Raw genomic sequence first — 230,686 nt, 5'->3', positions numbered from 1 at the left:
AGATTAGTGATCACCCGTTCTTCTTTTTTAGCATGCCAAATTGCTGAAACATCAGAATAAAAAACAGGGAAAATAAAGTAAATTCCAAAACCTATCTCACCATTTTTATGGGTATATTTATTACAAGCCGCTATGTGTCCTAACTCATGAAGAAAAACAGTTGGTGTATATAATAGTGCTATCCATAGCATATGAACTTCCTGCAAAGAAGAAAGTGGTGTTTTTACAACGAGAACTACAGCTAAAATCGAAAGACCTATAAATAATGTCCAGAATATTTTCTTAATAAATAAAAAACGGAAAGGATTAATCAATTTTTTAGCCAGCTCAGATGTAATTATCGTTTTTTGAAATTTTATAAAACTCTTCTGCGGATTTGCATCCTTACGATCGTTATCAAAAATCGGAATTTTAGAAAAAATATTCTTCACGAGCTCTATAAAGCTTTCTGTATTTAAATTATCCTTGAAAGAAGTATTGAATTTCCCCACAGCTTCGTCATAGGTTTCAGAGACAGAAAGAATTTCCAGAACCGATTTACTTTCATGATTAATGATAAAGTGCTGACCGAAAATCTCAACAATCCAGCTATTTTCATTATATGATGAGAGTGTATAATCTTTACGAATAAGTGACATTTTACTTATTAATTAGAAGTTAGATTTAGAATAATTTTTTCATTCTGATCAATAATGGATATCGTGTTATCTAACCATACTTTTAGTTCTGTAAAACCAGAATCCTGTGAAAGCACTTTTGCAGAGATAAAACGTTCTTTAGAGTATCTCGTAAATTCTTCTCCTATTCCGGAAACATAGAATACTCTTTCTCTGAATTTATCTAATTCAGAATTGTCATTTATATTATTTTTTGTCATGAATTCCTGTACCAAAGAATGAACGTACGTCCACTGTCCGCTCAAAAGATCAGAATTAAAATCTTCAATATCGTCATTCATCTGCATTCCTAAAAAAATTTCCGTGAAAATATTCTCCATTTTCTGCAAATCGACCTTTGTTTCAAAAAGGTAACTGAGACCTTTTATAGGTATATAAGCAAGACAATGTTTAGATATAGCATACTCTTCAAAATCCTTAATTGTAAAAATTTTTCTTTCATTATTATTATACTTTTCCTTCGTTAAAATATGATAATATCTTTGGCTTGTTTCATCCAAATCATCCCAAAACCGATGATTATCAGGAAAAATATTCAATAATATTCTCAAGGCTTTCTGATGATTATTAACAATCTGATAAACTTTGTCATCTGATGATTTAAATTGTTCGGAAAAATTATAATCTCCGTCAATTAACTTATCCATCTCAAAAGAAAAATAACAATACCTTTCAACAGCAATGCTAAATTGCTGGAATAATTGCTCATTATCTATCACAAAGTTTTCTTTTAAAAAATGAATTTGATTTTTAAAAAAATGATTCGTTATCTTCTTATTGGATTCCATATTTTAATCTTAATTGATATTAAAATACCTGAGCTTACGCTCAGGTACTTATGTTAGCTCGGGAAATTAAAAATCGCCACCACCGCCGTTTCCATCCCCATTACCAGGAGTAGTACCTCCTCCTCCGTTACCACATGGTGGTTTTGGTGGACATGGCTTTGGAATACAGTAGAAAGTAAACTCTTTACGCTCTTCTAATTTCTCAATTGAGAATTTTGCTAACTTTTCGTTCATGTTGTTCATCATAAAAATTTTAAATGTTAAAAAAATATTACTTAGTTTCCGATCGGTCAAATTATTATAAAGGCTTAGCAAATACATTAAGCTTGTCTCTGGCTCCTTCTCCGAAAACCACTCTATATTCGGGTCTTTGAGTAGCACCTCCTGTTATACCATAAAGATTGATGGTATAACTTCCGGCCGGAAGTATTAACTCAGAGCTGGGACTTAATGTAATCGTATTGATAGAATTAGCAACACCATTAGTGTATATTGCAGTATCAGTTGATGAAAAATTTCTTGTAGCACCAGTGCCTTGCAAACCAGTTGAAGCAGGCGCTAAATCAAATATGATATTGGATGCTATAATTTTGTGATTGGTCTCTACTAAAGGATTTCCGCTAGTATCTATAACTCTAGCAGATAAAGAAGAAGCTATGTAGACTACAGACCTTTGAGTAAGCGTGAACGACACTGTAGCTAAAGCGCCTGTGGAGCGAACAGATGGCACTGTTCCTGCTAAAGTAGGATTACTTAAAGTAACCGGAGTTGTGATTGCATCACCGCCCACAGCAGTATTGCTAAACAACTGCACACCTTTTACTGTACTGCTAATCCCGGAAGCATTTACATATACCGGATTTGTAGTTTCTGTACTGGTAAAAACTGTAGGATTATTGGTGCTATTAAGTCCATCTATTCTTATTGTTGGTGAAACCAACTGAACCCCAGTCGTTCCGATATTACTGTCTACTACACTAGACGACCCACCTATGTGTAACTTCTGTTGTGGGTTATTGGTATTGATTCCTACATTTCCTGTTTGAGCATACACCATACCCATAGAAAACGAAAGAAAGAATATTGTGCTTATCTTTTTCATTCTATTATTCTTTATTCTACAGGATATGCAATAACACTAAAAGTGTCATCTCCTGATCCGTTTATAATTCTTAATGGTGTCTGTCCTGTTGCTGTTGTTACAGATGAAATTACTTCTACTGCATAACTTCCGCTTGGTAAAAAAATAACATCTTCTGAATTCGCATAATGTATACCTGTTGCAGATGCATTACTAACCCTGTTATAATAACCCTTCAACGACTCTCCGAAATAGGAAGTCGCTGCCGTAGATATTCCTGCAGGAGCAAGAGAAAACCTAAATCTTGTTCCCCAAAGTCTGTTAGACCCATCAGTTACAGGATTACCATTATCTGCTCTGGAAAACTGGAAGCTTGTGACGGCACCTATTTTCACTAATGATGGCGAGGTGATATTAAAGCTGAAAGTTCGCAAAACCAGATCAGTTGCAAGAGCAGTAGTTGTCTGATTAGTCGTTATAGAACTAGGCAGATAATCCGTTTCGGAGTTTGTGGAATTGAAGCTATCAATCATTATTAAAGGTTTTACCAAAGCTGGTGCAAGAACCAAATCACCTTGATCTGTTACAGATATAGGTCGTATCTTATCGCTGATTGACTGATTGGTATTATTAAGACCTTCCACTCTTATGGTTGGTCTTCTCAATTCTATTGAAGTAGCGGGGATCGTAACACCTGTACTTGTGCCCGAGATACTAACTGCTTTTTGAGGACTCATTGTACCTATCCCAACCTGTCCATATAACAATGAGGATTCTATTATCAATATAATATAAACTAATTTCTTCATAAAAAATTTTAATAATTAGTAAACGACAGGAGATATACTCACTCGCATATTTTGTGAACTCTGAGAAGTAAAATTGGTTTGATAACCCACATCACCGTTTTGTACAAATGCACATAGTGAAACCGTATAATTACCTTTTGGTAAACTAAGCTCTTTTTTTGGATTAAATATATAATCACCTCGATACTGTTGATCTGTATCTGCCGGAGTATATGTAACCCAAGACATTACCGTATTTCCAAAGCTTTTGTTGGTTGTGACGCCAGATGGAGCAGCAGTAAATTTATAGTAAAAACCGATTTGTCTCGCCTGTCCGTTTATTCTTGTTAATGCAGCGGAGGCTGATGCATCAATATACAGTGTTGGCCTAGCCTCAAAATGAACTACGGAAGGATATTCTAAAGCAAAACTATAAGTAGACACTATAGTCTCAGCTCCTGCAGGAATTGTTATCGTCGAAATCGCAGACGATCTATATGAAACATTTGTTTGATTGTTGCCTAAAATTAAAAGATCACCATCTGATGTTGCGAACAATCTTTTTTGAGAATTAGCATCCTCATGCGCAGTATTATTAGTAAAATTAAGACCGTCGATCTGAATAACCGGTTGAGAACTTCCTACACCAAAACCTGAGACATGCAGTGCCTGTTGAGGATTTGAGTTGTTGACACCAACTTGAGAAAATAAATTTTGAAAAAAAATACAGAATAGTACGGTTGAGTAAATTTTTAATTTAGTCATCATTTATGTTTTGTGTCTGCAAATATATAGCATAAAATTGTAACAAAAAAAATTAAAATAAATAAAAAAATATGCGTTGCATAGTTTTTAAAAAAATTAATAAACTCCACTAAAACAGGTAAATTTGTCTTGAAAAAACATCCAAAAATCTAAATATGTGAAATTATGTCACTTATTTTTACAAATTCAACAATAGAATACTTTTTGCGATAAGCTAACCAAATTAAATGATTAAATAAGATTGTGAACATCAGAAATTAGATGATCAGCTTTTAAAATTAGCACTTATTAGATTCTTATGGTCTGAAATCTGATGTTTAAAATCTTAAATTGACAACTAAAAATTACAGAATCAAAATATACATAATATGAACTTAAACCAATATACCGTAAAATCACAGGAAGCCATCCAAGCCGCTCAGCAAGTAGCAATGGAATTTGGCAATCAGCAAATAGAACCTCAACATCTTTTGGAAGGAATCTTTCAAATAGATGAAAATATATCGCCTTTTTTATTAAAGAAATCTGAAGCAGATGCCACTTTGTTAAGAGAGCGCAACCGCGAAAATTTAGAAAAACTTCCAAAAGTGCAGGGTGGAAACATTTACCTTTCACAATCAGCGAACAAAGTTTTGCTTGATGCGCCCAACATCGCTAAAAAAATGGGTGATGAATTCGTAACGATCGAACATTTATGGCTTTCGCTTTTGGAAACAAATTCTGAAGTTTCGAAAACGTTGAAAGATATGGGCGTAACCAAAAGTCTTTTGGAAGGCGGAATTAAAGAATTAAGAAAAGGAAGTACTGCAAATTCTGCCAGTTCAGAAGAAACGTACCAGTCTTTAAAAAAATATGCTAAAAACTTCAACGAATTAGCCGCAGAAGGAAAATTAGATCCCGTAATCGGTCGCGATGAAGAAATCAGGAGAGTTTTACAAATTCTATCAAGAAGAACAAAAAACAACCCGATTCTGATTGGTGAACCTGGAGTTGGTAAAACCGCAATTGCAGAAGGAATTGCACACAGAATTATTTCCGGAGATATTCCTGAAAATCTGCAGGATAAAACTTTGTACTCTTTGGATATGGGTGCATTGATTGCCGGTGCAAAATACAAAGGTGAATTTGAAGAGCGTTTGAAATCTGTTGTGAATGAAGTTATCAAATCAGAGGGACAAATTATTCTTTTCATCGACGAGATCCACACTTTAGTAGGAGCTGGAGGCGGTGAAGGCGCAATGGATGCTGCAAATATCCTAAAACCTGCTTTGGCAAGAGGAGAATTAAGAGCAATCGGTGCAACCACTTTAAATGAATATCAAAAATATTTCGAAAAAGATAAAGCCTTAGAAAGACGTTTCCAGAAAGTAATGGTGGAAGAACCTGATATGGAATCTGCGATTTCTATTTTGCGTGGAATTAAAGATAAATATGAAGCTCACCACAAAGTAAGAATCAAAGACGAAGCAATTATTGCGGCGGTGGAAATGTCTCAACGATATATTTCAGACCGATTTTTGCCGGATAAAGCGATTGATTTGATTGATGAAGCTTCGGCTAAGTTGAGAATGGAAATCAATTCAAAACCTGAAGAACTGGATGTTCTCGACAGAAAACTGATGCAGATGGAAATTGAACTGGCAGCCATTTCAAGAGAAGGAAATCAAACCAAAATCGATCATTTAAAAGAAGATATTTCGAAAATTTCTGAAGAAAGAAACGAAATCAATGCTAAATGGCTGAAAGAAAAACAAAAATCTGAGGATTTAACATCCATCAAAAAAGATATAGAATCTCTGAAACTGGAAGCAGAAAGAGCTTCAAGAGCAGGAGATTATGCGAAAGTTGCTGAAATTCAGTACGGAAAAATTAAAGAGAAGGAAGATGCTTTGCAAAAACTTGAATTAGAAATGCAAAATCATCAGAATGAATTGATTAAGGAAGAGGTAACCGCAGACAATATCTCAGAAGTAATCGGAAAATGGACAGGAATTCCTGTTACAAAATTACTTCAATCTGAAAGAGAAAAATTATTGCACCTAGAAACCGAATTGCATCACAGAGTCGTCGGTCAGGAAGAAGCGATTGAAGCGGTTGCAGATGCCATCAGAAGAAACAGAGCCGGATTAAGCGACGAGAAAAAACCAATTGGAAGTTTCTTATTTTTAGGAACCACCGGAGTGGGTAAAACTGAGCTGGCAAAAGCTTTAGCTGAGTTTTTATTCGACGACGAAAACAATATGACGAGAATCGATATGAGTGAATATCAAGAGCGTCATTCTGTTTCTCGATTGGTTGGTGCGCCTCCGGGATATGTTGGGTATGATGAAGGTGGTCAATTAACGGAAGCAGTGAGAAGAAGACCTTATTCAGTGGTGCTTTTAGATGAAATTGAGAAAGCGCATCCTGATGTTTTCAACACATTGTTACAGGTTTTGGATGACGGTCGTTTGACGGATAATAAAGGTAGAGTTGTGAATTTCAAAAACTCGATTATCATTATGACTTCAAATCTGGGTTCACATATTATTCAGGAGAATTTTGAGAATATTACAGAGGAAAATCAGGATGAAATTGTCGCTAAAACAAAAATTGAAGTTTTTGATTTATTAAAGCAAACGCTTCGTCCGGAATTTCTGAACAGAATTGATGAAACTGTGCTGTTCCAGCCTTTAAGAAAAAAAGAAATCGGAAAAATCGTTCAGTATCAGTTGAGAGGTTTCAATGATTTGTTGCTGAAAAGAAATATCATTATGACTGCAACACAAGATGCCTTGAATTATTTAACTAACAAAGGTTACGACCCGGTTTTTGGAGCAAGGCCTTTAAAAAGAGTCATTCAGCAGGAAGTTTTGAATAAATTATCCAAAGAAATCCTCGCTGGAACCGTGAATGACGGCGACAGAATTACGCTGGATTATTTCGAGGAGACAGGTTTGGTTTTTAGACCGACAGAAAAATAAGTAGTTTTTTTTCATATACATTATTTTTAAAGAATTTCCGTAGATTTTGTCTGCGGAAATTTTCATTTTTAAAACATCATCTGTAAAATCAACAAATTCAATTGTTGATATCATACTCTAGTAAAATCGTATTTTCTTACGACATGGAAATTTGGAGTCACTATATCTACTTGTCAGTGATTTAACAAAAAAAGAAGCCTTTCAGCTTCTTTTTTGAATATTGTTTGAAAAATATCTCTATTTTATATTCACCAATTCTACATCAAAGATAATGGTAGCACCTGCAGGAATTGCGGCACCCGCTCCGTTATCTCCGTAAGCAAGATCTGAAGGGATATAAAATCTGTATTTAGAACCTTTACTCATGAGTTGGATACCTTCCGTCCATCCTCTGATTACGCTACCGAGGTTGATATCCATTGGATTACCTCCATTTTTGTCTGTAGAATCGAAAACAGTTCCATCCAGAAGTTTTCCGGTATATTTTACCTGTACAACATCTGATGCTTTTGGTTTTGTTTTTCCATCACCTTCCTGCAACACCTCATACTGCAAACCTGAAGCAGTGGTTTTCACCTTAGGGTTACTTTTATTTTTCGCAAGAAAATCCAGGCCTTTTTTCTTATTTTCCGTTGCTTGCAATCCCGCCGCTGCTTGCTTTTTTTCATGCTGCTTCTGCATAAAGTCTTGCATAAAGGCAGTCATTTCTTCAGCCGGCATCAACTTCTTTTTGCCTTCCATTTCTTCTTTGATAGCCTGAGCCAAAAGGTCAGCATCTACCTTGAAACCTTCCTGTTTCATGCTTTGAGCAATGTTTAGACCTATATAATAAGAAGCTTTTTGGTCGTCTGTATATTTACCGTTTTTCTTTGAATCGCTTTCCTGAGCACAAGAAAGACTAAAGATGGCTATGCAAAGTAATGCAATAGTCTGTTTTTTCATTTGATAATTTTTATTATTTATAATGAACGAATTAAATCGGTGCAAATCTATCATTTATTACAGAAACTTTCCTGCTCTAAATAATTTTTCTGCTACAAATTTTTCAAATTATCATCCGGTGTATAATCCATAAAAAGCCCACCATCAAGCATTACAGATTTTACTTTCTTCTTTGTTGAAATAGAAATCACTGCTTTTTTCTGATCATTTTCCCAGATTTGAGGAGTAAAATGAGTTTTATCAACCGACTGATCTTCGTAGGTCACGACGGCATCAAAAGGAACTGCAAAACCTCCTACATTATCGACCTTAACCATTAATTTTCCTTTTTGCTGACCCGCATTTGTTATTTTTAAATCGATATAATAATTGGTGTAAAACCAATTGTTGAAAAACCAATTCAAATTTTTCCCAGATCCTGTATTCATCGAATAAAAATAATCCCACGGAATCGGATGCTTCCCATTCCAATTATCCATATAATGATGTAAAGCTTTTTTAAACAAATCATCTCCCAGATAATCTTTTAATGCTAAATATGACAGCGATGACTTCACATAAGAATTATTTCCGTAACCCGCGCCACTTACCTGTGTACTCATCGTGATGATGGGTTGATCCTGCTCTGCGGAAGCGTCATTAATCCATCGCTTGACACGGAAGTTTTTATAAAATTTTTCGGCGGCATCTTTTCCGTTCTCATCAATTCCGATTAAATATTCCAAAGTCGTTGCCCAGCCCTCATCCATAAAAGCATAACGGGTTTCGTTGATTCCCATATAAAAAGGAAAATAGGTGTGTGCAATTTCATGATCAGCCGTCAGTCTTGCATCTTGAAAATCATCGGGAATACTTGTATCGTTGATCATCATTGGATATTCCATATCTGCATAACCCTGAATTGCCGTCATTGTCGGAAAAGGATATTCTACACCCGGCCAGTTTTTTGAAAACCAATCGAGATTATAGCGCATCCATTCTACATAATGTTCAAAATCTTTTGCGCCCGCTTTGTAACCCGCCTGTACACTTGCTCTTTTGGTGTGTAACTGAACACTTGAGCCGTCCCAGACATAATGATTGCTCAAAGCAAAACAAAAATCTGTAATATTATTGGCTTTAAATTTCCAGATATTCCATTTGTTATTTTTGGTGACTTTACCAGATTTCATTTCTGCTTCGTTAGCAATATGAATAATCTCATCGCTTGTGAGAGAATTTTTAAATCGATTCAAATATTCCGGTTGCAAAACTTCTTCAGGATTCAGAAAATCACCCGTAGACCAAACCACATAATTTTTCGGGACAGAAATCGCAAAAGAGTAATCATTAAAATCATTGTAGAACTCCTGTCGGTCAGAATGCGGAAGCATATCCCAGCCGTTATAGTCGTCATATACAGAAATTCTCGGGAAAGAATAAGCGACATAAAAAGTTTCAGAATCGATCTGCCCTTCCCTTCCGCTTTGTACAGACAGAGGATATTCCCATTCAATTTTCACTTCAGCTTTTGATTTCGATTTTAAAACGGTCTGAAGCTTTACTTTTTCTACTGTTCCCCAACTTTCGCTGTTAACGTTGTACGCAGAACCATCAACGATGAAAGATTTAATTTTTAAACCTGATGATAAAAAATCTTTTGACACAGAGCCCGATCTTGGAGATTCTGGTTTGTGCAGATTGTTCACAAAGCGTATTGCCAATTCATCTAAATCATTCGGACTGTTGTTGCTGTAAACAATCGTTTCTTTTCCCGAAACAATTTTCGTTTTAGCATCTACTTTTACCTCAACATCATAAATTCCTTTGTTCTGCCAGTAGTTTTTTCCAGGTGCTCCTGAAATATTGCGGGTTCCGTTTTCGTAAGCTTTTTTAATATTTCTCGGCATATACAATTCCTGAGCGGAAATTTGCCAAAACAAAACAGAAGCTACAATTAAAAATATCCTTTTCATTATATTATTTTTCTATCAGTATTCAATTTAACATAAAAGTAACAAATCATATAGATATAATTTTTCATTTAAACTCTTCAGCTTTTGATTAATCATTGAATTGACAAGCTTGATTTAATAAAAATAAGCTTCATCCAACTGAACAAAGCTTATTATTATTTTTATTTAAATATTTTTTTAAAACTGCAAATCAACCAAAACCGGGAAATGGTCTGAAGGATAAAGAAGATTTTCCCGTCTGTCGTTGATGTGTCTGTGAGATTTTATTTTAAACCCTTTTGTGAAAATATAATCGATCCTGTCTTTCGGAACTTCATTGACATTAAATGCTGTGAATGTTCCCACCGGACCATAATGTTTCTTTTCTGCATTGTAGAAAGTATCTTCCAGATTTTGTGAAAGAATTTTTACGGGCTCAGAATCTTCTGTTAAATTAAAATCACCTGTTAATACTAGAGGTAAATTTTTAGGATTCAGCTCTTTCGCTTTTTTCAAGATTAATTCTGAGGATTTTACTCTTGCGATATTTCCGATGTGGTCAAAATGAATATTCATTGCCAGAAATTCTTTCTTTGAATCTTTATCTTTAAAAATCGCATAGGTACAAATTCTATTCAATGCAGCATCCCAGCCTTTCGAAGGTTTTTCTGGAGTTTCAGAAAGCCAGAAGGTTCCTGATTTTACAATCTGAAGTTTTTTAGTATCATAAAATATCGCTGAAAATTCCCCTTTTTCCTTTCCATCATCTCTTCCGACTCCAACGTAATCGTAATTTTTCAAACTCATTTTAATATCTTTCATCTGCTCGGGAAGTGCTTCCTGAACGCCGAAAAAATCCGGATGATAATACGTCAATAAGTCTGCAACATCCTGTCTCCTGTTTGGCCAAGCATTTTCTTTGTCGGAATCTACATTGAGTCTGATATTAAAACTCATCACTTTAAGATCCTGAGAAAAACCTAATGCAAAAAACATCAGCAATACGATTGAAAATCTGAAATTCATTTTAGTGTTTAGCTTAAATTAAAAAAACAAAAATAAAAATTCTGATGTAGAGAAAGCTAATAATATGAAAATTTCCTGTTAAATTAAATTCATAAAAAAAACTCCGGAGAATTTCCGGAGCCTCGTTTTTATGCTGTTAAGTTTGAAATACTGATTTCAATTTATTCTTTTACAAATTTAAATTCTCTACCGCCTTGAGTAAACGCAATGGTCTTTTTATCTTTACTATAAACCATTGAAATCTGAGCCTGATCAAAAGTAAAAGTGCTATTACCAACGTATTCTAGTGGAAATTCCTGTTGACCTGCTGCCTGACCAAACAATTGGTTGTCTTTTTCTTTAAAGGTCAGTTTTAAATTAAGTTCCTTACTTCCATAAGTTCCGGTGAAATCTTTCACATTGATTTTCTCCACCATTTTTGCATCTGCAGAAGACCATGTGTTGTTTTTAGGATTTACATCAGGAATTTCAGATTTGGGATCTAATTTTACCTCTGCGATTTCTTTTGTTGAGTCTACTTTAAATGTCCACTCTGTATTTCTTTTCCAGATTTCTACAGGCAATTTCACAATTTTGTCTGTTCCGTCTTTAAATTTTAACTGAACGGTCGTAGGCATTGGCAATTGACCCAAATTTTCTACGGTAATCTGCGCTCCGTTTTTGAAATCGCCATTTACATACTTCACAGTCTTTATCGCTTGGTCGATTTTCCATTTGTTGATGAACCAACCTCTCCAGAACCAGTTCAATTCTTCCCCCGAAACATTTTCCATGGTGCGGAAGAAATCCCACGGTGTAGGATGTTTGAATGCCCAACGCTCAATGTAAGTTCTGAAAGCTTTATCGAATTTTTCAGGTCCAAGGATAGATTCTCTCAAAATCCCCATTCCCATTCCTGGTTTGTAATAGGCTAAAACTCCGATATTATTTTCTTTCATATTATCAGGTCCCACCATAATTGGTTCAAACTGATCACTCATCAGAAAAGCTCCGGTCTGTGCAATATTTTTCTTTGAATAATATTCACCTTTATTGAATGCTTCAGTCGATAATTCATTGATAAATGTGTTGAAACCTTCATCCATCCAAGCAAAAAGCCTTTCGTTGGAACCTACGATCATCGGGAACCAGTTGTGCCCGAACTCATGATCAGTAACGCCCCAAAGATCTTCTCCTTTAGAATTCATATGGCAGAAAACAATTCCCGGATATTCCATTCCACCTTCGTTTCCGGCTACGTTAGTTGCGGCAGGATAAGTATATTCGTACCATTTTGCAGAATAATGTTCGATAGCTGCCTTTGTATATTCTGTAGATCTTCCCCATGCGCTATTTCCTGCACTTTCAACAGGATAAGCAGAGATTGCTAATGATTTTTTGCCACTCGGAAGATTGATTTTTGCCGCGTCTACAATAAATGCAGGCGAAGATGCCCATGCAAAATCTCTGGTTTGATTGATTTTAAACTTCCAGGTTTTCGTTCCTGAAACATTATTTTTTCCGATTTCAGATTCCGGTCTGATCATGATTGTTTTATCTGAGTTTCTTGCCTGCGACCATCTGTTGTTTTCTTCCTTTGAATACACTTCTTTTTCATTCAAAAGTTCTCCCGATGCAACAACATAATGATTGGCAGGAACGGTAATGTTTGCGGTAATATCACCATATTCAAGATAAAACTCTGACGCTCCTAAATAAGGCATTGTGTTCCAACCCAAAACGTCATCATACACGCACATTCTCGGATACCATTGTGCCATTGTAAAGATTTTACCGTTTTCCGTATCCTGAACGCCCATTCTGTCTGATCCGTATTGTGGAGACAAGAAGGTATATTCAATTTTAATTTTCGCTACTCCACCTTTTGCTTTCAGTTCCTGAGGAAGATCGATCTGCATTCTGGTATCTGTAATGGTATATTTTACATCTTTACCGTCGTATTTTACAGATTTAATTTTATATCCACCATCGAAAGTTTCCCCTTTTGCTCCGTTTCTGCTTCCGGAAAGCGGTACTAAAGCATTTCCACGGGAATCTTTTTCAAATAAATTTTGATCCAGCTGCAGCCACAGAAAGCTCATTTTATCCGGACTGTTGTTGGTGTAGGTAATTTCAGCCGTGCCTGTGATTTCATTTTTGGTGTCGTTTAAGCTGACGTTGAGATGATAATTTGCAGAATTCTGCCAATAAGCGTGTCCCGGCTGACCGCTCGCAGAACGGGTTTCTGTTCCGGTTTGAGAATAGAAAAATGGTTTAAAGGTTTCTACATAATCATATTTTGGAGCTTCCTGAGCAGAGACAGAATTGGCAAAAAGCATTACTGCTACCGTAGAAATTATCGTTGGGAATTTTAAATTCATTGAAAATATTTTTGTAATTCTTTTGATTAAAAAAAATCCCGAAATTGAAACAAGTCCGGGAGTGTAATTTACTGATTTTAATTAATTTGATTTTTTTGATTTAATCATTGCCTCCAACGTATCCCACATTTCCTGCGGAATATCTTCAAGCATATTAAATTCACCTGCGCCCTGCAGCCATTCTCCACCATCGATGGTTACCACTTCCCCATTCACAAAAGATGAAAAATCTGAAACCAGATACGCCGCAAGATTTGCCAATTCCTGATGTTCCCCTACTCTTTTTAACGGGTTTTTTTTAGCCAAATCAAACTGGTCTTTCATATCTCCCGGAAGCAATCTGTCCCAAGCTCCTTTTGTAGGGAAAGGTCCCGGCGCTATCGCATTAAAACGAATATTGTATTTTCCCCATTCCACGGCTAACGATCTTGTCATTGCCAAAACTCCTGCTTTTGCACAAGCTGAAGGAACGACATATGCAGAACCCGTCCATGCATACGTGGTAACAATATTTAAAACCGTTCCAGGTGTTTTAGAATCAATCCAGTGTTTTCCGATTGAAAGGGTACAGTTTTTTGTTCCTTTTAAAACAATATCTAAAATAGAATCAAAAGCAGAATGCGTTAATCTTTCTGTTGGCGAGATAAAATTTCCGGCTGCGTTATTTAATAAAATATCAATTCTCCCAAATTCTTTCAGGGTTGCTTCTTTCATTGCTTCCACTTCATCCCAATTTCTGACATCGCAGGCAACACAAAGCACTCTTCCGCCGGTTTGGTCTTCCAATTCTTTGGCAGTTCCGTAAAGTTTTTCAAGATTTCTTGATGTAATTACCACTTTGGCTCCCAACTGAAGAAAATATTTGGTCATTGCTTTTCCAAGACCGCTTCCCCCACCAGTCACGATGGCAACTTTTCCTTTAAGAGCATCTTCCCTCAACATGGGTTGTGTATATTGATTCATATATTTTATTTTTCTTAAAAATAATAAATATTAAATGGATGGAGCGTAAAATCTATGGATAAATGATGTTGTAAATAATATTCTCTGCATTATAATATTGAATTAAGCTGTAAAAGGTGAAAAAAATGGATTTAAAAAATAACTAAAACTTCATTTTTAATTTAAAAATAAAAAAGCAATCTCGTAACTAAATACAAGATTGCTCTTATTTATTTGAAATACTGATTTTAAGCCAATCGTAAAAATTAATTGCTATCAGAATATAATTATGCCGCAGTAACCGTTCCTTTGAAAGAAAGAGTTTTAGGAGTTTTGCTATCGCTTGTTGTTACATTTACGGTCTTAATAAATGGACCAGCACTTGCTGCATTGAAACTAGCTTCTACGAAACCTTTTTTTCCCGGAAGAATTGCCTTCTTACTGTAGTCTGCTGTTGTACAACCGCAAGATGGAGCAACATTTTCAATGATGATTGGTTTTTTTGATGTGTTTGTAAACTCAAATCTAATCAATTTCGGTTTTCCCTGAGGGATACTACCAACGTCAATAGATTCTGATTTCCACTTAGCTGCTTCTGCAACTACTTTTACGATAGGAGTTCCTTCAACCGGAAATACATTAGCATAAAATGGTGAAAATGCCATAACTGCAAGTAGTGCTGTAATTTTTAAATTTTTCATAAGTAAATTTTTATCATTAATTATTCAAAGAAATTTGATTCTTTTGTTTCGATAGAGCAAATGTAAAGACGAAAATCGTGAGATATTGTTAACCGTTTTCAAACATTTGTTAACAAGTTGTTAATGATAAAAGATAAATAGATATTTTTGGATAATATTGCTTCTGAAAATGGAAATCAAAAAACTCAATATCATTATAACGCTTGGGCTTGTTGCTATCATCGGAATTCTGATCGCTCAACTTTTGTGGACCAGACAGGCGTATAACTTTGAGGATAAAAAATTTAATCAAAAGGTCAATATCGCTCTTCTTGAAGTGGTAGAAAAACTCTCTGGCGAGCAAACTTCTTTTATTCAAAGTCCTGTACAGAACGTTGATAACGACTATTATGTGGTGAATATTAACAATGAGTTTGATCCTACGATTCTTGAATATTATTTAAAAACTGAATTCACCAGATTTCAAATTAATACCAATTATACGTACGCAGTTTATAATTGCCACAGCGATAAAATGATCTATGGGAAATATATTTCTGCACATCAGGAGACTTCAAAAAACAAGACCATCAATTTTCCGAAGCACGAAAATCTGACGTATTACTTCTCTATCCGTTTTCCAGATAAGATGACGTATATGATTGGCTCGTTGAAGTTTTGGTATATCCTTACCTTTGCTCTCATCATCATTCTTTTGGTTTATGTTTATTCAATCTACACCATTATTCAGCAAAAGAAATTCTCAGAATTGCAGCGTGATTTTATCAATAACATGACCCACGAGTTCAAAACTCCGTTATCGTCAATTTTATTGGCCACTGAATCTTTGAATAAGCAGGAAATTATAAGAGAAAACTCTAAACTTCAGACTTACACTTCGATTATCATTAATCAAAGCAACAAACTGAATAATCACATCGAAAAGATATTAAATATCGCCAAAAATGATGCGGCCGGACTTTCTTTAAAAACAGAAAAGATTCTCCTTCTTCCTTTTATTCAGGAAATTGCGGAGACCATGCAGCAAAAAAACGGAAACCTGACGATTGATTTGAATATTGACAACAATACTTATGTAATCGCAGATAAATTTCACTTTACCAATATCATTTACAATCTTTTAGACAACTCAGTCAAGTATTGCGAAACTGAGCCCAACGTTAGCATTTCATCAAATAAAGATTCAAAAGGCTTATATTTAAAGTTTAAAGACAACGGAGTTGGAATTCCAAGTAAAAATATTCCTCAGATTTTTGATAAATTTTACAGAGTTAATGCTAAGAAAAACAGTGAAATCAATGGTTTCGGATTGGGCTTATTTTATGTAAAAAAGATCGTTCAGCAACATCACTGGAAGATTTCTGTTGAAAACAATCAAGACCAAGGAATTACGACAACGCTGTTTTTGCCTTTTTCAAAATAATGTTTACATGATGGAGAAATCTAAAATTTTATATGCCGAAGACGACCAGACCATTGCTTTCCTGATTCAGGACAGTTTAGAATCTCATTATGACATTGATTATCATGCCAACGGGAAATCTGCAATGAACGCATTCGACACGGGAAGTTACGATATTTGTCTCCTCGATATCATGATGCCTGAAATTGACGGTTTTGAGCTGGCAAAACATATCAGAACACACAACTCAGAGATTCCCATTATTTTTATTTCTGCTAAGGCTTTAAAAGAAGACCGCATCAAAGGTTTAAAAATTGGCGCCGATGATTATTTGGTAAAGCCTTTCAGCATTGAAGAGCTTATTTTAAAAATTGAAATTTTCTTAAAACGTACAAAAAAGACGAATATCACTCCTGCAAAATATAAAGTTGGAAAATATAATTTCGACCCAAAAAATTATACTTTACAGGAAGAAAATAACATCATAACCCTTACGCAAAGAGAATCTGAACTGCTTTTGTATTTTATCACTAATAAAAATTCTGTTTTAAAAAGACAGGATATTTTGAAAGCCGTTTGGGGAGATGACGATTATTTTATGGGACGAAGTTTGGATGTTTTCATCTCAAGGTTGCGCAAGGTTTTTGCGGATGAAGAAAATATCACCATAGAAAATCTTCACGGTATTGGTTTTCGTTTTTCTGAAAGCTAAAAGATGATGTTTGTCGTATTAAATTTTTAATCAACAATAATTATCTTTTGATTTTAATTAATTTTACGCTTTCCAAATCATCTCACATGAAAAATTCTGCAGTTTTACTTCTTATCTTTTTTCTTTTTTTCAGTTTAAATCTAAAAGCTCAACAATTCGAGAAACTAGTTCAATATGTCAATCCATTAATTGGAACCGAGAAAATGGGGCACACTTATCCCGGAGCAACCGCCCCTTTCGGAGCGGTTCAGTTAAGCCCGGAAACCGATACCATTTCCTACGAACTCAATGGAAAATACAATGGTGAAGTCTATAAATACTGTGCTGGTTACAGATATGAAGACAAAACAATCGTAGGTTTCAGTTCAACTCATTTCAGTGGAACCGGACATTCTGATTTAGGAGATTTTCTGGTGATGCCAACTGTTGGGAAATTGCAATTGAATCCAGGAACATCTACCCATCCTGAAAACGGGTACAGAAGCAGATTTTCACATCAAAACGAGAAAGCAGAAGCCGGATATTACAAAGTAAAATTGGATGACCACAATATTATAGCGGAGTTAACATCAACAACAAGAGTTGGTGTTCATCGTTACACTTTTCCAAAATCTGATCAGGCACATATTATTTTAGATTTAATGTCTGGAATTTATAATTATGACGGCAAAAATGTCTGGACTTATGTTCGTGTAGAAAACGGAAATACAATTACTGGTTACCGACAAACGAACGGTTGGGCAAGAACAAGAACGGTTTATTTTGCGATGAAATTTTCAAAGCCTTTTAAATCTTACGGTCAGAAAAACTATGATGGAAAGCAGATTTATAATGGTTTCTGGAGAAAATTTGACCAGACTAAAAACTTCCCTGAAATCGCAGGAAAAAATCTGAAAATGTATTTTGATTTTGATACGAATGAAAATGAAGCAATCGAAGTTAAGCTTGCCATTTCACCCGTGAGCCAAACGAATGCTTTAGAAAACTTAGAAAAAGAGACAGGTAATTTATCTTTTGACCAAGTCAAAGCACAAACGCAGGAAATTTGGAATAAAGAATTAAATAAAATCGTCATCAAAGGTTCTGAAACAGAAAAAACTAACTTTTACACGGCGATGTATCATACTTTTATCAGTCCTACAACGTACACTGATGTCAATGGAGAATATAAAGGTTTAGATCAAAACATTCACAAAGCAGAAGGTTTTACCAATTACACAACATTTTCAATTTGGGATACGTATCGTGCACTTCACCCATTTTTCAACATTATTCAGCCCAAAAGAAATAATGATATGGTGAAATCGATGATGGCACATTACAATCAGTTTTCGATGAAAATGTTGCCGATTTGGTCGCATTATGCCAACGATAATTGGTGCATGAGCGGTTATCACAGTGTAAGCGTTGTTGCCGATGCCATTATTAAAGGAAATTATGACGGAGATTCAAAAGCAGCATTGATGGCCTGTGTAGAAACTGCAAACAAAAGAGATTACGAAGGCATTGGTTTTTATATTGACAAAGGCTATATTCCTGCAGAGAAAAGCGGAACTTCGGTTTCCAATACATTGGAATATGCTTATGATGATTGGGCAATTGCGCAATTGGCAAAACATTTAGGCGAAACAGAAATTTACAATCAATTCATCAAACGTTCTGAAAACTGGAAAAATAATTTTGATAAAGCCATCGGATTTATGCGCCCTCGTTTAGCTGACGGAAGTTTTAAAAAAGATTTTAATGAGTTAAGCACTCACGGTCAAGGCTTTATCGAAGGAAATTCATGGAATTACAGTTTCTTTGTTCCTCAAAATCCTGACGAACTCATGCAATTAATGGGTGGGAAGAAAAAATTCGCTTCAAAATTGGATGAATTGTTCACGATGCATTTACCAGACGAGTTTTTTGCAGATACAGAAGACATAACAAGAGAAGGAATTATCGGCGGATACGTTCATGGAAACGAGCCAGCGCATCATGTTGCCTATTTCTACAATTGGGCAGGACAACCTTGGAAAACGCAGGCACAAATCAGATGGATTTTAGAAATGCAATACAAAGCAACTCCCGACGGATTGGGCGGAAACGACGATGCAGGGCAAATGAGTGCGTGGTATATTTTAAGTTCTCTTGGTTTTTATCCGGTTGCTCCAGGTTCGGAAGATTATGCGATTGGAAGCCCGGCAATTGATCATGCTGTTTTGAATTTAGAAAATGGGAAAACATTTGAAATTGAAGCCATTAATCAAAGTTCGAAAAACATGTATGTTCAGAAAATTGTTTTGAATGGAAAAGAAATTAAAAACTTTATTTTGAAACATTCTGATATTGTGAAGGGTGGGAAATTGAGTTTTTATATGAGTTCTAAACCTAAAAAATAATTTTTCAAACACTAATATCACTAATTTTTTTACGCAAATTTTCACAAATAAAACTCATAATACTTTCATTCGAAATGAAGTAAATTTGAGTGAAGAATATCCTCAAAGTTTGTCATTCAGAGCGGAACGCAGTAGAGCGTGGAATCTAAGCAAAGCTTTATTTACGTTGTTTAAATTTCTGCGGAATGACAAATCTTGGATCAATTCTCTCGCTGATTTTGCAGATGATGCAGATTTTTCCAACGAAATCTTCCGCTAAATTTGACCAATCTCAAAATATCGGAACAAGTTCTGCCAGAAAATTAACATTGCTTATCCGTAATTTGCATACGACAATCGTTGTTTTGCAAACTTCATATTTCTAATTTCTGCTGAATTTTGTACCAATAAAAATCAACAATATGAAATTGAATCAGGTAAAATTAGGAAGTCAGGGATTAATCATCCCCAATATCGGTTTGGGATGTATGGGAATGACAGGTTTCGGCGATGCAGATATGTACGGCAAAACGGATGAAAAAGAAGCCATCGCAACGATTCATCGCTCTTTGGAATTGGGCGGTAATTTTCTCGACACGGCAGATTTGTACGGACCATTTACGAACGAACAATTGATTGCAAAAGCGATTGAAGGTAATCGTGACCAATACATTCTTGCTACAAAATTCGGTTGGGAAATTGACGACAATGAACAGGTAACCTGGAAAATCAATGGTACTAAAGATTACGTAAAAAAATCTATTGAACGTTCGCTGAAATATCTAAAAACAGACTACATCGATCTTTATTATATGCATCGTCTCGATAAAAATGTTCCGGTTGAAGAAACTGTCGGAGCAATGAGTGATTTGGTAAAAGAAGGAAAAATTGGGTATATCGGTTTGTCTGAAGTTTCTTCTGAGACTGTGAAAAGAGCGCACGCCGTTCATCCGATTTCGGCAGTTCAGAGTGAATATTCTCTTTTTGAAAGAACGGTTGAGGAAAAAGGTGTAATCGAAACTTTGAATGATTTGGGAATTGGTTTTGTGGCGTATTCTCCGCTTGGACGAGGATTTTTGTCAGGGAATATTAAAACAATCAATGATTTGCCGGAAAATGATTTCCGAAGAGCGATTCCACGTTTTCAGGGAGAACAATTTCAAAAAAACATTGAATTGGTGGAAGCGATTGAAAATCTTGCCACAGAAAAACAAATCACTTCATCACAATTGGCCTTGGCGTGGATTATCAGCAAAGGAATTGTGCCGATTCCCGGAACGAAACGCAGAAAATATGTTGAGCAAAATATTGAAGCGAGCAAAATCGTTTTGAATGAATCTGACCTTCAGAAGCTGGAAAGTATTGTACCTTTGGGAACAGATACGGGTAATCCTTACGATGAATTCAGTATGGGGCTTTTGGATTATTAATCTTTTTTAAATTTAGATATTTAACCAATTTGTCATTCTGAATGAAATGAAATGTAGTGAAAGAATCTCAAGTTATATTTCAGAGATTCTTCCTTCGTCAGAATGACAAATTCTGAAAGCTTACAAAACATAAAGCTGGAACGCAATACGATTGCGCCCCGGCTTGAAAGGAGCTCTTTTTGCGGAGCGAAGCGGAGCAAAAAAGCGGGAGTGGAAGACGGATAAAGGCGCCCAAACCTAACAAAGTGGTTCGACAGAGTCAAATAATAATTATTACCTTTAATATTTAGAATCTCAAATTATGAACACGATACAATCTATTTCTCAGTTTCATAAATTACTGTCGCTTCCGGAACCTAGACATCCGATGGTGAGCGTCATCAATCTTTCTGAAAGTATTTTTATTGAAGATGAGGTCTGGAAAGGCTTTACCAACAGATTTTATTGTGTGGCTCTGAAAAGAGAGGCGACAGGAAAAATACGATACGGACAGCAACATTATGATTATGATAAAGGTGTTTTGAGTTTTACTGCGCCCAGCCAGGTTCAGTATTTGGATGTTGCGACGATGGATTGTAATTCGGCAGGTTTTTTATTGATTTTTCACGAAGATTTTCTGCTGAAACATCCTTTGGCGACGACCATTTCAAGCTACGGATTTTTCTCTTATGCCGTGAACGAAGCGTTGCATCTGTCTGAGGAAGAAGAAAATGATCTGATACAAATCCTTCATAAAATCGATAAAGAATGTCAGCATATTGACCGACATACACAGGAAATTATTTTGTCGCAGATCGATCTTTTACTTAATTATTCTCAGCGTTTTTATGAACGACAATTCATCACAAGAAAGAATAATAATCATCAGTTACTCATCAAATTCGAAAAATTCCTGAATGATTATTTTGACAAAGAATCTTCCGAAAAAGGACTTTTGACCGTTCATCAAATTGCTGAAGCGATGAATCTTTCGCCTAATTATTTAAGTGATTTATTAAGAATTCAAACCGGGCAAAATACACAGCAACATATTCACGAAAAGCTGATTAGCAAAGCGAAAGAGAAACTTTCGACAACGGAATTATCGGTAAGTGAAATTGCTTATGAATTAGGGTTTGAACATTCGCAATCGTTCAGTACGCTTTTCAAAAAGAAAACGAAAATGTCTCCATTGGAATTTCGGCAATCTTTTAATTGATATATTTTCTCTCGCAGATTTTTACGGATTGGGCAGATTGAATTTAAAATCTGTATTATCTGCTAAATCTGCGAGAGTTTTATTTATTTTCGAAAATGTCTTCTCTCAAATTATTTTTATGCTCTCTTCCCCACTCGGAAAGTGCCATAATCACAGTTTTTAAAGTCTTGCTGTAATCAGTTGAGATATATTCTACAACAACAGGCGTTTGTTCGCCGTGAACGATTCTTTTTACAAAACCATTGATTTCCAGATCTTTCAACTCGTTCGAAAGTACCCTTGCCGAAATTCCGGTAACGATTCTCTGAAGCTCATTGAACCGAATATTTCCGTGTTCCTGAAGAGCAATAATAATTTTAAGCTTCCACTTTCCGCCAATGACATAAATTGCATCTTCCACCGATGAAAGATGATTTTGGCAATTTATTTCCGTAAGTGGTTCTTCTAATTCAATAATATTTTCCATAAAATTAATCTCAAACTAACCAAAAGGTTATTGCTAACCTTTTGTTCACTACTAACTTTTGATAAGCAAATGTACATAATTTTGTCAAAGAAATTTAAAATTAAAAAAATGAAACAAATTTTGCACATCATCTCAAGTCCGAGAATAGAAGTATCTGCAAGCAGAAAATTAGGAAGTGCTGTACTAGAAAAAATTCAGGAGAAATATCCTGACAGCAAAGTAAAAGAGCGTGATTTAACTAAAAATCTTGTTCCGCTTTTGGAGGAAGTACATATCAATACATTTTTTACGCCTGCGGAAAACAGAACTCCAGAACAGGAAGCTATCAACCAATATTCTGAAGGTTTAATTGCCGAACTGCAGGAAGCAGACATTATCGTAATCGAATCTCCAATGTATAATTTTTCAGTTCCAGCAAGTCTCAGAGCTTATTTTGATTTTACTTCAAGAGCAGGATATACTTTCAGTTATGATGAGAACGGGCCTAAAGGTTTGTTGAACAACAAAAAATTATACATCGCCCTTTCTTCCGGAAACATTTATTCAGAAGGACCTTACCAGAGTTATGATTCTAATGTTCCTTACGTGAAAAATGTTTTTGGCTTTTACGGCGTTACAGATGTGAGTGTTTTTCGGGCAGAAGGACTGTCCATTCCAGGAATTATGGAAAATGCTTTAGAAAAAGGAATTGAAAGTATTGTGATTGATTAATTTCAAATTATTGTTAGATAATTTTCTCTCGCTGATTGAGCAAATTTTGCAGATGATTGCGCTTAAAATCTGCTTGATCTGCTCAATCTGCGACAGATTTAAATTTTGCTAAAGAAAATTTCTATTCTTAAATAAAAAAACGGGCTAAAGCCCGTTCCTATTGATACAATTATTTCGCTGTAATCTATTCCTGAACTTCAAAAAGCAAACGCTCCCCAAATTTTTCTTCATTGATTTTTCCGTTGTCGTAAACCAGGTTTCCATTCACAAAAGTATGAGTGACTTTAGAATTGAAATTCATCCCTTCAAGCGGACTCCAGCCACATTTGTACAAAATATTCTCTTTGGCAACTGTCCAGTTTTTATCCAAGTCTACCAAAACTAAATCCGCTTTATACCCTTCTCTCACAAAACCTCTCTTCTCAACTCTGAAAAGAATCGCAGGATTATGGCACATTTTCTCAACGATTTTTTCTAAAGTAATTTTTCCGTTTCTGAAATTCTCTAGCATTACGACCAAAGAATGCTGAACCAGAGGTGCTCCCGAAGGACATTTTGTATAAACATTTTGTTTTTCTTCCCAGGTGTGAGGTGCGTGATCGGTTGCAATGACGTCAATTCTGTCGTCCAAAATTGCTTCCCAAAGTCCGTCTTTATCTTTTTGCGTTTTTACCGCAGGATTCCATTTGATTAATCCGCCTTTGGTATCGTAATCCTCATTGGTAAAAGTCAAATGATGTACACAGACTTCTGCCGTTATTTTTTTATCTTTTAAAGGAATATCATTTCGGAAAAGTTCCATCTCCTTCGCTGTTGAAAGATGAAAAACGTGAAGTCTGGCTCCTGTTTTTTCAGCCAATTCAACCGCTTTTGAAGAAGATTTGTAACAAGCTTCCTCACTTCTGATCAGATGATGGAATTTTACAGGAATATCTTCACCATATTCATCTAAATATTTTTGAGTATTTTCTCTAATCGTTGCTTCATCCTCACAATGAACAGCGATCAGCATTTTGGTATTGCTGAAAATATTTTCCAAAGTTTCAGGATTGTCAACCAACATATTTCCTGTAGATGAACCTAGGAACAATTTGATTCCGGGAACATTTCTCGGATTTGTTTTTAAAACTTCCTCCAAATTATCATTCGTTCCGCCCATCATAAAACCGTAATTCGCATAAGCTTTTTGAGAACCAATTTCATATTTATCCGCCAACAGTTCCTGAGTTACGGCATTCGGAACAGTATTTGGCTGATCGATGAAACTCGTAATTCCACCTGCAATTGCCGATTTTGATTCGGTTTCTATGTCACCTTTATGCGTCAAACCTGGTTCACGGAAATGAACTTGATCATCAATAATTCCAGGCAAAAGATATTTTCCGGAAGCATCAATAATTTGGTCAACATTTTCTTCAGAGATATTTTTCGAAATCTTAGAAATCAAATCATTTTCAATCAGAATATCACTTTGGAAAACCAGATTTTCATTAACGATTTGGGCATTTTTTATTAGAATTTTCATTTTTACTTTTTAGATATAAAGATTTGTATTGCACAAATTTAATATTTTCATTAATGATTTTTAAGCATAAGTCAGAAAATTGTGAATTCTAATATTTACATTTGCACTTTAAAAAAATAAATTTGTACAAGAAATTATTTGGGCAAACTGCGGTGTACGGACTAAGTTCGGTTTTGGTGAGGATTTTTCCTTTCCTCATTGCACCCATCGTTACCAATGCATTCGGACCTTCCGCATCATCACCTTTCGTAGATTGGTATTCGATTGCGGGAGTCATCACGGTTTTTTTGACCCACGGAATGGAAACTTCTTTTTTCCGTTTTGCTCAAGAAGGTGATATTGATAAAAAAACTTTGGTTTCTACTACGGCACTGAGCATTTTGGGGATCGGTTTGATTTATCTTATTCTAGGATATGTTTTCAGGCAGGAACTTGCGAATGCTTTTGAAACTCCGGATCAGGTCAATTATCTTGTCATTTTTCTTTTCATTCTTTCTTTTGACGCTTTTGCAACGATACCCTCCGCAGTTTTAAGATTAGAAGGTAAACCTGTTTTATATACAATTTCAAAGGTTGCAGGATCACTGGTTTATTATTTTCTGATTGTATTTTTCATCGAATGGCTTCCTCATTACCCTAACGGAATTTTAGGTTTAAAATATGAACCTGAAATTGGTGTGGGATATGTTTTCATTGCCAATTTGGTACAAAGCATCATCACATTAGCGATTGTAGGAAAAGAATTCGTCAACTTTAGTTTTAAAAAGTTTGATTTTAAACTTTGGAAAAGAATCATGAGTTACTCATGGCCGGTAATGGTTGCGGGATTAGCAGGAGTGATTAACCAGACTTTAGACCGACAGTTTTTAAAATATTTACTTCCAAAAGAAGAAGCCAAACATCAGATTGGTGTTTACGGTGGAGTTTATAAAATAGCAACATTCATCACGGTTTTCCGACAGGCATATCAGTTGGGAATTGAACCTTATTTCTTTTCAAGTTTTAAAGATAAAAACAATCACAAAACCTACGCAGTTTTGATGGATGTATTTGTAATCTGCAATTGTCTCATCTACATCGGATTGATGGTGAATCTGCAATGGATTTCTGAAAAATACTTAGGAAATTCACTTTACTTTGAAGGTATTGAAATTATTCCTTTTGTAATGCTCGGAGCGTTATTTTTAGGAATATATCTTAATCTTTCGATTTGGTATAAATTATCTGACCAAACCAGAGTTGGTTTGTACATTTCTTTAATCGGAGCGGCAATTACGATGATGATCAACTTTACTTTCATTCCAAAATACGGATATTGGGCAAGTGCTTTTGCAGCACTGATTACCTATACAAGTATGATGGTTATTTCCTATATTTGGGGAAGAATTCAATATCCTATTCACTATAATGTTAAGAAAATAGCTGTCTATCTAACGCTTTCGATTGCAATTTCGATGGTCTCGTTTTATTATTTCCGATATAATTATTTTATAGGAAACGGAATGTTCATTTTCTTCATTGCATTCTTGATTTATAATGAAAGAACGATGATCAACAAAATACTTAGAAAATCATAAAATTTAAACTATACAATATCAAATGAAAATAATTGTTCCTATGGCTGGGCGTGGTTCCAGATTGCGTCCACATACATTAACGGTTCCAAAACCATTAATTCCTATCGCAGGAAAACCTATCGTACAAAGATTGGTAGAAGACATTGCTAAAGTTGCAGGAGAGGTGATAGAAGAAGTTGCTTTCATTATCGGTGATTTTGGCGATGAAGTTGAAAAGTCTCTTCTTCAAATTGCTGAAAGATTAGGTGCGAAAGGAAGTATTTATCATCAGGAAGAAGCTTTGGGAACGGCTCATGCAATCAAATGCGCAGAGCAATCAATGACGGGAAATGTGGTTGTAGCTTTTGCGGACACCCTTTTCAGAGCAGATTTTATCTTAGATACCAATTCTGACGGTGTAATTTGGGTTAAAAAAGTAGAAGATCCTTCAGCTTTTGGAGTTGTAAAATTGGATGACTACGGTTTTATCACAGATTTTATTGAGAAACCTCAGACTTTCGTTTCAGACCTTGCCATCATTGGGATTTATTATTTCAACTCAGGAGAGAAATTGATGTCTGAAATTAATCACATCATGGATAATGACATCAAATTTGGTGGAGAATATCAGTTGACAACCGCATTGGAAAATCTTCGCCAAAAAGGTGCCAAATTCACCCTTGGAAAAGTAGATGACTGGATGGATTGTGGAAATAAAAATGCAACTGTAGAGACCAACAGTAAAATTTTGGCATACGAAAAAGAAGAAATGTCTCAAATCACAGCATCAGCAATAATTGAAAACTCTCTGATTATTCAACCTTGCTTTATCGGGAAAAATGTGAAGATTATGAATTCAAAAATTGGTCCCGGAGTTTCTGTAGGAAATAATACGGTAATTATTAATTCAAATATTGAAAATTCTCTGATTCAGGAAAACACAAAAATCAACCACGGAAACCTTTCAAACTCAATGATTGGAAATTCTGCACAGTATTTTGGGGTTTCAAGAGAAATTTCTTTGGGTGATTATTCTGTTTTGGATTTCCTAAATAAAGATTAATTTTATAAAGAATAGATTGACTTCAAACCACACAAAATGTTTTGTGTGGTTTGGCGTTAATATTGTAAAGTATTTATATAAAATAATTTATGAAAAAATGGATTACGTTATTGCTGGCAACAATGGTTATACTTTCATGTAAAACCAAGAAAAACGCTATGCAAAACGCTTCTGAAAATGACAGTATCAAAATAGAAAATTCAGAGGATAAAGACAAAATTGACGAAGGAAAAAACATTTCAGACCGATTGACTTTTTACGAAAACATTTATATACATCCAAAATTTGATCAGATTAAAATCAACAGTAAAATCACGGCAGATAACATCAGAGTAAGCCCTCTTGATGCTACGATTTATATTGAAAGTGATAAAAAAATATGGTCAAACATCAACTTCTTATTCTTCAATGCAGCAAGAGCAATCATCACGCCTGAAGGGATTAAAGCAGTTGACAAATACAATAAAAATTATATTGATTCTGATTTTGATTATTTAAATAATTTACTGAATATCAACTTCATCGATTACAAAACTTTAGAGAAAATCCTTTTGGGACGTACTTTTCTTTTGGTAAGTAACAGAAATTCAAGTATTACAAAAAATGAAGACGGATATCAATTGGCATCCATTGTAAATCAAAAGATTGTCACTAATGACGTTGAGCGTGAGTATAAAATCAATATGAGATATTCTAATGATTATAATTTAATTTACGTTAAATTGCAGGATGTGAAATCCGATGACGCAGTTGAAATCGTATATGATGAATGGGAGACTTTTGACAATAATCTCAAATTGCCGCAAAGTGTTAAAATAATTATAAAAGGTTCAAAAACAAGTCAGATTTTATTGGAAAACACGAAATTTGGCTTCACTAAAATGGAAACACCTTATTCAGTTCCAGCCAATTATAAGAAAATTGAGATTAAATGATTAAAAAATTTAGCTTTTTAATAGGAATTCTGCTGTTCTCGTTGCACTTTGGGCAAAAGAAAGAGCAATTACAGCAACAAAATGCCGAGCTTAAAAAACAAATTGCAAAAATAAATACTGATCTAGCAAAAACAAGAAATGAGTCTAAGCTTTCCATATCTTATCTCACAAGTGTTAATCAGAAATTAGCCTTAAGAGAAAAGGTTTATAACAATACTCAAAAAGAGAAAAGATTTATAGAAGATGAAATTTATCTTCGTCAGCTTGAAATAAATAGACAAAATCGTGAGTTAGCCGTTTTAAGAAAAAACTACGCTCAGGTTTTGGTGAATGCTTATAAAAACAAAGGTGTTCAGAATAAGGTAACATTCATTCTTTCATCAAAAGGTTTTGGTGAAGCGATGAGAAGAGTACAATATCTGAAACAGTATTCTGACTATCAAGACAAAAAAGCTGCAGAAATCACTAACGCAGCAGTTGAGCTGAAAAAATCTGTTGAGAAAAAGAGACGATCTGCAGTTGAAAAAGAGAATCTTTTAGTTAATCAGCAAAAAGATTTAACAACCATCAGTGTTGAGAGGAAGCAGAAAGAGCAGTTGGTCAATGAGTTTAAGAAAAACGAAAGCAAACTTGCTGGCGAATTAAAACAAAAGCAAACTCAGTCTAAAGCATTAGAAGGACAAATACGATCAATTATCGCTGAAGAAATTCGTAGAGCAAAAGCTGAAGAAGAATCTAGAAAAAAAGCTGAAGCAGAAAAAATACGTTTAGCAAAAATAGCTTCAGACCGAGAAAAAGCGAGAATTGATGCTGAGAACAAAGCAAAAGCTGAAGCTTTAGAGAGAGAAAGGAAATTAGCTGAAGCCGAAGCTAAAAAAGCAGCAGAATTTGCAGCAAAAAGAGCTGAAGATGAAAGAAAAAGAAATGAAGAAGCAGCAAAAAGTGAGGCAAGTGCTAAAGACGAAGCAAGAAAAATTGCCGCTAAAAAAGCATCAGATGATGCCGCTCTAAAATCAAGAGAAGCTGCAAATAAATTAGCTGCTGCAAGGGCTGCCGAAGCCGCATTAGAGAAAAAAACAGATGACGATAAAAAAGCTGCCGAGACCAAAGCGTTGACTAATTATGGTGTGTCTACATCAGCAGGAAATAACTTTGCAGCAAATAAAGGTAGATTGGCAATGCCTGCCTACGGTACAATTACCCACCGTTTTGGCAGACAACCTCACCCAGTATTTAAAAATATCGTGGAAGAAAATAACGGAATTAAAATTTCCGTAGCAAAAGGAACCAGCGCAAAAGCGATTTTCCCGGGAACAGTTTCCCAGATAATGCCAGCAGCGGATGGAACAAAAACAGTTTTGATAAAACACGGAGATTATTTCTCTATTTATTCAAATCTTAGCAGCAATACAGTTTCGAAAGGTCAGCAAGTTTCTGCAGGAACTACCTTAGGAACTGTTGCTCAGGATTTTGACGGATCTTTTACCTTAGATTTCCAAATCTGGAGAGGAGATACGCCAGTAGATCCGTTAGGTTGGGTTTCAAATTAAAATATTAACTTTGTAAAAATTTTAGACATGTACACACTTACAATACTGTCATTATCTTGGCAACACCTATTGATCGTAGCGATCATACTTTTACTTCTATTTGGAGGAAAAAAAATTCCGGAATTAATGAAAGGTCTGGGTTCAGGAATAAAAGAGTTTAAAGATTCTGTGAAGGAAGATGAAAAACCAGTGACTAAAACTGAAAATCCTACTTCGAACACGACAAACAATACCAGCAATTAATATTACTTTTCAGTTCAAATGAATTTTACAGATACCGCTTGGGAAATCTTCAATAAATCAATTGAAGATTACCATGTTTTAGATAATATAGAAACTCCGATTAATAATACATATCCTACTGATAGTTTGGAACGAATTTTGTATGCTAAAAATTGGATTGATACCGTTCAATGGCATTTGGAAGATATTATCAGAGACGAAAACATAGATCCTGTACATGCACTTCAACTTAAAAGAACAATCGATGCTTCTAATCAGAAGAGAACAGATTTGGTTGAGTATATAGACAGTTGGTTTCTTGATAAATACAAAAATATTACTCCAAAAACTGATGCGAAAATAAATACTGAAACTCCAGCTTGGGCAGTTGACAGATTATCTATTCTTTCGTTAAAGGTTTACCACATGTCGTTGGAAGCTCATAGAGAATCGGCTTCGGAAGAGCATCGTGCAAATTGCCAGACAAAACTCGATGTACTTCTAGACCAGAAACAAGATTTAACTACTTCAATAAGTCAATTGCTTACTGATATTGAGAACGGTGATGTTAAGATGAAAGTGTACAAACAAATGAAAATGTACAACGATGAAAGCCTTAACCCAATCCTTTATCAAAAGGAGCAAAAATGAAACGACAATATTTTTTCGGATTACTATTATTAATAATTATTTCTTCCTGCGCTACAGAAAAACCTAATGTTTCTCCGCTTTCAAGCAGTTTCTATAGTGAAGCAAGAAGAGCAGATGCAGAGGCTGGTGCAAATAGCAGTTTCTCAATCAACATTAATGAAAATGTAAATGCTGCTGAAATCACCAATCTGATTTCTACTTTTCCTAAATTTAAGAATACAGCATTAAATGAAGAGGTGAATACTTTAAAATATTCTTTACAAAATTATCTTTACGCACTTGATGCAGGTAATGTTTCCGGAAAAAATAAAACTCTTAAAAGTTTAGAAAAATCTTACAAGAAAATTCAGAAACTCAGAAAATATCTTAATAAAGACGACGATGCAGTTCTCAACAGATATTTGGTAAGATTAAAAACCAATGTTACTTTTATTGAAGACTCAATAAACAGTAAAAAATAACTTACAATTAAATGATTAAAATTCAGGCGGAAGCTAATGTCCCTACAGATCATGGGAATTTCCGAATGATCGCTTTTTCGGAAGAATCAAGTGATTGGATGCCTCATATGGCAATTATAGCCGAGCATACAGATTTTTCAAAACCTATCAATGTACGTTTCCATTCTGAATGTATCACCGGTGAAGTTTTTCACTCACAAAAATGCGAATGCGGACAGCAATTGGATGCAGCAATGAAATACACTCACGAACATGGAGGAATCATTGTTTATCTGCGTCAGGAAGGAAGAAATATTGGCATCATCAATAAATTGAAAGCTTATTCGCTTCAGGAAAAAGGCTTCGATACCGTAGAAGCCAATTTAAAATTAGGATTACCCGCAGATGACCGAAATTTCTCAGTAGCTATTGATATTTTAAATATTCTCAACGTAAAAAACATCAATCTTTTAACAAACAATCCCGAAAAGGTAAAGTTTGTAGAACAAAGTAATATCAATCTCAATTCAAGAATTCCTTTACAGATTCCAGCGAACGATTCTAGCCGCGGATATCTTCAAACAAAGAAAGATTACTTCGGACACATTTTGGATGAACAAGATTAAATCAATTTCACATTTTGATAAAAAAGCAAAGCTCTGGAATTACTTCCAGAGCTTTTTAATTATAAAAAACTGAAAAGATATATTTTTAAATTAATTTTTCATTTTAATTTTAGATTCATCTATCCCATAAAGTTTAATTACTTTGTTATAATCACTATAATCTACAGCGCCTTTACTGCTAGGACCCGTTGCTGCAGGAATAACAACTACTCTAAATCTTTTACCCGTGTAGTAACTTGAATTTGCACCAGTTAATGCAAATGATGCATTAACGTTGATATTAATACCAAATTTACTGAAATCAAATAAATAATCAACAGCGTCATTATCTGGATTACCCACGTAATAGGTATAAGGAAGCAATCTCCAAACTGGAGATCCACCATCCGTTCCGACCTGCATATATATAAGTACTACATCAGATTCAATTAACGGACTATTAAAATCATTACCATATGTGTAAAGGTTATCATTTACTCTACTAAAAACAGGATTGTTAATATCATACGCCACAGAATAGGTATCGTTATCTTCCACCTGAATAACTTCATCATCATTATTATCACAGCTGTAAACAAAGAAACTAGCTAAAGCTAGCGTAAGAATTGGAAGAAATTTTCTCATTGTATTAAATTTAATATTATTAGTAACTACTCCCAATCAAAACATATACCAAAAAATTAAAAAACTTTGTTTCTGCTGTTTTTTTTAGTTGTATTTTTGTTCTTATTCAAAAATTATGAACAAAGTAGCTTTTCAATTACTCTTCATTTTACTGTTTATCAATTCACAAGTTTCAGCTCAGTATCAGCCGAAAAACATATCTCTTTCAGATCAAAAGAAAGCCCAGCAATGGGTTGATAAAACCTACAATTCGCTTTCTCAGGACGAAAAGCTAGGTCAGCTGTTTATTGTTGCACTTTACACCAATAAAGATGAAAACCATATCAATCAGGTTAGAAACATTGTCACCAATGATAAAATTGGAGGATTAATTCTGATGCAGGATGATGCCGCAAGAGAAATTAACTTAGTGAACGAATTTCAGCAAAAATCTAAAATCCCTTTGATGATCGGGATGGATGCTGAATGGGGTTTATACCAAAGAATCGCAACGGCACATAAATTTCCTTGGGCGATGACTTTGGGAGCCATTCAGGATAAAAATTTGATTTATCAGATGGCAGCAAAAATTGCTGAAGACTGCAAAAGAATGGGCATCAACTGGGATTTTGCACCTGTTGTAGACGTTAGTACCAATCCAAACAATCCGATTATAGGGAACAGAAGTTTTGGGTCTGAAGTTTCTAATGTCACACAATCTGCACTCTCCTATTCTAATGGTTTGCAGGATAATAATATTCTAGCAGCAATCAAGCATTTTCCGGGACATGGTGACACGAATACCGACTCACATCTTGATCTTCCAGTGGTTTCACATAATTTAGACAGATTAAACGCAATCGAATTAGCACCTTTCAAATCTTTAATGGATAAAGGCATTGGCGGAGTGATGGTTGCGCATCTTTACGTTCCAAGCTTAGAATCTGGAAAAGGAATTCCTGCGTCGATTTCAAAAAATATCATCACAGGTTTACTGAAAGAAAAATTCGGATATAAAGGTTTAATTATTACTGACGCTTTAAATATGGGAGCCGTTGCTAACAAATACAAACCTGGCGAATTAGATGCATTGGCTTTCAAAGCCGGAAACGACATCATGCTTTTCTCACAAGGCGTTGCAGAAGGTAAAAAACTCATTCAGAAAGCGATTGTCAATGGAGAAATTTCTCAGGCAAGAGTCGAAGAAAGTGTAAAGAAAATTCTACTGACTAAATATTTTTTAGGATTAAATCAATACACTCCTAAAAATCCTGAAAACGTCAATCAAGACATCAATAATGATTCTCACAAAATATTAGTTCAGAATCTTTACGCAAATGCTCTAACATTAATAAAAGATGAGAAAAAATTACTTCCTCTGAACTGTAAAAACACTTGTTACTACGTTCCATTGGAAGAGGCACCTTACCAGACTTTTGCGGATCAATTAAATTTAAATTCAACGGTTATCATTAAAAAAGCTTCGGAAATAAAAACAATTCCTGCAAATTCTACAGTGATTGTTGGTTTTCATAAAGACAATTCTACCGCTTACAAACCTTATAAAATTTCAGCTGATTCTAAAAAGGTTTTGGCAGATTTAGCTAAAAATCAAAATGTAATACTGAATGTTTTTGGAAGCGCTTATGCTTTGAAAGATATAGATTTATCTAAAGTCTCTACCGTCTTGGTATCTTACGAAAACAATGATGACTCTATGACCGCAACGGCAAATGCTATCAACGGAAAAACAAAAATATCAGGTAAGCTTCCCGTTTTAGTCAATGACCAACTGAAAGCCGGAATGGGAATCACCTTAGAAGCTCCACAGTTTTCAAAATCAACAGAATTCACCACATCAAAATAAAATTAAACTAATGAGACGCTTTAAGCGTTCCATCTGACAACCAAAAAATAAAATATACAGATGAAAATAGGCATACTTTGCTATCCAACATACGGCGGAAGCGGAATCGTGGCAACAGAACTAGGGATGTCTCTAGCCAACAAAGGATATGAGGTACACTTCATCAGTTCGGCACTTCCGGCAAGATTAGATATCACCAATCCCAATATTTTCTTTCACAAAGTTAATGTTCAGACCTACCCGCTTTTCCAATATCAGCCTTATGATATTGCATTGAGTTCAATGATTTACCGTGTTGTAAATCTTTATAAACTAGATTTGCTTCATGCACATTATGCGATTCCTTACGCTTATGCTGCGTTTACGGCAAAGCAAATGCTGAAAGAAGACAATAACGACATTCCTTTGGTGACAACACTTCACGGAACCGATATTACCTTGGTAGGACAACACCCAAGTTACAAACACGCAGTAGAATTTTCTATCAATCAGTCGGATGCGATTACTTCCGTTTCTGAAAGTCTGAAAAAAGATACCCTGCAGTTTTTTAATATTAAAAAAGAAATTCAGGTCATCACCAACTTCATCGACAATTCTGAATTTGATGAGCTTAATGAATGCCAGAGAACTCAATTTGCAAGTCCGGACGAAAAAATTCTTATCCACGTTTCCAACTTAAGACCTGTAAAGCGTGTAGATGAAGTTCTGCAGATTTTTAAAAGTGTTGAAAAGAAGGTTAAATCTAAATTAATCATCATCGGTGAAGGTCCAGACATGGAAAAAGTAAACTCTTTCTTAGAAGAGAATCCTGAATTGATTTCTAAAATCCGTCTTTTGGGTAAAGTGAATGATCTTTACAGAATTTTACAACTGTCTGACGTGTTTTTACTTCCCTCAGAGCAGGAAAGTTTCGGTTTGGCAGCTTTGGAAGCGATGGCAGCATATACGCCTGTTATCAGTTCAAATGCCGGTGGAATTCCGGAAGTAAACATTCAGGGAGAGACCGGATTTTTAGCGGAAATCGGAAACGTAGAAGCGATGAGCAATTACACGATTAAACTTCTCAGCAACGAAGAATTATTAGCTCAAATGAAAATCAACGCAAAGGAGCAGGCGATTAAATTTGACTTAAAAAATATCCTTCCTATTTACGAGGAAATGTATAAAACGACGATTGCAAATTTTGTAAAGGAAACGGCAAAAGTTTAAATCTTCATTAAAATATAAAACAAAAATCAGGGCAAGTTGCTCTGATTTTTTTTGAACTTAAACTTTTCTAGAACGCTAACTAAAGTTTCCGGAGAAGAAATAATTTTCACGTATTTCATTTTAATCAACTTTTCAAATTCAAATTTTTCTTAAATTAGTGGCAACACAAAATACCACCGATGAACGAAAAACTATTACAGTATCTCTGGAATTTCAAAGTATTCACTCATTATAACTTCACAGATTTAGACGGAAACCCTATTGAAATAGTAGATTTCGGGAAATGGAACAAAGATTCCGGGCCTGATTTTCTGATGGCAAAAATCAAAATAAATAACGTCATTTTAGCAGGAAACATAGAACTTCACGTAAGATCTTCTGACTGGATTTTCCATCAGCATTATAAAGACCCGAATTACGATAATATCATTCTCCATGTTGTTTTTCAAAATGATGCAGACATCGATGAACTTAACAAAAAAAATATTCCAACCCTAGAATTAAGAAATCATATTGATGAAAATATTTTTGGCAAGTATGAAAAACTTTTGAAAGAAAGTCAGTTTATTGCTTGTGAAGATATCTTTAATCCTGATAAAATTCCGGTTCATTTTCATGAAGAAAGTTTATTACAGAAACTTGAAGAGAAATCTGCCGAACTTGAAAAAGATCTTGAAATTCATAAAAACAACTATGAAGCAGTCTTATTTCACAGCCTCGCCTATTCTTTTGGGTTGAAAGTGAATGCACATCTATTTAAACAAATTGCCGAAAGTGTAGATTTTACCGTTTTTAATAAAATCAGACAAAACAAAACCCAAGTTGAAGCCTTACTCTTTGGAATTTCAGGCTGGCTTGAAAAACCTGAAGACGAAAAAATGAAAATATGGAAAAGAGAATTTGATTTCCTAAAAGCTAAATTTGATATTTCTGATCTGATTGTTCGTCCGAAATTTTTGAGACTGCGGCCACCCAACTTCCCAACGCTTCGTTTATCGCAATTGGCAGACCTTTATCATCAGCATCAAAATTTATTTTCAAAAATAATCAATGCTAAGAATGCTGATGAATTGATGGAAATTTTTAAAGATATAAAAGCTTCAGATTACTGGGACAATCATTTTAATTTTGGGAAAATTTCACCTATTGACCAACCTAAAGTTTTAACTAAAGAATTTATTGAGCTGATTATACTCAACAGCATTTTACCTTTAAAATACACTTATCACAAATACCATAACGAAGAAATTACGGAAGAGATTCTGGCATTTTATAAAGAACTTTCTGCAGAAAAAAATTCAATTGTTGATGGCTGGAAAAATTTAGGTATAAAAATAAAAAATGCACTTCAGACCCAAAGTTTGATTTATCATTACAAAAATTACTGCACACCAAAAAATTGCTTAAATTGCAGCATCGGATTTAAAATTTTAAAAGAAAGCAATCATGTTTGATAATCTTCGTCACAAGATGGAAAGAGAATGGTTTGGAGTACTCACGAGAATGGGTGCCAAATTAGGAATTCCAGTTTCTAAACTGCGGGTTTTCTTCATCTACTCTACTTTTGCGACGGCAGGATTTTTCTTTTTAATCTACCTTGGGCTGGCTTTCACGCTTTGGATCAAAGATATTTTTATCACAAGAAGACCAAGTGTTTTTGATTTATAATTATGGAATTTTTACAAATTACTTCGCCTGACGATTACCGCGTACAACAGATTTACAACTCTTATGCTTCAAGTTTTCCTGAAGATGAAAGACGTGATTGGTACAAGTTTGTGCGTTTATTTGAACATCCACAGGTTAAGGTAATTTCAGTTCTCAATGAAGCTGATAACATTGGTTATCTCATACTTTGGAAACTGAAGAATCATCTGTTCGTAGAACATTTTGAAGTTTTTGTGGAGTTTAGAAATCAAAAACTAGGTTCGCAAATCACCGATTATTTATTTAAAAATCATCCGAGAATTATTCTGGAAATCGAGCCTGAGCATTTGAACGAAGATTCTAAACGACGTTTTTCGTTTTACCAAAGAAATGGCTTAAGTTTGATAGACGAAATGTATATTCAGCCAAGTTATGGTGAAGGTAAAAAACCGCTTGAGCTGTGGCTTTTATCCAACTATCATCCGGAAAATCTCGATGAAGTGAAAGATGAAATTTATGATGTTGTTTATCATTAATTGTGATTAACTTTGCTACTCTCCGCTTAATTTATTCAGCTTAGAATATTCTACAAATGCTGTTTTTAATTCATATTCTATTTCCAAAGGTTTGAAGGTTTTTCTAAATCTTTTTGAAAGATGATTTACTCTTTCAGCGTAGTAGAGAAAATGATCAATTCCTTCTTCATTCATACCATATTTTGTAAGAAAAGTTAAGTCGATTTCTTTTTTCACTCTACTTAAAAAATCCTGAGTTTCACCAAAAGTTGGTGCCGTAATTTTGGGAGCCGATGCTTTTTTGATTAAACGTACCGCTTCGCCGATCACTTTAATCACATTAACCTGCCCTGCATTAAAATCATGACCTTGAAATGTTTTTGGAACTTCATTCTTCGGAATTGGAACTGACATTGGAGTTTTTATATATTCTTCCATTGAGGATTTCAACTTCGCTACTTTCCTCGAATCACTCATATACTTATTATCTCTTTCTAAATTCCCGCTTGGTTTGTATTCAATTTTCACTTCAGGAATTAACGTTTCAACTCTTAAAAGAACCACATTCATTGGAGTATAAAAACTCTCTTTTTTGATGATTTTATCCGTTCTGTAATAGCTTTCTTTTATAAATCGTAGTTCATCATTCTCATCAGATTCAATCGTGAAATTTCCTGAAACATCACTTGCTGAACGGATATTTTTAGTAACATTTAAAACTAAAACTGCATTTAAACCCAACTGTTGATCGTCCGTAATTTTGCCGGAAACTTTTTGCTGCCCGAATATTTGAGCAACAATGAAATAAAAAACAATGATTAGACTTTTGGTTTTCACTTGGCAATATTTTTTGTTTGAGATTTCATTCTTTCATTAAATTTGGGAATTACTTTTTCAATTTCGAAAATTGTCCCATTAATATTCTTGGATTTCACAAAATCTAATGATCTTGGATTTTCGAGAAAAGCGAATTCTAAAAACTCTCTGATTCGCTCTTCAGGAATTCCTAAACTCACAAAATATTCAGCATCAAGCCTGCTTACCACCCATTTCATATGCCTTTGCAGGTCTTCATATTTATATACAGTCTTCATTCTGCGGGCATCTCCATTGATTACTTTGTACAAAGCATCAATATTAATCGCCGCAACCGGAAAACCAATCACAAATGCATCTGAAAGTTCAGGAGCTTTTTCTCTCGCGACTTCAGGAGGTCTTGGAAGACCAATATCTTTTTGCAATCTTGCAACTTTATCTTCTTTAGCAAGCTTTTTAGAATCTTTATTTAAATCTCCTGTAAGATTTAGAATTTCAACTTCTTTTATCTCTTCCGGGATTCTAATTAGAACAACATTTAATGGGGAATTATAATCAAAAATACGTTTTGAAGATCTCTCATATCCTGTTTTTGAAAATCTGATCTCGTCATTTAAAGAAGCTTCAATTTCAAAATTTCCGGCAGCATCACTGTACGTTTTTTTATCATTAGAAATATTGACTACCAAAACATTGGTAATGACCATATCATTTTCGCTGATGATTTTCCCTGAAATTTTCTGTTGTGAGAAAAAATTATTAAAAACAAAGAGAGTAAGAATCAAAAAAAATATTTTAAAAAAATATGATTTCATCACCTTCTATTTTTGTGCTTGTGGGGATTTATAAGTAGAAATTCTCATTAAGACGGCGCGCTGAAATCTCATCAAATCGGCATCACTGACATAACCATATTTTAAAATATTTCTTCGTTCAAAACCGCCAGCCAATACATAGCCAATGAAATGCTGAACCTGAGAACTTTCTATTTTTAAATCATTAAAATACTGATAACCCAAAGCACTTACCAAATAATTCATAAAATCGATATCGTCCCATTTATCTTTCACTTTCCCGATTGCAAAGCCTTGTCCTTTTGGCTGTACAAACTCGCCGGGTCTAGCAGCAAGAATTCTCGGGTCAGATTTTTGCTTTATGTAAATCGCCAGATCTTTTTTTAGTTTCTCAACTTTTCTTGGCGGATTTAAAGTCTTCGTATCGATTTTCAAATCCCCGGTCAGAGCTTTTTTAATTTCAACTTCATCAATCAGCTGTGCAGATCTTGTCAACTTAATATTGATGGGTGAAGCAATATTTTCTTTGGTAACACTGGTATTAACCCTGTCATAACCGATTTTGATGAAACGGAGATTATCGCCTTGCCTTCCCGAAATCATAAAATGTCCGTCTCGATTGGTCTCTACACTCTCATCTGTTCTGATGTTGATGACCGTAACGTCAGGCATTTCTATATTTTCTTCGGAAGTCACCTTCCCAAAAATATATTCCTGGGCATTGATGCTGACAAAGAAAAATAAGGATAAGATAAAGAGTAATTTTAATTTCACAGATTATTGTTTTATAGAGCAAAACTAAAGTAATTTTTATTGAATTTCAGAAGTTTAACCACCGTTAACTCTTTTAGTATTATTTTTTGAATTTTTCTTTTTGAAACTGTTAAAAACCGATCTTTAATTGTTAAAATTTCATTTATATTTTAATTAAATTGCAGACTCAATCTCTGCAAAACATGAACAATTCTTATACGGTCATCAATGCCTCTGCTGGCTCCGGGAAAACCTATGCACTCGTGCAGAGGCTTCTGATGATTTGTCTGCGATATCCCAATCAGCAGCATTCTATTCGTAATATTTTGGCGTTGACGTTCACCAACAAAGCAGCGAATGAGATGAAAGAAAGAATTTTGTCGTGGCTGGGAAATTTTACAGCAGACAATTATACTGAGAATGCAGATTTAAAAAATATTCAGACCGCTTTTGAAAGTGAAGGCATAAAAATTACGATTGATGAACTTCATTTCAGATCAAAAAAACTATTGGATTACGTTCTTCATAACTATTCCACTTTAAATATCGGAACGATCGACCGTTTTAATTCTCGGCTGGTCCGAAGCTTTTCTTATGAATTAGGTTTGGCTAAAAATTTTAATCTTGAGATTGATGCAGAGCCTTTTCTGATTGAAGCGGTTGACAAAATGCTCGACCAGATTGGGGAAAACGACAGCATTTCAAACTCATTCATGGATTATGTGGATTACAGTCTTGAGAATAATGAGCGAATTAATTTAAATAAAAACCTTTACGATTCTGCAAAAGAATTTGTAAAAGACATTCATTACGAACATCTTAAAAACAACAAAAGCTTCGACGACAGCAAATACGAAGACATTAAAAATACGCTTCGAAAAGAAATTGTTGCTAACAAAAAACGTTCAGTAGAAATTGCGACCCAATCGATTGAACTTTTTAAATCAAGAAATATTGAAGTTGAAGATTTTTCTCAAGGCAAAAATGGTATTGGCGGATTTTTCACTAAAATTATAGATTTCTATAACAAAAAAAGACCTGGATTTCCATTTCCTACACATGAAGAAAGTGCTTTAAACAATATTAAAAAAGGAGCGGCAGCAAAATCAAAACATAAAGAGTCAGAGATTTTTGAGATTCTCGAGCAGCTTTTAGAAAACAGAATACAGCTGATTCTCCTATTTATTGAAACTCAAAAAAAAGAGAAGATTCTGTCGGCTTTGCTTCCTTTAAAAGTTAATAAAGACATTCAGGATGAGCTGAAAAAGATTGAAGATGAAAATGATTTGGTACTCCTATCAAAATTCAACATCCTCATCAACGAAAATCTAAAGAATGAACCGTCAGCTTTTATTTATGAAAAAGTAGGTTCCCAGTTTCAGCATTATTTCTTTGATGAATTTCAGGATACCTCCGAGTTGCAGTGGCAGAACTTCATGCCGTTGAGAGATCACAGTGTTTCGACAGAAAACACTTCTTTCACATTGGTTGGCGACCCGAAACAGAGTATTTACCGTTTCAGAGGTGGAGAAAGTAAATTAATGCTTGATATTATCAATAAAAAAGAAATTTCTCCTAAAGAAGCTGAATTATTAGTCTTAAAGGACAATTGGCGAAGTGCGAAGAATATCGTTCAGTTTAATAATGAGCTTTATCAATTTCACTCAATCGATTTAGAAGAAGAGCATAAAAATATTTTCGGAGTTGATGCTGAGCAGAATTCAAAATCTAAAATCGAGGGTCGTGTAAAAGTTAGTTTAATTGAAAACCTTACGAAAGAAGATTTTTACAATGATGTTTCTGAGAAAATGCAGAAAGATATTCAGGAATGTCTCAATAACGGATTCAGATTTTCAGACATCACGATTCTTTGCCGTGGCAACTTTGATATTTTCAGTTATTCGCAGAAATTGGGAAATTTAAAAGTCAATTATCGAGGTGAAGAAACAAATATCAAAACGATTTCTGATAAAGGTTTGACGTTAGAATTATCAAATACTTTGCAGGCAGTCATTCAGTTTTTAAGATGGGAAACCAACCCAAAAAACAAACCTCATCTGATTATGTTGATGTTTTATCTGAACCGTTTGGGCAGAATTACGATGAATGATTTCAGTTTAGATATTAAAGAAATTCTTGGGATCAATACTCACGAAGAAATTTTAGAATTTATTCAAAACAAATATGCTTTAAAACTGAAACAGGATAATTTCCCAAAATTTAATCTCTACAATTTTGTTGAATATTACATCAACGAATTTGCAGTTGAAAATAAGGAAACCGATTTTCTCTTAAATTTCCTTGAAATGCTTTTCAATTTCACTCAAAATGCCGGAGCAAGCACAAAAGAATTTTTGAAATATTGGGATGAAGAAGCTTCAAAACACACTATTCAGGCTTCTGAAAACATTGATGCCATTCAGATTATGACCATTCATAAAGCAAAAGGTCTGGAGTTTCCTGTGGTTTTCATTCCTTTGGAAAATAAAAATTCTGACAGTCAGTTCAATAATTGGTTTGATACAGACGACGATGAAGCCTTGAAGTCAGTGAACATTAATCAGTTTAACAAAAATCTTGAAGCTTACGATCCGGAAATTGAGAAATTTAATAAAATTAATTCCTACAAAAATTTCGTTGACCGACTTTGCCTGCAATATGTTGCGACTACAAGACCTGTAGAACAACTTTTCTTTTATCTTCAAAAAGCCAATAAAACCTCGAATAATCTGGAGATTTTAGAATTTATTCAATCTAAAAACACGGAGAATCTCGATGAGTTTGATTTGTACGAAACAAAGCCTGAAATGCTGTTGAAACACACCAAACACAAAACTTCAACGTACAAAACTAAAGACATAGAAAACCTGAATAGCAAACATGAAAAAAGCACTTCAATAAAAATTGCAACGCCATCAAAAACTTATCAGGAAAGAAATAAAAAAGTGCGAACCGGAATTTTTGTCCACGAACTTTTATCAAAAATAAATACTGAAAAAGACATCGAAAAAGTCTTGGAATCTTACACTTTGGAAGGACAGATCACTTTGGAGGAAAAGGAAGAGATTCACCTCGCTTTAAAAGAAATTATCACAAAACACTCTGAATTTTTTGATGAAAAATGGGAAGTGATTAACGAAAAGGACATTATGATTTCTGAAAGAGGAATTAGTAAGATTTACCGTCCTGACCGTATTTTGAAAGGCGACGAAGGTTGTATTATTGTAGATTTTAAAACCGGACAAGAATCTGAAAAGAACGAAAAACAGCTGGAAAGGTATAAAGCTGTGCTTGAGAGTTTGGGAATGAAAGTTTTAAAAACTCAATTGATTTATTTGTAGAGCATGAAATGAATAAAAACTGAACATATTTTCCTATCTTACTTGATATTTTGTAATTTCGAAACATTGAACACGATGATTTAAAAAAATTCAACATGATTTTCTCAGATTCTAGTATTAAAATTAGGAAGTTACCATTTTTTATGTTCCTTTATTGTATTCCAATTTTTATCAATTCGCAAAACTATCCCTTAAAATTTGGTATAAAAGCCGGCTGGAACTACTCTAATATCAATGCCATTGACGAATATGGAAATCCATCAGGCTACCTCAGCGGTATTATTGATGAAGCTTACGGAGGTTTTTTAATAGAGAAACAGATTTCACCAAAATCTTATATACAAGTAACACCTACAGTTTCATTTACAGAATCTGTTACTTTTATTGAATTACCAATCTATTTTAAATATAACTTTTATAATAAATTCTCAATACTTGTTGGTCCCAAACTAAACTATATTCCTGATGAACAATATAATAATTTTTATTATTTCAGGAAAAGATTCGGAGTCAGTGGAGATATCGGGGTAGATTATAAAATATCTAATCATTTTACTATAGAAGGTACAATTTCAAAAGGCTTTACAAAACAGTTTGATCAATTAGTTTTAACATATTATGAAGCTAAAAGAGACGTTTATAGGATTGGGGTAACATATTATTTCTAATTCGAATAATACATTACTTATTTAACCTGAGTTCGGTTTAAGCAAAATTTAAAAACAATTGACCATCATTTACTTTTTTTAAGTTTAATGATGGTTTTTTGGGGAAGAAACAATAAGCAGTTAAGCTCCCCAAAATATTCATCATAAAATTACTAACACTTCTGTGGCGAGTATGTTCCACTTGACAATGGTTCTTTAATTCATCATTGATCGTTTCAATGATGGCTCTTTTTCGGAGCAAAATTTTGTCTTCCATTTTCATAATATGATTCTTCATATTCTTACGAAGTTTAGTAAAAAGCTGGATTCCATCAGCAAAAAGCATTTCCCAAAGAGCCTTGGAAAGATATCCTTTATCGGCAAATAGTTTTCCAAAAAGCTGCTGCGTCATTTTTTTGATATGCTTTGGGTTTCTGTCATCAATATTTCCTTTCGTTATATAAAAGGATAAAAGTTCTCCCTTTTCATTACAAACCAAATGCAGTTTAAACCCATAAAACCAACCCATCGAAGATTTTCCTCGCTCTGCCAAACCTTTGAAAACTTTGTGATTGTGAATCCTTTGGTTTCTGCAAACTTTCAAAGTTGTGCTGTCCATAAAGCTGATTCCAGTACATTTACCCAGACATTTTTCTTTCAAAAATAAGGCAAAAACCACAAAGCTTCTTTGCTGAAGTTCTATAAATCTATTGTAGGAAAGGGCTTTGGGAAACAAATTATTCCAATAACCACAAACTATTTCCTGATAATAATGCTTAAATGTTTTGTGTGCACCCAGATGAAAACCAATCATAATCGTAATAATTTCAGAATCCGACATCATAGATCTTCTGTTTCTTCTCTTCTTTTGGTCGCCGAGCGCCTGAAATTTCATGTGTTTGATTTGGAAATCAAATTCTTTACAGAAATCATCAACTTGTACAAAAATATTTGTAATTTGGTCTTTCAAAATCATAAGCAATAGTTCGTTTAAATATTTGAATGTTAGATACTTGAATATACGAATTATTGCTTTTTATTGCAAATTTATTTTGTATTCTTATCCCGAACTCAGGTTATTTATAAAAAGTTTCGGCGGCACCTTTGGTGCCGCCGAAACTTTTTTCATTGTCCTAAATAAATTAAGCCTTCGTATCCGGTACAAAAACTCTCTGTGCCAATTCCTGGTCAAAAAGATATAAAGCCGAAGGATTGTCGGATACCATTTTGATCTTAGTTACATATTGAGATGCACTCGCCTCTTCTTCCACTTGCTCGTTGATGAACCACTGTAAGAAAGATGTCGTAGCAAAATCTCCTTCGTCGTTGGCATTTTTTACGATGTTAAAAATACTTTTTGTTACTTTTTTCTCGTGTTCCAGAGCTTTCTCAAAAATATCTACCGCACTTTCGAAAACATGCGGCGGTTTTGCAATTTCGCCAATGATGATTTCTCCGCCTACATCATTCAAATAATCAAACATTTTATCTGCGTGCATCAATTCTTCTTTACATTGAACTCTGAAGTAATTGGCAATTCCATCAAGATCTTTTGCAGAAAACCATGCAGACATTGAAAGATAATATTGAGCAGCATATTGCTCGTGAGCTATTTGTTCGTTTATTAACTGTGCTATTTTTTCGCTTACCATAATAAATATTTATACTCAAAATTACGCATTATAAGGCGAATTGAAAAGTTTTAACCAAATTTAGATTTAGATTGAATACAAAAAAGGATGGAATTGCTTCCACCCTCATAACATTAAAAAATCAAAATTATAAACTATCAGTTTACTTGGGCTTGAGGTGCTGGTTTCAAACCATGTCTCATTTTTCGGTCACCCTTAAAACCTTTTTCTTTCATCATCGCTCTTCTCTCTTCCATTTTTGCTTTTTTTCCGGCTTGCCATTTATCATATTGTTCCGGCGAAAGAATTTTTTTCATATCATTATCCATCTGCTGTCTCTTTGCCTTCATTTGCTCCATTCTCGCTTGTCTCTGCTCTTTATTTTTTTCAAAGTTATTCTTCATTTCAGCTTTTCTTTTATCATGAAGACCTTTGATTTGAGCAATTTGACTTTGATTTAAATTCAGCTCTTTCTGCATTTCAGCCACTCTTTCCTGCTCTTTTTGCTGCATCTTCTGCTTCATTTCCTCTCTGTTTATTTTTTTATCCTGCGGAGCTTGTTGAGCCATTGCAAAACTTCCCATTCCGATAAACGCTATTGCTAATACTAATTTTTTCATTTGTTCTAAATTAATTGGTTTGTTTGTTATATCTATTTGATATGCATTTTTAAGTAAAGTTAAATACTAAATTCACAAATAATGTTAAATTTTAATATTAATATTTTTATAATTTATATTAAATAAAAGGAGATTAGGCAACAAAACCCAATCTCCACACCACTCAAATATAATATATGAAAACTAATTTTTAACTAAACTATTTCTGAAACCTCCAGAACTTCTTCCTTCACCTCCACTGTTTTGTTGTCTTGGTGTGCTATTTTGTCTAGGACTGGCACTTTCGCTTCTTTGCTGAGATCTGAATCCTCCATTTCCTCTTGTACTATTATTTTCAGACCTTCTCGGTTCAACAGCTCTTGGTGCACTTGCTTCGGATCTATTATTAGTTCTAAATCCACCGCCTGCATTTTCGTTTCCTCTCACTCCACCATTTCCGTTATTACCTCTTACTCCGTTGTTGCCTCGAACTCCATTATCAGAATTTCTGAAACCTCCACTGTTTCCATTATTTCCTCTCACAGCATTGTTTTGATTTCTGAATCCACCGGAATTATTGTTATTTCCATTTCTGAATCCTGAATTTCTAACTACATTTAAGGTAGGATTATCATTTCTTCTGAAACTGTTTCTGTCTACTCTGTAAATATTGATATTTACATTTCGGTATCTTGGTGTTACTCTAAACCTTGGTGAATAATATGTTCTTCTGTAGTTTTGGAAATAAACAATCGGACTTTGTCTGTGATAATAATTGTTTTGGAAAACAACAAACACTCTTGGTCCTAAAATTCTTTCCATGGCATAGAATCTGTCATAATACCATCTGTCTGGGTTATATCTGTAAAAATTATTCCATCCGGAAAAACTTGAATACAGATTGTTCAGATACAAAATCTGATCGATTTGCCAACGGTTTAGTCTATTCTGCTGGAAGAAAACATTCCAATTAATATTGACAATACTGTTTCTATAATCGCTGTACTGACTTTGATAATAATCTTGAGGATAATAATCCTGAGGATAATTGTAGTAATAATCGTCCGGGAAATAATTTTGATCGTCCTGATCAGAGTAATATCCGTCATTATCTCCGTACCCATCATTTCCATATCCATTGTTTGGATATTGCTGAGCAAACGACAAAGTCGACAAAGTCAAAGCAAATCCCAAAAGTATTTTTTTCATTTCTATAAGCATTAATTGGTTAATTGTTCAGAACTCTCATTCTTGTCTTTTGGATGTAAAGAAAAAAAAGAAGTTAAACCCTAAAGTAAAACTTCTTTTATAAATATTTTAACCAACTGATAATCAATATCATTATTTTCATTAAGCACGACCACTGTCTTTGATCCAATCTGAAATTTTCTGGCTTAAAGATGTATTCTCCGTTAAATTCTCCACATTTAAATGCATTCTGTATCGCCAATAGTGCGGAAATACTGAAGGATTATTAATTCTCTCATTACCCATATTAGGATTGGTCAATTTTTCATCTGTTGCGAAGAATTCCTGAATCGGAAAAATTGCAAGCATCGCATCATTGTACAGATGTTGTTTCATAATAATTTCCGCTAAATGAGATTCTAAATCATCAGGAGCTTTACCATACTGCATCAATTGCTGATTATAAAATCGCTGAGTTAATTCAGTATTTTCTTTCCACCACTGTCGCAACGTTGAGCTGTCGTGAGATGAAGCTGTGACTACATTCAGATAACCCGCATTTTTAGGATTGTAAAAAGGAATCTGTTCTGATGGCATTCTCTGAACTTTCAAAGCAACAATCGCCAATTCATCCATCACTTCAGGAACACAATCCGGAACCATTCCTAAATCTTCTCCGCAAATCAACATTTTTGTAGAGTTTAAAATGACCGGAAGCTTTTCCATCGCCTTTTCTTTCCACATAAAATCTTGTCTCTTGAAGAAATAATCCTGGTACAATTCATAAATTGCCTTTTTCTCCCAATCTGAAAGATATTGATAAGATTCAGTTTTAAATGCATTAAATCTCGGATGATACACCGTTTGTCCATCTCTTTCATCAGTTAAAAATAAAACATTAGCACAAAGCGCAATCAATTGTGCTTCTATAGAACCCGCAGTTTTTTTCTTGAAATAATCTGAAAGTTTTCTTTGAGTATCAAATTCTTCTTTGAAAGAATACGTTCCGTCTAAATTATTATTTAAAAATTCTAAAGCCTTATTACTTTGCTCTCCGAAATAATTCCAAAGAATCATATCGTTGATAAACGGTTTACAGTATCTGTCGAAATCAAAAGGAATATGTCTTGCTTTAAATTCTTCCAAGACAATAGGAATAGCCGGATAAAAATATCCTAAAATCCCTTGCGTTGCAGAAATCGGTATTCTCCAGATTCTGAAAAACCCGAGAATATGATCGATTCTCATCGCATCAAAATATTGCTCCAAGGCTTTGAATCTGTTTTTCCACCACTGGAAATCATCAGCTTTCACGGCATCCCAATTATAAGTCGGGAATTCCCAGTTTTGTCCAAGTTCTGTAAACTGATCTGGTGGTGCACCTGCTTGAAAATCCATTCCGAATAATTCAGGTTCAGTCCATGCTTCTACGGAATGCCTGTAAATACCAATTGGCAGATCTCCTTTTAAAGAAACCCCTAAACTATGAATATAGCCAACAGCATCTTTAAGCTGTTGATAAAGCTGGAACTGCACCCAGGCATGAAGCATCGAAGCATCATAATCTTTACTTTTAACAGAGAAAAATGGGGCTATTTTTCCGGCGATATATTTCTTATGAGTTTTCCAGTTATTGAAGTTCGGTGTTTTATATTTATCTCTTAAAACGCAAAAAGCCGAATATGGTAAAAGCCAGGTTTCATTATCCTTTAAAAACTTTTTAAAGTTTCGGTCTTTATAAATCTTTTCTTTTTCGAGATTAAAAACTGCTTTCAGATATTTCCATTTAGAATAAATCATCTTTTCATAATCAATTAACTCCAAAGAATTTAATTCCGACTTTTCAGCTTTAAATTCTTCAACTAATTCTTTAGGTAATTTATAATCTAAATTTGAGATCGAAATATATTGTGGATGTAAAGCATATACAGAAACTGCAGCATATGGATAAGAATCTGTCCATGAATAGTTTGCTGTTGTATCATTGATTGGTAAAATTTGAATAATACCTAATGACGTTTCATTAGCCCAATCAGCCAGTTTTTTTAAATCTGAAAATTCACCTACTCCAAAACCATCTTCACTTCGCAAAGAGAATACAGGAACTGCAACTCCCGCATCGTGATACATTTGGTAAGACTTAAATTTAAAGTAATGATCTGCACAAATCTGCAAAACATCTTTCTGAAGATTAGGAATCGTGTACCTGTTTTCTCCGCTCTCTACATCAATGACTTTTCCTGCATCTTTATCAAAAATCGCATATTTGTATTGAATTAAATGATTCTCAGGGATTTCTACAGACGTTTCCCAAATACCAAAATCGGTTTGGGAAAGATGAATAGCTTTGTTATAATCCCAATTTCCTAAAGATTCCGCATTTCCAAACAAAACGATTTCCCAATTTGGATTGTAAACAGGCGCTTCAATTCTGAATAAATGACTATGCTTCTTAAGAACAGATAATTTTTTCGGAACAAACTGATTCAGTTTATTATGTAATATTTTATTGTTGAGATAATTTTCAGGGAAGTTTTTGTTGTTCCACTGATCAAAAATCAAAAACTCTTTGTAGTTATGAGGAAAACTTAATTCATGCGAAACAAATTCTTGTCTTACGACATTATTTTTATCGTCAACAAGCTGATAATGGTAAGAAATTGATTTTGAAAAATAATCTACTTCGCATTTCCAAAAGCCATCTTCTGTATAAAACATGGCGTGAATTTTAGACGCATTGCCATTTTCGCTAATCATCAACTGCAGATTTTCACCAGCTTTTGCCCGATAGCTAACGTTAAAATATAATTTCATCTATCTTTTTTTGATAAAAATACAGTTTTAAAATTGAAATACAAATGGTTACAATGTCAAATAATCATTAAAAAAACCTTTTTTCGAAATTGAAAAAAGGTTCTTCTAATCATTTAAAAAATCAAAATTTATTCTGTTACGAGAATTTTTTTATTCAATAAAGCTTTACCTGCGTCATTTGTAATATTGACGAGGTATGGACCGCTTACTAAATTTTTAAGATCAACCTGTTGGTTTAATTGACCTTCTTTTACAGATAATCTCTGCGTCAAAACAGTTTTTCCTGACAGATCAAAAACATTTACTTTGATGTTTCCTTTTACCGAATTGTCATTCACATTAACGTAGATAAAATGCTCGTCAACTTTCGTCGGATATACATCTAAATTAGCAAAAACAGTTGCAGAAGTTGCTCTGTCATTGACGAAATACTTACTTGCCAAATCATAAATATGCAAGTCAGTTTCGCCAGGAAGTTGTTTTGCTTCAAGATTATCTAGGCTTAGTTCATATAAAGCAGCTCCTTTTGCACTTGCAATCACCACTTTACCTTTAGAATTCACGGCTGCTCCGTTTACAGAATATGTTTCAGGAAGTCCTGATATTTTGCCGACAAATTTTGCCTTTAATTCTTTCGTGGAAACTTTAAAAACATTTCCTGCAGTTGAGAAAACGTAGAAATTATTATCTCCGTCAGCAATCATATCACCACCAAAACCGGTTTCCATAGCAGTGAAAGAATTCTTACCATTTGCATCATCGTCTTTGATAATTCCAAGATCGTTTACAATGTACTGATTGTTCTTTTTACTGATTTGAATAAACTGCGTTCCGGCATTGTTGATGGCGTAAATATTTCCGTCATAACCAGTTGTCATTCGAGTAATGTGAGAATTGATGTCACAAGATGTTACTGTGGCAGTCTTATTTTCTACCAATGTAATTTCCTTCGTTTTTTGATTTAAAACATAAACATTAGAGGAAAACATAGGCATATACACCAAATTATTACCAGAAGAATCATAAGCCAAAGCCGCCAAAGTCATCGATTGGGCATGATTGTATGACGTTTTATCTTCTGTAACCGAGGCTTTTCTTTCCTGAGAAATTACATGGGCTTCAGAAGAAACTCCAAAAATACTCTGACCGGAAGTTCCGTCTGCATTCATTGCACGGAAATCGCTGAACTCAATTCTTGGAGAATCTTTACCTGCCAGCGCAAAAAAATCTTGCTGTGCATTGACTGTATTTCCAAGTAACAAGAGAAGAATAGGGAATAAATGTTTTTTCATATGATAAATTTTATTTGTAATTATTTTAGTCTTACTAAGTTAAACAATTTTTGATTTGGTTAAAAAAAATATTTGTGAATATTATATTTTAAATTGATGATAAAAAACTCATGCGCATCAATTGTCTGATTTATGCGCATGAATTAATGAACTTATGCGCATGAGTTTTAAAGTTCTTTAATACTGATAATAAAAAACTCTCACCGTAAAAGTGAGAGTTTCCATTATATAATTTTTCAATAAAATTAATTCAAAACATAAGAAGTTCCATCTCTTCCGTCTTTTAACTCTATTCCTTCAGCCAAAAGCTTATCTCTAATTTGATCTGAAAGTTCGAAGTTTTTAGATTTCCTAGCCTGATTTCTCAGTTCGATTAAAACCTGCAACGTTTGGTCTAACTTTTCATTATTATTTTCTTCAATTGCCTGAAGTCCCAATACATCAAATATCAAAGCATTTAAAGTTGATTTTAAATCTGCTAAATCATCGGTAGAAACTGTTTCTTTTTCATCTTTTAAAGCAAAAATAAATTTTACTGCTTCAAATAAATGTGCAATCAAAACTGGTGAATTGAAATCATCCGTCAAAGCGTCATAAGCTTTAGTTTTCCATTCTTTAAGATTAAAACCAGATTCTTTCTGATCGTTTGGATTGATTGAATTTAAAACTTTCACCGCTTCCATCAATCTTGTGAAACCTTTTTCGCTTGCCAACATCGCATCATTTGAAATATCTAAAACACTTCTATAATGCGCCTGTAAAAAGCAGAAGCGAACGATTGTAGGATGAAAAGGTTTTTCGAAGAAATCATTTTCTCCGGAAACCAATTGTTTAGGTAAAATATAATTCCCGGTTGACTTGCTCATACGCTGAGAATTCATGGTCAACATATTGGCATGCATCCAGTAATTTACAGGTTCTACGTCGTTGCAGGCTTTTCCCTGTGCAATTTCACATTCGTGGTGAGGGAATTTCAAATCCATTCCACCTCCGTGAATGTCGAATTTATCACCAAGGTATTTCGTACTCATAGCAGTACACTCAAGATGCCATCCCGGGAAACCTTCTCCCCAAGGAGAATTCCAACGCATAATATGAGCCGGAGAAGCTTTCTTCCACAAGGCAAAATCCTGCGGATTTTTCTTTTCTCCCTGTCCGTCAAGATCTCTGGTGTTGGCAAAAAGTTCTTCGATATTACGTTTTGACAGTTCGCCGTAATTCAAACCTCTTTTGTTGTATTCTAAAACATCAAAATAAACCGAACCGTTGCTTTCATAAGCAAAACCTTTTTCGATTAATTTCTGAGTCAATTCGATTTGTTCAACGATATGACCGGTTGCTGTGGGTTCAATATTCGGTGGAAGAAGATTAAACATTTCCAAAACCTTATGAAAATCTACCGTATATTTTTGTACAATTTCCATTGGTTCCAATTTTTCAAGACGAGTTTGCTTAACGAAACGATCGTTGTTTACATCTCCATCGTCGGTAAGGTGCCCCGCATCGGTGATATTTCGTACATATCGTACTTTATAGCCTAAGTGCATTAAGCTTCTGTAAATAAAATCGAAAGAAAGGAAAGTTCGTACATTTCCCAAATGTACATTGCTGTAAACCGTAGGTCCGCAAACGTACATCCCTACATTTCCTTCTAAAATTGGATTGAATATTTCTTTTTCCGCTGTAAGCGAATTGTATATTTTTAGTTGCATCGTTTTTGTTTTTTGATGTAATGATTTAATTTAGTCTTAAAGTTTTTAAATTAATTAAAAGATCCGAATCTTTCAACAGCAAAATCAGCAACAACAAATAATTGTCATTACAAAAATATTATCTGAAACTTTTTTAAATTTTATCATTACTAAATAGCTTTTAAATGATGTTGTAAATGATCAATATAATCTTTGACAATAAATTCTAAGGTAAAAATCTGAGGTTCAACTTTTGTCATATCACAGGTTCTCTGTAAAGCTTCATCAGGAATATTTTCGACTGTATGTACAATTTGAAAATTCAGAAATTTCCATAAATTGATAATATCTAAAGTCGGAACATCCTTATAATTCTGAGCTTTCACCCAAAAATTTTGGTCATAAACAATATTGTCGTTTTCTTTATACTGAGTGATTACAAATCTTCTGATATTCGATAAAGCACTATCACAAAGATGACCCAAAATTTCTTTTTTTGACCATTTTTCAGGTGAAATTTTATGCGACCATTATTCTTCAGAAATGTTTCCAAATCTATGAAGTTCTTCGTCTATTATATTTTTAAGTATTTGATAATACATTTACAATAAACTAATAATCAAGTTTAGCATGACTTCCTACATAATGCAGAAACTCTTGCCTCGTAATAGGATTGGTTCTGAAGATTCCGCTTAATTCAGCTGTGATGGTTGAACTTGCGGTGTCTTTTATTCCTCTGCAATTTACGCAAAGATGTTTTGCATCAATAATGCAGGCAACATTTTGAGTTCCTAGGGCATCTTTTAAAGCATCAACAATCTGCATCGTCAATCTCTCCTGAACCTGTGGTCTTTTTGCATAATAATCTACAATTCTGTTGATCTTAGAAAGTCCGATCACGTCACCACTTGAAATATAAGCAACATGAGCTCTTCCGATGATTGGCAAAAAGTGGTGTTCACAAAATGAATATACCGTAATATCCTTTTCCACCAACATCTGACGGTACTTATATTTGTTTGAAAATGTAGAAATTCCTGGTTTATTCTCAGGAAGAAGTCCTCCAAAAATTTCATTTACATACATTTTAGCAACACGTTTCGGAGAATCTTTCAAAGAATCGTCGGTCATATCAAGACCCAAAGTTTCCATGATTTCTCCAAAAAGCTGGGTAATTTTTTCTATTTTTTCCTGTGGCGATTTCTCAAAAGCATCTTCACGGATGGGCGTATGCTCTTTCCCTGTGAAAATATCATCATCGTTATCGGTAAAATCAACCATTTTATTTATTTTGCAACAAAAATACGGATAAAATTAATTCTATATTTTAATTTAGCTCAAATTTGAATTACCTTTCACATCTATTATTCTAAAATATTATGGTCACTGTAGAAGAAGTACTGAATAACGCACAAAAGAAGGAGTTTCTGGAGTTTCCTGCCAGACTTTACAAAGGCGATAAATCGTATATCCGACCATTAGATAAAGACATTGAGAGCGTTTTTGACAACAATATTAACAAATGCTTTGCAAATGGTGAAAGCAAGCGTTTTTTATTTAAAAATGAAAAAGGTGAGACTGTAGGAAAAGTTGCCGTTTTTGTAAACAAGCAATACATCGAAAAGCAACCCACAGGTGGAATTGGTTTTTTCGACTGTATCAATGATCAGGAAACAGCCAATTTTATTTTTGACCATTGTAAAAACTGGCTTCAGGAAAGAGGAATGGAAGCGATGGATGGTTCGATTAATTTCGGAGAACGTGATAAATTCTGGGGTGTTCTGATTGAAGGTTTCTCTGAACCTTTGTACGGAATGAATTACAATTATCCTTACTACAAAGAGCTTTTTGAGAATTACGGATTTGAAATTTATTTTAATCAGTTATGTTTCAGCAGAAAAGCTCACGCTCCTACTTCAAGGATTTTCAATATCATGCACGCCAAGCATTCTAAAAATGAAAATTTTTCTTCAAAACGCGTCACAAAAGCGAATATGAATAAGTTTGCCGAAGATTTCTACACCATTTACAACAAATCCTGGGAAAGCCACGGAGGTGGAAAGCAAATGTCGCTGAATGATGTAAAAAAGCTCTTCAACAATATGAAACCTGTAATGAATGAACATATTGCATGGTTTGCTTACGAAAGTGGGAATCCGGTTGCGATGTGGATTAATATTCCTGATTTGAATCAATGGTTTAAATATTTAGATGGAAAATTTGGATTTTGGGACAAACTGAAATTTCTATATTATAAAACTTTCAAGCACAATTCTAAATTTGTTGGTTTAATTTTTGGAGTTCTTCCGGAATGGCAAAACAAAGGCGTAGAAGGTTACCTCATCGTGGAAGCGGCCAACCACTTCCGAGTGGCAACTAATTTTGAAGATTTTGAAATGCAGTGGATTGGTGATTTCAACCCAAAAATGCTGGGTCTTGCGAAACATCTGGAAACTGAAGTGACAAGAAAACTGGCGACTTTTAGGTATTTATTTGATAGAACCAAAGAGTTTGAGAAGCACCCAACGGTTTAAATTATAAAAACATAATTATGGATTCATTAGTTTTTTTCTTTATTGTATTTCTTTTTTTCATCTTATCTATTCCTGCAATTATTTTTCTGATTGCTTATTTAGCTGCCCAAAGCAGAAAGAAGAAACAAAAAATTCTTTTAGAACAAATTGGAACACCCGAATATTATGCTTTTGTACGTTACAATATGGGAAATACTCAAAATGAGTTCTTTAAACTGAAAGCATTTCAGGGAAGCGGAATTATTTATGTAGAAGAGCGAAAGATTATTTTCAGAGACACTTTAAATCAAAACCCGCACATCTTTAATTTAGATGAATGCTCGATTAAATGGGAAGATATCAATCTCGTAAATGGTCTTTTGAAATGGTTTTCAGTAAGCGACGACACCAAAAAATACTTTTTCAACATAGACAGCGGAATGTTTATTTTTAATACCAACTCTTCAAAACCTACTACAAAAAGTGTTTTTGATCAACTTTTAAAATATCAAAACGAAATATAAACAATAAGGCTTTAGAAAAATTTCTAAAGCCTTATCTCTTCACTTGTACTAACTATTTAAAACAGCTCTCCAGCCACTTTTTTAATATTATCACTTTTACCCATCGAGTAAAAATGCAGTACGGGAACTCCAAAATCAAGCAGTTCTTTGCATTGGCTGATCGCCCATTCTACACCAATTTGTTTTACGGCTTCATTATTTTTTGCGCTTTCTACGGCATTGATTAAATCTTCAGGTAAATCTATTTTGAAAACTTGTGGCAACAGTTTCAAATGTTTTTTTGTTGCAATCGGTTTAATTCCTGGAATAATTGGAACTGTAATGCCCATTTCACGGGCTTTAGTTACAAACTCGATATACTTTTTGTTATCAAAAAACATTTGGGTGACGATGTAATCTGCACCGGCATCTACTTTTTGTTTCAGCCATTTCAGATCGTAATTCATTGACGGCGCTTCCATGTGTTTTTCAGGATAACCGGCAACTCCGATGCAGAATTTGTTGTGATCATCACAAATTTGCTCATCATGAAGATATTTCCCTCTTCCCAAATTATTGATCTGGTTTACTAACTCCATTGCGCTTGCATGACCTCCAGGAGTGGCTTCAAAATATTGGTGACCTTTCATTGCATCCCCACGAAGCGCCATGATATTATCGATTCCCAAGTACATACAGTCTACCAAAAGATATTCTGTTTCTTCTTTCGTAAAACCACCACAAAGCAAGTGTGGAACGGTATCAACATTATATTTATGCTGAATAGCCGCACAAATCCCCAAAGTTCCAGGACGCATTCTTGTAATTCGGCGTTCCATCAAGCCGTTTCCTTTGTCGATATAAATATATTCTTCTCGTGAAGTCGTTACATCGATAAATGGAGGCTTAAATTCCATCAAAGGGTCTATATTTTTATATAAATCTTCAATCCCAATTCCCTTTTGAGGCGGAACTACTTCAAGGGAGAAAAGAGTTTTGCCATTGGCGTTTTTTATATGATCTGTGATTTTCATTTAATTATATTCTAGTTAAATTTCTATTATTTCATTATACTGCACAATTGCATCTATTAAAAGAGATTTTAGATCAGCATTAACAAAATCACCAGTAAACTCAAATCTTCCATGCTTATAATTTATGCTAAACTTGTATGGGGTAACAAGGAGACTATTGTTGCTATCCTCATTTTTTTCCTTTTTGAAATCTATAAATAGGTATAGTTCTCCAACTACATTCTGGTATTTTGACAATTGATTAAATTCAACGTTTTGCACATATTTTATAAAATTATTCGAATCACCAAAATATCGAATTATAGTCTTGAGTAGTATATATGTGCTTTTAAAAAGAGAGAATGTATTTATATATTTATGCTTGAATAATACATCGTAATTTTGAGAATTACTAAAATTATAAAAATTTGTCACACCTTTTCTTGAGAAATCGTCATTAAACAACTGTCTTGCAGAAATATAATTTTTTGAAATAGCATCTGACAGTATGTAGCCTAAAAAATCAATATTGCCATTTCTATAAGCATCTTCTTTAAAATTTTCATTAAACCACTTTGCATAATCTTTATTCGAATATTCAAAAACTTCTAAAGAATAAAATTTATTTATGTATCCAAAAAAATCAACATGCTCTCCGTAAAAATGATGATAAATATGTTTAATATTATTTATATCACAAACTAAAATGACCTTCTCAAATCCAAATTTATTTTCACCCAATTTATCGTGTGCAGAGAAGATGTTTAAGATTCTAAAGATGTGCTCAGGATCAATTCTATCTAAATCATCAATAACCAAAACAGGTTTCTTTTCAGTTCTCGTTTCAATATCTTTTATTAATTTATAAATGAGCTGAGAAACTGCATTATTTTCATAAAGAGAACCAATTTTTAATTCTTCTTTATCAAAAAAATTTTTAATAATTTTTAAATCTGGATCTGATTCTATTTCTTTTTTGAAATTATCAAAATCACCTTTGTTAATTTCAGAAATTTTTGAAAGTAATTTCCCTACATTTTTGATTATTGAATAAGATTTAGGTAATTGTTCTTCAATAACCGTTTCTCCTAATAAATCTATATTTGAAATAAAATCATTCAAAAATTTATTTGAAAAATATTGATAAACTAAATTTCCTGTTGGAAAATCAAAATCTTCAAAGTCAATAATGTTTTTTTCTAGAATCTGAAATAATATATCAAACTTTATCAATTCAAAAATATCTTGATTATTTGAAACTGAATAATTTACTGGATTTATAAAAATTGGAAAATACTCTTTTTCATATTTTTCGTCACTAAAAAATTCATTCAAAAAATAAGATTTTCCAATTCCAAATTTCCCAGAGAAAACAATCCTATTGTTATTCTCAATATTTAAATGTTTTTCAAATTTTTGAAAAACATTTTCTATTAATTCTCTTCCCATAATTTAAAATCCATCTGCTAAATTAGGGTTCAGCCATTTTCTAGCTTCCTGTAAAGAAATTCCTTTTCTTTGGGAATATTCTTTCAATTGGTCTTCTGAAATTTTTCCTAAGCCGAAATATTTTGCATGCGGACTTCCAAAATAATATCCAGAAACAGCAGCTGTCGGGAACATCGCTAAACTTTCAGTAAGATAAACTCCGATGTTTTCTTCCACTTTCAACAAATCCCAAATGGCATGTTTTTCCAAATGATCCGGACAAGCCGGATATCCCGGAGCCGGACGAATTCCCTTGTATTTTTCAGCAATTAAATCTTCGTTGCTTAAATTTTCCTGATTGGCGTAGCCCCAATATTCTGTTCGAACTTTTTTATGCAAAAATTCGGCGTAAGCTTCAGCAAAACGGTCGGCAATTGCTTTTACCATGATGGCATTATAATCATCGTTGTCTTTTTCATATTGATCAGATAATTCATCAGTTCCGAAACCTGTGCAGACGCAGAAAGCGCCCATGTAATCGGTTTTCCCTGTACTTTTTGGCGCTATAAAGTCGCTTAATGCGATATAATCTTTGCCTTTTGATTTCTGAACCTGTTGCCTTAAAGTTAAAAATTTCACTTTCTCCTGATCATTTTCATCATAGATTAAAATATCATCAGTTTCGTTTGAATTGGCTTTAAAAATTCCAAAAATTGCTTTTGCTACTAAAAGCTTTTCGTCAACAATCTTCCTTAAAATTTTCTGCCCGTCTGCAAACAGTTCTTTTGCCTGCTCGCCAACAACCTCATCATCAAAAATATTCGGATATTTCCCATGGAGATCCCAGCTTCTGAAAAACGGCGACCAGTCGATAAAAGGAATCAGTTCTTCCAGATCCTGATTTTCAAAAACCTGAATTCCTAAATTATTTGGCGTGAAAATTTCTTCTTTCTCCCAATCGATTTTAAGCTTATCTTTTCGGGCATCTTCGATCGAAACGTAGTTTTTATCAACCTGCCTGTTCAGGAATTTTTCTCTAAAATCTGAATAGTCATTTTTTAAATCATCAACATATTCCTTATTTCGGTCTCCAAGCAATGAACTTACCACGTTGACCGCTCTGGAAGCATCATTGACGTGAACGACAGCATTTTTATATTTTAAATCAATCTTTACGGCAGTATGCGCTTTCGAAGTCGTTGCACCACCGATCAATAAGGGGAAATTTAAATTCTGTCTTTCCAATTCTGAAGCGATGTAGACCATTTCATCTAGACTTGGGGTAATCAATCCGCTCAAACCAATAACATCCACGTTGTGATCAATGGCTGCCTGAATAATTTTCTCTGCAGGAACCATCACGCCCAAATCGACAATATCGTAGTTATTACAACCCAATACTACGCTCACAATATTTTTTCCAATATCATGAACATCGCCTTTTACGGTTGCCATCAAAATTTTTCCGTTGGGTTTCTGAGCTACGTCTTTTTCAGCTTCAATAAATGGCTGTAAATAAGCAACCGCTTTTTTCATCACACGGGCAGATTTCACTACCTGCGGAAGGAACATTTTTCCTGCACCAAATAAATCTCCGACAACACCCATTCCGGTCATCAGATTGACTTCGATGACGTGAAGAGGACGGTCAGCAAGCAATCTGGCTTCTTCTACATCTTCTTCAATAAAACGGTCGATACCTTTAACTAAAGAATGTGTGATTCTTTCCTGCAGCGGATATGTACGCCATTCCAGCTCCTCAACTTTTTCTTTTTTAACCGATTTATTTCGTTCAGAATAATCTAAGAGCCGTTCGGTTGCATCTTCTCTTTTGTCGAGAATTACATCTTCTACAAGCTCTAAAAGTTCTTTATTGATCTGATCATAAACCTCAAGCATTGCCGGATTTACAATTCCGATATTCATTCCAGCCTGAATTGCGTGATAAAGAAAAACTGAGTGCATCGCCTCACGTACGGTATCATTTCCACGGAAAGAGAACGAAACATTGGAAACCCCACCGCTCACCGAAGCATGCGGAAGATTTTGTCTTACCCAACGTGTAGCTTCAATGAAATCGATTGCGTTGCGACGGTGTTCGTCCATTCCGGTTGCAACGGGAAATATATTTAAATCGAAAATAATATCTTCAGCAGGAAATTTAACCTCATCCACCAAAATATCGTAAGAACGTTTGGTAATTTCCAATCTTCTTTCATAATTATCGGCTTGCCCGACCTCATCGAAGGCCATAACGATAACCGCCGCTCCGTATCTTTTGATGGCTTTGGCGTGTTTTACGAATTCTTCTTTTCCTTCTTTTAAACTGATGGAATTCACCACACATTTCCCCTGAACAACTTGCAAACCAGCTTCCAAAATTTCCCATTTGGAAGAATCGACCATGATTGGGATTTTGGAAATATCCGGTTCGGAACCGATAAGATTCAGGAATTTGATCATGGAAGCTTTCCCATCAATCAGACCGTCATCAAAATTCACATCAAGAATTTGCGCACCTCCATCAACCTGATCTCTTGCAATATCTAAAGCTTCAGAAAATTTCTCTTCTTTAATTAACCTTAAAAACTTTTTGGATCCGGCAACATTGGTTCTTTCACCAACATTGATGAAATTACTTTCCGGCGTTATAATCAAAGGCTCGAGGCCTGATAATTTTAAATATTTCATAGTTTAATTTAGCAATGCATCAATGTAACAGTTTACCAATTAGGCTTTTTATTCACTTAGAATAACAATAATTGTCACATGGATAAAATTGTTATGCTGTTACATTAAATTTTCTCGGCTCATATTTTTCTACCAAATCGGCAATTGCTTTGATGTGTTCCGGAGTCGTTCCGCAACATCCACCGATGATATTGATCAATCCTTTTTCCACATATTCTTTAATCTGACTTGCCATTTGCTCCGGCGACTCGTCGTATTGTCCGAATGCATTGGGTAATCCCGCATTTGGATATGCAGAAACACAAAATTCGGAGTTGTGAGCCAGTGTTTCTAAGTACGGCGTTAACTGATTGGCTCCCAAAGCGCAGTTGAATCCTACACTTAATAAATTTAAATGGGAAACTGAAATTAAAAATGCTTCTGCCGTTTGTCCGCTCAAGGTTCTTCCTGAAGCATCGGTAATCGTTCCGGAAACCATGATTGGGATTTCAATTCCTCTTTCTTCCTGAATTTCATCGATGGCAAACAAGGCCGCTTTTGCATTCAGCGTGTCAAAAATTGTTTCGACTAAAAGAATATCTGAACCACCATCCAACAAAGCCTCTGACTGTTGTTTGTAAGCCAATCTCAACTCTTCAAAAGTAATTGCGCGGTAGCCGGGATCATTAACATCCGGACTTAAACTTGCCGTTCTGTTGGTTGGTCCAATTGATCCTGCAACAAATCTCGGCTTGTCAGGATTTTTAGCGGTGAACTCATCACAAACTTTTCTGGCAATCTTTGCGGATTCATAGTTCAGTTCGTACACCAAACCTTCCATGTGATAGTCTGCCATTGCGATAGTTGTTCCCGAAAACGTATTGGTTTCCAGAATATCAGCTCCAGCTTCAAGGTATTTTCTGTGAACTTCCTCAATCGCTTCCGGTTGTGTCAACGAAAGAAGGTCATTATTTCCCTGCACCGGATGTTCCCAGTCTTTGAAACGCTCTCCACGGTAATCTTCTTCCTGAAATTTATATCGCTGAAGCATCGTTCCCATTGCTCCATCGAGAATGAGAATGCGTTCTTGCAATACTTTATATAATTGTTTTGAATTTTTCATTTTTATTATGACATATTTTATTGGTAACATTCCCAAGTTTCCGAAGCCCAAAAACGTTCTTTTATCGTTGAACCGAAGAACAAATCTTCAACATAGCCCCGATGGAAGCGGCATCCTTTTTTGTTTTCTCAAAACAAAAAAGATATAGCGGACAGCGGGTGAGACTTTTGTTTTGAAGACTACTTGTCTTGCTCCTAATTTTATTTATTCTTCAGCCAACGCTTGTTTTAAATCTTTTATAATATCATCCACATTTTCTAAACCTACCGAACAACGAACCAATCCTGCAGTAATCCCCACTTCATTTCTTTCTTCATCGGAAAGTTTGGAGTGCGTTGTAGATGCGGGATGTGTCACAATTGTTCTCGTATCACCAAGATTGGCAGACAGCGAGCACATTTTTATTTTATCTAAAAAGTTTCTTCCGCCTTCAATTCCGCCTTTAATTTCAAAAGCGACAACATTTCCGCCTAGCTTCATTTGTTTTTTGGCAATCTCATAACTCGGATGTGACTTTAGAAACGGATATTTTACCAATTCAACATTCGGATGATTTTCTAAAAATTCGGCGACCTTCAAAGCGTTTTCGCAATGTCTTTCTACACGGATTGCTAAAGTTTCCAAGCTTTTTGATAAAACCCAAGCGTTGAATGGTGACATTGCAGGACCTGTATTTCTTGCGAAAAGATAAATTTCTCTGATAAGATCTTCTTTTCCGACCGCTACTCCACCCAAAACTCTACCTTGTCCGTCAATCAGTTTCGTTGCAGAATGCACCACAATATCTGCTCCATACTTGATTGGTTGCTGAAGGTAAGGTGTTGCAAAACAGTTATCGACAATAAAAATCAGATTGTGTTTTTTGGCAATCTGACCAAAAAATTCTAAGTCTAAAATTTCAATTGCCGGATTAGTCGGCGTTTCCAGATACAGGATTTTTGTATTGGGTTTGATGTATTTTTCTACATTTTCAGAATCCTCAGCTTTGAAATATGTGGTTTCGATATTCCATTTTGGAAAATATTTTGTGAACAAAGTGTGCGTAGATCCGAAAACTGACTGACAGCTTACAATATGATCTCCTGCATTGAGCAATGTTGCAAATGTGGAATAAATTGCAGCCATTCCCGTTGCGAAAGCATAACCTGCTTCTGCACCTTCCATTTTGACGATCTTATCTGTAAATTCTGTAACGTTCGGATTTGAAAATCGGCTGTATAGATTTTTTGATTTTTCTTCGGCAAAACTCGCTCTCATATCTTCTGCATCTTCAAAAACAAAGCTTGAAGTAAGATACAAAGGCGTAGAGTGTTCATCAAATTGAGATCTCTCCGTTTGGGTTCTTATCGCAAGGGTTTCGAAATTTTCGTTTTCCATTTTTATCTAATTTTAATTGATAGGATTACATCCTATACTATATTAAATCGTCCCTTTGGGACTTTCTTACATTTATACTTTTTACTTTTACAAAAATTATTTTGTTTCGCTCAATCTTAAAATATCACCAAACACACCACGTGCAGTTACTTTCGCTCCCGCTCCTGCTCCCATGATGACAATTGGGTTTTCACCGTAACTTTCGGTGTAGATTTCGAAAATTGAATCTGAACCTTTCAATTGTCCTAAAGCGGAAGTTGCAGGAACGGAAATTAGTTTCACATCTAGCTCTCCTTTTTCTTTCTGCAAATCACCATGCAAATCACCAACGTATCTTAAAACGTGATTCGGCTCCTGATTTTTCTTGATTTTGTCGTATTCGTCATCCAGTTCTTCCAGTCTTGAAAGAAATTCCTGTTTTGAAACTGAAAGCAAAGCTTCAGGGACTAAATTCTGAATATTGATATCCGTAAATTCATTAATTAAATCTAATTCTCTTGCCAAAATCAACAGCTTTCTTGCAACATCATTTCCTGACAAATCTTCTCTTGGATCTGGTTCGGTAAAACCTTTTTCTAAAGCTTCATTAACGATCGTTGAAAATTTATCATCTCTTAAAGAAAAATTATTAAACACATAACTCAATGTTCCTGAGAAAACACCTTTAATTCTTGTGATATTTTCACCGGAAAGGTGTAAAAGTTTTATTGTATCAATCAATGGTAAACCTGCTCCAACATTGGTTTCGTAAAGATATTTTTTGTTATTTTTATTCAACGTATATCTTAGTTTACGATATTCTTCAATCGGAAGTGTGTTGAAAATTTTATTTGACGAAACCAAATCAAACCCATTCTCGGCCAAAGTCTGATAGTTTTTCACAAAGTCAACGCTTGCTGTATTATCAACAACAATCAGGTTTTCAAGCTGATTTTCTTTCGAGAAATTAATTAACTCGTCAACATTTGAAGATTTTTCAGCTGCAAAAACCTCATCACCCCACGTGTTATCAAATCCTTTTTTGTTGAAGGCAATTTTTCTGGAGTTGGCAACCGCAACCACTTTAAGATGAATATTTTTTCTTCTTTTAATTTCTTCTGAAGAATGTAAAACTTGCTCAATCAAAGTTTTCCCAACATTACCGTGTCCGATAATTGCTAAATGAACCGTTTTTGGTTTTTTGAAAATTTCCGATTCAATGATATTTTTACTTTTCTCATCCTGTGAAGACGTCACCACAATATTGATGCGCTTCTCGCTTGAGTTTTGATTTAAAAGCAATGGGAAAACATTGTTTCTTGCGAGCTCGGAAAGTATTTTATTTAAATCATCTGCCACAAAACCAATGACAGAAACATTATTGATGCTGTAAATCTGAGAAACTTTGCCTGATTTTCTTTCAGCAGCAAATTCTTCGATCAGACAATTGACTGCCTTCTCAGAATCATCTTCATGTACAAGAATCGAAAGTCCGTTCTCAACGGCTTGCTGAGAAATTACTCCTACACTGATTCGCGCCAAAGTAAGCGCTTTAAAAACCCTGCCGTCAATCCCGATTTCACCTAAGAAATCTGCTCCTTCAAATTTAATGATTGATCTGTTTTTAAAAAATTTTATTTCGTTTGCATTAGTCTTATTCATCTCTACTTATTTATTTGTTTTTGCGTGATGGAATTCCGCGGAGCTCCATTTTTACAAAATATTTTTTATGATAAAATTTAATTGTTCGTATTCTATTAAAAAGGCGTCGTGCCCATGAATTGATTTGATCTCGTGATAGAAAACATCATTTTTTTCAGTTTTCAGCTTATTAAAACCCATTCGGATTTCAGAAGCCGGGAAAAATAAGTCGGTATCTACAGAGATCATGTGCATTCGTGCTTTGATTTTACCTAAATCTTTGTCGTTTGCATTAATGTTCATTAATAAATGATTCATCAGTTGATAAGATTTTAAACTAAATCTTTCGGCAAGAGATTTCCCGTGATAATTCAACCAATCTTCAGATTCTAACCGCTGTTTTTCCTCATTGAATTTATTTTGGAATCTATCGTTTAAAGATTGAGGTGTTCTGTAGCACAGCATCGCATGAATTCTGGCTTTCTGAAGTGGCTCATCATTTCCATTTAATAAAAATTGCTGAACGAGACATTGAGCATGCAACCAATCATGAGTTTTGGAATCGCAGGCAATTGGGATAAAAAGCTCTGCTAAATCTGTATTTTTAACAAGCATTTCCCAACCAATTCCGCCTCCGAGCGAGCCTCCGATAATGGCGTATACGTTTTTAATATTTAAAGTTTCAAGACCTTTCAGAAATATATTAGAAATGTCTGAAGAGGTGAAATCTGAATATTCATCAATAAAAAAATCATCATATCCGCTTCCGGGAATGTTGAAACAGAGAACTGTATATTTATTTGTATCAATAACCTGATTTTCACCAATTAATTGTTTCCACCAACCTTTTTCTCCGGAAACATTTGAATTTCCGGTTAAAGCATGATTGACCAAAATAATGGGTGCAGAAAACAAGTCTTTCCCAAAAAGCTGATAGCTTAATGAGATATGATATTCCTTTTGGGAATCGGTTGTGTACAAAAAATTAATATGTTGCAGTTCTGTTTTCAATTTTATATTATTAAAATAAATTTGAAAATGCCATGAGAAATGGCTGAAAAGAACTTCAGTAAGTTATCTGTCCAAAATAAAATTTTATTTGGTAGAACGTAGCACCTTCTTCGCTTGCGCAAAGGGTTGCTAAGGTTTCACAGGGTCTATCCCTCAACCTTTCTTGATAACATTTTCAATATGTAAATGAACGAATGGTGCAAAGATAATACATTTCTTTTAAAAAAAATAAATAAATTTTATTTATCGTTAAAAATCCCTTCATTAAAAGCATTTCTGAAGGATGTTAAGAATTATTAAGCTTAAAAAAATTGGTTTTTTTTGTCAAAAAATCTACCTTAGCAATGAAAAATGATGTTATATGAGTGTTGAAAAGCAAAGACTAAAGGATAAAAATTGGTTGAACTGGGGACCTTACGTGAGCAACAGACAGTGGGGAAATGTACGTGAAGACTACAGCCCAAACGGTGATGCGTGGCGCTTTGCCAATCACAACAATGCCGAAAGCTATGCTTATCGCTGGGGCGAAGAAGGTATTGCCGGAATCTCAGATACCAAACAACTTTTTTGTTTTGCGCTCTCATTTTGGAATAGAAATGACGAAAGAATAAAAGAACGATTTTTCGGATTGAGCAATCCTCAGGGAAATCATGGAGAAGACATTAAAGAAATTTTCTACTATTTAGATAATACACCCACTCATAGCTATATGAAAATGGTGTACAAATATCCCATCAATAAGTTCCCTTATGAAGATTTAGTTGCCGAAAACGGAAGACGAAGCAAGAAAGAACCTGAGTATGAAATCATAGACACCGGAATCTTCGATAAGGATGAATACTTTGATATTTTTATTGAATATTGTAAAGGAAATATTGACGACATTCTGGTACGAGTTACGGTTTGTAACCGAAGCAATCAAGATGCACCGATTGTCGTTTTACCTACCGCATGGTACAGAAATAACTGGAAATGGGGTTATAATGAATATCAAGGACAGCTGGAAGATTCTCATGAAGGATGTATCAGCATCAATCACGACAGCATTACTTTAAAAAAGTTTTATTCTAAAAACAGAAATGCCCAGCGCGTATTTTGTGATAATGAAACTAATAATTCGAAACTTTACGGAAGTCCTGAAGTTGAGAATACCTATTACAAAGACGGAATCAACGATTTTATAATTCATCAAAAAAACACAATTAATCCTGAGAAAAAGGGTTCCAAAGCATCATTTATTGTTGAAGCAGAAATAAAAGCCGGTCAATCTGAAGTTTTTGAATTGCGGTTATGTTCAAATGATTTAGATAATCCGTTTTATGATTTTGAAAGCATTTTTAATGCAAGACTTTCTGAAGCGAATGAATTTTACGAAGAAATTCAGCAGGATGTTCCGAACGAAGATGAAAGAAATGTACAACGACAAGCCTTTGCAGGACTTCTTTGGAATAAACAATTTTACCATTATAATGTAGGAAAATGGCTGAGGGGTGACCCCAATCATGAAGCTCCGAGAGATTTTAATAATTATGTGAGAAATACCGAGTGGGAACATCTTCACAATAAAGATATCATCTCAATGCCCGACAAATGGGAATATCCTTGGTATGCGACTTGGGATTTAGCGTTCCACTGTGTTCCTTATGCAATTATTGATGGTGATTTTGCTAAAAATCAACTTCTTCTTTTGACTAAAGAATGGTACATGCATCCTAACGGACAAATGCCTGCCTATGAATGGAACTTAAGTGATGTAAATCCACCTGTTCATGCCTGGTCTTGTTTCCGGGTATTTAAAATAGATGAAAAAGCAAATGGGAAACCCGACCTTTTATTTTTAGAAAAAGTTTTTCAAAAACTACTCCTGAATTTTACTTGGTGGGTCAATCGAAAAGATAAAAACGGGAAGAATATTTTTGGCGGTGGATTCTTAGGACTAGACAACATCGGAGCTTTTGACCGTAATATGGAACTGAAAGATGGTGAACATCTTGAGCAAGCTGACGGTACGAGCTGGATGGCAATGTACGCGCTGAACATGATGCGTATCGCAATGGAACTGGCTCAATATTATCAGGTTTATGAAGATATGGCGATTAAATTCTTCGAACATTATCTGTACATTGCCGAGGCGATGGAAAATATGGGAGAAGATAAGGAAGGTCTCTGGAACGAAGAAGACGGATTCTTTTATGATGTACTTCAACTCGGAAATGGTGAAAGCGTAACGTTAAGATTGAGAAGTATTGTGGGACTAATTCCGTTGTTTGCAGTGGAAATTATTGATCATCATCTGTTAGATAAAATGCCGAATTTCCGTGAAAGAATGGATTGGGTTTTGAAAAACAAGCCGGAACTCGCCAATCTTGTTTCTCATTGGGACGAAGAAGGCAGTGGCAGAAAACATCTGATGAGTATTCTCCGTAGAACAAGACTAAAAAAGGTGTTAACCAGAATGGTTGATGAAAAAGAGTTTCTGAGCACATACGGAATCCGTGCGATGTCAAAAGTGTATGAAGAAAATCCTTTTGTATTTACTGTTCATGGCAATAAAAATGTAGTGTATTATACTCCTGCAGAAAGTGACAGCCGAATGTTTGGCGGAAACAGCAACTGGAGAGGCCCTATCTGGTTTCCTATTAATTTTTTGATTGTGGAAAGTCTTCAGCGTTTTCATTTTTATTACGGAAACAGTTTGAAAATTGAATTCCCGACCGGAAGCGGAGAACAGAAAAATCTTGATGAAGTAGCATCAAATATCAGCAACAGACTTTGCTCAATATTCTTAAAAGACGAAAGCGGGCAAAGAGCTTTCAATGGCGGAAATTATAAGTTTAATTATGATCCAAACTTTAAAGATTACATTACCTTCTTTGAATATTTTCACGGAGATAACGGTCGTGGCGTAGGTGCATCTCATCAAACAGGATGGACGGCAACTGTGGCGAAACTGATGAAACCAAGATTGGCATAATCAATTTTATGAATAAAATTTGAACCGAGATTTCTAGAATCTCGGTTTTTTTATTGCTTTTATTTTTTTTAACATCAATTAAAAGCAGCTTTTAAGATAAAAAAAAACTAAAAAAACAACTCACCAACGTAAAATATAAAACAAACAACAATAAGAGCTATTAAATATAAATTTGATATCAATTTATTAATTATAATAAATAAAACACATCTATTTCACTATATTAGCACCACAAATAACAAATAAACTAACAATGAAAACAAAGCTACTTTTTAAGAGTGCTATTGCAGCAGCATTCTTAATCTTCAATCAGGTTGACGCACAAGAATATCAGCCAATTACTATTCAAAGCGGTTTTAATGCTGATGTCATTGCAAATGGTATTGGTACTTCTGCAAGCTCCACAAATAATGATGTGGATGGTGTAAGTTTCGCTTTTATATCTACAGATTTCAAATTGACAGCTACTGGTCCGGCATTAAGTTACGGCTTGCCAGCTAACGGCATTATCAATTCAGCTGTTGGATCCACCACAGGTCTCAATTACATCTTGGCTCCTTATAGTTCTAATAATTCTTTAAGACTACAAAACACCAATGATTCCGGCACTCTTACATTTGCTACTCCTACGCCCGCATTAAGCCTTTATATGCTTGCTACAGGTGGAAGTGGTGATACAACAGTGGATGCTGTTGTCAATTTTTCAGATGGAACTAACCAGACTTTTACGTCTTTAGCTATTTCAGATTGGTACTATGGCCCAAATTACGCAATTAAGGGAATTGGCAGAGTTAATATCACCAATGATAATCTGGAAAGCGGATACGGTGATGACCCAAGATTATATCAAATTCCTCTTTCCATTGACGCGGCTAATCAGTCTAAAAACATTGTAAGTGTCACGATAACAAAAACAGGAACTGGTGGAATACCGAATATTTTTGCCTTTTCAGCAGATGTTTACACCTCATGTCCAGCACCTACCAATCTTACCTATACTTCCGCTATGCAAGGAGCAACAGTCAATTGGACTCCTCCGGCAACTGCTCCATCTTCAGGTTATGAATATTATTATAGCACAACCTCTACTCCGCCAACAGGAACAACATCTCCTACAGGATCAGTAGCAGCAGGAACAACTTCTGTAACTTTAAGCGGACTTCCGACAGGTCAGAGTTATTATTTTTGGATTCGTTCAAACTGCGGATCAGTAAAAGGATTCTGGAAAATGATCGAAATTGCTACTGGTCAAGCTTCTGCAACTTACACTGGTGGAGATATTAATACCGAATATTCTGATTTTGACCCAACAACTAGTTCTTTTTCAAGCTGCCCAGGAACTATAACTATTAATGTTCCTACAGGTTATAAAATAAGCTCTACCAATGTGTCTTACTCGATGTCTACAGTTTCAAATGGATGGATGTCTGAACAAAGAAGCTTATTAGTTTGTACAACCAATAATACTACGGAAGCCTCGGTCACTGCAGGATCTAATGGAGCTAACGGAAATACAGGAACATTTTCTTACAACAGAACCGGGCTTTCTCTCGCAAATGATCTCACGGGTAATGTAAGTTTTGAACTTAGAGCATGGAGAACTTATGGAGATACTGGGTGTTCGGCTGATTTTAATAAGGTTGATAATAACACATGGAAAGTAACAGTTACTCTACAACCAATAGCCTTAGCTACCAACGAAACTGCGCCGAAAGCAAAAGAAAGATTAGCATATCCTAATCCTTTCCAGGATATTTTAAATATCGAAAAATCAGAAAACATCAAACGCTTGACGGTTACAGATTTATCAGGAGTTACTGTAAAAACTGTTGAAAATCCTAGTTCTACTTTACGTCTTGAAGGTGTAAAATCAGGAGTTTATATTTTGAGCTACATTATGAAAGATGGCAGTCTGAAAAGCACCAAAATCATTAAAAAGTAAAAAATCAATTCTCATAAATAGAAAAAACCGGATAGCTTTATCCGGTTTTTTTTATTATAAATTTTGCTTGCTAAACTTTCTCACCATTTACATAAACTTCATAACCAATTTCTACGTTGGGCTCTAAAGTTTTTGAAACCGAGCAGTATTTTTCGAATGACAATTCTGAAGCTTTTAAAGCTTTTTTTGGATCAATATTTCCTTCTAAAAAGAATTTAACAATAATTGATTTAAACGGTTTTGCATCTTCTACAGGAATTCTTTCGCCCTCCACTTCAGCTTTGAAACCTGTAATGTCTTGCCTTTGTTTTTTCAGAATTGAAACTACATCGATTCCGCTGCATCCTGCAACTGCCATCAATACGCTTTCCATGGGTGAAACTCCTTTTGCGCCGGGTTGGGAAGTGTTGTCTAGAAGAATTGAATTTCCCTGTGAGTTGGTGCATTCAAATAAAAAATCGTCGTTTATTCGGTTGAGTGTTATTTTCATTTTTAAATTTATTTTTTTGATTCAGTTATTCCAATCATAACTCCAAAATCTCCGTCTTTTTGAATCCAATTTCCTTCAGGGTAGTAAGTTCTTGAAACAAAACCATCCAAATACAAAGCTTTTGTACATCCTAGTTCTTTAAATATAGAAGCAAAATTATAAAAATTAACTTCATTCTTCGACATAACAAAAACTACATTTCCATTTTTTAAAATCCCTACTCCATTCCTGATATTAAGATTTTTGGAATCTTTCTCAAATATTGGATTTATTTCGTCATTAATTAACAACATCGGGCCAGATTGAGTTGCATACTTGATGCTTGAATCGTGCTTGAATTTTTTTGTTTCAATTAATTCAGCATCATTATTTTTTGTTAGATAAAAGATTCCATTGGGATTGAGGTAAAAGTTTCCTTCGCCAGATAATGTATCTATTTTGTTTAATATTTTAAAATCTTCTATGTAAAGGCCTTTGGGGAAATTATTTTTTGTGAACATTCCACCATTCATTGCAAACTTTAAATACTTATCTTCCCGTTCAACTTTCTTCTTGAGATTGTCGACACTTCTTAAAATTCGTCCGTCATCGTCTTTCCAATAGAAAGAAATATTTTCAACTTTTGGATTTGTTTTAAAAATTACAAAATCATCCTCATTATTCAATTTTTCATTACAAGAAAAAATGAAGTAAAAACATAGAATGAATATTGGGGTTTTCACTTTAGACATTTAAGTTTACAAAATCCCTCTCGCTTTTATCTCAAGATATTTATTAATCACCTCCACATTCAGATTTTCCGGAAGCGTGTAAACAGAGTAAATTCCGTACTTTCTTAACTCCTGAATGATAAGTTTTTTTTCAAATTCAAATTTTTCAGCAATTACTTCATCATAAATTTCCTGCATACTTTCAGGATTTTTGTGAAGTAAAGTCTGCAATTCAGAATTTTTAAAGAAAACAACGACAAGCAAATGATTTTTGGCAATTCCACGGAGGTATTTCATCTGACGGTTTAAAGCGTCTAATGTTTCAAAATTCGTAAACAATAAAACCAAACTTCTTTGGTTCACAGAATATTTTACATCCTGATACAACCTGTTGAAATCACTTTCAAAAAAATCTGTTTTAATATTATACAATGCTTCTGAAATTCTTCTCAACTGACCGGATTTATTATCGGCAGACACTTTATTTTCTGTTTTTTTGGAGAAAGTCATCATTCCGGCTCGGTCGCCTTTTTTAAGAATAATGTGCGATAACGCCATACTCGCATTAATGGAGTAATCAAGTAGACTTAAACCTTTGAAAGGCATTTTCATTGTTCTGCCCTTATCAATCAGCATAAAAATACGTTGCGATTTTTCATCCTGAAACTGATTCACCATCAGACGATTGGTTTTGGAAGTCGCTTTCCAGTTGATTGTTCTGATATCGTCTCCGGGAACATATTCTTTGATCTGCTCAAACTCCATCGTGTGACCGAGCTTTCTGATTCTTTTTATTCCTCCAAGCAAAAATTCATTTTGCAAAGCCATCAGTTCATATTTTCTGAGATGAACAAATGACGGATACGCTGGCAACATCGCATCTTTCTGAAATGTAAACCTTTTTGATACAAAACCCAAAGGTGACGACGCAAAAATATTTAAAGCTCCGAAGCTGTATTCTCCTCTTTCCTTAGGCTCAAGAATATATTGAAATAAAGTATTTTTACCTGACTCAATCTGTTTTTCAATTAAAAAATCTCTCTTCTGAAACTGAAATGGTATTTCATCAATAACTTTTGTACTGATTTTAAAACTATAATTATTTTTAATATCAACTTTTACCGGATTTTCATCGCCGTTAGATAGCTTTTCGGGTAAAATTCTCTGAGCTAAAACACCCTCTTTTTCTCTGAACAAAAGTAAATAATCAACCATTGCTGCTAAAAAAACCAACAACAAAACGACATGACCAGCAATCATCAAAAACGGAAAGAAAAACGCAAAAACATACAGAATCCCCACTCCGATGAGTGCGAAAAAAAAGCGGTTATTGATGAATAGGTTTTTCATTTTTTATTCAGTTAAAAAGTTTTCAGACAATCAAATCTAAATTCTTTTTGATTCTTATCTTGGGATTTCTATTCCTTCTAAAATTTGTCGAATGATTTCATCGGCCGTCAATCCTTCCATTTCTCTTTCAGGCGACACAATCACTCTGTGTCTTAACACTGCATAACTTGCCTCCTTAATATCTTCTGGAGTTACAAAATCTCTTCCTCTCAACGCAGCAAAAGCTTTTGAAGCTGTCAGCAAGGCCAAACTCGCCCTTGGCGAAGCACCTAAATATAAAAACTGATTTTCTCTTGTATTGATGATGATTTTAGCAATGTATTCTATCAGTTGAGATTCAACGATGATTTCTTTTACTAATTTCTGGTAATTGCCTAATTGTTGCGCACTAATCACAGGCTTTACAACATCTGTTTTGTCCTCTTGTCTGCTCTCGTGCTGATTCTTGATAATAGCAATTTCCTGCTCAAGATTCGGATATCCAACATTTATTTTAAATAAAAATCTATCCAGCTGTGCTTCAGGAAGCCTGTACGTTCCTTCATGTTCAATAGGGTTTTGTGTTGCAACCACTAAAAATGGAGCTTCCATTTCGTACTGCGTTCCGTCCATTGTGATTTGTCTTTCTTCCATCACTTCAAACAAGGCAGATTGGGTTTTGGCAGGCGAACGGTTAATCTCATCAATCAAAACAAAATGCGAAAATATCGGACCTTTTTTAAATTCAAATTCAGAATTTTTCATGCTGAAAACTGATGTTCCCAAAATATCAGAAGGCATCAAATCTGGCGTAAACTGTATTCTACTGAAATCTACGTCAATCGTTTTCGCCAAAAGTTTTGCCGTAATGGTTTTTGCTACTCCCGGAACACCTTCAATCAAAACGTGACCGTTTGATAGCAAAGCCGCCAATAGATGCTCAATCATATCATGTTGACCGACGATTACTTTACCGATTTCAGATTTTACTTTTTCTAAACTTTCACGCAGTTCCATCATATCAATTCGTGAATGAAAATCATTTTCTTTCTCTAAAATGATCGGAATAGGTGGTGGTGTATTTTGGTTTTCTTGATTTTCCATATTTTGTTCTATTATTTAAGCTCCGTAGGAGCGAAATGTTTGTAGTTTTCAGTTGATAAAATTGGGCGGAGCTCCGTAGGAGCGACACTTTTAACCGTCATAAAATTCAAACACATATTTTTCCTCGTATTGTATTTCAAATTTATTTAAAAGTTCAAAATACTCTTCTCTAAAACTTTTCTTTTTATGATGTTCTTCCTGATTAAGTATATAATTAACCACTTTATCAATCTGACTTTTAGAATAAGAAAATGCACCATAACCTTCCTGCCAATTAAATTTTCCAGCCAGCCATTTTCGTTCATTAATAAATCTGGAAGAATTTGCTTTAATGTCTCGCACAAAATCTGAAATTTTGAGATTCAAGCTATTAAAGCCTACAAGAATATGAACATGGTCTGGATTTGCATAAATAGCCAAGAGTTTTTGATTACTATTTTCAATAATTCCAGAAATATATCTTTGTAAAACCTCTCTGTTTGAAGAAGTAATTAGATTTTGCCTTCCCTGTACAGCGAAGATAAATTGAATATAAATCTGAATATAAGTATTTGCCATTTTTGTATCACTCCTACGGGGTTCAATTTAAAATTATCTGTTTGATCTACAAACATTCCGCTCCTACGGAGCTTCCTTTTAAAATTCACATTAAAATTTTATCTAGTATTTCATTTAGCGAATTTTTCGATCCATCCGTCTCATCACCAAAATTCCGCTCCTACGGAGCTCGCCATTTTTAGATTACTTTAAAATATCATCTAAAATCTTATTCATTCTTGCCAGATCTTCCTTCATCACGCTTGCGTAAGGATCTTGGGCTTTCTTTATTAAAACAACAGCTTCAATGATTGTCTCAATACTTTTTCCGGTTTTTAACTGAAGTTTTTTTGCAAATTCTTCGTCTAAATTTTGAGTATCAATTAATAAATCAATTCTCACTCTGTTGAGAAAATACTGTGCTTTTTTCGCCATCATATCGTGGAAATCGCCTTCCTGAAGATAGAGATTTCCAATACTCTTAACAAAATCAACGGATGTATTTTTTAATGGTTCAAGAATCGGAACGATGCGCTGCTTTCTTTTTGCATTAAAAAAAATAAACAAAATCAATCCGCCCAACAAAAGCCACCAAGCATATTTCAATGCAGGATTACCTAAAATAAATCGCATAAAAAACCGGGATTCTTTCGTATTTGATTCAACAAACCACAATGTTTCTTTATCATCAAGATAAGAAAAAACATCTTGTGCATATTTTGTATTACCTGATTGTAAAAGATAATAATTGGTCAAAAAAAGAGGCTCGCAATGCGCATAAATAGTCCCTTTTCCGAATTTAATTTTAATAAAATTAACTTGGTCTGTATTTTCATCTTCAACTGTTTTTCCTAAAGCCTGAACTTCTGGCTTAATGTAAGAAAAACCTCGTCCTGACGGAAATTTATCCAGTTTTATAAAATCATTCTGGTACTTTTTATCCGTCAGTTTCAGAACATTTTTATCCTCAAATGAAATTTGAGAATCATAAAAACCAATGCTGTCTGAGATTTCTTTCGGCATTTTGCTCATAATCAGCATCGCATCAGAACCATTGGATACTTCATCAAGAATTTTTTTCCAGGATTGGATGTCGATATCATTTTCAATCACAAGAATATTATGCGGTTTCTTTTTATTTTGATTGTAATAATCGTATGCTGTAACGTCGATTTTTTTGAGATTATTTTTAAATAAATCTTTGACTTCCTGATTAAAAACAAATAATCCGAAAGGCGATTTTTCATTCACATCAAAATTCTTGCGCCAGTCTACAACTTCTTTTTTGTTAATTTCAAACAATGCCAGAATCACCATGATAATGATGAAGATTAAAGCATATATTTTGAAAGTTTTATTCATATTAAAGTTTAACTAAGGTTTGAATGACTGATATTGTTCTTTAAATTTTGCATAACTCTGCTCATCGATATTGAACTCGCCATACCAAACATAATCGAAAATATAAGAGAGATTTGAAAATTCGTTTTTCAAATTCGGAGCTTTCAATTCCGCCACGTAATCTTTGTTTGTTTTTTCAGGATTCCAAAGGATGAGTTTTTTGTCGCTGAGCTTTTTCAGGATATATAAGAACTGATACCGTACTGCTGAACGGTAATCTTTTGTGCGTTCAAAAGTGGCAATACTTTCAGGAAAATTGATTTCGTGGATGTTCTCATGAAGTTCTTCCTCATTGATGATGACTTTCTTATTTCTCTTTCCAAAAATGAAATTCCCATTTCTGCCGATGATAAATTTAACGACAAAATACAGCAGAAAACCAACCAAAATAATCGCAAAAAGACGAATAATAACCGTTGTAATCTGTGCCGAACTTTCTAAGCTTGTCTCTCCGAAAATACTCTGAATAATCTTCAGAATTTTCTTCATCAACTTTTCCCAGAAAGATTCTCGAGGTTTGGAAGTGGAATAATCAAACTCTTCACCTTTGTATCTCGACTTTATGTTTTCTTTAAAATTTTTAGGATAAACTGTGTTTTCAGAAACAGGATTTTTAAGCAAAACAGAATCTGCGGGATACATATTTTTGTAATGTCCCGTACTCAGAGAGTCTTCGTAAGATTCTTCATAATAATCATCGTAAACAATAGTGCTGTCTACATCCTGAGCATTTGAAAGCCCAAAAAAGAATAAAAGCAATATGAAGAAGATGAATTTATTCATTGCTGCCAATCGTATCTATTTCTGCTAGTTCTACCTGCTGATGAAGATCTCTTCTGCTATCGTAATATATTAGACCAGAATTCACATACATTAAATTGGAAAGGAAAAATGAAACCAACAATGAAAATCCGTACAACATAAAAAATAATATTCCCATTGCTCCCGAGAACGGATTTTGTTCAAAATTACCATCCGGTTCCGTCGTCATCATTGTTGCGAAAAAGATAATCATCGGAATCATCGTGAAAATGGTGTTCATTACATACATGATGATAAATAGAACCAGCGTGGCACCCCAATATTTCCAATACGGAGATTTTTCTCTTCCGTTAGCGTAAGAAAATTGAGCACGAATAGAATAACTTAGACTTTCAAAGAAACCCCTTTTGCTGTTGAAGACATCGTACATCAAAAAGTTCACAATGTTCATCACCGTCGGAAAAACAAATAACATAATTGGAATTCCAATTAAGACAAGAACCAATGCATAAGAAACTCCCAAAACAATAAAAGCAGGTGGAGTAACAATAAAAATCATCCCTAGACAAAGAATTCCTATTTTTTTTGCGTTGTTTTTAAAGTCAGTTAAAATATCGTCCATGCTGATTTTTGTTTCACCAGCCGCTAATCTTCTCAGATAAAAAACAGGATACAAATAATTGACAATCATCAAAACAACGAAGAGGACAAACGTCAGTAAACCGACAGCGATGAACATCCCAAGATTGTCTTCAAAATAATTTTCAAGATAAGAGCTGTTTCCGCTCATATTCGACCCGAAAATCTGCATTAAAAGTTCTCGGTAGCCGAAGATCACCACAACCACCATCAGAATAAGCAAAAGCCCATTCAGAAGAATATAGTTTTTAAAATAATTTTTACCGTATAATCTGAAAAATCCGAAACTGTCGCTGATGAAAGTTCCGAAATCTCTATTTTTATAAAACTGCATCATGGGCTGTCATTGCGTTATTTAGTTTTTTATTAACGATAAAAGGATAAACAAAATAGTAGAATCCTATGATGGTCAAACATCCGAAGATGATGATTAAATTTAAAAATTCAGGCATTTTTAAAGCGTGTCTTGTCACATAACCTTCAATAATTCCTGCACAGATAGTGAATGGAATGGTGCTTAAAAATATTTTAAACGAATCTTTCAATCCAATCTTTAAAGATTCAAATCTCGACAAGGTTTTTGGAAAAAGTATCGAAGTTCCCAAGATCAGTCCGCACATCGCTTCTACAACCATGGCAAATATTTCAAAAACTCCATGCAGCCAGATTCCTCTTGCGCTATCTTTTAAAGCTCCGTAATCATAGAAAAAATACTGAAACGAACCCAACATCACAGAATTGGAAAGAAGAACGTACAACGAACCAATTCCTCCAAAAATTCCATAGAGGTACATTTTTGCACCAACGCCAATGTTGTTTAAAGTAATTCCTATCGTGCTTCCCCAGGTCGACCCGCTTTGATAAACGCCTACAGCATTACCTGCCTTGATATTTTCGATGGTCGTATTTACGTAAGATTCACCCAAAATAATATTGGCAAAATCTTTATCGTAAATCGCCGACAAAACGCCCATCGAAGTAAAGAGTATGAAAAATATAAAAGCGTACATCAAATATCTTCTGTACTGATACACCAAAAGCGGAACTTCAGTCTTGAAAAAATACAGCATTCTGTTTTCTTCAACCCGTTTGGTCTTATAAATTTTCTGAAAAATCTGAAATGAAAGGTGGTTAAGGTAAACCGTCGTATTACTTTTTGGGTAATACGTCTGGGCAAAAGAAAGGTCATTAATCAGATTAATATACAGTGAAGACAGGTCGTCAGGATTTTTTTTAATTTTCCCTTGAATAACCTGTTCGATTCCCAACCATTTTTCTTTATTTTGTTTAATAAAATAAACTTCTCTCATAATTGTAAGGCTAAAATAATAAAAATTATGTCTCAAATTGCGATTAATACCTCACAAAATGTAAATATTAACTTTAACATTTCAAGTATTGGTGAAAGATTTCTTGCCTTCCTCATCGATTCTGTGATTAAGATTGCTTACGGCATTGCTATTTTGTATCTTTTTTTCAGCGTTTTTGATTTGGGATACATTCTAAATGATCTTGATTACTGGTCACAAGGCGCTGTTTACAGCATTCTTCTTTTCCCGACGGTTATCTATCCCGTTGTTTTAGAAAGTTTAATGGAAGGACAAACTTTAGGAAAAAAAGTAATGAAAATCCGTGTGGTGAAAATCGATGGTTATCAGGCGAGTTTTGGAGATTATCTGATTCGCTGGGTTTTCCGAGTGATTGATGTTTCTGTTTTGATTGTTGGCTTTATAACCATGATTGTTACCAAAAACAACCAACGTTTTGGTGATATTGCTGCCGGAACCGCTGTGATTTCATTAAAAAATAACATCAATATTTCCCATACGATTTTAGAAAATCTTCAGACTGATTACACTCCTACTTTTCCACAAGTGATTGGTTTGAGTGATAATGATATGAGAATTATTAAAGACAATTATTTGAAAGCTTTAAAAATCGATGACCGACAAATTATCACCAAACTTTCTGACAAAATAAAAGGAATTTTAAAATTGGAAGTTGACCCAACTAAAATGACCGAAAGACAGTTTATCGGTGTGGTGATCAAAGATTACAACTATTACACAGGGAAAGATTAGCTTGAAATTTTTCGCTACGAATGCACGAATTTTACTGTTAATATTTTTCGTTTAAACAAATTTCTTAATCTGATTATAGCTATGAATATTCGTGAATTCGTGGCAAGAAAATTAGTAGTCTTCAAATCGGTTCAATTTTTGTAAATTTTAAAACAAAATCAAACGTATGCAATTCGAAAATAATAAATCAGGAAACGGCGGAGTAATTACACTCAACAACGAGATCAAAGAAGTCGGAAGATTAACCTACACGATCTTTCCGGAAGAGAACAAACTGATTATTTCATTTGTACTCGTTCACCCCGAATTTGAAGGTCGTGGAATGGGAAAATACTTGGTGGAAGAAGCCATTAAATTTTCTAGAGAAAACAAATGGAACGTTTATCCACACTGTTCTTACGCCAGATCAGTAATGAAAAGAATGAATGATGTGGAAGATATTCTTTTAGAACGTTAATACTTCATTTAGAATAATGTCCTCAATATCGTCAGGATAATTTACTTTAAAATGAATATCAGAATGCACCCAATTTCTAATCTCCTCCACATTCAGGATTTTAGAATTGGGAATTCCCATTTTGTCTAAAGCGCAGGCATTACATTCCTGTTCATATTGATTATGAATAGGGATTACGAATAATTTCTTGTCCATAAAAAGCGCTTCGGCAGGACCTTCAAAACCTGCATTACAAAGAATTCCTTCACAACTTTCAAAACATTCCAGAAAATGGGTTTCATCAATTGGATAAATTTCAACATTGTCTGTTTTACTGTGAATTTTAGTATACTTCGAAAAGACTTTCCACTCAACAGGAATCTGATTTAAAACTTTCGTGATATTTTCATCAGAAAAACTGGGAAGATAAACCACATAAAATCCTTTTTTTGCAGGATTTAAATTTCTGATTTTCCTCCTAATAACTGGCTTTTTGATTTGTGGATGATAGGTATCAAAATGAAATCCGATTTTATCTTTACTCGGACAGTAATGTTGCAACACCATTTCACCAAAGAAATCTTTCTTATCAGGTTTTGGAGTTTCTTTAAAACTCATTGACGCCTGATGGCTTAATTCAAGCATTTTTAAATTTCTCAATTTACAAGCCCATCCTGTAAGCGGCTCGTAATCATTGATAATCAAATCATACTGACTCAACTCTATTTGTCGGATTGTGTTTATTGCTTCAAGGAAATTATTTTCAAAAAGAATCTTTTTATATGAAATTCCACCAGTTTTATTATAAAGCAGAGAAACACCACGATGTTTAAAATCTATAGGAAAATCTGTTTTTAACTGTGATTGATGACCGCTGATCAATGTATCGACAGAAGCATACTTTTTTAAAATAGGAATAATCTCCTGAGCTCTCGCAACGTGTCCGTTTCCTGTTCCTTGAAAAGCGTATAAAATTTTCATCCTAAGTAAATTGGGTAACTATTTTTAAAAGATCAGAATTATTCATATCCTGAATTTCTTCGGTTTCATCGTCTTTCAACAAATGCTGATGCTCTTCGTAATGAAAGATTTTCCATTTGCCATCATTATATTCTAAAGCGGAAAGATTTTCAATCCAATCTCCGGAATTTAAATACGTGCACGAACCTTTTTTATTCGTTACTTCACGAATTTGGGGCTGATGTATGTGTCCACAGATGACAAAATCATATCCATTATCAATTGCGAGTTCAGAAGCTGTCAGTTCAAAATCACCGATGTACTTGACCGCTTTTTTGACATTATTTTTTATTTTTTTTGAAAATGAATATTTCTCTTTACCCATTTTATCTAAAAACCAATTGACCACATTATTAATGACAATCAAAAGATCATATCCTTTTCCACCGAGTTTCGCAATCCATTTTGAATGCTGGACGGACGCATCGAAAACATCACCGTGAAAAATCCAGGTTTTCTTTTCGTTTAAATTTAAGCAAAGTTTATTGATGACTTTTAGCTTACCCAATTCAAAATCGGTAAACTTTCTGAACATCTCATCGTGATTGCCTGTGATATAGTAGACATCAGTAGTTTTTGTGGCAAATGAAATGATTTTTTTTATCACTTTAAGATGAGGCTTAGGGAAGTAAGACTTTTTGAACTGCCAGATATCGATAATATCACCATTTAAAACTAATGTTTTAGGCTGAATAGAATTGAGATATCTTAATAATTCTTTCGCCTTGCACCCATAAGTTCCCAAGTGTATATCCGAAATGACAACCAATTCAACGTTTCTTTTCATTTGCAGACTGCTTTTATAATCAAATAAATAATTTCATTATCGATTCTATTAAATCAATAACGATTCAAATATGATTTTATGCAAAGAAACTACATGAAAATGAATTGTATATGAATGCTATATTATTTTTGTGACTCTATGCTGTTGATAGGCATAAATAGCCACGAATACACAAATAGAATTCATAATATTTTCCTATGAATCAAAATTTCAAAGGAGTAAAGATTTGATCATTCGTGTATTCGTGGCAAAAATTATTATCGCAAAAGGATAATCATATTATTTTATAATGATTCTAGCAACTCATCAGTAATTTCCATGTTGTGATATACGTTTTGTACATCATCATCTTCTTCAAAACGATCCAACATTTTCATATTGGCTTTAAACTGTTCTGCAGTAACTTCTTTGATATTGTTTGGAATTCTTTGAAGTTCTGCACTTTTCACTTCAATTTTCAATTCATCTAATTTATGAGACAACGATCCGAAATCTTCAAAAGCTGTCGTAATCATCACTTCCTCGTCATCTTTTTCTACATCTTCTGCACCACCGTCAATCATTTCCATTTCAAAATCATCCCAATCCATTTTGATCTGTGATAAATCTATACTGAAAATCCCTTTTCTGTCGAAAACAAAAGCCAATTCACCATTCTTTCCTAAGTTACCGTCAAACTTGTTGAAAATCGCCCTTACGTTTGCAACAGTTCTTGTAGTGTTATTCGTAGTACATTCTACAAAAAAAGCTACACCACCTTGTCCGTAACCTTCGTAATTGATTTCTTCGTAGTTTTCAGCATCGGCACCACTTGCCTTTTTGATCGCTCTTTCTACGTTATCTTTGGGCATATTAGCACCCTTTGCATTTTGGATACATCTTCTCAGTGCCGGATTAGCTTCAGCATCAGGGCCACCAGCTTTTACCGCCAGGGCAATATCTTTACCAATTTTAGAAAAAGTTTTGGCCATTTTATCCCAACGTGCCATTTTCGAAGCTTTTCTATATTCAAACGCTCTTCCCATTTTATATTTTAAATTTTCACAAAATTACTCAAAATCAGTAACAAAAAAAATACCCCCAGAAAAATCTGGGGGTATTTATTATTTAGAAAAATTAATTATTTTTTCTTTTTAACTACTTTTTTCTTAGTAGCTTTTTTTACTGGAGCTTTTTTCACTGGAGCATCTTCGTAATCTCTTTTCTTGATTGCGTTCCACTCAGCAGCATCTTCAATAGCTTTTACAACTACTTTTCTGTCTACTTGTCTTTCAGCATCAGTAGCTTTTTCAGATACAGTCGCTTTAGCTTCACCTACACCGATTGATTTAAGAGCGTTAGTATCAACTCCTCTTGCATCTAAAGCAGCAACTACAGCAGCAGCTCTTTCTCTAGATAATTTCAAGTTGTAAGCTTCAGCACCTTTAGCATCAGTTCTACCTTCTAATAAGTAGTTACCTCCTTCTTGCTTAATTATACCAGCTGCTGTATCAAGAGCACTGTTAGATTCTGGTCTGATTGTAGCTTTATTGAAGTCAAACAATACAGATTTGAAGTTTTTCTCTAAATCTTCAGCAACAACTGTTTTAGGCTTAGGACATCCGTTGTATTCTGGAAGACCTGGAACAGTAGGACAAGCGTCATCTTTATCTAAGATACCGTCACCGTCTGTATCTGGCCAAGGACAACCATTGTTTTCTGCAGGACCTGCAACTGTAGGACAAGCATCATCTTTATCAATAATACCATCTCCATCAGTATCTGGCCAAGGACAACCGTTGTTTTCAACTGGACCAGCAACATCTGGACACTGATCGTCTTTATCTGGAACTCCATCTCCGTCAGTATCAGGACATCCTTGGAACTCTGGTAAACCTGGTGTATCTGGACATAAATCGTCTTTATCTAAGATACCATCCTTATCTCTATCTCTGTTTCCGAATCTAAAGTTCAAAGAAGCAGAAGCTTGCCAAAAGTTAGCAACACTTGATTTGTCGCCTGGAGTTGAAACGTAGTCTCCTTGTACACCAAGACCGAAGTTCTTAGTCAGCCAGAAATTTACACCAGCACCACCAGCCACTGCAAAGTGATTAGCTTTACCATTTTCGTTACCATTTTCACCGTTTGAAACGGTTACACCATTAGAATCAACTCTAGGGAAGGTAAGAGCTGTGTAGTCATGTCTAAGGTAGTTAGCACCTACTCTTAAATATGGATCAAACCAAGACTCTTCATTCCAAAGTAGACCTGCAGCTTTAGCTTGGAAACCAAGACCAGTCATTAACATGAACTCTTTACCCATGTTGAATCTTTGGTTCTCTACATTACCAACAGTAGTCTGCCAGTCGATTACCAAACCTTTACCGATGTTTCTCGCAACTGTAAGTTTAGATAATGGTGGAGTGATTGAGAAGTTGTTCATATTGAACATTGTCTTCGTCAAATTTGTAGCAGAAAACGTGTTACTGAAGTTACCTGCCTGTGCTTTATGGTTCTCTGCGTGAGCACCAACTCCGATCAACCACGGATTATTGGTAGTCTGAGCGAACACAGTAGAGGCAACAGTAAGCGCCAATGCTGAAATTCCTAATTTTAGATTTTTCATAGAATTAAATGATTAAATAATTGATATTGCAAAATAAATATAATTTTTCTTTATAAACAAAGTTTTCAGGATGATTTTTAACTTTTCTTTAATATTCTATCGAGGCTTCGTTTACTTTCTCTATCTTTTATTGCCTCTCTCTTATCAAAAAGCTTTTTCCCTCTTCCCAACGCTATCAGCACTTTAGCTTTGCCTTTATCGTTGATATATAATTTTAAAGGAATAATCGTATTACCTGCATCTTTGAGTTTTTTTTCGAGTTTTAACAATTCTCTTTTGTGCAACAGCAACTTTCGTTCCCTTTTTGTTTTATGATTGTAAAAAGTTCCTAATTTGTACTCATCAATCATCATGTTAATGATGTACAATTCCCCATCAATAAACTGACAGAAAGCTTCTGTAATGGATGCTTTAGAAGAACGTAAAGATTTTATTTCGGTCCCGGTAAGCACCATTCCTGCCTCCAATTCTTCTATAAATTCGTATTCAAAACGTGCTCTTCTGTTAAATATATTAACTGTTTTTTCGATCTTCATATCTAAAATTTCATTAATGTAATATACAAAATTACCTTACATTAAAAACTTGAGTATTACAATATTATAATTACCCGATTTCTTTTCGTAATTTTGCGCCAAATTTACAAACTATATGTTAACAGTATCTAACTTATCTTTACAATTTGGGAAAAGAGTTCTTTTTGACGAAGTAAACATTATGTTTACCAAAGGAAACTGCTATGGAATCATCGGAGCAAATGGAGCAGGAAAGTCTACATTCCTTAAAATATTAACAGGCAAGCAAGATCCAACCACAGGACATGTATCTCTTGAGCCAGGGAAAAGAATGTCGGTTTTGGAGCAGGATCACTTTGCATATGATCAATATACAGTTCTAGAAGCTGTGCTTAGAGGAAATAAGAAATTATTCGAAATAAAAGAAGAGATGGATGCTCTGTATGCCAAAGAAGACTTCTCTGATGAAGACGGAATCAAAGCAGGTGAATTAGGTGTTATATATGATGAAATGGGTGGATGGAACTCAGAATCTGATGCTCAGACCATGCTTTCAAATGTTGGTATCAAAGACGATATGCATTGGCAGATGATGAGTGAATTAGAGAACAAAGACAAAGTAAAAGTTCTTTTGGCTCAGGCACTTTTCGGAAATCCTGATGTATTAATCTTGGATGAACCTACGAATGACCTTGATATAGACACTATCGCTTGGTTAGAAGATTTCTTAGCAGATTACGAAAATACAGTAATCGTTGTATCTCACGACCGTCACTTCTTAGACACCGTTTGTACGCACATCGGAGATTTAGATTACGCTAAATTAAATCTTTATACAGGTAACTATTCTTTCTGGTATCAGGCTTCTCAGCTAGCTACAAGACAAAGAGCTCAGGCCAACAAAAAAGCGGAAGAGAAGAAGAAAGAACTTCAGGACTTCATCGCTAGATTTAGTTCAAACGTTGCGAAAGCTAAGCAAGCAACTGCAAGAAAGAAAATGATCGACAAATTAAATATTGACGATATTAAACCATCTTCAAGAAGATATCCGGCAATTATTTTCGAAATGGAAAGAGAAGTTGGAGATCAGATTTTAGATGTTAAAGGTCTAGAAAAGACAAAAGACGGAGAATTATTGTTCTCAAACATTGATTTAAATCTTAAAAAAGGAGATAAAGTTGCCATTATTTCTAAGAACTCTTTGGCAATTACAGAATTTTTTGAGATTTTAGCTGGAAATAATCAGGCAGACAAAGGAAATGTAGCATGGGGAGTTACGACAAACCAATCTCATATGCCTTTGGATAACACAACTTTCTTCCAGGAAGACATCAACTTGGTAGATTGGTTGAGACAATTCACCAAAAACGATGAAGAACGTCACGAAGAATTCATGAGAGGATTTTTAGGTAGAATGCTATTCTCAGGTGATGAAGCCTTAAAGTCTTGTAAGGTGCTTTCCGGAGGTGAAAAAATGAGATGTATGTTCAGTAGAATGATGCTTCAGAAAGCCAATGTATTGCTATTGGATGAGCCTACCAACCACTTAGACCTTGAAAGTATTACAACATTGAACAACTCATTGTCAAATTTCAAAGGGAATCTTCTATTATCATCTCATGACCACGAAATGCTACAAACAGTTTGTAACAGAATCGTTGAATTGACACCAAAAGGAATCATCGACAGAGAAACTACTTACGATGAATATCTTGCTGATAAAAAGATTAAAGAACTGAGAGAAAAAATGTATTCTTAATCAGATTTGCATTAAAATATTTAATCAGGGTAGATTTTCTATCCTGATTTTTTTTTAGAAAACAATTCAAGAAACTGACTTGACAACGCGGGAATTAGTAATTAGAGCCTTTCTAAACATTCAAATTAAATTATCCAGAAGCTTTATCCAGCTCTTCACTGTATCTTTTTTGTGCCTGAGCTTTTTCCGGATAACAAAAAAGGATGCCGTTGCGATCTGGGCTAGGGGTGACTGCATTCTTTTGATTATCTGTCAAAATAACCAATGACTTTTTTTCGTTCTCAAAGCTTGATGCATGATGCATGATGCTTGATGCTTGATGCTTGATGCTTGATGCATATTCAAAATTACATTTTCTGGATATATTTTAAAAGGTAATGATTTATTACTATTTCATTATAATCGAGATTTTGCAATCATCTTAAACAATTCAAAATACGTACTACAAATAGTTCTGCAATAAGTACAACTGCTTGAAAAGCCGCAGAGCGGCGGACTGTTAATAGAAAAAGAATACAGCTCACGGATGGAGAAGCTCCTTAGGAGCGACCTGTACATTATTTCAATTCCCTGATGACAAATCACTTCTTAGATGATAAACAGATATCGATCCGACGGAATGTACTTTTCCCCGCATTAACTTTTCCTACACAAATATCGCTCCTACGGAGCGACCTGTAATATCGTTAGAAATTGTTATAAAAGATATAAATGGTGGAATAGATAGGGTTCATCTAGAATACGCGTGACCACTTCAGCTTTTTTATACACAGATACTGGTCCTCTAGAGCAACAGCATGGATTTTTTGATTTTAATTACCAAATTTGAATATTGCAAAGTAAGTTTTGAATAGTAACTTTTTCATGATTAACTCTAAATTTCAAATTCCGCAATTTCCATATTAAATATTCAACTTGAACTTTCATCAACTTCTTTCCCCAAACCGGATCTCAAACCTTGAATATTGGAGGTTAAATTTGATTTATGGATGGCGGCTTCGTTGCTTTTTAAACGTTGAGTTGAGAGCAAAAAAAAGTCTCATACAACTGAATGTATGAGACTTTTAAATAAAAACTGGCGGCGACCTACTCTCCCGCTTTCGCAGTACCATCGGCGCTGGTGGGCTTAACTTCTGTGTTCGGAATGGGAACAGGTGAGCCCCACCGCTAAAACCACCCTAAAGGTTGTATATGGTTGTCAGTTTTTGGTTGATTGTTGATGGTATGATACTATCAACTGTCAACTCCCTACTGTCAACTGTTTTATCGATAAAAATGTTCACAAAGAGAGAACCTTGATTGCGCAATTAAGGCTTGCCAATTAGGCAATAAATCTACGGGTAATTAGTACTACTCGGCTATGCTGTTACCAACTTTACACCTGTAGCCTATCAACGTCGTCATCTCCAACGACCCTTAAAAGATGTCTCATCTTGAGGCGAGTTTCGCACTTATATGCTTTCAGTGCTTATCTCTTCCAAACGTAGCTACTCAGCGGTGCACCTGGCGGTACAACTGATACACCAGAGGTTTGTTCAATTCGGTCCTCTCGTACTAGAATCAAGCCCTCTCAAACATCTAACGCCCGCAATAGATAGAGACCGAACTGTCTCACGACGTTCTGAACCCAGCTCGCGTGCCACTTTAATGGGCGAACAGCCCAACCCTTGGGACCTTCTCCAGCCCCAGGATGTGACGAGCCGACATCGAGGTGCCGAACCTCCCCGTCGATGTGAGCTCTTGGGGGAGACTAGCCTGTTATCCCCGGAGTACCTTTTATCCTATGAGCGATGGCCCTTCCATACGGAACCACCGGATCACTATGTCCTGCTTTCGCACCTGATCGACTTGTAGGTCTCACAGTCAAGCACCCTTATGCCATTACACTCTACGCACGGTTACCAAGCGTGCTGAGGGTACCTTTGAAAGCCTCCGTTACTCTTTTGGAGGCGACCACCCCAGTCAAACTACCCACCACGCAGTGTCCTTGATAAATCAAGTTAGGCTCCAAGTAAGTAAAGGGTGGTATTTCAACGTTGACTCCACAAACACTAGCGTGCCTGCTTCAAAGTCTCCCACCTATCCTACACATTACTTACTCAAAGTCAATACGAAGTTATAGTAAAGGTTCACAGGGTCTTTTCGTCCCATTGCGGGTAAACGGCATCTTCACCGTTACTACAATTTCACAGAGCTCATGGTTGAGACAGTGCCCAGATCGTTACACCATTCGTGCAGGTCGGAACTTACCCGACAAGGAATTTCGCTACCTTAGGACCGTTATAGTTACGGCCGCCGTTTACTGGGGCTTCAGTCAAACGCTTCGCATTGCTGCTAACGCCCTTCCTTAACCTTCCAGCACCGGGCAGGTGTCAGACCCTATACAGCATCTTTCGATTTAGCAGAGTCCTGTGTTTTTGATAAACAGTCGCCTGGGCCTCTTCACTGCGGCCAGCATTGCTGCTGGCGTCTCTTCTTCCGAAGTTACGAGACTATTTTGCCTAGTTCCTTAACCATGATTCACTCTAGCACCTTAGGATTCTCTCCTCGACTACCTGTGTCGGTTTTGGTACGGGTTGCTTCACTTCGGCTTTTCTTGGAAGCACTTTCCTTACAGCAACTTCGCCCGAAGGCTAGGTCTTGACTATTCCGTCAGTCTCCAGTAAGTACGGCACTCCGTCCCCTTTTTAGTGTGAGCAAGTATGGGAATATTAACCCATTGTCCATCCACTACCCCTTTCGGGTTCGCGTTAGGTCCCGACTAACCCTCAGCTGATTAGCATGGCTGAGGAAACCTTAGTCTTTCGGTGAGCGGGTTTCTCGCCCGCTTTATCGTTACTTATGCCTACATTTTCTTTTCTGTACGCTCCACCAAGCCTCACGACTCAGCTTCTGTGCAAACAGAATGCTCCCCTACCAGATACAACCCTAAGTTGTAAATCCATAGCTTCGGTACTCTATTTATGCCCGATTATTATCCATGCCGGACCGCTCGACTAGTGAGCTGTTACGCACTCTTTAAATGAATGGCTGCTTCCAAGCCAACATCCTAGCTGTCAATGCAGTCCAACCGCGTTGCTTCAACTTAATAGAGATTTGGGGACCTTAGCTGTTGGTCTGGGTTCTTTCCCTCTCGGACACGGACCTTAGCACCCGCGCCCTCACTGCCGTGGAACATTTATTAGCATTCGGAGTTTGTCAGGAATTGGTAGGATTTGACTCCCCCGCATCCAATCAGTAGCTCTACCTCTAATAAACTTATACACGACGCTGCACCTAAATGCATTTCGGGGAGTACGAGCTATCTCCCAGTTTGATTGGCCTTTCACCCCTACCCACAGGTCATCCGAAGACTTTTCAACGTCAACCGGTTCGGTCCTCCACTTTGTGTTACCAAAGCTTCAACCTGCCCATGGGTAGATCACAAGGTTTCGCGTCTAATACTACTAACTAAGCGCCCTATTCAGACTCGCTTTCGCTCCGGCTCCGTACCTGAAGTACTTAACCTCGCTAGTAACATTAACTCGTAGGCTCATTATGCAAAAGGCACGCCGTCACCCAACTTGTGGGCTCCGACCGCTTGTAGGCGTACGGTTTCAGGTTCTATTTCACCCTTCTATTCGAAGTGCTTTTCACCTTTCCTTCACAGTACTTGTTCACTATCGGTCTTTCAGGAGTATTTAGCCTTGGAGGATGGTCCCCCCATATTCAGACAGGATTTCACGTGTCCCGCCCTACTCATTTATCATCTAAATATACCTTTCATGTACGGGGCTATCACCCTCTATGGCTGTTCTTTCCAGAACATTCTATTAAATATATAAAGACTTTTGGGCTAATCCGCGTTCGCTCGCCACTACTTACGGAATCTCTTCGATTTCTTTTCCTCAGGGTACTTAGATGTTTCAGTTCTCCTGGTTTGCTCCTCTTACGAGGTGACATGTCTTCAACATGCCGGGTTGCCCCATTCGGACATCTGCGGATCAATTCGTGTGTGCCGATCCCCGCAGCTTTTCGCAGCTTACCGCGTCCTTCTTCGCCTCTGAAAGCCTAGGCATCCGCCATACGCCCTTAACGATTTCTTTCCTAATTATTAATTAGTTCAGTATTTTTTGTCTAACATCGCTGTTAAACTATTTTGTAAACTCAAACGCTTAATTGCGCTCGGTTTTCTCTTTGTGATATTTTTACCGTTAATGTCAATGATCTTATGTCTTTCTGCTTGTCTGATAAATGAATATTTGTTTTGGCTCTATTCATCTTACTTTTAAATCAAACTCGCAAAACTGTGGAGAATAAGGGAGTCGAACCCTTGACCTTCCCGATTCATCGGGACGCTCTAGCCCCTATCGGCTAAAATCCTTTGTTTCTTTTTTTAATAACTTCTATTCTTGTTACATCGCTGTAATCTTTTTCATTACTTTTCAGTAATTGTGGAGAATAAGGGAGTCGAACCCTTGACCTCCTGCGTGCAAGGCAGGCGCTCTAGCCAGCTGAGCTAATTCCCCTCTAGGTGCCGTTGGCGATTTGCTTCTCGCTTTTGGCTTTATTGCCATCAGCTATAAGCCATTTGCCAGCCGCCTCAATTAGTAGTCTCGGGCAGGCTCGAACTGCCGACCTCTACATTATCAGTGTAGCGCTCTAACCAGCTGAGCTACGAGACTTCATGTTTTTAGTTGTCGGTTGTCGGTTTTTAGTTGTTAGCTTTAATACTAACTTCTAATGATCTAACCTCTAACTTCTGTAACTAAAATCTCTCTTTCCCTGATACTAATTTCTAGTGGGTTTTGTATTTTTATAATATAAGCAACCGAGTAAAAAACTAAAACGTTTTCTTTTAAGTAAGTACATGGTACAGTAAAGTACCTTTATTTGTTTAACGTCGAAAGACGCTCTAAAATGAGATGTTCCAGCCGCACCTTCCGGTACGGCTACCTTGTTACGACTTAGCCCTAGTTACCTGTTTTACCCTAGGCAGCTCCTGTTACGGTCACCGACTTCAGGTACCCCAGACTTCCATGGCTTGACGGGCGGTGTGTACAAGGCCCGGGAACGTATTCACCGCGCCATGGCTGATGCGCGATTACTAGCGATTCCAGCTTCATAGAGTCGAGTTGCAGACTCCAATCCGAACTGAGACCGGCTTTCGAGATTTGCATCACATCGCTGTGTAGCTGCCCTCTGTACCGGCCATTGTATTACGTGTGTGGCCCAAGGCGTAAGGGCCGTGATGATTTGACGTCATCCCCACCTTCCTCTCTACTTGCGTAGGCAGTCTCACTAGAGTCCTCAACTGAATGTTAGCAACTAGTGACAGGGGTTGCGCTCGTTGCAGGACTTAACCTAACACCTCACGGCACGAGCTGACGACAACCATGCAGCACCTTGAAAATTGCCCGAAGGAAGGTCTATTTCTAAACCGATCAATTCCCATTTAAGCCTTGGTAAGGTTCCTCGCGTATCATCGAATTAAACCACATAATCCACCGCTTGTGCGGGCCCCCGTCAATTCCTTTGAGTTTCAAACTTGCGTTCGTACTCCCCAGGTGGCTAACTTATCACTTTCGCTTAGTCTCTGAATCCGAAGACCCAAAAACGAGTTAGCATCGTTTACGGCGTGGACTACCAGGGTATCTAATCCTGTTCGCTCCCCACGCTTTCGTCCATCAGCGTCAGTTAAGACATGGTAACCTGCCTTCGCAATTGGTGTTCTAAGTAATATCTATGCATTTCACCGCTACACTACTTATTCCAGCTACCTCTACCTTACTCAAGACCCGCAGTATCAATGGCAGTTTCATAGTTAAGCTATGAGATTTCACCACTGACTTACGAGTCCGCCTACGGACCCTTTAAACCCAATAAATCCGGATAACGCTTGCACCCTCCGTATTACCGCGGCTGCTGGCACGGAGTTAGCCGGTGCTTATTCATACTGTACCTTCAGCTACTTACACGTAAGTAGGTTTATCCCAGTATAAAAGAAGTTTACAACCCATAGGGCCGTCGTCCTTCACGCGGGATGGCTGGATCAGGCTCTCACCCATTGTCCAATATTCCTCACTGCTGCCTCCCGTAGGAGTCTGGTCCGTGTCTCAGTACCAGTGTGGGGGATCACCCTCTCAGGCCCCCTAAAGATCATTGACTTGGTGAGCCGTTACCTCACCAACTATCTAATCTTGCGCGTGCCCATCTCTATCCACCGGAGTTTTCAATAAAAAACGATGCCGTTTCTTATATTATGGGGTATTAATCTTCCTTTCGAAAGGCTATCCCCCTGATAAAGGTAGGTTGCACACGTGTTCCGCACCCGTGCGCCGCTCTCAAAGATCCGAAGATCTTCTACCGCTCGGCTTGCATGTGTTAGGCCTCCCGCTAGCGTTCATCCTGAGCCAGGATCAAACTCTCCATTGTATGTTTGTCTGACTCACTCAAAGTTTTGACGCTTTAGTTTTTCCTTACTTGGTTGTTATATCTATTTTTCAATGATCTCTCTTCTTCCGCTTCCTCAGCTACCCTTTTCTGTCGTTGGGCGTTGCCGTATTTGCGTGTGCAAAAGTAATAACTTATTTCTAATTGACCAAATGTTTTTTGAAGAAATTTTAAAGTTTTTTAAGTAACCCTAAACTCTTTTCTCAAACCCTTAATCCGCTACTCCTGCGCTCCCCGTATTGGGATTGCAAAGATACAAATCTTTTCTAAACTCACAAATTTTTATCGCTAAAAATTTTAATGAATGTTTCTTGATCTACATCCTATTAAAGTAACTTAAATTATCCGCCCGGAGGCGCTCCTGCGCTACTGATATACTCTCGTTTTCAGTGGGGCAAAAGTAGTACGTTTATACCCCTACTTCCAAATCTATTTAACATAAAATTCATATTTTATTCATATTTGATGCTAAATAGCTGAAAACATGAGAGAAAAATTTTTATGAAACTGGAGGTTGGAGGATGGAGGACGGGGGTTTGTGTCGGGAGAAGTTAGAGAGTTTGTTTGTTGGAGCTTTTGAAAGGTTTTGAAAGGTGGCATGAATGACTGTGAGCGTGAATGTTAGGAAAGACTAGAACGAGGAGCATTCAAAAAGGAGGATTGGAGAAGCACAGAGTGGCAGGGAGCGGGTGAAGAATTAGCAATATGATGTGCCGCTCCTACGGAGCTCATCTTCTTTACTGTAAATTACACTACAAACAGGACGCTCCCATGGAGCTCAAAATTTATACTATCCGACTATCTATGAACAGTGAGCTCCGCAGGAGCTCAACAATAAACCTATTTCTTGAATTTACAAAAAGGTATATGCCGGTTATTATTGTTCGACATATTTTCAATGTTCTTATCTTATATATAGAAGTTTTGTCAAAATGTTGACCGTAAGCTAGAAATGGAAAATCTTACTCTGATAAATTTTGATCTAACAACCACTTCCCTAGCCCCGATAAAAGCGGCATCCTTTTTCTGGTTGCCGATGCAGAGCAGCGGTAAACAGAAAAAGATACAGCGGAGAGCGGGAAAAAGCTACTCAAGAAAAGGATGCGTGAGGCAGTCTTTGGTTGAACTTCTGCCAGTATTATGATATAAAAAAAAAGAGTCCGAATATTCCGAACTCTTATTATATAGATATGTAAAAAATTATTTAGTCAACTTTGTTGTTGGTAGAGAAACTGTACCTGGGTCTTTCCATAAGCCGTCTTTTTCAGCTCTCTTTTTTACAGCTTCTGCTCTTTTGTTGCTATCAGGGTGCGAATTAAACATTTTTTGAAATCCTGATTGTGCTGATCCGCCTTCTGATAACAATGCTAACTTTTTGAAAGCGGTGTATGCACCCACAACATTATATTTATTTGATTTCATAAAGTCATATGAATAATCGTCTGCCTGGTTTTCCTGTTTTTTGCTGTGAGAAGCATCCAAAAATGCATTAGCCATTTTACCAACCTGACCTTCGCTCAATGTAGCAACTTTGGATGATGCTGATGATGCGGCATCCATTGCTGCAGCTTTTAAATAGGCTGATTTTATTGCATCTTTTGTATCCTGATTTTTTACGTGACCAATCTCGTGACCGATAACTGCCAGCAATTCATCGTCTGTCATGATATCCATCAAAGATGAAAATACTCTCACACTACCATCAGCACATGCAAAAGCATTGATATCTTTCACTTTGTACACTTTATAGTTCAGATTAAGGCCATCCTGAGATTTGTGTTTTGCAAAAAGCTTGTTGAGTCTCACCGTGTAAGGATCTTTCGGGCCTGCAATCGCATTGTTCTTATCCATATAATCTACTGATTCTTTAGAAAGTTTAATTGCATCTTCGTTACTGAAAGAAAATGCCGAAGCACCTTTTGAGACAACTCCTGCTGCTTTTCCCAGATTGATTTTCTGAGCTTGCACATGATACATTGATCCTAGTACAATTGCACAGATGATAATTTTTTTCATTTTAATATAGTTTAGTGCAACTAAGATAATACTTTTTAAAGAAAAAAATCCTCTTTCGGAGAAGTACCGAAAAAGGATTTAACTAAACTATATATATGTGTTTCTACTAATCAATAAAAAGTGTTGCAATTGCAGTTGCTTCAGCAGTAGTTAAGACCTCATCGTAAGCCGCAGAACCTGCTGCTGCACCGAAAGCTGTCGCAGTATTGAACCCTGCCTGCATAGTTACATCTTCACCTGCATAAACTGCATTGGTTGCAGGAGGCATACCTCCACTTCCACTTCCGCCACTCGCTAACTCGATCCATCCTTTGTTGGCACGCATTCTACGAACCATTGAAGCATGTCTTGCTTCTACAGAGTGAATCTGTAAGGCTGCCTGAAGGACATCTTTGTTTGACATCACGTTACCTGCTTGTCCTTTGTATGCCCTAACACCAGTATCTTCAAACGCTTGAGCTAAGACAAGAAACTGCTGATAATTGGTAAATGGAGTAAAAGCACCATTTACTGTAAAATCAAAAGTCGGTTTAGCACCCGGAGTAACTCCCAAAGATGTTAATGTACTTTTAAGAAAAGTAACGTGAGCATCTTCATGCTTGGAAATTTGTTGAAAAACAACTTTATCAGAAGCAGGAATCAGGTTTGTGGCAGCAAGTCCAATTTTATAGTATTCGTCTTCTAAATATTCCAAAATCAATGCTAACTGAAGTGCATCTGTTAATGCACTTTTCATAGTCGTTGGGTCAACTGTTGTAGTTTCAGCTTTGGCAGACGTTGCCATAAAGCTTCCTAATCCTAATGGTATTGCAGCAACAGCCGCTTTTTTACCAAATGAAGTTATATCTGAAAGGTTATCTAATCTAGACGTTTGCTTTGTAAAAAAAGAATCGTCAGACAATTTATCTAATAATTTTAGAATGTTCATAATAATTGATTTTTGAGATTGATGAATTAATTAATGCCTCTTTCTTTCCATGTAAATGGAGTTTTAATAAAGCCTCCGGCTGCTGCAATGACATCTTTCGGTTCTTTTGCTACATCCAGTCCTGTAGTAGGATTTACCACATCATCTCCTGAGAAAGCTGCAGTTAAAGGATTAATCAAATCTCTGATCGCCGATGCGTGTCTTGCTTCTACAGAAACAATTTTACCTGCAAGTACAAGATAAGTAGGATTGGTAATATACTTACCCGCAGCATTGTAAGCGGCAACTCCTGTATCTTCTAAAGCTTTTGCAGTAGCCAAAACAGAACTTCTGTCGTTGAAATTTACATTCGGATATTGAAACTCAAGTGTCGGTAAAACATTATTGGTTGCACCAGTAATTGCTGCTTTAAAGAAATCCCTGTGAATAACCTCATGGTGATAAAGGTCTGTCAATACTTCTTTTTCAATAGTTGAAATTCCTGCATAGAAATTATTTACCACTTTCGTGTAGAAATCGGCTTCTAATTGTTCAAGAGCGTATGCATAGTTCAAAACACCTACATCGCCCATTCCCAAATCAAATATTTTATTATCATTGTAGACAAAATCGTCATCATCGCAACCGACCAAAGTAAGCCCGGCAACGGCAATACCAATACCGCTTAGTTTTAGAAAGTTTCTTCTGCTGGTATCCAAGGTAGCTCCTTGGTTAGAAACATTAATTGGTTTTTTCATAATATTATTTTTAAAAAGGTTTAGTCTGTTTAATGATATCTACGATAATAGTTTTCGTTTGGTTTTCATAAAAATTAAAAAAATGAAATATTTATTAAACAAATACCTTAAAAACCCTTAAAACACTGTAAATAAAATAAATAATATCTGACTCATAATTGATAATGAAGATTATATTTCGGTGGTTTTTAAAATAAATTTTACTTATTTTTGTGAAATGAGTCAAAAATGGATTTACAAACCCGAACCTGATGAAGAAACTGTTGACGGATTGAGTTCGTCGCTTGGTTTTGGAACTTTTGAATCCAAACTATTGGTTCTCAGAGGAATTGACAATTACCAAAAAGCGCGTGAATTTTTCAAACCAAATTTCACGGATATTCACAACCCTTTTTTAATGGCAGATATGCAAAAAGCAGTTGAGCGGATTGCTACAGCTATCGAAAATGGGGAAAAAATAATGGTTTACGGAGATTACGATGTCGACGGAACCACTGCCGTTGCGCTCACTTATCTTTATTTAAGAAAAATAGTTCAGAAAAAATATTTAGATTTTTACATTCCAGACAGAAATTCTGAAGGATATGGAATTTCTACCGAAGGAATTGATTACGCCAAAGAAAACGGTTTTTCTCTGATTATTGCATTAGACTGCGGAATCAAGGCGATTGACATGATTAATTATGCCAAAGGAAAACAAATTGATTTCATTATTTGCGATCACCATTTACCCGGAGATGAAATTCCGGATGCTGTGGCGGTTTTAGATCCGAAAAGATCAGATTGTCGCTATCCTTTTAAAGAACTTTCAGGATGTGGAGTGGGTTTTAAATTGTGTCAGGGATTAAATACCATCTATAAAATTCCGGAAACTGAATTATTTGAGCTCACAGATCTATTGGCTATCTCAATTGCTGCAGATATCGTATCCATGACCGGTGAGAACAGAGTTTTAGCAAAAATGGGACTAAAAGTTCTCAGAAAAACCCGCAATTTAGGTTTAAGATTATTAATTCCTGAAGATAAACTTTCGCATTTTGAAATTTCAAACATTGTTTTTGAAATTGCTCCTAAAATAAACGCTGCGGGAAGAATTTCTCACGGTAAAGCTGCTGTCGAATTAATGGTTTCAGACAATCTAAAACACGCCCAGCAAATTGTAGGCGACATTATGAATCTGAATGACGAAAGGCGAGAGCTCGATATGAACTCTACCCTTTCTGCACTCAACCAAGTCATCGAATCTCAGCAGGAAACAAAATATTCCACGATTGTTTACCATCCTGAATGGAACAAAGGTGTGATAGGAATTGTAGCCTCAAGATTGATTGAAACATATTATAAACCAACTTTGGTTTTTACCGACGGAAATAATGGAGAAATGGTAGCGTCTGCAAGATCCGTTTCAGATTTTGATGTGCATGAAGCGCTGGATCTTTGTTCGGAATACTTTCTGAAATTTGGAGGACATCACGCTGCTGCCGGACTTTCTATGGAAAAAGATAAGTTTGAAGCTTTCAAGATTAAATTTGAAAAAACAGTAGCCGAAAAAATTAAGGATCATCAAAAAGAGCCTTCTATCACAATAGATGCTGACGTAAATGCAGACGAAATCAACAGAGATTTTATTAACTTCCATCGAAAACTAGCCCCTTTCGGACCTCAGAATATGAAACCGAATCTTGTTTTAAGAAATCAAAAGATTGCAGGTTATCTGAAAACGATGGGGAAAGATAATAATCACCTTAAATTTTACATCAAACAAGAATCTACAGGAAGAAATATCGAATGTGTCGGCTTTAAATTGGGTCAATTTGCTGATGATTTTAGAAATAAATCTTTTGACATCGCTTTTACTTTAGAAGAAAACCATTGGAAAGGGAATGTGACCCACTATCTGAATATCAGAGATGTGAAATTTAGAGAAGACTAACCTTAAACTCAACCTCAACTTTGAAAAAAATCGGTTTATTTTTCGGGTCTTTCAATCCCATTCATATTGGTCATTTAATTTTGGCTAATTATATTCTTGAAAATTCGGATATGCATGAATTGTGGTTTGTAGTAAGCCCGCAAAATCCTTTTAAAGAGAAAAAATCACTCCTGAAAGATCATAACCGTTTGGATATGGTGCAACTTGCGGTGAAAAACTATCCTCAAATGCGTGCATCTAACGTTGAATTTTCACTGCCTACACCAAGTTATACGATTGATACTTTAACTTATCTTAAAGAAAAACATCCTGAATGTTCTTTTAGTTTAATAATGGGTGAAGATAATCTCAGCGGACTTCATAAATGGAAAAATTCTGATATTTTAGTTAAAAATCATCACATTATCGTTTATCCAAGAGTTTTTGATAGGGAGAAAAAAGATTCTGAATATCTTCAACACGAAAATATTTCGATGATTAAAGCTCCAGTGATTGAACTTTCGGCAACCGAGATCCGATCAATGATAAAGGAAGGAAAAAATGTAAGACCAATGCTTCCACCGGAAGTTTTTGAGTATTTGGACGGAAGTAGTTTTTATAAGTAATTGTTAGTTAAAATTAGATGTTGAATCATGGAATTTCTTGAAAATCTTTTCTCAAAATATCCTCAGGATAAAGTCATTAAATGGTTTAAGCAAATCTGTTTGGCGGAAGCCATATCTTGGTTTTTCCTTTTTACAGCCATGATCTGGATCCGTGTTGATCCGGAAGGTATTTTCCCTATCATCTATATCAGTGTTATTGGGAGCATTCATGGATTGTTTTTCACATTATACCTTTTGTTCTTACCTTCTATACGAAAAATCTATACTTGGGATGATGAAGACACAGTCTTTGCACTGATCTCCGCATTTTTTCCTTTTGCCACCATTTGGATTGACAAAAAGCTGGCTCGTTTCGACAGAGAATAATTAAATTTTAAAAGAAACACACATTGTGCTGTAACAAAACTCTTGTTACAGTTGTCTTATTATGTAGAAACTCAAAGTAAGGAAAATTTTAATTTAAATTTTAACAACTAGCAATCAATTAGTTATAAATAAAATCAAAACATTTTTACTACTTTGTATTGCATGATACTAAATTTATTACATATCTTTGCAATGTAAAATAATAACAGATACAAGCTTCTAAACTAATTAAAAAGTAAACTCATGAAAACGCCACTACTCATCGCAGCTATATTTTTCACCGGATTGACATTTGCCCAAGAAAAAAAAACAGATTCTCTAAAAACTAAAAAAATAGAAGAAGTTGTATTGACTAAGCAAGTCTTCAAAAAACAAAGTGACCGTTTCGTTTATGACGTTGCCGCTTCACCTGTTACCAAAGGAAACACAACTTTTGATCTCTTGAGACAAACTCCCCTGCTTTCTACAACCGATGATAAAACTTTGAAAATTGCAGGAAAAAATAATGCGCTGATCTACATCAACGGTAGAAAAACCAATATGGATGCAGAATCTGTTACACAATTTCTAAAAAACACACCTGCTGAGAATATTCAGAAAATTGAAGTGATTACAGTGCCAGGAAGTGAGTTCCAAGTAGAATCTTCAGACGGAATTATTAATATCGTCCTGAAAAAGAAGATGAGCGACGGGCTTAACGGAAACATGAGAATGTCTAATTCTCAGAATAAATACAATGGCAGTTCTGCAAGTTTCTCTGCTAATTACAGAAAAGATAAATTGGGAATCAGCGCAAACCTGAGCGGAGGTGAAAATATTCAGGCTCAAAGCTACATTTTGAAAAACGGAACAGACTTAGTAAAAAATGAGTCAATTGGAGATATTGACGATCCTAACAAAAATTTAGGCGGATACCTGAACTTTGATTATCAGTTAAATGATAAAAGCAATTTAGCATTATCATGGAATTCTTGGGCAAACAAAAGTTATGGCTCTACTGTTGAACTTTTAAATACTTTAAATGTTTATAAAGCAGACGGAAGCCTATCAAAAACAGATATTACCCGTTCCAGCAATATTGAAAATGCAAGAAATTATAATAATTCGGTAAACTTAAACTACGAGTTAAAAACAGATTCTTTAGGAAGCAAACTTAATCTGAACGCGGCTTACCTTATCTATAAAAGATTTCAAAATTCTGACAACAGAACCTTGGTACAAAGACCTTCCGGAGCTTTTGATCAGTACAGACAAAATGTAATTCAGGATATTCCTCAGATTGTCAACAACTTTTCAAGCACAGTAGATTATATTCAGAAATTTAAAAAAGACCTGACTATTTCTATCGGAGGGAACTTCAATGCTACTCAAACAGATAACGACACAAAAAACTTTTTCAACTACTATGATGAAAATGGAAATCTGGAAAGCGCTAAAGCAGACCTTAATCATTTCATCTATGACGAAAAAATCTATGGTGCTTATCTTACATTTGAGAAAAAGTTTTCTGATAAATTTTCAGGAAAAGTTGGAGCAAGATATGAAATCACAAAAAGTTTGGGTACTTCTGAAATTCCGGATCAACCGATGCAAGAGTTTGAAAGAAACTATAATAATTTACTACCATACTTGAGCTTTAACTACGCCATCAATGACAAAAATAATATCTCCTACGCATTTTCAAGCAGAATGAGAAGACCAAGTTTCTGGGAACTGAATCCTGTGAAAAACATTCTTACACAGGATAATTACACCCAAAATAACCCTTTCGTAAAAGCTTCATCCACCTATAATCAGGAATTGACTTATATGTTTAAAAATTCTTATTTCCTGATTCTGAATCATTCTTATTTTAAAGATGTTATCACTCAGGTTCCGCTACAGAGAGATATTGTAAGAGATGGTGTAACATATCGACAATTGGCTTACATCAGAACCAATTTTGGAGACAAACAGGAAATGTCTGCAATGCTGGGAATGCAGAAAACATTCTTCAATCAATACCTAACAACAAATTTCAATATCGGTGTACAACATAACATCAATAAAGGTACTTTGAATACAGATCCAACAACAGGGCAGGTTTTTGATACCTACATTAACGATAGAAAATCATCAAGTATTGTCATTCAAACCAACAACACCATCCGTTTAGATAAAAAGAAAACCTGGTTTTTAGGCGTTAATTATTTCTTCGTAGACAAACAGCAAATCGAATTGGGAATGTTGAATAACCTGATGAGTTTAGATTTAAGCATCAAGAAAAATTGGAACGACTGGACGTTTGCTTTAAACTTAAATGATGTCTTAAGAACAAACATCGTAGAAATCGAAGATTATCAGGCCAACGGAAATTACAATTATGTAAGAAACGACCAATTCAGAAGAGGCGGAACTTTCAGCATCACATACAATTTCGGAAACCAGAAAGTAAAAAAGGTGAGAGACATCGAAGGCGCATCAGACGCCATCAAAAGCAGAACACGTTAACATTCAATCTTCATATATTTTATTTTGTACAGAAACCTGCCAAGAAATTGGTGGGTTTCGTTTATATTTAAGTATGAATAAATTTTTCGCATTTTTATGTTTAATTGTATTGTTTAGCTGTAAAGAAAAAACAATAACGATTAGCAAAGACATTACATTTGATCAACAAATGGATATCTCTTACGGTAACGATCCCGAACAGAAAATGGATCTTTATATTCCGAAAAATAGAGATTCTGTAAAAACAATTTTCATAATTATTCATGGCGGAGGCTGGAAAGCAGGAAAGAAATCTGACCTTACCTACTTCACACTATCAATGATGAAGAGATTTCCTCAAAGTGCTTTTGCGAACATCAACTATAGACTTGCAACTGAAACAAGCTTCGCACTCTCGAATCAGACTGATGACATCCAAAAAGCGATTGACTATTTAGTTGGCATTACACCGATTAAATCGAAGTTTATTCTTCTTGGGAACAGTGCGGGCGGGCATTTGGCAATGCTTTATTCTTATCGCTTCGATGAAAAAGACAGAATAAAAGCTGTGGTGAATATTGTAGGACCATCAGATTTATCAGATCCTAATTTTAAAAACTATTCAGATTATTCGTTTGTTGAAAATCATTTGGTTGATCCTGCAGCAATTCCAAAAGGAATTTCTATAGGAAATTTTGCGAGTCCTGTTTATTGGGTAAATAAAAATTCTCCTCCGACTCTCTCTTTCTATGGAAATAATGATCAGGTTATTCCATTATCACAAAAAGGAATTTTAGATTCAGTTTTAAATAAAAATGAAGTTTCAAATCAATCTTTCGAATTTCACGGTGGGCATCTTGATTGGACGAATGAAAAAAATGCACCTTTTTTAATTAAAAAAATTGATGAATTTCTGAAACAAATCAAATAAAAAAACGCTTTGAAAATTTCAAAGCGCCTTAGCTAATTAGCATAAATATTTTTACGAATTTTAAAATCATTCAGACTTCACAACCTCTGTTCTCTCAGAAATTCCATTAGCATTAAACGCTTCAATCTGGAAATAATAAGAGTCTACTCTGTCTGCTCCAGTGAAGAAATATTCGTTTTTACCGTACACCATGATGCTTCCATATAACTTGTCAGGAGATTTCCCCCAATAAATAACATAACCGTCAGCTTCAGAGTTTTGTTGCCATTTCATCCAGATGCTTCTTCTCTCACCATATTTTTTCGCATCAGCTCTTAACGGAACAAATCCTTGAACTTTTCCGGGTTTCGTTCCCGCTCCTTTTCCGAATACTCTGAAACCGCTTAGTGCAAACTTTCCTGTCGGCATTTTGAGGTTTTCCATTTTTAAATATCTTGCTTCGGCTGGTTTTTCTAATTCTACATAATCGTGAGGTACGTCTTTGGTGTTTTTGCTTTTATCGACAATAGCCTTCCATTTTTTGCCGTCATTAGAACCTAGGATTTTATACTGATGCATTTTCCCTTCAGTTTTTCCCATAAATTCTACATCCTGATCGGCATAATTGACCTGAATGGCATTAATGGTAGAGACTTCACCTAAATCAGTCTGAAACCACTCTCCTGAATTTCCGGTTTTTGCACTCCAATACGTTTTGATATCTTCATCCACCGCATTATTAGAATGATAGCCACCTAAAGTGGATGAAACCTGAACGGGTTTGTTATAATTCAGCAACATCCAATTGGTGAAAAGTCCTTTTGAGAAATCTTTTCCTTGTGCAAATTGAGGAAGTAAAGTCGGATAATCTCCGTAAGCCGTGTTGGTGTACATCACATCATCCTTATCAAAACCTGCAGGCCAGATTCCTAAACGTCTTTCGAAATTATTTTTAGTGGAAATAAAAATCGTTGAAACGTGCCACCAGTTTTTAAAATTATCCTCAAACGTAGCTCCGTGTCCCGCTCCTCTTGCAAACCCTCCCGGTTTGTAAGAAAATGGATTATGCTGCTGATATTCGTAACCTTCTAAAGGATTTTTTGAAACATACACTCCGTCAGAATAACCGCTGAATTCTGTTGCCGGAGCACCGTACTGCATATAATATTTGTCTTTATACTTCGTTACCCAAGCTCCTTCTACAAACGGTTGCAGAAAAACATTATCATTATATTCACCAAATCTTTCCCAACCATGATCTTCAGGTTTCAGTCTTAAAATAGGCTTTACAAAACCTTCAGACTGCAGGTTTTTTACTTTCACTTCTGTTCCCAAAAGCGGCCACTCGTTGCTTGACCCCCAATACAAATACAGTTTATTTTTATCTTCATCATAATGAAAAGCAGGATCCCAAGCTCCAACTTTTAAAGTATCAACGGCAATTTTCCAATCGTCCACAGTTGGGTTTGTAGATTTCCAGATCGGGAAATCAGATTCCCAGGTTGAGCCGTACACGTATAAAGTATCTTTCATTGCCCAAACTGCAGGAGCATTCAGATCGTGGGTGTATTTATTGTCTCTAAGGAATTTTCTTTTGACAAATTTCCAGTCAAGCATATTGTCGCTGTGCCAATACCCTTCCTGATTGGTAGAAAACAGAAAAAGTTTTTTCTGAAAGTTAACAATTACCGGATCGGCTGTTGCACGGTGCTTTCCCTGTTTTGAAAAGACTTCAAAAGGCGTATAACCGTAATCGATGTTTATGGGGTTACAATAGGTTTTTTGCTGGGCATTGATAGAAAACCCTAACAGAACCGCTAATAAAAGAATGTGTTTTTGCATTGGAATAATTTCTTGAAGACAAATTTAATTAAAGTTTTTTGGGTAGGTCTCATTTTGAGAAATTAATGGTAGTGAAAGAAAGATTTGTGTGATTACGTTTACTATTTGATATAAATGGCTCAAAGTCGGGAAACTTTGCGCAGCGGTTGATTCGTTAACTAAAGCATTATATATTAAACACTCATACCTATAATATAAATTATCTAGCTTTTAGAAAATTTAGCCACTCTATACATAATGCTCTAAAATCCTCTAATGAGCATGTAAAAGTATATTTATTCTGAGCATCTTGATCCCAATATTCTATCCCGTTGGGTTCAATAAAAGCAATGTCATCATATTTATTTGTTAAACCTGTATCGTTAATTTGATCATAGTGACCTGCAATTGCTAAGTCAAGGTTTTGAATAATTTCCTCAAGAATTTTAGTATCAGTAAAAGCTTTTATATGTACCATATCCCAATCATCAGTTTCCGCAGTTTTAAAAGTGTATCCATTAACTGTTTTTTTAACTAATTTAATTCCTCTTTGTTGTAATATTCCCATATCTTTCGTTTAGCTATCAATCTTTATTATAATTATTATACTTCGCAAATTCACATTTGCTCAAAGTCTTTGCACAGCAGAGGATTTTGCGGAGCAGAGGATTCGGGTGGCAGCGGAGATACTAAGTGCTCAAAGTCGGAAGACTTTGCGCAGCGGCGACTTTTCGGAACGAGAAAAATCATTGATTTTCAATAAATAAACCACACATATTTAAACATTCTTCATAAAATGACTTTTTCATCTTATTGTTCCAAACAATTTTTCGATCAGCATACTCAAAAATTAAATCCTTGTTTGGAAGAAAGGTATTATTAGGATTATGTCGTCTGGATCTGAATTTAAAGATATACTCAATATTTTTTTTGATTTTCATTTGCTTCAAAAAATAGTTATTACATGTCTTAGAAATGATAAAAATTCCTTTGTCCTTTCTCAAACCTATATCTATAATATAAAATGATTTAGTAGAATCTATTTTAACAACTTTAGATTTTACCTCCACAATAGTTTCTTGAGCTTTAGTTTGGTTCGTTATAATTATTAAATAAATTATAGCAGTATTTAAAAACGTTTGTATTTTCATGTATTTTTTATCCGTCTCAAATTTTAGATTCTAAAGTATAATATTTAAAATATTCATTTTGACTCCTGAATGTAGCATAGTCATCTCCTTTCTACGCAAAGTATCTCGACTTCGAATTGTTTATCAAAATACAAAATTACCTCACCGCTACGCAAAGTCTCCTGACTTTGCGTAAAAACTCTCAATCTTGGTCATAATTATTATACTTCCAAAATTCACTTTTTTTAGTAACATCTACTACGGGATTGTCAGCTATTTCAATTTCAATTAACCCCTTGCCATTTACATAATAGCTTGCTGATGAATAAATATAATCCTGAGCTTTTTCTACAAATCCCGCTCGTATCGGGTTGAGATGGATATAGTTCAGTTTATCCCCAAAGAAAATGTAAGGTATAAATTTCTTCGGCGTGATTGCCATATTGCCAAAACTGAAAGTTCTTATTTCTGAAATGTGTCTCTGTTGCCTTGGCAAATCTTTCCAACATCCACTCACGTCGGCTTTCCGGATTGTTTTGAATTGCTAATACAATATTTTTTGATGTATATTTTTTTAAATCTCTAATTAGATCTGAGAGTTGACCATCTTTTGACTGTATGATTAAATGGATATGATTGGTCATAATTACATATCCATAAATCAGCATTCCTTTATTCTGATTGCAGTATTTTAAACAGTCTATAACAATATCTCTGTAGTTTTTTCTTGAAAATACGTCAATCCAATCAACAACCGTACAGGTGATAAAGTGAATTTTTTCCTGATCTCTTATAACGTAACCTTCTTTCATAATGTGCTTTTATCAAAGATAAGTTTTTTGCTTAATTATAAAAAGCAGTTTAAGATTTTAATAATTAGTTGCTCAAAGTCTCCCGACTTTGAGCAGCGGTGAATCAATAGTTTTTTTTAAAAAAAATCTTAATTTTCCCAAAAAATCTTTAGATATACTTAAGTTTTCAGCATAAAAAACTTCTGATTTAAAATCAGAAGCTATATTTTGTTAGAATCAAAACTTATTATTTTTTAGGGAGGAATACTTCAGCCAACATACATCTTGCGCTTCCACCACCATTCACTTCAATTGTATTTAAATCTGAGTAAATGATTTCGCAATATTTTTCAATATTTGAAACTTGTTCAGCATTTAATGACTGGTATGCAGTTTGGCTCATCACCAGAAACTTTTCACCATCTACATTCTGAACCTGAAGCATATTTCCTGCAAACTGCTGCATTTGTTCTTCAGAAATTTCAATAATTTCTTTTCCTGAATTTTTAATGGTTTCAATGACTTTGCTTCTTTCTAATTCGTTATCGATGCAGTCAAGACAAATCACCACAAACTTATCTGCCACGCACATCATCACGTTGGTATGGTATATTGGAAGTCTTTCTTCTCCCACGTTTTGAAAAGAATGAAAAACAACAGGTGTGAAATCATATTTAGAACAAAATTCTCTGAATAAATTCTCATCTAATCTCAAAGAAACCGAGCCGTAAGCTATTTTATTATCGTGATCGAAAATCATACTTCCAGTCCCCTCCAAAAAATGTCCCTGAATTTCAGGTAATGACCAATCGTCGATTTCAGCAACTTCAAAACCTTGGTTTTTGATGCTTTCTATGATATCTTCTCTTCGTTCAACCCTTCTGTTGGTAGCGAACATCGGATATAAAACCACTTTTCCATCGTTGTGAAAACTCACCCAATTATTTGGAAAAATAGAATCTGGCGTGTGAGGATTCATGGTATCTTTTATCGTAATGACATTGATTCCTTTACTTTTCAGTTTTTCAACAAAAATTTTAAATTCTGCTAAAGCTTTAGACTGAATGTCTGCACCTTTCTGCTCCACCTGAAAGTAATTGTTCTCCGCCGTTTCTGCATTATAACCGAATGCAATCGGCTCTATCATTAATACTGTATCTGTTGTTTGCATTGTTTTAGTTTTAGTGTGAGAGAGTTTAGAGTGAGAGAGTTTGTGAGCTTTATATTAAGTGAGCAATTGAGGGTCGTTTGAAAAATATTATTACTAAAACTCTTCCACTATCCGGCTCTAAAACCTCTGACTTTACTTCTCTTTCGGTGAAAATGTGCACCAATTTTTAGATTGATTCATCATGTTAACCAACATCCCTATTATTTGATTATACTGATTATTTAAATTATTAAATTGTTCCTCGCTAATGTATTTGCAAGCTAATGAAAACTGTAGCCGAGTTTGTGATTCTCTCGCTTCACCTTCAGAGTCTGTTAGTTTTGCTACAAAAGATTTTTCATATTTTCTCTTTCCCCAAGCTTCGCTGATATTTGCAGAAACTGAGCGAGATGACCTTCTGATATGATCTGTAAGTGAATAGCGTTCATCTTGAGGAAGCGTTTTCGAAAGTTCATAGATTTCCATTGCGGCATCAAAAGACTTTTGATAAACTTTAAGATCTTGATGAAATTTAATTGTTGACATATTTGTATTTTTATCAAAAATAAAAAAAATATCAATATCTCTCTAATTCCAAAATTCTCAGACTCTAGAACCCTAAAACTCGCCAGCAAGGTTACTCTCTTACCAAAGGCATCGTAGAACACCTCAACAAACCTCCCATTTTAGAAATCTCTCTGTACGGAATTTCTTCAACCGTCATTCCCCATTCGTTTCTGAGGTGATTATTCATTCTTGTAAATGAACTGTCTGAAACAACGACTTCAGGTGAAATTGAGAAAATATTTGGGAACATTTCAAACATTTCTTCGTCATTGACATGGAAACAATTTTCTTCTCCGAAAATATCGAGGATTAAGTTGTAATCGCTTTCGTCAACAAAACCGTTTTTGTAAACAATACATTTATCACTACCAATAGGATTGAAGGTGCAATCTAAATGTAAAATTCCCTGATAAGGTTCTCTGTCGTTTTTCTTTAATTCAAAATCCAAAATTCTTTTCTTTGGAAAATATTCTTTTAAGATTTCGATTGCATATTCGTTGGTACGAGCTGTTTTGTAATTTCTGTAATCTTGTGAAAAGCAAGTTCCAATGAAAATAAAGTCATTCCACACGATAACATCTCCACCTTCGATGTGAGCAGTATCGGGAAGATTAATAATATCTCTCCATTTTACTTTTTCAAAGATTGATCGGTAAGCATCTTGTTCGTCGGCACGATCAGCGATGACGTTTGAAATAATCATTTTATCATCAATCACAAAAGAAACATCTCTTGCAAAAACCTGATTGTAATCTTTGATAATGCTCGGACGAAGAACTTCTACATCGTATTTTTTCAATACTTTTTCAAAAGCTTCCATTTCAGCAATGATGTCTTTTTCTTTAGGATAAATATTGTGCTGGATGGAATGGTATGACTTTGCATCATAACTTTCCTCTAAAGTTGGATCCGGACCCATTGAATTGGGCTGACCCAAAACTACTGATTTTAGTCTGCCGGTTTCGTTTTTGATATTTAGTTTCATAAAAATTCTTCTGATGTATTGGCTTTAAATAAAGCATTCTGTACATAGCATGAGCCACAAATATAATGAAACGGCGTTGAAGTCAAAAATTTAATATTGAATAAAATGCATAGAATTTATGCCTAAAATATTGGCTTGAAATGCTGAGGGAATATTCAAATTCTATCTGCTTAATTTCGCTTTTTTAGATAGAAATATGGGATGCCTGTTGAAATTGAAGGATATTATCTTTAAGGTCAAAAATACAGTTCGTAATTCTGGGTTATTTTAAATGATTATTCATTAAGAATTTGTGGAAATCATCATTTTTGAATGACCAAAACATCATATTAGGTTCATCTTATTTGAATATTTTTGATTTTATTATAAAGGAGACAATATCAATGAGCGGATTGATTAATGATATTTTTCTCTGCTACAAACATTCCGCTCCTACGGAGCTCAGCTTAGGGGTAAGGGGGGGCTTCTACACACATGACGCTCCTACGGAGCTTATTCGATTGCTAACTCTTTTCTTTAAAAAAAAATATAATTTCTATTGTGGATATTTATTGGTAAAAATTTAAAATCACATATAATTAAGGCTTTAACTAAAAGAACAAAAAAATCCCAAAGCAAAAAACTTTGGGATTTTAAATTTATTTGAGAAAACAATATTATCTGTTGGTAATATCGATGTAATCTCTTTTTTGAGCACCTTGGTAAACCTGTCTTGGTCTTCCAATCGGGTCTCCTTTTAATCTCATTTCTTTCCATTGAGCGATCCATCCCGGAAGTCTTCCTAATGCGAACATTACGGTAAACATTTCTGTAGGAATTCCTAACGCTCTGTAGATGATACCTGAATAGAAATCTACGTTTGGATACAATTTTCTTTCGATGAAGTATTCGTCTTCAAGAGCAACTTTTTCCAATTGCATTGCAATATCAAGCGCTTTGTCTTCAATTCCCAATGCAAGTAACAAATCGTCAGCAGCTTTTTTGATGATTTTCGCTCTTGGATCAAAGTTTTTGTAAACTCTGTGTCCGAAGCCCATCAAACGGAAGCTGTCATTTTTATCTTTAGCTTTCTCCACCCACTTGTTAACGTCTCCACCATCTTTTTCAATTAATTCAAGCATTTCGATAACTGCCTGATTTGCACCACCGTGAAGTGGGCCCCAAAGTGCAGAAATACCCGCTGATACTGAAGCAAAAAGACCTGTATGAGCAGAACCTACCATTCTTACAGTAGATGTAGAACAGTTTTGCTCGTGGTCAGCATGAAGGATTAATAATTTATCTAAAGCAGCTGTAACTACAGGATTGATTTCAAACTCTTCATTTGGTAATCTGAAAGCCATTTTGTAGAAATTCTCTACATAGTTCAGGCTATTATCTCCGTGGTTTAATGGTAAACCTAAAGTTTTTCTGTACGTCCAAGCTGCAAGGTGAGCAAATTTAGCAATCAGCAATTCTGCAGCAAGATCCATCTCTTCTTTAGACTGTACGTTAACAGCTTTAGGATTAAAAGCAGTCAATGCAGAAGTAAGAGAAGATAAAACTCCCATTGGGTGAGCAGAACGAGGGAAAGCATCGATGATTTTTTTCATCTCCTCTGCTACGAAGTTATATTTTTTGATATTACCGTTGAAAGTTTCAAATTGTTCTTTTGTAGGCAATTCACCGTGTAACAAAAGGTACATTACCTCAGTAAAGTTTGATTTCTCAGCGATTTGCTCGATAGGATATCCTCTGTAGAACAATTCTCCTTGGTCACCATCAAGATAGGTAATCTCGCTTAATGTAGCACCTGTGTTTTTGTATCCTAAATCTAGGGTAATAAGACCTGTTTGGTCTCTTAATTTTGAAATATCTATTCCTCTGTCTCCGATTGTACTATCCACGATTGGATATTCATACGAATTACCGTCGTAATTCAATATAACTTTGTTGTCTGACATTATTTAATTTATTTTTTTTAAATATACTATTTATTATAAAATACGGCAAACAAAAAATTTCGTTCGCCGTTATTTATAAATTCAATTGATTATCTTTTGATTTTAAAAGCATCTAATCCAGGGAAATAAGCAGTATCCCCCAAAGCTTCTTCAATTCTCAACAATTGGTTGTACTTCGCCATTCTGTCTGATCTTGAAGCAGAACCAGTTTTGATCTGGCCGCAATTCATTGCAACTGCTAAATCTGCGATGGTAGAGTCTTCAGTTTCACCCGATCTGTGAGACATTACTGATGTAAACCTATTGTGTTGAGCCATTTGTACTGCTGCCATTGTTTCAGAAAGAGAACCGATTTGGTTTACTTTAACCAAAATTGAGTTGGCAATTCCTTCGTCAACCCCTCTTTTTAATCTCTCAACATTGGTTACGAATAAATCGTCACCTACCAATTGTACTCTGTCACCGATTTTATCGGTTAACATTTTCCAACCTTCCCAGTCATTTTCCTGCATACCGTCTTCAATAGAGATGATTGGGTATTTATTTGCCAATTCAGCTAAATAAGAAACCTGCTCGCTGCTTGTAAACTGAGCTGCATCTGGAGTCTGGAATTTTCTATAATCGTAAACTCCGTCTTTGTAGAATTCTGAAGCTGCGCAATCTAATGCGATCATTACATCATCACCTGGTTTGTAACCCGCTTTTTCGATAGCTTGAAGTAAAGTATCCAAAGCATCTTCAGTTCCTTTGAAAGTTGGCGCAAAACCACCTTCGTCACCTACTGCAGTAGAAAGACCTCTTGAATGAAGAATCGCTTTCAGGTTGTGGAAAATCTCAGTTCCTTTTCTCAGTGCGTGAGAGAATGAATCTGCTTTTACCGGCATTACCATAAATTCCTGAAAAGCAATCGGGGCATCTGAGTGAGATCCACCATTGATTACATTCATCATCGGAACAGGAAGTGTATTTGCATTAACACCACCGATATATTTGTATAAAGGCATTTTTAGTTCAGCAGCAGCAGCTTTTGCAGCAGCCAAAGAAACACCTAAAATTGCATTAGCACCGATATTCCCTTTGTTTTTTGTTCCGTCTAAATCGATCATGATCTGATCTAAAAGGTTCTGATCATAGACCGGAAGACCCACCAACTCAGGAGCAATTACTTCTCTTACATTTTCTACAGCTTTAGAAACACCTTTCCCCATCCACTCAGAACCGCCATCACGCAATTCTACTGCTTCATGTTCTCCGGTAGATGCTCCAGAAGGCACTGCAGCACGACCCATCGCGCCACTTTCTGTAAATACATCAACTTCAATTGTAGGATTTCCTCTTGAATCCAAAATCTGTCTCGCTTCTATGTAAGAAATGTAACTCATTTTTTGTTTATTTATAGTTTAGACAAATTTAATTAAAAAATAAGTTTTTTCGTTATTCGAAGTATGGTAATTGATGTTTTTTGAGTTAAATTTTAGTTAATATTAAGATAAAAAAGCTACTCTCTTTGAAAAGGCTCAAAAGAAAGTAGTATATCATTTTGCTTTTTAAAATTTGAAGCTAATTCCTTTTAATCATCAAAACGCATTGCTTACGGATTAGGAGTTGATAATTGTAAAAATTTCCCTCTTTGTGTATTAGTTAAGTTATAAGTTATTGCAAAGAAAATTCCTATCTTATAACTGTTTACGTATTTTGTCTCATCAAGATTAAAACTTGATGGCAAAGCTATTTGACCAGTATATTTCTGAAATTCGGGATTCATTTCTTTGATTTTTTTAAACGAAGGACCAGCAGTAAATATAACCTTATTAGATCTACCCCAAAGTAAACTAGGACCTATATATATTGAACTGATATCGAAATTAGCAACGTCTAAAGCCGTTCCAAGAGAAAAACCAAAGGCAATATTGTTACTACTTCTCTTACTTGCATGTAGCAAACCAACTAACTTTGGGGAATAATCACTTTTTGTGCTACTTAGGAGATATTTATTTCCAACATTATCTTCATTAATTACATACTCTTGATTTTTCGATCCAAAATCCAGACTCACACCAACTCCAAAATCTAAACGCATTCCGCCTTTCACAAACTCCTTGTATGAAAATTTCTTGGTTGAACTGAAAATTACATATTCATCATCAATTTTCTTTTTCTCTTTAATATCAATATCGAAACTAAGATAATCTCCATAAGCTTGTATTGGCTCAGAAACATAAACATAGGAATCTTTATTTAATAAAACTCTATTAACAATCTCTACATAATTGAGTTTTTGATGAAGATTCATCTTATTAATATCTACGTCTGTTTTTGTTATATATGTTTTCCACTCATCAATTTCTTTTTTAATGTTTTCTGAAACAAAAGTATTTCCGGTACTATTAAATTCCAAAATAATATCTTGAACTTCTTTTGAATCAAGAAAATCTTTAAACTCGATTTTACATTCTAAATATTCGTTTAATGTGACATATTTATCCTCATGTTTTTTTGCATTTAATATGGCTGATCTTTCAAACGAATCCAATGTATTTGTTTTTAGATTAGAATCTTGATATAATTTTTTATAAATGTCATAAGTCAAATGAGGAGTATTAATTTTTTCCAAATAATTATTATAACTACCATTCATTTTATTAATAACATAAACATATATTTGCATTCTTTGAGATAGTACGGATAACTTTTTCTTGAATTCAGAATACAACTTATTAGCAGTATCAGGTTTACTTGATTTAAAATCTAAAGCTTCATTTGATATGTTTAAATCTTCGCTGCTAAAATCTTTGGATTGTGATAGATTTTTAATTATAAAATTTTGTTTTTCTAATTTTTTATCAAAAATCTGTAACTCAATATTTGCAGATGTTGGTACTTTCCCATCTATATTATCTGTTTTTGCAGGAGCTCTTAACCCAATAGTACTATCAAGATCTTCTCCTATTATTCCTTTAATAACAGGATTATAAAATATTCGGTTGATATTTTTTATTTTAAAAACAATCGGTTTTCCAAATTCCGGCTCTACACCATTTTTTTCAAAGATCCCTTTTGAGAAATCGTACACTATTGAATCTTGTTTTTGCGCAAATAATGGACTGCAAAAAATCATTGTTAGATAAAAATAAATTTTAGTTTTCATGGCTAATAGTTTTTAAAGTTTACACTTCAAATTTCGTCCTTGCAATAAAATAAATCAATTACACGAAAGGGTGATTCTAACAACAAAAAGCAGCACCATAAAATGATGCTGCTTTTTTAAATATTTTTAAGGAGATTATAAATTAATCTTGAAAAAAATAGAAGTTCCTTTTTCTGTGGATGAAATTTCAAATTTTCCGCAGGATTCTTTCATTCTGCGATCCATATTCCTGAGACCGTTCCCTGATGCATTTTCTATTTTAAATCCTCTACCATTGTCTGATATTTCCATAATCAAATATTTACTCTCCTGAATAAACGAAAGCTTTAGTTGATCTGCACCACTATATTTATACGCGTTATTTAAAGCTTCTTTGATACAGAGAAACATACTACGTCTTAATTCTGTTGAGATAGGTGTCTCCGAAACAATTTGATCTCTATCAAAAGTCAACACAATCGGTGTCTTTTTCAAAAAACCCTCCGCATAAATTTTAGCATATTCAACGAAACTTCCAACGGTATCATTTCCTGAATTTAAACTCCAAAGCATTTCGCGCATTGAGATATTCATTTCTTCGGAAGTTTTTAGGAGTTCATTGATATCGTTTATTAAATCTTCGTCATCTGCTTTTTGTTTTAGAAATTCTGCCTGAAGTTTGAGTGCGGAAATTCCTGCTCCGAGATCATCGTGCATGTCGTGAGAAATGCGTTCACGTTCTAGCTCTATAGACTTTTGTTTTTCGAGTTCTTTTTGGAGAAGTTGGTTTTGGTATTCGGATTCTTTGAGTTGGTTTTCTCGTAAATGAAGAAGTTGTCTTTTATTGTACATTAAAATCACAAAAATTATAAAACAAACAAATAACATCATTATTGAGATTGCAATAATGTAAGCTAATTTTATATCATCCTGAATATGAGTCATAAATTTAAATTCTTTTCATATTTTATTAGTGAGATATAAAACATAATATACATCCCAATATTAATAATATTCTGCCCTTCTCTTAAAAATTGCAGAAATTCTTTATCTTCTTTTGCAAAATAAAACATCGGGGCAACCCTAAAAAGGAAAAAACAACTCCACATTAATAATGCTGTAGATATCCAAAACGTAGGGTCTTCAGTAATTTTGTATTCATCAAAAAAAGAAATTTTCTGATAAAACCATAAAATAGAATTGACAATAAAAAATGATAAAAGTGCTATTCCTATATTTTTATCAAAATCTAAATCTAAAAAATTCGAAAAAAATAGAATATGAATTAAAACTATTATCGTTGTAAAAAAAGATATTTTTTTTAAATTATTTATTAGAATTTTAGAAAAATAAAAATAGAAATATATTATAGAAAAAATATCATATAAATTATATAATAATCCAATTTTAGATTCTGGATATATTATATAAAGTAAAAAAGAAACGGTATCAGTCAGAAAAGAAACTGCCAGATAAATTAATAAATAATTTTGAGCAGAAAGGCTGTACCTTCTGCTCAAAATATATGATTTTATAGCTACTAATAATAAAATTATTTTATATATTATTCCTATAATCATTTTTATGGTCTTAAATCTCCCATATCAAAATGAGCAAATCTTCCTGTTGAAATTGTTGGTACATTACAATTAATTCTAAGGATTTCCAACATCAGATTTGGTCTAACTGAGCCATTATAAAACCTTCCTCCTCTTAGAAAGAAACACGAACCATATCTTATAAAATTATTATTAATTTTGCTCATTGGATATGTAATATAAGTGGTAATATTTCCGTATTTTGCTATATTTAGATAATAATCTTCAAAGGCATCTATATATCTTCCATAATTAGCTACATCATTCATATCAAATATGAGATCTTCTCTATCTAATATATAAACCGAGCTATCGTCAAATGAACTATGATTTGCATTCTCATTATCATTGTTAAACCAAAATAATAATGAGACATTATTATCTTTAAGAATGAAATAAATATGTAAGTAGCTCCAATTTCTTGGTTTCTCTATATGCATGATACTATCAAGATTATTTACTTTAAAAGATGAAGGTAAATAATCTTGATATATTTGTCCATTGCTTGCTAATACTGATGATTGTTCTGTTGATATTTCATCCGCCATTAAAATTTTCAAAAAGCCATCGTTACCAATAAATCCTTCACAAGGAAACGCTCTTATTCTCTCAATTAGTAATTCTTTTAATTGTTCACAATTGTTTTGATTTTCATCCATAATTTCTAGTTTTTAAAATAGTTAAATTTATTAATAGCCTCCACTTTATTATTGACGTGGAGTTTTCTGTAAATGTTTCCGACGTGTTTTTTTACCGTATCGATGCTTACAAATATTTTATCTGCGATTTCTTTATATAAAAGTCCTTGAGATAACAATTCTACGATTTCCGTTTCACGTTTTGTGAGTTCTTCAAAATCTTTCACTTCAATTCTTTTCTTTTCAAAATGAGCTAAAACTCTTCTTGCAATAGAAAAACTCATGGGAGCGCCTCCGTTGTAAACGTCACGGATTGATGACAGAATCTTATCCATACTCTCGCCTTTGATGAGATATCCCAATGCGCCAGCTTTTAATGAATTGAAAATCATTTCGTCATTCTCAAAGCTTGTACACATAATGAATTGTGTTGTCGGCAAATCTTTTTTCAACTTTTCGATAATATCGATCCCAAGCATATCCTGCAGCTGGATATCCATCATGACTACGTCAGGAGAAAGATTAGATAAATTTTTGAGAGCAGCATTTCCGTCAAAAAACTGTGCGATCACCTTCATATCAGTCTGGTAATCGATCACTTTCTTCAACGCATTGTTGTAGTTTTTTTCGTCTTCTACTATGGCTATGGAAATGCTCATGTTATTTGATTTCGTTAAGACAAATTTCAACAGAAAACAAAGCAGAAACAATTACACATTTGTGTAATATTAGAATTTTGAGTTCAGGATTATTGGTTTGTTTTTTGTTTTTATTAAATTTAAAGAAAATTTCACAATTAGGGAATTAATTTAAATTAATAATGATAAAAATATATTGAATGAAAAAAGGTATTCTAATCGCTGCATCTTTTTTGGCTATATCGCAAATTAGCTGCAAAAAAAATGAGAGTGGAAATAAAGGAATTGTAAAAACCGAAAATTCTGAACAAATAGTTCTCGCAGACGACGGAAAAGCAGATTCAACAATTGCTTACAATGTTGATGTAAATGGAAAGAAAACCATCAAAACAGATTATGTTTATAAAGCAACCGACGGAACTTTGGTAAAAGTTGTTTATGACTATAATCCTGAAAAAAGAACTTTGAAAGTGACTAATAACAACAAGACTTTTGTACTGGAAAAGTCTGAGGCGAGAACCAATGAGACAATTTACGAAAAGGCAGATATGAAAGCTATTGTAAAAGGTGACAGTTTAATTATTCACCAGGGTGATAACATTATCGAATTAGTAAAAACTAAAATATAAAAAACAAAAAACCGCTCAGAATTCTGAGCGGTTTTTATTATACTTTCTGTAATAATGATCCATTTATCCAGCCATACAAAGGTTCTTCTCCTTCTTTAGGTTTTTCTAACACATACACATAAAACCAGCCTAGCTTACTTTTTAGGAATTCAACTTTAGCATCTTTCTGAAGTTGTCTTAGAGATTCAAATTCTGTACCTGCTCCTTTTCTAATATTGACGTTATTGACAGTAACTTTATAAATATCTGCAGTATCATCATCACGCCCGAATAATTTAGCACGAAAGCTTTCCATCGGAAAAGCCGGACCGGGATCGTTTTTTCTGTAGGGTGAAACATCATCATGTCCCAAAACTTCCTTGACGTTATAATTTTCCATTAATAGTTTACATACTTTAAAACATGCATCTATCTGTTTTTCGGTAAAACTGTGCCAATAGGTTACATTTTTTTCATGTTTATGTTTGCCTTCAACCACAACATCCTTAGGATATTCTTTTTCGAACCAAGAATAAAATCTATCATTTACTTTTGTTAGCCTTCCAGGATTATCTAGTTCGATCCCTATCGAAAAGTCATTCAACCCTGACCTGTCTGCCCATCTGCTTTTTCCGGCGTGCCAAGCTTTTTTACCAAATTCAATCATCTGGGTGATTTTTCCTTCCCTGTCTATGACAAGATGCGCCGAAGCTTTTGCAGCAGGATCTTTAAACCAGCTAATAGAACTTTCTGCACTGCGACCTGCCGTAAAATGAATAATTATAGTATTGGGATTCATGTCACCACCCTTATTTGGGGTGTCTGTAAAACTTATACTTTCATTGGAAAGTGTTTTTGATAATTTGTTTTTTAAAATTTTCATGTTTGTATTATTTTAATTTATACAAATATCTATCGTTTTCAAACATTAGTCAATTACACTTTCGGGTACAAAAAAACCGCTCAGAAATCCGAGCGGTTTTTTTTATATCTCTGTATGAATATTACTCACCAGCTTTTTCTTCAGTAGAATCTGTAGCTTCTGCCTTAGGCTCTTCTACTTTTTCTTCTACTACAGGAGCTTCAGCAACCACAGCTTCTTTCTTAGTAGCTGTTGTAGATCTTCTGCTTCTTCTTGTCGTCTTCTTCTCCTCAGCATTAGGATTATAAAGCTCATTGAAATCAACTAACTCGATCAAAGCAGTATCTGCAGCATCACCAGGTCTGAAACCAGTCTTGATGATTCTCGTATAACCACCGTTTCTTTCAGCGATTTTCGGAGCTACAGTTCTGAATAATTCAGTAACCGCTTCTTTACTTTGAAGATATGAAAAAACAATTCTTCTGTTGTGTGTAGTATCTTCTTTTGCTTTTGTTAATAGAGGCTCAACGTATACTCTTAAAGCTTTCGCTTTAGCTACAGTAGTGTTGATTCTTTTATGCTCAATCAGAGAACAAGCCATATTAGAAAGTAACGCGCTTCTGTGAGAAGCTGTTCTTCCTAAGTGATTGAATTTTTTACCGTGTCTCATTATTATTTAATTATCAGCGTCTAATTTATATTTTGCAACGTCGAAACCGAAGTTAAGACCTTTTGAATGCACTAATTCTTCTAGTTCTGTCAAAGATTTTTTACCAAAATTTCTGAATTTCATCAAATCAGACTTACTGTAAGAAACTAGTTCTCCCAATGTTTCAACTTCAGCCGCTTTTAGACAGTTTAAGGCTCTTACAGAAAGATCCATATCTGCTAATTTAGACTTAAGAAGTTGTCTTGTGTGAAGAGTTTCTTCATCGTATTGGATAGATGCCTTTACAGCTTCAGTTTCTAGAGTGATTCTCTCATCAGAGAACAACATGAAGTGATAAATCAATATCTTAGAAGCTTCAGTTAAAGCATTCTGAGGGCTTATAGAACCGTCAGTTTCAATATCTAATACTAATTTTTCGTAGTCTGTTTTTTGCTCTACACGATAATTTTCAATGCTGTACTGCACTTTTTTGATCGGCGTAAAAATAGAGTCAATAGCAATAGTTCCTACAGGAGCATTGTTTGACTTGTTCTGGTCTGAAGGTACATACCCTCTTCCTTTTTCTACATTAAACGTGATTTCGAAAGTTACATCTGAGTTTAGGTTACAGATCATCAATTCTGGATTAAGAATCTCAAAACCGTTGATCGATTTACCTAAATCCCCAGCAGTAATTACAGTTTGACCGGAAACTTTAGCAACAACCTGTTCGTTAGTTTGGTTTTCTGCCGTAGCTTTTAATCTTACCTGCTTAAGGTTAAGAATAATTTCGGTAACGTCTTCAATTACTCCTGGAATCGTTGAAAATTCGTGCTCTACACCTTCTATTTTGATAGATGAAATAGCGTATCCTTCCAGAGAAGAAAGCAACACTCTTCTCAAAGCATTACCGATTGTAAGCCCGAAACCTGGTTCTAAAGGTCTGAATTCGAATTGACCTTTAAATTCATCAGAGTTAAGTAGAATTACTTTATCGGGTTTTATGAATTGTAAAATTGCCATATTATTGGGTTGAGCAAAAATTTGATTAAAAAATTATTTAGAGTAAAGTTCGACGATAAGCTGTTCCTTGATGTCTTCCGGGATTTGGATTCTCTCAGGAGCAGATACGAAAGTACCTTGCTTTTTCTCATCGTTGAATTGTAACCACTCATAGTTTGCTTTAGAAGCTAAAGCATCTGCAACAACCTCTAGAGACTTAGATTTTTCTCTTACAGCGATTACATCACCAGCTTTTACCAAATAAGAAGGAATGTTAAGGATCTCACCATTCACTGTGATGTGTCTGTGAGAAGTCAACTGTCTTGCACCAGCTCTGGTTTTAGCAAAACCTAATCTGTATACAACGTTATCCAATCTTGATTCGCAAAGCTGTAATAAAACTTCACCTGTTACACCTTTACTTCTGTGCGCTTTTTCGAATAAGTTAGCAAACTGTCTTTCTAAAATACCATAAGTATATTTAGCTTTTTGCTTTTCCATCAACTGGACAGCGTATTCAGATTTCTTTGCTCCTCTTCTTTTGTTAACACCATGTTGTCCTGGCGGTTGGTTTTTTCTTTTCTCGAAGTTCTTATCATCTCCGTAGATTGCAGCACCAAACTTTCTAGCAATCTTTGTTTTAGGTCCAATATATCTTGCCATAATGGGTAAATTCTAAAAATTAAACTCTTCTTCTTTTTGGTGGTCTACATCCATTGTGTGGCATAGGAGTAACGTCAATAATTTCGCTAACCTCGATACCTGAATTGTGAATTGTTCTGATAGCAGATTCTCTACCTGCACCAGGACCTTTCACATACACCTTTACTCTTCTTAAACCAGCCTCGTGAGCTACGTTTGAGCAATTTTCTGCTGCCATTTGAGCAGCAAAAGGAGTGTTCTTTTTAGAACCTCTGAACCCCATTTTACCGGCAGATGCCCAAGAGATAACTTCTCCGTTTTTATTTGTTAAAGAAATGATGATGTTATTGAAAGAAGCTTGAATATGCGCTTCACCAATAGCCTCAACTTTTACTTTTCTTTTTTTAACTACTTTACTTTGTTTTGCCATAATTCCTAACGATTATTTACTTGCTTTTTTCTTGTTAGCAACTGTTTTTCTCTTTCCTTTACGGGTTCTCGAGTTGTTTTTCGTTCTCTGGCCTCTTAAAGGTAGTCCTAGTCTGTGACGTATTCCTCGTTGGCATCCTATGTCCATTAATCGCTTAATGTTCAATTGCACTTCAGATCTAAGCTCACCTTCTACTTTAATGTTTTCAGTGATGTAATTTCTGATTGCAGCCAATTCATCGTCATTCCATTCGTTGACTTTCTTGTCTTCGCTGATACCGGCAGCTTTAAGGATTTCAGAAGAAGTACTTCTTCCTACCCCATAGATGTAAGTTAAACCGATAACACCTCTTTTGTTTTTTGGTAAATCAATACCTGAAATTCTCGCCATAATTTAGCCTTGTCTTTGTTTAAATTTTGGGTTCTTCTTGTTGATTACAAATAGAACGCCTTTTCTGCGAACGATCTTGCAATCAGCACTTCTTTTTTTAATTGATGCTCTAACTTTCATTTGATATATATAATCTTTTAAAAAGGACAAATGGAATCTTTCGATTTCATTTGAAATATAATTATTATTTTATACTAATACAGTCATCAAAATGACTTCAATATTGAGTATTTATTTTTTAACAATAGCCAAATGGAGATCAAAAGATTCCATTTGGCATTTTGTTTAATATCTAAATGTAATTCTCCCTTTTGATAAATCGTAAGGAGACATTTCAAGTTTTACCTTATCACCAGGTAAAAGTTTAATATAATGCATTCTCATTTTACCAGAAATATGAGCGATAAGCATATGCCCATTTTCTAGTTCTACACGGAACTGGGCGTTCGAAAGTGCTTCCGTAATAACGCCATCCTGTTCAATATGTTTCTGTTTTGCCATAAATTAATATCCAGTCGATCTTGATAGTTTAGACTGCATTAAGCCATCATAATGATGATTCAGCAGATATGTGTTAATCTGTTGAACAGTATCTAATACCACCCCAACCATAATTAGCAACGAAGTTCCCCCGAAAAATAGGGCGAACGCATCTGTCTGAACAAGACTACCATGCACTATTGCTGGAAGGACTGCAAAGATAGATAAAAATATTGCACCTGGCAAGGTAATTTTTGATAAAATGTCATCTAAGTAATCAGCTGTCTCTTTACCAGGTCTTACCTTCGGTACCAAACCTCCGTTTCTTTTTAAATCATCAGCCATTTGGTTCACCGGAATTGTAATTGCGGTATAGAAAAATGAAAAGATAATAATCAATAGTGCGAACAATACATTGTACTGCCAGCTAAAAACATTCTTGAAGCCTGCAAGAAAAGTATTCGACTCATCAAATTTTGTCAATAAACCAGGTACAAACATTAATGCCTGAGCAAAAATGATTGGCATAACCCCAGCCGCATTAACTTTCAATGGAATCCACTGTCTTGCTCCCTGCATAAGATTTTTATTAACACCTCCTCTTGCCTGAGCTCTGCTTACATACTGAATAGGGATTTTTCTGACAGCAACAGATAGTACCACTGCTAAAAGAACAACCAACATCCAGAATATTACTTCAACCAAAATCATGATCGATCCTAATCCTCCTTTTCCGTTCTGTACAGCGATTTCCTGTACAAATGCTTCTGGTAATCTAGATAAAATACCTACCATAATAAGGATAGAAATACCATTTCCAATACCTTTATCAGTAATTTTTTCACCTAACCACATTGCAAATACAGAACCACCTACCAAGATAACAATACTTGGCAACCAGAACATAATAGAGTTTGGATCTACGAAATATGCAGACTGGAACTGAGCATACGGTAAGAATAATTGAGTAATAGAAGTTAAATAAGAAGGTGCCTGTACAAGACAAACCCCAATAGTTAACCATCTAGTAATTTGATTCAATGTATTTCTACCAGACTCTCCGTCTTTTTGAAGCTTCTGAAGATAAGGGATAGCCATCCCCATCAACTGAACAATAATAGAAGCAGAAATATAAGGCATGATACCTAACGCCATTACAGAAGCGTGGCTGAAAGCCCCTCCTGTAAACGACGAAAGCAAGCCAAGGAGACCTGCTCCTTGCTTGTTACCGCCTTGATTTTTATAATGCTCTAAGAGATCTCCTACTTCTGCAAGGTTAATTGCAGGTAAAGAGATGAAAGATGCGAATCTATACACAAGGATAATACCTAAAGTAAAGAGAATTTTGTCTCTCAGTTCTTTAAGGCTCCAAATATTCTTAAGGGTTTGTATAAATTCTTTCATTAGTAATATTATAAGGTAATTGCTTTTCCACCTGCTTTAGAAATCAATTCTTCTGCAGATTTAGTGAATTTATCAGCAGAAATTGAAACCGCAGATTTCAATTCACCTCTACCCATAATTTTCACTATTTCGTTTTTGGTAGCTAAACCGTTTTGTACCAAAACTTCTTTAGTAATATCTCCTGTTATAGATTTAGTATCAATTAAGTTTTGAATATCATCCAGGTTAATACCTCTGTATTCTTTTCTGTTTACGTTTCTGAAACCGAATTTAGGAAGTCTTCTTTGCAAAGGCATCTGTCCACCTTCAAAACCGATTTTTTGAGAATAACCAGCTCTAGCTTGCTGACCATTGTGACCTTTCCCAGCTGTACCGCCTTTTCCACTACCTTGTCCTCTACCAATTCTCTTTGAACTAAAAGTAGAACCTGCTGCAGGTCTTATGTTGTTTAAATTCATTTTAAAATTATTTTAAAAATTATTTTTGAACTTCAAGTAAGTGACTAACTGCAGCTATCATTCCTAAAATTGAAGGAGTAGCTTCGTGCTCTATAACTTGGTGAAGTTTCTTAAATCCTAATGCTTCAAGCGTTCTCTTTTGGGTTTTTGTTCTACCAATAGCGCTTCTTACTTGTTTTACTTTAATTGTTGCCATTGTATATTTATTAACCGTTAAACACTTTACTTAGAGAAACTCCTCTCATTCTTGCAACTTCTTCTGGTCTTCTGATGTCTAACAATGCTTTGAAAGTCGCCTTTACCACATTGTGAGGGTTTGAAGATCCTTTAGATTTTGAAAGGATATCGTGAATACCTGCAGACTCCAATACTGCTCTTACCGCACCACCGGCGATAAGACCTGTACCGTGAGAAGCTGGTCTCAAGAAGATATCAGCACCACCATATCTAGCAGAACTCTGGTGAGGAATTGTATGGTTCATTACAGGAACTTTTACTAAGTTTTTCTTAGCATCTTCTACTGCTTTAGCAATAGCAGAAGCAACTTCCTTAGATTTTCCTAAACCAAAACCGATAGTTCCAGCTTCGTCTCCTACAACAACAATTGCAGAAAATCCGAAAGCTCTACCTCCTTTAGTTACTTTTGTTACCCTGTTTACGGATACGAGACGATCTTTTAATTCTAATCCTCCCGGTTTTACTCTTTCTATATTATCTAGTCCTAACATATTTTCCGAAATTTAATGATTAGAATTTAAGTCCTCCTTCTCTCGCACCATCAGCTAGAGCCTTAACTCTACCGTGATATACGAAACCGTTTCTGTCAAATACAATAGCTTCAATTCCAGCAGCAATAGCTTTAGCAGCGATAGCTTTACCTACAGCAGCAGAAATTTCACTTTTAGTACCTTTAGCGTCTACGCCTTTTTCTCTCGAAGAAGCTGAAGCTAAAGTTTTACCATCTTTATCGTCTATTAACTGAGCGTAAATTTCCTTATTACTCTTGTATACAGATAATCTTGGCAATTCAGAAGATCCAGAGATTTTCCCTCTTACTCTTCTTTTTATTCTTATTCTTTTTTCTAATTTACTTAGTGCCATTTTCTTAAAATTTATTAAGCAGATTTACCAGCTTTACGTCTAACATTTTCTCCTACGAATCTTACACCTTTTCCTTTGTATGGCTCAGGCTTTCTGAATGAACGGATCTTTGCAGAAACCATCCCTAGAAGTTGCTTGTCATGAGACGTTAAAGTAATAATTGGGTTTTTACCTTTTTCAGTCAATGTATCGATAATTACTTCTTTTGGAAGTTCTAATACGATACCGTGAGAGAATCCTAAAGCTAACTCAAGTTTTTGACCTGAGTGAGAAGCTCTGTAACCTACTCCCACTAATTCCAATTTTTTAGTGAAACCTTCAGCAGTTCCAATAATCATGTTGTTGATCAACGCTCGGTATAAACCGTGCAGCGCTTTGTGTTGTTTAGACTCAGACGGTCTGCTAAATGTAAGCACTCCATCTTCTTGTTCTAAAGTAATTCCTTCTGTAAGTTCCTGAACTAATTCTCCTTTAGGACCTTTTACAGTTACAACGCCATCTTTTTCAGTGACTGTAACTCCAGCTGGAATTGTTATAATTGCTTTACCAATTCTTGACATTTTCCTTTAATTAAAAATTAATAAACATAGCAAATTACTTCACCACCTACTTTTTCTTCTCTAGCTTTCTTATCTGTCATTACTCCTCTAGAAGTTGAGATAATTGCTACACCCAAACCGTTCAATACTCTTGGAAGTTCTGTAGAACCTTTGTATTGTCTTAGACCTGGTCTTGAAGCTCTCTGGATAGATTTGATTGCAGGCTTGTTTGTTTGCTTGTCATACTTAAGAGCGATTTTGATTGTCCCTTGAACAGCGCTATCTTCAAACTTGTAGTTTAAGATATACCCTTGATCAAATAAGATTTTCGTAAGCTCCTTTTTGATTTTCGATGCAGGAATTTCCACCACCTTGTGGCCTGCGCTTTGTGCGTTCCTTACTCTAGTTAGGAAATCTGAAATTGGATCTGTTACCATTTCTTTGTTTTAAATTATTGGTTAATGACAATCAGTATTGAAAAGACTTGAAGATTAAAGACTAAATGGTTCCGAATATTTCTTCGCCTGATCTCTTTACCTTCAGTATCTCAACAACTTAATTGTCACTTTGATTTTTTTAATTTCATTTTATTCTAATAAACATAGCTAAAAAGAAGATTAGTCTGCCAGAGAAATAATAATTTTCCTGAGCGGGTGCAAAAGTACAAAAAAAAATTTAATAATATTTATTTTTCTCTGCCTCTAAGCCGACTACATTTTTGTACTCTATTTATTAAAATACAGCTGACTTATAAAAATATAGAAGTCAGCTGTAAAAATTTTTATTGCTTACCAACTAGCTTTTTTAACGCCTGGGATAAGACCGTTGTTGGCCATTTCTCTGAAAGTTACTCTAGAAATACCGAAGGTTCTCATGTAACCTCTTGGTCTCCCTGTCAACTTACATCTGTTGTGTAATCTAACAGGAGAAGCATTTTTAGGCAATTTTTGAAGTCCTTCGTAATCACCAGCTTCTTTAAGAGCTTTTCTTTTCTCAGCGTATTTAGCTACAGTAGCTTCTCTTTTGCGCTCACGCGCTTTCATTGATTCTTTAGCCATTTCTTAGTTCTTTTTGAACGGTAAACCGAAGTGAGTTAATAATGCTTTAGCTTCTTTGTCTGTTTTCGCAGTTGTAACGAAAGTAATGTCCATCCCTTGGATTTTCTTTACTTTGTCGATTACGATCTCAGGGAAGATAATTTGCTCAGTAATACCTAAGTTATAGTTACCTCTACCATCGAAACCGTCAGCTTTGATACCAGAAAAATCTCTAATACGTGGTAAAGCAGAAGAAGTCAATCTGTCTAAGAATTCGTACATTTTCTGAGCTCTAAGAGTTACCTTAGCACCTACAGGCATACCTTTTCTTAATTTGAAAGCAGCTTCATCCTTTTTTGAAATAGTACCAACGGCTTTTTGCCCGGTAATATTTGTAAGTTCTTCAACAGCATAATCGATGATTTTTTTATCAGCAGTAGCGTCTCCTAAACCTTGAGATAAAATAATTTTCTCTAGTCTTGGTACCTGCATTACTGATTTATATCCGAATTCTTCCATCATTGCTGGAACAATTGTCTCTTGATATGCTTTTTTGGGTCTTGCTATATATTCCATTGTTATTTAAAATTATAAAGTTTCACCCGTTTTTTTGTCGATTCTTACTTTCTTATCTCCGTCGATTTTGTAACCAACTTTGATAGCTTTTCCGTCTTTACCAACTAAAGCTATGTTTGAGATATGAATAGAAGCTTCCTTTTCTGTAATTCCTCCTTGAGGATTTGAAGCTGAAGGCTTAACGTGTTTTTTAACGATGTTAAGTCCTGCAACGATTACTCTAGGGTCTTTTCCTTCTTTTTTGATCACTTCAATAACTTCACCAGTTTTACCTTTGATATCTTTTTTACCAGTGGTAATGATTACGTTATCTCCTCTTTTTATTTTTAACTTTGACATTTTTTTTAAAATTTTAAATATTAAAGTACTTCAGGAGCTAATGAAATGATTTTCATATATTCTTTGTCTCTCAACTCACGAGCCACAGGTCCGAAAACACGTGTTCCTCTCATTTCTCCTCCAGCGTTTAGTAAAACACAAGCATTGTCTTCGAATTTGATGTAAGATCCATCTTTTCTTCTAACTGCTTTTTTAGTTCTTACTACTACCGCCTTTGATACTTGACCTTTCTTAGCGTTTCCTGATGGTGTAGAATCTTTAATAGTAACTACGATTTTATCACCAACTGAAGCATATCTTCTTCTGGTACCTCCCAGAACTCTGATCACTAGTACTTCTTTAGCACCTGTGTTATCAGCAACTTTTAATCTTGATTCTGTTTGTAACATTACTTAGCTTTTTCAATGATTCTTACTAATCTCCATCTCTTGCTCTTGCTCAAAGGTCTTGTTTCTGTAATCAATACAGTATCTCCTTCTGTGCATTCGTTGTTCTCGTCGTGTGCAGTATATTTTTTCGTTTTCAAAACGAATTTACCGTACATCGGGTGCTTTACTCTTGTAGTTTCACTAACAACAATAGTTTTTTCCATTTTATTGCTGGAAACCACTCCGATTCTTTCTTTTCTTAAATTTCTATCCATTGTAAAAAGGATTATTGTTTGTTAGTTAACTCAGTGTTTAGTCTTGCGATTGTCTTTCTCAAATCTCTGATTTGGATTGGATTTTCAAGTGGACTGATTTTGTGAGCCAATTTCATTTTTGAGAATTGAGCTTTAGCTTCAGCCAATTTTGCTTGAATATCTTCAGCGCTTAGATTTTTAATTTCAGCTTGTTTCATTGTTTCAGAGATTAAAGAGGTTTAACAAAATCGTTTGCAACTATAAATCTAGTCGTAACTGGTAATTTCTGTGCAGCAAGTCTTAAAGCTTCCTTAGCGATATCGTAAGATACTCCTCCGATTTCGAACATAATTTTACCTGGTTTTACTACAGCTACCCAATATTCTACAGCACCTTTACCTTTACCCATCCTTACTTCGGCTGGTTTCTTAGTAATAGGCTTATCCGGGAATATTTTGATCCATAGTTGACCTTCTCTTTTCATATATCTTGTCGCAGCGATACGAGCAGCTTCGATCTGTCTAGCAGTGATCCAAGCACCTTCATTAGCTTTGATTCCGAAAGTTCCGTAAGCAAGTTGATTACCTCTTTGAGCAATCCCCTTCATTTTCATCTTATGAACTCTACGGAATTTGGTTCTTTTTGGTTGTAACATAATTTCTTAAATTTTAGATTTTAGAATTTAGATTTTAAAAAAGTAACGGTCATTTAAAAACTATCCTCTAAAATTTTATTAATTATTTTTTTTATCTCTAGAAGGTCTTCTGTTGTCTCTGTCTCCACCTCCTCTGTTTCCACCATTTGAAGGACCACCTTTCTTCTGTTGTCCTACTAATGGAGAAAGATCTCTTCTTCCGTAAACTTCTCCTTTCATGATCCACACTTTTACTCCTAACTTACCGTATTGAGTTAATGCTTCACCGATATGATAATCGATATCTGCTCTGAAAGTTGACAATGGAATTCTTCCATCTTTGAAGTTTTCAGAACGTGCCATTTCAGCACCATTCAATCTACCAGAGATTTGAACTTTGATACCTTCAGCACCCATTCTCATTGTAGAAGCGATTGCCATTTTCACAGCTCTTCTGTATGAGATACGGTTTTCGATCTGCTTAGCGATACTGTCTGCAACTAATACTGCATCAAGCTCAGGTCTTTTGATTTCGAAAATATTGATTTGAATATCCTTTTTAGTAAGTTTCTTCAATTCTTCTTTTAACTTGTCAACTTCCTGACCTCCTTTACCGATGATTAATCCCGGTCTAGCAGTAGTGATTGTTACTGTTACTAATTTAAGTGTTCTTTCAATATAAATTTTTGAAATTCCACCTTTAGATAATCTTGCTTCAAGGTATCTTCTGATTTTGTAATCTTCAGCGATTCTATCACCGTAGTTTTTACCACCAAACCAGTTAGAATCCCATCCTCTGATGATACCTAATCTGTTACCAATTGGATTTGTCTTCTGTCCCATACCTTGAATTAATTTTCTTTTGTACCTAAGATTAGTGTAATGTGGTTTGATCTCTTTCTGATTCTGTACCCTCTACCTTGTGGAGCTGGTCTTAGTCTCTTCAATTGTCTTGCACTGTCTACAAAAATTTCTTTAACGATAAGGTTAGCTTCTTCAATATCAGCACCGTCGTTCTTCGTTTGCCAGTTGGCCATCGCAGAAAGTAATACTTTTTCTAATTTCTCAGAAGCTCCTTTTTTTGAATATTTTAGGATGCTTAAAGCTTTGTCAACTTCTACCCCTCTGATGATATCAGCAACTAATCTCATCTTTCTAGGAGATGTCGGGCAATCATTGTGTAATGCTTTTACTACATCTTGATTTGTTAATTTACGTGCTAATGCACTTTCTCTTTTTCTTGATCCCATGATTATCTACTTCCTTTGTTTTTATTACCACCATGACCTCTGAAAGATCTTGTTGGAGAAAATTCGCCTAGCTTGTGACCAACCATGTTTTCTGTAACATATACAGGGATAAAAGATTTCCCGTTGTGTACTGCAATAGTTTGTCCTACGAAGTCCGGAGAGATCATTGATGCTCTAGACCAAGTTTTGATAACTGTCTTTTTATTAGACTCTATATTTGCCTGAACCTTTTTATCTAAAGTATGATGAATAAATGGTCCTTTTTTAAGTGATCTTGCCATAATTATTTACGTTTAGATATGATATGACGGTTAGACGCTTTGTTTTTCTTTCTGGTTTTGTAACCTTTAGCCGGCATTCCGTTTCTAGATCTTGGGTGACCTCCAGAAGAACGACCTTCACCACCTCCCATTGGGTGATCTACAGGGTTCATTACTACTGGTCTTGTTCTAGGTCTTCTACCTAACCATCTGCTTCTACCAGCCTTACCTGAAACAGTTAACTGATGATCAGAGTTAGAAACAGATCCAACCATTGCATAACACTCAGTAAGGATCATTCTAGATTCTCCTGAAGGCAATTTGATGATCGCATATTTTCCGTCTCTTGAAGTCAATTGAGCTGATGAACCAGCACTTCTTGCTAAGATCGCACCTTGACCTGGCTTCATTTCGATACAAGAAATCACAGTTCCCAAAGGAATGTTTTTCAGTTTCATTGCGTTACCTACATTAGGCTCTACGCTTTCACCAGAAATGATTTTTTGGTCAACTTTGATCCCGTTTGGAGCGATGATGTATCTCTTCTCTCCGTCTGCATATTCAACTAAAGCGATGAAAGCAGTTCTGTTTGGATCATACTCTACAGTTTTTACCGTTGCTTCAACATCATGCTTGTTTCTTTTGAAGTCGATAATTCTGTATTTCTTTTTGTGTCCACCTCCGGTGTAACGCATGGTCATTTTACCAGTTTGGTTACGTCCACCTGACTTACTAATACCAACGGTTAGAGACTTCTCTGGTTTGTTGGTAGTAATTTCCTCAAAATTGTTTACAATTCTGAATCTCTGTCCTGGGGTGATAGGTTTTAATTTTCTAACAGACATTACTATTATTTATAATTAATAATTAATTTACAGCAAAAATGTCGATTACTTCTCCTTCAGCAAGAGTGATAACCGCCTTTTTCAATTTGTTTGTCTTCCCTACTTGAAGACCTTTTTTAGTGTATTTCGAAGAAACTTTAGGAGCATAAATCATGGTTCTAACGTCTGCTACTTTTACACCATAAGCCTGCTCTATCGCATTTTTAATCTGGATTTTATTCGCCTTAGGTTGTACTAAGAAAGAATAAGCACCTCTTAAATCTGTAAGATAGTTAGCTTTTTCTGAAATAACTGGTTTAATAATTAGTGACATGATTTATTTCTTTAAATTTTCCTGGAATTTTTCAACTGCACCTTCTAAGAAAACGATCTCACCTGCATTGATTAAGTCATAAGAAGAAATTTCGTTGAATTTCATAACCTTAGTCTTAGGTAAGTTTCTTGAAGATAAATATACATTCTTGTTTGTATCAGGAAGAATGAATAAAGACTTCTTATCATTCAATGCCAATGCATTCAAGATAGTGATGAAATCTTTAGTTTTAGGAGCTGAAATGCTCAATCCTTCAACAATTTTGATGCTGTTATCTCTCATTTTCTGAGAAAGAACAGATTTTTTAGCTAATCTCTTAAGAGCTTTGTTCAATTTGAATCTGTAGTCTCTCGGTTTTGGACCGAAAATTCTACCTCCACCTCTGAAAACTGGAGATTTGATATCACCATATCTTGCAGAACCTGAACCTTTTTGCTTTTTCAACTTTTTAGTTGAACCAGTGATTTCGCTTCTTTCTTTTGATTTATGAGTACCTTGACGCTGAGCAGCAAGATATTGTTTTACTTCTAAGTAAACCGCGTGCTTATTTGGCTCAATTCCGAATACTGTTTCGTCTAGAGTTACTTTTTTTCCGGTTTCTTTTCCTGATGTATTTAATACTACTAGTTCCATTTTCTGATAATTACATAAGAATTTTTAGCTCCCGGAACAGCACCTTTTACTACTAAAAGATTTTGTTCTTGATCCACTTTTAATACTTGAAGGTTTTGTACAGTTACCTGCTTACCTCCCATTCTACCTGCCATTCTCATCCCCTTGAATACTCTAGAAGGATCTGATCCCGCACCGATTGAACCTGGAGCTCTTAATCTGTTGTGCTGACCGTGAGTAGCTTGCATTACACCTCCAAAACCGTGTCTTTTAACAACACCTTGGAAACCTTTACCTTTTGAAGTTCCTGTAACGTCTACATATTCACCTTCAGCGAATAAGTCTACTTTCACTTCATCTCCTACGCTTACCGTATCAACGAATTCTCTGTAGAATTCTACCAACTTAGCTTTAGGAGCAGAACCAGCCTTTTTAAAATGGCCAGCTAACGCTTTACCAACGTTCTTTTCACTCTTGTCATCGAAACCTAACTGAACAGATTTGTATCCGTCCTTTTCAATGGTTCTGACCTGTAAAACTGAGCAAGGACCTGCCTGAATAACGGTACACGGCATATTTTTGCCGTTTTCGTCAAACAGAGAAGTCATCCCAATTTTTTTTCCAATAATACCTGACATTATTTATATAATATGTTATAAAATTTCCTTGTATTCACGTTCATTTTTCGAGTTCTCAAATAATTACCAAGTTTGAATTGGGCATATTCCTCCCCTAAAATGAGTGTGCAAATGTATGAATAAAATTTAATTTGACAAATATTTATAGTAAAATATTTTGATTTTTAATGATTTAGAGATTTGCACGAATTTTGAAACCAAATTCTTTTAAAGAATTCTTTAATTTTGAGAAAAAAGTAATATGAAAAATATTTTCATCACATTGATGTGTCTCTTCGGAATAATTTCTTTCGCACAGTCGACACCTTTTACCGGAAAACGTAATTTTAACATCGAAAATGGCGCAAGCGGTTCCGGAACACCAGCCTATTATTTGGATGTAAAGAAAAACGGGAATGTACATTTTGGATTTCTTCAGGTCAATCAGGCAGACCAAACGGAAACAAAAGAAGAGATCAATGCAGGAAAATATAATCCGAAAGTGATGAAAGTACATTTCAAAACGTATAACGAAACTTTTTATGTGAAATTTAATAAAGAGAAGATTTATCTTACCGATGAAAAAGGAAATATCAAAAAATCAGATGACTGCTGTCCGGTTTCTGAGCTTGCTTCAATCAACTGCAACTGCGAAAGCATTCTATATAAGTAATGAAAATCCTTCAACTTCTTCTGACTTTTCTTTTGGTAGTTTCTTGCAAGGAAAAACAAACGCATCCTTATACCTACTATTATTGGAAAACTAATCTTGCTTTAAATCCTATCGAAAAAAAAGCACTCGCAGAATCGACCACTCATTTTTTATGCATACGATTTTTTGATGTTGATAAAGTCAACGGAAAATTTGAACCGGTTGCCGTGATTACAAAAGACGAAAGTTTCAGCACTGAAAAAGAAATCATCCCGACAATTTTTATCACCAACCGAACTTTTTTTGAAATTAATGAATCCGACATCGAATTTCTGGCTGAAAGCATTCATCAATTAATTCAGAAAAAAGTGAAAGAATACAAATTAGCTTCAAGCAATGAAATTCAAATCGATTGCGATTGGACTGCCGGAACTAAAGATGATTATTTTAAATTTCTAACTGAATTGAAGAAAATCTCTGGAAAGGAAATTACCTGCACGCTCAGACTTCATCAGGTGAAAGATAAAAATCTGATGGGAATTCCGCCAGTGCTCAAAATCTATCTGATGTGCTACTCCACTTCCTCACCACTTGAAAATTCAGATAAAAATTCGATCTTGGATGTTAATATTCTGAAAAGCTATTTATCTAAGCTCGAAGATTACCCTTTAAAGAAGATTGAAGTTGCATTGCCAATCTACTCTTGGGGAATTGTAACGAACCATTTAGGAAAGCATAAACTCATCAATGCTTTGTCTAAAAAAGATCTGGAAAACCCCGATTTCAAAAAAATATCAGACCATGAAATCGAAATTTTGAAAGACGGTTTCTACTTTGGGAGTTTCATGAACAAAGGCTTTAGAATAAAGGTGGAAGAAATTTCTGATGAACAGCTTGATGATGTCACCCGGTTTTTAGATAAAAAATTAAGCAGTTACAACATTATTTATTACCAATTAGATAGTAAATTTGTGGAAGGAAGAAGATTTTAAGAGCTGGAAGCCGGATGTTGGAAGCGGGAAGATTGACTCTACAAATAAACTGAAGTCCAAAAATTTCTTCCCACGGATTTCACAGATCTTCACAGATAAATATTTCTTTTTGAATTCAAAAAAATCTGTGTGATCTGCGAGAAACAAAAATAAAACAAAACACCAAAAATAAATATGAAAAAGTATATTCTATCATTAGCGGTCTTATCGCTGTTCTATACAAAATCTGAAGCTTGTGCTTGGGCAGATCCGGATTATGATTACTTTAACCTGTTTACCCAAAGCATCATTAAAGATAAATCTTACCTTCCGTTTCTTCACAACTATTCTTCGAGATTCTATACTGATTTTAAATCTTCGCAGATTCCAAATGAGAATATCGAAGCATGGAGAAAATTCTTCAACAATCAGTTGACGTCTGCTGAAACAGATTATCTGGTGAATAAAATTGCCATGAATGATCTCAATGATTTGAAGAGAGGAACGCCGAACAATCCGTTACTGCAAAAAGTAGGAACAGGTTTCTACGCAAAATACCGTGAAGGAATTGATTATTTGATTGAGGCGAAATATCTAGAGCCTTACATGAAAATCAATTATGTAGAAACTGCAGATTCATTTTATTACAGAGAAAATGAGAGTGACAAAAATGCTACACAATTAGATTATGCTAAAACAGTTTCTGCACTGACATCTTTATATAACGCAGCCAAAAATCCTGAAATCAAGCAGCGATACGGTTATCAGCTGGTGAGATTCAATCATTATACAAGAAATTTTGACGCAGCGCTTCAGGCTTTCAAATCTTATGTTCAGCCAATTTCTTTACGAGGTGCTTCGTATTATATGGCTTTAGATCAAATGGCAGGTGCGCAGCGAGGATTGCAAATGGGAAGCGATGCGAATTGGAATTTCTTTCAGGTTTTTAAAAACAGCAAAAGCAGAAAAGAATCTGCATTTATCTCGATGAAACTTTCAGACACAGCATCTTTCAATAATATTCTGAAAAGAGCAGGAAATAATGAAGAGAAAAACATGGCGTATTTTCTTTTGGGATATGAAGATTTTACCAACCCGATTCCGATGATGGAAAAGATGTATGACATTGATCCGAATTCGGAAATTCTGAAAGTGATGGCCGCAAGAAGCATCAATGAATTGGAACGAAGCTACCTTCCGACATATTATTACGAATCAAAAGATGCAGACCCATCAGGAAATACAAAAACTACTGCAACTACAGAAACAAAAAAAGTAGAGAAAAAAGAATTAAGCTTTTGGCAGAAAATTGTTCTGTTCTTTAAAAATCTTTTCAGCTCAAAATCTGACAAAGTGAAAGACGGAACTAAAAATAACCAAAGCGACGACGAGTTATTGGAAAACCCAAACAGAATTCCGTTTTATACAAAAAATCAAAGCTATTATTACGACGAAAAGCAGAAAGACTTTTTGGATGACTTAGAAAAATTCACCTCAAAAACTAAAGAAAAATCTACTGATGAATATTGGCAGATTGCTGATGCCTATCTTAAATTTTTAAAGAAAGACTACGAAACCAGCACAGAAATTTTAGAAGACATCAAAACCAACAACCCGGAATATCTTGAAGAGATCAAACGGATGAAAGTTTTGAACGACATCGTTTCACAACCAAAGATTGATGCAGAATATGAAGATCATTTAATGAAAGATTACGCTGATTATTTTACTGAAAAGAAAATCGAAAAAGACACCTTACAGGATGGTGGCTACAACTATGGAGCGCCGCCTTCTACCGCTTCATTTTTAAAAGACGTTTTGGCCAACCGATATTTCCTTCAGGGTGAAGACGGAAAATCTTATCTAATGAATAATAAGCTTTCTGACCTTCAATACAACCCGAATTCTACTTTGGTAAAAAGTGTAGAAGATTTTTATAGAAAACCAAACAAGACAGCATTTGAACAGCAGATTATTGCCAAAAACATGGATGATGTCGGCAATATTGACGCTTTCTTCAATGTGATCTATGGTGACAGAGCAATGAGACTGGCTGATTTTGAGAAAGCTAAATCTTATTATCAAAAAGCGTTGAAGTTTTCCGGAATTCCACGAGAGAATTATGAAAGATACAATTCTGAAACCGGTAATTATGAAAAGCTGGTTTACGACGGTTCAAATTATGACGGCTACAACAATATTCCGAATCTGGTTTTCGGGCATAATGTTTGGGAAAGCTTCCAGAGTTCTGATGCTGAAAGCATGAAACCGGAAGATTACACACAATTTCCTTTTATTAAAACCAAAATGAATAAGCTGGAATTAGCAGATGCCTTGGTTCAGCTTAAAAAAACAGGAACCGGAAAAGATGCAAAAGCAGTTCAGGCTAATCAACTCATCGGGAATCTATTGTACAACACTTCTATTCTGGGTTATTACAGACAGCTTTTTGTGATGGATGTTGACAACAGCAACGGCGGAAAATACGATTTCTGGGCAACCGAAAGACAAAATCCTTTTCAGTATTATTATAAAGATTTCACCAATACCACTTTCATCGAGCCCGATAATTTTGATTTGGCAATTAATTATTACAAAAAAGCATTTGATGTATCGACCGACAGAGAACAGAAAGCGAGAGTTTTATTTCAAATGGCAAGTGCAGAACAGGGAAAATATTACCAATATGAAGCGAAGCATCAAGCCAATATTGATTATTCTGATCCAAAATGGTCTGAGAAAAATGACAGCTATCAAAAACAGATGGGCGATCTGAAAAATCAAAAATACAGAACCTACTTTACCCAATTGAAATCTCAGTTTTCAAATACAGAAACAGCGAGAGAACTTTTAGGAAGCTGTAGTTATTTTGATTATTTTATGAAGAGATAATTTAAAATTAAAGCCTTACAGATTTTGTAAGGCTTTAATTTTGACTTTGAATTTCTATTTGTTCAATATCGATTTTATTTTATCGTAAACCTGCTGATGAGTTTCATTATAAGTTGAAGCATAAACAACTTCATCATTATCATCATACAAAAGAACTAACGAATAGCCGTAATACCAATGTTTTGGCGCAAGATTTTGTGTAAAATGAGTATATCGGTCTTCTTTAGTATCTTTTTTCTTTTCGGCATTGTAGACAAAATACTCGTATTTGCCTTTTTTGTTTTTATTTTTTTCGTTGTCGGTAATATTAAAAATTGGGGATAAACATCCGATAGATTTCAAATAATTATCTGTGCTTTTGTAAGAAGAATCCCGGTAAATATCTGTGAGATAAAATACATCGAGGTCGTTTTTATATTCTTTTTCAAAGTCTAAAATTTTAGGAAACTTTTCACGACAAGGTTTGCACCAATCGGTAAAAGTGTAGACCATTTTATATTTCTTTTGGCTTTTATTGATAAAGTACTTCAGTTTTGAAGCATCATCAACCTGATAAAATGAGTTTTTTTCTAGCTGACCAAAATCAGAATCTTTTAAAGTATCGACTTTAATAACTTTAAATTGAGATGCTAAAAATTGACTTACTAAAAGACAACAGATAAAACAAAATTGGTTCATGGTAATTATTTTTCTAAAATTATTAAATAATTATCTTTAAACCTAATTTTAACAACTTTGAAGAGTAATCTATTTTTTATTTTGTTTTTTTAACAGCCATTCTTCATGTTTCTTTTTAAAAGTTTCATGTTTCCTTTCTTGATTTCTTTTGGCAGCATCTATCGAGTGAGAGGCGTGAATATCTTCATCTTCTTCAGCAAAATCTGCAAGTTTCTCGTAATAACAGTGAATTTGGTCTAATTCTTTTTCTGTAAGATCTTCAATATCGACCATTCGGTTGCTGGCCTTTTCGTTGGCAGCAATCAATTCATTTAGTTTAATCTGAATGGCTTTCGAATCTTTATTCTGAGACTTCTGAATTAAGAAAACCATGAGAAAAGTAATGATGGTTGTTCCGGTATTGATAACCAGCTGCCAAGTTTCGGAATACTTAAAAACCGGCCCGGAAACTGCCCAAATAAGAACTATAGCAGCCGCCCCAAGAAATGCGTACGAACTGCCGGTAAATTTTGTTGCCCAATTTGAGAATTTTTCGAATACGCTTCTACCTTCTTTTGACATTATTTCATTTTTATTAAATATAATCAAAAATTCAGCCTCAAATAAAGAATGCTTTCCTATCATTTATTTTGAAGGATATTTTATTGCTTTATCAATCTCTATTGGGTTATTGTGCTTTCTCATGTGATCTTGTAAGTTGTCTGAAAGTTCTTTTATTTGTTCTGGTCTTTTCACTTCAATTCCCATTACCATGAACTTCGCTGTAGGATCGGTATTATTTTTATAATGCTCTTTGAATTCGCGAAGAGGGTCATTAAAATTGTCCAAGCTCATTTTGATAAGTTTTGCTTCAGTAATTTTTACAGGATTCTGGCCTGCAAAGTTCTCAATTATTCTTCGGGTATCATACGTTTTAGCCAATTGATAACTTTTAATTAAAGAAAATTTAAACTGATTTTTATTATCATATAACTCGAAAATCATCCCAGGTAAACCACGAAACTTGTATGGTCCCTCATTGAGATTGATGTCTTTGGTAAACCATGCTGTCCAGTTTCTGCCTCCAAAATCAGTTGTTGCTTTTTGCAATTTGTAGATCCCTGATGTTTTGGTATCGCTGGAAAGTTTCCAATGTACGAGATCTTCTGTTTCCACAGTAAACATATTTTGAAGATTGACATAATTCAGATTTGTGTTGGAATTTCTTTTTCTGGTTAATACAGGAGCATCGTCCCAAATCATGCGATTTCCGCCTTTGGTTATGTTGGTAGAATCTGTTTTTACAAAATCATAATTATAGAATTTTACATCTTCCGGATTTACGTCCAAAACCATATTTGTCTTTCTGTGTTCAGACAAAGTAGAGTCTGTTTTATACTCATATTCATAAATAAAACGGTGTGTTTGTGCCGTTAAAGATAAACTGATTATCATGGCAAATATTACTAAAATTTTCATTACAATAATTTTTTACAAAGATATAAATTAAACAGAACCTTGCAATACATAATAGTATATAAATTAAAATTTGTTTCAAAAAAAATCCCCAATCTTTCGAAAGGGGATTATATCAATGATGATAATTAAATTATCACACTTTAATTTCTACGTCAACTCCTGAAGGCAGTTCTAATTTCATTAGAGCATCAACAGTTTTAGAAGAAGAAGAGTAGATATCCATCAATCTCTTGTGAGCTGATAGCTGGAACTGCTCTCTTGCTTTCTTGTTTACGTGGGGAGATCTCAACACCGTGAAGATTCTCTTATTTGTAGGTAATGGAATAGGTCCGTTTACAACAGCACCAGTAGCCTTTACCGTTTTTACGATTTTCTCAGCAGACTTGTCTACCAAGTTGTAATCGTAAGATTTTAGTTTTATTCTGATTCTTTGTGACATTTCTTTGATTTAAAAAATTAACCTTTTGCTTTAGCGATAATATCTTCAGCAACGTTTTGAGGAGTAGCCTGGTACTTTTCTAATTCCATAGAAGAAGTAGCTCTTCCTGATGAAAGTGTTCTTAGAGTAGTAACATAACCAAACATTTCAGACAATGGAACTGAACCTTTGATAACAACGGCACCGTTCTTTTCTTCTTGTCCACTGATTGTACCTCTTCTCTTGTTAAGGTCACCAATGATGTTACCCATATATTCTTCCGGAGTTACAACCTCCAATTTCATAATAGGCTCCATAATTACTGGCTTAGCAGCACGTCCCGCTTCTTTAAATCCTAATTTAGCTGCCATTTCAAAAGAAAGTGCATCAGAATCCACTGCGTGGAAAGATCCGTCTTTAAGAGTAACTTTAATACCTTCAACTTCGAAACCAGCCAAAGGACCGTTTTTCATTGCAGCTTTAAAGCCTTTTTCAATTGCAGGAACAAATTCTCTAGGAACGTTACCACCTTTGATCTCATTGATGAATTCTAAACCAACTTTACCTTCGTCTGCAGGTCCTAGTTCAAATACGATATCAGCAAATTTACCTTTACCACCAGATTGCTTTTTGTAAACTTCTCTGTGTGGAGCAACTCTTGTAAGATTTTCTTTGTACTCTACCTGAGGCTGACCTTGGTTTACTTCAACTTTGAATTCTCTTCTCATACGGTCAACAATGATATCTAAGTGAAGCTCACCCATACCAGAGATAATCGTTTGTCCAGATGCTTCGTCAGTTCTTACCGTAAACGTAGGATCTTCTTCTGCTAATTTAGCTAAAGCGTTACCCATTTTATCCTGGTCAGCTTTAGTTTTAGGTTCTACAGCGATACCAATTACCGGATCTGGGAAAACCATCGATTCTAGAACGATTGGGTTTTTCTCGTCACACATTGTATCACCAGTTTTGATAGATTTGAAACCTACCGCTGCACCAATATCTCCTGCTTCAATATATTCTACAGGATTTTGCTTGTTAGCGTGCATCTGATAGATTCTAGAGATTCTTTCTTTATCACCTGAACGCGTGTTCAAGATATAAGAACCAGCATCAAGTCTTCCAGAGTATGCTCTGAAGAATGCCAATCTTCCTACGAAAGGATCGGTAGCAATCTTAAATGCCAAAGCTGCGAAAGGCTCTTTTACGTCTGGTTTTCTGAAAATTTCAGCGTCAGTTCTTGGATCCGTACCTTTGATATCATCTTTATCCAATGGAGAAGGCAAATATTTACATACTGCATCCAACATAAACTGTACTCCTTTATTTTTGAATGAAGAACCACAAGTCATTGGGATAATAGATAAATCGATAGTAGCAGCTCTCAATGCAGCATTGATCTCTTCTTCTGTAATTGAATCCGGATCTTCGAAGAATTTCTCCATCAAAGTTTCGTCATATTCAGAAACAGCTTCTACTAATTTCTCTCTGTATTCAAGAACTTCATCCTTCATATCCTCCGGAATTGGAACTACCTCGAAAGTAGCACCTTGCCCAGCTTCATCCCAGATGATCGCTCTGTTTTTAATTAAGTCTACAACACCTTTGAAATCTTCTTCAGCACCGATTGGTAAAACGATTGGAACTGCATTAGATCCTAACATTGTCTTAACCTGGTTTACCACGTTAAGGAAGTCAGCACCTTGACGGTCCATTTTGTTTACGAATCCCATTCTTGCAACTTTATAGTTGTCAGCAAGTCTCCAGTTTGTTTCAGACTGAGGCTCTACTCCATCTACTGCAGAGAATAAGAATACCAATCCATCCAATACTCTTAAAGATCTGTTTACTTCTACTGTGAAGTCAACGTGTCCCGGTGTATCGATGATGTTGAAGTGGTAAGGTTTAGTATCAGCTAATGGCTTACCTTGGTCTGTTGGAAAGTTCCAAGAACAAGTAGTTGCAGCAGAAGTAATAGTAATACCTCTTTCTGCTTCCTGCTCCATCCAGTCCATTGTAGAAGCACCATCGTGAACTTCTCCAATTTTGTGGTTTACCCCTGTATAGAATAAAATTCTTTCAGTAGTGGTAGTTTTACCAGCATCAATGTGCGCAGCAATACCAATATTTCTTGTAAATTTAAGATCTCTACTCATTTCAGATTAGAATTTAAAGTGTGAGAAAGCTTTGTTAGCTTCCGCCATTTTGTGAGTATCAGATTTTTTCTTGTAAGCAGCACCTTCTTCTCTTGAAGCAGCTACAACTTCGTTAGCCAATTTCAAAGCCATTGACTTATCATTTCTCTTTTTAGAGTAAAGGATTAACCATTTCATTGCCATAGAAATTTTTCTGTCAGCTCTGATCGGCATAGGAATCTGGAAGTTAGCTCCACCTACTCTTCTAGAACGTACTTCTACGTGAGGCATAACGTTAGTTAATGCATCTTTCCAGATTTCAAGGGCAGTCTTTTCAGTTTCTCCTTTTTTTGCTTCTACAAGGTCTAATGCATCATAGAATATTTTGAATGCGATAGACTTCTTACCATCCAGCATCAAGTTGTTTACGAATCTAGTTACCAATTGATCATTAAATTTCGGATCTGGTAACAACGGTCTTTTTTTCGCTTTTGTCTTTCTCATTGTTTCTGTACCTTATTTAATGATTATTTTTTCTTTCCTTTAGCTGGCGCAGCTGCTGCCTGACCTGGTTTTGGTCTCTTAGCTCCGTACTTAGATCTTCTCTGCGTTCTTCCGCTTACACCTGCGGTGTCTAATGCTCCTCTTACGATATGATAACGTACTCCCGGTAGGTCTTTCACCCTTCCGCCGCGTACCAATACTATCGAGTGCTCTTGAAGATTATGTCCTTCGCCCGGGATGTAGGCGTTGACTTCTTTACCGTTTGAAAGTCTTACCCTTGCAACTTTTCTAAGTGCAGAGTTAGGTTTCTTAGGAGTGGTAGTATATACTCTCGTACATACACCTCGTCTTTGTGGACAAGAATCAAGGGCAGCCGATTTACTCTTCTTGGTGAGTGCGACTCTTCCTTTTCTTACTAATTGTTGAATAGTAGGCATTTAATTGCTTTTTATTTTAGGGTGCAAAATTATGAATAATTTTTTAATTGACAATAAGTTATGTATAAATAAATATTTTTTATTGAAAATAAATTCTACAAAGAATCAGGCAATTACCTTATAAATATTGACATTTATTAAGATAATTCAATTTGAAAAATTAATCTATAGAAAGTTGTGATGTATATAAAACTTCAGATTTGTTTCGCACAGTGTCATACTTCAACCATTTTATTTTAGGATAAACACTTCCAGCTAAACTTTCCTTGAGCTTTCCTTTCTGCTTATTGGTATGTTCGTAATCGAACGTTTTCTTTATGATAGGTATCTCGTATTTCGTGAGCGTTTTAATATTTCTTTCATCATTAAATAAATATTTTTTGTCTTTAAATTTTGGCATCTGAGCTTTTACCACTTCTTTCTTAGTCAAATAATACGCAGGATCTTTTAAGCTGTAAGCAGTTAAAAAAACTAAGAAGAAACACGATATCCACCAAATCTTTTCATCATCAACATTATACTTAAAATACAGGATAAGAAATGAAAAAAACAAACAGAAATTAGCAGCCGCCAAAAGCCTGACTCCCATTTCCTCAATTTGCTGAATCCAGCCGGAGAACAACAATGCAAATGTATAGACCACTGCAACCACCCAAAGTAAAACATGAAAATTTCTCTGAAGAGTTTCCTTTGCTTTTTTGTAATATCTAAAGAAATACATAAAGATGAAAATATCTATCACTAGAATAAATCCCTGAAACAGTAAACTCCCTAAACTATTAGACGCAGGCTTTAACCCAATAAAAGGATCAATAACATTACAAACCCCCAACAAATCTCTTATTACGTATAGATACGTCATCCCGTTTGGGGTTCCTCTTAATTGTTCACCTGTAAAGCTTTTAAATTCTAAATAATTGAGAAATAAATACCCTGAAATCCCTATACCCGATAAAATCAAAAACAAGAAGAAGGCTTTAAAATAAATTGCATTTTTAATTTTAATAAAATTTAAAAAAAAGAAAACCAAAATTCCTAAATAAATAAAAACCGCCGAATATCTTATAGAAAACAAACTGACTATTAATAAAGCCGCAATAGATGCATTTTTATATATTCTTTGTGGTTTGATAAGGATTTCATGTAAAAAATAAACAAGAAAATAGAGTACAAAAATAAATGCCGATTCAGAAATAGCCTGAGTAAAAACACAGAAAAAAGTTTTACCCGCAAATAGCAATGTGGTCTCTCTGAAATAAAATTTCCTTTTGTAAGAAAAAATTAAAATAGAAATAGTAAATAGAAGATTAAGAATTTTATACGCCCAAAAATAATCTTGAAATATCAGATGAAAAAACTTAATCAACAAGGGATATCCCAAAGGAAACAAATTAGTTTCTGGTATCGGCAAATCTTCCGCAATCCCAAAATACGACAGACTGTCTGACATAATACCACCAAAAGGAGTAAATATAGATTGTAAAAAATAGATGACGACAACAATTATCGCAAGTACTTTATATTTTTTCATGTTTGTTTAATAACAAAATTTTAATACAAATTAAAAATACCAAAGATAAGTATCATCAATCATCTTAATGCAATTTCGGCACAATATTTCCTGCATTTAGAAATATTAAAAAATAAACATTATGAAAAATGCCAACATTATCGGTTTACAAGAAGCCGACTGCAAAAACATCTCAGAAAAACTCAATATACTATTAGCAAATTATTCAGTATTCTATCAAAACACAAGAGGTTCTCACTGGAATATAAAAGGTGAACAATTCTTTACCCTTCATCCAAAATTTGAAGAGCTTTACAATAGTCTGGTTCTAAAAATTGATGAAATCGCAGAAAGAATTCTGACTTTAGGTGCAACTCCTGCGCATAATTATTCAGATTATCTTCAGGTTTCAACAATCAATGAAAGCAAGGAAGTAAGTGATGGGAATAAAAGTGTAGAAATCATTCTAAACTCTTTCAAAGTTGTTATCGATTTACAAAGAGAACTTTTAGCTATTACTGATGAAGCAGGCGATGAAGGTACCAACTCTCAAATGAGCGACTATATCACCGAACAAGAAAAAGAAGTTTGGATGTACAATTCATACTTAGGAAAATAAAAGACAAAAATCATTTTATTGATTGCAAAATCGCCCGTCAAAAAGGCGATTTTTTTTATTTATTTTATTAAATTTATTTAAAATTAAAATATGTCCGAAATACGACTCAATTCAATACTCGACAACGATTTTTATAAAATCACTATGCAAAATGCCGTTGTCAAACTTTTCCCAAGCCAAATCGTAAAATATGAATTTATCAATCGTGGAAAACATCATTTCCCTGAAGGATTTGACGTTGCCCTGAAAACTATTGTTGATAAAATGGCAGAGCTGAAACTCACCAAAGACGAGAAGAAATTTCTGGCCAGAACCTGTCCGTATTTAAATTTACCTTATTTAGATTTTTTAGAAGGTTATCATTACGACCCGTCAGAAGTAAAAATTACACAAACCGGAAATGATTTGAGCGTTATCGTAGAAGGACTTTGGTACAGAACAATTTTGTGGGAAGTCCCTTTATTGGCTTTAATAAGCGAGTTGCATTATGAGATGAATCATTTAGAAAGAGACTCTAACGATGTTGTAATGAGCAAAACTTTAGAAAAAGCGGATTCATTAAATGAATTGGGAGTTAATTTCGCAGAATTCGGAACAAGAAGAAGGCATTCTTATAAGGTTCAGAATTTAGTTATGGAAGCTTTAACGCAGAAAAAAGAATCTACATTTATAGGAAGTTCAAACGTACATTTTGCGATGAAGTATAATGTAAAACCTATCGGGACTCATGCTCACGAGTGGTTTATGTTCCATGGGGCTGAATTTGGTTTCAAAATGGCCAACGAATTAGCGCTTGAACACTGGGTTGACGTTTACCGTGGAGATTTGGGAGTCGCACTTTCAGACACCTATACAACTGATGTTTTCTTCCAGCAGTTTGACAAGAAATTTGCTAAACTTTTCGACGGTGTACGTCACGACAGCGGAGATCCATTTGAATTTGCAGACAAAACAATCGCTCATTACAATAGAAACGGAATTAATCCTTTATTCAAATACATCATTTTTTCTGATAACTTAAATCTTGAAAAAGTAGAAGAAATTACCAATTACTGCAAAGGAAAAATCGGTGTTTCTTTCGGTATCGGAACCAATCTTACGAATGATGTAGGTTTGAAGCCCATGAATATTGTGATGAAACTAATCGGAGTTCAAGCTTTAAACAAGGAGTGGATTCCTACAGTAAAACTTTCAGACGAACACGGAAAATACACAGGCGACCCTAAAATGATTGAGTTGGCGAAAGAATTTCTAAGAATTAAAGATTAATTAAAACGCAAGAATGATGAAAAAACTTATTACACTAATTGTAATCTCATCCACTTTGACATCTTGTTTCATCTATACCAGAGGTGAAGATGGAAAACCTGGAGCCCCAGGGAAAGATGGAAGCTCTGGCGATTCAAAAATCAGTTACAATCAAAAATTAGCAGATTCATTAGGAGCAGACAATTATGGAATGAAAGCTTACACAATCGTTATACTCACAACAGGTTCAGCGAAAATTGAAGACAAAGCTAAAATGAGCGAACTGATGAAAGGGCACATGGAAAACATAGGAAAGCTTGCGAAAGAAGGAAAAATTGTTGTCGCAGGACCGTTCTCCGGAAAAAACCAACGAGACTACCGCGGAATGTTTATTTTCAATACAAAATCTAAAGAAGAAGCCGAGTCCTGGGTAAAAACAGACCCCGCAGTTTCGGCTGGAGTTTTCAATTATGAAATCTTTCCGTGGTATGGCTCTGCAGCTTTACCATTGTACTTAAAGCATCATAAAGAGATTGCAAAAGAGAAACCTTAAAAAACTGAGTGAAAGATGAGTGAGTACACTTCTATTTATGGATATGTAAAAATTGATAGCGACTACAAAAAGTCAGCAGATTTTATAAAAAATCTTAGAAAAGATGAAGACTATCCTTTCATAAATACAAGTATGTTTAGTCTTGGCGACTCTGAAAGACCTTACTATTATGAAAATCCGATTTTTGGTTTTGCAGCGACTTATAAATGTTTTGGTTTAGACTTACGTGATTGGAATAGCTTCATACTAAAAATAGAAAACATTCTTAGAAATATTGATTTTGAAAATGCTCAATTTCATATCGAAAGTTCCATTGGAGATTTTACTTTGTATTGGGAATCTCTCAATAAAAATTTCTATTCAAAAGAAAAAGAAAATGATAAATTAGTTCAGCTCACTAAAACTAACGAATGGTATTTTGGCTTCGGTAAAAGAAACCCTTTTGGTGGCTATCTCGACGAAACGCAGATTTTTCATGATTTTGAAGATTTAAGAAATATTCCCTCTTTAAATTTTAAATATCCCATTCCAAAAACCTAACCTTGCAAAACCTGCGAGGTTTATTCTTATCTTTAAATAAAACTAAACCACCATGAAAACTATCGAAGAAGTTCTGAAAAAATTAGATGAAATTATCATTTGGAGTAAAGCAAACCAAAGTCCTGTAGGCTATTTTGCGTGTACTTACAGAATTATGACCGCACAGGTTTTAAAAGGAATTCAGCAGAAAAAATTTGAAGACAATCCCAGAATGGTTCTATTGGATCTCGCTTTTGCTAAACGATATCTTGAAGCTTGGGAAAATTACAGAAAAGGGGGAAAATGCACAAACGCATGGTATCTCGCTTTCGAAGCGACAAAAAATAAAGATCTTTTGATTCTTCAGCACATTTTTCTTGGGATGAATGCACACATTAATTTAGATTTGGGAATTTCCGCAGCTTCGGTCATGCCTTTTCGCAAAATAAATCCTTTGAAAAAAGATTTTGAAAACATCAATTCAGTGATTGCATCGATCAACCAAAACGTTCAGGATTCTTTAAATAAAATATGCTATCCCGTGAATCTGATTGACAAACTTTCTAACGGAAAAGACAATGTGATTTTAGATTTTGCCATTTCAAAAGCGAGAGAAACTTCTTGGGCAACTGCTGTAATTGCTTCAAACACTCCAAATTTCTTAAAAGAATCTGTAATCAATATCGTAGATTATGCTGCGGCTAAAGTTGCATCACAAATTTTGAATCCCAAATTACTTTCTTCAAATTTAGCCAAAGAACTGAAGAAATGTGAAAGCCATGATGTTGTGAAAAATATTGAAATTTTAGAAAAAACAAAAACCATATAATTACCGAAAGATTACTGTTAACCATAAAAAAAATAATTCATTGTTTTGTAATTTTGAAAAATGGAAATCACTTATCTCATCATCGGTTGTTTTATTGGAGGAATTTTAGGTTCATTTTTAATCTATTTCTATCTAAAATCTTCAATGATTTCAAGAAAATCTTATGATGAACTGAATCATTTATATATTAAAGCTAATGCCGATTTAGAGAATTTAAATCTTAAAACTCAGGATCTAGAGGGGATTATTAAAAATGAAAAAGAAGCCAATCTTCAGCAATCAGATCTTTTAAATGACTTAAAAGCCGAATTTGCAAAAGTTTCCGCCGAAAATACTTTTCTTAAAGATCAGAAAGAAGAAACAAAAAGAATTCAGGAAGAAGGAAAACTGCAATTTGAAAATCTCGCCAATAAAATTTTAGAAGAAAAAACAGAAAAATTTACCAATTTAAATCAAACCAATTTAAAAAATATTCTCGACCCGTTCCAAGAAAGAATTACTGATTTAAAAAACAAAGTCAATGAAGTTTACGAAAAGGAAAACAAAGAACGTTTTTCTTTGGGCGAAAAAGTAAAAGAATTATCCTTACTGAATCAGCAAATTTCCGAAGACGCAAAAAAACTAACGCGAGCCTTGAAAGGCGAAAGCAAAACTCAGGGAAACTGGGGTGAAATGATTTTGGAAAGTATTTTGGAAAAATCAGGCTTGGTAAAAGGAAGAGAATATTTTCTGGAACACGAGCTTAAAGATGATGATAATAAAGCTTTATTTTCAGAATTTTCAGGCAAAAAGATGCGTCCGGATGCCGTTGTAAAATATCCAGATGAAAGAAATGTAATTATCGATTCCAAAGTTTCTCTCACCGCTTTCACAGAATTGGTTGACGAAACAGATTCAGATATTTACCAAATCAAAGTCAATCAGCATTTGTCTTCTATTAAAACTCACATCAGCCAACTGAGCCAGAAAGCTTATGATGACTACGGAAAATCATTAGACTTTGTGATGATGTTTATTCCCAGCGAACCGGCTTATATTGCTGCCATGCAGGCAGATCAAAACCTTTGGAATTTTGCTTACGAGAAAAGAATTCTACTTCTCAATCCAAGTAATCTGATTACTTCCCTGAAATTGATTGCCGATCTCTGGAAAAGAGAATATCAAAACAGAAATTCAATGGAAATTGCCGAACGAGGAGCAAAATTATACGACAAATTTGTCGGTTTTGTAGAAAATTTAGAAAAAGTAGGCAAAAATTTAAATTCAGCAAGAAGTGTTTACGATGACGCTTTCAAGCAATTATATTCCGGAAACGATAATTTGGTTATTCAAACTCAAAAATTAAAAGCACTCGGAATAAAAAATAAAAAAGAGCTTCCACAAAGTCTGATCAATGGTATAAATGAGGATTTATGATGGTTAAATGATTTTTAAAAATTATTTTTGCATCAACTATCATTTATCAACCATCAATCATGATTATCGAAAGTTTTCAGAACGAAAAAATAAAAACCATTACCAAACTTTTAACAGATAACCGTTTCCGAAAAAAATCGGGTGTTTTTGTCGTGGAAGGACAGCAGGAAAACGCAAGAGCTCAGAAATATCTTTTTGAAGCTGAAGAATTCTTTATTTGTGAAAATATTTTTAAAGGAGAACTTCCGAAAGAGAAAATCTATTACGTATCTGAAAAAGTCTATGAAAAAATAGCCTATAGAGGAAGTTCTGAAGGAATTATCGGGATTTATAAAGCAAAAGAAGCTGCATTGAATACTTTTAAACCTAAAGAAAACTCAACCGTAATCATTGTTGAAGGTGTTGAAAAGCCCGGAAATCTGGGAGCCATTCTGAGAAGCTGCGAAGCTTTCGGAATTGATGCTTTGATTATTGCTGATGCAAAAACAGATTTCTATAACCCCAATGTAATTCGTTCCAGCGTGGGATGTTTGTTTGGAATGGACGTTTTTCAAGCTGAAAATCAGGAAACCTTAGAATTTCTTAAGGAAAATAATTTCAACATCTACACAACCATTATGGATGAGACTTCTGAGGATTTATATAAACGTGATTTTACGAAAAGATCTGCTGTTCTATTTGGAACTGAGCATTCAGGACTAAGTGATTTCTGGTTCGGAAAAGGAAAGAATACATTAATTCCTATGTCAGGAAGTATTGATTCTCTAAATCTTAGTAATGCTGTAGCAATTACCTGCTACGAAACTTTGAAACAAAAGAAGAACTAGAAACAAACTTCTTTTTAATTAAAATATTGTCCCGTCCTAAAAAATCGATACAGATTATAGGTCAAAAATAAATAATTAAACCAAAGCAAAAACGTTTTTGCTTTGGTTTTTTGTTTTATAGGTTTTCATTTTCAATACGGACTGTTCGTGCATTTGGTTTGGGGTTAAATAATGATTTGAAAAATGAGGTCTTACTTCATTGTATATTTGAATTGACTCATTTACAACCCTTCTTCTTAATTTTGTTTCCATATCGTATTTATCAATATCAAATTCTTGTTTCAAAATTCCATTAATCCTTTCTGCCACTGCATTTTCGTAGGGGTCTGAGTTTTGCGTCATACTACAATTGATGTTGTGCTTTCCCAATAATCTTTGGTATTCATTAGAGCAATACTGCAGACCACGGTCAGAATGATGGATTAACGATTCTAAATTCACTTTTTTATTTTTTAAAGCTTTCTTCAATGCAATTAAACTGCTTTCTGTATTTAAATTATTCGCAACGTGATGCCCAACAATTTTCTTGGAATATGCATCTGTTATTAAACTTAAATAACTCGGATTCTTTCTGTTTCCGATGTAAGTAATATCTGCCACCCAAACTTCATTGGGTTTAGTGATTTGATAGTCCAATATCATATTTCTGTGCTTTCTAAAGCGGTGGTGGGAGTTGGTCGTGACGTGATAACTTCTTTTTGGAACAATCAGTAAATGATTGGCCCGTAAAATACCAAAGAACTTATCTCTGCCAATATTCAGAGCTCCTAAAGGTTCTTTCAACATAAAATACAGCTTTTTACCGCCAATCTTTGGTTGTAGTATACGTTTTTCTTCCACCAATGCGACCACTTGTTGAGCTTTGCTCATTCGCACTGTGCTGCGTTTCAAACTTCTATAATAGACTTGTCTATCCAATCCGGACAATCCACAGGTAAAAACTAAGGTTTCTTTTTCTGTTCTGCGGAAGTTGTTGATTGTGCGGATGCGGAGTTTTTTCTGATATCGATATGGTATTCGCTTTCAGCAAGGTTGATCATCATATCGAAAAAGATAGCCTTTTTATCGGCAATGTAGGCTTGTCTTTCGAGTAAGGCTTTTTGTTTCTCAAGCAGTTTTACTTCAGCCTCCAATTCCATAATTCTTTGTTCAGGAGTTTTTTGCATAGAACTTGGTATTTGATTATCCCAATCAAAGTTACCGTATTTTCTAAGCCAATTGACAATCGTGGAACGAGATTGTATCGCATATTTCTTACGACATTCTGTAATTCCCAATTTTCCTGATTCAATTGCTTTTACAATCTGAACTTTAAAACTCAAACTGTAATCTTTCTGTGTACGCTTTACATAAAGCGATTCCACTGGTTCTTTCATAACGATTCTTTTTTGTGTATCGTTATTTCAGGAATAGACATATAGAGCATAAAAAAACCGCTTCGCTGGGCGAAACGGTTTTTTTATTCTTTTGTAACTACTAATTACTTAGCAACTTTAGCAGAATCAGACTTAGCTTCAACGCTGTCTTTCTTCATATCTCCAGCAGCTTTAGTAGAATCTACAGCAACGTTAGTAGTAGAATCAATAGCGTTTTGAGCTGAATCAGCGTTAGCTTCGATAGAATCTTTGTTTTCTGTAGTAGCTTCACCTTTTTTACAAGCAACTAGAGAGATTGCAGCGATAGCAGCTACGAATAATGACTTTTTCATAATAAATTAAATTTAATTTGTTAATATTGTTTTTTTAAATCTTTTTCTCTGTTCGGATATTTGAACAAGACAAAGGTATAGCAGATATGAAATTTGTTTATGAAAAATAATTGTAATACCTTTGTAAAACAGTTTTACAAATAAATAACACTGAAAATCAATACATTAATACTTTATTAAAAAATTGACTGATTTAGATTTACTACACTTTGAGCAACTAAAAAAGGACGTACAGGCTCAATATCTGAAAGAATACACTCCTTCCTATGATGATATATCAAAATGGAAGGGAATAGACATCATATATTTTCAGGAAGATCTCCGAAAAAAGGCAAAAGGTAACATTAGTGAAAAGACTTTTTACACCTATTTTAAAAATTCTCCAGTTACCAAGTTACCCCGAATCGACATGCTCACTTTATTGAGTGTTTATGCAGGCTATACTTCATGGTACGAGTTTAAAAAACAACACCTTTTCGCCGGAGAATTGCTACAAGATGAGAAAGATTTGGAAGATGATGAGCGCAGAGAATTAGAAAAAACAGTTTCAAGTGCATTAAATCTTCCCAAAACTGATTATCAACCTAAAACAATTGAATTTAAAGCACCCGAAAACGCCGTTTTACAAAAAAATGATACTGAAAACCAAATCATTGAACAAAAAATAGTAATTGAAAATTCTCCTGAGAAAACAGAGGTAAAACCAATAAAAAAGAACCATCAAAGAATAGCTTGGATTGCCGCTACATCAATTTTTGTGATCTTATTGGGACTTTTAGGTTTTAAAGATGAATTATTTGAGAAAACTTACACTTATTGTTTTACGGATGCTGACAGAAATCAAAAAGTACAAAGCAATATCGAGATAAAGGTGATTAAGCAAAATGAATCACCCGTATATTTCAGATTAAAACCTGGTGAATGCTTTCATTATCCTACGAAAGATAAGAACTTAAGGATGCAAATAAGTTCAACAGTATATGAAAATCTGGAAATCAACAGAAATCTGGAAAATGCTTCAGATGAAGAAACCATTGCTTTAAAACCGGACGATTATAAGATGGCAGTGTTTTATTACTCAACTAAAGATGTCTCGGGAAATCCGTCAGAGCAAATCACCATCAAAAGGCGTCAACTCGAAAACCGCATCAGCAACGACGCTGTTATTTCTCAAGTTTATGATAATGAAATTTATGGAATTGAAACTTTAGATAAGCAGAAATACATTACTTTAGTTACAACACCTACAACCTCCCTGAAAAACCTTTCGGTTATTGAAATGAAAAAGGACAAAAAGGGCAAAATAATTTCCATTAAATTTAAAATCTCAACCAATGAAAATAATCAATAAACTTTGGATTTTTGCATTAGTGATGCTCGTTTTCGCATCTTGTAAAAAAGAGGAACAGCAGACTATCAGCGATTTAGATAAACTAAGAAATAGCAGCAATCAAAAAACCTACCCTGCCGTGCAGATGGATAGCGTACAGGTCATCAACGGAATCACAACCCTAAAAGTTGAGCAATTATTAGAACTCACTACTTTATATCTGTCGGGAAGCAGAAATACGGAGATTGACACGACCATCTACTCTCAAATGCAGGGATATTTCCACAAACCGGACAGCCTTACATTTAAGCCTCTATTTAAAGAACTTGAAAGCCTTAAAGTAAAATCTGTGAAAGTAAATAATCTAAAGGTTTATAAGGAAATTCAGAATCAGGATACATTAGATTTGGCTAAATTTAATGTGGAATATTTTGACAGCAAAAACAAATCTATCGGCACATTTGAGAAAAATGCACAGTATACGTTGATCTCAAAACCTGTAAAATTTAAAAAAGAATTTCAGTTTTATTTTGTTAATTTCTATCAGAATCCTTTGAAAAAAGACAGTACTTCTGTAGGAGTTACCAGATAGTCTAAGGGAATATCATTTTCCCAGACATCATCAATCATATCATCGGGGTCAAAATAATTGACTCCGATTTTTTTTGAATCTTTGGAAACACTTTCAAAAAACTCATCATAAAAACCTTTGCCATAGCCTACTCTATTGCCTTTACTGTCGCAATATAAAAGTGGAGTAATGATAAAATCAAAATCAGAAATTCCCGAATCTTGATTTGAGACAGGCTCAGAAATTCCCCAATTATTTATTTCAAATTTTGTTTCATTGAAAATCTCAACAGAAATCAATTTAGTATCAACAATTTTTGGGACAAAAACCTGAATATTTCGGCTTAAAAAATATTGAATGAAACGTTCAGTTTTTATTTCGTTAAACTTTTCAATAGGAATAAAAATATGAATTTTCTGTCCTAAAATCGGTTTAAAATAATTGATGAAATTCTCGAAAATTTTCTCAGACAATGAAACAACTTTATCTTGCAACAGTGCTTTTCTTTTTTCAAGATATAATTTTCTGAATTCTGATTTTTTCATTCTCAAATTTATAAAAAATAGCGTTGAATCGATAAAACTGTAAGAGAGTTTCCCAGCTATTATAATAATTCACAAAAAAAAGTTGCCCTCCAAAGAACGCAACTTGTATATCATCAATCTAAGATTATTTTATCCTAAAATTTTATATATTTTATCAGACAAACGAACTCTGAAAGGTAACTCAAAGGTAATTTGGTCTCCTATTTTTGCAGTTTCACAAGAACTTCCATCCACGAAAATTTCCGTGATTGTAACTTCCTGTTCGCCTGTTGTAGGCCCTGAAATCAAAACTTTATCACCAACTGAAAGTTCGTTTTGTTCTATTAAAAACTGTGCAATTTTTGATTTTGTATAATAATGTTCAGCCTTGCCAATCAAAGATTTTTTGACAGCAATTTTTTGACGGATATTCTTTGTTTCCGCTTTTGCCAAAGGTTTATCTGGCAAATCTCCTGAGTTTTTAAAGGTTAAAGAATCAGATTTTCCTTTTCTGAAGACTTTATTTCCGACCTGCAAGCCTTTTCTTAATCTTAATTGTTCAGCTGCAGGCAAATGCGTTATTTCTAAGCATTCTGTCGAGCAGCAGTTTTCCATCGCCGCTTTACATTCATCACATTGAATGAACAATAAATGACAAGCATCATTAGCACAATTGGTATGATTGTCACAAGGTTTACCACATTGGTGGCACTGTGAAATAATATCGTCTGTAATTCTTTCGCCCAAACGATGGTCGAATACAAAGTTTTTACCTAAAAATTTACTTTCAACACCTTCTTCCTTTACCTGACGTGCATATTCGATAATTCCGCCTTCCAACTGAAAAACATTCTTAAAACCCCGATGCTTAAAGTAAGCGCTGGCTTTTTCACAACGAATTCCGCCTGTGCAATACATTAAAAGGTTTTTATCTTCTTTAAAATCCTGTAACTGTTCGTTGATAATGGGTAAACTTTCTCTGAAAGTTTCAACATCGGGAGTGATTGCGCCTTCAAAATGACCGACTTCACTCTCGTAGTGATTTCTGAAATCTACTACAATTGTATTTGGATCTTCTAATAAATTATTAAACTCCTGCGCTTTTAAGTGAATACCTTTATTGGTTACATCAAAAGTTTCGTCATTTAGTCCGTCCGCAACGATTTTGTTTCTAACTTTTATTGTCAGTTTTAAAAAAGAATGATCATCCTGCTCCACCGCCACATTTAATCGGATTCCTTTCATAAAATCATAAGCTTCCAACGTATCACGGAGTTGTTCCAGATGATCAGCAGGAATACTCATTTGGGCATTAATTCCTTCATGGGCAACATAAATACGGCCAAGTGCATCAAGTGCATTCCAGGCTATAAATAAGTCATCGCGAAATTTTTTGGGATCTTCAATTTTGGCGTACGCATAGAAAGACAAAGTAAGGCGTTGCTTACCGGCTTCATCAATAAGTTGAGCTCTTTCTTCTGCGCTTAAGGTGTTATACAGTTGCATGCTATAAACGTTTTAAGTGAGAAAAATTTTTGCAAATATATGAATTTCGATGGTATGACTAAAATGCAAAGACAGATTCTATATCATGTAAAAATGTCACTTTTTCTTTAATAAAATCTTAAGCTTTGTTAATAAATATTTTAACAATTATGATTTAATGTATAAAATGACACAATAGTCGTTAAATTTTAGTTAAAACAGTAACACAGCATACATATTGCATACTAATTAAGCATTAAATTTACATTCAGTAATACAAATAATTTAAACAAAGAAGATATACAATGAAGAGTACTTTAAAAAAACTTTTACCGTTTGCCGTTGTAGGGGTTATCTCAGGAGCTACTACCGTTGGCGTACAGCAATACTTAGGTCATGATTCTAATAATACTGACCAATCTTATTTTACATCATCCAAAAATGCCTCTTTTGTGGGTATGAATACCGCAGCAGTGGGTGACGATTTTGTAAAGGCTGCCAAAACGACAGTTCCGGCAGTGGTAACTATCAAAAATTACCAATCAAGAAGTACAAGCCGAGCGTCTGAACAAGATTTATTTGATTATTTCTTCGGTGATCCGTTTGGAGGAAGAGGTCAGCAAAGACAGAAACAGCAACAGCAACAAGCTCCTGATAATATGCCTTCAGGAATGGGTTCGGGTGTAATTATCTCGGCTGACGGTTACATTATCTCCAACAATCACGTTGTGGCAGGAGCTAATAAGCTTGAAGTTGTTTTAAGCAATAAAAAATCTTACATCGCAACTTTAGTAGGAACAGATCCGAATACAGATATTTCTCTATTAAAAATTGAAGAGAAAGGTCTTCCGTTCCTGAATTTTGCCAATTCGGATAATATTGATGTAGGACAATGGGTTTTAGCCGTGGGTAATCCATTAGGTTTAAATTCTACAGTGACAGCCGGAATCATCTCTGCAAAAGGAAGAGGAATCGGAATTTTGGGTGGACAAGGAAAAGCCACAAACCCGATTGAAAGCTTTATTCAAACCGATGCCGCTATTAACCCAGGAAACTCCGGAGGTGCTTTGGTCAATGTGAATGGAGATTTGATTGGAATTAACTCAGCAATTTCATCTACCACAGGATATTATCAAGGTTACGGATTTGCAGTTCCTGCTAACTTGGCAAGAAAAGTAGTTGAGGACATCAAAAAATTCGGAATCGTACAGAGAGGTTTCTTAGGGGTAATGTCATTGGATCTTTCAGATCAAAATCAAGTTACCAATTATAATAGAACTGAAAAAGCAAACCTTAAAGTGGGTTCAGGAGTTTTCTTGAGAGCTTTCCCTGAAAAAAGTGGGGCGCAAGATGCAGGACTAAAAGTAGGTGATGTTATCGTAAAAGTTGATGATATGCCAATTACAGATTTCGCAGACTTATCTATCTCAATTGGCAGCAAGAGACCTGGCGATAAGGTTTTGGTAACTTATCTTAGAAATGGAAAAGAAAACACAGCAACAGTTACTTTAAAAGATCAAAATGGAGGAACTACCGCAAGATCAAAAGCTGACTTGAGTGTTACTGAAAAAATAGGAGCAGAATTTGAACCGTTAAATGAAAGATTTAAAACTGAATACGGGTTAAATAGTGGTGTTGTCAGCAAAAATGTATCTGAAGGCAGCGAAATGGCTAAAATAGGTATCGTTGACGATTATATCATCATTGAAATCAACGGGAAACCAGTCAATTCTCAGAAAGACGTAGAAAAGATTTTAGATAAATATCAAGGAAATGTACAAGTGAAATTTGTAGATAACTTTGGAAGAATTTATACAAAAGGATTTAAAATGCCTTAGTAGAAATTCAGAGTAAATAAAAAACGCTGCGGTTTAATCACTGCAGCGTTTTTTTATGTTTAAAAATTTATCGATTATTCATTTTATCGGCGATTCGTTTTTTCTTTTTTCTTTCATAAATGATTTCTACAATCTTACCTCCCATCCACGCAAACGGGAAAAAGATAAGGAAAATAGAAATTTTATAAAAAGTAGGGTGATAAGGAAAAACAACAACATCAAGCATTGCTATAAACAACATGATGAAACCAATTAAAATCGCATAAGCAACTTTAGCATATTTAACAATAATAGCTGTAGCAACTCCGCCAACTGTACTTCCCAATCCTGAAATAAAAAGAAGAAAACCGAAAAATGCATCATTATTTTTCATGCTTTCCAAAAATCTTTGCCAGTGCTCGAAAGGCGCAAAAGCTTCAAAAGTCACCCATTTAGGGAAAGCTCTTATGCCCAGCGTGATAATAAGCCCTGCGATAACAAGACCTACTAAAACGGCAAATGTATTTCTGATAAAATTCATTAATCCTGATGTGCAATCATAGAAATTTCAATATCAACATTTTTTGGCAGACAAGAAACCTGTACAGTCTCTCTTGCCGGATAGCTTTCTGCATCTAAATAAGAAGCATAAATATCATTCATCACTGCAAAATCATCCATGCTTTTAAGGAAAATACTTGCCTTAACAACATTTTTGAAAGTCATTCCAGCTTCGGTAAGAATAGCCTCAAGGTTTTTCATTACCTGATGCGTTTCTTTTTCTATTCCTTCTACCAATTTACCAGTAGACGGATCAACCGGAATTTGTCCTGAGATGTATAAAACTCCGTTTGCAAAATTAGCTTGAGAATAAGGCCCGATAGCTGCAGGAGCATTTACAGTAGATACTATTTTTTTCATAAGTAGATATATTATTTTATTATGTATATCGCACTATCTTCACTAGAAGTGAAAATCATGCCGATTTTGACAAAATTTATTTCGGTTGCAAATATAAAATTTAAAATTAAATAAAAATATCGATTAGAAAGGTGGATTAGGCGATGTAAAACTTCGGTCTTTGTACTTCAATGCATCGCTTAGGATATTGGCTTTAATTCCGATAAAAAAGTCATATACTTTATACTGTCCGAAAGGCACCCAGTTAAAATTGATGGTGAAACTTCGCTGATCTCTTGAGAAACCGATTCTGGTGTACGCCAATTCTCTGGTCACCATATCGTAGTGAGTACTTCCAGTGATATTCCAAAATGGAGTTAGTTTAATACTTCCGTCTAAACCTATCGACGCAAGTCTATTTGGAGTTCTTGCCGTTGTTTTAGAATATGCATAGTTGGCATTGACATTCAGCGTCCAGGCCTGATCAAAATGGGCATAATTGTCATCATCGAAATAATAGTTTTCGTTTCTGATTTCCCCTTTCTGTTTGTATTTTTTGGCGTAATCTGTTTTCTCTCCAAACAATTCGCTGCTTAAAGGATAAGACAACTGAACATTGAATCCTTGTACGCTGAAAGCACCAAATTCTTCCGTTCTCACTCCTATTTCCTCGCCCGGAGCAAAGACTGTTCTGTAAGGATCTAAAGTCAAACTCGTATTAACACTCAATTTATTATCAAATAAAGATGTCTGCCCGTTGATCGATATGATAGACCAAGGGTGAGTTTTTGCAGCAAAATTATAATTCCCGGTAATATTTAATGATTCAAATAGTTTGACTTTTTTTATACCTGTGGAATCGCTTTTAGATTTTACCTTCATCTCGATATTATTCCCGATATTAAATCCTAAAGCACCTACCATTCCTGAAGTTGGCGCACCTACAATTCCGCCATCAAAAATTGAGTAAGGCGTTATCGCACCATTGGCATCAGAAAAGTTTCTGAAATAGCCGAATCCTGGCTCACCAAAATCCGGAGAATAGGTAAAGCCAATACTTGGTGACATCATGTGCCTTATCGCTTCAATTGCTGCTCCTTTTTTGAAATTTGCCTGTCCGTACAACTGCGTCTGGATACTTGCGGTGGTAGAAAAAGTAGAATATCCTGCAACTTTTTTGTTGACCTGATCAACTACTTTATTTTGAAGCGGATCATAGAATCTCGTCAGCGTTTTCGTCGTTAAAGCATTATCAATATTAGCTCCCAAACTGAAGGTGAAATATTTTGCAATGGTGGTATTGGTTCCTATCGTGATATTATTTTTAAGACCGGTCTGCATCTTATCCCACATGGCCTTGGTGAAAAGTTCGCCTTCACCAGTACTCACAAAATTGGTTAAATTTAAACCAGTATTAACGGTAATATTTTCTAATAAACCGCTTCGTACCCCCGTTTTTGAACCAAATAAATAAAACTGATTGATTGCAACATTCATTTGAGGCAATCTTAAATCTGCCAATCCCGTAGAGAAATTCTGAGAATAAGAAGCCGTTCCGGTAATTGTTGCAGGAAGTTTTAGAAATCTTTTGGTAAGCGAAAGCGTAGAATTCTGGGAAGTTCTCAGTACACTCTCATTCAAAATATAAGCATTATTGACCGTATTGTTATAAAACGTTTGGCTGGTAACATCCACTGATGCAGAAAAGGTTAAAAACGGATTCGATTTTGCATCCTGACTGTGTCTCCAAGCAATTCTGTAAGTTCCGGTTTTACTGTAATCATCTAAACCTTTAATCCCTCGAATAGTTGTCCCTATATCTGCCGAGAAGTTACCTGAATATCTGTATTTCTTGAGGTAATTCATTTCCGGACGAAGGTTCCAGCTTCCTTTTGTGTAAATATCTGCTAAAACTTTCAGGTCAAAATGTTCGCCGATAGGTTGATAATATCCTATTCCATTTAAGAAAAAACCTACATCTTCCCTTTCTCCAAAGCTAGGAATCAAAATACCTGCGGATCTTTTTTGCGAAAAAGGCAAAATAGCAAAAGGCATCACAAGCGGAGTCGGAACTTCTTCTATATACATCTGCACCGGCCCTGTGACCAAAGATGATCCGTTTTTACCTTTTACCATTTTTATGTGGGATGCACGTAATTTATAATCTGCTACGGTATCTTTCTTTTTTATAAAATAATCATCTGTCGTAAAATCTGCACGTCGCATCACGTAAACAGAATCGTTGTACTTTTTTGTCTTCTGAGCAACAATCACCCCCTCACTTTCTTCAGTTCTAGCATTGTAAGCTATTGCCTGCTTCGTTTTTGTATTGTAGCTAAAATCTGTTGTTTCGTATTTTTTTCCGGCTTGGGTAACCTGTACCAATTCTATAATTTTACCTAAAGAATCTTGTTTACCTCTGGCATAAACGGTACTTTTTGCTTCGTCAATTGATATATAATCTGCATCTATCTGCATATCCTGATACTTTATCTGAGCATTTTTGATCAGATAAATCATCTTTTTGGGAAAGTCTCTACGTTCTGTGTCTGCCTTAGTTTCGAATACATCCTCTAAGGCTTCTTTTTTTACAATAATGGTATCCTTTTTGGGGATGGTATCATTAACTACCTTTGTTTCCGTTAATTTTTTAGGAGATTGCTGTGCTAAAAAACTGTTAAAAATTAGGATAATTAAAATTTGTAATATATTTTTGAAGACGGTTTTGTCCAATTTTGTTTTTATATAATTTAGGCTCAAAATTAGTATAATTTTTAAAACTGTAAGATGTACACACGAAAATTTAAAATAATTTTAGCATTTCTCTTCATACTTTCTACTCAATTTGTCTTTTCTCAAAAAAAATTCACTGTTGTTTTAGACGCAGGGCATGGGGGAAGCGACCATGGAGCGAATCGAAATTATTCAGATATTGGCACCGTTTTGGAGAAAAACGTCACTTTGGCAATTGTGCTGAAATTAGGCTCTATGCTTGAAAAAAACAAAGATTTCAAAGTAATATACACCAGAAAATTTGATGAATATCCATCATTAACGGATCGAACCAATACAGCCAACCGAAGTAAAGCAGATTTATTTATTTCAGTACACGTAAATTCTTCGCCCAGCAGATCGGCAACAGCAAGGGGAACTGAAACTTTTGTACAAGGACCCGCTCAAAACAGAGAAAATCTGGAAGTTGCCAAACAAGAAAACAGCGTAATCTATTTGGATGAGAAAGATAAAGAGACTTTTGCTTCTTATGACGCTAGTTCTCCCGAATCTTTAATCGCCTTAAAACTTCAACAAAGTAAATATCTTGAAAATAGCCTAATTGTAGGAAGTTTTGTAGAAGGAAATTTTGAAAAAAGCGGACGTTTTTCAAGAGGTGTAAAACAGGAAAACCTTCACATTTTAAGAAGAAGCTCGATGCCTTCTATCCTTATTGAGACAGGATTTGTAAATAATTATGAAGATGCTGCATTTTTAAACTCAGAAAGCGGACAGCAACAAACGGCAGAAAACATTTACAAGGCAATCATCGATTACAAAAAAGCAGTAGATAGAAAAGGCGGCGTGCAGGCACCAACGAGAAAACCCGAACCTGAGAAAAAAGAAGAAGTTCCGCTGAAGAATGATTTCAGAATATTATTGATGACTTCTGCCATAAAATATAACGAAGATGATCCTGCATTGAAAGGCTTAAATTACATTCTAGCATTAAAAGAAAACGGAATTTACAAATACTACTACAGCGTAACCAATATGGCGTCTGTAAGAGACAGCAATATCAAAACTGCTAAAGACGCAGGCTTTAGAAATGCGTATGCGGTAGGATTTATGCCAAACCAAAAATTAAATGCCGGATATTACACCATCGAAGTCTTTACCGGAAAAGATAAATTGAGCGCCAACTCATTTATTCTACAAACTTTAAAAGATGTGGAAAGAGAGAAAAACAATGGTATGTTCTATTACACCTACGGAAAAGTGTCTTCTTTGGAAGATGCCGTAAAACTTCAAAAAGAATTAGAAGCCAAAGGGATTAAAAATACGATTATCCAGAAAGTGTATAAATAAGGAGAATAATTTTGAAGTGTAAATGTTAATTAATATTTTTGCATCCTCAAAATTTGGTCTATTCGTCTAGTGGTAAGGACTCAAGGTTTTCATCCTTGCAACAGGAGTTCGATTCTCCTATAGACTACACATCAACCAACAAAAGCCTTCCAATTGGAAGGCTTTTTACGTTTATAAATCTCACTATTGTATTTTCTAATCTTTAGTGCTATCAGATTTAAGAATAAAATAAAAGGTACTTCCTACTCCTATTTCACTTTCAACAGCAATTGTTCCGCCCTGGGCTTCAATAAATTCTTTGCTGATGCTGAGACCAAGACCTGTGCCTTCTGTTTTTGTCCCAGGAATTCTGAAATATCGGGTAAAGACTTTATTTAAATACTGCTCTTCTATCCCGCGACCGTTGTCTGTGACCGAAAATTTCACCTGATCGTTATCCAATTTAGCTACATTGATTTCAATCACCGATTTCTCATGCGAATACCGGATGGCATTCGATAAAATATTGTTCAAAACCCACGATGTTTTCTCGCTGTCTGCATTCACGACGGAAATATCCGAGGTAATATTCGTTTTGATGACAATCTCTTTATTCTCTGCAGCCGATTTATTTGCAGCAATGACATCTTCAATCATGTTTTGAACTGATGAAGGTTTTATATTTAATTGCACCACACCAGATTCCAGCTGAGTCATATTGAGAAGTTCTCCGGTAATTCTGAGTAAACGCTGCGTATCATCTTTAATTCCGGAAACCAACTTGCCTTGCTCCTCGTTGAGATGACCAATCCTTTCATTTTCCAATAACTGCAAGCCCATTTGAATGGATGAAATAGGAGTTTTGAATTCATGTGAAACCGTTCCCATAAAATGAGTTTTGGCTAAATCCAATTCCTTAAAAGGCGTGATATTTCTCAGCATAATGACCTGACCAATGAAGCGGCTTTCTTTTTCGCCAGTCGGGATAACATTGATGTCTAAAATTTCTTTTTCAAAATAATTTTCTTTCCCTTCTACAAAAATTTTCAATGCTGCTGTAGAATTTTTTGTCGCATCCGGATTAACTATTTCCCGGATAAGATCACGCACCAAATCGTTAGAAACTGCAACATCCTGAATGAGTTTTCCTACAAAGTTTTCTTTTTTTAAACCTGAAATTTTCAATGCTTCATCATTCACGAAGAGAACTTTTCGGTCTTCATCAATTCCAATCACCGCATCGTGCATATTGTCAATCAGAGTTTCAATGCGTTTTTTTCCTTTTAAAATTTTATCGATCCTGCTTTCAGAATATTCCTGAAGTTTTTCTGCCATTGTATTGAAAGATCTTGCCAATTCTCCAAACTCACTGCTGCTTTCAAACTGTACCCGCTGTCTGTAATTCTGATTGGCAATCTGATGAATACTCGAAGTCAGCTCTCGAATCGGATTTGAAATATTGGCAGGTAAATTCACCATTAAAATAAATGCAACTAAAAAACATAAAGTTCCGACGATAGAAATTACCGCAATTGCATTTTCTGCCGTCGTATTGGCAATTCCGCTTTTGATCTGGATGGCATTCATATTGAGCTGCATGAGCTCGGCAATATCTTTTCGGATGGCCGAATGTAATTTTAAATTTCCCTTATCAACTATCAGCTCCGAAAAATGATCATCAATATTTTGAGTGACTTCTTGTTCTCCACTTTCTGTAATATTCTGACGCTGAAGATTAAGGTTTTTTTGAAATTCTGACACCGCAAAAGGCTCGGTAGAAATTTCTTCGAGAGACAACAGCATATTTCTGGAGTACTGCAAGGTATTGTAGTTCGCCACAAGAATATTCTGGGTATCTTTTTTTAGCTGATAAATAAACCATCCACCCAAAGTTGACAGCACAATTATCATAAAAAACAGCAGACCAACTCCTGCATTAAGCTTAGTTTTTATTTTCATTACGACAAAATTACTAAATCTACGTTCTGTTTAGACAGTCTTTTGAGTAAGGAATTAAAAGTGTCTGTTGCCAGAATAATTCTCCAGATATCCAAATGTGGTTTTCCGATACACATCGTCGTAATATTTCTTTCTTCGCATTGCTCCATGATGGTCATTGCAATATTTTTACTTTGAATTTTTATGATTTCTGCGCCCAATTCGGTAGCCAGTCTGAAATTATTAATCAAATGTCTCTGTTTATTCAGCGCAATTCTGTCCGCCGATTCTCTGGGAATCTGAACATACAGCAAAAACCACTGACTGTTGTAATAACTTGCCAGTCTTGCGGTCTTCCGGATAACATTTTTTGCTGTCACTTCGTTTGAACTGATGCACGCAAGAAATCTTTCTTTTTTTAAAGTTTTTCCAGTGACAACTTCTGTTTCAACTTTCCTTGTAACCTGCGATGCCACTTCTTTCAGCGCCAACTCACGAAGTTGAAGGATATTTTCGTTTTTAAAAAAATTATTGAGCGCAGACGGTATTTTACTTTGGTCGTAAATTTTCCCTTCTTTTAATCTTAAAATCAATTCATCAGCGGTAAGGTCAATATTGACAACCTCATCCGCCGAAGCCAGAACGGTATCAGGAATTCTTTCCGCAACTTCAATTCCGGTTACAGCTTTTACCTCATCGTTGAGACTTTCCAAATGCTGAATATTGACCGCACTGATGACATTAATTCCTGCTTCTAAAATCTCAAAAACATCCTGCCATCTTTTTTTATTTTTGCTTCCTTCGATATTGGTGTGAGCCAATTCGTCAATAATCACGATTTCCGGACGCAGGACGATGATCGCCGGAACATCCAGTTCTTCCAGCTCTTTGCCTTTGTAAAATAATTTTCTTCGGGGAATAATAGGAAGACCTTCCAGCAAATCATGTGTTTCCTTACGATTGTGTGTTTCCACATATCCTATCTTTACATCTATTCCGTTTTGAAGGAGCACGTGAGCTTCCTGAAGCATTCTATAGGTTTTCCCTACGCCCGCACTCATCCCGATGTAAATTTTCAGTTTACCCCGTTTTGAACTGTTGATGAGATGCAGAAACTCTTCTGCAGATTTTCTTGATTCATTCATTTTAAATAAAATGATTTAATTCTACTCTAAGACCTTTATAAATCTTTTAAACCAATGAGAGATTTTTTAATTTCATTCAGACATAAATTTCAAGAGAATTTTTCTCCACCCAAGCCCTAAAGGGACGAAAAACTATCTTGAAATTGACCAAAACTACTACCTTTAGAGCCAGGGAAATAATTTTGGTCAATTTTAATTTAAACAAAGATCATATTCATTATTACTAAAATGAAATGACCAATGCCGTCGTTGCCGTCAGGCTATTTTTATTAATCTCATCTATTCTGTTCATAAAGATAGCATCTTTGCTGCTTAAATTTCTGATTTCTGTACGCCAAACGAGATTCGGCAAGATCTGATAATCAGCATTCAGAGAATATCCGAAAGTTTTAAAACCGTTTTCCGTTCCGGTAGCAATGATTACTCCTTTTTCATCCTGATAATATTCTCCTCTTGCTGTAAAACTCAGTTTTTCTGTAGCATTGTATTTTGCAATTAAAACCGGTGTGTACCAAATATTGTACTGCTCACTTCCTTTTTCTTTTTGTTCGGCACCAATGTCAAAACCTGCTGTCACTCCGAACTTTTTATTAATTTGATACACTGCATACAGATTATGAAAATATCGCATCTGGCGAATGCTGTCGGGTTTATCATTTCCGATGAAAGAACTGCTGTTGATGGTCAGTTTTTCATTAGGTTTAAATGTCAGCTGATGCCCGAATGCAGGCGTAGAATTTCCGTCAACTCTCTGAATACGCTGCCAACCATTGAGTACTAAACCGCTTACAAACCATTTTCCACTTTCAGATGTATAAGATATTTTTGCCCCTGTCTCGAAATAAGGAGAATTATCGGCTGCAAGACTTCTTGTAAGCGCCCAATTGTCTTTTCCGATGGCACTTTCAAAACCTATGTGAGAAGGAAAAATACCTGCATCAATCCAAAGATTATGTTTTTTTGAAATTTTCAAGCCTACATTGGATTCAAAAATATTTTTCATCACACCTTGCTCTGCTGCGTAATTAGCATTCATGTAAGTTCCGACTGCTAAAGCAAGATTGGCTCGAACATTTTCTGTGTTGTACGCCGTTTTTATAAAAGCTAAATTGACGTTTACTTCATTGTTCCGGTTGTGACTGTAAACAAACGAAGGACGGCTGTTATTTTTCGGATTATTAAAATCTGCAGTGTAATAAACCTCAGCGTATCCGCCAACGGTAAGAGGTTTTGTAATTGAATCGTTTTGAGCAGATGCACTGATACCGCATACAGCTAACAAAACAAATAGTATTTTTTTCATTTAGTTTAAATTTAAGAAAAATATGGGGTTTTATTTAGGAAATCAATGTTGTCAGAAGAAAAACATCAACAAATTTGACGATTGGTATGTCTATAGAACAAATTAACAGTTCGCTCCTCCGGAGCTTCGTTTTTGGAAGCTTTATTTTTTCTATTAACAGTAAATCCCGATGGGATTTAATACAGCTCCGTGAGGAGCAAACTGTTAATAGCAAATAGTTGTTTTTAGAAGTAAAGCTCCATAGGAGCGACCTGCTAATTATATTTTAATTTTTATCGGACAAAATATTTAAGATGATAAATATTGAGTTTAAAAATTTACTTCCCGCTTAACTGGTCGAGTGCGATATTCAATTTTAGAACATTGATTTTTTCAGGGCCAAACATTCCAATCAGAGGTTTCTCTGTATTTTGAACGATAAGATTATTGATTTTTGACTCATCAATATTTCTGATTTTCGCAATTCTTTTTACCTGAATTTTCGCTGCCTGCACAGAAAAATTAGGATCCAATCCGCTTCCGCTGGCCGTCACTAAATCTGCCGGAATATCTGACTTTACAATTCCAGGATTTTTCATCAAAATCGTATCGATACGAGCCTGAACTTGTTTGAGATACTCTTCATTCGATGGACCTTTGTTGCTTCCTCCCGAACCTGCTGCATTGTAATCGACTGCTGAAGGACGAGAATTGAAATATTGATCTGTACTTAATGACTGTCCTATATTAGCGTAATAGGTTTTATTATTATGTTTAATTAAATCTCCCTTTCCCTGATTAGGTGAAAGCTGAGCAATTGCCCAGATGGACATCGGATAAACAATGGCAAGAAAAACGATGCACAAAGCAGTCAGTTTAATTGCTGGTAAAATATGTTTTTTCATTTGATAATAATTTAAAAAGGCATGAAACAGGAAGAATTGAGATAGTTAAAAGGACGAAAAGTTACATGATAAAAGTCTCTTCCTGCCGTGCCTGTGAGCTATTTAGAAAAATAAGGATACAATGATGTCAATGATTTTAATTCCGATAAAAGGAATAATAACTCCGCCCAATCCGAAGATGAATAAATTCCTTCTGAGCAACGCCGATGCGCCGATTGGTTTATAAGCCACCCCTTTCAATGCCAGCGGAATCAGTATCGGAATGATAATCGCATTGAAAATGACTGCCGATAAAATTGCACTTTCCGGACTGTGAAGATTCATGATATTTAAACCTTGCAAAGCAGGAATTGCCGTGATAAACAATGCAGGAATAATGGCAAAATACTTCGCAACATCATTGGCGATACTGAATGTCGTCAGCGTTCCTCTAGTCATCAGCAACTGTTTACCAATCTCCACAACTTCTATTAATTTTGTCGGATCATTATCTAAATCAACCATGTTTCCGGCTTCTTTTGCAGCCTGAGTTCCGCTGTTCATTGCTACACCTACATCAGCCTGAGCCAATGCTGGAGCATCATTGGTACCGTCTCCCATCATGGCAACCAGACGACCTTCCTGCTGTTCTTTTTTGATGTAGTTCATTTTATCTTCCGGTTTCGCTTCGGCAATAAAATCGTCAACACCCGCTTTTTCAGCAATAAATTTTGCAGTCAGTGGATTGTCACCGGTGACCATCACTGTTTTAATACCCATTTTTCGGAGACGTTCAAAACGTTCGCTGATTCCTGGTTTAATGATATCCTGAAGTTCAATCAATCCCAAAACATTTTCATTTTCTGAAACTACGAGTGGCGTTCCTCCATTCTGAGAAATTTCTTTAACTTTTAAATCAATTTCTTGTGGAAAAATATTTCCAGCAGCTTCAGATATTTTTCTGATGGCGTCGGTTGCTCCTTTTCGGATGCGGTTTCCGTCGTAATCAATTCCTGAACTTCTGGTTTCTGCGGTAAATTTGATAAACTGAGGATTACTGATTTCATAGCTTAAAGGATTGATTCCCGCCAACTCAATGATTGATTTTCCTTCGGGAGTTTCATCTGCCATTGAACTCAAAACAGCCGCTTTGATTAATTGTTTTTCATCAACTTGGTTAGCAGGATAAAAACTTGTTGCCTTACGGTTTCCGATGGTGATTGTCCCTGTTTTATCTAAAAGTAAAACGTCGATATCTCCAGCTGTTTCTACTGCTCTACCGCTTTTGGTGATGACATTGGCACGCAATGCTCTGTCCATCCCGGCAATTCCGATGGCAGATAACAATCCGCCAATAGTAGTAGGAATTAAACAAACAAAAAGTGAGATAAATGATGCAATGGTAATCGTGACATTAGAATAATCTGCAAACGGTTTCAAGGTCACACAAACGATAATAAAAACCAATGTAAAACCTGCCAGCAAAATCGTCAAGGCAATTTCATTAGGCGTTTTTTGTCTTGAAGCACCTTCTACCAAGGCAATCATTTTATCTAAAAAGCTTTCTCCGGGTTGCGTTGTAACCTGTACAACAATTTTATCCGACAAAACTTTTGTTCCTCCTGTTACAGAACTTTTATCACCTCCAGATTCACGAATGACAGGAGCAGATTCTCCGGTAATCGCACTTTCATCAATTGTTGCAAGCCCTTCGATGATCTCTCCGTCTGAAGGGATGATATCTCCGGCTTCGCAAACGAAAACATCTCCTTTCTGTAATTTAGATGAAGAAATTGTTTCGCCATTTTGAAGTTTTGCAGGCGTTTCTTCTCTGGTTTTACGAAGACTGTCTGCCTGGGCTTTTCCTCTTGCTTCGGCAATTGCTTCGGCAAAATTCCCAAACAGAACGGTGAGTAAAAGAATGATGAATACCGTGAAATTGTAAGCAAAACTTCCCTGAGATTTTTCTCCTGTCAAAGTCCACACGCTTACAAAAAACATCACCAATGTACCGAGCCATACAAGAAACATGACGGGATTTTTAAACATCAGTTTCGGATTCAGTTTCACAAAAGACTGTTTCAATGCTTCCTGAACCAATTCTTTTTGAAACAAAGATTTATTTTGAGCCATTTTTAATCTGTTATTTTAATTTATCTTAATGAAAAATATTCTGCAATTGGACCCAATGCCAATGCCGGGAAGAATGATAATGCTGCAATAATTGCGATCACTGCAAAAGTCATCAGTCCGAATGTTGAAGTATCTGTTTTCAGCGTTCCTTCTCCTTCAGGAATATATTTTTTCTGAGCCAGTAATCCGGCAATTGCTACAGGACCGATAATCGGTAAGAAACGACCGACCAACAAGACAATTCCTGTAGAAATATTCCAGAAAGGATTATTATCACCCAGACCTTCAAAACCACTTCCGTTGTTGGCTGCTGAAGATGTATATTCGTAAAGCACTTCACTGAAACCGTGGAATCCAGGATTATTGAGTGTAGAAGTTCCGACTGCGGGGAAATAAGCAGCTATTGCTGCACCTACCAAAATAAGAAACGGATGAAGCAATGCAATGATCATCGCAATTTTCATTTCTCTGGCTTCAATCTTTTTGCCCATAAATTCCGGAGTACGGCCGACCATCAATCCGCTGATGAACACTGCAAGAATGATGTAGATGAATATATTTAAGATCCCTACTCCGTCACCGCCAAAAAATGCGTTAACCATCATCGCAAGCATCTGTGTCATCCCGGAAAGCGGCATCGAACTGTCGTGCATTGAGTTCACAGAACCCGTAGAAATAACCGTAGTTACAATACTCCAGAATCCTGAAGCGGCAGAACCAAAACGGATTTCTTTTCCTTCCATTGCACCGAGTGACTGATCAATTCCCATCTGGCTGATTGCAGGATTTCCGTTCATTTCCATTACAACTGTAGGAACTGCAAGTAAAAGAAATCCGATGGTCATGACTCCAAAAATCATGTATCCAAATTTATTTCTTCTGATGAAATAACCAAAAGCAAAAACCATTGCCATTGGAATAATCAACTGTGAAACCATTTCTACCATATTGGTAAAATAGTTCGGGTTTTCTAGCGGATGAGCTGAATTTACTCCAAAAAATCCACCGCCATTCGTTCCTATATGTTTTATAGGCACAAAAGCAGCAACAGGTCCTGTAGAAACTTCCATATTTTTACCTTCCAGCGTAATCATCTTATCCTTTCCTTCAAACGTCATCGGCATTCCCTGAAAAACCAATACTAAACCCATTAAGAATGAAAGAGGCAGCAAAATTCTTGTGATTGATTTTAGCAAATAATCATAAAAATTACCTAGTTTTTCGGTTGTTTTTTCGCGGAAAGCTTTGAATACAACGATTGCTGCTGCGATCCCTGTTGCAGCGGAAACAAATTGAAGAAACATCAGCCATATCTGTCCGAGATAACTTAATCCTGTTTCACCTGAATAATGCTGTAAATTACAATTGACGAGGAAAGAAATTGTTGTATTAAATGCCAGATCCGGCGACATACCCGGATTTCCGTCCGGATTGAGCGGAAGCCAGCTCATATTCATCAGAACGAGCATACTGATGAAAAACCATAAAAAGTTGATGGTTAAAAGTGCGATCAGATGCTGTTTCCAGTTCATTTCATGATCAGGATCGATTCCTGATATTTTGTAGAAAAATCTTTCTACGGGTTTGAAAACAGGATCCAGAAATGTTTTTTCTCCTGTGAATACTTTTGAAATATACTTTCCAAAAGGTATCGCCAACAGCAATGTTATGACAAACATTGCTACAACGCCTAAAATTTCAGTGTTCATAGTTTGTTTAATGAATTAGTGCAAATTCTTTTACGGTAATCACCAAGTACAAAAAAGCAATGATGAAGCTGATCCAGAAAATCAGAATTCCCCACTCTTTTATTTGATGTATGATCTTACGGTTCATTTGCTTATTAATTGGTTTTAAAATTTTTCCGGCTTTACGAGCACATAGCAGATATAAATGAATATGGCTATTGATATAAAAAATAGTAGGGTCATTTTTAGAATTTTAGATCTTGATCTTTTTTTGTTTGTTCGCTGTATACCATTCTAAAATCTTTTGGGATTTCCTGATACAGAAATCTCCACTGTTGCGGTTTTAGACTTTTCCTCAGACTTGCAAATGAGCGTATAAAGAGATTCTCTATAATGTATCTGATGTAAGAATTTCCGTTTTTGTAAATCCAGTACATTCTTTTGATTGAAATATTGATTTTCTGTACGTTTGATTTTTGCGTATCTATTTTCATATTATCAATCATAACCTGTATCACTCCCGGGAAATTGTTTTGCTCAGAAAGTGCAACAATCTCTCTTCGAACCGACGGAAAAAAAACTTTCAGATATTCTACAGCGGTGAATCTGTTTATTTTGTTTAACATTTTAGATTTTGTCGAAATATTCAACAAGACGGTAAAACAAAACAAATAACACAACCGCAGTGATTAATAGAATAATTGTTATCATTTTATTTAATTTTAATTAACCTGCAGAATCGCAGCGGCTACAAAAACACCAAGGATTACAGCAATATTGATCGTAATGACTTCGAGGTTGTGCTTTTCACGGGTAGACTTTAAGAGTTTCCAGTCTCCTATTTTTCTGATTTTTGATTTCATATGTAGATTTTTATTGTTTTTTAAAGGTCATATGCAATCGCTGAATCTTCAATACAATTTTGTATTTCCAAATCATGGCGATTTCATTTCTTTAAAATTTTTAAATTCCTGATTTATAAACCTGGCGTAAGTAGTTGTTTTGAAGACTTGGTGACATTTTAGAAAAAATCAAATCTTTGTATGAAGGTTCACAACAAAACGTAAGACTGTCTAAAGAATAAATGAAAATGTTTTCGATAGCGTTCTTTAATGCCTGATCCCCTTTGTTATAAAGCTGATTCATCTTGGTAATCGACTTCATCAGAATTTTCTGATCATGATTTTTAATCAGTTTTTTGATTTGTTTGGTGAAAATACTGATCACCATAAATGGAGTTTTTGTTTTGTAAGACTCTTTAAAATCTTCCTGAGATTCAGGGATGATTTTTACGATTTCTCTTACAGCATCTGTATGATTCATTTTTAATTTGTTTTGAATCTCTAATGCCAAGATTTATTCCCTTGAACAACAAAAACACACAATAAATTGAAAACCAATTAATTAAATCAAATTCAAAACATTTCAAAACACAAAAAACCCTATCAAAATGATAGGGTCGTTATCAGAATGGAATTATTTTTTAAGAAATTTTATACTCTTCTACCTTTCGGTACAAGGTGGCAATGCCGATTTCGAGTAAACGGGCAGCTTCGGCTTTATTGCCTTTGGTATGATTAAGAACTTTCTGAATCTGCATTTTCTCAGCACTCGCCATAGAGAAAGCAGACATCATTTTGGTTTGAGAAGAATCTATCTCGTTATTGTAGACCGAAATATCTAAAGGAAGACTATCTATTTCTAATTCAGATGAATCTGTGAGAATAACACTTCTCTCAATTACATTTCGAAGCTCACGGATGTTACCTTTCCAGAGATGATTTCTTAATGCTTTTAAATAATCCAAAGAGACGGAAGTGATATTTTTCCCGGTCTTGAGCGAAAAACTTTTCAGGAAGAAATTGACAAGTAATTCAATATCAGCCACTCTTTCTCTTAAAGAAGGAAGCTTAATCTGAAAAATATTAATTCTATAATATAAGTCTTCACGGAAATTCCCTTTTTCGATTTCAGTTTCCAGATCTCTGTTGGTGGCAGCGATGATTCTCACATCCGTTTTAATAGGCTTATTGTCACCCACTTTCAGAAATTCTCCCGATTCTAAAACACGCAAAAGTTTTGCCTGCAAATCCAACGGCATCTCACCGATTTCATCCAAAAAAACAGTTCCCAGATTGGCTTCTTCAAAAATACCTTTGCTGTCTTTCAGAGCTCCGGTAAAAGCACCTGCTTTGTGACCAAATAATTCATTTTCCAGCAAATCTTTTCCAAAAGCCGAACAATTAATGGCAATGAAATTATTTTTATTCCTATTACTAGCATGGTGAATGGCTTGCGCAAAAACCTCTTTTCCGGTACCCGTTTCGCCCGTCAAAAGAACGGTAGCATCGGTAGTTGCGACTTTTCTTGCAGAATCTACCACTTTGGTGATTGCTGATGATTTTCCTATGATGCTGTCAAATGATTGTTTTCTGTTGAGTTGCTTTTCCAGATGCAAAACGCGTTTGTTTAACGCAACTTTTTCAGATGCTTTATAAATGAGAGGAAGAATTCTGGTATTGTCGTCACCTTTTGTAATGTAATCAAACGCACCGTTTTTAATCGCCAGAACGCCGTCGGGAATGTTTCCAAAAGCTGTTAAGAGAATAATTTCTACGCTAGGAAATTTATCTTTTATAATTTTAGAGCATTCCACTCCGTTTCCGTCGGGTAGTTTGACATCGCAGATAACGATATCGATCTCTGAGGTTTCGAGTTTCTTCAATCCACTCTTCAGATTGCTCGCTTCGAAAACTTCAAAACCTTCCAGGGCGATGATTCTTGAGAGAAGCGATCTTATTTTCGCTTCATCATCAATGATTAAAATGGTGTTCAATGCTGTAAAATATAATGTTCAAAATTAGAATTATTATTTCATTCGGAATCCGTTTGAAAAAAAATTATTCATCATCGCAACTGAAATAGGCATAAAATATCTTTAATTTTGAAATACATTTGAAAAAAATCACTATTCAGACATTATTTTGAACCTGATAATTAGCTTTTTAACAAAAAATTTCATTTAATTAATATCTCTATTTTGAAAAAAAGAAAAAAATATTACCTTTGCACCAACCTAAAAGGGAGATTGGGAGTTCTTATAATTTAATTCATGACAATAATGGTTTTTATAATAATCTGTTACAGACAAATCTTTAAACCTTTATATGTCGTAAATCTAGAATGTACATAACTCTTAGATTACCAAATTTGATATCATGCCGGATTTAAAGATACAGGAAGCAAAATTGCTTTTTAATAAAATCCACTCGAACCCAAAAAGTTACGATTTAAAGATCAATGAAGAAGGGATTACAGGCAGAGATGATAAAATAAGTTTCAGACTCTATAGGAACGGTGAGGGAAGTGCCTTTGAGGTACTGATTGACGGGATAACGTTCACCAATACCACTGGGGAATGGAACAATGCTCTGAATATGCTGACAAGCACTATCAGAAAAATAGAAAAAGAACAACAGAATATAAAACTAGAACAGGCATTAGATAAGCTCAAAAAATACCTCTCAGAATAAAGTTCAAATTTTTTAAAAATAAATTTGGCTGGTATAAAAAAAGTTTATAAATTTGCACTCACATTTGAACGATATGGCAAATCATAAATCAGCTCTTAAAAGAATAAGACAAAACGAAGTTAGAAAAGTTCGTAACAGATATTACCACAAGACTGCTAGAACAGCAATCAAAGGGTTAAGAAATGAAGAGGACAAAACTGCAGCAACAGAACAATTGCCAAAAGTTATCGCTTTATTGGATAAATTAGCTAAGAAAAATATTATCCACAAAAACAAAGCGGCTAACTTAAAAAGTAAATTGACTAAGCACGTTAACAAGTTAGCGTAATTATAGTAGGCCCGTTCGTCTATCGGTTAGGACCTCAGGTTTTCATCCTGGTAAGAGGGGTTCGACTCCCCTACGGGCTACTAAAAAGAATTGAAACTTTTAAAAATTCAAAATTACTAACCCGCTATTTATAGTGTGATGGTAGATGGCCCGTTCGTCTATCGGTTAGGACCTCAGGTTTTCATCCTGGTAAGAGGGGTTCGACTCCCCTACGGGCTACAAAAGAGATTTCAAATTTGAAATCTCTTTTTTGTTTTCGATACAGTTAAAAATCATCTATAAAGTTAACTTAGATATTTAAAAATTGCTATATCTTTGCAATTCATCAGATGATATGATGTTTTAAATATGCAGATTCAAAGAAAAACTTTAGCGCAGGAAGTTGCAGATAGATTAATCGAAGGAATATCCAACGATGAATATGCTATTGGCGAAAAACTTCCGATTGAATCTGAGCTGATGAAAATCTACGGCGTCGGCCGCTCCAGCATTCGTGAAGCGATAAAAATTTTATCGATTAAAGGGATTCTCAATGTACAGCAAGGCGTTGGAACTTTTGTGGTTGCTAAAAACGCTCAGGAATCTTTAGAATCTCAAATGAATAAAGCAGAGATTCAGGATGTACAAGAAGTGCGTTCACTGCTCGATTCAAAAATTGCAGCAAAGGCAGCGATAAACCGAACCGAGGAAGATTTAAAAACAATTAAAAAATATCTGGATCTCAGATCTCAATTTGCAGAAGAAAATCTCGCAACGGAATGCTATCAGGCAGATATCAATTTTCATTTGGCCATTGCAGAAGCTTGCGGAAACAAACTTTTACGGGAAATTTACAAAGTAGCAACAAAAAATATATTGAGTTCTTTTGAAATTAGGCATCACAACAATACGGACTCATTTAAAATTTCACAAAAAATACATATCGACCTTTATCAATCTATCGAAAATGGTAATGCTGAAAAAGCTTCCATCATTGCGCAAAAAATAGTTGATCAGATTTACTAAAAAAATTTAATAAAATTCATCAGATGATATGATGAATAAAAGTAATATTATGGAAAATATCTCTACAAAAACAATTGACACTACAAAAATTGTTTATCCTATCCTGTTCATGATTAGTTTTTCTCATTTTTTGAATGACTTAATTCAATCTACTATTCCTTCGCTTTACCCGATATTAAAAGGAGAATTCAGCTTATCTTTCGCTCAAATTGGAATTATCACCTTGGTATTTCAGCTTACCGCTTCTATTTTGCAGCCCTTTGTGGGAATTTATACGGATAAGAAACCCAATCCAAGATCTTTAGCCATCGGCATGGGATTATCAATGGCCGGATTACTTTTGTTGGCGGCCGCACATCAGTATTATGTCATTCTAATTTCTGTGGCATTGATTGGAATGGGCTCATCAATTTTTCACCCTGAAGCTTCAAGGGTAGCACAATTGGCATCGGGTGGACAAAAAGGATTGGCTCAATCTATATTTCAGGTAGGTGGAAATTCAGGAAGTGCGATTGGACCTTTATTGGTTGCTTTAATTATTCTTCCTTTAGGACAAGGTTATGTAGGATTATTTGCTATTGCAGCATTTATCGGAATCATCGTACTGTGGAGAATCGGGAACTGGTATGCGGAAAGATTATCATTGAAAAAATCTGCAAAACATCCAAGCGACATTATCGAAATACAGCTTTCCCGTAAAAAAGTTCTTTTTTCAGTGGCTATTTTATTGACTTTGGTATTTTCAAAATACATTTACCTGGCTTCAATGACCAATTATTTTACTTTTTTCCTCATTGATAAATTCCACATTTCGGTACAAGATTCTCAGTTATTTTTATTCATGTTTTTAGCGGCCGTTGCTGTAGGAACCATTTTAGGAGGGAAATTAGGTGATAAATACGGCAGAAAAAAAATCATCTGGATTTCTATTTTAGGTGCGGCACCATTCACACTTTGTCTTCCTTATCTTTCATTATTCTGGACAATTGCATTTGCGGTTATCATAGGATTAATCATCGCTTCCGCATTTTCCGCAATATTAGTCTACGCCACAGATTTGATGCCCAATAAAATCGGATTGGTTGCAGGATTATTCTTCGGATTTATGTTTGGAATGGGCGGAATAGGATCTGCTGTTTTAGGAGCAGTCGCAGATGATACGAGCATAGAATATGTTTTCAAAATCTGCGCATTCTTACCTTTAATGGGAATTATCACCGCATTTTTACCTAATATAAAAGGACATAAAAAATAGTCCTCAAGGCTGTGGATGAGGACTATTACAATTATATAGTAGAATTTTAGGTTTAAGAAAGAATTACGACAATTGCTTTTTTTACCTAAAATTCTATTTTTTATTTATTTTAAATTCCAAAGTTGATAAAAATACTAAATCTTGATCTCGCTTCAATATCTCCTCCCGCCAGATTGGTATAAGTCGGAAGCATTAGTTCTGTTCCCAGACTGAATTTTTTGTAAGAAGCTTCAAAACCTAACTTTCCATATAAAGAACTTCCGGCAGTTTTCGGAATATCTTCTTTATATTGGCGGTTTCGATCATAGACTTCACCCTGAAAACCAAATTTTGCAGAAAGAATGCTTTTCTCACTTCCAAAGATTTGATAAAATCCTGTGGCTGAATAATTCCACTGATTCCCAAACTGATAGTGTTTTTTGTTTTCGGTTTTAATCGTGTAATCGGTATTGAGAAGCACAGCCAGTTTATTTTTTTGAAATCTGTAATTCAAAACTGCCTGATAATCCCAACTTCCGGTTCCCAACTGAAAGCTCGGATTGACTCCGGAAATTCCTTTTTCATCAAACTTTCCGAGCGGAACTTTAACTCCAACTCCACCATTCAGCTGATGAATATTGTCTTTTGAATTAATCAACTGATAAATTCCCATCAAATTAAAATCTCCGAATCCGTTAATATTAATATCACCTTGCAAAGTTCTCTTTTCATGAAAATGAAATGGCAGACTTCCGTAAATACTCAATTTTTGAGTCAGAGGAATTTTTGCCCAAAGCTGAAGGGTATTGAAATACTGATCCTGCGTTAAATCGTTGACAAATAAATTCTCTTTCGCTTTATAATGCTGAGCGAAATATTTAATTCCGATAAACTGAGGATTTAACAAAGATTCAAAACCTGACGAACCATTTCCTGCTGCGCAACCACAGGCATCACATTCATTGAATAAAATATCATCTTGAAAATTATTTGAAATGTATAAACTGTCATTCGTTGTTTTTGCCTGAAAACTGTTCGAAGAAATCAGACTTATGATAAAAATTATTTTCTTCATTTCTCTTTAATTATTCAGCGAATTTTGGATTGGAAATAAAATTTTTGTCCGATAAAGTTTTCAGAAAAGCAATAATGAATTTTTTTTCCTGAGCATTCATCGGAATTCCAATATGATTGTTCTGTTTCAGTTGAGTGTCGAGATTAGGATGATCTTCAACACTATCAGAATAAAAATTAAGTACTGCTTCCAAAGTATAAAATCTTCCGTCATGCATGTAAGGTGCTGTGTATTCTACATTCCTCAAGCTTGGAACACGGAATTTCATCCAGTCATTTTGATCCAGCGTCACCCGATGTCGTCCTGCATCTTTAAATTGGGCATTGTAATACATTCCGGTATTTCTGAAACTTTCATCAGTAAACAATTCTCCGCTGTGGCAGGAAGCACATTTTTGTTGAAACAAAGCCATTCCTTGAGATTCTTCAGAAGATAAATTTACTTTTCCCTGTTTAAACCGATCATATTTGGAATCTGCCGAAATCAAAGTGGCTATAAACTGCGACAATGCTTTTAACACTCTTTCTCCGGTAATACTTTCATCACCGTAAGCCTGCTTAAACAATTTTTTATAAACATCCTCTTTACTGAGTTTGGTAATCACTTCAGGCATTGAACTATCCATCTCGTTTGCATCGGTGATCGGAATGATCGGCTGTTGGTTTAAATTATGAATCACGCCGTCCCACATATACCGCTTCAGAAAAGCCATGTTTTGAATGGCCGGCGCATTTCTGATTCCGATTCTGTCGTCAATTCCGTGGCTCACCGTATGACCATGATGGGTAAAAGCATGTTCCTGAATATGACAGAAACCGCATGAAATGGTATTATTTCTTGAAAGTCTGCCTTCGTAAAATAATTTCCTGCCTAACTCTACTCCATTTTTTGTGATTGGATTTTCATCCTGATCAAAAGTCATCTCCGGAAAATATGCTGGAAACCGAAGATTCACGGCTTCATCTTTTTCTAAAGGCTGAATCACATCATCGGAACACGAAACAAAATTCAGAGAAGCAATGATCAACAATCCTGTTTTTAAAATAAGCTTAATCATTGTGAACGTGATCTATTTTAAACATTTTCGTTAAATTATTCGTCACATTCACTAAATGCTGATTGGAGCCCATCGCCATATTATTAGTCGTTGAAAGGCTTAAAGCAGTTTCTCCACTTAAATATTGGTTGAAATCTGCCAGAATATGAATCGAAGGTTTTACTGTTGTAGAAACTCTGGCGGTTGTTGGAAGATCTAAAATCACTTCACGATACAAATCCGGAGTATTATTGGCGGCTACATTTCCCATGTTTCCTGTGTGATTCATAAATTCAGTGTTGGCAGAACTCGTTCCGTATTTTCCTTCGAGTTTTACGAAAATATATCCGGCAGCCCAAGACCAGGTCAGACTTTCTTTTTTGGCTTTTTCCCAGAATTCGGCCTGTCCGTTTTGTCCCAATAAATAGGCATTCTGACTGATCCCTAATCCGAATTTTATTTTTTTGTAATTGCCTTTAGGAATTTCATCTAAGTCTACGTAAACAATTCCGGCAACGGCTTTCTCCTGATTGATGATAAAAGCACCTTTGTCGGGATTACTTTCGTTGTATTTGAATTCATTTCCGTTTTCGTCGATTAAACTGATGTTGCTGATGACATATTTTAAGGTTGAAAACTGATGTTTTTGTCCGCTGGAAGACGTTTGAGTAGTTTGATTGAGTACAATATTCCCGAGATTATTGAATCCGTTTTCAAATTTGAGCTGGAGTTTTCCTTTTGTTTCGGGTGAAGAATCGTCTTCATCATTGTTACGACATGATGTAAAGGTTAAAAAAGTAAAGGCAATAAAGAATAATGATAAAAATTTATAAATTTTCATTCTGATTTTGATTTTTTAGTTGAAATGTTGTTTTATGCTGCATCCGCGATAGGGATGATAGCGGTTATCCTTTTTGTCTTTTCTGAATCGTTGTTTTATAGACTCACTTGGTAAGACAAAAAGATATGAGCGGACAGCCCGACCCAAGCGGCTGGAAAAGCCAGGGAAAGGGAATCGTCCAAAAAATTGATATGTACAACTAAAAAATCGGTGGTCTGAAAATATTTTTCAGAAAGAGGAATGTGTAACCTGTTTGGTAAGTGAAATTCAGGTTTGGGAATGAGAAATTGTTCCCGATTGAGGTTTTAAAAATCTCTGTAGGAATGTAAAAATCCAGTACTTTTTGAATGGAATTTTTCCCTTTGGAAAGTGGTGAAGAATCGGTATCGTTTGTTTTTGATAATTCTTTGGTCAGGTAACATTTTCCGTTACAATGAAGGTCAACATTTTTCTTGTTAACGCAGAGTTCTTCGCTGATGTATTGATAATTTACAGCATACTCCACCAACGGAATCAGAGGTCTGAATACCGTAAAAAAGGTAAGAAATATGCTGCAAATTAAATTCAAAAGATTATTTTTTGCTTAACGCTTCGTCATATCTTCTGCTGATTTCTTTCCAGTTGGTAACGTTCCAAATGGCAGTTAAATAATCAGCTCTTTTGTTTTGATATTTCAGATAGTAAGCGTGCTCCCAAACGTCGATACCGAAGATTGGAGTTCCTTTTTCTTCCACCACATCCATTAGAGGATTGTCCTGATTTGGTGTTGAAGAAACAAATAATTTCCCGCTTTTATCCACAGAAAGCCAAGCCCAACCAGAACCAAAACGGTCTGCTCCAGCTTTAGCCATTTTTTCTTTGAAAGCATCCATGCTACCGAAAGCATCAGTGATTGCTTTTGATAATTTAGCTGAAGGCTTTGTGTCTTTTTGTGGAGTCAAAACTGTCCAGAATAACTCATGGTTATAATGTCCTCCAGCGTTATTTCTTACCGCCATTGGCAAAGTTCCCGCCTTTGAAAGAATTTCAAACAAAGTTTGCTTTTCCTGTGGTGTTCCTGCGATTGCTTTATTCAAATTTGCCACGTAAGCCGCTGCGTGTTTTGAATAGTGAATCTCCATGGTTTGCGCGTCCACATTTCCCTCCAGTGCATTGTATGCATACGGTAAAGGTGTTTGCTTGAACTGTGCAAACGCAAACTGCGCCGCAAATACTGCAGTGAATGCAGCTACTTTAAAAATCTTCATAATGTTTTGTATGTAAGGTTAAACTTTTAATTCTTTGGCTGGAAGTTGGATGTTTGGTGATGGAAGTTTTTTTCGGTGTGATCAAAACTTCCCTTATCCAGCTTCATACTTCTGGCCTTATTTCAATAATTTCTTAATATCTTCTATCAACATTTCTCTGTCGGGGTGGAACTTCCCGGTCAATTTAGGGATTTTTCCTTCGGCATCTTCATAATTTAATCCTGAATAATAAAGAATCGGCATATTTTCTTTATTGTATCGACATCTGATATTTCCATCCTGGTCGACTAAAGCAATCATTCCGCTGTGATTGAGGTTTTCACTTTCGTCTTCTTTATCGCCTACATAAATATCAAACTGATCAGCGAGATTTCCAATATACGCTCGGTCACCAGTCAGAAAATGCCAGTTCGGAGATTTTACGCCTATTCTTTGAGCATGACTTTTCAACAACTCTGGACTATCATTTTCAGGATCGATACTGATGGAAATAATACCAAAGTCAGGATTGTTAATCTCATCTTCAATCGCTCTCATGTTGGTATTCATCACCGGACAAATCGTTGGACATTTGCTGAAGAAAAATTCAACCAAATAAACTTTCCCCAGCATATCTTTATTTGTCACCTTTTTACGGTTTTGATCGGTCAGTTCAAAATCCGGAACTTTCATCACCGTATAAAGATTGCTTTTAAAATAACTCATTCCAAATCCTATTCCTAAAAACAGTAAGGCAATGATTGCAATCGGAATGATAATCTTCCTTTTTGCACTGTTATCAGCCTTTTTATTTTTGGACATACTTCTCAGGATTTTTCTTAAACTCATCCTTACAGTAGCTACTGCAAAAACCGTACGTTTTATTTTTGTAGACCGCAGTATCTTTCATATCGCTTTCGGTAAGCATATGACAAATCGGGTCTACAGCGTTTGCAAACTTTACTTTTTGGGCAGTCGTTTTTGTAGCAGTATTTTTCTTTTTATGCTTTACTTTCGGGGTTTCCTGCGCACAGGCTAATAATGAAACAGACAAAAATGCCGTTAATAAAATCTTTGATTTCATTTTATTTAAATTGAAATTAATAATTGAGATGAATAAAATTAATTGAAGCCTTAAACTAAATTTAATATTACTTAATCATTTTGAACCATTAAGGTCAGTTAAGTTGTTAAGAATCTTTAAGGAAATCGGATAGATTTTTAAGCCTAAAACTTGCACCTTTTAATCTTCGACAGTTTAAACACAACTATAAATTTAGTTTAAATGAAGTTTAGGATAATGGAGGATGGAATATTCTGGAAAAATATTCTGAAGTATATAAATGAATACCATTGGAATTCGGCTTTTCTAATTGTAAACAAGCAATATCAATATCTGAAAACGCAAGAATCTCATTGTATAAAAAAACATCTAATCCCGAAATTTTCACATTCTGACCGTTATTAGATTGCTTTTCAGTTTTTGCCAGTTCTTTTTTGACAAAACATTTTCCTTTACAGTCAGATTCAATAACTTTTCGGTTCTCACAAAGATTTTTCACAATGTAGTCATAGTTGACAGCATAATTGACCAATGGCAAAACCGGACGGATTGCAATGGTGAAAATAATGAAAAAGGATAAGAGAAACTTCAAGTATCAAATCTTTACCACAAATATAGTGTAGAAAATTTGTTTCTTCTGTATTTTATGATGAAAGTCAGTTTTGGATTGGACCGGGATGTTTTTAAGTTCCCGCAGATTACACGGATTTGCACAGATAGTTGAAAATATATTCTGAAAATATTTAAGTTTTGGCTAAAGCCAATCATATTGGAAATTTAGAAGGCGGGCTAAAGCCCGCCCCTATTGATAAAAATGCATCCAAAGATTTACAGTTTATTTGTAAACTTCCATCTCCCAGCTTCAGTCTTCTAGCTCATCAAAACTTCATTCTTTGAATTCTCACTGCATTTAATATCGCCAACAATGCAACACCGACATCGGCAAAAACAGCTTCCCACATTGTTGCTAAACCGCCTGCTCCGAGAATCAGAACGATGGCTTTGACGGCAAATGCCAGAATAATATTTTGCCAAACTATTTTTTTAGTTTGTTTTCCTATATTGATTGCCATTGGAATTTTACTTGGCTGGTCATCCTGAATAACGATATCAGCAGTTTCAATGGTGGCATCACTTCCTAAACCGCCCATTGCTATTCCCACGTCGCTTAAAGCAACAACAGGAGCATCATTCACGCCGTCTCCTACAAAAGCTACTGTTTGATTTTTCGCTTTGATTTCTTTTACCTTATTGACTTTATCTTCTGGAAGTAAGTCGCCATACGCATTTTCAATTCCTAATTTATCCGCAACAAATTTTACAACGGAAGTTTTGTCACCACTTAACATGGTTGTTTTTACACCCAATGATTTTAATTTGTTAATCGTTAATTGAGCATCTTCTTTAATACTATCTGCAATTGTAAGATAACCAACAAACTTTTTATCATAAGCGACGGCAATTAAAGTGTAGACAATCTTTTCAATATTTACATCAAATGAAATATTGAACTGCTTCATGAGTTTTAAATTTCCGACTAAAATTTCCTTGCCGTCGATGTCTGCTTTTAAACCTTGTCCTGCAATTTCTTCTACATTTTCTAACTGAATTGAATGATCTACTTCGCCCACAAACTCATGAATTGCAGTTGCAACGGGATGTGTGCTTTGGCTTTCTAAAACATTGACAAATTTTAAAATTTTTTCCTGATTAAATTCTTTATTAAAATGAACTTCCTGCACTTTAAAAACGCCTTCAGTCATCGTTCCGGTTTTATCCATCACCACATTCTGAATATTGGCTAAAATATCTAAGAAATTACTTCCTTTAATTAAAATTCCGTTACGACTTCCTGCTCCAATTCCACCAAAGTATCCTAGTGGAATAGAAATAACCAACGCACAAGGACAAGAGATAACCAAGAAAACCAATGCTTTGTAGAGCCATTCTTTAAACTGATAATTTTCAATAAAAAAATACGGTAACAAAGTAATTCCTATCGCCATAAATACAACGATTGGGGTGTAAATTTTCGCAAATTTTCTGATGAAAAGTTCTGTAGGAGCTTTTTGAGATGTCGCATTCTGAACCAATTCTAAGATTTTGCTCAACTTACTGTCTTTAAATGAAGCAGTAACTTTAATTTGACTTACGGTATTCAAATTGATCATTCCTGCTAAAACAGTTTCACCTTTTATTTTGGTGTCGGGTTTACTTTCTCCGGTAAGTGCAGAAGTGTTGAAAGATGATTTATCTGAAAGCAATTCGCCGTCTAATCCTAATTTCTCCCCCGATTTTAACTGAATAATATCCCCAATTTTTGCATCGACAGCTTTCACCAACTTCGGTTTGCCATTTTCTAAAACGGTAACTTCATCAGGACGCTGATCAAGAAGAGATTTTATATTCGACTTGGCTTTGGTCACTGCCATTGCCTGAAAAACTTCACCTACAGAATAAAACAACATGACCGCTACACCTTCGGGATATTCTCCGATTGCAAAAGCGCCTACAGTTGCGATTCCCATTAGGAAAAACTCTGAAAACACATCACCTTTCGTGATGCTTTCGTAGGCCTCTTTCAAAACTGGAAGTCCGACAGGAACGTAAGCAATTAAATACCAAACCAAGCGAATCCAGCCCGAAAACCAGTCAGGTTTTATATAATAATCTAAAGCTATTCCTATTAATAATAAAGAAAAAGAGATAATCGCAGGAAGAAACATCTGAAACGTAGATTGATCTCCCGTATCATGAGAATGGTCGTGGTCATGACCTTCATGATTGTGATTATGTTCTTTTTTTGATTTTGTACTGCAACACTCTTCCATAACTGAATAATTTTAATCAAATTTAGGTCTAAACTCAATGCAATACTATTGCAAACTTTCCAAACAGTTTTCACAAATTCCTTTGGCAAAAAGCCTGATCTCATCAATCCTGAAATTCGTCTGCATATTTTCGGGAAAGGAAATATCTTCTTTACAAGTGGTCTGTTTACAGATTTTACAGTAAAAATGAAGATGCCAGTCTTTATGTGTTGTCTCGTCGCAACCATCGTGGCAAAGCTTATACTTTGTCGTGGTATTTTCCTGAATACTGTGAACAATTCCTTTTTCTTCGAAGGTTTTTAATGTTCTGTAAATTGTGGTTCGGTCGGCATTTTCAAAATAATTTTCAATTTCTGATAATGACAAAGCTGCTTCCTGGGAACTCAAAAAATCATACACCAAAATCCTCATGCTTGTAGGCTTGGTATTTTTATCTATTAATTTATTTTCAATATCTTTTTTCATATTTTTTGAAAATTAATGTTCGTGTTCTCCAGAATTCGTCAATTTAGCATTAATGAAAAACGCTCCTTTTATTGCGATTTTTGCATTTTCAGGAATAGATTTCACAGGTGTAATTGCAGTATAACCCATTTCGGAAGTCCCTTTTACCACTTCTACTTTCTCAAAGTTAACAGTTTTTTCGTTGTGTTTTTCCTGAGATTTTTCATCTTTATGGTTTTCTGTCTTTTTATCACTCACGAGAAAAATATAATCTTTTCCGTCAGCGCTTGTGATAGCTGTGTTAGGAACGGCAGACATTAATCGGTTATCTAAACTTACCACTGCGGTGGCATTCATTCCATCAATCAAACCATTTTTATTTCCTTTTACTTTACAATGAATCGGAATGGTTTTACTTTGATTTTCAAAAGCTGTTCCGATGCTGTAGACCTCAGCATCATATTCGGCAACCGGGCTATTGGTCAACGTAAAATGAATCTTCTGCCCCACTTTTATCAATGGTAAATCCTTCTCAAAAACCTGTAAATCAAGATGTAAAGAGCTATTATCGACAATTTCAGCAACAGGCGATGAAACATCAATATAACTTCCGATCTGCAATAAAATATTACTGATTGTTCCACTAATTGGCGCTGTAACAGCAAGTCCGGATCTTAAATTTTTATTGGAAACATTTCCAGGGCTGATTCCCATCATCTGAATCTGTCTTTGTAAAGAAGCTCTTTTTGTTCTTAATGTTTTTAATTCGGCATCTGCATTTTGTAGATTTTTTTTCGCTCCGGCATCGTTATCGAAAAGTTCTTTCTGTCTTCTATATTCCTGTTCTGCAAAAGTGATTCTACTTCCTGTTGTTAAATAATCTTCCTGCAATTGAATAAACTCCGGATTGGCAATCGTAGCGATCACCTGACCTTTTTTCACATAATCTCCAACCTGAACATTTAATTTTTTAATTACTCCGCCGTATAAAGAAGTTGCGCTGGCTTTGTTGTTATTGGGAACACTCAACGCACCGTTGGCTTTAACGATCGATGTGAGCTCTTTCATTTCAATTTGTCCTAATGTAATGCCGACTGCATCCATTTGATCTTGAGTCAATTCTGCAAATTCCGAACTTTCATGTTCTGAATGTTCTTCGGTTTGCTCTTTTGGTTCTTCCGCTTTTTCAGATTTTCCACAACTCGCTAGAAAAAATGACAGAAGAATGATTATGATGATATTAAATTTTAATTTCATTTTATTTGTTGATTAAAGAATTAATGTTGACCACAGTTTGATTCACCTGCTGAATAGATTGCAAATATTTCAGTTCGATATTGGTTGCTGTTTGAAGAGCAAACAAATATTCTACATAAGAGATTTCTCCTGTTTTATAACCTAACTGAGCTGCTTTTACAATACTTTTCGCATTAGGAATCGCTTGATTTAAATAATACTGATACTGCTGAAGATCTTGCTGATACTGGCTTAACGAATTTTTTAGTTGAGCACCCAATTGCTGCTGTTGGACCTTCGCATTATTTTCCTCCATCTGCTTTTGATATTCCAACGATTTTATTTTTGCTTTTGTAGCCCCGAAAGTCAATGGAATAGCCACTCCAATACTTACAGAATTAAATCTATTTTCAGCGCCATAGTATTTTTCCTGTCCATTTAGGGTGTGAAAACCTATCAACGACTGATTGGTATATCCAATGCTGAAATCTGGTAAGCCTTGCGCTTTTTCAACATTTTTATTCTTTTCAAGCACTTCCATATTTTGTTTAAAAATCTGAATTGACGGATGATTTTCTACCGTTGCACTGTCTAGAAGATATTCTACTTTTAACGGTTCATATTTTTGAGAATCAGGAAAGGAAATATCTTCATCCGTATTCAACAAAACCTTTAAATTTTTATAGGCATTATTTAAATAAACCTTATTCTGCTGAAACAAAAGATTGATCTCTCCTTTTTGGGTTTCGGCAGTATTAATTTCGATCTTTTTAATATCTCCTGCTTTGAATCTCACCGTTGCAATTCTTATGAAATCGCCATACAAACTGTCGAGATATTTTAATTTTGCTTGATTGTACTGCAAATATTCGATCTGATAAAAATAGGATCTAACCTGTTTTATCAATTCATTTTCGGTAGCCTGTTTTTCAATTTTTTTGGTTTTGATCTCCTCCTGAATCAATTCTTTTCTGGCTTTAAATAACGTTGGAAACGGAATCGTTTGTGAGATAGCAAAAGACTGATCAAATTTCGGACTGTTGTATTGTCCGAGCTGCGCACTGAAATCCAGTTTTGGAATTTCTTTTGCGGTCGGTTTTAAGGCTTCGGAAGACTGAATATTAAGATCTTTTGCTTTGATAGAAGGATTATTTTCATGCAGTAATCCTATCGCCTGATTCAAAGAAATTTCTCTTGAACTTTGGGCTTTCAAATTTTGACCTAAAAATAAAGTTCCTATTAAAATGATTACTGTTAAAGGTTTTTTCAGCAATTTATCTTTAAGATTAATTTTAGAATTAAAAATAATATACAACATCGGCAAGACGAATAAAGTAAGGAAAGTTGCAGAGAGTAATCCTCCAATAACAACCGTGGCTAATGGTTTCTGAACTTCTGCTCCAGCACTTGTGCTTATTGCCATCGGTAAAAATCCGAAAGAAGCTACCGTTGCCGTCATTAAAACAGGTCTTAATCTGGTTTTCGTTCCTTCAATTACCCTTTTAAACACATCCGAGACTCCCTCTTTTTCTAATTGATTGAATGTTCCGATCAAAACAATTCCGTTAAGAACCGCCACTCCGAATAATGCGATAAAACCAATTCCGGCGCTGATACTGAAAGGCATTCCTCTCAACAAAAGAGCAAAAATACCTCCGATCGCACTCATTGGAATCGCTGTAAATATTAAAGTTGCCTGTTTAAATGAATGGAATGTGAAATACAGCAACATAAAGATCAGGAGAAGCGACACCGGAACGGCAATCATCAATCTTTGACTGGCTTCTTTTAAATTTTCAAACTGACCACCGTACGTAAAATAATATCCTGATGGAAGCTTTACATCTTTTTCTAATTTTTGCTGAATATCTTTCACAACACTTTCTACATCTCTTCCTTTTACATTAAAACCAACGACAATTCTTCGTTTACCTGCTTCACGGCTAATTTGTGCAGGTCCCAATTTATATTCAATATTTGCCACCTGAGATAATGGAACCTGAGTTCCGGTATTGGTTGGAACCATTAAATTGCTGACATCATCAATATCTGTCCGATACAGACTGTCTAATCTCACCACCAAATCAAAGCGTCTTTCATTTTCAAAGATTTGACCGGCAGTTTTTCCTGCAAACGCCGTACTTAAAACATTGTTGACATCTTCTACATTCAATCCGTAATTAGCAATTCTCGTTCTGTCGTAGGTAACGTTGATTTGTGGGAGTCCACCCACTCTTTCAACTTGTGGAGAAGTTGCTCCCTCAACATTTTGAATGACTTTGCTTACTTTATCAGCATAAATAGAAAGTGTATCCATATTTTCACCGAAGATCTTTACTGCAACATCTTGTCGGATCCCTGTCATTAATTCATTAAAACGCATTTGGATCGGCTGATTTGCTTCAAAGAAAACTCCGGGAATCACTTCCAGTTTTTCGGTGATTTCATCGGCCAATTCCGTATATGACTTTTTGGATTTCCATTCTTTTTGAGGTTTCAACACAATAATTAAATCGCTGGCTTCCGGCGGCATCGGATCTGTAGGGACTTCGGCTGAACCTGTTTTTCCGACTACCATTTTCACCTCATCAAATTGCTTAATAACTCTTGAAGCCTGCATTGAAGTTTCGATACTCTGACTTAATGAACTTCCCTGTGGTAAAATACAATGAAAGGCAAAATCTCCCTCCTGTAACTGTGGAATAAACTCACCACCCATTCTGCTAAAAATCAATGCTGAAATTGAAAATAACAAAACGGTGAGCCCAACAATTATATATTTAATTTTAATGGCTTTCTGTAATAAGCGTTGATACATTTTTTGAAGCCAATTCATCATTTTATCCGAAAAATTTTCTTTGTAAGTTGTTTTCTTCGAAAGGAAAAGTGCGCACATCATCGGAATGTAGGTCAGTGAAAGGATTAACGCTCCCAAAATTGCAAAACCAACTGTTTTAGCCATTGGTGAGAACATTTTACCTTCAATTCCTACCAACGTAAGAATCGGAATGTATACAATCAGAATGATAATTTCTCCAAAAGCGGCACTTCCACGGATTTTTGAAGCGGATAGAAAAACTTCCTCATCCATTTCGCTTTGTGTTAATCTTTGGACGGATTTCTTTAACCCTAAATGATGTAAAGTGGCTTCAACAATAATTACAGCTCCGTCTACAATCAATCCGAAATCGATCGCACCGAGGCTCATTAAATTAGCACTCACTCCGAAAACATTCATCATTCCCAAAGCAAATAATAATGATAAAGGAATTGCTGAAGCTACGATCAATCCTGCCCTAAAATTTCCGAGAAATAAGACTAAAACGAAGATTACGATCAATGCTCCTTCAATTAAATTCTTTTCTACTGTGCTGATGGCTCGACCTACCAAATCAGTTCTGTCTAAAAATGGTTCGATTACAATATCTGCAGGCAACGATTTTTGAATGGTCGGAATTTTTTCTTTAATTCTGTTAACAACATCGTTGCTGTTGGCTCCTTTCAACATCATAACCACTCCACCAACGGCATCGGTTTGCCCATTGTATGTCATTGCGCCGTAACGGGTTGCATGGCCAAAACGAACATCTGCGACATCTTTGACAAAAACAGGAATACTCCCTGTATTTTTTACCGCAATATTTTTAACATCATTAATAGAAGTTGCCAAACCAATTCCTCGGATGAAATAGGCATTTGGTTTTTTGTCAATATACGCTCCGCCTGTATTTTGATTGTTCTTTTCAAGGGCTGTGAAAATATCTGCAACGCTTACGCCCATTGCTTTTAGGCGATTAGGATTTACCGAAACTTCATATTGTTTCAATTCGCCTCCGAAACTATTGACCTCAGCAACTCCTTCTGTTCCGTATAATTGTCGGGAAACAATCCAATCCTGCATTGTGCGGAGATCTTTCGCATTGTATTTTTTCTCACTCCCTTTTTTAGGATGTAAAATATATTGGTAGACTTCGCCCAATCCTGTACTGACAGGCGCTAATTCAGGAGTTCCAATTCCTTTGGGGATATTTTCTTCGGCTTGCTTTAATCTTTCATTAATTAATTGTCGGGCAAAATAAATATCTACTTTATCTTTAAAAACAACAGTGATTACCGATAATCCGAATCTTGAAATACTTCGGGTTTCTTCTATATCGGGAACGGTAGCAATACTTTGTTCAATTGGAAAAGTGACTAATTGTTCTACTTCCTGCCCCGCCAAAGTCGGGCAAACCGTAATAATCTGAACCTGATTATTGGTAATATCAGGAACCGCATCGATGGGCAATCTGGAAGCACTCCAAACTCCCCAAATGATCAAAAGCAAAGTCATTATGCCAATAACGATCTTGTTTTTGATGCTAAATTTTATGATTTTATCTAACACAAATTGAGATTTAATTTGTGATTGTCTGTTTTGTTTTTTAATGCCGTTTAATTTTTTAACGCAAAGTGAGCAAAGATTTTTCTTTAACTACTAATCGTTTTTAAGTTCGCAAAGGCGTTCTACTTAGCAAAGATGTAAAGACAGGCAATCTGTTAATTTTAATTGAGAATATTTTACACTTCATTTAAAAATGAGATGCAAAAATATCATGAATACCTCTGCAATGATATTGCAAAGTCCCATGGAATATTTAAAATCAATACATTAAATCTTAGGCGGTTGCCAGATATGGTCGTACACCTGATAGGCAAAATTGTTTTTCTGAAATAGAATTTTCTTGGAAAAATAGGTTTGAATCTGCTTAGGAATATTCACTAAAGCATCCATTTTAAAAGCTGTAACCGTAATCTGACAGCAATTGCAAATACATAATGGTGAACAGATATCGCCTTTATCTTTAGAATGAGATTCGTCGAGACTGAACGATAATTCTGTTTTATTTGACCCGGATTGTTTATGTATGTCTTCACATGGCATTACGGATAACACCACGAAATACATTGCTAAAATCAATCTGAATAGGTTCATTATGACAAAGGTAGAGATTTTTTGTAAAGGAAATTTGGAATATCATCAATTTAATTTCAAAATAAAAAACCACTGCATTACGCAATGGTCCTTAAAAAAAATATAAAATCAAAACTATAAATTTGGGTTGTTCTCTATTTCCTTTTGCGGAATTGAAAACAAATAATATCTGCTGTTGGGTGCAAAAGCCGACTGATCAGGAAAAGCAAATATAGAATGTCCTCTTCCATTAACGGTCTTCACAGTACCATTAGGAGTTGTTATCTGCACCTGAATCGGTTGTCCGCTTGTATTGACATAAGCTTTTCTTTCTACTTTGCCCTGTGTTCTGATGATGTCTGAGAGAGAGAAACCTTCTCCGAACAGCTCTTTTCTTCTTTCAATTAAAACTTCTTTTATCACATCATTTTGTGCAAGAGAACCAATATAAACATTGGCATTTCTAGCTGTTTTTAATTGGTTTAAAACTGTAATAGCATTTGCAACATTTCCGCTTCTGGCTTCAGCTTCAGCTTCAATTAAATACATTTCAGCTGCTCTCATGAAAACTATATCAGCAATTAAATTAGCTTTAAACTTAAATTTAGCATATCTCAAAAGTCCTTCTCTTCCTGGTAATCCGTCCCATGAGAACAGAGAATAGCGGATATCATTGGTATCAAATAAATCTTTAAAATAAGGATCAGCCATAAAACTGTAGTAATAACTTCCTGAAGATGACACATCCAAAAAGTGGAAGGCGTAGCTTTCACCCGACTGTTCCTGAGTTTGTGCATGTCCCCATATCCATTCTCCATTGGTGATATCGTTGAAACCTTCTTTATATTTTTCGGCATTCATTAAAGGAAATCCTGTTCTAGCAATTTTTGCAGAAGCGATGGCATTGGTCCATTCTCCGGTATTTAAATAAACTCTTGCTAACAATCCATTGACTACAAAACGGTCGATTTTATCTTTATTGTTTCTGGAATAATTTTGAAGCAACTGATCAGCATCCGTCAAATCACTTTTAATTAAAGTATAAATTTCTTCAAGGCTTGCTTTTTTCTTCCCGACAGAATTGGTAGTTGCCGGTTCGGTATAAATCGGAGCGGTCGGAGCATTTTTGTCTTTCAAATAACTGAACTGATAAAAGCTGGCAAGATTTAAATAACAGAAAGCACGTAGTGCTTTTGCCTGACCTTTCACTTGATTTTTCTTTTCTTGAGTTCCTTCTGCAATATCAATTCTGGCAATCACATTGTTCATATTGTTGATCACAGAATATAAAGATGTCCAGATATAAAGCGATCTACCTCCAGTATTATTCACCAAATCAGTAAATGCATAAGCAGATGGAAACCCATATTTGTTAGTCAAAACTGCAACATCACTTCCCATGGCATCGCTGGTTCTTAAAACGGTTGAATATCCGATGTTAGCGTAGGTTGAACCGTCATCATTAAATTTTGCCCAAGTTCCGTTGATCACCGTTTCTGCACTTTCTGCAGTTTTGAAAATTTCAGCTTCATCTGCCTGATTGGTTGGCGCAGTTTCAAGATCCTGTTCACAGCTGATCAATGATATTGAGGCAATTAAAGCAAAATATATGTATTTTAATTTTTTCATATGTAGGATTTTATTGTTTTTTAAAGGTCATCCCGAATGGTCGGGACAGGTTATGGAATCGTGTCATCTTCATCAGTTTTTGTGTTTCCAAATCATGGCGATTTCATTGTTTAAATTTTAAAAAGGATTAAAGCGTAGCCTGCAGTCCAAAAGTTACCGTTCTCATTGCAGGATATCTATAATAGGTTGTTCCATCTAGGGTCTGCTCAGGATCCATTCCTTTATGTTTGTAGAATGTTAAAAGATTTTCTGCCTGCACGTAGACTCTCAGTTTTTTCAATCCAATTCTTTCAAAATAATTTGACGGAAGTGTGTATCCCAGACTCACATTTTTAATTCTTGCATACGTTCCAGAGTATAAAAATCTCGACGAAGCTGACGTCCAGTTATTGGTCGTTGTACTTAATGCCGGAACGTCGGTATTGGTGTTTTCGGGAGTCCATCGATTTAACATTTCAGAGCTCCATGCTCTTCCGGCAGCACTTCCGTTGTGCATTAACATCATATAATCGGTATCCAGAATTTTACCACCTAAACTGAAAGTCAGCAATCCTGAAAAATCAAAATCTTTATATCTGATGCTCGTGGTAAGGCCTCCCATTACTTTCGGCAAAGAAGAACCCTGCAAAGTTTTTGTGGCTTTTGCATATTCAGAAGTTGTTCCTTCTACTGTATTTCCGTTGGCATCGGTAGTAATTGTTTTCCAAAGTGGGTTTCCGTTGCTCGGGTCAACTCCCATCCATTCAGGAATAAAGAAATCGTAAATAGAACCTCCAACCTGCAGAAGTTTTGTTCCGCTGACGATGGAGCCTTTCGGAAGCTTGGTGATTTTATTATTTAAAGTAGTCAGATTGACGTCAACATCCCACTGGAAATTATCATTTTTAACGGGTGTTGTCAATAGAGAAAATTCAAAACCTGCATTTTTCAATTCTCCGATATTTGCCTGATATCCGCTAAAACCAACCGAAGGGGCCAAAGGCATATCAAACAAAAGATCCTGACTCTGACGCTGAAAATATTCTACATTTCCTTTGATTCTGTTTTTCAGAATGGCAAACTCCAAACCTACATTCAGATTGAGATTGGTTTCCCATTTCAGATCCGGAGTCGGAAGTCTGCTTGCCACCGTACCGCCTTCACCTAAATTGTTATAAAATGTGTACAAACTTTGGTACGCATAGTAAGTGCTCAATTTGTCATTTCCCTGTCCTCCATAACTTGCACGAAGGGTCAACTGATCGAATATATTTAAATCTTTAATGAAATCTTCATTCGAAGCCCTCCAGGATCCACCGATTGACCAGAACGTTCCCCATCTGTTTTCGGGAGAAAATCTTGAAGAACCATCTGCTCTTACCGATCCGGAAACAAAATATTTATTTTTAAAATCATATTCCGCTTTTCCTAAGAAACTTAACAAGCCTAATTTATCACTGTTTCCACTGAAACCACCTAACAAAGCTGCCGCATCCGGCTCATAATAATAGGGAAGTGAAAACTGGCTTCTGCTTCCGGAGATGGTCTGAAATTCATAATGGTAAAATTCCTGACCCGCCAAAAGATTAAAGTGATGCTTGTTAAGTTTTTTATCATAAGTCAGAATATTACTCGTCGTATACGACAAAGTTCTGGAGTTTGTTTTGGTCACAGAACCCCCGATTTCACTTCCCTCACCTAGTAAAGGATTTGAATAAAAGTGACCGTTGTAATTCACCAAATCAACAGAAAAGCTGGATTTAAATTTCAATTCTGGTAAGAAAGTAAAGTCAAGAAATCCTTTTCCTGAAAAGTTATCTTCTCTGTTTTCATTTTTATCTAAAGGCAAAGTGGCTGCCGCATTCTGGTTCTGCAAAGCACTCGTCGGACGGTATTTTCCAAAGTCGTAAATGTAATTTCCATTGCCATCTAATCTGTGGCTTCCATCTGCATTTCTTTCGTAATAAGGATAAAACGAAGGAATGACTCTTGCCGCATTAATGATATTATCCGTTCTGGAATCTGACGAAGGCGGCGCTTCCTGAAGACTGTTGGTATAACTTAAATTAGCTCCGACATTCAACCATTTTTTGACTTCAGAATTGATTTTCAGTCTTGTGCTGTATTTTGTAAACCCTGACCCAATGGCAATTCCTTTATCGTCAAGATAACCTAAAGAGAAATAATAATTGCTTTTTTCGCTGCCCCCGCTGAAATCCAGATCAACCTGACTTCTTGCAGCCACTCTTTGAAGAATATCTCTCCAGTCATCGTTCCATAAAGCACTGGCTCCTGACAAAAGCTTCCCGTCAGTTCCGACTGGTTTTGCAAAACTGGAACCGTAAGGATTGATTCCTAACGAAGACACCAGATTATCACTTGCCATCTGCGCCGCCTGCTGTGAAGAAACCTGACTCGATTTGTACCCATTTCTCAAAGCTTCCCAATAAAGCTGAAAATACTGATCAGTATTCACCTGCTCATAATCTTTAACCGCTCTGCTAGAAAATCCCTGACTGATATTAAAGTTGATCTTTGCCTCACCTTTTTTACCGGATTTTGTTGTGACAATAATCACTCCGTTAGCTGCTCTAGATCCGTATAATGAACTTGCTGTAGCATCTTTCAAAACACTTATGGATTCAATATCATTCGGACTTATCGAATTAATGTTTCCGTCAAAAGGAATTCCGTCAACCACAAACAAAGGATTGCTGGAAGCACTCACCGAACCAATTCCACGAATACGTATAGAGGCCGTAGCACCAGGCTGTCCCGAAGAACTTACCGACTGAAGCCCCGGAACCTGACCTTCCAAAGCTTTGGTAATATTCGTTACCGGTCTGTTATTTATTTTTTCACTTGAAATTGTAGATACAGAACCTGTGTAACTTGTTTTTTTCGCTTTTCCGTAAGCGACTACTACGACTTCATCTATTTCCTGTTCGCGAAGTGTATCTTTTTTTGTTTCCTGCCCGTTTACATTGATTATTCCTAAGAAAAACACAGCCACAGGAGGAATCCAAATTTTAGAATTAATTAAATTTTTGTTAATCATAATCCATTTCATTTATCTATTATTAAAAAATAACCCTTTACAGAAAAGACAGCAAAGGGCATCGATAAATACGATTAACCAATTGCTTATTTTTCCTTTAAAGGCTGAATGTAACACCTTGCAAAGAGCAGGTTGTTAAGATTTCACAGGGTCAGTTCCCTCCGTCTTTCTTTATAAGCCAATCGAAATATGAATGTAAATCTAAAAACAATTAGTCTACAAAACAAGTAGACTTTGTGATTTCAGATTATTATTTAATGAAAATTAACTTAAAAAATTCTTAAAAAACACTAAAATAGGAAGTTATAAAAATTATCAAATTCTTAAATATGATAAAAATCATTAAAAATAATTCAAATGGCTAAATTGGATTTTATCACAAAATAATAAACTTATTGAAAAAAGTTTTTAAATTTATCTTATGAAAGTTTTAATTATCAACGGCCCGAATCTGAATCTTTTAGGCACAAGAGAACCTGAAATCTATGGAAACATTTCCATGGAAGATTATTTAGAAAAATTAAAGTCTGAGTTCACTTCACACGAGTTGCATTATTATCAGTCGAACATTGAAGGTGAACTGATTAACAGATTTCAGGAAGATGATTTTGATGCGGTTGTTATCAATCCCGGAGCTTTCACGCATTATTCTTATGCGATTGCGGATTGTTTAAAAAATATTCAGAAACCGAAAGTGGAAGTGCACATCAGCAATATTTACAAAAGAGAAGAATTTAGGCAGAAATCTGTGACTGCAGCTTGTACTGATGCTGTTTTGTCAGGTTTTGGGATGGAGGGCTATCGATTGGCGATATTGAGCTTGAAATAGATTTTCTATTCAATTTATTAAATATGAATATGTTGAGGAAAAATCCTATTAAATTTATTTGGATTTCAGTAATTATTCTCGGAATTATTACACCATTCATAGATTACTTTGTCGCTTTTCAAATGTTCTTTTTATTAATTCCTTTCGGAATAATATTATTAGTTTCCTTATTACTTTTCATTATCAATTTTATTAGATATAAGAAAAAAACATTCAAACTAAGATCAACAAAAATATTTTTACTATTGCCCGTTTTTTTATTTATGCAGTTGTTTTCAACTTATATTGTAGATAAAACTCAAAGATTACGATCAGAACAAATTATTAATAAATTAGAGAATAGTAAAAACATTTATCCAAATTCATTAAATACAACATTTGGTATACAATATAGTAAAAACAGAGATTCAAACAATTTTGAAATTGAATACAAAAGAGGATTTTTTGTACGAGAAGTTTATTCAAGCGAACATAAGAGTTGGCAGAGCTACGGCTGGAATGATTGAATTTTAGAATTTAAACTAATAAAAAAGCCTCATCAATCAATGAGGCTCTTCACTATTTCTAAATGGTCTGTTCCTGCAATTGAGGACCAGAGGCAATCAGCTTCTTGGCTTCATCATTACCGCAGTACTGATCGAAGTTCTTAATATATTTTGCAGCAAGATCTTTTGCTTTTTCTTCCCATTCTGCAACGTCATTATATGTATCTCTCGGATCTAAAATTCCTTCAGAAACATTTGGTAATGAAGTTGGAATTTCTAAATTCATCACTGGAATTGTAGTTTTCTCAGCATTTTCGATTGAGCCGTCGATGATAGCATCAATGATTGCTCTTGTATCTTTTAAAGAGATTCTTTTTCCTGTACCGTTCCAACCTGTGTTCACTAAATAAGCTTTTGCACCGTGCTCTTTCATTTTACCAATCAATGTTTTAGAATACATCGTTGGATGCAATGTTAAGAATGCTTCACCAAATGCAGGAGAGAAAGATGGTTCAGGTTCTGTAATTCCTCTTTCAGTTCCGGCTAATTTTGAAGTATAACCACAAAGGAAATGATATTGAGCCTGATTTTCATCTAAAATAGAAACCGGAGGCAAAACTCCAAACGCATCTGCAGAAAGATAAACAATCTTACTTGCATGACCTGCTTTTGAAGGTAAAACAATTTTATTAATATGATAAATAGGATAAGAAACTCTCGTATTTTCTGTGATTGAACCGTCTTTGTAGTCAGCGATTCCGTCATTAACCACTACATTTTCTAAAAGCGCATCTCTTTTAATCGCTCTGAAAATATCAGGTTCTTTTTCTGCTGACAAATCAATCACTTTAGCATAACAACCGCCTTCATAGTTGAAAACTCCGTTGTTATCCCAACCGTGCTCGTCGTCACCAATTAAATATCTTTTAGGATCTGCAGACAAAGTCGTTTTTCCTGTTCCCGAAAGCCCGAAGAATAACGCTACATCTCCTTCTTCACCAACGTTAGCAGAACAGTGCATCGATGCCATACCTTTCAATGGAAGGTAATAATTCATCATCGCAAACATTCCTTTTTTCATTTCTCCACCATACCAAGTTCCTCCGATAATCTGAAGTTTTTCAGTAAGATTGAACATTACAAAGTTTTCAGAATTCAATTCCTGCTCTTCCCAATTTGGGTTGGTAGTTTTTGAACCATTAATTACAGTGAAATCCGGTTCTCCATAGTTTTCTAAATCGTAATGAGATGGACGGATGAACATATTTGTAACGAAATGCGCCTGCCAAGCAACTTCAACGATAAATCTTACTTTTAGTCTTGTATCTTCATTAGTACCGCAAAATGTATCGACAACATAGATTTTTTTGGCACCAGAAAGTTGATTTAAAACTAAATCTTTACAAGATTCGAAAATTTCGGGCGTTGTAGGAAGGTTTACTTTACCGTCCCAGAAAATAGTATCTTTCGTAACGTCGTCCTGAACAATGTATCTATCCTTCGGCGAGCGGCCAGTGAAAATCCCTGTCTGTACAGATACCGCACCAGATTCTGTAAGCTCAGCTTTTTCAAACCCCTGATTTTCAGGCGCCATTTCCGCTTGATATAACTCTTCGTACGAAGGATTATAAGTTAATTCATACTCTCCTTTAATCCCTAATTTTTGTAAATCCTGGATGATTTTAGCGTTTTTCATTTTACTTATATTTTCTTTTTGCTTTTTGTTCGTTTAACAATTCATATTAACGAATTGTTAAACTTCGATAAATATAAACATATAAGCGAAAATGGCAAATAAAAAACAAACCTTTTAATTAGCTCATTATCAAACTATTAAATCATCCCATTCAAAAACAGTAGTAAAACCTTTTCCCCAAAAATAGTCTTCATAGCCCTCAAATTTTGCGCTCATCACAAAATCACCGCCCCAAGCGCCTAAACTTTTGACAAATTTTACACAATCTGCAAAAAAAATTGATTTAACTGTCGGTATTTCAATAAAATCAGAAATACGCTGTTCATGCAACACCATTAAGTCAGAAAAATTATCTAATTCATCACACAATAAAATATTTCTTGTGAGATTAGAAAATTCATCGACTAAATTTTGAGACTTTATTTTAGACTTATAAAGATTAATTCCTTCCCGACTATCCTGCTTTTGATTTAAGTGAATGAAAATCAGCTCATTCTTAAATTTCGGATTAAAATCTACCTTTTCAAAATGTATTTGAGGTTTGTTTTGATACAATACTGCAGACTTCGCTTTTGCTACCGCAATATCATATCCGCTTCCACCTAAACTTATAGAATTAAGATGAAAAGGATCAATCTCAGACCATTCTGCAAGATTGTTCATTAAGGTAGAACTGCTTCCTAAACCATAATCGGCCGGAAACTGAAGGTTAGTTTTTAAATAATATGAATCTGTGCTTTTTAATTTAATTTCAGAAAGACTCTGAACGTTTTTGAGAGTTTTAAGAATAAACTCTGCGCTTGAAGTAATATTGGTCTCAAGAATCTGCCAATTTTTATAATCGATGACCGCTTTTAACCATAATTTGTTTTGATGATAGGCTTCCCAGAAAATAAGATATTTTCCGTCTTGCTTTTCTTCAAAAAAAAACTCTTGTCCTAGCTTGGTGGGTACCGCTAAGACAAGAGCTCCGTCTACAGCGAAATATTCTGAAGTCAGCATCAGCTTTCCCGGTGAATAAATCTCGCCCATTTTTTATTTAAATTAAATTGCGGAAGCCGATGTAACTTCGCTGTCAATTTTTTTAATTAATCCTTGTAAAGTCTTTCCAGGTCCTACTTCAATAAAATTGGTAGCACCATCTTTGATCATATTTTGTACAGACTGCGTCCATTTTACAGGACCTGTTAACTGAGCAATAAGATTTGCTTTAATCTGATCAGGATCTGTCACGGCAGTCGTGGTAATATTCTGATAAACCGGAATTGTAGCTTTTCTGAATTTGGTGTTTTCAATTGCCGCTGCCAATCTCTCTTGTGCAGGTTGCATCAATGGTGAATGGAAAGCTCCGTTTACCGGCAACAATAACGCTCTTTTTGCTCCTGCTTCTTTTAATTTAGCGCAAGCTTCTTCTACTGCAACTGTTTCTCCAGAAATTACCAATTGTCCGGGACAATTATAATTTGCGGGAACTACAATCCCATCTATACTTGCGCATATTTCTTCCACTTTAGCATCATCTAAGCCTAGAATCGCTGCCATAGAACTTGGATTAACATCACAAGCTGCCTGCATCGCTTTTGCTCTTTCAGAAACCAGTTTCAAACCGTCATCGAAAGATAAAACTCCGTTCGCAACCAATGCTGAAAATTCTCCTAAAGAGTGTCCTGCAACCATTTCGGCTCCAAGACCGTTTACTGCTTTTAACGCAGCAACCGAATGAATAAAGATTGAAGGTTGGGTAACCTCCGTTTTTTTCAGATCCTCATCTGCTCCACCAAACATAATGGATAAGATGTCGAATCCTAAAATTTCATTAGCAGATTCCATTAGGTCTTTAATGTCTTTACGGGAATCGTATAACTCTTTTCCCATCCCTACAAACTGTGAACCCTGCCCAGGAAATACAAGTGCTTTCATTTATTGATTTAAAAAATTTAATACAAATATATACTTTTAAAAGTAGATTTTTTTTGACTCTTAAGGTGTAAGTGTTATAACACGGAACCCGGTATTGACGTAAGCACCGTTGGCTTTAGACTTTACAAATTCAAACTTTGTTGCAAGTTGCGTCTGAACTTTATTCATCTGCTTGAAAATCTCACCTTTTTTGTTCTCTCTTGCCAACATATCATTGACGACATCAAAACCAATCACTGCATATTTACCAGGAGTTTTGCAATATTTAGCTTTATAAGCCGCTAATATTTCTTTTTCAAAACTGCCTTCTGCATTTATTTTTCTATCCATTAAGTAAACTAAACTCGCCTGGCTCAATTCATCAACCTTTTTCTCAAAGCTTGGAACAGAATATAAACTGAACGCTTTCATGCCCTGAACTTCTTTAGAAAGAGCAATCATTCGGCTGGAGAAAGCTTCACCCACTGTATCATTATCACTTGCCAAAATTGCAATCACCGGTGCAGATTGACCCGTCATCATGTTTTGATCTAACTGAATTTCTGATGCAGAATTCACTAGAGTAACATTTGCATTTTTTAATACTTTCTCAAGATTTGCTTTGATGTAATTGGCATTATCTTTCTTAGCATCTGCCACTACATATATTTTCTGATCTGAGTATACCGTTTTCACTTCCTCAACGATCTTATCAGCGTATGCCTGATCGTTGGTCTCTACAATAATTAAATTGCTGTAGTTATATAATTCCGGAGAGTTGGCAAATGGCGCAACCACAGGTATTTTCTGAGTTTTTGTAAAATCTAAAAGATCAATTACATTCGATTTGAAGAATGGACCGATAATTAAATCTGTATTATTTGGATTAATCTGTGTAAGAGAACTTTTAAATGAAGCTTCGTTTCCAGAATCCACAATTTTGATATCCAGTTTCTGACCGTTCGCTGCGTTTCTCTCAATCGCCAATTTTGCTCCGGTAAGGAAGTCTAAGGCCATTGCGCGGTACTGTGTTTCGTTGGTACTGTACCCAAATGGCAACATCAAAACCACGCTCAACGCATCACCGTTTTTCTTAATGTACGCTGCGTCAAGTTTCTTTATTTTAAGAATCATGCCGGCTTTTAAACCTTTTGACAAATCTGGATTTAAGGCAACCAACTCGTCAATCGTCACTCCGAATTTATTGACGATAGAGAAAACTGTATCTCCCTGCTCAACGGTATACGTCGCATACTCGTCCTGATTAGAAGAAGACTGTATAGAAGAAGATCTCTCGTTTCCTGAATCTATTTTGGTTTTGCTATTGCCTGGCGACACCGTTTCTGCTGGTGCAACGACAGGTTTCGCTGTTGCCACTACGGCTTCACTTCCACCATACTTCTTGATGCTTTCAAGAGGCAGAGTAATCTCATCCCCAATTTTCGTGTGCGAATCTAAGTCAGGATTTAATTTTCGTAAATCTGTCTCAGAAATTCTGTACTGTTTTGTAATACCGTAAATCGTCTGTTTTGGCTGAAGAATAATTCTTCCGGTTTTTGCAGAACTAGACGCCGTTGTGTTTTTTACAACTGTAGCATTTCCAGCCTTTACATTAAGAACATCACCAATTGAAAACTTTCCGTCTTTAATTTTTGGATTCAGTTTCTCTAATTCAGCAATGGTAATGCCATATTTTTTTGAAACATTATAAGGATTATCACCTTTTATAACCGTGTGTGTTTTCTGTGCAGATAAGCTCAGAAACATACATAAACCAGATAGTAAAAAAAACCTCTTAATCATTTTCAATATTATAATGTACAAAAATACTTCTTTAAAATTAAATGGCAACAATTATTAGTTTTGATTGTTCCACTTCCATTTCTTCAACAATCGTTTCTAACCATTCGTAGCCATAATCGGCGAAAAACACAGAGAAATTAAAGATTCTCTCCTGCCAGGTTTTTGCCGGATGAACATCTAAAAATAAAGTTTCTAAACGTTCTAACAGCTCATTTTGTTTTATTTTTTCGGCGTGAAGCAATCGTTTTTTCAATCTTTCAAAAGACTTTAACTGACGTACTTCTTCGGCTTTCACCATATTTCCAAAAGATTTTTCGGTTGTTTCTGCTAACGATTTTAGTTCAGCAAAATTGTTTATAATTAAATTTTCCTGCGATTCTAAAGATTCCAAAACAGAATTATTATCTAAAATTTTGGAATTGGTAATTTTGGTAAAATTCTGGAAAAAATCTTCAATTTTCAAATCCAGCTTTTCGATTTTACCTAAAGTTTTCTCTTTGATAAACAACATAGAATTCCTCGGAATCAAAATCGGAAAAGGAATATTAATCTTGCTAAAATAATCTTTCAGCTCCAGCCAATACATGATTTCGGCATTACCACCAATGTATGCCAAATTAGGCAATACCTTCTCTTGATACACCGGACGCATCAAAGCATTCGGGCTAAATTTTTCAGGAAAGTTTTCTAGTTCATCTAAGATTTCTTCCTTCGTAAATTTTCTATCAGTATCAACAATAAAATAATTTTCACCGTCAAAATCTATTCTGTCCCTCGTGTCAGAAAGATAAAATAAATTAATCTCTCTCGGATTGACCTGAACTTTTCCGTATTTATCGGTTAGGAAATCTACTTTTTCTTTTGAAGATTTATTTAAACTGAAATTAATTAATTCGTCTTTAAAAATATCTTTCACCTGATTTTTCAGTTCTTTAGAATCTCCGTCAAGAATCAATAGCCCGAAATCTGAAAATAATCTGTTGACTAAAGTTCTAATTGCTTCCGTCAAGGTATTTCCGACTTTATAAGCTTCTTTCAGCATTAAAATCAATTCGGTTCCGAAAATAGAATCTTTAAATTCTTTCTCAAATTCAGAAATAAAAAATGTATCGTTTATCTTGATTCTTCCAACAGCACCGCCGGATTTCTCATTGATTTCGTAATAATTATTTTCCGTTTTAAAATGATTGATTTCGGCAAAATCATGATCTTCAGAAGCCATCCAATACACTGGAACAAAATTATTATCTGGAAACTTTTCCTTAAGATTTGTACACGTTTTGATCGTCTGAAAAATTTTATAAACAAAAAATGCGGGACCTGAGAAAAGATTCAGCTGATGTCCTGTTGTAATTGTAAACGTATTGATTGATTTTAAACTTTCAACATTTTCTTTCTGTTTTGCGGAAAGCTGAAGATTTGAAAGCTGATCTGTGAACGCTTTTGAAATAATTTCTCTTTGAGCTTGTTCGAAAGAGTTTTGTTTTAAATGAATCTGCTGCGCAAAATTTTCAATTGAAAAAGTTGCGTTTTCAAAGCCCTCAATCTGATGATTCAAAAAATCTTTTATCAGCTGAGGAATGCTTTCTATATCGTTGAATGAAATTTTATTGACTGTTTTCAACTTGTTTAAATTTAGTTGAACAAATACCAAACAATCCCAATATTCAATCTAAAATCGTAGACCGGATAATGTGGAAATGCATAGGCTTTATTATGTGAAAGCATCGTTCCTATTTGCTGTCCTTCGATGAAGAAAAACATTTTTTTGACCTTGAAATTTAAATAAAGATCGGCAATAGGCTCGCCTCCGATAGAGAACGAATCTGCTCTCGGAAGAATATACTCGCTGAGAATCGGGAAATATTCCTTTGAAGCAAATTTCGAGAAATAATATACTTTTACACCCGCTTGGATTTCTGCCGCATTTTTAAAAGCTCTTGTCTGGAAGAAAAAATTGGCTCTTCCAATAAATGAAGGCATTGGCAACAAATCTTTATTCGTTAAAGCACTTTGAAACTGTACTCTCGTATTTAAATGAAATTTTCTGTAGCTGAACGTTGCATCACCTCCGATCTGCGAAATATTCAGCGAGTTTTCGCTTTGACGAGAAATTGCATTAGAATCAAAATATGTGTAATTATCTATTCTAAAATAGTTGGCAAACAATTCAGATTTGAACCATTTTAAGTTGATACTCCCTCCGATTTCTGTGATTGCCTGATTTTTTGCATCTTGTAAATAATAATTAAATTTTCTGTAAACAGAAGAATTTGCAAGATAATTAAAAGACGGATAAACACTTTGGAAGTTAACCTTTGCATTGACAAAATAATCTTTTATCGGCTCAAACTTTACGTTGTTGATTGTTTTCAGATAATTTCCAAACTGACTTCCTTTTGAAAATTCTAAGAATGAGTTTAACTGAAACTTGTCAAATAATTTCACCTGTAAATTTCCGACAGCCCCTAATCTGTTTTCTTTCAATTCACCCGGAACATTTACTGTGGGCAGATTTATTTCATTTAAACCAAATTTCAACATCTGGTATCGTACACCAGCATCCAATTTAAATTTTTCGTTATCAAAAACCAAGCTGACCGTATTGCTCAGATTGTTTGAATATTTTTTGGTAGAAGGACTAAACCCAGATATAATTTCTGAAGCCGTATTGCTGTACCAATAATTTTCTAAAGCATCCTGAAAGTAGTAATATTTATTCCCTTGATTGAATATCGTATGCCTAATTCTAAAAGGAAATTTCTCAGAATTGAAAGGCGTAAACTGATGGCTTAAATAGTAACGTCTGTAAGAATACTGCGAACTTGATTCTTCTAAATTAACCTGAGCATTATATTTGTTGCTGATATTACTTGACCCCGCCTGAAAAAGGTCATCATCGACGATTCCACCGCTCTCCTGGTTATTGACATTCTGATGAAGGTAATGGGCGAATAGCTCGTAGTTTCCACTTTTGGAAGTATAATGTCCCGAAAATAAGGTTTTATTATTTGCGGCTAAAGAGTTTCTGTACATTCCCTCAGAGCGCAAACCATCGTACTCTACAGAAAAATTAAATCTCTTTCCTATATTCTGAGTATACATCGACTGTAATGCAGCACCGTTTCGCATTGCGGTATGATAAACAAAAGTTGCCGTGGGGGTTTTGACATCGTAATACTTCACGTCATCAATTCCCAAAATCACGTACGATTTATTGGAAGGTAATAAGGAAAGGTTTTGTTCGGCATTTACTTCGTATGACAATGGATTAAATCCAGCACCAATGTTTGCAAACTGCGCACGCCCAAAATTGTCCTGATTATTGTATTGCGAAAAGATATGGGTCTTGTCAAAAGTCAGCACCGTATCAAAAATTTTCTTTTCAGCATACTGCGTCTGATAACGATAATCCTGAATGGTCGGTTTAAATATTTTTAGTGAGTCTTTTGTCCCGGAATCAATCACCAAAGTATCCGACAACTTTTTATCCAATCTATTGGAGTCTGTTTTGTTGACGATTACTTGGGCTTTGAATATGGAGCCGAAGAGAAGTATGAGGAGGAGGATGTATTTCATTTATTTTTCAGTTAGATAAAATCACATCTTGATTTTATAGTACAAAAATAGGAAATAAAAGGAAATAAAAAACCCCGTCTTTCGACGGGGTGTAAATATATATCTTAATTAAATCTTAATTAAGTGCTGGCCAGTTACCATCTGATTTAGTCAAAGTGGTTGTACCATACTCTCCATATGAGGTTGTCCACTTAAATGTTAATTTATTACCATTTACAACAACATTAGAAATTACAAATGTATCACCATACTGATTTGGCGTTTTAAAAGAAAGCTTACCACATAAATCCTCAATTCTTACTCCAGTAGAAGTAGCAGCATATCCTGGAAATAATGCAAAAGCACCAAAGCTTGAATCAGAAATTTGATAAAGACCATCACTTACTTTTGTGAAAGTTACATTACCTGTCACGGGACCTGGCACATTAGTAGGTGCATCAGGAGCAAATGCATTGACAGTTGAGTATTGATATGTTCCTTCAAGAGAAGAATCACAACCGAAAATCAGAGATAAACTAATCGTAGTATTGTAATTTGCCTTTTTAACAGAAGGAGAAACCAAATCAAATACTAACGTCTTAGCAATTGTTTGCGACAACTGTGCTCCGTATACTCTCAATTTTACAATTCCCAGATTGCTACCTGCTGCTATCTGAACTTTACCTCCATTAAGAATTTCATAATGAGTTCCTGCAACTGCATCACCACCAATTCTCTTTATCTCAAAGTCTGCAGCAGAATTTAATGGACTCATCGTTCCTATCTTTATATCAAAATCTTTATAGCCAACATCCGGTCCCTTTGCCACAGCAAATTTATCAAGAAAGAAAGATGTAGCATCACCATCATACATTGAGTTTTCTGTGCCATCTTCACAAGAACTAATTGCAAATAACGCAAATAGTAAATAAACGAATTTAAATATATTTTTCATTTTCTGAAAATTTTAAAATTAATAACCAGGGTTTTGTACAATTTTTGAATTCACATTAACCTCAACGTTTGGAATTGGCAATGCCCATTTGTAACTGTTTAATGGTAGATTGATTGGATTAGCTGCCGGATAATTTGAGGTAAGAGAGCTATAATCTGCAGGATCTCTATCAAGGCTTGAGTTTGCTTTCACTCCCAAACGCTTGATATCCATAAATCTATATCCTTCAAATGCAAACTCTACTCTTCTTTCATCAAGAATCATTTTCCATGCTGCAGTTGAAGATGCTGGAGTTGCAACGGTAGCAGAAGCACCAAACCTAGCATCTCTAACCGTTTTAATTGCTGTTCTCACTCCTGCAAAATCACTTACTTGCGCTCTCGCTTCTGCTTTAATCATATACATTTCGGATAAACGCATAATCTTAAATGAATTATTAGGATTATTAGCATTTGTATTTGCCCAAGGTTGAGATGCAGTATTTAGACGACCTCCATGCTTGTTAATTATTAACCTATCTGAATTTCTATAGTCAGGAGCAAAAGCATAGTTTGGATCAATAGTTGAATCAGGTCCAATAATCAAATTTGCTCTTACATCAGCAACCGTTGTACCTAAAGTATTTGCAGTTAAGTTACCTGGATTTAATTTATTATGCAAAGCTCTACTCACTTCAAAAGAAGGTGCCCCTGTAGCAGTAGGTTGTAATGAAAACCAAGCATTATGTAAGTTAGTATCTTGATTATTTTGTTGAACTATTCTTTGTATTCTGAAAATAACTTCAGGTGCTACAGCATCAGTCCAAAATATTGATCTATAGGTAGCTTTGTTAGCCAAAATTAGCCCAGCTGTATTGATTACTTGATCGGCCCAAATTTCTGCATTAGTATAATCTCCTTTATAAGCATAAGATCTTGCCTTAAGTCCTCTAGCAAAGTTAATATTTCCATAATTTGGATTAGCAGCAACACCAGATGATTGATAGAGTGCAATAGCATCATCTAAATCTTTATGAATAAATGTATAAAATTCACCGTTTGTATTTCGAGGAAAATCATTCACATCAAAAACATCAATTCGATTTGATATCAAACCTGCTAACGCATTATTATCTGTTGGATCTGTACTGAAATAACCTAGGATTAACAAATGACCATAAGCTCTAAGTGTTAAAGCCTGAGCTTTGATATTAGCAATCACCTTTGCGTCATCAGCATTTGCCGGAACAATTTTGTCTGATGCATCAATAATTCTATTTAATCTAGAAATGCTTGCATATGTATTTGCCCATAAAGCAGTTGGTAGATCTGATCCCGTATTTAAGAAAAATACATAATCATCGTTAATTCCTTGTCCACCATTAGCAAAACCTATTCCAACCTCGTCGGTGAAAATTGAAACGATTTCAGATTCAGTTCTACTCCCCATTGTAGTAAGAGCCGAATTAAGTAATAATTGTAAGTCAGCACTACTTAAAAGAGCATCTTCCTCAAAAATAACCCCTGGTGAATATGTGTCTAATAAATCTCTATTACATGAACTTGTTAAAAGAACACCTAATGTCAATATAGAAATTTTAAAAATATTTTTCATTGTAATATATTAATTTTAATTAAAATTTAACATCAATTCCTAATGTGAAAATTTTTGGTGTTGGGTACCCATATTGATCCGCAGCTCTTGTGCTCTCAGCATCAAAACCTCGCCATTTTGACCATGTATATAAGTTTTCTCCTTGAACCATAATAGTCATACTTTTTACAAATGTACCATTTAATACACTTTGTGGAATACGATATCCTACTTGAAGATTTCTTAATCTTAGATAAGATGAGTCAACTAAGAAACGATCTGATCTCGTTTCGAAATTTCTGTTAGCAGCTGTATTTGACGGTATGTCAGTGTTGGTGTTTGTAGGCGTCCAAGCATTCAGTAAGTCTCTTGAAACATTAAACTGTCCAACATCATCGGGACTGTAATATCCTGACATATCATAGTCATATCTATAAATACCTGCGACGTAATTAAATGTTGTATTAACAAAAACACCCTTATAATCAAAATCAAAACCAAATCCACCTACATATCTTGGGTTTCTGAAGTTGTATTTTAGTGGTTTCAAATCTGCATCAGTCGGCGCCTCAGTAGCACTTCCATCAGCACTTTCAAAAAGTAAATTACCATTGTTAGGATTCACACCCAAATAATGATAAACGTATGGAGCCTGCCAAATACTTCCGTTGGTTGAATAAGTCTGTACAGTTGCACCCTGGATTAAAGGGTTTTCTGGAATATTAAATACTTTTTCTTTATTTAAAGCTCCGTTCCCTCTTAATGTAAAATTAACTCCATTAGTACTTCTAATTACATCCACAGCTAAATTTAATTCATAACCGTAGTTTTTTAAGTCGATTTCAGAGTTCTTATTTAAAGCTGTCTGTCCTAATAAAGGACTCTGTGGCCATGGATAGAAAATATTTTCAGAAGTTTTATCATACACGTCAAATTGACCTCTAACTCTTCTTGACAACAATTCAAAGTCCACACCTACGTTCCAAGTACGAGTAGTTTCCCATCTAAGATCTGGAAATCCTAAATTGATACCATATCCCAAACCTGTTCCATAAGTAGGAGCAGAAGATACTGAAAACGTATTAAGATATCTTTGAGGGTTGAGTCCATCAAATATGCCCGGCAAAACACGCTCATTTCCTACGGTTCCGTATGAGCCTCTAAGCTTCAAGTCATTAACCCAAGTTACATTTTCCATGAAGCTTTCTTTATTAATATTCCATCTACCTCCAATAGACCAGAAAGTTCCCCAAACATTATCTTCAGAAAAACGGCTAGATCCATCATAACGAATGTTAGCAGCTATTCCATATTTACCGGCATAATCGTAATCTACGTTAGCAAAATAAGAGAACATATTATGTCTAGCTTGACCAACACTTATTGGACGCAGGTAGCTAGCCGCAGTATTAGTTATATAACCCGTACCCGTTCCTGGCACCCAAGTCCTTGGATTCAATCCAATCTGTCTTTGAGAAGATTGCTGTAGCATATTATTATTGAATTCGAACGCTCCCTGAACACCAATTTTATGATCCCCAAAAGTTTCATTATATTCTAACTGAGCCAAGTTATTAAAAGTAAAAACTCTCGATTGAGACATATCTTCAAACCCTTTAAATTCCAAAGCCCCTTGTAGTGCAAGTGAATTAAAAGAAATAGGATGCTGCCAAGCATTATCATTTAAATTTCTAAATGTGGCATTAGCACGAACACGACCTGTCAAAGTAGGAAGAAACTTGTAAGACGCTTCAGTTGTAACGTCTATTCTTACTTCGTCTGTAGAGGCTCTATAAGTTCTTTCCTTATCAATCAACATTAGTGGAGTATACAGGAAGTTACCCGTAGATTGATATAAGCCCAGCAATTGCTGACTATTTTGATATTCGTCAGGAGAGATATGTGGAGCTCCCTTCATTGCACCTAGTACTAAGTTTTGGTTTACTCCACCAGTATTTAAATTAGAAGCCTGTGTATTTCTGGTTAAAGATAACGCAGTACCAACTGAGAAATTAAATTTATTGTTTTTAGATTTTCCATTTAAGTTGTTTCTTAAAGAAAATCTTTTCATTCCAGTTGTTGCAAGTAACCCTTGCTGATCTAGATATCCGATACTTGTGTAGTTATTTAAATTTTCAGACCCCGCAGACACTGAAAAGTCATGTGATTGCAAGATTGAAGGCTGAAAAAAATAATCTAACCAATCTGTATCGACTTTATAATCGGCTATTTGAGCATCAGTTAAGGTTGTACCCTTACCTCTACCAATCATTTTTTCGAGAGTTAATAATTCTCTAGAATTAGCAATATTATATCTATGCTTTTGTAATTGAGAAACTCCAAACTGAGAGCTGTAACCAAAATTTACACCTTGATTATATTTTGCACGTTTAGTTCTAATTACTACAACCCCATTTGACCCTCTGTTACCAAATTGTGAAAGTGCTGAAGCATCCTTTAAAACTTCCATACTTTCAATATCATTAGGATTTATGTTTCTGAAACTTTCACTGGTTCCAGGAAAGCCATCAATTACATAAAGTGGCTCAGTGTTCCCTAGCAAAGACCCCTTACCTCTTACAGTAATAGTCGGAGTAGCACCAGGTTGACCTGTACCCGTAGCAATATTAACTCCAGCTAACTGACCTTGAGCAGCGTTTAACACATTGGAGCTTGGGCGGTTATTGATTAATTCACTTCCAATTTTTGCTGTAGAAGTTACGGCTGAACTTTTAGTCATAGTTTTATAACCCACTACAACAACTTCTTCAATTTTCGCTTCATTAACTGGTTTACCTATAGTATCTCTCACGCTCTCTTGCGCTTCGATGCTCTGAAAACCCAAAAAGAATAGTGCACCAACACTTAACACTTTTAATTTTACATTCATATTAACAAATTTTAATATTATTATGTTGCAAATATGTTAAAAATATTTAACATCTGCAAACGTTTTTATTTAGATAATTAATTTCTTACTTTTTAATAAACTTTGTACTAACTTCTCTGTTCTGCTTATCAGAATATATTAGCAGATAATTTCCAGGAGTTAAAGCCTCTACATTTATTTTGGAATCTTTAACAGATTCCCTTAACAATATTCTACCACTGGCATCCAATACAGCAACATGAGCTTCGACGTTGTTATTATTTTTAATATATAAAACATCTTTTACTGGATTCGGATAAATTTGAATTTGATCTTCTTTTGTTTTGACATCAATTGTATTAAGCGTAGAAAGATTTTGACCATTTACAATTAAAGTAAAATTCTGATTTAAATTGGTCAATGTACCTTTATGAGTTACAGTTATAGTATATTCCCCATTTGCATTTGGAATATCAATTCTTTCAAAATTATCTACATCGTTGGTTGAACTATTACTGGCTGGTGCAAATACATTTGTCAAACCTTGCAATTTCCAAGGATAATAAACTGTACCATTAGAAGAAGTCACTTTAACATCCAAATCATTAATCAAGTATTTTGTAGAAAGATCTGTAGTACCATTATTAACATTCGCTAACAAAGGCGCCGGATCAGTCCAAGAAATAGACACTTTTAAAGGCGTACTAGTGGTCATATTAACAGTTTGTGTATACGTTGCACCATTACTAAGACTTAATTCACGTATGACACTTCTATTAGAAGTTAAGTTTTTATCTCTGATTATTTTTGCAGCACTTTCTGCATTTATTAACCCCCAACCAAACTCATAGTCGGGTCCTGTAGCTCCACCAGCTTCATCAGCAGTATGCATAATTAAACCCTTAACAGTTGCTGCGCGCATAAAATTATTGTATAGCTGATTATGATATTGTTGCAATAACGCTACAACACCTGTTACAGCAGGAGCAGCCATTGAAGTTCCTTGCTTTATACCCGTTGATGTATCTGAGTTACTTGTTGTGGATCTCACGTTAACTCCTTTCGCAGAAATTTCAGGCTTAATCCTTCCGTCATCAGTTGGCCCATAATTACTAAATGATGATATAAATACACTGTTATTGTCCACATATTGTGCAACCTCCAGAACAGCTGCAACAGTAAGTACATTTTTAGCAACTCCATCTCCAGCTATGAGATCATAACCAAACTTGGAAGAATTTTGTGTTCCGTAAGGAATAGCAGCTTTATCTCTATCATTACCCGCTGCAAAGACAGGAAGGTAATAAGGATTATTATAGCACAGTGCATCTACTTGTCTTGCATCATTCGTATATGCCCCTAAAAACCAAAGTTGATTATTATTATTCAAACTTGGTCCATATGAGTGATTCGACATTAACAAACCACTAGAAGCTTCAGTCTGCATTTCTGCAAGATCATCATTCCAATCGTAAGATTTTATCGATGAGTTAAATGCTATACCTCTTGCAGCAGCCATTACTCCTTTTGCCGCAATTGTTCCAGCTACATGAGTTCCATGGTCAGACATTGATGATGTAAAATCTAAAATCGATACTTTTGTAAATCCATCTACCATAAACTCTTGGTGAGTATCCCTAACAGGGCCACCATCCCATACACCAACGATCATTCCTTGTCCCTGAATATTTAACCCTAAACTACCACCGTTATATAGAGAAGTGGCTCTGGCAGTAATCGCAGACCCTGCATTAGACGTCGAAGTATATAAAGGAGTACCATTTGCAAGGATATCGGTCAGCTCAATTTTTCCTGACACATCATCTTTAACAATTTTTTTTGCATTGGGATTTTGATTTAAGTAATCAGATATCCTTATCCTTCTTTTACTTTCATCATTTTTCAACTCTTGAGAAAGTGCTGCGTTGGCTACTTTATCTGAACTTTCTGCAATTTTTCTTCTTTCCTCTGCAGTCTGAGAAAAGATTAGCACAGGCAAGAACATTATTAAAAAATATGTCTTTTTCATTCTTTATCTTTGTTTCTATATGACAATTAACTTTATAATCAAAACACTAAATTACTTAAGTATTTATAAAATTCTTGCAAAAGTGTTAAAAAAAACTTAAACCACCAAACTTTTTAACACAAAAACTTTACTTTTTAAAAAAACATAACAATTTGTTTGTGACATCGTTATAGTTCAGATGATTTTTGTAATTTTGAATATAATTATAATTATGAAAAAAATATTTCTTATAATAGTTGGGTCATTTTGCACATCTGCATTTGCCCAAAACACAATGATTCTATCCAGAAATGATTTATTAGCGGGAACCGTATTTGACAATCGCATTACAGGAGCTTCGGGGAAAACACTGAAATATGATGAGATATCAGGTTCAGCTTATCAAGACAAGTCTTTTAAAAATGCAAAGATTGCAGAAAACTATGAAATTACTGCTATTAGGTATAATTCTTATAAGGATGAAGTGGAATTTAGGAATGACACTGATATAATGATTCTTCCCAAAGAAAATAAATTTAGCAGACTTGAAATTTCATCGCCTAAACAAGTTTTAGTTTTAATAAGCCTTGATAATGAACCTAACGGATATTATTATGAGTTAGTAAATGGGAAATCGTCATTATACAAGAAAGTAAAAACAAATTTCATTGATGTCAAGCCTGCTTCCACACCTTATGGCAGTGATCAACCTGCATCATTCAGTACTCCAATTACTACTTATTATTTAGTTCTTAACGGTAAAGTCATCAAGAAACCTAAAAATCAAAAACAGATTATTGACCTTTTACCTGATAAGAAAGAAGTGTTGAATTCTTTTTTTAAGGAAAACAAAATAAAACTTGACAAGGAAGAGGATTTAAAAAAATTAGTTACATTCCTTAATCAAAATTAATATTTGCCCACAAAATAGAATAAAAACCGGCAGGTTTTGTCCGGTTTTTATTATTTGGTTTAACATCATCTATAATCCACTTCCCCCAATCTGGAAAACTTGAAGCATTATAATATGAATACTCTACTACATGACTGCAACCCTGCCAAATGGTTTCCTCAGTCCAATTGTAGGTCATCTTTGCCAATTGACCGCCATTACTAAAACTTCCTTTTGCCAGTTCTGTAATGGTCGTTTTTCCTTTAGTATTCACAGGTTCTCCGTTTCTTATGTTTTCTTTTTCCTGTGGAGTCAGATTATAAATAAGTCCCAAAAAAGTCACTACTGTAATAGAAATTTTAAATTGATCTTTTGAAGATTATTGGGATTGTTGTTTAATGCGATAGCACTACGGCATACTGATAAACATAATAGTAACTAAAAATATCCCCAAAAGAAAAGATAGGTAGATATCCTTGTACTTGATTGTGCATTTGTACAATATCATGTTGTGAGTGATCCAACTTTACAGACATGGTGTCGGCCAATTGACCGCCATTACTAAAACTTCCTTTTGCCAGTTCGGTAATCGTGGTTTTCCCGTTGGTATTTACAGGTTCTCCGTTTCTTACTTTTTTTCTTTCCTGAGCAGTAAGATTGTAAGTAACCAGAAATTCCTGATACGTGCCATCCGGAAGTGGAGAAAGCAAAAGATTTTCTAGTGGAGCACCTTCAGGAGCATTCTGCCTTTTAATATTAAAAGTATAGGTGTGATAATTGGCACCGTTCTCTATGTAGATTACATCATCGGTATCTATTGAAACGCCGTTCCCATAATCTACCACTTTACCATTTGCGTTCTTTTTAGATAAAGATTTAAATGCAGATTCAGCTTTTTCAAGTTCAGGAATTAGAAGATTTTGGCACCTCCTTTTATTCAGTGAAATTCTGTTCAAGTAAGTCGAAACTTTAGCTAAATTTTAAAATCCCTTCACAAATTGAAAGGATTTATTTTTATTGCTTTGTTAAATGAATAAGTTGTTTATACGGTATTGTTGGCTGAAAATTTGTAGGACAAACTCCTTCTTCTACAATATCATTATCCGGAAGCATAAGGATAGTCATTTGCGCAGGTGTCGAAGGCTGTATTCTTAAATAAACATCTCCATATTCTGCGCATCCTACACTATTTCCAACGAAATACATTACATAGGCTTTTAAGTCAGATTGGAAATTATCTCCTTTAAATTTAGTTTTTAAATCATCAGGCTCATTATATGTATTATAAATTATATTTCCATTAGAATCTAAAACTTTCAATCTACCCACTAAAAAATCCCAATTTACATCATATCCCCCTATATTTTCCTTTTTAATAAAGCTAAATTCATAAGTATTTCCATTTAAATCTCCCTTCCATATTCCTATATACTTATTTAATGAATTATTGACGTCTTTTATGTAAGTTGTACTTTGAGGAATAGTTCCTGTTTGCTGTTCATACATTACAGCTTGTTCCAAAGAAATAGTTTGAGATTTACAAGATATCGTTGGAAGTAAAAATATAATAAGAAGTAAAAATATATTTTTCATAAATTTGTTATTTATTGAGGACAATTTGTTTCAATTTTATCTGTTTTATCAGTATTTAATCTGATTTCTGTTGTGGTTCCATTTGAGTTCATTCTATACAATGTTACACCTTTTAAGTTCATATTTTCATCAATAAATTTAAGAAATTTTAATTCTAAACTCATTTTTTTATTTTTAGAAATAAAATCAATAAATGGATTTTTAAAAGCTTCTTTTTGAGCATCAGTAAAAGTTTTTATCTGATTTTCATTTCCTGTAAAACGAATCTGGTAATTCCCCGATCCTGATACCATTACTCCATATACATCACTTAGCGGTTGTCCTTTTTCTTTAGCATTTTTAACCAAATCCATGAAATATATAATGTCAGCAGGAGAAAACATTTTAATACCTTTCTTCCCTATTCCATATCCTTCTGCATCTAGATATTCATAATCATTTACATGCGTATATATAAATCCTTTAATATAGGTATTTGTTTCCACATGTGGCAAACTCAAGGTATTTGCATCGTCTGTAGCACCCGCATTATCTTTATATACATAATCTCCTCCAAATTTTTGAATGTATCCTGTTTCTTTTTTTAATGTAATCTTTGTTTTAAGAGTATCTATTCGTTTAGAGAATTCTTCATCTTCCCGTTGTTCCTTTATTTTTCTGCAAGGATTTTTTGGTCTTGTATCGTTCGGCTGTGTAACACCACCCACATGACAGCCGTTTTCATCGATGATACCTACTTCACCAGGATTATTTGCGACTGTAGTGCATTCATCCGGACCATTTCCTGCGGGACCGCCTCCGCCACCGCCACCAACTCCGGGATCTGTCGGCATAAATGTTTCGTCTACTTGTTCCACACAGCTGTAGGTGCTTACAAGGTACGGATAAGGTGGAAAACCAGAATTACCCGCATTGTCTACGAAATCACCAACAAACTGACAGGAACCGTAATTAGATTCACCATGTATTCCTTCTGAACAACGAGCCCACTGTACACTATTGCTCCAGCCGCATACCATAGTAGATTTTGCCAACTGACCACCGGAATTGAATGTTCCCTTTACCAGCTCAGTAATCGTGGTTTTCCCTTTCGTGTTGACAGGTTCTCCGTTTTTTACTTTTTCTCTTTCCTGAGCAGTAAGATTGTAGTAACCAGAAATTCCTGATAAGTGCCATCCGGAAGTGGAGAAAGCAAAAGATTTTCCAATGGCGCATCTTCAGGAGCATTCTCTCTTTTGATTTTAAAAGTATAGGTGTGGTAATTGGCACCGTTCTCTATGTAGATTACATCATCGGTATCGATTGAAACGCCGTTCCCATAATCTACCACTTTACCATTTGCATTCTTTTTAGATAAAGATTTAAATGCAGATTCAGCTTTTTCAAGTTCAGGAATTAGAAGATTTTGGCACCTCCTTTTATTCAGTGAAATTCTGTTCAAGTAAGTCGAAACTTTAGCTGAATTTTAAAATCCCTTCACAAATTGAAAGGATTTATTTTTATTGTTTAGTAAAATAAATAAGTTTTTTTTCAGGAAACGTTTGCGAAAATGTACTTGAACATTCTCCTATTACAGTATCTTTTTCAGACCAGTAAAAAACTGTCATCTGATTAGGACTATTAGACTTTATTTTTAAATAAAGAGTTCCATCATTTATACATCCTTGTGTCGAAGGCCCTATGAAAAATGTCATGTATTCTACTAAATTAGGTGTAAATGATAATCCTGAAAAATTTGTCTTTTCATCATCTATTTCGTTAAAGTTATTAAAAAAGATGGTTTGCCCATCTAATGAGCTAACTTTTAATCTTCCTTTAAGTATATCACTTTTATAGCCTAAAATATTTTCAGATAGACTTTTATTAAACTTCATTTCGTATTTTTTCCCATCATACTCTCCTTTCCATATACCAATGTATTTTACTAATGAATTGTTTATATCTTTTGCGTAATATTGTTGTGGACAATTTGAATTTTCTAAGCACTGAGCTTCCTGCTCTAAAGATATAATTTGAGAATTGCAAGAGATTGAAAATGAGATTGTAATTATATATAAAATTTTTTTCATAGTATTTTAATTTGGACAATTATTTTTAATAGTATCGGTTTTATCAGTATTTAATTTTATTTCAATCGTTGTACCATCGTCATTCATTCTATACAATGTTATTCCTTTTAAATTCATCTTCTCATCCATATATTTTAGTACAGCTAATTCCAATTTAGCAGCATCTTTTAAAAAGGGTTTCATTATCGCTTTAAAGGGTTCTTTATGTGCTTTAACTTGTTCGGGTGTAAAAGTTTTAATTTGGTTTTTATTTCCTGTAAAACGAATCTGGTAATTTCCTAATCCAGATACCATTACTCCGTATACATGTTTAATTGCTATCCCTCTTCTGCTATTTACCACATTGAGATTAAAACGGAAAAAGCTGTTTCACAATTAGAGAAACAGCCTTTTTATTATTGTTTTGTTAAATGAATGAGTTGTTTATAAGGTATTGTAGGTTGAAAATTAGCAGGACAAACTCCTTCAACGACAATATCATTATCCGGAAGCATTAGTATGGTCATTTGATTAGGAGTTGTAGGTTTTATTCTTAAATAAACATCTCCATATTCTGCGCATCCTACACTATTTCCAACGAAATACATTTTATAAGCTTTTAAATCGGATTGGAAATTCTTCCCAAAAAAATTTGTATTATTATCATCTGGCTCAGTGAAAGTATTGTATACTACATTTCCATTAGAATCTGTAATTCTAAGTCTTCCAACTAATCTGTCTCTTCTTACTTTTCCATCTGGACTACCATCATTAATTTTTTTTATTAAATTATATTCATACTTTTTTCCATTAAGGTTTCCTCTCCAAGTTCCAACATATTTATTTAAAGAATTATTAATGTCTTTAAGATATGTAGTATTTGGTGGTAACATTCTTCCATCCAGCTGCTCAGGATAAACTGCTGCTTCTTCAAGGCTCATTGTATTTTGAGCACTACAAGAAATCGTTGTGAACATTAAAAAGCTTAGTACTAAAATTATATTTTTCATAAAAGAGGTTTTATTGTGGACAATTGGTTTCAATGGTATCAGTTTTATCAGCAGTCAATTTTATTTCTGCGGTGGTTCCATCGGAATTCATTCGATATAAAGAGATTCCTTTCAGGTTAATTTTTTCGTCTATGAATTTTAAAAATTTAAACTCTAAACTTTGACTTTCATTATCCAACATAAATTTAATAAATGGATTTTTAAAAGCTTCTTTTTGAGCGTCAGTAAAAGTTTTTACCTGATTTTCATTTCCTGTAAAACGAATCTGGTAATTTCCCGATCCTGATACCATAACTGCATATACATCACTCAGCGGTTGCACTTTTGTTTGAGCATTTTTTACCAAATCCATGAAATATACAATGTCAGCAGGAGAAAACATTTTAATACCTTTCTTCCCTATTCCATATCCTTCTGCATCAAGATACTCAAAATCATTTACATGCGTGTGCATAAATCCTTTAATATAAGTATTTGTTTCTACATGGGGCAAACCGAGCGTGTTTGCATCATCTGTAGCACCTGCATTATCTTTATATACATAATCTCCTCCAAATTTTTGAATGTATCCTGTTTCTTTTTTTAATGTAATCTTTGTTTTAAGAGTATCTATTCGTTTAGAGAATTCTTCATCTTCCCGTTGTTCCTTTATTTTTCTGCAAGGATTTTTTGGTCTTGTATCGTTCGGCTGTGTAACACCACCCACATGACAGCCGTTTTCATCGATGATACCTACTTCACCGGGATTATTGGCGACTGTAGTGCATTCATCCGGACCATTTCCTGCGGGACCGCCTCCGCCACCGCCACCAACTCCGGGATCTGTCGGCATAAATGTTTCGTCTACTTGTTCCACACAGCTGTAGGTGCTTACAAGGTACGGATAAGGTGGAAAACCAGAATTACCCGCATTGTCTACGAAATCACCAACAAACTGACAGGAACCGTAATTAGATTCACCATGTATTCCTTCTGAACAACGAGCCCACTGTACACTATTGCTCCAGCCGCATACCATTGTCGATTTTGCAAGCTGACCACCGGAATTAAACGTCCCCTTTGCCAGTTCGGTAATCGTAGTTTTTCCTTTAGGATTTACCGGCGCTCCGTTTCTTACTTTTTCTCTTTCCTGAGCAGTGAGATTGTAGGTTACCAAGAATTCTTTATAGCTTCCGTCTGCAGTCGGCATAAGCAAAAGATTTTCCAGAGGTGCAGTTTCAGGAGCGTTCTCTCTTTTGATTTTAAAAGTATAGGTATGAAAATTCGGACCGTTTTCGATATAGATCACTTGATCGGTATCTATAGAAACTCCGTTGCCGTAATCGATCAAACTTCCGTTTACATTGATCTTGGTATTCTTAAGGTCACCTTCTGCCTTTCCGATTTCAGGAAGAAGTATGCTCTTGTGCTTACTTTCATCCAATGAATTCTCTTTGAGTAAGCTGAATTTTAAAATCCTTCAAAAAATTGAAGGACTTATTTTCTTATTGCTTTGTTAAATGAATGAGTTGTTTATATGGTATTGTAGGCTGAAAATTTGTAGGACATTTTCCTTCAACAACAATATCATTATCCGGAAGCATAAGGATAGTCATTTGCGCAGGTGTCGAAGGCTGTATTCTTAAATAAACATCTCCATATTCTGCACACCCTACACTGTTGCCCACAAAATACATTTTATAAGCTTTCAAGTCAGATTGAAATCCCAATCCTGAAAAGTTTGTTTTGTCATCATTAAGTTCACTGAAATTATTATAATATATATTCAAATTAGAATCTGTAATCCTAAGTCTACCAACAAGAATATCGCTTTTTTTTTCAGAAAGTGTCAAATCTTGATATAGTCCTTTTTTAAGATTAATTTCATAATATTTTCCATTAAAATTTCCTTTCCATGTTCCAATATATTTATCCAATAAATTGTTAAGATCTTTTTCATAAGTCCAGTTATCTGGACAAAGAATCGTTGGGTTTTCTTCTCGACATTTCGCCATTGTTTCTAATGACACTATCTGTGCTTTGCACGAAAGAGTAAAAAAGGTTATTATTAATAATAAGTACTTCATAATTTAGATTTTATTTTAGCTTGGGCAGTTGTTTCTTTCTAATCCATTTTTTGTTTCATTTAGCTTTATTTCGGAATTAGTTCCATCATTATTCATCCGATATAAAGTTATATTTTTTAAATTCATTTTTTCATCCATATACTTGAGCATTCCAAATTCTAAATCTGTTGCATTTTTTATTCCATTTCGTGTCATAAAATCTTCAAAAGGTTTTCGATGAGCTTCTTTTTGGGCGTCGGTAAAAGTTTTTATTTGATACTCATTTCCTGCAAAACGAATCTGATAATTCCCTACACTGGAAACCATTACTGCATATACATCATTAAGCGGTTGACCTTTTGTTTGAGCATTTTTTACCAAGTCCATAAAATATGCTATATCTGCAGGAGAAAACATCTTAATACCTTTCTTACCTATTCCATATCCTTCTGCATCAAGAAATTCATAATCATTCACATGTGTATGTATAAATCCTTTGATATAAGTATTTGTTTCCACATGTGGCAAACTCAAAGTATTTGCATTTTCTGTAGCACCTGCATTATCTTTATATACATAATCTCCTCCAAATTTTTGAATGTATCCTGTTTCTTTTTTTAATGTAATCTTTGTTTTAAGAGTATCTATTCGTTTAGAGAATTCTTCATCTTGCCGTTGTTCCTTTATTTTTGTGCAAGGATTTTTTGGTCTTGTATCATTCGGCTGTGTAGCACCACCAACATGACAACCGTTTTCATCGATGATACCTACTTCACCAGGATTATTGGCGACTGTGGTGCATTCATTAGAACCATCGCCACCAGGTCCTCCACCACCGCCTGAACTGCCTCCTCCGCTGTTTCCAGGATCTATATATTCAGGCTGCTCGGTAATGCAGCCACCAGTAACAATAGTGTAAACGCTCGGTTTTACATCTGCTTTGCAGTTGGGCCAGTCGTCGATATTCGAGGCATTGTGGTAAGACTGCCCTTTTACAATATGGCTGCAGCCCTGCCAAACAGTTTCCTCATGCCAGTTACAGCTCATCTTCGCCAGCTGACCTCCCGAATTGAATGTGCCTTTTGCCAGTTCGGTAATCGTGGTTTTCCCTTTGGTGTTGACAGGTTCTCCGTTTCTTACTTTTTCTCTTTCCTGAGCAGTAAGATTGTAAGTAACCAGAAATTCCTGATACGTGCCATCCGGAAGCGGAGAAAGCAAAAGATTTTCTAATGGAGCATCTTCAGGAGCATTCTGCCTTTTAATATTAAAAGTATAGGTGTGGTAATTGGCACCGTTCTCTATGTAGATTACATCATCGGTATCGATTGAAACGCCGTTCCCATAATCTACCACTTTACCATTTACATTATTTTTAGATAAAGATTTAAATGCAGATTCAGCTTTTTCAATCTCAGGAAGAAGCAAATCTTTATGTTTGGCTTCATTGAGCGAAATACGTTTCGAGGTAAGCTGGAATTTTGAGCTGTTGTTGTACGTTTCTTTTTCCGGGAATTGGTCGGTCCTGCAGGAATATGCAGTAAGGGCGACCACAAGAATCAGGCAGAGCCTGAGCAATAATTTTTTCTTCATTGTCATTTTGTTTTTAAGTTGTTAAATATAAAAATAATTCTCAACAAATATCATAAAAGGATGAATAAACTTTCTACAACTTTGGTTGTAAAATGTCTGAACCTTAGTTGTTTTTTTATTTTTTTATTTACTTTAGCATAAAATTATACAGTATGACTTTGGGAACCAAACTCAATAAGCTAAGAACAGGGCGCAACCTTACGCAGGTGCAGATCGCAGAAAAACTGCACATCTCGCAAAACGCTTACAATAAGTGGGAAAGCGACAAGGCAAAACCTGCCATGGAAAACCTGATGAAGATTGCAGATTTTTATGAAACGGACGTGTATGATTTATTGGATGAAAAATCAATTGTTCAAACTAATAATGATAAGTCTATTGGGTATATTGAAGGTGAGGTAACAATTAACAATACTTTCTCAGAAGAATTGATAGAAAGCATTATCAAAAATCAGCAGGATATTACCCATCTTGTACAAGCACAGAATAAGCTGATAGAAGGCCTTTTGAAGAAATAAGTACAAAGTGCTTTCTGCACTTACCCTATTCTCTAAAAAAATCATGCGCATGAACTTCAAAACTCATGCGCATGAATTGATCAACTCGTACGCATGAGTTCTCACAAGATACACTGAAGCTTGCGACGTTTAAAAAGAAGGGATAAATTCTGTCACTTTTATATTGAGTGAGATTAATGCCTATCGTCACAGTTAATTATAATTTGTTGCCAATAGAACATAAAGTTTGTCATTCCGTAGGAATCTCAACAAAGTTTATAAAGTATAATTTAGATTCCTACGGAATGACAAACTGATTTTTAATTTTATTGCGGAAAACAATTTCAGAAAAAATTACATAAAAACAAAAACTGCCCGCATCTTCCGATACGGGCAGTTTTAATATATAACTAAATATTATTTCAATTTCTTCTTCACAGCAACTTCTTCGTATACTTCAAGAATGTCGTACTGTTCGATGTCGTTGTAACCTTTCAGGTTTAATCCGCATTCGTAGCCTTTTGTAACTTCTCTTACATCGTCTTTGAAACGTTTTAAACTTTCAAGCTCACCGTCGAATTTCACAATACCGTCTCTTAGTAATCTTACTTTTGACTGTCTTGTTACTTTTCCGGTAAGAACCATACAACCTGCAATGGTTCCGACTTTTGAAATCTTGAAGACTTCACGTATTTCTACATTACCAATTACCTGCTCCTGAATCTCCGGAGAAAGCATTCCCTCCATCGCTTCTTTTACCTCATCGATTGCTTTATAAATAATAGAATAGGTTCTGATCTCGATTTCTTCACGATCTGCCAATTCTTTTGCGTTGGCACCGGCTCTTACGTTGAATCCGATGATAATTGCATCTGAAGCTGCAGCTAAGTTGATATCAGACTCAGTGATCTGTCCTACACCTGAGTGAAGAATGTTGACACTGATCTCCTCTGTTGATAATCTTTGTAACTGATCAGAAAGCGCTTCTACTGAACCATCTACGTCACCTTTCAGGATAATATTCAATTCTTTGAATTCTCCTAAAGCAATACGTCTACCTAGTTCTTCAAGTGTCGTATGTTTCTTGGTTCTGATAGAAAGTTCTCTTTGTAACTGCTCTCTCTTATTAGCTATTGATTTACCTTCGCTTTCGTCTGCGTAAACTCTGAATTTATCACCAGCCGTTGGCGCTCCGTCAAGACCTAAGATCGTTGCCGGAATAGATGGACCTGCTTCTTCAAGGTTTTTCCCTCTTTCGTCAAGCAAAGCTTTTACTTTACCGTGGTTTTTACCAGCTACTACATAATCTCCAACTCTTAAAGTTCCGGTTTGTACCAACATCGTTGCTACATACCCTCTACCTTTATCTAATGACGCTTCAATGACAACTCCTTGTGCAGCACGATTAGGATTAGCTTTTAATTCAAGCATTTCTGCCTGAAGCAATACTTTCTCTAAAAGGACATCCATATTGTTACCCATTTTAGCAGAAATTTCCTGTGCCTGTACATTTCCACCCCACTCTTCCACAAGAATATTCATTCCTGAAAGTTGCTGACGGATATTATCAGGATTTGCATTCGGCTTATCTACCTTGTTGATTGCAATAATCATCGGTACACCTGCAGCCTGTGCGTGAGAAATAGCTTCTTTCGTCTGAGGCATTACATCATCATCGGCAGCGATTACGATAATTGCAATGTCTGTAACCTGTGCACCTCTCGCTCTCATTGCGGTAAAGGCTTCGTGACCCGGTGTATCCAAGAATGTAATTCTCTGACCATTTTCCAGTTTCACATTGTATGCACCGATGTGCTGAGTAATTCCTCCAGATTCACCAGCGATAACGTTGGTTTTTCTGATGTAATCCAATAATGAAGTTTTACCGTGGTCAACGTGTCCCATTACCGTTACAATCGGAGCTCTTGAAACAAGGCTTTCTTCTGTATCGATATCTTCTTCAGAATCTGCTTCTTCAAGATCAGCATCTGAGAATTCAATTTTAAATCCGAATTCGTCAGCTACTAATAATAAGGTATCAGCTTCCAATCTTTGGTTCATGGTAACCATTACTCCAAGAGAGAAACAAGCAGAAATTACTTCAGTTGCACTTACATCCATCAAACTTGCCAATTCTCCGACCGTGATGAATTCTGTAACTTTTAATGAAGTATCTCTTGCATCTGCTTCCTGCTGACGCTCATCCTGTTCTCTACGGTAAGATCTCTTATCTTTTCTGTGTTTAGCAGATTTAGACTTACCTCCTTTATTAGTTAGTTTTTCAAGAGTTTCCTTGATCTGGTTTTTAACCTGCTCGTCTGTTAATTCGACAGGCATTGTTCTCTGACCAGGTCTGTTGTTGTTTCCAAAACGGTTTCCGCCACCTTGTCCTGCAGGACGGTTTTGTCCGCCTTGCCCTGGAGGTCTGTTTCCACCCGGGCCACCTGGACGGTTTTGACCGCCTTGTCCCGGAGGTCTGTTCCCTTGAGGACCACCTTGTCCCGGAGGACGGTTTCCACCTGGACCGTTTTGACCTTGAGGACGGTTTTGTCCACCCTGATTATTTCCACCTTGTTGGTTGTTTCCAGTATTCTGGTTAGGACCACCCGGTTTCTCAATTCTTTTTCTTTTCTTTTTGGCAGCATTTGGCTTAGGCGCAAACTGCGTTAAGTCAATTTTCTCACCAACAATTTTTGGCCCATCCAATTTTTGATAAACCGTTTCAATCTTCTGAGATTCCTGAGGCTCTTCTGCTGCAGGTTCTGGCTTTTTCTCCTCCACTTTCTCAATTGGTTTTTCAACCGGTTTAGGGGTTTCTTTTACAGGTTCAGCAGCTTTTGGCTGTGCTTTCACCTCTTCCACTTTAGGCTTATCTTTTTTGGCAGGTCTGTTTCTATTTCCCTCAATCTGAGACAAATCGATTTTGTCCAACACTTTAAACTCCTGCTTTTCAGGTGTTGGTTTAGTTTCAGAAACCACTTTTGGTTCTTCCTTCACTGGCTCTTTCACTTCTTCCACAACCTCTTTTTTCTCCTCAACAGGAGTTGGTGCAGGTGCCGGAGGAGGAGTTACTTCCACAGCTTCAGGTTTTTTAGGCTCTAAATCAATTTTACCTAAAATTCTGGTTTCTGGTTTATTAGCTTTAGCTCTTATTACTTCAGGGGTTTTGTATTCTTCGATTTCCAGTTTTTCTTCCGGAACTTTAGAAATAACCACCTCATGGGAAGCTTTACGCTGCTCGCCATCTTTGGCAAACTCAGCTTCCAATGCAGAATATGCCGCCTCATCTAATTGAGCGTTAGGATTGCTTTCAACTACGATATCTTTAGACTGTAAAAATTCTACCATTCTCGACATCGATATATTGAATTCCTTAACCGCTTTATTTAATCTTATTTTTGGCATCTATATTATTTACTGTTTTTTTTTAATTCTTAAAATTAAAGTATTCTTTTACTGCTATTAAAATTAATTTAAATTTAAATTTTAATCTTCAAATTCTGCTTTAAGGATATTTTTAACGTCATCGATTGTTTCCTCTTCCAAGTCAACCATCTTCAATAGACTTTCTGTATCTTTATCCAGAACCGATTTTGCAGTCGTAAGACCTACTTTCTTAAACTCATCCAAAATCCACTGCTCGATATCGTCATTGAATTCTCTCAAATCAACGTCATCATCTTCACTAGCTTCTCTGTACACGTCAATTTCGTAACCTGTCAACCATGAAGCCAGTCTGATGTTTTGACCTTGCTTACCGATAACTTTAGAAATCTCTTCAACAGGAGTATAAACCATTGCGTAGTTTGTCTCTTCGTTGATGTCAATTTTATTGATGGTAACATTACCTAAAGCTCTCTTCACCAATATTTCAGGGTTGTTTGACCACTGAATTACATCTATATTTTCGTTTCTTAATTCTCTTACCACACCGTGGATTCTTGATCCTTTTACTCCGACACACGCTCCTACAGGATCTATTCTGTCATCGTAAGCATCAACAGCGATTTTCGCTTTCTCTCCCGGTATTCTTACTGCTTTTTTAAGGATAATGGTTCCATCCTGAATTTCAGGAATTTCTAATTCCAATAATTTCTCCAAGAATTTCGGAGCTGTTCTTGAAATAATAATCTGAGGTTTAGATCCTTTAAAATCAACAGATTCTACAATAGCTCTGATATTTTCACCTTTCTTGAAAAAGTCTGATGAAATTTGATTTTCTTTTGGTAAAATAAATTCGTTTTCTTCATCATCCAACAAAATTACATGTTTGTGACGAATATGGTGAATTTCTCCTGTTACGATTTCCCCGATTTTATCTTTAAACTGCTCATAAAGCATCGCATTGTTATGCTCCTGCAATTTCGTAGCCAAGATTTGCTTCAATGTTAAAACATTTCTTCTTCCCAACTGAGCCACCGGAATTTCCATTGTAAAATCTTCACCTACCTCAAAAGTCGGGTCAATTTTCTTCGCTTCAGTGATTTCGATTTCCAAATCATCATCTTCAGACATTTCGTCTTCAACGATTGTTTTATTCAAGAAAATCTGAAAGTCACCTTTGTCAGGGTTTACAATGACATCAAAGTGATCATCAGAATCAAATCTTTTTCTCAAAAGAGTTTTCAGAGAATCTTCAATAATTGCCATCAGATCGATCTTACTGATCCCCTTTTCGTCTTTAAAATCACCAAAGGATTCAATCAAC

At 35.1% G+C, this 230,686-nt stretch carries 215 protein-coding genes, 5 tRNA genes, 3 rRNA genes and 2 riboswitches (2 of these 225 only partly in view); of the genes, 60 read left to right on the top strand and 163 right to left on the bottom strand.

What is annotated here, in order from left to right; all coding sequences use genetic code 11:
• From LNP04_RS14065 to LNP04_RS14040, 6 genes are all read right to left on the bottom strand, one after another.
• A protein-coding gene (locus LNP04_RS14065; RefSeq protein ID WP_229983558.1) for a hypothetical protein crosses the window boundary here: on the bottom strand, positions 1-638 show its 5' portion. Its footprint begins 502 nt before the window's first position; 638 of the gene's 1,140 nt are visible here — the first part of the coding sequence; its start codon is at positions 636-638; its stop codon lies beyond the left edge, outside the window.
• A gap of 8 nt (positions 639-646) precedes the next feature.
• Positions 647-1,465, bottom strand: coding sequence for a hypothetical protein (locus LNP04_RS14060; protein WP_229983557.1), 819 nt, complete (start codon positions 1,463-1,465; stop codon positions 647-649).
• Positions 1,466-1,531: 66 nt separating this feature from the next.
• Positions 1,532-1,699 carry a hypothetical protein gene (locus tag LNP04_RS14055; RefSeq protein WP_229983556.1) on the bottom strand — a complete coding sequence of 56 codons (168 nt, stop codon included), beginning with the start codon at positions 1,697-1,699 and terminating at the stop codon, positions 1,532-1,534.
• A 64-nt stretch (positions 1,700-1,763) separates the two neighbouring features.
• Entirely contained in the window at positions 1,764-2,567 is an 804-nt protein-coding gene (locus LNP04_RS14050; RefSeq protein ID WP_229983555.1) for a hypothetical protein, read from the bottom strand.
• A gap of 11 nt (positions 2,568-2,578) precedes the next feature.
• Positions 2,579-3,355: a hypothetical protein gene (locus LNP04_RS14045; protein ID WP_229983554.1), complete on the bottom strand. Its 777-nt coding sequence runs from the start codon at positions 3,353-3,355 to the stop codon at positions 2,579-2,581.
• A 15-nt stretch (positions 3,356-3,370) separates the two neighbouring features.
• Entirely contained in the window at positions 3,371-4,099 is a 729-nt protein-coding gene (locus LNP04_RS14040) for a hypothetical protein (protein ID WP_229983553.1), read from the bottom strand.
• A gap of 368 nt (positions 4,100-4,467) precedes the next feature.
• Here LNP04_RS14040 and clpB point away from each other — a divergent pair, with 368 nt between their 5' ends.
• A complete protein-coding gene (gene clpB, locus LNP04_RS14035; protein WP_229983552.1) occupies positions 4,468-7,062 on the top strand; it encodes an ATP-dependent chaperone ClpB in 2,595 nt (864 codons plus the stop codon).
• A 237-nt stretch (positions 7,063-7,299) separates the two neighbouring features.
• Here the strand turns inward: clpB and LNP04_RS14030 are convergent, their stop codons facing one another.
• The 6 genes from LNP04_RS14030 to LNP04_RS14005 form a co-directional block, all read right to left on the bottom strand.
• Positions 7,300-8,004 carry an FKBP-type peptidyl-prolyl cis-trans isomerase gene (locus LNP04_RS14030; RefSeq protein ID WP_229983551.1) on the bottom strand — a complete coding sequence of 235 codons (705 nt, stop codon included), beginning with the start codon at positions 8,002-8,004 and terminating at the stop codon, positions 7,300-7,302.
• Positions 8,005-8,096: 92 nt separating this feature from the next.
• The gene (locus LNP04_RS14025) at positions 8,097-9,959 is read right to left on the bottom strand and encodes a M1 family metallopeptidase (RefSeq protein WP_229983550.1); all 1,863 of its coding nucleotides are present in this window, start codon (positions 9,957-9,959) and stop codon (positions 8,097-8,099) included.
• 177 nt (positions 9,960-10,136) lie between these two features.
• Entirely contained in the window at positions 10,137-10,964 is an 828-nt protein-coding gene (locus LNP04_RS14020; protein WP_229983549.1) for an endonuclease/exonuclease/phosphatase family protein, read from the bottom strand.
• A gap of 161 nt (positions 10,965-11,125) precedes the next feature.
• Positions 11,126-13,324, bottom strand: a complete 2,199-nt coding sequence (locus LNP04_RS14015) for a M1 family metallopeptidase (RefSeq protein ID WP_229983548.1) — start codon at positions 13,322-13,324, stop codon at positions 11,126-11,128.
• Positions 13,325-13,405: 81 nt separating this feature from the next.
• On the bottom strand, positions 13,406-14,287 hold the full coding sequence (locus tag LNP04_RS14010) for an SDR family oxidoreductase (RefSeq protein WP_129535027.1): 882 nt from the start codon (positions 14,285-14,287) through the stop codon (positions 13,406-13,408).
• A 266-nt stretch (positions 14,288-14,553) separates the two neighbouring features.
• Positions 14,554-14,967, bottom strand: coding sequence for a DUF1573 domain-containing protein (locus LNP04_RS14005; RefSeq protein WP_229983547.1), 414 nt, complete (start codon positions 14,965-14,967; stop codon positions 14,554-14,556).
• Positions 14,968-15,136: 169 nt separating this feature from the next.
• Between LNP04_RS14005 and LNP04_RS14000 the strand changes: the two genes are divergently transcribed.
• The 6 genes from LNP04_RS14000 (at position 15,137) to LNP04_RS13975 (ending at position 22,072) form a co-directional block, all read left to right on the top strand.
• Positions 15,137-16,390, top strand: a complete 1,254-nt coding sequence (locus tag LNP04_RS14000) for a sensor histidine kinase KdpD (RefSeq protein ID WP_229983546.1) — start codon at positions 15,137-15,139, stop codon at positions 16,388-16,390.
• Positions 16,391-16,400: 10 nt separating this feature from the next.
• Complete coding sequence (locus LNP04_RS13995; RefSeq protein ID WP_229986306.1) at positions 16,401-17,081, top strand: response regulator transcription factor; 681 nt, start codon at positions 16,401-16,403, stop codon at positions 17,079-17,081.
• An 86-nt stretch (positions 17,082-17,167) separates the two neighbouring features.
• Positions 17,168-19,465, top strand: coding sequence for a GH92 family glycosyl hydrolase (locus tag LNP04_RS13990; RefSeq protein ID WP_229983545.1), 2,298 nt, complete (start codon positions 17,168-17,170; stop codon positions 19,463-19,465).
• A 185-nt stretch (positions 19,466-19,650) separates the two neighbouring features.
• Positions 19,651-19,830, top strand: coding sequence for a hypothetical protein (locus LNP04_RS13985; RefSeq protein WP_229983544.1), 180 nt, complete (start codon positions 19,651-19,653; stop codon positions 19,828-19,830).
• 36 nt (positions 19,831-19,866) lie between these two features.
• A complete protein-coding gene (locus LNP04_RS13980) occupies positions 19,867-20,874 on the top strand; it encodes an aldo/keto reductase (protein WP_229983543.1) in 1,008 nt (335 codons plus the stop codon).
• A 301-nt stretch (positions 20,875-21,175) separates the two neighbouring features.
• Entirely contained in the window at positions 21,176-22,072 is an 897-nt protein-coding gene (locus tag LNP04_RS13975) for an AraC family transcriptional regulator (protein WP_229983542.1), read from the top strand.
• A 79-nt stretch (positions 22,073-22,151) separates the two neighbouring features.
• Here the strand turns inward: LNP04_RS13975 and LNP04_RS13970 are convergent, their stop codons facing one another.
• Positions 22,152-22,538: a helix-turn-helix domain-containing protein gene (locus LNP04_RS13970; protein ID WP_229983541.1), complete on the bottom strand. Its 387-nt coding sequence runs from the start codon at positions 22,536-22,538 to the stop codon at positions 22,152-22,154.
• 108 nt (positions 22,539-22,646) lie between these two features.
• On the opposite strand from LNP04_RS13970, the gene LNP04_RS13965 reads away from it, so the two are divergent.
• Positions 22,647-23,249 carry an FMN-dependent NADH-azoreductase gene (locus tag LNP04_RS13965; protein ID WP_229983540.1) on the top strand — a complete coding sequence of 201 codons (603 nt, stop codon included), beginning with the start codon at positions 22,647-22,649 and terminating at the stop codon, positions 23,247-23,249.
• A 184-nt stretch (positions 23,250-23,433) separates the two neighbouring features.
• Here the strand turns inward: LNP04_RS13965 and LNP04_RS13960 are convergent, their stop codons facing one another.
• Positions 23,434-24,774: a dihydroorotase gene (locus LNP04_RS13960; protein WP_229983539.1), complete on the bottom strand. Its 1,341-nt coding sequence runs from the start codon at positions 24,772-24,774 to the stop codon at positions 23,434-23,436.
• Positions 24,775-24,896: 122 nt separating this feature from the next.
• Between LNP04_RS13960 and LNP04_RS13955 the strand changes: the two genes are divergently transcribed.
• The 8 genes from LNP04_RS13955 (at position 24,897) to ribA (ending at position 31,817) form a co-directional block, all read left to right on the top strand.
• Positions 24,897-26,351 carry a lipopolysaccharide biosynthesis protein gene (locus LNP04_RS13955; protein ID WP_229983538.1) on the top strand — a complete coding sequence of 485 codons (1,455 nt, stop codon included), beginning with the start codon at positions 24,897-24,899 and terminating at the stop codon, positions 26,349-26,351.
• A gap of 22 nt (positions 26,352-26,373) precedes the next feature.
• A complete protein-coding gene (locus tag LNP04_RS13950; RefSeq protein ID WP_229983537.1) occupies positions 26,374-27,393 on the top strand; it encodes a sugar phosphate nucleotidyltransferase in 1,020 nt (339 codons plus the stop codon).
• Positions 27,394-27,482: 89 nt separating this feature from the next.
• Positions 27,483-28,328, top strand: a complete 846-nt coding sequence (locus LNP04_RS13945) for a DUF4292 domain-containing protein (RefSeq protein WP_229983536.1) — start codon at positions 27,483-27,485, stop codon at positions 28,326-28,328.
• Complete coding sequence (locus LNP04_RS13940; protein WP_229983535.1) at positions 28,325-29,878, top strand: murein hydrolase activator EnvC; 1,554 nt, start codon at positions 28,325-28,327, stop codon at positions 29,876-29,878. Before LNP04_RS13945 ends, LNP04_RS13940 begins: the two co-directional genes overlap by 4 nt.
• Before the next feature lie 27 nt (positions 29,879-29,905).
• Positions 29,906-30,121 carry a twin-arginine translocase TatA/TatE family subunit gene (locus LNP04_RS13935; protein WP_229983534.1) on the top strand — a complete coding sequence of 72 codons (216 nt, stop codon included), beginning with the start codon at positions 29,906-29,908 and terminating at the stop codon, positions 30,119-30,121.
• An 18-nt stretch (positions 30,122-30,139) separates the two neighbouring features.
• Positions 30,140-30,751 (top strand): DUF4254 domain-containing protein, encoded by a 612-nt coding sequence (locus LNP04_RS13930; RefSeq protein WP_229983533.1) that lies wholly within the window; start codon positions 30,140-30,142, stop codon positions 30,749-30,751.
• The gene (locus LNP04_RS13925) at positions 30,748-31,212 is read left to right on the top strand and encodes a hypothetical protein (RefSeq protein ID WP_229983532.1); all 465 of its coding nucleotides are present in this window, start codon (positions 30,748-30,750) and stop codon (positions 31,210-31,212) included. Before LNP04_RS13930 ends, LNP04_RS13925 begins: the two co-directional genes overlap by 4 nt.
• Before the next feature lie 11 nt (positions 31,213-31,223).
• Entirely contained in the window at positions 31,224-31,817 is a 594-nt protein-coding gene (ribA, locus tag LNP04_RS13920) for a GTP cyclohydrolase II (protein ID WP_229983531.1), read from the top strand.
• 90 nt (positions 31,818-31,907) lie between these two features.
• On the opposite strand, the gene LNP04_RS13915 is transcribed toward ribA, so the two are convergent.
• Positions 31,908-32,441: a hypothetical protein gene (locus LNP04_RS13915; RefSeq protein ID WP_229983530.1), complete on the bottom strand. Its 534-nt coding sequence runs from the start codon at positions 32,439-32,441 to the stop codon at positions 31,908-31,910.
• 115 nt (positions 32,442-32,556) lie between these two features.
• Here LNP04_RS13915 and LNP04_RS13910 point away from each other — a divergent pair, with 115 nt between their 5' ends.
• The 5 genes from LNP04_RS13910 to LNP04_RS13890 all read left to right on the top strand — a co-directional run bounded on the left by LNP04_RS13910 (position 32,557) and on the right by LNP04_RS13890 (position 37,679).
• Positions 32,557-34,287: a glycoside hydrolase family 3 protein gene (locus tag LNP04_RS13910; protein ID WP_229983529.1), complete on the top strand. Its 1,731-nt coding sequence runs from the start codon at positions 32,557-32,559 to the stop codon at positions 34,285-34,287.
• Positions 34,288-34,347: 60 nt separating this feature from the next.
• Entirely contained in the window at positions 34,348-35,496 is a 1,149-nt protein-coding gene (bshA, locus tag LNP04_RS13905; protein ID WP_229983528.1) for an N-acetyl-alpha-D-glucosaminyl L-malate synthase BshA, read from the top strand.
• A 179-nt stretch (positions 35,497-35,675) separates the two neighbouring features.
• Positions 35,676-36,950, top strand: a complete 1,275-nt coding sequence (locus LNP04_RS13900) for a DUF2851 family protein (protein WP_229983527.1) — start codon at positions 35,676-35,678, stop codon at positions 36,948-36,950.
• A complete protein-coding gene (locus LNP04_RS13895; protein ID WP_034678114.1) occupies positions 36,943-37,164 on the top strand; it encodes a PspC family transcriptional regulator in 222 nt (73 codons plus the stop codon). Before LNP04_RS13900 ends, LNP04_RS13895 begins: the two co-directional genes overlap by 8 nt.
• A gap of 2 nt (positions 37,165-37,166) precedes the next feature.
• Positions 37,167-37,679, top strand: a complete 513-nt coding sequence (locus tag LNP04_RS13890) for a GNAT family N-acetyltransferase (protein WP_229983526.1) — start codon at positions 37,167-37,169, stop codon at positions 37,677-37,679.
• A 15-nt stretch (positions 37,680-37,694) separates the two neighbouring features.
• Here LNP04_RS13890 and LNP04_RS13885 read toward each other — a convergent pair whose 3' ends face one another.
• From LNP04_RS13885 to LNP04_RS13875, 3 genes are read right to left on the bottom strand one after another with little or no spacing between them, the layout of a single operon-like run.
• On the bottom strand, positions 37,695-38,495 hold the full coding sequence (locus tag LNP04_RS13885; protein WP_229983525.1) for a hypothetical protein: 801 nt from the start codon (positions 38,493-38,495) through the stop codon (positions 37,695-37,697).
• Positions 38,492-39,259: a carboxypeptidase regulatory-like domain-containing protein gene (locus LNP04_RS13880; RefSeq protein ID WP_229983524.1), complete on the bottom strand. Its 768-nt coding sequence runs from the start codon at positions 39,257-39,259 to the stop codon at positions 38,492-38,494. Before LNP04_RS13880 ends, LNP04_RS13885 begins: the two co-directional genes overlap by 4 nt.
• Positions 39,260-39,295: 36 nt before the next feature.
• Positions 39,296-40,042, bottom strand: coding sequence for a carboxypeptidase-like regulatory domain-containing protein (locus tag LNP04_RS13875; protein WP_229983523.1), 747 nt, complete (start codon positions 40,040-40,042; stop codon positions 39,296-39,298).
• A 182-nt stretch (positions 40,043-40,224) separates the two neighbouring features.
• Here LNP04_RS13875 and LNP04_RS13870 point away from each other — a divergent pair, with 182 nt between their 5' ends.
• Both LNP04_RS13870 and LNP04_RS13865 read left to right on the top strand, forming a co-directional pair.
• Positions 40,225-43,362: an exodeoxyribonuclease V subunit beta gene (locus LNP04_RS13870; protein WP_229983522.1), complete on the top strand. Its 3,138-nt coding sequence runs from the start codon at positions 40,225-40,227 to the stop codon at positions 43,360-43,362.
• Positions 43,363-43,457: 95 nt separating this feature from the next.
• Positions 43,458-44,030 (top strand): porin family protein, encoded by a 573-nt coding sequence (locus LNP04_RS13865; protein ID WP_229983521.1) that lies wholly within the window; start codon positions 43,458-43,460, stop codon positions 44,028-44,030.
• Between the two features lie 37 nt (positions 44,031-44,067).
• Here the strand turns inward: LNP04_RS13865 and LNP04_RS13860 are convergent, their stop codons facing one another.
• From LNP04_RS13860 to folE, 9 genes are all read right to left on the bottom strand, one after another.
• The gene (locus LNP04_RS13860; RefSeq protein WP_407928602.1) at positions 44,068-44,985 is read right to left on the bottom strand and encodes an IS982 family transposase; all 918 of its coding nucleotides are present in this window, start codon (positions 44,983-44,985) and stop codon (positions 44,068-44,070) included.
• A gap of 166 nt (positions 44,986-45,151) precedes the next feature.
• Positions 45,152-45,661, bottom strand: a complete 510-nt coding sequence (locus LNP04_RS13855; RefSeq protein ID WP_229983520.1) for a ferritin — start codon at positions 45,659-45,661, stop codon at positions 45,152-45,154.
• A gap of 137 nt (positions 45,662-45,798) precedes the next feature.
• A complete protein-coding gene (locus LNP04_RS13850) occupies positions 45,799-46,260 on the bottom strand; it encodes a hypothetical protein (RefSeq protein WP_229983519.1) in 462 nt (153 codons plus the stop codon).
• 183 nt (positions 46,261-46,443) lie between these two features.
• Entirely contained in the window at positions 46,444-47,448 is a 1,005-nt protein-coding gene (locus tag LNP04_RS13845) for a hypothetical protein (protein WP_229983518.1), read from the bottom strand.
• A 141-nt stretch (positions 47,449-47,589) separates the two neighbouring features.
• Entirely contained in the window at positions 47,590-50,241 is a 2,652-nt protein-coding gene (locus LNP04_RS13840; protein WP_229983517.1) for a 4-alpha-glucanotransferase, read from the bottom strand.
• A 128-nt stretch (positions 50,242-50,369) separates the two neighbouring features.
• Positions 50,370-51,533 carry a T9SS type A sorting domain-containing protein gene (locus LNP04_RS13835; RefSeq protein WP_229983516.1) on the bottom strand — a complete coding sequence of 388 codons (1,164 nt, stop codon included), beginning with the start codon at positions 51,531-51,533 and terminating at the stop codon, positions 50,370-50,372.
• Between the two features lie 245 nt (positions 51,534-51,778).
• Complete coding sequence (cysS, locus tag LNP04_RS13830) at positions 51,779-53,245, bottom strand: cysteine--tRNA ligase (protein ID WP_229983515.1); 1,467 nt, start codon at positions 53,243-53,245, stop codon at positions 51,779-51,781.
• A gap of 149 nt (positions 53,246-53,394) precedes the next feature.
• Positions 53,395-53,742 (bottom strand): DinB family protein, encoded by a 348-nt coding sequence (locus LNP04_RS13825; RefSeq protein ID WP_324292117.1) that lies wholly within the window; start codon positions 53,740-53,742, stop codon positions 53,395-53,397.
• Between the two features lie 94 nt (positions 53,743-53,836).
• Complete coding sequence (gene folE / locus LNP04_RS13820; RefSeq protein WP_047447041.1) at positions 53,837-54,505, bottom strand: GTP cyclohydrolase I FolE; 669 nt, start codon at positions 54,503-54,505, stop codon at positions 53,837-53,839.
• A 98-nt stretch (positions 54,506-54,603) separates the two neighbouring features.
• On the opposite strand from folE, the gene LNP04_RS13815 reads away from it, so the two are divergent.
• Both LNP04_RS13815 and LNP04_RS13810 read left to right on the top strand, forming a co-directional pair.
• The gene (locus LNP04_RS13815) at positions 54,604-55,758 is read left to right on the top strand and encodes a hypothetical protein (protein WP_229983513.1); all 1,155 of its coding nucleotides are present in this window, start codon (positions 54,604-54,606) and stop codon (positions 55,756-55,758) included.
• A gap of 17 nt (positions 55,759-55,775) precedes the next feature.
• A complete protein-coding gene (locus tag LNP04_RS13810) occupies positions 55,776-56,261 on the top strand; it encodes a hypothetical protein (RefSeq protein WP_229983512.1) in 486 nt (161 codons plus the stop codon).
• Between the two features lie 56 nt (positions 56,262-56,317).
• Here the strand turns inward: LNP04_RS13810 and metF are convergent, their stop codons facing one another.
• From metF to LNP04_RS19595, 7 genes are all read right to left on the bottom strand, one after another.
• Positions 56,318-57,274: a methylenetetrahydrofolate reductase [NAD(P)H] gene (gene metF / locus LNP04_RS13805; RefSeq protein ID WP_229983511.1), complete on the bottom strand. Its 957-nt coding sequence runs from the start codon at positions 57,272-57,274 to the stop codon at positions 56,318-56,320.
• 15 nt (positions 57,275-57,289) lie between these two features.
• Complete coding sequence (locus LNP04_RS13800; protein ID WP_229983510.1) at positions 57,290-58,702, bottom strand: P-loop NTPase fold protein; 1,413 nt, start codon at positions 58,700-58,702, stop codon at positions 57,290-57,292.
• A 3-nt stretch (positions 58,703-58,705) separates the two neighbouring features.
• Positions 58,706-61,372, bottom strand: coding sequence for a methionine synthase (metH, locus tag LNP04_RS13795; RefSeq protein ID WP_229983509.1), 2,667 nt, complete (start codon positions 61,370-61,372; stop codon positions 58,706-58,708).
• A gap of 91 nt (positions 61,373-61,463) precedes the next feature.
• Positions 61,464-62,474, bottom strand: a complete 1,011-nt coding sequence (locus tag LNP04_RS13790; RefSeq protein ID WP_229983508.1) for a homocysteine S-methyltransferase family protein — start codon at positions 62,472-62,474, stop codon at positions 61,464-61,466.
• Between the two features lie 204 nt (positions 62,475-62,678).
• Positions 62,679-63,851 (bottom strand): O-succinylhomoserine sulfhydrylase, encoded by a 1,173-nt coding sequence (locus tag LNP04_RS13785; RefSeq protein ID WP_229983507.1) that lies wholly within the window; start codon positions 63,849-63,851, stop codon positions 62,679-62,681.
• 96 nt (positions 63,852-63,947) lie between these two features.
• The gene (locus LNP04_RS19600; protein WP_229983506.1) at positions 63,948-65,492 is read right to left on the bottom strand and encodes an ACT domain-containing protein; all 1,545 of its coding nucleotides are present in this window, start codon (positions 65,490-65,492) and stop codon (positions 63,948-63,950) included.
• A 51-nt stretch (positions 65,493-65,543) separates the two neighbouring features.
• Positions 65,544-66,482, bottom strand: a complete 939-nt coding sequence (locus LNP04_RS19595) for an alpha/beta fold hydrolase (RefSeq protein ID WP_229983505.1) — start codon at positions 66,480-66,482, stop codon at positions 65,544-65,546.
• A 60-nt stretch (positions 66,483-66,542) separates the two neighbouring features.
• Positions 66,543-66,655: riboswitch (SAM riboswitch) on the bottom strand.
• Positions 66,656-66,843: 188 nt separating this feature from the next.
• Between LNP04_RS19595 and LNP04_RS13770 the strand changes: the two genes are divergently transcribed.
• Positions 66,844-69,456 (top strand): MGH1-like glycoside hydrolase domain-containing protein, encoded by a 2,613-nt coding sequence (locus tag LNP04_RS13770; RefSeq protein ID WP_229983504.1) that lies wholly within the window; start codon positions 66,844-66,846, stop codon positions 69,454-69,456.
• 253 nt (positions 69,457-69,709) lie between these two features.
• Complete coding sequence (locus LNP04_RS13765; protein WP_229983503.1) at positions 69,710-71,398, top strand: T9SS type A sorting domain-containing protein; 1,689 nt, start codon at positions 69,710-69,712, stop codon at positions 71,396-71,398.
• A gap of 70 nt (positions 71,399-71,468) precedes the next feature.
• Here LNP04_RS13765 and LNP04_RS13760 read toward each other — a convergent pair whose 3' ends face one another.
• The 9 genes from LNP04_RS13760 to LNP04_RS13720 form a co-directional block, all read right to left on the bottom strand.
• Entirely contained in the window at positions 71,469-71,888 is a 420-nt protein-coding gene (locus LNP04_RS13760) for an OsmC family protein (RefSeq protein ID WP_229983502.1), read from the bottom strand.
• 8 nt (positions 71,889-71,896) lie between these two features.
• Positions 71,897-72,553 (bottom strand): phosphodiester glycosidase family protein, encoded by a 657-nt coding sequence (locus LNP04_RS13755; RefSeq protein WP_229983501.1) that lies wholly within the window; start codon positions 72,551-72,553, stop codon positions 71,897-71,899.
• 72 nt (positions 72,554-72,625) lie between these two features.
• Entirely contained in the window at positions 72,626-73,948 is a 1,323-nt protein-coding gene (locus tag LNP04_RS13750; protein WP_229983500.1) for a DUF58 domain-containing protein, read from the bottom strand.
• 54 nt (positions 73,949-74,002) lie between these two features.
• Complete coding sequence (locus LNP04_RS13745) at positions 74,003-75,031, bottom strand: AAA family ATPase (protein ID WP_407928601.1); 1,029 nt, start codon at positions 75,029-75,031, stop codon at positions 74,003-74,005.
• Positions 75,032-75,121: 90 nt separating this feature from the next.
• Positions 75,122-75,589 (bottom strand): IS200/IS605 family transposase, encoded by a 468-nt coding sequence (tnpA, locus tag LNP04_RS13740; protein WP_229983499.1) that lies wholly within the window; start codon positions 75,587-75,589, stop codon positions 75,122-75,124.
• Between the two features lie 183 nt (positions 75,590-75,772).
• Positions 75,773-76,930, bottom strand: coding sequence for a DUF4350 domain-containing protein (locus LNP04_RS13735; RefSeq protein ID WP_229983498.1), 1,158 nt, complete (start codon positions 76,928-76,930; stop codon positions 75,773-75,775).
• Between the two features lie 12 nt (positions 76,931-76,942).
• Entirely contained in the window at positions 76,943-77,752 is an 810-nt protein-coding gene (locus tag LNP04_RS13730) for a DUF4129 domain-containing protein (RefSeq protein ID WP_229983497.1), read from the bottom strand.
• A complete protein-coding gene (locus LNP04_RS13725) occupies positions 77,745-78,707 on the bottom strand; it encodes a DUF4013 domain-containing protein (RefSeq protein ID WP_229983496.1) in 963 nt (320 codons plus the stop codon). Before LNP04_RS13725 ends, LNP04_RS13730 begins: the two co-directional genes overlap by 8 nt.
• On the bottom strand, positions 78,691-79,680 hold the full coding sequence (locus LNP04_RS13720) for a stage II sporulation protein M (protein WP_229983495.1): 990 nt from the start codon (positions 79,678-79,680) through the stop codon (positions 78,691-78,693). The genes LNP04_RS13725 and LNP04_RS13720 overlap by 17 nt, the downstream gene beginning before the upstream one ends.
• Positions 79,681-79,707: 27 nt before the next feature.
• Here LNP04_RS13720 and LNP04_RS13715 point away from each other — a divergent pair, with 27 nt between their 5' ends.
• Both LNP04_RS13715 and LNP04_RS13710 read left to right on the top strand, forming a co-directional pair.
• Positions 79,708-80,451, top strand: coding sequence for an RDD family protein (locus LNP04_RS13715; RefSeq protein WP_229983494.1), 744 nt, complete (start codon positions 79,708-79,710; stop codon positions 80,449-80,451).
• Positions 80,452-80,617: 166 nt separating this feature from the next.
• The gene (locus LNP04_RS13710) at positions 80,618-80,908 is read left to right on the top strand and encodes a GNAT family N-acetyltransferase (RefSeq protein WP_229983493.1); all 291 of its coding nucleotides are present in this window, start codon (positions 80,618-80,620) and stop codon (positions 80,906-80,908) included.
• Here the strand turns inward: LNP04_RS13710 and LNP04_RS13705 are convergent.
• The 5 genes from LNP04_RS13705 to smpB all read right to left on the bottom strand — a co-directional run bounded on the left by LNP04_RS13705 (position 80,897) and on the right by smpB (position 85,835).
• Positions 80,897-81,868 carry a glycosyltransferase family protein gene (locus tag LNP04_RS13705; protein WP_229983492.1) on the bottom strand — a complete coding sequence of 324 codons (972 nt, stop codon included), beginning with the start codon at positions 81,866-81,868 and terminating at the stop codon, positions 80,897-80,899. The genes LNP04_RS13710 and LNP04_RS13705 overlap by 12 nt on opposite strands.
• 1 nt (position 81,869) lies before the next feature.
• Positions 81,870-82,694, bottom strand: coding sequence for a UDP-2,3-diacylglucosamine diphosphatase (locus tag LNP04_RS13700; protein ID WP_229983491.1), 825 nt, complete (start codon positions 82,692-82,694; stop codon positions 81,870-81,872).
• Positions 82,695-82,978: 284 nt separating this feature from the next.
• On the bottom strand, positions 82,979-83,719 hold the full coding sequence (locus tag LNP04_RS13695) for a YebC/PmpR family DNA-binding transcriptional regulator (protein WP_229983490.1): 741 nt from the start codon (positions 83,717-83,719) through the stop codon (positions 82,979-82,981).
• 95 nt (positions 83,720-83,814) lie between these two features.
• Positions 83,815-85,299, bottom strand: coding sequence for an OmpA family protein (locus tag LNP04_RS13690; RefSeq protein WP_229983489.1), 1,485 nt, complete (start codon positions 85,297-85,299; stop codon positions 83,815-83,817).
• A gap of 77 nt (positions 85,300-85,376) precedes the next feature.
• Complete coding sequence (gene smpB / locus LNP04_RS13685; protein WP_229983488.1) at positions 85,377-85,835, bottom strand: SsrA-binding protein SmpB; 459 nt, start codon at positions 85,833-85,835, stop codon at positions 85,377-85,379.
• Positions 85,836-85,950: 115 nt separating this feature from the next.
• On the opposite strand from smpB, the gene LNP04_RS13680 reads away from it, so the two are divergent.
• Positions 85,951-87,573, top strand: coding sequence for an ABC-F family ATP-binding cassette domain-containing protein (locus LNP04_RS13680; protein ID WP_229983487.1), 1,623 nt, complete (start codon positions 85,951-85,953; stop codon positions 87,571-87,573).
• A gap of 1,073 nt (positions 87,574-88,646) precedes the next feature.
• On the opposite strand, the gene rrf is transcribed toward LNP04_RS13680, so the two are convergent.
• The 8 genes from rrf to LNP04_RS13640 form a co-directional block, all read right to left on the bottom strand.
• A 5S ribosomal RNA gene (rrf, locus tag LNP04_RS13675) occupies positions 88,647-88,754 on the bottom strand.
• Between the two features lie 143 nt (positions 88,755-88,897).
• Positions 88,898-91,658: ribosomal RNA gene (locus tag LNP04_RS13670) — 23S ribosomal RNA — on the bottom strand.
• Between the two features lie 349 nt (positions 91,659-92,007).
• A tRNA-Ala gene (locus LNP04_RS13665) sits at positions 92,008-92,081 on the bottom strand.
• Between the two features lie 82 nt (positions 92,082-92,163).
• A tRNA-Ile gene (locus LNP04_RS13660) sits at positions 92,164-92,237 on the bottom strand.
• Positions 92,238-92,470: 233 nt separating this feature from the next.
• Positions 92,471-93,987, bottom strand: a 16S ribosomal RNA gene (locus LNP04_RS13655).
• The 16S, 23S and 5S rRNA genes sit together here with 2 tRNA genes alongside, the layout of an rRNA operon.
• A 1,218-nt stretch (positions 93,988-95,205) precedes the next feature.
• Positions 95,206-96,021 carry a M48 family metalloprotease gene (locus tag LNP04_RS13650; RefSeq protein WP_229983486.1) on the bottom strand — a complete coding sequence of 272 codons (816 nt, stop codon included), beginning with the start codon at positions 96,019-96,021 and terminating at the stop codon, positions 95,206-95,208.
• Positions 96,022-96,127: 106 nt separating this feature from the next.
• Complete coding sequence (locus LNP04_RS13645) at positions 96,128-96,949, bottom strand: ferritin-like domain-containing protein (RefSeq protein WP_229983485.1); 822 nt, start codon at positions 96,947-96,949, stop codon at positions 96,128-96,130.
• Between the two features lie 26 nt (positions 96,950-96,975).
• Entirely contained in the window at positions 96,976-97,686 is a 711-nt protein-coding gene (locus LNP04_RS13640) for a ferritin-like domain-containing protein (protein WP_229983484.1), read from the bottom strand.
• Positions 97,687-97,903: 217 nt separating this feature from the next.
• Here LNP04_RS13640 and recJ point away from each other — a divergent pair, with 217 nt between their 5' ends.
• The 5 genes from recJ (at position 97,904) to LNP04_RS13615 (ending at position 103,990) form a co-directional block, all read left to right on the top strand.
• Positions 97,904-99,619 carry a single-stranded-DNA-specific exonuclease RecJ gene (recJ, locus tag LNP04_RS13635; RefSeq protein WP_229983483.1) on the top strand — a complete coding sequence of 572 codons (1,716 nt, stop codon included), beginning with the start codon at positions 97,904-97,906 and terminating at the stop codon, positions 99,617-99,619.
• A 20-nt stretch (positions 99,620-99,639) separates the two neighbouring features.
• A complete protein-coding gene (gene nadD, locus LNP04_RS13630; RefSeq protein ID WP_229983482.1) occupies positions 99,640-100,224 on the top strand; it encodes a nicotinate (nicotinamide) nucleotide adenylyltransferase in 585 nt (194 codons plus the stop codon).
• A gap of 27 nt (positions 100,225-100,251) precedes the next feature.
• Positions 100,252-100,590: a DUF3817 domain-containing protein gene (locus LNP04_RS13625; protein WP_229983481.1), complete on the top strand. Its 339-nt coding sequence runs from the start codon at positions 100,252-100,254 to the stop codon at positions 100,588-100,590.
• Positions 100,591-100,833: 243 nt separating this feature from the next.
• Positions 100,834-103,080: an outer membrane beta-barrel family protein gene (locus LNP04_RS13620; protein ID WP_229983480.1), complete on the top strand. Its 2,247-nt coding sequence runs from the start codon at positions 100,834-100,836 to the stop codon at positions 103,078-103,080.
• Positions 103,081-103,153: 73 nt separating this feature from the next.
• Entirely contained in the window at positions 103,154-103,990 is an 837-nt protein-coding gene (locus LNP04_RS13615; protein WP_229983479.1) for an alpha/beta hydrolase, read from the top strand.
• A gap of 66 nt (positions 103,991-104,056) precedes the next feature.
• Here the strand turns inward: LNP04_RS13615 and LNP04_RS13610 are convergent, their stop codons facing one another.
• The 14 genes from LNP04_RS13610 to LNP04_RS13545 form a co-directional block, all read right to left on the bottom strand.
• Positions 104,057-105,811: a discoidin domain-containing protein gene (locus tag LNP04_RS13610; protein WP_229983478.1), complete on the bottom strand. Its 1,755-nt coding sequence runs from the start codon at positions 105,809-105,811 to the stop codon at positions 104,057-104,059.
• 199 nt (positions 105,812-106,010) lie between these two features.
• Positions 106,011-106,358 (bottom strand): hypothetical protein, encoded by a 348-nt coding sequence (locus LNP04_RS13605; RefSeq protein WP_229983477.1) that lies wholly within the window; start codon positions 106,356-106,358, stop codon positions 106,011-106,013.
• A gap of 178 nt (positions 106,359-106,536) precedes the next feature.
• Complete coding sequence (locus LNP04_RS13600) at positions 106,537-106,941, bottom strand: hypothetical protein (RefSeq protein ID WP_229983476.1); 405 nt, start codon at positions 106,939-106,941, stop codon at positions 106,537-106,539.
• 371 nt (positions 106,942-107,312) lie between these two features.
• Entirely contained in the window at positions 107,313-107,732 is a 420-nt protein-coding gene (locus LNP04_RS13595) for a transposase (protein WP_324292094.1), read from the bottom strand.
• Positions 107,733-107,958: 226 nt separating this feature from the next.
• A complete protein-coding gene (ctlX, locus tag LNP04_RS13590) occupies positions 107,959-108,882 on the bottom strand; it encodes a citrulline utilization hydrolase CtlX (protein WP_229983475.1) in 924 nt (307 codons plus the stop codon).
• Between the two features lie 132 nt (positions 108,883-109,014).
• A complete protein-coding gene (locus LNP04_RS13585) occupies positions 109,015-109,407 on the bottom strand; it encodes a four helix bundle protein (protein WP_229983474.1) in 393 nt (130 codons plus the stop codon).
• A 91-nt stretch (positions 109,408-109,498) separates the two neighbouring features.
• Positions 109,499-110,413: a dimethylarginine dimethylaminohydrolase family protein gene (locus LNP04_RS13580; protein WP_229983473.1), complete on the bottom strand. Its 915-nt coding sequence runs from the start codon at positions 110,411-110,413 to the stop codon at positions 109,499-109,501.
• A gap of 656 nt (positions 110,414-111,069) precedes the next feature.
• Positions 111,070-112,356: a citrate synthase gene (locus LNP04_RS13575; RefSeq protein ID WP_229983472.1), complete on the bottom strand. Its 1,287-nt coding sequence runs from the start codon at positions 112,354-112,356 to the stop codon at positions 111,070-111,072.
• Between the two features lie 89 nt (positions 112,357-112,445).
• Entirely contained in the window at positions 112,446-113,738 is a 1,293-nt protein-coding gene (gene eno, locus LNP04_RS13570; RefSeq protein ID WP_229983471.1) for a phosphopyruvate hydratase, read from the bottom strand.
• A 209-nt stretch (positions 113,739-113,947) separates the two neighbouring features.
• The gene (locus tag LNP04_RS13565; RefSeq protein ID WP_229983470.1) at positions 113,948-115,504 is read right to left on the bottom strand and encodes a hypothetical protein; all 1,557 of its coding nucleotides are present in this window, start codon (positions 115,502-115,504) and stop codon (positions 113,948-113,950) included.
• A gap of 135 nt (positions 115,505-115,639) precedes the next feature.
• A complete protein-coding gene (locus LNP04_RS13560; protein WP_229983469.1) occupies positions 115,640-116,335 on the bottom strand; it encodes a sensor histidine kinase in 696 nt (231 codons plus the stop codon).
• Positions 116,336-116,424: 89 nt separating this feature from the next.
• The gene (locus LNP04_RS13555) at positions 116,425-117,063 is read right to left on the bottom strand and encodes a hypothetical protein (RefSeq protein ID WP_229983468.1); all 639 of its coding nucleotides are present in this window, start codon (positions 117,061-117,063) and stop codon (positions 116,425-116,427) included.
• Between the two features lie 2 nt (positions 117,064-117,065).
• Entirely contained in the window at positions 117,066-117,740 is a 675-nt protein-coding gene (locus LNP04_RS13550) for a hypothetical protein (RefSeq protein WP_229983467.1), read from the bottom strand.
• A gap of 5 nt (positions 117,741-117,745) precedes the next feature.
• A complete protein-coding gene (locus LNP04_RS13545; RefSeq protein ID WP_229983466.1) occupies positions 117,746-118,378 on the bottom strand; it encodes a response regulator transcription factor in 633 nt (210 codons plus the stop codon).
• Positions 118,379-118,557: 179 nt separating this feature from the next.
• On the opposite strand from LNP04_RS13545, the gene LNP04_RS13540 reads away from it, so the two are divergent.
• Complete coding sequence (locus tag LNP04_RS13540) at positions 118,558-118,986, top strand: hypothetical protein (RefSeq protein WP_229983465.1); 429 nt, start codon at positions 118,558-118,560, stop codon at positions 118,984-118,986.
• A gap of 37 nt (positions 118,987-119,023) precedes the next feature.
• Here LNP04_RS13540 and LNP04_RS13535 read toward each other — a convergent pair whose 3' ends face one another.
• From LNP04_RS13535 to rplC, 29 genes are all read right to left on the bottom strand, one after another.
• A complete protein-coding gene (locus LNP04_RS13535; protein ID WP_229983464.1) occupies positions 119,024-119,848 on the bottom strand; it encodes an N-acetylmuramoyl-L-alanine amidase in 825 nt (274 codons plus the stop codon).
• Between the two features lie 121 nt (positions 119,849-119,969).
• Positions 119,970-120,497 (bottom strand): 50S ribosomal protein L17, encoded by a 528-nt coding sequence (rplQ, locus tag LNP04_RS13530; RefSeq protein WP_229983463.1) that lies wholly within the window; start codon positions 120,495-120,497, stop codon positions 119,970-119,972.
• 6 nt (positions 120,498-120,503) lie between these two features.
• Positions 120,504-121,499: a DNA-directed RNA polymerase subunit alpha gene (locus LNP04_RS13525; RefSeq protein ID WP_047442244.1), complete on the bottom strand. Its 996-nt coding sequence runs from the start codon at positions 121,497-121,499 to the stop codon at positions 120,504-120,506.
• Between the two features lie 33 nt (positions 121,500-121,532).
• A complete protein-coding gene (gene rpsD, locus LNP04_RS13520; protein ID WP_129535099.1) occupies positions 121,533-122,141 on the bottom strand; it encodes a 30S ribosomal protein S4 in 609 nt (202 codons plus the stop codon).
• Between the two features lie 19 nt (positions 122,142-122,160).
• On the bottom strand, positions 122,161-122,550 hold the full coding sequence (gene rpsK, locus LNP04_RS13515; protein WP_129535100.1) for a 30S ribosomal protein S11: 390 nt from the start codon (positions 122,548-122,550) through the stop codon (positions 122,161-122,163).
• 12 nt (positions 122,551-122,562) lie between these two features.
• Positions 122,563-122,940, bottom strand: coding sequence for a 30S ribosomal protein S13 (gene rpsM, locus LNP04_RS13510; protein WP_047442246.1), 378 nt, complete (start codon positions 122,938-122,940; stop codon positions 122,563-122,565).
• A gap of 3 nt (positions 122,941-122,943) precedes the next feature.
• Positions 122,944-123,060: a 50S ribosomal protein L36 gene (gene rpmJ, locus LNP04_RS13505; RefSeq protein WP_007839480.1), complete on the bottom strand. Its 117-nt coding sequence runs from the start codon at positions 123,058-123,060 to the stop codon at positions 122,944-122,946.
• Between the two features lie 165 nt (positions 123,061-123,225).
• Positions 123,226-123,441: a translation initiation factor IF-1 gene (infA, locus tag LNP04_RS13500; RefSeq protein WP_027387199.1), complete on the bottom strand. Its 216-nt coding sequence runs from the start codon at positions 123,439-123,441 to the stop codon at positions 123,226-123,228.
• 3 nt (positions 123,442-123,444) lie between these two features.
• Positions 123,445-124,824, bottom strand: coding sequence for a preprotein translocase subunit SecY (gene secY, locus LNP04_RS13495; RefSeq protein ID WP_129535101.1), 1,380 nt, complete (start codon positions 124,822-124,824; stop codon positions 123,445-123,447).
• 8 nt (positions 124,825-124,832) lie between these two features.
• Positions 124,833-125,282, bottom strand: a complete 450-nt coding sequence (gene rplO, locus LNP04_RS13490; protein WP_129535102.1) for a 50S ribosomal protein L15 — start codon at positions 125,280-125,282, stop codon at positions 124,833-124,835.
• A 19-nt stretch (positions 125,283-125,301) separates the two neighbouring features.
• Positions 125,302-125,478 carry a 50S ribosomal protein L30 gene (rpmD, locus tag LNP04_RS13485; RefSeq protein ID WP_047442249.1) on the bottom strand — a complete coding sequence of 59 codons (177 nt, stop codon included), beginning with the start codon at positions 125,476-125,478 and terminating at the stop codon, positions 125,302-125,304.
• A gap of 10 nt (positions 125,479-125,488) precedes the next feature.
• Positions 125,489-126,010, bottom strand: coding sequence for a 30S ribosomal protein S5 (gene rpsE / locus LNP04_RS13480; protein ID WP_229983462.1), 522 nt, complete (start codon positions 126,008-126,010; stop codon positions 125,489-125,491).
• 19 nt (positions 126,011-126,029) lie between these two features.
• Entirely contained in the window at positions 126,030-126,383 is a 354-nt protein-coding gene (gene rplR / locus LNP04_RS13475; RefSeq protein WP_047442251.1) for a 50S ribosomal protein L18, read from the bottom strand.
• Positions 126,384-126,397: 14 nt separating this feature from the next.
• Entirely contained in the window at positions 126,398-126,943 is a 546-nt protein-coding gene (gene rplF / locus LNP04_RS13470; RefSeq protein ID WP_229983461.1) for a 50S ribosomal protein L6, read from the bottom strand.
• A 17-nt stretch (positions 126,944-126,960) separates the two neighbouring features.
• Entirely contained in the window at positions 126,961-127,359 is a 399-nt protein-coding gene (gene rpsH / locus LNP04_RS13465) for a 30S ribosomal protein S8 (RefSeq protein WP_129535106.1), read from the bottom strand.
• Between the two features lie 351 nt (positions 127,360-127,710).
• On the bottom strand, positions 127,711-127,980 hold the full coding sequence (rpsN, locus tag LNP04_RS13460) for a 30S ribosomal protein S14 (RefSeq protein ID WP_047442254.1): 270 nt from the start codon (positions 127,978-127,980) through the stop codon (positions 127,711-127,713).
• Between the two features lie 3 nt (positions 127,981-127,983).
• Positions 127,984-128,535: a 50S ribosomal protein L5 gene (gene rplE / locus LNP04_RS13455; protein WP_229983460.1), complete on the bottom strand. Its 552-nt coding sequence runs from the start codon at positions 128,533-128,535 to the stop codon at positions 127,984-127,986.
• Between the two features lie 12 nt (positions 128,536-128,547).
• Complete coding sequence (gene rplX / locus LNP04_RS13450; RefSeq protein ID WP_047442256.1) at positions 128,548-128,874, bottom strand: 50S ribosomal protein L24; 327 nt, start codon at positions 128,872-128,874, stop codon at positions 128,548-128,550.
• Positions 128,875-128,894: 20 nt separating this feature from the next.
• Complete coding sequence (gene rplN, locus LNP04_RS13445; RefSeq protein WP_034684837.1) at positions 128,895-129,263, bottom strand: 50S ribosomal protein L14; 369 nt, start codon at positions 129,261-129,263, stop codon at positions 128,895-128,897.
• A complete protein-coding gene (gene rpsQ / locus LNP04_RS13440) occupies positions 129,263-129,517 on the bottom strand; it encodes a 30S ribosomal protein S17 (protein ID WP_027383312.1) in 255 nt (84 codons plus the stop codon). Before rpsQ ends, rplN begins: the two co-directional genes overlap by 1 nt.
• A gap of 11 nt (positions 129,518-129,528) precedes the next feature.
• Entirely contained in the window at positions 129,529-129,714 is a 186-nt protein-coding gene (rpmC, locus tag LNP04_RS13435; protein ID WP_047442257.1) for a 50S ribosomal protein L29, read from the bottom strand.
• Between the two features lie 11 nt (positions 129,715-129,725).
• Positions 129,726-130,151, bottom strand: a complete 426-nt coding sequence (gene rplP / locus LNP04_RS13430) for a 50S ribosomal protein L16 (RefSeq protein ID WP_079463782.1) — start codon at positions 130,149-130,151, stop codon at positions 129,726-129,728.
• 78 nt (positions 130,152-130,229) lie between these two features.
• The gene (gene rpsC, locus LNP04_RS13425; protein ID WP_229983459.1) at positions 130,230-130,973 is read right to left on the bottom strand and encodes a 30S ribosomal protein S3; all 744 of its coding nucleotides are present in this window, start codon (positions 130,971-130,973) and stop codon (positions 130,230-130,232) included.
• Between the two features lie 8 nt (positions 130,974-130,981).
• Positions 130,982-131,380, bottom strand: a complete 399-nt coding sequence (rplV, locus tag LNP04_RS13420) for a 50S ribosomal protein L22 (protein WP_047442260.1) — start codon at positions 131,378-131,380, stop codon at positions 130,982-130,984.
• A 2-nt stretch (positions 131,381-131,382) separates the two neighbouring features.
• Positions 131,383-131,661 carry a 30S ribosomal protein S19 gene (rpsS, locus tag LNP04_RS13415; RefSeq protein WP_047442261.1) on the bottom strand — a complete coding sequence of 93 codons (279 nt, stop codon included), beginning with the start codon at positions 131,659-131,661 and terminating at the stop codon, positions 131,383-131,385.
• Positions 131,662-131,663: 2 nt separating this feature from the next.
• Complete coding sequence (rplB, locus tag LNP04_RS13410; RefSeq protein ID WP_229983458.1) at positions 131,664-132,485, bottom strand: 50S ribosomal protein L2; 822 nt, start codon at positions 132,483-132,485, stop codon at positions 131,664-131,666.
• A 22-nt stretch (positions 132,486-132,507) separates the two neighbouring features.
• On the bottom strand, positions 132,508-132,798 hold the full coding sequence (rplW, locus tag LNP04_RS13405) for a 50S ribosomal protein L23 (protein WP_047442263.1): 291 nt from the start codon (positions 132,796-132,798) through the stop codon (positions 132,508-132,510).
• A 3-nt stretch (positions 132,799-132,801) separates the two neighbouring features.
• Positions 132,802-133,431, bottom strand: coding sequence for a 50S ribosomal protein L4 (rplD, locus tag LNP04_RS13400; RefSeq protein ID WP_229983457.1), 630 nt, complete (start codon positions 133,429-133,431; stop codon positions 132,802-132,804).
• Positions 133,422-134,048, bottom strand: a complete 627-nt coding sequence (gene rplC, locus LNP04_RS13395) for a 50S ribosomal protein L3 (RefSeq protein WP_129535112.1) — start codon at positions 134,046-134,048, stop codon at positions 133,422-133,424. The genes rplD and rplC overlap by 10 nt, the downstream gene beginning before the upstream one ends.
• A gap of 241 nt (positions 134,049-134,289) precedes the next feature.
• On the opposite strand from rplC, the gene LNP04_RS13390 reads away from it, so the two are divergent.
• From LNP04_RS13390 to LNP04_RS13380, 3 genes are all read left to right on the top strand, one after another.
• Positions 134,290-134,700 carry a hypothetical protein gene (locus LNP04_RS13390; RefSeq protein WP_229983456.1) on the top strand — a complete coding sequence of 137 codons (411 nt, stop codon included), beginning with the start codon at positions 134,290-134,292 and terminating at the stop codon, positions 134,698-134,700.
• Positions 134,700-135,671 (top strand): hypothetical protein, encoded by a 972-nt coding sequence (locus tag LNP04_RS13385; RefSeq protein WP_229983455.1) that lies wholly within the window; start codon positions 134,700-134,702, stop codon positions 135,669-135,671. Before LNP04_RS13390 ends, LNP04_RS13385 begins: the two co-directional genes overlap by 1 nt.
• 174 nt (positions 135,672-135,845) lie before the next feature.
• Positions 135,846-138,542, top strand: a complete 2,697-nt coding sequence (locus LNP04_RS13380; protein WP_229983454.1) for a hypothetical protein — start codon at positions 135,846-135,848, stop codon at positions 138,540-138,542.
• Between the two features lie 54 nt (positions 138,543-138,596).
• Here LNP04_RS13380 and LNP04_RS13375 read toward each other — a convergent pair whose 3' ends face one another.
• The 8 genes from LNP04_RS13375 to LNP04_RS13340 form a co-directional block, all read right to left on the bottom strand.
• Positions 138,597-139,220, bottom strand: a complete 624-nt coding sequence (locus LNP04_RS13375; RefSeq protein ID WP_229983453.1) for a thioredoxin family protein — start codon at positions 139,218-139,220, stop codon at positions 138,597-138,599.
• A 69-nt stretch (positions 139,221-139,289) separates the two neighbouring features.
• Positions 139,290-139,781 (bottom strand): low affinity iron permease family protein, encoded by a 492-nt coding sequence (locus LNP04_RS13370; protein WP_229983452.1) that lies wholly within the window; start codon positions 139,779-139,781, stop codon positions 139,290-139,292.
• A 63-nt stretch (positions 139,782-139,844) separates the two neighbouring features.
• Entirely contained in the window at positions 139,845-140,678 is an 834-nt protein-coding gene (locus tag LNP04_RS13365; RefSeq protein WP_229983451.1) for a GLPGLI family protein, read from the bottom strand.
• Between the two features lie 133 nt (positions 140,679-140,811).
• Positions 140,812-141,117: a 30S ribosomal protein S10 gene (gene rpsJ, locus LNP04_RS13360; protein ID WP_002661363.1), complete on the bottom strand. Its 306-nt coding sequence runs from the start codon at positions 141,115-141,117 to the stop codon at positions 140,812-140,814.
• Between the two features lie 17 nt (positions 141,118-141,134).
• Positions 141,135-143,252, bottom strand: a complete 2,118-nt coding sequence (gene fusA / locus LNP04_RS13355; protein ID WP_229983450.1) for an elongation factor G — start codon at positions 143,250-143,252, stop codon at positions 141,135-141,137.
• A gap of 6 nt (positions 143,253-143,258) precedes the next feature.
• Positions 143,259-143,735, bottom strand: coding sequence for a 30S ribosomal protein S7 (rpsG, locus tag LNP04_RS13350; RefSeq protein WP_028122161.1), 477 nt, complete (start codon positions 143,733-143,735; stop codon positions 143,259-143,261).
• A gap of 23 nt (positions 143,736-143,758) precedes the next feature.
• Entirely contained in the window at positions 143,759-144,172 is a 414-nt protein-coding gene (gene rpsL, locus LNP04_RS13345) for a 30S ribosomal protein S12 (RefSeq protein ID WP_027383325.1), read from the bottom strand.
• Positions 144,173-144,332: 160 nt separating this feature from the next.
• The gene (locus LNP04_RS13340; RefSeq protein WP_229983449.1) at positions 144,333-145,703 is read right to left on the bottom strand and encodes a hypothetical protein; all 1,371 of its coding nucleotides are present in this window, start codon (positions 145,701-145,703) and stop codon (positions 144,333-144,335) included.
• Positions 145,704-145,824: 121 nt separating this feature from the next.
• On the opposite strand from LNP04_RS13340, the gene LNP04_RS13335 reads away from it, so the two are divergent.
• From LNP04_RS13335 to LNP04_RS13305, 7 genes are all read left to right on the top strand, one after another.
• A complete protein-coding gene (locus LNP04_RS13335; RefSeq protein ID WP_229983448.1) occupies positions 145,825-146,301 on the top strand; it encodes a Dps family protein in 477 nt (158 codons plus the stop codon).
• Positions 146,302-146,391: 90 nt separating this feature from the next.
• Positions 146,392-147,570: a nicotinate phosphoribosyltransferase gene (pncB, locus tag LNP04_RS13330; protein ID WP_229983447.1), complete on the top strand. Its 1,179-nt coding sequence runs from the start codon at positions 146,392-146,394 to the stop codon at positions 147,568-147,570.
• 13 nt (positions 147,571-147,583) lie between these two features.
• Positions 147,584-148,102: a YciI family protein gene (locus LNP04_RS13325; RefSeq protein WP_229983446.1), complete on the top strand. Its 519-nt coding sequence runs from the start codon at positions 147,584-147,586 to the stop codon at positions 148,100-148,102.
• 15 nt (positions 148,103-148,117) lie between these two features.
• Entirely contained in the window at positions 148,118-148,642 is a 525-nt protein-coding gene (locus LNP04_RS13320; protein ID WP_229983445.1) for a hypothetical protein, read from the top strand.
• 52 nt (positions 148,643-148,694) lie between these two features.
• Positions 148,695-149,450 (top strand): DUF5995 family protein, encoded by a 756-nt coding sequence (locus LNP04_RS13315; RefSeq protein WP_229983444.1) that lies wholly within the window; start codon positions 148,695-148,697, stop codon positions 149,448-149,450.
• 60 nt (positions 149,451-149,510) lie between these two features.
• The gene (rmuC, locus tag LNP04_RS13310; RefSeq protein WP_229983443.1) at positions 149,511-150,866 is read left to right on the top strand and encodes a DNA recombination protein RmuC; all 1,356 of its coding nucleotides are present in this window, start codon (positions 149,511-149,513) and stop codon (positions 150,864-150,866) included.
• A gap of 59 nt (positions 150,867-150,925) precedes the next feature.
• Positions 150,926-151,693, top strand: a complete 768-nt coding sequence (locus LNP04_RS13305) for an RNA methyltransferase (RefSeq protein ID WP_229983442.1) — start codon at positions 150,926-150,928, stop codon at positions 151,691-151,693.
• A 75-nt stretch (positions 151,694-151,768) separates the two neighbouring features.
• On the opposite strand, the gene LNP04_RS13300 is transcribed toward LNP04_RS13305, so the two are convergent.
• The 3 genes from LNP04_RS13300 to LNP04_RS13290 form a co-directional block, all read right to left on the bottom strand.
• Positions 151,769-152,584, bottom strand: a complete 816-nt coding sequence (locus LNP04_RS13300; protein ID WP_229983441.1) for an IS3 family transposase — start codon at positions 152,582-152,584, stop codon at positions 151,769-151,771.
• Between the two features lie 50 nt (positions 152,585-152,634).
• Positions 152,635-153,069, bottom strand: a complete 435-nt coding sequence (locus tag LNP04_RS13295; RefSeq protein WP_229983440.1) for a hypothetical protein — start codon at positions 153,067-153,069, stop codon at positions 152,635-152,637.
• Positions 153,070-153,173: 104 nt separating this feature from the next.
• Positions 153,174-153,401 carry a hypothetical protein gene (locus LNP04_RS13290; protein ID WP_229983439.1) on the bottom strand — a complete coding sequence of 76 codons (228 nt, stop codon included), beginning with the start codon at positions 153,399-153,401 and terminating at the stop codon, positions 153,174-153,176.
• A 184-nt stretch (positions 153,402-153,585) separates the two neighbouring features.
• Between LNP04_RS13290 and LNP04_RS13285 the strand changes: the two genes are divergently transcribed.
• Positions 153,586-154,752, top strand: a complete 1,167-nt coding sequence (locus tag LNP04_RS13285) for a hypothetical protein (protein ID WP_229983438.1) — start codon at positions 153,586-153,588, stop codon at positions 154,750-154,752.
• Positions 154,736-155,323: a hypothetical protein gene (locus tag LNP04_RS13280; protein WP_229983437.1), complete on the top strand. Its 588-nt coding sequence runs from the start codon at positions 154,736-154,738 to the stop codon at positions 155,321-155,323. Before LNP04_RS13285 ends, LNP04_RS13280 begins: the two co-directional genes overlap by 17 nt.
• On the opposite strand, the gene LNP04_RS13275 is transcribed toward LNP04_RS13280, so the two are convergent.
• Positions 155,275-155,847, bottom strand: a complete 573-nt coding sequence (locus tag LNP04_RS13275) for a 5-formyltetrahydrofolate cyclo-ligase (protein ID WP_229983436.1) — start codon at positions 155,845-155,847, stop codon at positions 155,275-155,277. The two genes, LNP04_RS13280 and LNP04_RS13275, sit on opposite strands and share 49 nt — an antisense overlap.
• Before the next feature lie 129 nt (positions 155,848-155,976).
• Positions 155,977-157,332, bottom strand: a complete 1,356-nt coding sequence (locus LNP04_RS13270) for a rhodanese-related sulfurtransferase (RefSeq protein WP_229983435.1) — start codon at positions 157,330-157,332, stop codon at positions 155,977-155,979.
• Positions 157,333-157,616: 284 nt separating this feature from the next.
• Between LNP04_RS13270 and LNP04_RS13265 the strand changes: the two genes are divergently transcribed.
• Positions 157,617-159,149 carry a trypsin-like peptidase domain-containing protein gene (locus LNP04_RS13265; RefSeq protein WP_229983434.1) on the top strand — a complete coding sequence of 511 codons (1,533 nt, stop codon included), beginning with the start codon at positions 157,617-157,619 and terminating at the stop codon, positions 159,147-159,149.
• Positions 159,150-159,216: 67 nt separating this feature from the next.
• Here LNP04_RS13265 and LNP04_RS13260 read toward each other — a convergent pair whose 3' ends face one another.
• The 3 genes from LNP04_RS13260 to LNP04_RS13250 form a co-directional block, all read right to left on the bottom strand.
• On the bottom strand, positions 159,217-159,669 hold the full coding sequence (locus tag LNP04_RS13260) for a hypothetical protein (protein ID WP_229983433.1): 453 nt from the start codon (positions 159,667-159,669) through the stop codon (positions 159,217-159,219).
• Positions 159,669-160,049, bottom strand: coding sequence for a RidA family protein (locus LNP04_RS13255; protein WP_229983432.1), 381 nt, complete (start codon positions 160,047-160,049; stop codon positions 159,669-159,671). The genes LNP04_RS13260 and LNP04_RS13255 overlap by 1 nt, the downstream gene beginning before the upstream one ends.
• A gap of 123 nt (positions 160,050-160,172) precedes the next feature.
• Positions 160,173-162,761, bottom strand: coding sequence for a putative LPS assembly protein LptD (locus LNP04_RS13250; protein WP_229983431.1), 2,589 nt, complete (start codon positions 162,759-162,761; stop codon positions 160,173-160,175).
• A gap of 54 nt (positions 162,762-162,815) precedes the next feature.
• Between LNP04_RS13250 and LNP04_RS13245 the strand changes: the two genes are divergently transcribed.
• Both LNP04_RS13245 and LNP04_RS13240 read left to right on the top strand, forming a co-directional pair.
• On the top strand, positions 162,816-164,108 hold the full coding sequence (locus LNP04_RS13245; protein ID WP_229983430.1) for an N-acetylmuramoyl-L-alanine amidase: 1,293 nt from the start codon (positions 162,816-162,818) through the stop codon (positions 164,106-164,108).
• A gap of 55 nt (positions 164,109-164,163) precedes the next feature.
• A tRNA-Glu gene (locus LNP04_RS13240) sits at positions 164,164-164,235 on the top strand.
• 68 nt (positions 164,236-164,303) lie between these two features.
• Here LNP04_RS13240 and LNP04_RS13235 read toward each other — a convergent pair.
• The 10 genes from LNP04_RS13235 to LNP04_RS13190 form a co-directional block, all read right to left on the bottom strand.
• Positions 164,304-166,046: an ATP-binding protein gene (locus LNP04_RS13235; RefSeq protein ID WP_229983429.1), complete on the bottom strand. Its 1,743-nt coding sequence runs from the start codon at positions 166,044-166,046 to the stop codon at positions 164,304-164,306.
• The gene (locus LNP04_RS13230; protein WP_229983428.1) at positions 166,046-167,170 is read right to left on the bottom strand and encodes a sensor protein KdpD; all 1,125 of its coding nucleotides are present in this window, start codon (positions 167,168-167,170) and stop codon (positions 166,046-166,048) included. Before LNP04_RS13230 ends, LNP04_RS13235 begins: the two co-directional genes overlap by 1 nt.
• Positions 167,171-167,393: 223 nt before the next feature.
• Positions 167,394-168,473, bottom strand: a complete 1,080-nt coding sequence (locus tag LNP04_RS13225; RefSeq protein WP_229983427.1) for a porin — start codon at positions 168,471-168,473, stop codon at positions 167,394-167,396.
• Between the two features lie 317 nt (positions 168,474-168,790).
• Positions 168,791-169,357, bottom strand: coding sequence for a K(+)-transporting ATPase subunit C (locus LNP04_RS13220; RefSeq protein WP_229983426.1), 567 nt, complete (start codon positions 169,355-169,357; stop codon positions 168,791-168,793).
• Positions 169,358-169,459: 102 nt separating this feature from the next.
• Positions 169,460-171,469, bottom strand: a complete 2,010-nt coding sequence (gene kdpB, locus LNP04_RS13215) for a potassium-transporting ATPase subunit KdpB (RefSeq protein ID WP_229983425.1) — start codon at positions 171,467-171,469, stop codon at positions 169,460-169,462.
• Positions 171,470-171,489: 20 nt separating this feature from the next.
• The gene (kdpA, locus tag LNP04_RS13210) at positions 171,490-173,178 is read right to left on the bottom strand and encodes a potassium-transporting ATPase subunit KdpA (protein ID WP_229983424.1); all 1,689 of its coding nucleotides are present in this window, start codon (positions 173,176-173,178) and stop codon (positions 171,490-171,492) included.
• Between the two features lie 224 nt (positions 173,179-173,402).
• The gene (locus tag LNP04_RS13205; RefSeq protein ID WP_229983423.1) at positions 173,403-173,783 is read right to left on the bottom strand and encodes a hypothetical protein; all 381 of its coding nucleotides are present in this window, start codon (positions 173,781-173,783) and stop codon (positions 173,403-173,405) included.
• 96 nt (positions 173,784-173,879) lie between these two features.
• A complete protein-coding gene (locus LNP04_RS13200; RefSeq protein WP_164463419.1) occupies positions 173,880-174,020 on the bottom strand; it encodes a hypothetical protein in 141 nt (46 codons plus the stop codon).
• Positions 174,021-174,120: 100 nt separating this feature from the next.
• Positions 174,121-174,480, bottom strand: a complete 360-nt coding sequence (locus LNP04_RS13195; protein WP_229983422.1) for a hypothetical protein — start codon at positions 174,478-174,480, stop codon at positions 174,121-174,123.
• A gap of 160 nt (positions 174,481-174,640) precedes the next feature.
• Positions 174,641-175,993 (bottom strand): sigma-54 dependent transcriptional regulator, encoded by a 1,353-nt coding sequence (locus LNP04_RS13190; protein WP_229983421.1) that lies wholly within the window; start codon positions 175,991-175,993, stop codon positions 174,641-174,643.
• Positions 175,994-176,375: 382 nt separating this feature from the next.
• Here LNP04_RS13190 and LNP04_RS13185 point away from each other — a divergent pair, with 382 nt between their 5' ends.
• From LNP04_RS13185 to LNP04_RS13160, 6 genes are all read left to right on the top strand, one after another.
• Positions 176,376-176,690, top strand: a complete 315-nt coding sequence (locus tag LNP04_RS13185; RefSeq protein WP_229983420.1) for a hypothetical protein — start codon at positions 176,376-176,378, stop codon at positions 176,688-176,690.
• 73 nt (positions 176,691-176,763) lie between these two features.
• Entirely contained in the window at positions 176,764-177,018 is a 255-nt protein-coding gene (gene rpsT / locus LNP04_RS13180; RefSeq protein WP_047442289.1) for a 30S ribosomal protein S20, read from the top strand.
• A gap of 8 nt (positions 177,019-177,026) precedes the next feature.
• Positions 177,027-177,098: transfer RNA gene (locus tag LNP04_RS13175), tRNA-Glu, on the top strand.
• Between the two features lie 67 nt (positions 177,099-177,165).
• Positions 177,166-177,237, top strand: a tRNA-Glu gene (locus tag LNP04_RS13170).
• A 129-nt stretch (positions 177,238-177,366) separates the two neighbouring features.
• Positions 177,367-178,023, top strand: coding sequence for a FadR/GntR family transcriptional regulator (locus LNP04_RS13165; RefSeq protein ID WP_229983419.1), 657 nt, complete (start codon positions 177,367-177,369; stop codon positions 178,021-178,023).
• A 49-nt stretch (positions 178,024-178,072) separates the two neighbouring features.
• Positions 178,073-179,278 (top strand): MFS transporter, encoded by a 1,206-nt coding sequence (locus tag LNP04_RS13160; protein WP_229983418.1) that lies wholly within the window; start codon positions 178,073-178,075, stop codon positions 179,276-179,278.
• 109 nt (positions 179,279-179,387) lie between these two features.
• Here the strand turns inward: LNP04_RS13160 and LNP04_RS13155 are convergent, their stop codons facing one another.
• The 15 genes from LNP04_RS13155 to LNP04_RS13085 all read right to left on the bottom strand — a co-directional run bounded on the left by LNP04_RS13155 (position 179,388) and on the right by LNP04_RS13085 (position 198,629).
• Positions 179,388-180,332: a transporter gene (locus tag LNP04_RS13155; RefSeq protein ID WP_229983417.1), complete on the bottom strand. Its 945-nt coding sequence runs from the start codon at positions 180,330-180,332 to the stop codon at positions 179,388-179,390.
• Between the two features lie 10 nt (positions 180,333-180,342).
• Positions 180,343-181,389 carry a cytochrome-c peroxidase gene (locus LNP04_RS13150; protein ID WP_229983416.1) on the bottom strand — a complete coding sequence of 349 codons (1,047 nt, stop codon included), beginning with the start codon at positions 181,387-181,389 and terminating at the stop codon, positions 180,343-180,345.
• Positions 181,382-182,209: an MbnP family protein gene (locus tag LNP04_RS13145; protein ID WP_229983415.1), complete on the bottom strand. Its 828-nt coding sequence runs from the start codon at positions 182,207-182,209 to the stop codon at positions 181,382-181,384. Before LNP04_RS13145 ends, LNP04_RS13150 begins: the two co-directional genes overlap by 8 nt.
• Before the next feature lie 199 nt (positions 182,210-182,408).
• Positions 182,409-182,777: a hypothetical protein gene (locus LNP04_RS13140; RefSeq protein ID WP_229983414.1), complete on the bottom strand. Its 369-nt coding sequence runs from the start codon at positions 182,775-182,777 to the stop codon at positions 182,409-182,411.
• A 4-nt stretch (positions 182,778-182,781) separates the two neighbouring features.
• Complete coding sequence (locus tag LNP04_RS13135; RefSeq protein ID WP_229983413.1) at positions 182,782-183,456, bottom strand: superoxide dismutase; 675 nt, start codon at positions 183,454-183,456, stop codon at positions 182,782-182,784.
• Between the two features lie 117 nt (positions 183,457-183,573).
• The gene (locus tag LNP04_RS13130) at positions 183,574-184,257 is read right to left on the bottom strand and encodes an SCO family protein (protein ID WP_229983412.1); all 684 of its coding nucleotides are present in this window, start codon (positions 184,255-184,257) and stop codon (positions 183,574-183,576) included.
• Entirely contained in the window at positions 184,244-184,519 is a 276-nt protein-coding gene (locus LNP04_RS13125; RefSeq protein WP_229983411.1) for a YHS domain-containing protein, read from the bottom strand. Before LNP04_RS13125 ends, LNP04_RS13130 begins: the two co-directional genes overlap by 14 nt.
• A gap of 208 nt (positions 184,520-184,727) precedes the next feature.
• The gene (locus LNP04_RS13120) at positions 184,728-185,090 is read right to left on the bottom strand and encodes a hypothetical protein (RefSeq protein ID WP_229983410.1); all 363 of its coding nucleotides are present in this window, start codon (positions 185,088-185,090) and stop codon (positions 184,728-184,730) included.
• A gap of 286 nt (positions 185,091-185,376) precedes the next feature.
• Positions 185,377-187,026 (bottom strand): heavy metal translocating P-type ATPase, encoded by a 1,650-nt coding sequence (locus tag LNP04_RS13115; RefSeq protein ID WP_407928660.1) that lies wholly within the window; start codon positions 187,024-187,026, stop codon positions 185,377-185,379.
• Positions 187,027-187,374: 348 nt separating this feature from the next.
• On the bottom strand, positions 187,375-187,794 hold the full coding sequence (locus tag LNP04_RS13110; protein WP_229983408.1) for a Fur family transcriptional regulator: 420 nt from the start codon (positions 187,792-187,794) through the stop codon (positions 187,375-187,377).
• Positions 187,795-187,806: 12 nt separating this feature from the next.
• Entirely contained in the window at positions 187,807-189,030 is a 1,224-nt protein-coding gene (locus LNP04_RS13105) for an efflux RND transporter periplasmic adaptor subunit (RefSeq protein WP_229983407.1), read from the bottom strand.
• Position 189,031: 1 nt separating this feature from the next.
• Entirely contained in the window at positions 189,032-193,396 is a 4,365-nt protein-coding gene (locus LNP04_RS13100) for a CusA/CzcA family heavy metal efflux RND transporter (protein WP_229983406.1), read from the bottom strand.
• 264 nt (positions 193,397-193,660) lie between these two features.
• Positions 193,661-193,984, bottom strand: coding sequence for a DUF6660 family protein (locus tag LNP04_RS13095; RefSeq protein WP_229983405.1), 324 nt, complete (start codon positions 193,982-193,984; stop codon positions 193,661-193,663).
• Between the two features lie 114 nt (positions 193,985-194,098).
• Positions 194,099-195,592 carry a RagB/SusD family nutrient uptake outer membrane protein gene (locus LNP04_RS13090; protein ID WP_229983404.1) on the bottom strand — a complete coding sequence of 498 codons (1,494 nt, stop codon included), beginning with the start codon at positions 195,590-195,592 and terminating at the stop codon, positions 194,099-194,101.
• Between the two features lie 127 nt (positions 195,593-195,719).
• Complete coding sequence (locus LNP04_RS13085) at positions 195,720-198,629, bottom strand: TonB-dependent receptor (protein ID WP_229983403.1); 2,910 nt, start codon at positions 198,627-198,629, stop codon at positions 195,720-195,722.
• Between the two features lie 83 nt (positions 198,630-198,712).
• A riboswitch (SAM riboswitch) is annotated at positions 198,713-198,809 on the bottom strand.
• Positions 198,810-199,050: 241 nt separating this feature from the next.
• Between LNP04_RS13085 and LNP04_RS13080 the strand changes: the two genes are divergently transcribed.
• Positions 199,051-199,458, top strand: coding sequence for a type II 3-dehydroquinate dehydratase (locus LNP04_RS13080; protein WP_229983402.1), 408 nt, complete (start codon positions 199,051-199,053; stop codon positions 199,456-199,458).
• 564 nt (positions 199,459-200,022) lie between these two features.
• Here LNP04_RS13080 and pckA read toward each other — a convergent pair.
• From pckA to LNP04_RS13030, 10 genes are all read right to left on the bottom strand, one after another.
• Entirely contained in the window at positions 200,023-201,639 is a 1,617-nt protein-coding gene (gene pckA, locus LNP04_RS13075) for a phosphoenolpyruvate carboxykinase (ATP) (protein WP_229983401.1), read from the bottom strand.
• A gap of 129 nt (positions 201,640-201,768) precedes the next feature.
• On the bottom strand, positions 201,769-202,671 hold the full coding sequence (locus LNP04_RS13070) for a GYDIA family GHMP kinase (protein WP_229983400.1): 903 nt from the start codon (positions 202,669-202,671) through the stop codon (positions 201,769-201,771).
• 12 nt (positions 202,672-202,683) lie between these two features.
• On the bottom strand, positions 202,684-203,559 hold the full coding sequence (fabD, locus tag LNP04_RS13065) for an ACP S-malonyltransferase (protein ID WP_229983399.1): 876 nt from the start codon (positions 203,557-203,559) through the stop codon (positions 202,684-202,686).
• 60 nt (positions 203,560-203,619) lie between these two features.
• On the bottom strand, positions 203,620-205,341 hold the full coding sequence (locus LNP04_RS13060; protein ID WP_229983398.1) for a LysM peptidoglycan-binding domain-containing protein: 1,722 nt from the start codon (positions 205,339-205,341) through the stop codon (positions 203,620-203,622).
• 37 nt (positions 205,342-205,378) lie between these two features.
• The gene (gene bshC, locus LNP04_RS13055; RefSeq protein ID WP_229983397.1) at positions 205,379-206,965 is read right to left on the bottom strand and encodes a bacillithiol biosynthesis cysteine-adding enzyme BshC; all 1,587 of its coding nucleotides are present in this window, start codon (positions 206,963-206,965) and stop codon (positions 205,379-205,381) included.
• Positions 206,966-206,976: 11 nt separating this feature from the next.
• Complete coding sequence (locus LNP04_RS13050) at positions 206,977-208,920, bottom strand: putative porin (protein WP_229983396.1); 1,944 nt, start codon at positions 208,918-208,920, stop codon at positions 206,977-206,979.
• A 115-nt stretch (positions 208,921-209,035) separates the two neighbouring features.
• A complete protein-coding gene (locus tag LNP04_RS13045; RefSeq protein WP_229983395.1) occupies positions 209,036-209,854 on the bottom strand; it encodes a hypothetical protein in 819 nt (272 codons plus the stop codon).
• A gap of 18 nt (positions 209,855-209,872) precedes the next feature.
• Positions 209,873-211,447, bottom strand: coding sequence for a RagB/SusD family nutrient uptake outer membrane protein (locus LNP04_RS13040; RefSeq protein WP_229983394.1), 1,575 nt, complete (start codon positions 211,445-211,447; stop codon positions 209,873-209,875).
• Positions 211,448-211,466: 19 nt separating this feature from the next.
• Complete coding sequence (locus LNP04_RS13035; protein WP_229986304.1) at positions 211,467-214,166, bottom strand: SusC/RagA family TonB-linked outer membrane protein; 2,700 nt, start codon at positions 214,164-214,166, stop codon at positions 211,467-211,469.
• Positions 214,167-214,401: 235 nt separating this feature from the next.
• Entirely contained in the window at positions 214,402-216,324 is a 1,923-nt protein-coding gene (locus tag LNP04_RS13030; protein ID WP_229983393.1) for a S8 family serine peptidase, read from the bottom strand.
• Positions 216,325-216,535: 211 nt separating this feature from the next.
• Here LNP04_RS13030 and LNP04_RS13025 point away from each other — a divergent pair, with 211 nt between their 5' ends.
• On the top strand, positions 216,536-217,216 hold the full coding sequence (locus tag LNP04_RS13025) for a hypothetical protein (RefSeq protein ID WP_229983392.1): 681 nt from the start codon (positions 216,536-216,538) through the stop codon (positions 217,214-217,216).
• Here LNP04_RS13025 and LNP04_RS13020 read toward each other — a convergent pair.
• The 11 genes from LNP04_RS13020 to LNP04_RS12970 all read right to left on the bottom strand — a co-directional run bounded on the left by LNP04_RS13020 (position 217,203) and on the right by LNP04_RS12970 (position 225,481).
• Positions 217,203-217,538, bottom strand: coding sequence for a hypothetical protein (locus tag LNP04_RS13020; RefSeq protein WP_229983391.1), 336 nt, complete (start codon positions 217,536-217,538; stop codon positions 217,203-217,205). The two genes, LNP04_RS13025 and LNP04_RS13020, sit on opposite strands and share 14 nt — an antisense overlap.
• 52 nt (positions 217,539-217,590) lie before the next feature.
• On the bottom strand, positions 217,591-218,151 hold the full coding sequence (locus LNP04_RS13015) for a hypothetical protein (protein ID WP_229983390.1): 561 nt from the start codon (positions 218,149-218,151) through the stop codon (positions 217,591-217,593).
• Positions 218,152-218,209: 58 nt separating this feature from the next.
• Positions 218,210-218,788, bottom strand: coding sequence for a DUF6705 family protein (locus LNP04_RS13010; protein ID WP_229983389.1), 579 nt, complete (start codon positions 218,786-218,788; stop codon positions 218,210-218,212).
• A gap of 11 nt (positions 218,789-218,799) precedes the next feature.
• On the bottom strand, positions 218,800-219,822 hold the full coding sequence (locus LNP04_RS13005; RefSeq protein WP_229983388.1) for a hypothetical protein: 1,023 nt from the start codon (positions 219,820-219,822) through the stop codon (positions 218,800-218,802).
• A gap of 80 nt (positions 219,823-219,902) precedes the next feature.
• Positions 219,903-220,229 (bottom strand): hypothetical protein, encoded by a 327-nt coding sequence (locus tag LNP04_RS13000; RefSeq protein WP_229983387.1) that lies wholly within the window; start codon positions 220,227-220,229, stop codon positions 219,903-219,905.
• 58 nt (positions 220,230-220,287) lie between these two features.
• Positions 220,288-220,857 carry a hypothetical protein gene (locus tag LNP04_RS12995; protein WP_229983386.1) on the bottom strand — a complete coding sequence of 190 codons (570 nt, stop codon included), beginning with the start codon at positions 220,855-220,857 and terminating at the stop codon, positions 220,288-220,290.
• Between the two features lie 6 nt (positions 220,858-220,863).
• Positions 220,864-221,151 (bottom strand): hypothetical protein, encoded by a 288-nt coding sequence (locus LNP04_RS12990; RefSeq protein WP_229983385.1) that lies wholly within the window; start codon positions 221,149-221,151, stop codon positions 220,864-220,866.
• Between the two features lie 101 nt (positions 221,152-221,252).
• A complete protein-coding gene (locus LNP04_RS12985; protein WP_229983384.1) occupies positions 221,253-221,846 on the bottom strand; it encodes a DUF6705 family protein in 594 nt (197 codons plus the stop codon).
• A 10-nt stretch (positions 221,847-221,856) separates the two neighbouring features.
• On the bottom strand, positions 221,857-223,269 hold the full coding sequence (locus LNP04_RS12980; RefSeq protein WP_229983383.1) for a hypothetical protein: 1,413 nt from the start codon (positions 223,267-223,269) through the stop codon (positions 221,857-221,859).
• Positions 223,270-223,330: 61 nt separating this feature from the next.
• Positions 223,331-223,912: a DUF6705 family protein gene (locus tag LNP04_RS12975; protein ID WP_229983382.1), complete on the bottom strand. Its 582-nt coding sequence runs from the start codon at positions 223,910-223,912 to the stop codon at positions 223,331-223,333.
• 15 nt (positions 223,913-223,927) lie between these two features.
• Entirely contained in the window at positions 223,928-225,481 is a 1,554-nt protein-coding gene (locus LNP04_RS12970; protein ID WP_229983381.1) for a hypothetical protein, read from the bottom strand.
• 152 nt (positions 225,482-225,633) lie between these two features.
• On the opposite strand from LNP04_RS12970, the gene LNP04_RS12965 reads away from it, so the two are divergent.
• Complete coding sequence (locus LNP04_RS12965; protein WP_229983380.1) at positions 225,634-225,999, top strand: helix-turn-helix domain-containing protein; 366 nt, start codon at positions 225,634-225,636, stop codon at positions 225,997-225,999.
• Positions 226,000-226,395: 396 nt separating this feature from the next.
• Here LNP04_RS12965 and infB read toward each other — a convergent pair whose 3' ends face one another.
• Together infB and nusA are read right to left on the bottom strand one after the other, a co-directional pair.
• Entirely contained in the window at positions 226,396-229,383 is a 2,988-nt protein-coding gene (infB, locus tag LNP04_RS12960; RefSeq protein WP_229983379.1) for a translation initiation factor IF-2, read from the bottom strand.
• Between the two features lie 81 nt (positions 229,384-229,464).
• A protein-coding gene (nusA, locus tag LNP04_RS12955) for a transcription termination factor NusA (protein WP_229983378.1) crosses the window boundary here: on the bottom strand, positions 229,465-230,686 show its 3' portion. The gene runs 14 nt beyond the window's last position; only the last 1,222 of its 1,236 coding nucleotides appear in the window; its start codon lies off the right edge, out of view; its stop codon occupies positions 229,465-229,467.

Origin of the sequence: Chryseobacterium sp. C-71 (genome assembly GCF_020911865.1) — a bacterium.
Classification (GTDB): Bacteria; Bacteroidota; Bacteroidia; order Flavobacteriales; family Weeksellaceae; genus Chryseobacterium.
This window is presented reverse-complemented; position numbering and strand designations above follow the sequence as displayed.

Bases quoted from the DNA above. Each gene is read 5' to 3' on its own strand.
- LNP04_RS13315 (WP_229983444.1), top strand. From the start codon at position 148,695: ATGAAAACTATCGAAGAAGTTCTGAAAAAATTAGATGAAATTATCATT.
- rpsN (WP_047442254.1), bottom strand. From the start codon at position 127,980: ATGGCTAAAGAATCAATGAAAGCGCGTGAGCGCAAAAGAGAAGCTACT.
- LNP04_RS13565 (WP_229983470.1), bottom strand. From the start codon at position 115,504: ATGAAAACTAAAATTTATTTTTATCTAACAATGATTTTTTGCAGTCCA.
- ctlX (WP_229983475.1), bottom strand. From the start codon at position 108,882: ATGCAAACAACAGATACAGTATTAATGATAGAGCCGATTGCATTCGGT.
- rplQ (WP_229983463.1), bottom strand. From the start codon at position 120,497: ATGAGACACGGTAAAAAATTCAATCACTTAGGAAGAACAGCTTCTCAC.
- LNP04_RS14040 (WP_229983553.1), bottom strand. From the start codon at position 4,099: ATGACTAAATTAAAAATTTACTCAACCGTACTATTCTGTATTTTTTTT.
- LNP04_RS13280 (WP_229983437.1), top strand. From the start codon at position 154,736: ATGAAAATAATCAATAAACTTTGGATTTTTGCATTAGTGATGCTCGTT.
- LNP04_RS13700 (WP_229983491.1), bottom strand. From the start codon at position 82,694: ATGAAAAGAAACGTTGAATTGGTTGTCATTTCGGATATACACTTGGGA.
- LNP04_RS13365 (WP_229983451.1), bottom strand. From the start codon at position 140,678: ATGAAAATTTTAGTAATATTTGCCATGATAATCAGTTTATCTTTAACG.
- LNP04_RS13940 (WP_229983535.1), top strand. From the start codon at position 28,325: ATGATTAAAAAATTTAGCTTTTTAATAGGAATTCTGCTGTTCTCGTTG.
- rpmC (WP_047442257.1), bottom strand. From the start codon at position 129,714: ATGAAACAAGCTGAAATTAAAAATCTAAGCGCTGAAGATATTCAAGCA.
- pncB (WP_229983447.1), top strand. From the start codon at position 146,392: ATGTCCGAAATACGACTCAATTCAATACTCGACAACGATTTTTATAAA.
- LNP04_RS13375 (WP_229983453.1), bottom strand. From the start codon at position 139,220: ATGAACCAATTTTGTTTTATCTGTTGTCTTTTAGTAAGTCAATTTTTA.
- LNP04_RS13835 (WP_229983516.1), bottom strand. From the start codon at position 51,533: ATGAAAAAACATTTATTCCCTATTCTTCTCTTGTTACTTGGAAATACA.
- LNP04_RS13970 (WP_229983541.1), bottom strand. From the start codon at position 22,538: ATGGAAAATATTATTGAATTAGAAGAACCACTTACGGAAATAAATTGC.
- LNP04_RS13860 (WP_407928602.1), bottom strand. From the start codon at position 44,985: ATGATTTTGAAAGACCAAATTACAAATATTTTTGTACAAGTTGATGAT.
- rplF (WP_229983461.1), bottom strand. From the start codon at position 126,943: ATGTCAAGAATTGGTAAAGCAATTATAACAATTCCAGCTGGAGTTACA.
- LNP04_RS13865 (WP_229983521.1), top strand. From the start codon at position 43,458: ATGATTTTCTCAGATTCTAGTATTAAAATTAGGAAGTTACCATTTTTT.
- LNP04_RS13245 (WP_229983430.1), top strand. From the start codon at position 162,816: ATGTACACACGAAAATTTAAAATAATTTTAGCATTTCTCTTCATACTT.
- LNP04_RS13135 (WP_229983413.1), bottom strand. From the start codon at position 183,456: ATGAAGATTTTTAAAGTAGCTGCATTCACTGCAGTATTTGCGGCGCAG.
- rpsK (WP_129535100.1), bottom strand. From the start codon at position 122,550: ATGGCAAAACAAAGTAAAGTAGTTAAAAAAAGAAAAGTAAAAGTTGAG.
- LNP04_RS13035 (WP_229986304.1), bottom strand. From the start codon at position 214,166: ATGACTAAAAGTTCAGCCGTAACTTCTACAGCAAAAATTGGAAGTGAA.
- LNP04_RS13760 (WP_229983502.1), bottom strand. From the start codon at position 71,888: ATGAAAATAACACTCAACCGAATAAACGACGATTTTTTATTTGAATGC.
- LNP04_RS13095 (WP_229983405.1), bottom strand. From the start codon at position 193,984: ATGAACCTATTCAGATTGATTTTAGCAATGTATTTCGTGGTGTTATCC.
- LNP04_RS13625 (WP_229983481.1), top strand. From the start codon at position 100,252: ATGGAATTTCTTGAAAATCTTTTCTCAAAATATCCTCAGGATAAAGTC.
- fusA (WP_229983450.1), bottom strand. From the start codon at position 143,252: ATGAGTAGAGATCTTAAATTTACAAGAAATATTGGTATTGCTGCGCAC.
- smpB (WP_229983488.1), bottom strand. From the start codon at position 85,835: ATGAAGATCGAAAAAACAGTTAATATATTTAACAGAAGAGCACGTTTT.
- infB (WP_229983379.1), bottom strand. From the start codon at position 229,383: ATGCCAAAAATAAGATTAAATAAAGCGGTTAAGGAATTCAATATATCG.
- LNP04_RS13810 (WP_229983512.1), top strand. From the start codon at position 55,776: ATGGATTCATTAGTTTTTTTCTTTATTGTATTTCTTTTTTTCATCTTA.
- LNP04_RS14050 (WP_229983555.1), bottom strand. From the start codon at position 2,567: ATGAAAAAGATAAGCACAATATTCTTTCTTTCGTTTTCTATGGGTATG.
- rpsJ (WP_002661363.1), bottom strand. From the start codon at position 141,117: ATGTCACAAAGAATCAGAATAAAACTAAAATCTTACGATTACAACTTG.
- LNP04_RS13605 (WP_229983477.1), bottom strand. From the start codon at position 106,358: ATGGGAATATTACAACAAAGAGGAATTAAATTAGTTAAAAAAACAGTT.
- LNP04_RS13030 (WP_229983393.1), bottom strand. From the start codon at position 216,324: ATGAAAAAGACATATTTTTTAATAATGTTCTTGCCTGTGCTAATCTTT.
- pckA (WP_229983401.1), bottom strand. From the start codon at position 201,639: ATGAAAAACGCTAAAATCATCCAGGATTTACAAAAATTAGGGATTAAA.
- LNP04_RS13205 (WP_229983423.1), bottom strand. From the start codon at position 173,783: ATGTTAAACAAAATAAACAGATTCACCGCTGTAGAATATCTGAAAGTT.
- LNP04_RS13335 (WP_229983448.1), top strand. From the start codon at position 145,825: ATGAAAAATGCCAACATTATCGGTTTACAAGAAGCCGACTGCAAAAAC.
- LNP04_RS13845 (WP_229983518.1), bottom strand. From the start codon at position 47,448: ATGAAAAAAATACTTTTGGGATTTGCTTTGACTTTGTCGACTTTGTCG.
- rpsM (WP_047442246.1), bottom strand. From the start codon at position 122,940: ATGGCGAGAATTTCAGGTATTGATTTACCAAAAAACAAAAGAGGTGTT.
- eno (WP_229983471.1), bottom strand. From the start codon at position 113,738: ATGAGTTACATTTCTTACATAGAAGCGAGACAGATTTTGGATTCAAGA.
- LNP04_RS13295 (WP_229983440.1), bottom strand. From the start codon at position 153,069: ATGAAAGAACCAGTGGAATCGCTTTATGTAAAGCGTACACAGAAAGAT.
- tnpA (WP_229983499.1), bottom strand. From the start codon at position 75,589: ATGGCAAATACTTATATTCAGATTTATATTCAATTTATCTTCGCTGTA.
- recJ (WP_229983483.1), top strand. From the start codon at position 97,904: ATGAGTCAAAAATGGATTTACAAACCCGAACCTGATGAAGAAACTGTT.
- LNP04_RS13290 (WP_229983439.1), bottom strand. From the start codon at position 153,401: ATGAAAAAGTCATTATTCGTAGCTGCTATCGCTGCAATCTCTCTAGTT.
- kdpA (WP_229983424.1), bottom strand. From the start codon at position 173,178: ATGAACACTGAAATTTTAGGCGTTGTAGCAATGTTTGTCATAACATTG.
- LNP04_RS12985 (WP_229983384.1), bottom strand. From the start codon at position 221,846: ATGAAAAATATAATTTTAGTACTAAGCTTTTTAATGTTCACAACGATT.
- LNP04_RS12995 (WP_229983386.1), bottom strand. From the start codon at position 220,857: ATGAAAAAAATTTTATATATAATTACAATCTCATTTTCAATCTCTTGC.
- LNP04_RS13150 (WP_229983416.1), bottom strand. From the start codon at position 181,389: ATGATTAAGCTTATTTTAAAAACAGGATTGTTGATCATTGCTTCTCTG.
- LNP04_RS13070 (WP_229983400.1), bottom strand. From the start codon at position 202,671: ATGGGCGAGATTTATTCACCGGGAAAGCTGATGCTGACTTCAGAATAT.
- rplB (WP_229983458.1), bottom strand. From the start codon at position 132,485: ATGTCTGTTAGAAAATTAAAACCTATCACCCCAGGACAGAGATTCAGA.
- LNP04_RS13045 (WP_229983395.1), bottom strand. From the start codon at position 209,854: ATGAAAAATATATTTAAATTCGTTTATTTACTATTTGCGTTATTTGCA.
- LNP04_RS13535 (WP_229983464.1), bottom strand. From the start codon at position 119,848: ATGAAAATTTTAAAAAACAAATTATCAAAAACACTTTCCAATGAAAGT.
- LNP04_RS13745 (WP_407928601.1), bottom strand. From the start codon at position 75,031: ATGGAAAATCAAGAAAACCAAAATACACCACCACCTATTCCGATCATT.
- LNP04_RS13260 (WP_229983433.1), bottom strand. From the start codon at position 159,669: ATGAATTTTATCAGAAATACATTTGCCGTTTTAGTAGGTCTTGTTATC.
- rpsE (WP_229983462.1), bottom strand. From the start codon at position 126,010: ATGTTAGGACTAGATAATATAGAAAGAGTAAAACCGGGAGGATTAGAA.
- cysS (WP_229983515.1), bottom strand. From the start codon at position 53,245: ATGCAACTAAAAATATACAATTCGCTTACAGCGGAAAAAGAAATATTC.
- LNP04_RS12965 (WP_229983380.1), top strand. From the start codon at position 225,634: ATGACTTTGGGAACCAAACTCAATAAGCTAAGAACAGGGCGCAACCTT.
- LNP04_RS13695 (WP_229983490.1), bottom strand. From the start codon at position 83,719: ATGGGAAGAGCGTTTGAATATAGAAAAGCTTCGAAAATGGCACGTTGG.
- LNP04_RS13650 (WP_229983486.1), bottom strand. From the start codon at position 96,021: ATGAAAAAAATTATCATCTGTGCAATTGTACTAGGATCAATGTATCAT.
- rplX (WP_047442256.1), bottom strand. From the start codon at position 128,874: ATGTCAAAGTTAAAAATAAAAAGAGGAGATAACGTAATCATTACCACT.
- LNP04_RS13195 (WP_229983422.1), bottom strand. From the start codon at position 174,480: ATGAATCATACAGATGCTGTAAGAGAAATCGTAAAAATCATCCCTGAA.
- LNP04_RS13980 (WP_229983543.1), top strand. From the start codon at position 19,867: ATGAAATTGAATCAGGTAAAATTAGGAAGTCAGGGATTAATCATCCCC.
- LNP04_RS13620 (WP_229983480.1), top strand. From the start codon at position 100,834: ATGAAAACGCCACTACTCATCGCAGCTATATTTTTCACCGGATTGACA.
- LNP04_RS13050 (WP_229983396.1), bottom strand. From the start codon at position 208,920: ATGAAATACATCCTCCTCCTCATACTTCTCTTCGGCTCCATATTCAAA.
- LNP04_RS13945 (WP_229983536.1), top strand. From the start codon at position 27,483: ATGAAAAAATGGATTACGTTATTGCTGGCAACAATGGTTATACTTTCA.
- LNP04_RS13765 (WP_229983503.1), top strand. From the start codon at position 69,710: ATGAAAACAAAGCTACTTTTTAAGAGTGCTATTGCAGCAGCATTCTTA.
- LNP04_RS14020 (WP_229983549.1), bottom strand. From the start codon at position 10,964: ATGAATTTCAGATTTTCAATCGTATTGCTGATGTTTTTTGCATTAGGT.
- LNP04_RS13690 (WP_229983489.1), bottom strand. From the start codon at position 85,299: ATGAAAAATCTAAAATTAGGAATTTCAGCATTGGCGCTTACTGTTGCC.
- LNP04_RS13585 (WP_229983474.1), bottom strand. From the start codon at position 109,407: ATGTCAACAATTAAATTTCATCAAGATCTTAAAGTTTATCAAAAGTCT.
- LNP04_RS13225 (WP_229983427.1), bottom strand. From the start codon at position 168,473: ATGAAAAAAATACTATTTGTTTTGTTAGCTGTATGCGGTATCAGTGCA.
- LNP04_RS13870 (WP_229983522.1), top strand. From the start codon at position 40,225: ATGAACAATTCTTATACGGTCATCAATGCCTCTGCTGGCTCCGGGAAA.
- LNP04_RS14060 (WP_229983557.1), bottom strand. From the start codon at position 1,465: ATGGAATCCAATAAGAAGATAACGAATCATTTTTTTAAAAATCAAATT.
- LNP04_RS13540 (WP_229983465.1), top strand. From the start codon at position 118,558: ATGAAAAAAGGTATTCTAATCGCTGCATCTTTTTTGGCTATATCGCAA.
- rplD (WP_229983457.1), bottom strand. From the start codon at position 133,431: ATGGAACTAGTAGTATTAAATACATCAGGAAAAGAAACCGGAAAAAAA.
- LNP04_RS13090 (WP_229983404.1), bottom strand. From the start codon at position 195,592: ATGAAAAAATTAAAATACATATATTTTGCTTTAATTGCCTCAATATCA.
- rplN (WP_034684837.1), bottom strand. From the start codon at position 129,263: ATGTTACAAACAGAATCAAGATTAAAAGTTGCTGATAACACAGGTGCT.
- LNP04_RS13320 (WP_229983445.1), top strand. From the start codon at position 148,118: ATGAGTGAGTACACTTCTATTTATGGATATGTAAAAATTGATAGCGAC.
- LNP04_RS13815 (WP_229983513.1), top strand. From the start codon at position 54,604: ATGGTCACTGTAGAAGAAGTACTGAATAACGCACAAAAGAAGGAGTTT.
- kdpB (WP_229983425.1), bottom strand. From the start codon at position 171,469: ATGGCTCAAAATAAATCTTTGTTTCAAAAAGAATTGGTTCAGGAAGCA.
- LNP04_RS13340 (WP_229983449.1), bottom strand. From the start codon at position 145,703: ATGAAAAAATATAAAGTACTTGCGATAATTGTTGTCGTCATCTATTTT.
- LNP04_RS13790 (WP_229983508.1), bottom strand. From the start codon at position 62,474: ATGAAAAATTCAAAACAATTATATAAAGTATTGCAAGAACGCATTCTC.
- rplW (WP_047442263.1), bottom strand. From the start codon at position 132,798: ATGTCACTAATTATTAAACCAGTTATTTCAGAAAAAGCTAACTATCTT.
- rplC (WP_129535112.1), bottom strand. From the start codon at position 134,048: ATGTCAGGTATTATTGGAAAAAAAATTGGGATGACTTCTCTGTTTGAC.
- LNP04_RS13725 (WP_229983496.1), bottom strand. From the start codon at position 78,707: ATGATGCAGTTTTATAAAAATAGAGATTTCGGAACTTTCATCAGCGAC.
- LNP04_RS13115 (WP_407928660.1), bottom strand. From the start codon at position 187,026: ATGGGAATCGCAACTGTAGGCGCTTTTGCAATCGGAGAATATCCCGAA.
- LNP04_RS13275 (WP_229983436.1), bottom strand. From the start codon at position 155,847: ATGAAAAAATCAGAATTCAGAAAATTATATCTTGAAAAAAGAAAAGCA.
- LNP04_RS13785 (WP_229983507.1), bottom strand. From the start codon at position 63,851: ATGGAAAACGAAAATTTCGAAACCCTTGCGATAAGAACCCAAACGGAG.
- LNP04_RS13975 (WP_229983542.1), top strand. From the start codon at position 21,176: ATGAACACGATACAATCTATTTCTCAGTTTCATAAATTACTGTCGCTT.
- LNP04_RS13390 (WP_229983456.1), top strand. From the start codon at position 134,290: ATGAAAAATATTTTCATCACATTGATGTGTCTCTTCGGAATAATTTCT.
- rplP (WP_079463782.1), bottom strand. From the start codon at position 130,151: ATGTTACAACCAAAAAGAACCAAATTCCGTAGAGTTCATAAGATGAAA.
- rpmJ (WP_007839480.1), bottom strand. From the start codon at position 123,060: ATGAAAGTTAGAGCATCAATTAAAAAAAGAAGTGCTGATTGCAAGATC.
- rpsG (WP_028122161.1), bottom strand. From the start codon at position 143,735: ATGAGAAAGACAAAAGCGAAAAAAAGACCGTTGTTACCAGATCCGAAA.
- rpsL (WP_027383325.1), bottom strand. From the start codon at position 144,172: ATGCCTACTATTCAACAATTAGTAAGAAAAGGAAGAGTCGCACTCACC.
- LNP04_RS13220 (WP_229983426.1), bottom strand. From the start codon at position 169,357: ATGAAAAAACATATTTTACCAGCAATTAAACTGACTGCTTTGTGCATC.
- LNP04_RS13915 (WP_229983530.1), bottom strand. From the start codon at position 32,441: ATGAGAAAATTTCTTCCAATTCTTACGCTAGCTTTAGCTAGTTTCTTT.
- metH (WP_229983509.1), bottom strand. From the start codon at position 61,372: ATGAAATATTTAAAATTATCAGGCCTCGAGCCTTTGATTATAACGCCG.
- LNP04_RS13730 (WP_229983497.1), bottom strand. From the start codon at position 77,752: ATGAATAAATTCATCTTCTTCATATTGCTTTTATTCTTTTTTGGGCTT.
- rplR (WP_047442251.1), bottom strand. From the start codon at position 126,383: ATGGCACTAAGTAAATTAGAAAAAAGAATAAGAATAAAAAGAAGAGTA.
- LNP04_RS19600 (WP_229983506.1), bottom strand. From the start codon at position 65,492: ATGAATAAGACTAATGCAAACGAAATAAAATTTTTTAAAAACAGATCA.
- LNP04_RS13960 (WP_229983539.1), bottom strand. From the start codon at position 24,774: ATGAAAATTCTAATAAAAAATGCCCAAATCGTTAATGAAAATCTGGTT.
- LNP04_RS13990 (WP_229983545.1), top strand. From the start codon at position 17,168: ATGAAAAATTCTGCAGTTTTACTTCTTATCTTTTTTCTTTTTTTCAGT.
- rpsT (WP_047442289.1), top strand. From the start codon at position 176,764: ATGGCAAATCATAAATCAGCTCTTAAAAGAATAAGACAAAACGAAGTT.
- LNP04_RS13935 (WP_229983534.1), top strand. From the start codon at position 29,906: ATGTACACACTTACAATACTGTCATTATCTTGGCAACACCTATTGATC.
- LNP04_RS13800 (WP_229983510.1), bottom strand. From the start codon at position 58,702: ATGGGAAGAGAATTAATAGAAAATGTTTTTCAAAAATTTGAAAAACAT.
- folE (WP_047447041.1), bottom strand. From the start codon at position 54,505: ATGGTTGATTTTACCGATAACGATGATGATATTTTCACAGGGAAAGAG.
- LNP04_RS13925 (WP_229983532.1), top strand. From the start codon at position 30,748: ATGAAACGACAATATTTTTTCGGATTACTATTATTAATAATTATTTCT.
- LNP04_RS12990 (WP_229983385.1), bottom strand. From the start codon at position 221,151: ATGGTATCTGGATTAGGAAATTACCAGATTCGTTTTACAGGAAATAAA.
- rpmD (WP_047442249.1), bottom strand. From the start codon at position 125,478: ATGGCAACAATTAAAGTAAAACAAGTAAGAAGCGCTATTGGTAGAACA.
- LNP04_RS13385 (WP_229983455.1), top strand. From the start codon at position 134,700: ATGAAAATCCTTCAACTTCTTCTGACTTTTCTTTTGGTAGTTTCTTGC.
- LNP04_RS13950 (WP_229983537.1), top strand. From the start codon at position 26,374: ATGAAAATAATTGTTCCTATGGCTGGGCGTGGTTCCAGATTGCGTCCA.
- LNP04_RS13850 (WP_229983519.1), bottom strand. From the start codon at position 46,260: ATGAAAAAATTAGTATTAGCAATAGCGTTTATCGGAATGGGAAGTTTT.
- LNP04_RS12970 (WP_229983381.1), bottom strand. From the start codon at position 225,481: ATGAAGAAAAAATTATTGCTCAGGCTCTGCCTGATTCTTGTGGTCGCC.
- LNP04_RS13125 (WP_229983411.1), bottom strand. From the start codon at position 184,519: ATGAAATCAAAGATTTTATTAACGGCATTTTTGTCTGTTTCATTATTA.
- rplO (WP_129535102.1), bottom strand. From the start codon at position 125,282: ATGAATTTAAACAACATAAGACCTGCAGCAGGTTCTACTTTTAGTTCA.
- rplE (WP_229983460.1), bottom strand. From the start codon at position 128,535: ATGGAATATATAGCAAGACCCAAAAAAGCATATCAAGAGACAATTGTT.
- LNP04_RS14025 (WP_229983550.1), bottom strand. From the start codon at position 9,959: ATGAAAAGGATATTTTTAATTGTAGCTTCTGTTTTGTTTTGGCAAATT.
- LNP04_RS13890 (WP_229983526.1), top strand. From the start codon at position 37,167: ATGGAATTTTTACAAATTACTTCGCCTGACGATTACCGCGTACAACAG.
- LNP04_RS13965 (WP_229983540.1), top strand. From the start codon at position 22,647: ATGAAACAAATTTTGCACATCATCTCAAGTCCGAGAATAGAAGTATCT.
- LNP04_RS13735 (WP_229983498.1), bottom strand. From the start codon at position 76,930: ATGAATAAAACTTTCAAAATATATGCTTTAATCTTCATCATTATCATG.
- LNP04_RS13910 (WP_229983529.1), top strand. From the start codon at position 32,557: ATGAACAAAGTAGCTTTTCAATTACTCTTCATTTTACTGTTTATCAAT.
- LNP04_RS14030 (WP_229983551.1), bottom strand. From the start codon at position 8,004: ATGAAAAAACAGACTATTGCATTACTTTGCATAGCCATCTTTAGTCTT.
- LNP04_RS14055 (WP_229983556.1), bottom strand. From the start codon at position 1,699: ATGAACGAAAAGTTAGCAAAATTCTCAATTGAGAAATTAGAAGAGCGT.
- LNP04_RS13710 (WP_229983493.1), top strand. From the start codon at position 80,618: ATGCAATTCGAAAATAATAAATCAGGAAACGGCGGAGTAATTACACTC.
- LNP04_RS13525 (WP_047442244.1), bottom strand. From the start codon at position 121,499: ATGGCAATTTTACAATTCATAAAACCCGATAAAGTAATTCTACTTAAC.
- LNP04_RS12975 (WP_229983382.1), bottom strand. From the start codon at position 223,912: ATGAAGTACTTATTATTAATAATAACCTTTTTTACTCTTTCGTGCAAA.
- LNP04_RS13610 (WP_229983478.1), bottom strand. From the start codon at position 105,811: ATGCAAAAACACATTCTTTTATTAGCGGTTCTGTTAGGGTTTTCTATC.
- fabD (WP_229983399.1), bottom strand. From the start codon at position 203,559: ATGAAAGCACTTGTATTTCCTGGGCAGGGTTCACAGTTTGTAGGGATG.
- LNP04_RS13550 (WP_229983467.1), bottom strand. From the start codon at position 117,740: ATGGATGAAAATCAAAACAATTGTGAACAATTAAAAGAATTACTAATT.
- LNP04_RS14005 (WP_229983547.1), bottom strand. From the start codon at position 14,967: ATGAAAAATTTAAAAATTACAGCACTACTTGCAGTTATGGCATTTTCA.
- LNP04_RS13575 (WP_229983472.1), bottom strand. From the start codon at position 112,356: ATGTCAGACAACAAAGTTATATTGAATTACGACGGTAATTCGTATGAA.
- LNP04_RS13085 (WP_229983403.1), bottom strand. From the start codon at position 198,629: ATGATTAACAAAAATTTAATTAATTCTAAAATTTGGATTCCTCCTGTG.
- LNP04_RS13645 (WP_229983485.1), bottom strand. From the start codon at position 96,949: ATGAACATTCTAAAATTATTAGATAAATTGTCTGACGATTCTTTTTTT.
- LNP04_RS13130 (WP_229983412.1), bottom strand. From the start codon at position 184,257: ATGTCCAAAAATAAAAAGGCTGATAACAGTGCAAAAAGGAAGATTATC.
- LNP04_RS13155 (WP_229983417.1), bottom strand. From the start codon at position 180,332: ATGAAGAAAATAATTTTTATCATAAGTCTGATTTCTTCGAACAGTTTT.
- LNP04_RS13185 (WP_229983420.1), top strand. From the start codon at position 176,376: ATGCCGGATTTAAAGATACAGGAAGCAAAATTGCTTTTTAATAAAATC.
- rpsS (WP_047442261.1), bottom strand. From the start codon at position 131,661: ATGGCAAGATCACTTAAAAAAGGACCATTTATTCATCATACTTTAGAT.
- LNP04_RS13995 (WP_229986306.1), top strand. From the start codon at position 16,401: ATGGAGAAATCTAAAATTTTATATGCCGAAGACGACCAGACCATTGCT.
- LNP04_RS13305 (WP_229983442.1), top strand. From the start codon at position 150,926: ATGATTATCGAAAGTTTTCAGAACGAAAAAATAAAAACCATTACCAAA.
- rpsH (WP_129535106.1), bottom strand. From the start codon at position 127,359: ATGGTAACAGATCCAATTTCAGATTTCCTAACTAGAGTAAGGAACGCA.
- LNP04_RS13110 (WP_229983408.1), bottom strand. From the start codon at position 187,794: ATGAAAAAAGATATTGAAAATAAATTAATAGATAAAAATACCAAGCCT.
- LNP04_RS13160 (WP_229983418.1), top strand. From the start codon at position 178,073: ATGGAAAATATCTCTACAAAAACAATTGACACTACAAAAATTGTTTAT.
- LNP04_RS13855 (WP_229983520.1), bottom strand. From the start codon at position 45,661: ATGGTAAGCGAAAAAATAGCACAGTTAATAAACGAACAAATAGCTCAC.
- LNP04_RS13680 (WP_229983487.1), top strand. From the start codon at position 85,951: ATGTTAACAGTATCTAACTTATCTTTACAATTTGGGAAAAGAGTTCTT.
- LNP04_RS13040 (WP_229983394.1), bottom strand. From the start codon at position 211,447: ATGAAAAATATTTTTAAAATTTCTATATTGACATTAGGTGTTCTTTTA.
- LNP04_RS13380 (WP_229983454.1), top strand. From the start codon at position 135,846: ATGAAAAAGTATATTCTATCATTAGCGGTCTTATCGCTGTTCTATACA.
- LNP04_RS14010 (WP_129535027.1), bottom strand. From the start codon at position 14,287: ATGAATCAATATACACAACCCATGTTGAGGGAAGATGCTCTTAAAGGA.
- LNP04_RS13235 (WP_229983429.1), bottom strand. From the start codon at position 166,046: ATGAAAATAAAAACTAAGCTTAATGCAGGAGTTGGTCTGCTGTTTTTT.
- LNP04_RS13930 (WP_229983533.1), top strand. From the start codon at position 30,140: ATGAATTTTACAGATACCGCTTGGGAAATCTTCAATAAATCAATTGAA.
- rmuC (WP_229983443.1), top strand. From the start codon at position 149,511: ATGGAAATCACTTATCTCATCATCGGTTGTTTTATTGGAGGAATTTTA.
- LNP04_RS13555 (WP_229983468.1), bottom strand. From the start codon at position 117,063: ATGATTATAGGAATAATATATAAAATAATTTTATTATTAGTAGCTATA.
- LNP04_RS13750 (WP_229983500.1), bottom strand. From the start codon at position 73,948: ATGAAAAACCTATTCATCAATAACCGCTTTTTTTTCGCACTCATCGGA.
- LNP04_RS13325 (WP_229983446.1), top strand. From the start codon at position 147,584: ATGATGAAAAAACTTATTACACTAATTGTAATCTCATCCACTTTGACA.
- rplV (WP_047442260.1), bottom strand. From the start codon at position 131,380: ATGGGATCAAGAAAAAGAGAAAGTGCATTAGCACGTAAATTAACAAAT.
- LNP04_RS13105 (WP_229983407.1), bottom strand. From the start codon at position 189,030: ATGAAATTAAAATTTAATATCATCATAATCATTCTTCTGTCATTTTTT.
- LNP04_RS13230 (WP_229983428.1), bottom strand. From the start codon at position 167,170: ATGAATGAATCAAGAAAATCTGCAGAAGAGTTTCTGCATCTCATCAAC.
- LNP04_RS13580 (WP_229983473.1), bottom strand. From the start codon at position 110,413: ATGAAACTAAATATCAAAAACGAAACCGGCAGACTAAAATCAGTAGTT.
- LNP04_RS13370 (WP_229983452.1), bottom strand. From the start codon at position 139,781: ATGTCAAAAGAAGGTAGAAGCGTATTCGAAAAATTCTCAAATTGGGCA.
- secY (WP_129535101.1), bottom strand. From the start codon at position 124,824: ATGAAAGAATTTATACAAACCCTTAAGAATATTTGGAGCCTTAAAGAA.
- LNP04_RS13720 (WP_229983495.1), bottom strand. From the start codon at position 79,680: ATGAGAGAAGTTTATTTTATTAAACAAAATAAAGAAAAATGGTTGGGA.
- LNP04_RS13895 (WP_034678114.1), top strand. From the start codon at position 36,943: ATGTTTGATAATCTTCGTCACAAGATGGAAAGAGAATGGTTTGGAGTA.
- LNP04_RS13200 (WP_164463419.1), bottom strand. From the start codon at position 174,020: ATGAAATCAAAAATCAGAAAAATAGGAGACTGGAAACTCTTAAAGTCT.
- bshA (WP_229983528.1), top strand. From the start codon at position 34,348: ATGAAAATAGGCATACTTTGCTATCCAACATACGGCGGAAGCGGAATC.
- LNP04_RS13840 (WP_229983517.1), bottom strand. From the start codon at position 50,241: ATGAAATTATATTTTAACGTTAGCTATCGGGCAAAAGCTGGTGAAAAT.
- LNP04_RS14000 (WP_229983546.1), top strand. From the start codon at position 15,137: ATGGAAATCAAAAAACTCAATATCATTATAACGCTTGGGCTTGTTGCT.
- LNP04_RS13715 (WP_229983494.1), top strand. From the start codon at position 79,708: ATGTCTCAAATTGCGATTAATACCTCACAAAATGTAAATATTAACTTT.
- LNP04_RS13255 (WP_229983432.1), bottom strand. From the start codon at position 160,049: ATGAAAAAAATAGTATCTACTGTAAATGCTCCTGCAGCTATCGGGCCT.
- LNP04_RS13060 (WP_229983398.1), bottom strand. From the start codon at position 205,341: ATGATTAAGAGGTTTTTTTTACTATCTGGTTTATGTATGTTTCTGAGC.
- LNP04_RS14015 (WP_229983548.1), bottom strand. From the start codon at position 13,324: ATGAATTTAAAATTCCCAACGATAATTTCTACGGTAGCAGTAATGCTT.
- rpsD (WP_129535099.1), bottom strand. From the start codon at position 122,141: ATGGCAAGATATATTGGACCTAAAACAAAGATTGCTAGAAAGTTTGGT.
- LNP04_RS14045 (WP_229983554.1), bottom strand. From the start codon at position 3,355: ATGAAGAAATTAGTTTATATTATATTGATAATAGAATCCTCATTGTTA.
- LNP04_RS13270 (WP_229983435.1), bottom strand. From the start codon at position 157,332: ATGCAACTGTATAACACCTTAAGCGCAGAAGAAAGAGCTCAACTTATT.
- LNP04_RS13640 (WP_229983484.1), bottom strand. From the start codon at position 97,686: ATGAAAAAACCAATTAATGTTTCTAACCAAGGAGCTACCTTGGATACC.
- LNP04_RS13595 (WP_324292094.1), bottom strand. From the start codon at position 107,732: ATGAAAGAAGGTTACGTTATAAGAGATCAGGAAAAAATTCACTTTATC.
- LNP04_RS13080 (WP_229983402.1), top strand. From the start codon at position 199,051: ATGAAAGTTTTAATTATCAACGGCCCGAATCTGAATCTTTTAGGCACA.
- LNP04_RS13545 (WP_229983466.1), bottom strand. From the start codon at position 118,378: ATGAGCATTTCCATAGCCATAGTAGAAGACGAAAAAAACTACAACAAT.
- LNP04_RS13145 (WP_229983415.1), bottom strand. From the start codon at position 182,209: ATGAAAATTTATAAATTTTTATCATTATTCTTTATTGCCTTTACTTTT.
- LNP04_RS13010 (WP_229983389.1), bottom strand. From the start codon at position 218,788: ATGAAAAATATATTTTTACTTCTTATTATATTTTTACTTCCAACGATA.
- LNP04_RS13265 (WP_229983434.1), top strand. From the start codon at position 157,617: ATGAAGAGTACTTTAAAAAAACTTTTACCGTTTGCCGTTGTAGGGGTT.
- LNP04_RS13560 (WP_229983469.1), bottom strand. From the start codon at position 116,335: ATGTACAATAAAAGACAACTTCTTCATTTACGAGAAAACCAACTCAAA.
- clpB (WP_229983552.1), top strand. From the start codon at position 4,468: ATGAACTTAAACCAATATACCGTAAAATCACAGGAAGCCATCCAAGCC.
- LNP04_RS13705 (WP_229983492.1), bottom strand. From the start codon at position 81,868: ATGAAAATTTTATACGCTTTTCAAGGAACAGGAAACGGACACGTTGCG.
- LNP04_RS13165 (WP_229983419.1), top strand. From the start codon at position 177,367: ATGCAGATTCAAAGAAAAACTTTAGCGCAGGAAGTTGCAGATAGATTA.
- infA (WP_027387199.1), bottom strand. From the start codon at position 123,441: ATGGCAAAACAGAAACATATTGAACAGGATGGCGTTATTACGGAAGCA.
- metF (WP_229983511.1), bottom strand. From the start codon at position 57,274: ATGAAAATCACAGATCATATAAAAAACGCCAATGGCAAAACTCTTTTC.
- rpsC (WP_229983459.1), bottom strand. From the start codon at position 130,973: ATGGGACAGAAGACAAATCCAATTGGTAACAGATTAGGTATCATCAGA.
- LNP04_RS13900 (WP_229983527.1), top strand. From the start codon at position 35,676: ATGAACGAAAAACTATTACAGTATCTCTGGAATTTCAAAGTATTCACT.
- LNP04_RS13025 (WP_229983392.1), top strand. From the start codon at position 216,536: ATGAAAAAAATATTTCTTATAATAGTTGGGTCATTTTGCACATCTGCA.
- LNP04_RS13770 (WP_229983504.1), top strand. From the start codon at position 66,844: ATGAGTGTTGAAAAGCAAAGACTAAAGGATAAAAATTGGTTGAACTGG.
- ribA (WP_229983531.1), top strand. From the start codon at position 31,224: ATGATTAAAATTCAGGCGGAAGCTAATGTCCCTACAGATCATGGGAAT.
- LNP04_RS13615 (WP_229983479.1), top strand. From the start codon at position 103,154: ATGAATAAATTTTTCGCATTTTTATGTTTAATTGTATTGTTTAGCTGT.
- LNP04_RS13600 (WP_229983476.1), bottom strand. From the start codon at position 106,941: ATGAAAATACAAACGTTTTTAAATACTGCTATAATTTATTTAATAATT.
- rpsQ (WP_027383312.1), bottom strand. From the start codon at position 129,517: ATGGATAGAAATTTAAGAAAAGAAAGAATCGGAGTGGTTTCCAGCAAT.
- LNP04_RS13985 (WP_229983544.1), top strand. From the start codon at position 19,651: ATGACAAATCTTGGATCAATTCTCTCGCTGATTTTGCAGATGATGCAG.